The sequence below is a fragment of the Tessaracoccus luoxuelianae genome (assembly GCF_055326245.1).
On the sequence record NZ_JBUZNO010000004.1, the window covers coordinates 56,336 to 284,837 of the forward strand.

The 228,502-nt window shown below is 69.1% G+C and carries 202 protein-coding genes, 4 tRNA genes and 3 pseudogenes (1 of these 209 only partly in view); 134 read left to right on the top strand and 75 right to left on the bottom strand.

Annotation, left to right across the window (positions count from 1 at the left end):
- From ACZK39_RS07130 to ACZK39_RS07210, 17 genes are all read left to right on the top strand, one after another.
- On the top strand, positions 1-1,034 hold the 3' portion of the coding sequence (locus ACZK39_RS07130) for a DEAD/DEAH box helicase (protein ID WP_182784484.1). It extends 1,024 nt beyond the left edge of the window; the window shows 1,034 of its 2,058 coding nt (coding positions 1,025-2,058); its start codon lies beyond the left edge, outside the window; the stop codon is at positions 1,032-1,034.
- A gap of 20 nt (positions 1,035-1,054) precedes the next feature.
- On the top strand, positions 1,055-1,975 hold the full coding sequence (gene tsaE / locus ACZK39_RS07135) for a tRNA (adenosine(37)-N6)-threonylcarbamoyltransferase complex ATPase subunit type 1 TsaE (RefSeq protein ID WP_182799303.1): 921 nt from the start codon (positions 1,055-1,057) through the stop codon (positions 1,973-1,975).
- Positions 1,972-2,619 (top strand): tRNA (adenosine(37)-N6)-threonylcarbamoyltransferase complex dimerization subunit type 1 TsaB, encoded by a 648-nt coding sequence (gene tsaB, locus ACZK39_RS07140; protein ID WP_463612924.1) that lies wholly within the window; start codon positions 1,972-1,974, stop codon positions 2,617-2,619. Before tsaE ends, tsaB begins: the two co-directional genes overlap by 4 nt.
- Complete coding sequence (locus ACZK39_RS07145; protein WP_463612925.1) at positions 2,616-3,098, top strand: GNAT family N-acetyltransferase; 483 nt, start codon at positions 2,616-2,618, stop codon at positions 3,096-3,098. Before tsaB ends, ACZK39_RS07145 begins: the two co-directional genes overlap by 4 nt.
- On the top strand, positions 3,095-4,138 hold the full coding sequence (tsaD, locus tag ACZK39_RS07150) for a tRNA (adenosine(37)-N6)-threonylcarbamoyltransferase complex transferase subunit TsaD (protein ID WP_463612926.1): 1,044 nt from the start codon (positions 3,095-3,097) through the stop codon (positions 4,136-4,138). Before ACZK39_RS07145 ends, tsaD begins: the two co-directional genes overlap by 4 nt.
- A gap of 145 nt (positions 4,139-4,283) precedes the next feature.
- The gene (locus ACZK39_RS07155) at positions 4,284-6,140 is read left to right on the top strand and encodes an ABC transporter substrate-binding protein (protein ID WP_463612927.1); all 1,857 of its coding nucleotides are present in this window, start codon (positions 4,284-4,286) and stop codon (positions 6,138-6,140) included.
- Positions 6,141-6,306: 166 nt separating this feature from the next.
- Positions 6,307-7,827, top strand: a complete 1,521-nt coding sequence (locus ACZK39_RS07160) for an ABC transporter permease (RefSeq protein ID WP_463612928.1) — start codon at positions 6,307-6,309, stop codon at positions 7,825-7,827.
- Positions 7,828-7,843: 16 nt separating this feature from the next.
- Positions 7,844-8,836, top strand: coding sequence for an ABC transporter permease (locus tag ACZK39_RS07165; protein ID WP_463612929.1), 993 nt, complete (start codon positions 7,844-7,846; stop codon positions 8,834-8,836).
- 9 nt (positions 8,837-8,845) lie between these two features.
- Positions 8,846-10,606, top strand: a complete 1,761-nt coding sequence (locus tag ACZK39_RS07170; protein ID WP_463612930.1) for an ABC transporter ATP-binding protein — start codon at positions 8,846-8,848, stop codon at positions 10,604-10,606.
- Position 10,607: 1 nt separating this feature from the next.
- Entirely contained in the window at positions 10,608-11,090 is a 483-nt protein-coding gene (locus ACZK39_RS07175) for an NUDIX hydrolase (RefSeq protein ID WP_463613075.1), read from the top strand.
- Positions 11,087-12,235 carry a class I SAM-dependent methyltransferase gene (locus ACZK39_RS07180; protein ID WP_463612931.1) on the top strand — a complete coding sequence of 383 codons (1,149 nt, stop codon included), beginning with the start codon at positions 11,087-11,089 and terminating at the stop codon, positions 12,233-12,235. The genes ACZK39_RS07175 and ACZK39_RS07180 overlap by 4 nt, the downstream gene beginning before the upstream one ends.
- A gap of 143 nt (positions 12,236-12,378) precedes the next feature.
- The gene (gene groES / locus ACZK39_RS07185) at positions 12,379-12,675 is read left to right on the top strand and encodes a co-chaperone GroES (protein WP_182784465.1); all 297 of its coding nucleotides are present in this window, start codon (positions 12,379-12,381) and stop codon (positions 12,673-12,675) included.
- Between the two features lie 9 nt (positions 12,676-12,684).
- On the top strand, positions 12,685-14,268 hold the full coding sequence (gene groL / locus ACZK39_RS07190) for a chaperonin GroEL (RefSeq protein ID WP_182784463.1): 1,584 nt from the start codon (positions 12,685-12,687) through the stop codon (positions 14,266-14,268).
- Between the two features lie 112 nt (positions 14,269-14,380).
- Complete coding sequence (gene guaB, locus ACZK39_RS07195; RefSeq protein WP_463613076.1) at positions 14,381-15,886, top strand: IMP dehydrogenase; 1,506 nt, start codon at positions 14,381-14,383, stop codon at positions 15,884-15,886.
- Positions 15,887-15,908: 22 nt separating this feature from the next.
- The gene (locus ACZK39_RS07200; protein WP_463612932.1) at positions 15,909-17,009 is read left to right on the top strand and encodes a GuaB3 family IMP dehydrogenase-related protein; all 1,101 of its coding nucleotides are present in this window, start codon (positions 15,909-15,911) and stop codon (positions 17,007-17,009) included.
- Positions 17,010-17,025: 16 nt separating this feature from the next.
- On the top strand, positions 17,026-17,319 hold the full coding sequence (locus ACZK39_RS07205; RefSeq protein WP_182784459.1) for a chorismate mutase: 294 nt from the start codon (positions 17,026-17,028) through the stop codon (positions 17,317-17,319).
- Between the two features lies 1 nt (position 17,320).
- The gene (locus tag ACZK39_RS07210; RefSeq protein WP_463612933.1) at positions 17,321-18,499 is read left to right on the top strand and encodes an NAD(P)/FAD-dependent oxidoreductase; all 1,179 of its coding nucleotides are present in this window, start codon (positions 17,321-17,323) and stop codon (positions 18,497-18,499) included.
- A 3-nt stretch (positions 18,500-18,502) separates the two neighbouring features.
- Here the strand turns inward: ACZK39_RS07210 and ACZK39_RS07215 are convergent, their stop codons facing one another.
- Complete coding sequence (locus ACZK39_RS07215; RefSeq protein ID WP_459054811.1) at positions 18,503-19,336, bottom strand: NAD-dependent epimerase/dehydratase family protein; 834 nt, start codon at positions 19,334-19,336, stop codon at positions 18,503-18,505.
- A 73-nt stretch (positions 19,337-19,409) separates the two neighbouring features.
- Positions 19,410-20,339 carry a cysteine synthase A gene (cysK, locus tag ACZK39_RS07220; RefSeq protein ID WP_463612934.1) on the bottom strand — a complete coding sequence of 310 codons (930 nt, stop codon included), beginning with the start codon at positions 20,337-20,339 and terminating at the stop codon, positions 19,410-19,412.
- 86 nt (positions 20,340-20,425) lie between these two features.
- Between cysK and guaA the strand changes: the two genes are divergently transcribed.
- Positions 20,426-21,979, top strand: a complete 1,554-nt coding sequence (guaA, locus tag ACZK39_RS07225; RefSeq protein ID WP_459054810.1) for a glutamine-hydrolyzing GMP synthase — start codon at positions 20,426-20,428, stop codon at positions 21,977-21,979.
- A 9-nt stretch (positions 21,980-21,988) separates the two neighbouring features.
- On the opposite strand, the gene ACZK39_RS07230 is transcribed toward guaA, so the two are convergent.
- From ACZK39_RS07230 to ACZK39_RS07240, 3 genes are read right to left on the bottom strand one after another with little or no spacing between them, the layout of a single operon-like run.
- On the bottom strand, positions 21,989-22,261 hold the full coding sequence (locus ACZK39_RS07230) for a PspC domain-containing protein (protein ID WP_459054809.1): 273 nt from the start codon (positions 22,259-22,261) through the stop codon (positions 21,989-21,991).
- Complete coding sequence (locus ACZK39_RS07235) at positions 22,258-22,455, bottom strand: DUF308 domain-containing protein (RefSeq protein ID WP_182784449.1); 198 nt, start codon at positions 22,453-22,455, stop codon at positions 22,258-22,260. The genes ACZK39_RS07230 and ACZK39_RS07235 overlap by 4 nt, the downstream gene beginning before the upstream one ends.
- Entirely contained in the window at positions 22,452-23,585 is a 1,134-nt protein-coding gene (locus tag ACZK39_RS07240) for a PspC domain-containing protein (RefSeq protein ID WP_463612935.1), read from the bottom strand. The genes ACZK39_RS07235 and ACZK39_RS07240 overlap by 4 nt, the downstream gene beginning before the upstream one ends.
- Positions 23,586-23,721: 136 nt before the next feature.
- On the opposite strand from ACZK39_RS07240, the gene ACZK39_RS07245 reads away from it, so the two are divergent.
- Complete coding sequence (locus ACZK39_RS07245) at positions 23,722-24,975, top strand: ATP-binding protein (protein ID WP_182784446.1); 1,254 nt, start codon at positions 23,722-23,724, stop codon at positions 24,973-24,975.
- Positions 24,972-25,631 (top strand): response regulator, encoded by a 660-nt coding sequence (locus ACZK39_RS07250; RefSeq protein WP_463612936.1) that lies wholly within the window; start codon positions 24,972-24,974, stop codon positions 25,629-25,631. The genes ACZK39_RS07245 and ACZK39_RS07250 overlap by 4 nt, the downstream gene beginning before the upstream one ends.
- A gap of 76 nt (positions 25,632-25,707) precedes the next feature.
- Here the strand turns inward: ACZK39_RS07250 and ACZK39_RS07255 are convergent, their stop codons facing one another.
- A complete protein-coding gene (locus ACZK39_RS07255; protein WP_459054805.1) occupies positions 25,708-25,971 on the bottom strand; it encodes a GlsB/YeaQ/YmgE family stress response membrane protein in 264 nt (87 codons plus the stop codon).
- Between the two features lie 106 nt (positions 25,972-26,077).
- On the opposite strand from ACZK39_RS07255, the gene ACZK39_RS07260 reads away from it, so the two are divergent.
- Complete coding sequence (locus ACZK39_RS07260) at positions 26,078-26,419, top strand: hypothetical protein (RefSeq protein ID WP_182784440.1); 342 nt, start codon at positions 26,078-26,080, stop codon at positions 26,417-26,419.
- Positions 26,420-26,423: 4 nt separating this feature from the next.
- On the opposite strand, the gene ACZK39_RS07265 is transcribed toward ACZK39_RS07260, so the two are convergent.
- Complete coding sequence (locus ACZK39_RS07265; RefSeq protein ID WP_463612937.1) at positions 26,424-27,656, bottom strand: phospholipase D-like domain-containing protein; 1,233 nt, start codon at positions 27,654-27,656, stop codon at positions 26,424-26,426.
- Positions 27,657-27,713: 57 nt separating this feature from the next.
- On the opposite strand from ACZK39_RS07265, the gene pcrA reads away from it, so the two are divergent.
- Positions 27,714-30,134, top strand: a complete 2,421-nt coding sequence (gene pcrA / locus ACZK39_RS07270) for a DNA helicase PcrA (RefSeq protein WP_182784438.1) — start codon at positions 27,714-27,716, stop codon at positions 30,132-30,134.
- Here the strand turns inward: pcrA and ACZK39_RS07275 are convergent.
- A complete protein-coding gene (locus tag ACZK39_RS07275) occupies positions 30,131-31,135 on the bottom strand; it encodes a M23 family metallopeptidase (protein WP_182784436.1) in 1,005 nt (334 codons plus the stop codon). The two genes, pcrA and ACZK39_RS07275, sit on opposite strands and share 4 nt — an antisense overlap.
- A 243-nt stretch (positions 31,136-31,378) precedes the next feature.
- Here ACZK39_RS07275 and sucC point away from each other — a divergent pair, with 243 nt between their 5' ends.
- Together sucC and sucD are read left to right on the top strand one after the other, a co-directional pair.
- Positions 31,379-32,554, top strand: a complete 1,176-nt coding sequence (gene sucC / locus ACZK39_RS07280; RefSeq protein WP_182784434.1) for an ADP-forming succinate--CoA ligase subunit beta — start codon at positions 31,379-31,381, stop codon at positions 32,552-32,554.
- A 5-nt stretch (positions 32,555-32,559) separates the two neighbouring features.
- Entirely contained in the window at positions 32,560-33,456 is an 897-nt protein-coding gene (sucD, locus tag ACZK39_RS07285) for a succinate--CoA ligase subunit alpha (protein WP_182784432.1), read from the top strand.
- An 11-nt stretch (positions 33,457-33,467) separates the two neighbouring features.
- Here the strand turns inward: sucD and ACZK39_RS07290 are convergent, their stop codons facing one another.
- Entirely contained in the window at positions 33,468-35,066 is a 1,599-nt protein-coding gene (locus ACZK39_RS07290) for a hypothetical protein (protein WP_463612938.1), read from the bottom strand.
- Positions 35,067-35,163: 97 nt separating this feature from the next.
- On the opposite strand from ACZK39_RS07290, the gene ACZK39_RS07295 reads away from it, so the two are divergent.
- The 7 genes from ACZK39_RS07295 (at position 35,164) to ACZK39_RS07325 (ending at position 41,466) form a co-directional block, all read left to right on the top strand.
- Positions 35,164-36,417, top strand: coding sequence for a cell division protein PerM (locus ACZK39_RS07295; protein ID WP_182784428.1), 1,254 nt, complete (start codon positions 35,164-35,166; stop codon positions 36,415-36,417).
- Positions 36,418-36,426: 9 nt separating this feature from the next.
- Complete coding sequence (purN, locus tag ACZK39_RS07300) at positions 36,427-37,002, top strand: phosphoribosylglycinamide formyltransferase (RefSeq protein WP_182784426.1); 576 nt, start codon at positions 36,427-36,429, stop codon at positions 37,000-37,002.
- On the top strand, positions 36,981-38,558 hold the full coding sequence (gene purH / locus ACZK39_RS07305; protein ID WP_463612939.1) for a bifunctional phosphoribosylaminoimidazolecarboxamide formyltransferase/IMP cyclohydrolase: 1,578 nt from the start codon (positions 36,981-36,983) through the stop codon (positions 38,556-38,558). The genes purN and purH overlap by 22 nt, the downstream gene beginning before the upstream one ends.
- Before the next feature lie 14 nt (positions 38,559-38,572).
- Positions 38,573-39,427, top strand: coding sequence for a bifunctional methylenetetrahydrofolate dehydrogenase/methenyltetrahydrofolate cyclohydrolase (locus tag ACZK39_RS07310; RefSeq protein ID WP_463612940.1), 855 nt, complete (start codon positions 38,573-38,575; stop codon positions 39,425-39,427).
- The gene (locus tag ACZK39_RS07315; protein ID WP_182784420.1) at positions 39,417-39,710 is read left to right on the top strand and encodes a DUF3017 domain-containing protein; all 294 of its coding nucleotides are present in this window, start codon (positions 39,417-39,419) and stop codon (positions 39,708-39,710) included. Before ACZK39_RS07310 ends, ACZK39_RS07315 begins: the two co-directional genes overlap by 11 nt.
- Positions 39,711-39,752: 42 nt before the next feature.
- Positions 39,753-40,391 carry a vitamin K epoxide reductase family protein gene (locus ACZK39_RS07320; RefSeq protein WP_463612941.1) on the top strand — a complete coding sequence of 213 codons (639 nt, stop codon included), beginning with the start codon at positions 39,753-39,755 and terminating at the stop codon, positions 40,389-40,391.
- An 85-nt stretch (positions 40,392-40,476) separates the two neighbouring features.
- Positions 40,477-41,466, top strand: coding sequence for a malate dehydrogenase (locus tag ACZK39_RS07325; protein WP_463612942.1), 990 nt, complete (start codon positions 40,477-40,479; stop codon positions 41,464-41,466).
- Between the two features lie 69 nt (positions 41,467-41,535).
- Here ACZK39_RS07325 and ACZK39_RS07330 read toward each other — a convergent pair whose 3' ends face one another.
- Together ACZK39_RS07330 and ACZK39_RS07335 are read right to left on the bottom strand one after the other, a co-directional pair.
- Positions 41,536-43,143: a monocarboxylic acid transporter gene (locus ACZK39_RS07330; RefSeq protein ID WP_182784416.1), complete on the bottom strand. Its 1,608-nt coding sequence runs from the start codon at positions 43,141-43,143 to the stop codon at positions 41,536-41,538.
- Positions 43,140-43,490, bottom strand: a complete 351-nt coding sequence (locus ACZK39_RS07335; protein WP_463612943.1) for a DUF485 domain-containing protein — start codon at positions 43,488-43,490, stop codon at positions 43,140-43,142. Before ACZK39_RS07335 ends, ACZK39_RS07330 begins: the two co-directional genes overlap by 4 nt.
- Positions 43,491-43,624: 134 nt before the next feature.
- Here ACZK39_RS07335 and purU point away from each other — a divergent pair, with 134 nt between their 5' ends.
- The 10 genes from purU (at position 43,625) to ACZK39_RS07385 (ending at position 53,885) form a co-directional block, all read left to right on the top strand.
- Positions 43,625-44,473: a formyltetrahydrofolate deformylase gene (purU, locus tag ACZK39_RS07340; RefSeq protein WP_182784412.1), complete on the top strand. Its 849-nt coding sequence runs from the start codon at positions 43,625-43,627 to the stop codon at positions 44,471-44,473.
- Positions 44,470-45,810: a hemolysin family protein gene (locus ACZK39_RS07345; protein ID WP_463613077.1), complete on the top strand. Its 1,341-nt coding sequence runs from the start codon at positions 44,470-44,472 to the stop codon at positions 45,808-45,810. Before purU ends, ACZK39_RS07345 begins: the two co-directional genes overlap by 4 nt.
- A complete protein-coding gene (locus ACZK39_RS07350; protein WP_463612944.1) occupies positions 45,803-47,020 on the top strand; it encodes a phosphotransferase in 1,218 nt (405 codons plus the stop codon). Before ACZK39_RS07345 ends, ACZK39_RS07350 begins: the two co-directional genes overlap by 8 nt.
- Positions 47,017-47,448, top strand: a complete 432-nt coding sequence (locus ACZK39_RS07355) for a cytidine deaminase (protein WP_182784408.1) — start codon at positions 47,017-47,019, stop codon at positions 47,446-47,448. Before ACZK39_RS07350 ends, ACZK39_RS07355 begins: the two co-directional genes overlap by 4 nt.
- Before the next feature lie 15 nt (positions 47,449-47,463).
- Positions 47,464-48,534 carry an adenosine deaminase gene (locus ACZK39_RS07360; RefSeq protein WP_463612945.1) on the top strand — a complete coding sequence of 357 codons (1,071 nt, stop codon included), beginning with the start codon at positions 47,464-47,466 and terminating at the stop codon, positions 48,532-48,534.
- Positions 48,531-49,139, top strand: coding sequence for a hypothetical protein (locus ACZK39_RS07365; protein ID WP_182784404.1), 609 nt, complete (start codon positions 48,531-48,533; stop codon positions 49,137-49,139). The genes ACZK39_RS07360 and ACZK39_RS07365 overlap by 4 nt, the downstream gene beginning before the upstream one ends.
- Positions 49,140-49,209: 70 nt before the next feature.
- Positions 49,210-49,644 carry a DUF2871 family protein gene (locus ACZK39_RS07370; protein WP_182784402.1) on the top strand — a complete coding sequence of 145 codons (435 nt, stop codon included), beginning with the start codon at positions 49,210-49,212 and terminating at the stop codon, positions 49,642-49,644.
- Positions 49,641-50,834: a sensor histidine kinase gene (locus ACZK39_RS07375; protein WP_182784400.1), complete on the top strand. Its 1,194-nt coding sequence runs from the start codon at positions 49,641-49,643 to the stop codon at positions 50,832-50,834. The genes ACZK39_RS07370 and ACZK39_RS07375 overlap by 4 nt, the downstream gene beginning before the upstream one ends.
- Complete coding sequence (locus tag ACZK39_RS07380) at positions 50,831-51,451, top strand: response regulator (RefSeq protein ID WP_182799326.1); 621 nt, start codon at positions 50,831-50,833, stop codon at positions 51,449-51,451. Before ACZK39_RS07375 ends, ACZK39_RS07380 begins: the two co-directional genes overlap by 4 nt.
- Positions 51,452-52,475: 1,024 nt before the next feature.
- On the top strand, positions 52,476-53,885 hold the full coding sequence (locus ACZK39_RS07385; protein ID WP_463612946.1) for a hypothetical protein: 1,410 nt from the start codon (positions 52,476-52,478) through the stop codon (positions 53,883-53,885).
- 321 nt (positions 53,886-54,206) lie between these two features.
- Here ACZK39_RS07385 and ACZK39_RS07390 read toward each other — a convergent pair whose 3' ends face one another.
- Entirely contained in the window at positions 54,207-54,755 is a 549-nt protein-coding gene (locus ACZK39_RS07390; protein WP_459054791.1) for a DinB family protein, read from the bottom strand.
- A gap of 256 nt (positions 54,756-55,011) precedes the next feature.
- Entirely contained in the window at positions 55,012-56,247 is a 1,236-nt protein-coding gene (locus ACZK39_RS07395) for an IS256 family transposase (RefSeq protein WP_463612947.1), read from the bottom strand.
- 275 nt (positions 56,248-56,522) lie between these two features.
- Between ACZK39_RS07395 and ACZK39_RS07400 the strand changes: the two genes are divergently transcribed.
- The 3 genes from ACZK39_RS07400 to metG all read left to right on the top strand — a co-directional run bounded on the left by ACZK39_RS07400 (position 56,523) and on the right by metG (position 59,871).
- Entirely contained in the window at positions 56,523-57,386 is an 864-nt protein-coding gene (locus ACZK39_RS07400; protein ID WP_370585825.1) for an RNase H family protein, read from the top strand.
- 101 nt (positions 57,387-57,487) lie between these two features.
- A complete protein-coding gene (locus ACZK39_RS07405; protein ID WP_182784961.1) occupies positions 57,488-58,057 on the top strand; it encodes an NADPH-dependent FMN reductase in 570 nt (189 codons plus the stop codon).
- 29 nt (positions 58,058-58,086) lie between these two features.
- Positions 58,087-59,871: a methionine--tRNA ligase gene (gene metG / locus ACZK39_RS07410; protein WP_370585824.1), complete on the top strand. Its 1,785-nt coding sequence runs from the start codon at positions 58,087-58,089 to the stop codon at positions 59,869-59,871.
- A gap of 3 nt (positions 59,872-59,874) precedes the next feature.
- Here the strand turns inward: metG and ACZK39_RS07415 are convergent, their stop codons facing one another.
- On the bottom strand, positions 59,875-61,689 hold the full coding sequence (locus ACZK39_RS07415; protein WP_463612948.1) for a DUF2207 domain-containing protein: 1,815 nt from the start codon (positions 61,687-61,689) through the stop codon (positions 59,875-59,877).
- A 41-nt stretch (positions 61,690-61,730) separates the two neighbouring features.
- A complete protein-coding gene (locus ACZK39_RS07420; RefSeq protein WP_463612949.1) occupies positions 61,731-63,395 on the bottom strand; it encodes a phospho-sugar mutase in 1,665 nt (554 codons plus the stop codon).
- A 143-nt stretch (positions 63,396-63,538) separates the two neighbouring features.
- On the opposite strand from ACZK39_RS07420, the gene ACZK39_RS07425 reads away from it, so the two are divergent.
- A complete protein-coding gene (locus ACZK39_RS07425) occupies positions 63,539-64,942 on the top strand; it encodes an NAD(P)H-quinone dehydrogenase (protein ID WP_463612950.1) in 1,404 nt (467 codons plus the stop codon).
- A gap of 20 nt (positions 64,943-64,962) precedes the next feature.
- On the opposite strand, the gene ACZK39_RS07430 is transcribed toward ACZK39_RS07425, so the two are convergent.
- From ACZK39_RS07430 to ACZK39_RS07470, 9 genes are all read right to left on the bottom strand, one after another.
- The gene (locus tag ACZK39_RS07430; protein ID WP_459054784.1) at positions 64,963-65,748 is read right to left on the bottom strand and encodes a hypothetical protein; all 786 of its coding nucleotides are present in this window, start codon (positions 65,746-65,748) and stop codon (positions 64,963-64,965) included.
- Between the two features lie 33 nt (positions 65,749-65,781).
- A complete protein-coding gene (locus tag ACZK39_RS07435; RefSeq protein WP_459054783.1) occupies positions 65,782-67,557 on the bottom strand; it encodes an acetyl-CoA carboxylase biotin carboxylase subunit in 1,776 nt (591 codons plus the stop codon).
- A 91-nt stretch (positions 67,558-67,648) separates the two neighbouring features.
- Positions 67,649-68,845, bottom strand: coding sequence for a mechanosensitive ion channel family protein (locus ACZK39_RS07440; protein WP_463612951.1), 1,197 nt, complete (start codon positions 68,843-68,845; stop codon positions 67,649-67,651).
- A gap of 9 nt (positions 68,846-68,854) precedes the next feature.
- Positions 68,855-69,271, bottom strand: coding sequence for a hypothetical protein (locus ACZK39_RS07445; RefSeq protein WP_182799336.1), 417 nt, complete (start codon positions 69,269-69,271; stop codon positions 68,855-68,857).
- Between the two features lie 23 nt (positions 69,272-69,294).
- Entirely contained in the window at positions 69,295-69,888 is a 594-nt protein-coding gene (locus ACZK39_RS07450; protein WP_182784944.1) for a Maf family protein, read from the bottom strand.
- Between the two features lie 2 nt (positions 69,889-69,890).
- Complete coding sequence (locus tag ACZK39_RS07455; protein WP_255422434.1) at positions 69,891-70,100, bottom strand: acyl-CoA carboxylase epsilon subunit; 210 nt, start codon at positions 70,098-70,100, stop codon at positions 69,891-69,893.
- Positions 70,097-71,671 (bottom strand): acyl-CoA carboxylase subunit beta, encoded by a 1,575-nt coding sequence (locus ACZK39_RS07460; RefSeq protein ID WP_182784942.1) that lies wholly within the window; start codon positions 71,669-71,671, stop codon positions 70,097-70,099. The genes ACZK39_RS07455 and ACZK39_RS07460 overlap by 4 nt, the downstream gene beginning before the upstream one ends.
- A gap of 42 nt (positions 71,672-71,713) precedes the next feature.
- Positions 71,714-72,172 carry a hypothetical protein gene (locus tag ACZK39_RS07465; RefSeq protein WP_182799337.1) on the bottom strand — a complete coding sequence of 153 codons (459 nt, stop codon included), beginning with the start codon at positions 72,170-72,172 and terminating at the stop codon, positions 71,714-71,716.
- A 107-nt stretch (positions 72,173-72,279) separates the two neighbouring features.
- On the bottom strand, positions 72,280-73,383 hold the full coding sequence (locus tag ACZK39_RS07470) for a response regulator transcription factor (RefSeq protein WP_255422422.1): 1,104 nt from the start codon (positions 73,381-73,383) through the stop codon (positions 72,280-72,282).
- Between the two features lie 139 nt (positions 73,384-73,522).
- Between ACZK39_RS07470 and ACZK39_RS07475 the strand changes: the two genes are divergently transcribed.
- From ACZK39_RS07475 to purE, 4 genes are all read left to right on the top strand, one after another.
- Positions 73,523-74,311: a biotin--[acetyl-CoA-carboxylase] ligase gene (locus ACZK39_RS07475; RefSeq protein ID WP_220491095.1), complete on the top strand. Its 789-nt coding sequence runs from the start codon at positions 73,523-73,525 to the stop codon at positions 74,309-74,311.
- Positions 74,312-74,341: 30 nt separating this feature from the next.
- Positions 74,342-74,839 (top strand): PH domain-containing protein, encoded by a 498-nt coding sequence (locus ACZK39_RS07480; RefSeq protein ID WP_182784720.1) that lies wholly within the window; start codon positions 74,342-74,344, stop codon positions 74,837-74,839.
- A gap of 72 nt (positions 74,840-74,911) precedes the next feature.
- Positions 74,912-76,021: a 5-(carboxyamino)imidazole ribonucleotide synthase gene (locus ACZK39_RS07485; protein WP_459056587.1), complete on the top strand. Its 1,110-nt coding sequence runs from the start codon at positions 74,912-74,914 to the stop codon at positions 76,019-76,021.
- Positions 76,014-76,520: a 5-(carboxyamino)imidazole ribonucleotide mutase gene (gene purE / locus ACZK39_RS07490; RefSeq protein WP_182784723.1), complete on the top strand. Its 507-nt coding sequence runs from the start codon at positions 76,014-76,016 to the stop codon at positions 76,518-76,520. Before ACZK39_RS07485 ends, purE begins: the two co-directional genes overlap by 8 nt.
- Positions 76,521-76,529: 9 nt before the next feature.
- On the opposite strand, the gene ACZK39_RS07495 is transcribed toward purE, so the two are convergent.
- Positions 76,530-77,609 (bottom strand): LCP family protein, encoded by a 1,080-nt coding sequence (locus ACZK39_RS07495; protein ID WP_370586063.1) that lies wholly within the window; start codon positions 77,607-77,609, stop codon positions 76,530-76,532.
- Positions 77,610-77,729: 120 nt separating this feature from the next.
- Here ACZK39_RS07495 and ACZK39_RS07500 point away from each other — a divergent pair, with 120 nt between their 5' ends.
- From ACZK39_RS07500 to ACZK39_RS07515, 4 genes are read left to right on the top strand one after another with little or no spacing between them, the layout of a single operon-like run.
- Positions 77,730-79,154: an LCP family protein gene (locus tag ACZK39_RS07500; protein WP_463612952.1), complete on the top strand. Its 1,425-nt coding sequence runs from the start codon at positions 77,730-77,732 to the stop codon at positions 79,152-79,154.
- Positions 79,155-79,179: 25 nt separating this feature from the next.
- Entirely contained in the window at positions 79,180-80,154 is a 975-nt protein-coding gene (locus ACZK39_RS07505) for a glycosyltransferase family 2 protein (RefSeq protein ID WP_463612953.1), read from the top strand.
- Positions 80,151-81,500, top strand: a complete 1,350-nt coding sequence (locus ACZK39_RS07510) for a coiled-coil domain-containing protein (RefSeq protein WP_463612954.1) — start codon at positions 80,151-80,153, stop codon at positions 81,498-81,500. Before ACZK39_RS07505 ends, ACZK39_RS07510 begins: the two co-directional genes overlap by 4 nt.
- Positions 81,497-82,507 carry a DivIVA domain-containing protein gene (locus ACZK39_RS07515; RefSeq protein ID WP_459054776.1) on the top strand — a complete coding sequence of 337 codons (1,011 nt, stop codon included), beginning with the start codon at positions 81,497-81,499 and terminating at the stop codon, positions 82,505-82,507. Before ACZK39_RS07510 ends, ACZK39_RS07515 begins: the two co-directional genes overlap by 4 nt.
- Here the strand turns inward: ACZK39_RS07515 and ACZK39_RS07520 are convergent.
- The gene (locus ACZK39_RS07520; RefSeq protein ID WP_459054775.1) at positions 82,496-83,149 is read right to left on the bottom strand and encodes a TIGR03089 family protein; all 654 of its coding nucleotides are present in this window, start codon (positions 83,147-83,149) and stop codon (positions 82,496-82,498) included. The two genes, ACZK39_RS07515 and ACZK39_RS07520, sit on opposite strands and share 12 nt — an antisense overlap.
- Before the next feature lie 52 nt (positions 83,150-83,201).
- On the opposite strand from ACZK39_RS07520, the gene ACZK39_RS07525 reads away from it, so the two are divergent.
- Genes ACZK39_RS07525 through ACZK39_RS07540 form a run of 4 tightly spaced genes read left to right on the top strand, consistent with a single transcriptional unit; the run spans position 83,202 to position 88,820 of the window.
- Entirely contained in the window at positions 83,202-84,281 is a 1,080-nt protein-coding gene (locus ACZK39_RS07525) for a mannose-1-phosphate guanylyltransferase (protein ID WP_463612955.1), read from the top strand.
- Positions 84,282-84,339: 58 nt separating this feature from the next.
- Positions 84,340-84,594, top strand: a complete 255-nt coding sequence (locus ACZK39_RS07530) for a WhiB family transcriptional regulator (RefSeq protein WP_459054773.1) — start codon at positions 84,340-84,342, stop codon at positions 84,592-84,594.
- Between the two features lie 21 nt (positions 84,595-84,615).
- Positions 84,616-87,567: a glycosyltransferase family 2 protein gene (locus ACZK39_RS07535; protein ID WP_463612956.1), complete on the top strand. Its 2,952-nt coding sequence runs from the start codon at positions 84,616-84,618 to the stop codon at positions 87,565-87,567.
- On the top strand, positions 87,564-88,820 hold the full coding sequence (locus ACZK39_RS07540) for a DUF5719 family protein (protein ID WP_463612957.1): 1,257 nt from the start codon (positions 87,564-87,566) through the stop codon (positions 88,818-88,820). The genes ACZK39_RS07535 and ACZK39_RS07540 overlap by 4 nt, the downstream gene beginning before the upstream one ends.
- 9 nt (positions 88,821-88,829) lie before the next feature.
- Here ACZK39_RS07540 and ACZK39_RS07545 read toward each other — a convergent pair whose 3' ends face one another.
- On the bottom strand, positions 88,830-89,267 hold the full coding sequence (locus tag ACZK39_RS07545; protein ID WP_182784741.1) for a metallopeptidase family protein: 438 nt from the start codon (positions 89,265-89,267) through the stop codon (positions 88,830-88,832).
- 37 nt (positions 89,268-89,304) lie between these two features.
- Between ACZK39_RS07545 and ACZK39_RS07550 the strand changes: the two genes are divergently transcribed.
- The 6 genes from ACZK39_RS07550 to ahcY are packed head-to-tail and all read left to right on the top strand — an operon-like array spanning position 89,305 to position 94,148.
- Entirely contained in the window at positions 89,305-89,670 is a 366-nt protein-coding gene (locus ACZK39_RS07550; RefSeq protein ID WP_182784743.1) for a DUF3499 domain-containing protein, read from the top strand.
- Positions 89,671-89,702: 32 nt separating this feature from the next.
- Positions 89,703-91,052 (top strand): phosphohexomutase domain-containing protein, encoded by a 1,350-nt coding sequence (locus ACZK39_RS07555; RefSeq protein WP_463612958.1) that lies wholly within the window; start codon positions 89,703-89,705, stop codon positions 91,050-91,052.
- A 33-nt stretch (positions 91,053-91,085) separates the two neighbouring features.
- On the top strand, positions 91,086-91,277 hold the full coding sequence (locus tag ACZK39_RS07560; RefSeq protein WP_182784745.1) for a Trm112 family protein: 192 nt from the start codon (positions 91,086-91,088) through the stop codon (positions 91,275-91,277).
- On the top strand, positions 91,274-92,290 hold the full coding sequence (locus ACZK39_RS07565; RefSeq protein ID WP_182784747.1) for a phosphoheptose isomerase family protein: 1,017 nt from the start codon (positions 91,274-91,276) through the stop codon (positions 92,288-92,290). The genes ACZK39_RS07560 and ACZK39_RS07565 overlap by 4 nt, the downstream gene beginning before the upstream one ends.
- A 4-nt stretch (positions 92,291-92,294) precedes the next feature.
- Positions 92,295-92,741, top strand: a complete 447-nt coding sequence (locus ACZK39_RS07570; RefSeq protein ID WP_182784749.1) for a type II 3-dehydroquinate dehydratase — start codon at positions 92,295-92,297, stop codon at positions 92,739-92,741.
- A 9-nt stretch (positions 92,742-92,750) separates the two neighbouring features.
- Entirely contained in the window at positions 92,751-94,148 is a 1,398-nt protein-coding gene (gene ahcY / locus ACZK39_RS07575; RefSeq protein WP_463612959.1) for an adenosylhomocysteinase, read from the top strand.
- Positions 94,149-94,155: 7 nt separating this feature from the next.
- Here the strand turns inward: ahcY and ACZK39_RS07580 are convergent, their stop codons facing one another.
- The gene (locus ACZK39_RS07580; RefSeq protein WP_182784753.1) at positions 94,156-94,398 is read right to left on the bottom strand and encodes a DUF3039 domain-containing protein; all 243 of its coding nucleotides are present in this window, start codon (positions 94,396-94,398) and stop codon (positions 94,156-94,158) included.
- Positions 94,399-94,590: 192 nt separating this feature from the next.
- Between ACZK39_RS07580 and ACZK39_RS07585 the strand changes: the two genes are divergently transcribed.
- Genes ACZK39_RS07585 through malQ form a run of 3 tightly spaced genes read left to right on the top strand, consistent with a single transcriptional unit; the run spans position 94,591 to position 98,845 of the window.
- Positions 94,591-95,955, top strand: coding sequence for an MFS transporter (locus ACZK39_RS07585; protein WP_182784755.1), 1,365 nt, complete (start codon positions 94,591-94,593; stop codon positions 95,953-95,955).
- The gene (locus ACZK39_RS07590; protein ID WP_182784757.1) at positions 95,952-96,680 is read left to right on the top strand and encodes an RDD family protein; all 729 of its coding nucleotides are present in this window, start codon (positions 95,952-95,954) and stop codon (positions 96,678-96,680) included. Before ACZK39_RS07585 ends, ACZK39_RS07590 begins: the two co-directional genes overlap by 4 nt.
- A gap of 11 nt (positions 96,681-96,691) precedes the next feature.
- Positions 96,692-98,845, top strand: coding sequence for a 4-alpha-glucanotransferase (malQ, locus tag ACZK39_RS07595; protein ID WP_463612960.1), 2,154 nt, complete (start codon positions 96,692-96,694; stop codon positions 98,843-98,845).
- Positions 98,846-98,884: 39 nt separating this feature from the next.
- Here the strand turns inward: malQ and ACZK39_RS07600 are convergent, their stop codons facing one another.
- Complete coding sequence (locus ACZK39_RS07600; protein WP_459054766.1) at positions 98,885-100,237, bottom strand: nicotinate phosphoribosyltransferase; 1,353 nt, start codon at positions 100,235-100,237, stop codon at positions 98,885-98,887.
- A 23-nt stretch (positions 100,238-100,260) separates the two neighbouring features.
- On the opposite strand from ACZK39_RS07600, the gene clpS reads away from it, so the two are divergent.
- From clpS to ACZK39_RS07645, 9 genes are read left to right on the top strand one after another with little or no spacing between them, the layout of a single operon-like run.
- Complete coding sequence (gene clpS, locus ACZK39_RS07605; protein ID WP_459054765.1) at positions 100,261-100,554, top strand: ATP-dependent Clp protease adapter ClpS; 294 nt, start codon at positions 100,261-100,263, stop codon at positions 100,552-100,554.
- On the top strand, positions 100,551-101,138 hold the full coding sequence (locus ACZK39_RS07610; protein ID WP_463612961.1) for a DUF2017 family protein: 588 nt from the start codon (positions 100,551-100,553) through the stop codon (positions 101,136-101,138). The genes clpS and ACZK39_RS07610 overlap by 4 nt, the downstream gene beginning before the upstream one ends.
- Positions 101,131-101,955, top strand: coding sequence for a glutamate racemase (gene murI / locus ACZK39_RS07615; protein WP_182784766.1), 825 nt, complete (start codon positions 101,131-101,133; stop codon positions 101,953-101,955). Before ACZK39_RS07610 ends, murI begins: the two co-directional genes overlap by 8 nt.
- Before the next feature lie 5 nt (positions 101,956-101,960).
- The gene (rph, locus tag ACZK39_RS07620; protein ID WP_182784768.1) at positions 101,961-102,686 is read left to right on the top strand and encodes a ribonuclease PH; all 726 of its coding nucleotides are present in this window, start codon (positions 101,961-101,963) and stop codon (positions 102,684-102,686) included.
- Entirely contained in the window at positions 102,683-103,291 is a 609-nt protein-coding gene (rdgB, locus tag ACZK39_RS07625) for an RdgB/HAM1 family non-canonical purine NTP pyrophosphatase (protein WP_463612962.1), read from the top strand. Before rph ends, rdgB begins: the two co-directional genes overlap by 4 nt.
- Positions 103,288-104,100, top strand: a complete 813-nt coding sequence (locus ACZK39_RS07630; RefSeq protein WP_459054763.1) for a thymidylate synthase — start codon at positions 103,288-103,290, stop codon at positions 104,098-104,100. Before rdgB ends, ACZK39_RS07630 begins: the two co-directional genes overlap by 4 nt.
- An 18-nt stretch (positions 104,101-104,118) precedes the next feature.
- Positions 104,119-104,976 (top strand): DUF1707 SHOCT-like domain-containing protein, encoded by an 858-nt coding sequence (locus tag ACZK39_RS07635; protein WP_459054762.1) that lies wholly within the window; start codon positions 104,119-104,121, stop codon positions 104,974-104,976.
- The gene (locus ACZK39_RS07640; protein ID WP_459054761.1) at positions 104,973-105,455 is read left to right on the top strand and encodes a dihydrofolate reductase; all 483 of its coding nucleotides are present in this window, start codon (positions 104,973-104,975) and stop codon (positions 105,453-105,455) included. The genes ACZK39_RS07635 and ACZK39_RS07640 overlap by 4 nt, the downstream gene beginning before the upstream one ends.
- Before the next feature lie 7 nt (positions 105,456-105,462).
- Positions 105,463-106,794, top strand: a complete 1,332-nt coding sequence (locus ACZK39_RS07645; RefSeq protein ID WP_463612963.1) for a DNA polymerase IV — start codon at positions 105,463-105,465, stop codon at positions 106,792-106,794.
- A 4-nt stretch (positions 106,795-106,798) separates the two neighbouring features.
- On the opposite strand, the gene ACZK39_RS07650 is transcribed toward ACZK39_RS07645, so the two are convergent.
- On the bottom strand, positions 106,799-108,109 hold the full coding sequence (locus ACZK39_RS07650; RefSeq protein WP_463612964.1) for a DUF2254 domain-containing protein: 1,311 nt from the start codon (positions 108,107-108,109) through the stop codon (positions 106,799-106,801).
- 67 nt (positions 108,110-108,176) lie between these two features.
- Positions 108,177-108,860 (bottom strand): hypothetical protein, encoded by a 684-nt coding sequence (locus ACZK39_RS07655; protein WP_463612965.1) that lies wholly within the window; start codon positions 108,858-108,860, stop codon positions 108,177-108,179.
- A 73-nt stretch (positions 108,861-108,933) separates the two neighbouring features.
- On the opposite strand from ACZK39_RS07655, the gene thpR reads away from it, so the two are divergent.
- The 3 genes from thpR to ACZK39_RS07670 all read left to right on the top strand — a co-directional run bounded on the left by thpR (position 108,934) and on the right by ACZK39_RS07670 (position 110,038).
- Complete coding sequence (gene thpR / locus ACZK39_RS07660) at positions 108,934-109,491, top strand: RNA 2',3'-cyclic phosphodiesterase (protein WP_463612966.1); 558 nt, start codon at positions 108,934-108,936, stop codon at positions 109,489-109,491.
- Positions 109,492-109,512: 21 nt separating this feature from the next.
- A tRNA-Leu gene (locus ACZK39_RS07665) sits at positions 109,513-109,594 on the top strand.
- 96 nt (positions 109,595-109,690) lie between these two features.
- The gene (locus ACZK39_RS07670) at positions 109,691-110,038 is read left to right on the top strand and encodes a NifB/NifX family molybdenum-iron cluster-binding protein (RefSeq protein WP_463612967.1); all 348 of its coding nucleotides are present in this window, start codon (positions 109,691-109,693) and stop codon (positions 110,036-110,038) included.
- A 489-nt stretch (positions 110,039-110,527) separates the two neighbouring features.
- On the opposite strand, the gene ACZK39_RS07675 is transcribed toward ACZK39_RS07670, so the two are convergent.
- The 4 genes from ACZK39_RS07675 to ACZK39_RS07690 form a co-directional block, all read right to left on the bottom strand.
- On the bottom strand, positions 110,528-111,964 hold the full coding sequence (locus ACZK39_RS07675) for an HNH endonuclease signature motif containing protein (protein ID WP_463612968.1): 1,437 nt from the start codon (positions 111,962-111,964) through the stop codon (positions 110,528-110,530).
- Between the two features lie 834 nt (positions 111,965-112,798).
- Positions 112,799-113,923: a trypsin-like serine peptidase gene (locus ACZK39_RS07680; protein WP_463612969.1), complete on the bottom strand. Its 1,125-nt coding sequence runs from the start codon at positions 113,921-113,923 to the stop codon at positions 112,799-112,801.
- 80 nt (positions 113,924-114,003) lie between these two features.
- Positions 114,004-114,660, bottom strand: coding sequence for an IMPACT family protein (locus ACZK39_RS07685; RefSeq protein WP_459054748.1), 657 nt, complete (start codon positions 114,658-114,660; stop codon positions 114,004-114,006).
- Entirely contained in the window at positions 114,653-115,132 is a 480-nt protein-coding gene (locus tag ACZK39_RS07690) for a peroxiredoxin (RefSeq protein ID WP_182783577.1), read from the bottom strand. Before ACZK39_RS07690 ends, ACZK39_RS07685 begins: the two co-directional genes overlap by 8 nt.
- 76 nt (positions 115,133-115,208) lie before the next feature.
- On the opposite strand from ACZK39_RS07690, the gene ACZK39_RS07695 reads away from it, so the two are divergent.
- A complete protein-coding gene (locus ACZK39_RS07695) occupies positions 115,209-115,541 on the top strand; it encodes a DUF3618 domain-containing protein (RefSeq protein WP_182783579.1) in 333 nt (110 codons plus the stop codon).
- Here ACZK39_RS07695 and ACZK39_RS07700 read toward each other — a convergent pair whose 3' ends face one another.
- The 4 genes from ACZK39_RS07700 to ACZK39_RS07715 form a co-directional block, all read right to left on the bottom strand.
- Entirely contained in the window at positions 115,542-115,949 is a 408-nt protein-coding gene (locus ACZK39_RS07700; protein ID WP_182783581.1) for an arsenate reductase ArsC, read from the bottom strand.
- Positions 115,950-115,964: 15 nt separating this feature from the next.
- Positions 115,965-116,957 (bottom strand): metalloregulator ArsR/SmtB family transcription factor, encoded by a 993-nt coding sequence (locus tag ACZK39_RS07705; RefSeq protein ID WP_459054747.1) that lies wholly within the window; start codon positions 116,955-116,957, stop codon positions 115,965-115,967.
- Between the two features lie 197 nt (positions 116,958-117,154).
- Positions 117,155-117,230, bottom strand: a tRNA-Lys gene (locus tag ACZK39_RS07710).
- A 72-nt stretch (positions 117,231-117,302) separates the two neighbouring features.
- Complete coding sequence (locus ACZK39_RS07715; protein ID WP_463612970.1) at positions 117,303-117,779, bottom strand: hypothetical protein; 477 nt, start codon at positions 117,777-117,779, stop codon at positions 117,303-117,305.
- A 140-nt stretch (positions 117,780-117,919) separates the two neighbouring features.
- On the opposite strand from ACZK39_RS07715, the gene ACZK39_RS07720 reads away from it, so the two are divergent.
- Entirely contained in the window at positions 117,920-118,822 is a 903-nt protein-coding gene (locus ACZK39_RS07720) for an SDR family oxidoreductase (protein ID WP_220489177.1), read from the top strand.
- 491 nt (positions 118,823-119,313) lie between these two features.
- On the opposite strand, the pseudogene ACZK39_RS07725 reads toward ACZK39_RS07720, so the two are convergent.
- Positions 119,314-119,763: pseudogene (locus tag ACZK39_RS07725) on the bottom strand (O-acetyl-ADP-ribose deacetylase); the annotation flags it as partial.
- Positions 119,764-119,846: 83 nt separating this feature from the next.
- Here ACZK39_RS07725 and ACZK39_RS07730 point away from each other — a divergent pair.
- The 3 genes from ACZK39_RS07730 to ACZK39_RS07740 are packed head-to-tail and all read left to right on the top strand — an operon-like array spanning position 119,847 to position 122,349.
- Positions 119,847-120,746 carry an ABC transporter ATP-binding protein gene (locus ACZK39_RS07730; protein WP_463612971.1) on the top strand — a complete coding sequence of 300 codons (900 nt, stop codon included), beginning with the start codon at positions 119,847-119,849 and terminating at the stop codon, positions 120,744-120,746.
- Entirely contained in the window at positions 120,743-121,543 is an 801-nt protein-coding gene (locus tag ACZK39_RS07735; RefSeq protein WP_463612972.1) for an ABC transporter permease subunit, read from the top strand. Before ACZK39_RS07730 ends, ACZK39_RS07735 begins: the two co-directional genes overlap by 4 nt.
- Positions 121,544-121,551: 8 nt before the next feature.
- Positions 121,552-122,349 (top strand): ABC transporter permease subunit, encoded by a 798-nt coding sequence (locus ACZK39_RS07740; RefSeq protein WP_463612973.1) that lies wholly within the window; start codon positions 121,552-121,554, stop codon positions 122,347-122,349.
- A 51-nt stretch (positions 122,350-122,400) separates the two neighbouring features.
- Here ACZK39_RS07740 and ACZK39_RS07745 read toward each other — a convergent pair.
- Both ACZK39_RS07745 and orn read right to left on the bottom strand, forming a co-directional pair.
- Positions 122,401-122,476: transfer RNA gene (locus ACZK39_RS07745), tRNA-His, on the bottom strand.
- Between the two features lie 54 nt (positions 122,477-122,530).
- Positions 122,531-123,166: an oligoribonuclease gene (gene orn, locus ACZK39_RS07750; RefSeq protein WP_463612974.1), complete on the bottom strand. Its 636-nt coding sequence runs from the start codon at positions 123,164-123,166 to the stop codon at positions 122,531-122,533.
- Between the two features lie 50 nt (positions 123,167-123,216).
- Here orn and ACZK39_RS07755 point away from each other — a divergent pair.
- Positions 123,217-123,289, top strand: a tRNA-Arg gene (locus ACZK39_RS07755).
- Here ACZK39_RS07755 and ACZK39_RS07760 read toward each other — a convergent pair.
- Positions 123,255-123,887: a 2'-5' RNA ligase family protein gene (locus tag ACZK39_RS07760; RefSeq protein ID WP_182799366.1), complete on the bottom strand. Its 633-nt coding sequence runs from the start codon at positions 123,885-123,887 to the stop codon at positions 123,255-123,257. The genes ACZK39_RS07755 and ACZK39_RS07760 overlap by 35 nt on opposite strands.
- 60 nt (positions 123,888-123,947) lie before the next feature.
- On the opposite strand from ACZK39_RS07760, the gene ACZK39_RS07765 reads away from it, so the two are divergent.
- The 4 genes from ACZK39_RS07765 (at position 123,948) to ettA (ending at position 130,405) form a co-directional block, all read left to right on the top strand.
- Positions 123,948-125,324: a PrsW family intramembrane metalloprotease gene (locus tag ACZK39_RS07765; RefSeq protein ID WP_182783598.1), complete on the top strand. Its 1,377-nt coding sequence runs from the start codon at positions 123,948-123,950 to the stop codon at positions 125,322-125,324.
- Positions 125,321-127,048 carry a GTPase family protein gene (locus ACZK39_RS07770; RefSeq protein ID WP_463612975.1) on the top strand — a complete coding sequence of 576 codons (1,728 nt, stop codon included), beginning with the start codon at positions 125,321-125,323 and terminating at the stop codon, positions 127,046-127,048. The genes ACZK39_RS07765 and ACZK39_RS07770 overlap by 4 nt, the downstream gene beginning before the upstream one ends.
- A complete protein-coding gene (locus ACZK39_RS07775) occupies positions 127,048-128,649 on the top strand; it encodes a GTPase (RefSeq protein WP_463612976.1) in 1,602 nt (533 codons plus the stop codon). The genes ACZK39_RS07770 and ACZK39_RS07775 overlap by 1 nt, the downstream gene beginning before the upstream one ends.
- 73 nt (positions 128,650-128,722) lie before the next feature.
- On the top strand, positions 128,723-130,405 hold the full coding sequence (gene ettA / locus ACZK39_RS07780) for an energy-dependent translational throttle protein EttA (protein ID WP_463612977.1): 1,683 nt from the start codon (positions 128,723-128,725) through the stop codon (positions 130,403-130,405).
- Positions 130,406-130,464: 59 nt separating this feature from the next.
- On the opposite strand, the gene ACZK39_RS07785 is transcribed toward ettA, so the two are convergent.
- From ACZK39_RS07785 to ACZK39_RS07800, 4 genes are all read right to left on the bottom strand, one after another.
- On the bottom strand, positions 130,465-131,361 hold the full coding sequence (locus tag ACZK39_RS07785) for a hypothetical protein (protein ID WP_463612978.1): 897 nt from the start codon (positions 131,359-131,361) through the stop codon (positions 130,465-130,467).
- Positions 131,354-131,845, bottom strand: a complete 492-nt coding sequence (locus ACZK39_RS07790) for an RNA polymerase sigma factor (protein WP_459054735.1) — start codon at positions 131,843-131,845, stop codon at positions 131,354-131,356. The genes ACZK39_RS07785 and ACZK39_RS07790 overlap by 8 nt, the downstream gene beginning before the upstream one ends.
- A gap of 95 nt (positions 131,846-131,940) precedes the next feature.
- Entirely contained in the window at positions 131,941-134,721 is a 2,781-nt protein-coding gene (locus tag ACZK39_RS07795; protein WP_463612979.1) for an FAD-binding and (Fe-S)-binding domain-containing protein, read from the bottom strand.
- Positions 134,722-134,726: 5 nt separating this feature from the next.
- Entirely contained in the window at positions 134,727-135,182 is a 456-nt protein-coding gene (locus ACZK39_RS07800; protein ID WP_182783617.1) for a MarR family winged helix-turn-helix transcriptional regulator, read from the bottom strand.
- Between the two features lie 126 nt (positions 135,183-135,308).
- Here ACZK39_RS07800 and ACZK39_RS07805 point away from each other — a divergent pair, with 126 nt between their 5' ends.
- From ACZK39_RS07805 to ACZK39_RS07820, 4 genes are all read left to right on the top strand, one after another.
- Positions 135,309-137,144, top strand: a complete 1,836-nt coding sequence (locus ACZK39_RS07805; protein WP_370585774.1) for an AMP-dependent synthetase/ligase — start codon at positions 135,309-135,311, stop codon at positions 137,142-137,144.
- Positions 137,145-137,993, top strand: a complete 849-nt coding sequence (locus ACZK39_RS07810; protein ID WP_463612980.1) for an acyl-CoA thioesterase — start codon at positions 137,145-137,147, stop codon at positions 137,991-137,993. It begins immediately after the preceding gene.
- 115 nt (positions 137,994-138,108) lie between these two features.
- Entirely contained in the window at positions 138,109-139,617 is a 1,509-nt protein-coding gene (gene araA / locus ACZK39_RS07815) for an L-arabinose isomerase (RefSeq protein WP_463612981.1), read from the top strand.
- The gene (locus tag ACZK39_RS07820; protein WP_463612982.1) at positions 139,580-140,632 is read left to right on the top strand and encodes a LacI family DNA-binding transcriptional regulator; all 1,053 of its coding nucleotides are present in this window, start codon (positions 139,580-139,582) and stop codon (positions 140,630-140,632) included. The genes araA and ACZK39_RS07820 overlap by 38 nt, the downstream gene beginning before the upstream one ends.
- Positions 140,633-140,636: 4 nt before the next feature.
- On the opposite strand, the gene ACZK39_RS07825 is transcribed toward ACZK39_RS07820, so the two are convergent.
- The 7 genes from ACZK39_RS07825 to gnd all read right to left on the bottom strand — a co-directional run bounded on the left by ACZK39_RS07825 (position 140,637) and on the right by gnd (position 154,235).
- Complete coding sequence (locus tag ACZK39_RS07825) at positions 140,637-142,052, bottom strand: glycoside hydrolase family 43 protein (protein WP_463612983.1); 1,416 nt, start codon at positions 142,050-142,052, stop codon at positions 140,637-140,639.
- Position 142,053: 1 nt separating this feature from the next.
- Positions 142,054-143,580 carry an alpha-N-arabinofuranosidase gene (locus tag ACZK39_RS07830; protein WP_463612984.1) on the bottom strand — a complete coding sequence of 509 codons (1,527 nt, stop codon included), beginning with the start codon at positions 143,578-143,580 and terminating at the stop codon, positions 142,054-142,056.
- Between the two features lie 12 nt (positions 143,581-143,592).
- A complete protein-coding gene (gene arfA / locus ACZK39_RS07835) occupies positions 143,593-145,086 on the bottom strand; it encodes an arabinosylfuranosidase ArfA (RefSeq protein WP_182783627.1) in 1,494 nt (497 codons plus the stop codon).
- Between the two features lie 135 nt (positions 145,087-145,221).
- Positions 145,222-146,241 (bottom strand): LacI family DNA-binding transcriptional regulator, encoded by a 1,020-nt coding sequence (locus ACZK39_RS07840; protein ID WP_220489179.1) that lies wholly within the window; start codon positions 146,239-146,241, stop codon positions 145,222-145,224.
- A 72-nt stretch (positions 146,242-146,313) separates the two neighbouring features.
- On the bottom strand, positions 146,314-147,159 hold the full coding sequence (locus ACZK39_RS07845; protein WP_463612985.1) for a DNA-formamidopyrimidine glycosylase family protein: 846 nt from the start codon (positions 147,157-147,159) through the stop codon (positions 146,314-146,316).
- Complete coding sequence (locus ACZK39_RS07850; RefSeq protein WP_463612986.1) at positions 147,152-151,717, bottom strand: ATP-dependent helicase; 4,566 nt, start codon at positions 151,715-151,717, stop codon at positions 147,152-147,154. The genes ACZK39_RS07845 and ACZK39_RS07850 overlap by 8 nt, the downstream gene beginning before the upstream one ends.
- Before the next feature lie 1,063 nt (positions 151,718-152,780).
- Positions 152,781-154,235, bottom strand: coding sequence for an NADP-dependent phosphogluconate dehydrogenase (gene gnd, locus ACZK39_RS07855; RefSeq protein ID WP_463612987.1), 1,455 nt, complete (start codon positions 154,233-154,235; stop codon positions 152,781-152,783).
- Between the two features lie 83 nt (positions 154,236-154,318).
- Between gnd and ACZK39_RS07860 the strand changes: the two genes are divergently transcribed.
- The gene (locus ACZK39_RS07860) at positions 154,319-154,762 is read left to right on the top strand and encodes a VOC family protein (protein WP_463612988.1); all 444 of its coding nucleotides are present in this window, start codon (positions 154,319-154,321) and stop codon (positions 154,760-154,762) included.
- A gap of 3 nt (positions 154,763-154,765) precedes the next feature.
- Here the strand turns inward: ACZK39_RS07860 and ACZK39_RS07865 are convergent, their stop codons facing one another.
- Both ACZK39_RS07865 and ACZK39_RS07870 read right to left on the bottom strand, forming a co-directional pair.
- Positions 154,766-155,884 (bottom strand): glycoside hydrolase family 32 protein, encoded by a 1,119-nt coding sequence (locus ACZK39_RS07865; protein ID WP_463612989.1) that lies wholly within the window; start codon positions 155,882-155,884, stop codon positions 154,766-154,768.
- 199 nt (positions 155,885-156,083) lie between these two features.
- Positions 156,084-157,079: an aldo/keto reductase gene (locus tag ACZK39_RS07870; protein WP_463612990.1), complete on the bottom strand. Its 996-nt coding sequence runs from the start codon at positions 157,077-157,079 to the stop codon at positions 156,084-156,086.
- Between the two features lie 133 nt (positions 157,080-157,212).
- On the opposite strand from ACZK39_RS07870, the gene ACZK39_RS07875 reads away from it, so the two are divergent.
- The 5 genes from ACZK39_RS07875 to ACZK39_RS07895 all read left to right on the top strand — a co-directional run bounded on the left by ACZK39_RS07875 (position 157,213) and on the right by ACZK39_RS07895 (position 166,287).
- Positions 157,213-158,670, top strand: a complete 1,458-nt coding sequence (locus tag ACZK39_RS07875) for a type I restriction-modification system subunit M (protein WP_463612991.1) — start codon at positions 157,213-157,215, stop codon at positions 158,668-158,670.
- Positions 158,671-158,672: 2 nt separating this feature from the next.
- Positions 158,673-159,821, top strand: a complete 1,149-nt coding sequence (locus ACZK39_RS07880) for a restriction endonuclease subunit S (protein ID WP_463613078.1) — start codon at positions 158,673-158,675, stop codon at positions 159,819-159,821.
- A 656-nt stretch (positions 159,822-160,477) separates the two neighbouring features.
- Positions 160,478-161,854, top strand: coding sequence for a hypothetical protein (locus tag ACZK39_RS07885; RefSeq protein WP_463612992.1), 1,377 nt, complete (start codon positions 160,478-160,480; stop codon positions 161,852-161,854).
- 36 nt (positions 161,855-161,890) lie between these two features.
- A complete protein-coding gene (locus ACZK39_RS07890) occupies positions 161,891-165,244 on the top strand; it encodes a DEAD/DEAH box helicase family protein (protein ID WP_463612993.1) in 3,354 nt (1,117 codons plus the stop codon).
- A 128-nt stretch (positions 165,245-165,372) separates the two neighbouring features.
- The gene (locus tag ACZK39_RS07895; protein WP_463612994.1) at positions 165,373-166,287 is read left to right on the top strand and encodes a proteasome assembly chaperone family protein; all 915 of its coding nucleotides are present in this window, start codon (positions 165,373-165,375) and stop codon (positions 166,285-166,287) included.
- 342 nt (positions 166,288-166,629) lie between these two features.
- On the opposite strand, the gene ACZK39_RS07900 is transcribed toward ACZK39_RS07895, so the two are convergent.
- Positions 166,630-167,520 carry a helix-turn-helix transcriptional regulator gene (locus tag ACZK39_RS07900; protein ID WP_463612995.1) on the bottom strand — a complete coding sequence of 297 codons (891 nt, stop codon included), beginning with the start codon at positions 167,518-167,520 and terminating at the stop codon, positions 166,630-166,632.
- Between the two features lie 201 nt (positions 167,521-167,721).
- On the opposite strand from ACZK39_RS07900, the gene ACZK39_RS07905 reads away from it, so the two are divergent.
- From ACZK39_RS07905 to adhP, 15 genes are all read left to right on the top strand, one after another.
- Complete coding sequence (locus ACZK39_RS07905; protein WP_463612996.1) at positions 167,722-168,726, top strand: ethanolamine utilization protein EutH; 1,005 nt, start codon at positions 167,722-167,724, stop codon at positions 168,724-168,726.
- Positions 168,624-168,860 (top strand): ethanolamine utilization protein EutH, encoded by a 237-nt coding sequence (gene eutH / locus ACZK39_RS07910; protein ID WP_463612997.1) that lies wholly within the window; start codon positions 168,624-168,626, stop codon positions 168,858-168,860. The genes ACZK39_RS07905 and eutH overlap by 103 nt, the downstream gene beginning before the upstream one ends.
- A 7-nt stretch (positions 168,861-168,867) precedes the next feature.
- Positions 168,868-169,158: a EutN/CcmL family microcompartment protein gene (locus ACZK39_RS07915; RefSeq protein WP_463612998.1), complete on the top strand. Its 291-nt coding sequence runs from the start codon at positions 168,868-168,870 to the stop codon at positions 169,156-169,158.
- A 26-nt stretch (positions 169,159-169,184) separates the two neighbouring features.
- Complete coding sequence (locus tag ACZK39_RS07920) at positions 169,185-170,669, top strand: ethanolamine ammonia-lyase reactivating factor EutA (protein ID WP_463612999.1); 1,485 nt, start codon at positions 169,185-169,187, stop codon at positions 170,667-170,669.
- Positions 170,670-170,699: 30 nt separating this feature from the next.
- Positions 170,700-172,067: an ethanolamine ammonia-lyase subunit EutB gene (locus tag ACZK39_RS07925; RefSeq protein WP_463613000.1), complete on the top strand. Its 1,368-nt coding sequence runs from the start codon at positions 170,700-170,702 to the stop codon at positions 172,065-172,067.
- 4 nt (positions 172,068-172,071) lie between these two features.
- Positions 172,072-172,977 carry an ethanolamine ammonia-lyase subunit EutC gene (gene eutC, locus ACZK39_RS07930; RefSeq protein WP_463613001.1) on the top strand — a complete coding sequence of 302 codons (906 nt, stop codon included), beginning with the start codon at positions 172,072-172,074 and terminating at the stop codon, positions 172,975-172,977.
- A 16-nt stretch (positions 172,978-172,993) separates the two neighbouring features.
- Positions 172,994-173,650 carry an ethanolamine utilization microcompartment protein EutL gene (gene eutL, locus ACZK39_RS07935; protein ID WP_463613002.1) on the top strand — a complete coding sequence of 219 codons (657 nt, stop codon included), beginning with the start codon at positions 172,994-172,996 and terminating at the stop codon, positions 173,648-173,650.
- A 12-nt stretch (positions 173,651-173,662) separates the two neighbouring features.
- Complete coding sequence (locus ACZK39_RS07940) at positions 173,663-175,174, top strand: aldehyde dehydrogenase family protein (protein WP_463613003.1); 1,512 nt, start codon at positions 173,663-173,665, stop codon at positions 175,172-175,174.
- Positions 175,175-175,343: 169 nt separating this feature from the next.
- Positions 175,344-175,631: a BMC domain-containing protein gene (locus ACZK39_RS07945; protein WP_463613004.1), complete on the top strand. Its 288-nt coding sequence runs from the start codon at positions 175,344-175,346 to the stop codon at positions 175,629-175,631.
- 45 nt (positions 175,632-175,676) lie between these two features.
- Positions 175,677-176,285: a cupin domain-containing protein gene (locus tag ACZK39_RS07950; protein ID WP_463613005.1), complete on the top strand. Its 609-nt coding sequence runs from the start codon at positions 175,677-175,679 to the stop codon at positions 176,283-176,285.
- Positions 176,286-176,292: 7 nt separating this feature from the next.
- On the top strand, positions 176,293-177,171 hold the full coding sequence (eutJ, locus tag ACZK39_RS07955) for an ethanolamine utilization protein EutJ (protein WP_463613006.1): 879 nt from the start codon (positions 176,293-176,295) through the stop codon (positions 177,169-177,171).
- 2 nt (positions 177,172-177,173) lie between these two features.
- Positions 177,174-177,806 carry a hypothetical protein gene (locus ACZK39_RS07960; RefSeq protein ID WP_463613007.1) on the top strand — a complete coding sequence of 211 codons (633 nt, stop codon included), beginning with the start codon at positions 177,174-177,176 and terminating at the stop codon, positions 177,804-177,806.
- Between the two features lie 8 nt (positions 177,807-177,814).
- On the top strand, positions 177,815-178,093 hold the full coding sequence (locus ACZK39_RS07965) for a hypothetical protein (RefSeq protein WP_463613008.1): 279 nt from the start codon (positions 177,815-177,817) through the stop codon (positions 178,091-178,093).
- A complete protein-coding gene (gene pta / locus ACZK39_RS07970; RefSeq protein WP_463613009.1) occupies positions 178,090-180,108 on the top strand; it encodes a phosphate acetyltransferase in 2,019 nt (672 codons plus the stop codon). Before ACZK39_RS07965 ends, pta begins: the two co-directional genes overlap by 4 nt.
- Positions 180,105-181,127, top strand: a complete 1,023-nt coding sequence (gene adhP / locus ACZK39_RS07975) for an alcohol dehydrogenase AdhP (RefSeq protein ID WP_463613010.1) — start codon at positions 180,105-180,107, stop codon at positions 181,125-181,127. Before pta ends, adhP begins: the two co-directional genes overlap by 4 nt.
- A gap of 19 nt (positions 181,128-181,146) precedes the next feature.
- Here adhP and ACZK39_RS07980 read toward each other — a convergent pair whose 3' ends face one another.
- Genes ACZK39_RS07980 through pyrR form a run of 3 tightly spaced genes read right to left on the bottom strand, consistent with a single transcriptional unit; the run spans position 181,147 to position 183,880 of the window.
- On the bottom strand, positions 181,147-182,415 hold the full coding sequence (locus tag ACZK39_RS07980; protein ID WP_463613011.1) for a dihydroorotase: 1,269 nt from the start codon (positions 182,413-182,415) through the stop codon (positions 181,147-181,149).
- Positions 182,412-183,344: an aspartate carbamoyltransferase catalytic subunit gene (locus ACZK39_RS07985; RefSeq protein ID WP_463613012.1), complete on the bottom strand. Its 933-nt coding sequence runs from the start codon at positions 183,342-183,344 to the stop codon at positions 182,412-182,414. Before ACZK39_RS07985 ends, ACZK39_RS07980 begins: the two co-directional genes overlap by 4 nt.
- Positions 183,341-183,880: a bifunctional pyr operon transcriptional regulator/uracil phosphoribosyltransferase PyrR gene (gene pyrR / locus ACZK39_RS07990; RefSeq protein WP_463613013.1), complete on the bottom strand. Its 540-nt coding sequence runs from the start codon at positions 183,878-183,880 to the stop codon at positions 183,341-183,343. The genes ACZK39_RS07985 and pyrR overlap by 4 nt, the downstream gene beginning before the upstream one ends.
- A gap of 93 nt (positions 183,881-183,973) precedes the next feature.
- Here pyrR and ACZK39_RS07995 point away from each other — a divergent pair, with 93 nt between their 5' ends.
- Entirely contained in the window at positions 183,974-184,177 is a 204-nt protein-coding gene (locus tag ACZK39_RS07995) for a hypothetical protein (protein WP_182783649.1), read from the top strand.
- 67 nt (positions 184,178-184,244) lie between these two features.
- Here the strand turns inward: ACZK39_RS07995 and pepN are convergent, their stop codons facing one another.
- The gene (pepN, locus tag ACZK39_RS08000) at positions 184,245-186,833 is read right to left on the bottom strand and encodes an aminopeptidase N (protein ID WP_463613014.1); all 2,589 of its coding nucleotides are present in this window, start codon (positions 186,831-186,833) and stop codon (positions 184,245-184,247) included.
- Between the two features lie 147 nt (positions 186,834-186,980).
- Here pepN and ligA point away from each other — a divergent pair, with 147 nt between their 5' ends.
- From ligA to ACZK39_RS08020, 4 genes are all read left to right on the top strand, one after another.
- On the top strand, positions 186,981-189,083 hold the full coding sequence (gene ligA / locus ACZK39_RS08005) for an NAD-dependent DNA ligase LigA (protein ID WP_463613015.1): 2,103 nt from the start codon (positions 186,981-186,983) through the stop codon (positions 189,081-189,083).
- Positions 189,084-189,090: 7 nt separating this feature from the next.
- Entirely contained in the window at positions 189,091-189,537 is a 447-nt protein-coding gene (locus ACZK39_RS08010; protein ID WP_459054718.1) for a ribose-5-phosphate isomerase, read from the top strand.
- Between the two features lie 29 nt (positions 189,538-189,566).
- Positions 189,567-189,959, top strand: coding sequence for a hypothetical protein (locus ACZK39_RS08015; protein ID WP_463613016.1), 393 nt, complete (start codon positions 189,567-189,569; stop codon positions 189,957-189,959).
- A gap of 121 nt (positions 189,960-190,080) precedes the next feature.
- The gene (locus ACZK39_RS08020) at positions 190,081-190,278 is read left to right on the top strand and encodes a hypothetical protein (RefSeq protein WP_459054716.1); all 198 of its coding nucleotides are present in this window, start codon (positions 190,081-190,083) and stop codon (positions 190,276-190,278) included.
- Positions 190,279-190,280: 2 nt separating this feature from the next.
- On the opposite strand, the gene ACZK39_RS08025 is transcribed toward ACZK39_RS08020, so the two are convergent.
- Positions 190,281-190,427 carry a hypothetical protein gene (locus ACZK39_RS08025; protein ID WP_459054715.1) on the bottom strand — a complete coding sequence of 49 codons (147 nt, stop codon included), beginning with the start codon at positions 190,425-190,427 and terminating at the stop codon, positions 190,281-190,283.
- Between the two features lie 32 nt (positions 190,428-190,459).
- On the opposite strand from ACZK39_RS08025, the gene ACZK39_RS08030 reads away from it, so the two are divergent.
- From ACZK39_RS08030 to ACZK39_RS08045, 4 genes are read left to right on the top strand one after another with little or no spacing between them, the layout of a single operon-like run.
- The gene (locus ACZK39_RS08030; RefSeq protein ID WP_463613017.1) at positions 190,460-191,278 is read left to right on the top strand and encodes an Fpg/Nei family DNA glycosylase; all 819 of its coding nucleotides are present in this window, start codon (positions 190,460-190,462) and stop codon (positions 191,276-191,278) included.
- 9 nt (positions 191,279-191,287) lie between these two features.
- Positions 191,288-192,004, top strand: coding sequence for an HAD family hydrolase (locus tag ACZK39_RS08035; protein WP_182783659.1), 717 nt, complete (start codon positions 191,288-191,290; stop codon positions 192,002-192,004).
- The gene (locus ACZK39_RS08040) at positions 192,004-194,505 is read left to right on the top strand and encodes a glycoside hydrolase family 65 protein (protein WP_463613079.1); all 2,502 of its coding nucleotides are present in this window, start codon (positions 192,004-192,006) and stop codon (positions 194,503-194,505) included. The genes ACZK39_RS08035 and ACZK39_RS08040 overlap by 1 nt, the downstream gene beginning before the upstream one ends.
- On the top strand, positions 194,505-195,797 hold the full coding sequence (locus tag ACZK39_RS08045; RefSeq protein ID WP_463613018.1) for a hypothetical protein: 1,293 nt from the start codon (positions 194,505-194,507) through the stop codon (positions 195,795-195,797). Before ACZK39_RS08040 ends, ACZK39_RS08045 begins: the two co-directional genes overlap by 1 nt.
- Before the next feature lie 395 nt (positions 195,798-196,192).
- On the opposite strand, the gene ACZK39_RS08050 is transcribed toward ACZK39_RS08045, so the two are convergent.
- Together ACZK39_RS08050 and ACZK39_RS08055 are read right to left on the bottom strand one after the other, a co-directional pair.
- Positions 196,193-196,540: an L-rhamnose mutarotase gene (locus tag ACZK39_RS08050; protein ID WP_459054711.1), complete on the bottom strand. Its 348-nt coding sequence runs from the start codon at positions 196,538-196,540 to the stop codon at positions 196,193-196,195.
- 145 nt (positions 196,541-196,685) lie between these two features.
- Positions 196,686-197,291 carry a fasciclin domain-containing protein gene (locus ACZK39_RS08055; protein WP_463613019.1) on the bottom strand — a complete coding sequence of 202 codons (606 nt, stop codon included), beginning with the start codon at positions 197,289-197,291 and terminating at the stop codon, positions 196,686-196,688.
- 364 nt (positions 197,292-197,655) lie between these two features.
- Between ACZK39_RS08055 and ACZK39_RS08060 the strand changes: the two genes are divergently transcribed.
- Entirely contained in the window at positions 197,656-198,876 is a 1,221-nt protein-coding gene (locus tag ACZK39_RS08060) for a tyrosine-type recombinase/integrase (protein WP_463613020.1), read from the top strand.
- A 383-nt stretch (positions 198,877-199,259) separates the two neighbouring features.
- Here ACZK39_RS08060 and ACZK39_RS08065 read toward each other — a convergent pair whose 3' ends face one another.
- The gene (locus tag ACZK39_RS08065) at positions 199,260-199,415 is read right to left on the bottom strand and encodes a hypothetical protein (RefSeq protein WP_463613083.1); all 156 of its coding nucleotides are present in this window, start codon (positions 199,413-199,415) and stop codon (positions 199,260-199,262) included.
- Positions 199,416-199,454: 39 nt separating this feature from the next.
- On the opposite strand from ACZK39_RS08065, the gene ACZK39_RS08070 reads away from it, so the two are divergent.
- Positions 199,455-199,871 (top strand): TIM barrel protein, encoded by a 417-nt coding sequence (locus tag ACZK39_RS08070; protein WP_463613080.1) that lies wholly within the window; start codon positions 199,455-199,457, stop codon positions 199,869-199,871.
- Positions 199,872-199,892: 21 nt separating this feature from the next.
- The gene (locus ACZK39_RS08075; protein WP_463613021.1) at positions 199,893-200,015 is read left to right on the top strand and encodes a hypothetical protein; all 123 of its coding nucleotides are present in this window, start codon (positions 199,893-199,895) and stop codon (positions 200,013-200,015) included.
- A 712-nt stretch (positions 200,016-200,727) separates the two neighbouring features.
- Here ACZK39_RS08075 and ACZK39_RS08080 read toward each other — a convergent pair.
- Positions 200,728-201,750 (bottom strand): LacI family DNA-binding transcriptional regulator, encoded by a 1,023-nt coding sequence (locus tag ACZK39_RS08080; protein WP_463613022.1) that lies wholly within the window; start codon positions 201,748-201,750, stop codon positions 200,728-200,730.
- A 151-nt stretch (positions 201,751-201,901) separates the two neighbouring features.
- On the opposite strand from ACZK39_RS08080, the gene ACZK39_RS08085 reads away from it, so the two are divergent.
- The gene (locus tag ACZK39_RS08085) at positions 201,902-202,165 is read left to right on the top strand and encodes a hypothetical protein (protein WP_463613023.1); all 264 of its coding nucleotides are present in this window, start codon (positions 201,902-201,904) and stop codon (positions 202,163-202,165) included.
- A gap of 11 nt (positions 202,166-202,176) precedes the next feature.
- On the opposite strand, the gene ACZK39_RS08090 is transcribed toward ACZK39_RS08085, so the two are convergent.
- A complete protein-coding gene (locus ACZK39_RS08090; protein ID WP_463613024.1) occupies positions 202,177-204,669 on the bottom strand; it encodes an alpha-L-fucosidase in 2,493 nt (830 codons plus the stop codon).
- Between the two features lie 195 nt (positions 204,670-204,864).
- On the opposite strand from ACZK39_RS08090, the gene ACZK39_RS08095 reads away from it, so the two are divergent.
- From ACZK39_RS08095 to ACZK39_RS08115, 5 genes are all read left to right on the top strand, one after another.
- Entirely contained in the window at positions 204,865-205,782 is a 918-nt protein-coding gene (locus tag ACZK39_RS08095) for a carbohydrate ABC transporter permease (RefSeq protein ID WP_463613025.1), read from the top strand.
- Entirely contained in the window at positions 205,779-206,786 is a 1,008-nt protein-coding gene (locus tag ACZK39_RS08100) for an ABC transporter permease (RefSeq protein WP_463613026.1), read from the top strand. The genes ACZK39_RS08095 and ACZK39_RS08100 overlap by 4 nt, the downstream gene beginning before the upstream one ends.
- A 56-nt stretch (positions 206,787-206,842) precedes the next feature.
- Positions 206,843-208,597, top strand: a complete 1,755-nt coding sequence (locus ACZK39_RS08105; RefSeq protein ID WP_463613027.1) for an extracellular solute-binding protein — start codon at positions 206,843-206,845, stop codon at positions 208,595-208,597.
- Between the two features lie 92 nt (positions 208,598-208,689).
- Complete coding sequence (locus ACZK39_RS08110) at positions 208,690-209,205, top strand: sulfatase-like hydrolase/transferase (RefSeq protein WP_463613028.1); 516 nt, start codon at positions 208,690-208,692, stop codon at positions 209,203-209,205.
- Positions 209,206-209,255: 50 nt separating this feature from the next.
- Positions 209,256-210,062: a sulfatase/phosphatase domain-containing protein gene (locus ACZK39_RS08115; protein ID WP_463613029.1), complete on the top strand. Its 807-nt coding sequence runs from the start codon at positions 209,256-209,258 to the stop codon at positions 210,060-210,062.
- Between the two features lie 12 nt (positions 210,063-210,074).
- On the opposite strand, the gene ACZK39_RS08120 is transcribed toward ACZK39_RS08115, so the two are convergent.
- From ACZK39_RS08120 to ACZK39_RS08140, 5 genes and pseudogenes are all read right to left on the bottom strand, one after another.
- Positions 210,075-212,273, bottom strand: a complete 2,199-nt coding sequence (locus ACZK39_RS08120) for a right-handed parallel beta-helix repeat-containing protein (RefSeq protein WP_463613030.1) — start codon at positions 212,271-212,273, stop codon at positions 210,075-210,077.
- On the bottom strand, positions 212,270-214,957 hold the full coding sequence (locus ACZK39_RS08125) for a glycosyl hydrolase family 95 catalytic domain-containing protein (RefSeq protein WP_463613031.1): 2,688 nt from the start codon (positions 214,955-214,957) through the stop codon (positions 212,270-212,272). The genes ACZK39_RS08120 and ACZK39_RS08125 overlap by 4 nt, the downstream gene beginning before the upstream one ends.
- Positions 214,958-214,983: 26 nt before the next feature.
- A complete protein-coding gene (locus ACZK39_RS08130; protein ID WP_463613032.1) occupies positions 214,984-217,971 on the bottom strand; it encodes a glycoside hydrolase family 2 TIM barrel-domain containing protein in 2,988 nt (995 codons plus the stop codon).
- A gap of 251 nt (positions 217,972-218,222) precedes the next feature.
- Positions 218,223-219,857, bottom strand: coding sequence for a beta-N-acetylhexosaminidase (locus ACZK39_RS08135; RefSeq protein WP_463613033.1), 1,635 nt, complete (start codon positions 219,855-219,857; stop codon positions 218,223-218,225).
- Between the two features lie 666 nt (positions 219,858-220,523).
- Positions 220,524-221,714 (bottom strand): annotated as a pseudogene (locus ACZK39_RS08140) (Gfo/Idh/MocA family protein); the annotation flags it as partial.
- Positions 221,715-222,509: 795 nt separating this feature from the next.
- Here ACZK39_RS08140 and ACZK39_RS08145 point away from each other — a divergent pair.
- Complete coding sequence (locus tag ACZK39_RS08145) at positions 222,510-223,754, top strand: IS110 family RNA-guided transposase (RefSeq protein ID WP_463613034.1); 1,245 nt, start codon at positions 222,510-222,512, stop codon at positions 223,752-223,754.
- On the opposite strand, the gene ACZK39_RS08150 is transcribed toward ACZK39_RS08145, so the two are convergent.
- Positions 223,726-224,781: a DUF4091 domain-containing protein gene (locus ACZK39_RS08150; protein ID WP_463613035.1), complete on the bottom strand. Its 1,056-nt coding sequence runs from the start codon at positions 224,779-224,781 to the stop codon at positions 223,726-223,728. The genes ACZK39_RS08145 and ACZK39_RS08150 overlap by 29 nt on opposite strands.
- Here ACZK39_RS08150 and ACZK39_RS08155 point away from each other — a divergent pair.
- Positions 224,665-225,585, top strand: coding sequence for a carbohydrate-binding protein (locus ACZK39_RS08155; RefSeq protein WP_463613036.1), 921 nt, complete (start codon positions 224,665-224,667; stop codon positions 225,583-225,585). The two genes, ACZK39_RS08150 and ACZK39_RS08155, sit on opposite strands and share 117 nt — an antisense overlap.
- 313 nt (positions 225,586-225,898) lie before the next feature.
- Here the strand turns inward: ACZK39_RS08155 and ACZK39_RS16760 are convergent.
- Positions 225,899-226,444: pseudogene (locus ACZK39_RS16760) on the bottom strand (DDE-type integrase/transposase/recombinase); the annotation flags it as partial.
- A gap of 256 nt (positions 226,445-226,700) precedes the next feature.
- Between ACZK39_RS16760 and ACZK39_RS08165 the strand changes: the two are divergent.
- On the top strand, positions 226,701-226,868 hold the full coding sequence (locus tag ACZK39_RS08165; protein WP_463613037.1) for a hypothetical protein: 168 nt from the start codon (positions 226,701-226,703) through the stop codon (positions 226,866-226,868).
- 228 nt (positions 226,869-227,096) lie between these two features.
- Here ACZK39_RS08165 and ACZK39_RS08170 read toward each other — a convergent pair whose 3' ends face one another.
- Positions 227,097-227,576 (bottom strand): hypothetical protein, encoded by a 480-nt coding sequence (locus tag ACZK39_RS08170; RefSeq protein ID WP_463613038.1) that lies wholly within the window; start codon positions 227,574-227,576, stop codon positions 227,097-227,099.
- Between the last annotated feature and the right edge of the window lie 926 nt (positions 227,577-228,502).

Below are 228,502 nucleotides of genomic sequence, written 5' to 3' on the forward strand. Positions count from 1 at the left end.
ACGTCCTCTCCCCGCTGGCGGCCGCGATGCGGCTCGACCTCACGCTCATCGCGGGCGGCATGGCCTATGGGCCGCAGATCCGCGCCTTCGAGCGCGGCGTCGACGTGGTGGTGGCCACCCCAGGCCGCCTCATCGACCTGCTGGAGCAGGGTGCCGCGGACCTCAGCCAGGTGCAGATCTCCGTCCTCGACGAGGCCGACCACATGGCTGACCTCGGCTTCACGAAGGAGGTGCGCACCCTGCTCGACGCCACCCCCGAGGGTGGGCAGCGGCTGCTGTTCTCCGCGACGTTGGACGCGGCCGTCGACTCGATCGTGCGGACCTACCTCAACAACCCGGTCACGCACGAGGTGGACTCCAGCCAGAACTCGGTCACGACGATGGTGCACCGGCCGCTGATCGTGCGCCCCCACCACAAGAACCAGGTCACGGCTGAGATCGCCAACCGCGACGGCCGCACGGTGCTGTTCGCCCGCACCCAGTTGGGCACCGACCGCATCGCCGGCCAGCTCCGCGAGGCGGGCGTGATGGCGGGCTCGCTCCACGGCGGCCTCACGCAGGGCGCCCGCGCCCGCATCCTGGCCGCGTTCAAGGACGGCACTGTGCCGGTCCTCGTCGCCACCGACGTGGCGGCCCGCGGCATCCACGTCGACGATGTGACGCTGGTGCTGCAGGTCGATCCGCCGCGTGACTCGAAGGACTACCTCCACCGCGCCGGCCGCACCGCCCGCGCGGGCCAGGAGGGCGTGGTGGCCACGGTGGTCCTGCCGCACCAGCAGCGCTCCACCGAGCGGCTGCTGAGCCAGGCCGGGGTGCGGGCTGCTGCCCTCGCGGTGGAGCCGGGCTCCGCGGAGCTGCGCGAGGCGACCGGGGCACGTCCCACCTCGGGTGTCGAGATCTCCGAGGCCGACTACCAGCAGCTCATCGCACCCAAGCAGGCTCAGCGCCGTCGTCCCGAGGGAGGCGGCCGCGGTGGCCGTCGCTACGAGGGCGGCCGTGGCGGGCAGCGCGGGGGCCGCAGGGATCGTTGGTGAGGGCGTAGGATTTCGCGCCTATGGACACCGCCACCCTGTCGATCCGGATCGCCGATCCGGGCGATGCCGCCGAACTGCTGCACGTCATCCATGCGGCGTTCGCGGCGCGTCCCCCAGTGGACCCGCCAGCCGAGGCGCTGACCGACGAGGTTGCCGACATCGAGCGTGCCCTCACCGACGGCTACGGCGTCGTGGTGGAGCGCGAGGGGAGCATCATCGCCGGACTGCTCGTCGACCTCGCGGACGGGACCGCAACACTGAGACGCGTCTCGGTGCTGCCGTCGGCCAGCGGCCAGGGCGTGGCGCGTTCCCTCGTCGAGGGCGCCCTCACCGTCGCGGCGGATCTGGGCGCCCGGCGCGCCTCGCTGTTCGCGCGTGAGGAGTTCCCCCAGCTCGTCGACTGGTGGCGGGACCACGGCTTCGACGTCGTGGCGCCGGAGCCGCACGGCTTCCGGATGGGCCGAGACCTCCCCGTCGTCATCGACGTACCCACGGCCGACGACATGCGCCGGCTCGGCCGCGCCCTGGCGGGCGTGCTCGCCAAGGGCGACGTGATCGTCGCCACAGGCGATCTGGGTGCGGGCAAGACCACCCTCACCCAAGGCATCGGGGAGGGGCTGGACGTCGAGGGGCCCATCATCTCGCCCACGTTCGTGATCTCGCGCGTTCATCCGCCCCGGGGCGGGGGGCCGGCGCTGGTCCACGTGGACGCCTACCGGCTTGGCGACGCCTCCGAGCTCGCCGACATCGACCTCGACGCCACGCTCGCGGAGTCCGTGACCCTGGTCGAATGGGGCCACGGGTTGGCAGAGTGGCTAGCCGAGGACCGTCTCGAGATCGACATCGTCCGCGGGATGGACTCAGACGATCGCACCGTCTACCTCACCGGCTTCGGGCCCCGGTGGGCCGGTGCCCTCGACGTCCTCAGGGAGGCGCCATGACCTGGACCCTTGGCATAGACACCAGCCATGTCGTCGCGGTGGGCCTCGCCCTCGACGGTGATCCGCACACCCGCGTCGTGGTGGCGGACACCCGCGCCCACGCCGAGTCGCTCATGCCGTCGGTGCTCGAGGCCTGCGCCCGCGCCGGAATCAGCCTTCGAGACGTCGACGAGTTCGCCGTCGGGATGGGTCCGGGGCCATTCACCGGCCTGAGGGTCGGAGTCGCCACCGCGTGGACCCTCGCACACGCCTCCGGCCGCGCGGCACACGGCGTGTGTTCCCTCGATGTGGTGGCCAGGCAGTGGGCGGAGGAGGGCGCCCCGGCCCAGTTCGTCGTCGCCTCGGACGCCCGCCGCAAAGAGCTGTACTGGGCCACCTACCTCGGCGACGGGACGCGCGTGTCAGACCCGCAGGTGAGCGCCCCGGAGTCGTTACCGGCCCTTCCCGTGGCCGGTGCCGTCCCTTCGGCGTTCCGGGCCCTCGTGGACGTCCAGGGCCCCGAGTCATTGGACCCGGCGCTCCTCGCGGCCCGGTGGCCGCAGCTTCTCCCCGCAGGCGACGAGCCGTACTACCTGCGCGCGGCGGACGCCTCCGTCCCTGGCGCACCCAAGTCTGCGCTCCCGCGGCTCAGGGCTCCCCGGTGATCGTCGAGACGGCCGTCGCGGAGGATCTCCCGGACATCCTCGCGCTGGAGGAGCACTTCGCCACGCAATGGTCCGAGGCCTCCTGGCGCCAGGAGGTCACCGGCGAGGGCCGGCTCGTGCTCATCGCGCGCCGCAAGAGCGGAGAGGCGGTGGGCGTGGCGGCCTTCCAGTTGGTCGACGACGTGGCGGACCTGCACCGCATCGTCGTGGCGCCACATCAGCGCCGCCTCGGATTCGCGCGCGTGATGCTGATGGCCGGCCTGCAGTGGGCCATCGGCCGTGGGGCGAGGCGGATGCTGCTGGAGGTTGACGCGTCCAACACCTCGGCCATCCAGCTGTACCAGGGCTATGGTTTCGCGGCCGTGGCCACCCGCCCGGACTACTACGGACCCGGTGCCGACGCGCTCATCCTTGAGCGGAGGCTGGAGGGCGTCGACGCGGACTCCGTCGGCATGTGGGACATGGAGGGAGAGCGATGAGTGAGCCATTGGTGCTCGGCCTCGAGTCGTCGTGCGACGAGACCGGTGTCGGGATTGTCCGTGGACGGACGTTGTTGGCCAACGAGGTGGCCAGCTCGGTGGATCTGCACGTCCGCTTCGGCGGGGTGGTGCCCGAGGTGGCCAGCCGGGCTCACCTCTCGGCGCTGATTCCAGCGCTGGAACGCGCCGCAGAAAAGGCGGAGGTGGACCTGTCGGACCTGGACGCCATCGCGGTGACCGCCGGCCCCGGCCTGGTGGGCGCCCTCGTCGTCGGGGTCGCCTCGGCGAAGGCCCTGTCGGCCTACCTGGGCAAGCCCCTCTACGGGGTGAACCACCTGGTGGGCCATGTGGCGGTGGATCTGCTGGACCACGGGCCGCTGCCCATGCCGTCGCTGGCGCTCCTGGTCTCCGGCGGCCACACCCAGCTGCTCCACGTCGAGGACATCGCCACCCGGATCACCGAGGTGGGCTCCACCATCGACGATGCGGCCGGCGAGGCCTACGACAAGGTCGCCCGCCTGCTCGGGCTGCCATACCCGGGCGGGCCCGTGATCGACAGGGCAGCCCAGGAGGGCGACCCCACCTTCATCCGCTTCCCCCGCGGCCTGACCGCGCGGCACGACATGGCCAGGCACCGGTTCAACTTCTCCTTCTCAGGGCTGAAGACCTCGGTGGCGCGCTGGGTGGAGCAGCGCCGGCTCGACGGCGGCGAGGTGCCGGTGGCGGACGTCGCGGCCAGCTTCCAGGAGGCGGTGTGTGACGTGCTGACGGCCAAGACCATCGACGCAGCCCAGCATCTGGGGGTCAACTCCATCCTGATCGGCGGCGGCGTGGCCGCCAACTCCCGTCTCCGCGCGCTGTTGGAGGAGCGGGCCGGGGAGGCCGGCATCGAGCTGCGGCGCCCGCGCCCGGCGCTGTGCACGGACAACGGGGCCATGATCGCCGCTGTCGGCAGCGAGGCCATCCGCGCCGGCGTGCGCCCGTCGGGGCTCGGCTTCTCGGTGCACTCCGGGCTTCCCGTGGGCACCATCGTCGTCTGATTTTGTCGCGCCAGGACACAAGTTAGTAACGATCTGGCGTCAAACCCCAGATGGCCTAGCCAATTTGAACGTGCCTTGGCTATGTTCGCTGGCATCACTCGGCCCATTCGGGCCTCTTCCGTCGTTCGACGACTTAGGAGAAAGAATGAAGTTCCAGGGAACCAAGGTGTCCCTCGGCCTGGTCTTGAGCGGAGCACTCCTGCTCGGCGCCTGCACCAGCCCAGAACCCACCGACCCCGAAGACGCTGCCTCCGGTAGCGCCTCGGCGACCGCGTCCGCCAGCGAGGGTGCAGGCGGCGGCGACGCCGCGGCCGGCTGCCTGCAGGACGTCGGCATCACCGAGACCGCCGACGGCGAGGTCCGCTACACGGCGGGCCCCGGCGACTGGAGCGGCTACAACACCATCACGACGGGCACGTACTCCACGTACAACTCAGTGATCGCCGCCCACATGTTCTCCAGCTTCGTGTACTTCGGCGCAGATGGCACGATCTGCGACAACACGGACTTCGGCACCTACGAGGTCACCTCTGAGGATCCGCTGACGGTCAAGTACACGATTAACGACGATGCGGTCTGGTCCGACGGCACCCCCGTCACCATCAACGACTACCTGATGGATTGGGCCGCCCAGAACCCCGAGTTCATCGCCCCCGGCTACGCCAGCGGCGAGAATCCCGACGCCGTGGCCGTGTTCAACCATGTGTCTAGTTCACTTGCGCAGTATGTGCTGGAGGGCCCGGAGGGTGAGGTGGGCTCGAAGGAGTTCACCGTCACCTACACCAGCCCCAACCCGGACTTCCGGATCAACGTCACTTCGGCACTCCCTGAGCACGTGATCGCCACCCAGGCCGGCCTCGAGCCCGGCGCCCTGGCCCAGGCCGTCATCGACCGCGACGCCGAGACCGTCTCGTCGGCGGCCACCTTCTGGAACGAGGGCTGGATCTTCAACCCGGGCGAGCTGCCCGCGGCAGACGTCACCCCGTCCTCGGGCCCGTACATGATCAAGGACGGCAGCTGGCAGGCGGGCAACTCCCTGACGCTGACCGCCAACGAGAACTACTGGGGCACCCCGGCCGCCACCCGCGACCTCGTGTTCCGCTTCATCGACGACGCCCAGCAGTTCCAGGCGTTGGCCAACAAGGATGTCCAGGTCATCCAGCCGCAGATTGACGAGGACACGGTCGTCCAGCTCCAGGGCCTCGGATCCGCCGTCGGCGTCGAGAGTGGCTCCTCGCTCACGTGGGAGCACCTGGACTTCAACTTCCGGGAGAACAACGTGTTCGGCAACCCCGACACAGGACTGCAGATGCGCGAGGCCTTCGCGCACTGCGTGCCGCGTCAGATGATCATCGACACCCTGATCAAGCCGGTCGCGCCCGACACGGTGCTGATGAACGCCCGCGAGGTGTTCCCGTTCCAGGACAGCTATGACGAGGTGGTCGCCGCCTCCTACGACGGCCGCTTCGACACGGTGGACATTGAGAAGTCGAAGGCGCTCATCGCCGAGGCCGGCATCGCCACCCCGATCGACGTGCGCCTCGGCTATCGCTCGGGCAACGATCGTCGCGCCAACACCGTCGCCGCGATCCAGTCCTCCTGCAAGGACGCCGGCTTCAACGTGATCGACGCCAACTCGCCTAAGTTCTTCGACGAGGAGATGGTCACCGGAGACTACGAGGTTGCCCTGTTCGCGTGGGCCGGCTCCGGCCAGATCACGTCGGGCGAGAACATCTACGTCACCAACAAGGGCCAGAACTTCGGCAAGTTCAGCAATGAGGTCGTGGACGCCGCTTGGGCCCAAATCGTCTCGACGCTTGACGAGTCGGTCCACCTGGAGCAGACCAAGGTCATTGAGAAGGAACTGTGGGATCAGCTGTTCGGCATCCCGCTGTACGCCCACCCGCTTGTCGTGGCCTACGACTCCACCTTGAGCAATGTCCGGGCAACTGCCACGCAGGATCAGGTGGTGTGGAACGCCCCCCAGTGGGTCGCCCAGTGACCGTGGTGAACACCACCGCACGATAGTCGCTGACGGAATCGGGGCAGGGGCTCAGTTTACCTGCCCCGATTTCCGTGCTTCCACCCTATATTCACTCTCCCCTCTGCCGTAGTATGCGGCGGATGGGCGCCGGGGCCGGCGCCCGAACCATGCCAGAGGACCGGTCTTGCTCAAGTTCATCGCCAAACGCCTGGGGATCTCGCTCGCGATCCTCGTGCTGGGGTCGCTGCTGTTGTACGTGCTCGTCATCAACTCCGGTGATCCCCTGCAGGATCTGCGCGAGTCGAACGATCCCAACCGGGAGAACCGAATCAAGCAGCGAGTCGAGAACATGGGCCTCGACATGCCTTGGTACGAGCGGTACTGGGACTGGCTGACAGGAGCCTCTAAGTGCCTGATCGGACAGTGTGACCTCGGCACCGCCATCAACGGGCAGTCGGTCAACGCGCTGGTCGCCACGGCCGCCGGGTCCACGCTCCGCTTGGTCGTCTTCGCCACCCTGTTGGCCATCACTGCCGGCGTCATCCTCGGCATTGTGACCGCCATCCGCCAGTACAGCGGCTTCGACTACGGCGTCACCCTCTTCGCCTTCGTCGCCTTCTCTCTCCCCGTCTTCTGGTTGGGCGTGCTGCTCAAGCACTACGCCGCCATCGAGTTCAACAACTGGATCGTCGACGCAGACCTGAGCTGGCCGGTGATCATCAGCGTGGCCGTGCTGATTGCCTTCATTCTCCAGGCCGCCATGGGCGGGGACCTGAAGCGACGGCTCCTCACCTTCGGTGCGATCGGCGCCGGTGTGGCGGCCATCCTCATCTACTTCGACGCCGTGACCTGGTTTCGGCGACCTGCACTCGGCATCCCCGTCTACGTCCTCGCTGTCCTCGGCGCCGCGGCGCTCGTGATCATGCTCACATCCGGCTTCCAGAACCAGCGCGTCCGCAACGCCGTCGGAGCCACCGCAGCAGTCTCGCTCGTCGGGTACATCGCGATGCGCGGCTACCTCATGGACAACGGCTCCATTGCGGTGTTGCTCATCTGCTTCGTGGCGGCGGTCGCGGCCGGGGTCGCGGCCGGCCAACTGCTCGGTGGATTCTCCCGACGCCAGGCCACCTTCTCCGCCGTCGTCGTAGCGCTGCTCGCCTCGCTGCTGGCGGTCAGCGACCTCCTGCTCTCCAACTGGGCCCAGTACCTGGAGGAGCAGCCTCGCCCCATCCCGACCATCGGCTCGATGACGCCCAACTACGAGTCCACGTTCTGGATGCACTCCATCGACACGTTGACCCACCTGGTGCTGCCCACCGTCACTCTGACTCTGATCTCGATCGCGTCGTATACGCGCTACACCAGGGCCTCGATGCTGGACGTGCTGAACCAGGACTACATCCGCACCGCACGCTCCAAGGGCATCTCGGAGCGCAAGGTGATCACGCGGCACGCGCTGCGCAACTCCTTGATCCCCCTAGCCACCATCGTCGCGTTCGACTTTGCGGGCCTGATCGGCGGTGCGGTCATCACCGAGACCGTCTTCGGCTGGCAGGGCATGGGCAACCTGTTCCGCACCGGTCTGGCCGCCGTCGACCCGGCGCCGGTCATGGCGTTCTACCTGGTCACCGGCACCGCCGCGGTGGTCATGAACATGGCGGCAGATATCGCCTACGCGATCCTTGACCCGCGGATCACCCGCTAGGAAGTGAGGCTCCATCATGAGTGATCCCAACAACCCCGCCCAGCTCGACGACGTCCATGAGGCCGACTACGAGATCGAGTCGATGCCCGACGAGACCACCACCACGGACAAGTCCTACTCACAGGGTCAGCTGGTGCTCCGCCGATTCTTGCGTCACCGCGGGGCGATGATCTCGCTCACCGTCCTGGTGTTGATCATCCTGCTTGCGCTCACGTCGCTCGGGTTCGGTCCCATCCCGGGCTGGTGGCCCAAGAACCACATCGACCTTTATCCCCTTGCCATGCCGGGTGGCGCGCCGACGCTGACCCTCTGGCCGTTCTCGATCGGGGAGCATCCGTTCGGGCAGAACACGATCGGCAAGGACTACTTCGCCCTGGTCATGCTCGGCACTCAGAACTCCCTGGCCATCGCGTTCACCGTCGGCATCGGCGCCACGATCATCGGCACCCTGGTGGGGGCGGCGGCGGGCTACTTCCGCGGCATCGCCGAGTCGTTCCTCATGCGTGTGACGGACCTGTTCATCATCATCCCAACGCTGGTGCTGGCGGCGGTCCTCGGACGCATGGCGGGCGACGTCGGCGGGATCTTCGCGCTGGCCGGAATGCTGGCCCTCGTCTCCTGGACCGGTTTGGCGCGCCTCGTGCGCGGCGAGGTGCTGTCGCTGCGCGAGCGCGAGTTCGTGGCTGCCGCCCGCGCCGTCGGCACCTCCTCGTGGCGCATCATCGTCCGCCACATCCTTCCCAACGCCCTCGGCACCATCATCGTGAACGCCACCCTGCTGATCTCGGCCGCCATCCTCGTGGAGACGGCGCTGTCGTTCCTGGGCTTCGGCGTCCGCCCGCCCAACACATCGCTCGGCCTCCTCATCTCGGAGAACCAGAACGCGCTGAGCACCCGTCCGTGGCTCTTCTGGTGGCCGGGCGTCTTCATCGTCTCCATCGCGCTCTGCGTGAACTTCATCGGTGACGGTCTCCGTGACGCGTTCGATCCCCGCCAGCAGATGGACTGAGGTACTCCCATGACCACCACCCCCCGTTTCACCGGCGAGAACCACGTCCTTAAGTTCGATGAGCTCGACGTCCAGTTCCGCACCGAGTTCGGCACCGTCCACGCCGTCAAGGGCATCACGCTCAGCGTTGAGCCCGGAGAGGTGATGGCCCTGGTGGGCGAGTCCGGCTCCGGCAAGTCGGTCACCGCCACCACCGCGCTCGGGCTGCTCCCGAAGACCGCCCGCATCCAGGGCGAGACCCGCGTCACGGACCAGAGCATCGGGACGCTGTCCGGCCGACAGCTGAGGTCCATCCGCGGCAACCGCGTTGCCATGGTGTTCCAGGAGCCCATGACCGCACTCAACCCCGTGATCAAGATCGGCGAGCAGCTCACCGAGTCCATGGAGGTGCACGGCGTGGCCTTCGGGCGCGAGGCGTGGGACCGCGCCGTCGACCTGCTCAACGCCGTCGGCATCCCCAACGCCGAGCGCCGTGCCAGCCAGTTCCCGCACGAACTGTCCGGGGGGATGCGCCAGCGCGTGGTGATCGCCATGGCCCTGGCCTGCGACCCGGAGGTGATCATCGCCGACGAGCCCACCACGGCCCTCGACGTCACGGTGCAGGCCGAGATCCTGGACCTGCTGCGATCACTCAAGGACAAGCTCAACACCGGCATCCTGCTGATCACCCACAACATGGGCGTGGTGGCGGACATGGCCGACAACGTGGCGGTGATGTTCAAGGGCAACATCGTGGAGCGCGGCCCCGCAGAGCAGGTGCTCCTGCATCCCACCCACCCCTACACCAAGAGGCTGCTGGCCGCCGTGCCTCGGCTCGGCCAAGGCCACGGACAGTTCGGGGTGGCCCCCCACCCGGTGAGCCCCACGGCGGAGGCGGCCCTGGAGGTCGACGAGCTCGTGGTCGAGTACCACCGCGCGGGCAAGAAGCCGTTCCGCGCCGTCGACGGCGTCAGCTTCGACGTTCGTCGGGGGGAGATCGTCGGCCTGGTGGGGGAGTCCGGCTCGGGCAAATCCACCATCGGTCGCGCCCTGCTCGGGCTCATCCCGTCGGAATCCGGCCAGGTCCGCGTGTTGGGGGAGGATCTGCTCTCCCTCAAGGGCCAGGCGCTCAAGGGCCTGCGCAAGCGGATCGGCGTCATCTTCCAGGACCCGGCCGCCTCACTCAACCCCCGATTCCCCATCGGGGACGTCATCGCCGAGCCGCTCAGCGTGCACAAGGTGGGCGACGCCAAGGCACGGCAGGCGCGGGTCCACGAACTCCTGGACGCGGTCCAGCTCCCGCGCACCGTCTACAACCGGTACCCGCACGAGCTGTCCGGCGGCCAGCGGCAGCGCGTCTCCATCGCCCGCGCCCTCGCGCTCAGCCCAGACCTGCTGGTGGCCGACGAGCCCACGTCGGCGCTCGACGTCTCCGTGCAAGCCTCGGTACTGGCCATGTTCACCGCCCTCCAACGGGACTTCGGTTTCGCGTGCCTGTTCATCTCACATGACCTGGCGGTGATCGACTCGCTGGCGCACCGCGTCGTCGTCATGCAGTACGGCCAGATCGTGGAGAAGGGCGATCGCGAGCAGGTGCTGCTCAACCCGCAGGAGGAGTACACCAAGCGCCTGCTGTCGGCCGCGCCCGTGCCGGACCCGATCGAGCAGCGCCAGCGGCGGGAGGCCCGCCACGAGCTGCTCAGGTCGCTCGGGGACGAGATGGTGGAGTTCGACACCCGGGAGCTGGACTTCGATGGGACAGACCGCACCCAGCGCCAACCCCGGCCCTGACATGGCGTACTCGCCCGAGCTGACCACGCTGGGCTACATCGTGAGCCAGGACCGGCGCCGGGTCCTGCTCGTGCATCGGATCTCCCGGTCCGAGGACGAGCAGCTCGGCAAGTACAACGGCCTCGGCGGCAAGGTCGAGCGCGACGAGGACGTCGCCTCGGCGATGCGCCGCGAGATCCGCGAGGAGGCCGGAGTCGAGGTGACCTCGATGCGGCTGCGCGGCACAGTGTCCTGGCCCGGTTTCAACGGGCGCGACGTGTTCGGGTTCGTGTTCCTCGTCACCGGCATCGACGGCGAGCCGTACCCCTCGAACCCGGAGGGGACCCTGGCCTGGCACGACGTCGACACGGTCATGGAGCTGCCGATGTGGGACGGGGACCGGCACTTCCTGCCGTTGGTCTTCGACGAGACCGTGCCCCAGTTCCACGGCGTCCTGCCCTACGACGGCGGGCACAGCGTGGGATGGCGGTTCTCGGCAGAATGACCGGGCGGGAGGCCGCCCTCGCGGCCGCGATGCGGGAGCCGGATCCGTCGGCGCTGGGCGCCGCGTCCCGCCTGCGCGCCGGCTTCGGCCCCGACGAGGCCGCGTGGGCGCTGACGCAGGCGGCGCTGCGTCGTCGGGCCCGGGTCAAGTTCGCCCGGGCCGACGAGATGCTGTTCACCCACGCGGGTCTGGAACAGGCCACCCGGGACCCTGTCCGCCGGTGGCGCGCGGCACGTTTCGCTGCGGCCGGGGTGGCGACGGTGTGGGACCTGGGCTGCGGAATCGGGGCCGACGCGATGGCCCTGGCGGAGGCGGGGCTCGCGGTGCACGCCGTCGACGCCGACCCCGCCACCGCCGAGGTGGCGTCCTGGAACCTCGGCCTCGTGGGAGCCGGCCCGGCCGTGGTGGCGCGAGCCGAGGAGGTCGTGCTGCCCGAGAGCGACGGCGTGTTCCTGGACCCCGCCCGCCGCACCTCGAGGGGCCGCACCTGGAATGTGGCGGACTTCACCCCACCGTGGTCGTTGGTGCTCGATCACCTGGCCTCGCCAAGGTTCGCGGCCGTCAAGCTCGGCCCCGGACTCCCCAAGGAACTCATCCCCGACGGCGTGCGCGCCACATGGGTGAGCGACGGTGGCGACGTGGTGGAGGTGTCGCTGTGGAACCGGCTGCCCGAGGGGCGCTCGGCCGTGCTGCTCAGCGGGGGTGGGGCCCTGGAGCTCGTGGGCAGGGGGGATGAGCCGCCCGTCGCCGCGCCGTTGGGGCGCTACGTCTACGAGCCGGACGGCGCCGCCATCCGGGCGGGCCTGGTGGGGGAGTCTGCCCCGGGGGCCTGGCTGCTGGATCCGCACGTGGCCTACCTCTCCTCCGACGCGCCCATCGACACGCCTTGGGCCACCCGCTTCGAGGTCCTCGACGTCCTCGACTACTCCGTCAAGGCGCTGCGCGGCTACGTCCGCGACCGGGGCATCGGCACGCTGGAGATCAAGAAGCGAGCCATCGACGTCGACCCGGCAGCGCTCCGCCGCGAGCTCAAGCCGAAGGGGAGCGCGGCCGCCACGATCATCCTCGCACGCACCGTCGACGGGACGGTCGCCATCATCGCGAAGCGGTCCGGACAGAGCACTTCTGGCACTCGGCTTGATTGAGTGCTAAACCCCGGATAACGTAGGTGCTGGCACTCGACCCTGTCGGGTGCTAATGGTCGGACGGCACCCGCGACGACGCCCGGCCACTTCACACTGACCTACAAGCCGGCCTCCGGGTCGGATATGACAGAAAGGTGTTTGACGTGGCAACCACGATCAAGCCGCTCGAGGACCGGATCCTCATTCAGCCCCTTGAGGCCGTCCAGACCACCGCTTCCGGCCTTGTCATCCCCGACACCGCCAAGGAGAAGCCCCAGGAGGGCAAGGTCATCGCCACCGGCCCCGGCCGCATCGACGACAAGGGCAACCGTGTCCCGCTCGACGTCGCCGAGGGCGACATCGTGATCTTCTCCAAGTACGGGGGCACCGAGGTCAAGTACGACGGCCAGGAGTACCTCCTGCTGAACGCCCGCGACATCCTCGCCGTCGTCAGCAAGTAAGGACCACACATGCCGAAGATTCTCGCTTTCAACGAGGAGGCACGTCGCGCGCTTGAGCGCGGTGTCGACGCCCTCGCCAACACCGTCAAGGTCACGCTCGGCCCCAAGGGCCGCTACGTGGTCCTGGACAAGAAGTGGGGAGCCCCCACCATCACCAACGACGGCGTCACCGTCGCCAAGGAGGTTGAGCTCGACGATCCCTACGAGGATCTCGGCGCTCAGCTCGCCAAGGAGGTGGCCACCAAGACCAACGACGTCGCCGGTGACGGCACCACCACCGCCACAGTGCTGGCCCAGGCCATGGTGCACGCAGGCCTGCGCGCCGTGACCGCCGGGGTCAACCCGATCGGCCTCAAGCGAGGCATCGACAAGGCCGTTGAGGCCGTCGTCGAGCGCCTCCGTGAGAACGCGCGCCCCGTGGACACCACCGCCGACATGGCGTCGGTGGCCACCATCTCCTCCCGTGACGAGCAGATCGGCGATCTGATCGCCGAGGCGTTCGACAAGGTGGGCAAGGACGGCGTCATCACCGTCGACGAGTCCAACACGATGGGCACCGAGCTCGAGTTCACCGAGGGCATGCAGTTCGACAAGGGCTACCTGTCCCCGTACTTCGTCACCGACGCGGACCGGATGGAGGCCATCCTCGAGGATCCCTACATCCTCATCAACAGCGGCAAGATCTCGTCGATGAACGACCTGCTCCCGCTGCTGGAAAAGGTCATCGCCGCCAAGGGCACGCTGTTCATCGTGGCCGAGGACGTCGACGGCGAGGCCCTGTCCACGCTGGTGGTCAACAAGATCCGCGGCACCTTCACCTCCGTCGCGGTCAAGGCGCCCGCCTTCGGCGACCGCCGCAAGGCCATGCTGGAGGACATCGCGATCCTCACCGGCGGCCAGGTCGTCGCCCCCGAGGTGGGCCTCAAGCTGGACCAGGTCGGCCTCGAGGTGCTGGGGCGCGCGCGTCGCATCCTCGTCACCAAGGACAACACGACCATCGTCGACGGCGCGGGCGAGCACTCCGAGGTCAGCGGCCGCGTTGCGCAGCTGCAGGCCGAGATGGCCCGCACGGATTCGGACTGGGATCGCGAAAAGCTCCAGGAGCGGGTCGCGAAGCTCGCCGGAGGCGTGTGCGTGATCAAGGTCGGCGCCGCCACCGAGGTGGAGCTGAAGGAGAAGAAGCACCGCATCGAGGATGCAGTCTCGGCCACCCGTGCTGCCATCGAGGAGGGCATCGTCGCCGGCGGCGGCTCCGCCCTCATCCACGCAGGCGAGGTCCTGGCGGACCACCTGGGTCTCGAGGGCGACGAGAAGGCCGGTGTCGACGTGGTGCGCAAGTCCCTCGTCGAGCCGCTCCGCTGGATCGCCGAGAACGGCGGCGAGGCGGGCTACGTCATCACCTCGAAGGTCGCGGAGATGGAGGTCGGCCACGGCTACAACGCCAGGACCGGCGTCTACGAGAACCTCGTCGAGCACGGCGTCATCGACCCGGTGAAGGTGACGCGTTCCGCGCTCGCCAACGCCGCGTCCATCGCCTCGCTCCTGCTCACCACCGAGACCCTCGTGGTGGACAAGCGCGACGACGAGAGCTGACCGCTCAACAGCGCCTCAGGGCCCCGTCCGGTTCGTCCGGGCGGGGCCCTGCCGCATAGACTGGCCGGAGTTGGGGCAGCAGAGAAGAAAAGGTGGACGTGTGTTCGAGGAACTGACCGGCGCTGGAGTGCCCAGCCCCTTCGCGGCGCTGGGCCTGACCTTCGACGACGTGCTGCTGCAGCCCAACCAGTCGGACATCATCCCTTCCCAGGTGGCTACCAGCACCCAGCTCACCAGGCGGGTACGGCTCAACGTGCCCCTGGCCTCGGCGGCCATGGACACGGTCACCGAGTCCAGGATGGCCATCGCGATGGCGCGCGAGGGGGGCATCGGCATCCTGCACCGCAACCTCTCCATCGAGGACCAGGCGCACATGGTGGACCAGGTCAAGCGCTCCGAGGCGGGGATGGTCAGTGACCCCATCACCGTCAGCCCCCACACCACCATCGGGGAGGTGGACGAGATCTGCGCCACCTACCGGATCTCCGGCACCCCCGTCGTCGAGGCCGACGGCACGTTGGTGGGCATCATCACCAACCGCGACATGCGCTTCGAGGACGATCCCGGCCGCACCGTCGGCGAGGTCATGACGCGGATGCCGCTGGTCACCGCACCCGAGGGGGTCTCCACTGAGGAGGCCCTGGCGCTGCTGGCCCGGCACAAGGTGGAGAAGCTGCCCATCGTCGACGGGCAGGGCAAGCTCACGGGCCTCATCACGCTCAAGGACTTCGTGAAGGCGGACAAGTACCCGCATGCGGCCAAGGACAGCCAGGGCAGGCTTCGGGTAGGGGCAGCCGTCGGGTTCTTCGGGGACTCCTGGGACCGGGCCATGGCGCTCGTCGAGCAGGACGTGGATGTCATCGTCGTGGACACCGCCCATGGCCACTCCCGAGGTGTGGTGGAGATGATCAAGCGGCTCAAGGCGGAGCCGGCCGCCGCCGAGGTGGACATCATCGGCGGAAACGTGGCCACCTACGCGGGCGCCAAGGCGCTCGTGGAGGCAGGTGCGGATGGGGTGAAGGTGGGGGTCGGCCCCGGCTCGATCTGCACCACGCGCGTGGTGGCCGGCGTAGGCGTGCCCCAGGTGACCGCGATCTACGACGCGGCCCGGGCCTGCCGGCCGGCCGGCGTGCCGGTGATCGGCGACGGCGGGCTGCAGTACTCCGGAGACATCGCCAAGGCCCTCGTGGCCGGCGCCTCGTCGGTGATGCTCGGCTCTCTGCTGGCCGGCTGCGAGGAGAGCCCCGGCGAGCTGGTGTTCATCAACGGCAAGCAGTTCAAGAGCTACCGGGGCATGGGGTCGCTGGGCGCCATGGCCGCCCGGGGGCGGAAGGCCTCCTACTCCAAGGACCGGTACTTCCAAGGGGACATCACCGCAGACGACAAGCTCATCCCCGAGGGCATCGAGGGCCAGGTGGCCTACCGTGGGCCGCTGTCCGCGGTCGCCTACCAGCTCGTGGGCGGCCTGCGGCAATCCATGTTCTACTCGGGCGCCGGGACCATCGCCGAGCTGCAGGAGCGCGGGCGGTTCGTCCGCATCACCTCGGCCGGTCTGCGAGAATCGCACCCGCACGATATTCAGCTCACCGCCGAGGCCCCCAACTACTGGTCGCGCTAGAGACCCAAGGAGAACCGTTCCCATGTACGAGCTCGGGCGCAGCAAGCGCGCCAGCCAGGCCTACGCCTTCGACGACGTGGCGATCGCCCCGGCGCGCCGCACGCGGGGCGAGGACGAGGTGGACCTCACCTGGAAGATCGACGCGGTCTCCTTCGACGTGCCCATCGTGGCGGCGCCGATGGACTCGGTGATGTCGCCGGCCACCGCCATCCGGATGGGGCAGCTCGGCGGCCTCGGGGTGCTCAACCTGGAGGGTCTCTGGACCCGCTACGAGGACCCGCAGGCCCAGTACGAGCGCATCACGCAGGAATCGGACCAGGTCACGGCCACCAAGCGGTTGCAGGAGATCTACGCCGAGCCGGTGAAGGCGGAGCTGATCCGGGACCGGCTGGCCGAAATCCGCGCCGCCGGTGTCCCGGTCGCAGGGTCGCTGTCTCCCGCGCGCACCCTGGAGTTCGCGCCCGTGCTGGAGAAGGCGGGCATGGACTTCTTCGTCGTCCGCGGCACCACCGTCTCTGCGGAGCACGTGGGCGGGCAGGACACGCTCAACCTGAAGGAGTTCATCTACCGCTTCGACCTTCCGGTGCTGGTCGGCGGAGTGGCCACCTACCGCGCGGCGCTGCACCTCATGCGCTCCGGCGCGGCGGGCGTTCTCGTGGGCTTCGGCGGCGGCGCCACGCACACCACCGCGTCGGTGCTCGGCATCGAGGTGCCGATGGCTTCGGCGGTGGCGGACGTGGCGGAGGCCCGCCGCGACTACCTGGAGGAGTCCGGGGGCCGCTATGTGCACATTCTGGCCGACGGGGCCGTGGGCCGCTCCGGGGACATCGCCAAGGCGATCGCCTGCGGCGCGGACGCAGTCATGGTCGGCTCCCCGCTTGCGCGCGCCACGGAGGCGCCGGGCCGCGGCTGGCACTGGGGCAGCGAGGCGTGGCACGCGCGGCTCCCGCGCGGCGAGCGTTCGTTCTTCGAGCAGGTCGGCACGCTGGAAGAGGTTGTGCTGGGCCCGTCGAGGGTCCCGGACGGCACGATGAACCTGGCCGGCGGCCTGCGTAAGGCGATGGCGTTGACCGGGTACACAGACCTCAAGTCCTTCCAGAGGATCGACCTGATCCTCCACTGACCCCCGAGGAGCGCCGATGGACGACGCACTGACCGAGCTGAAGCGCCTGCGCGGAAGCATCGACAACATGGACTCGGCCCTCATCCACCTCCTGGCCGAGCGCTTCAAGGTGACCCAACGAGTGGGCGAGCTCAAGGCCAAGGCAGGCCTGCCGGCCGCGGACACGGCCCGGGAGGCGCAGCAGATCGCGCGGCTCCGGGCGCTCGCCGCCGATGCGGACCTGGACCCCGAGCTGGCGGAGAAGTTCCTGACCTTCATCGTCGCCGAAGTGGTCCGCCACCACGAGAAGATCGCACGCGGGGAGGGCTGACATGGCACGGATCGTCGTCATCGGGGCGGGTTTGGCGGGCCTTCGGGCCGCGGGGCTGGTGGCGGCCTCCGGCAGGGACGTCCTGGTGCTTGAGGCCTCCGGTGCGGTCGGGGGGCGCGTGGCCACCGACGTGGTGGACGGCTTCCGTTGCGACCGCGGCTTCCAGCTGCTCAACCCGCTCTACCCGGCGGCCCGCCGCGCCCTGGACATGGGCAGGCTGGACCTGCACCGTTTCGGCCGCGGGGCGGCGTTGCGCACCGACGATGGGCTCCAGGTGCTGGCGGACCCCACCCGCCACCCGCAGCACGCGGCGGGGCTGGTGCGTGGGCCGCTCACCCCGGGAGACCTGGCAGCGGTGGCGCGCTGGGTGAAGGCCTCCGGGCAGGAGAGCCTCACCCTGAGCGGTGCCCTGGATGCTGCGGGCTTCTCGCCGGTTGTGCGCCGCGTCGTCGAGCGGTTCTTCTCGGGGGTGACGCTTGACCCCGAAGGGGCCACATCGGCGTCCCAGGTGCGCCGGCTCGCAGGCTTCTTCGCACTCGCCACCCCCGCGGTCCCCGCCCAGGGCATGGCCGCCGTGCCGCTGCAGCTCGCCGAGCCGATCAGAGACCGGATCCGGCTCGGCGCCCGGGTGTCCGCGGTGCGGCCCGGAGCGGGCGGGGTCGAGGTGCGTCTCGCCGATGGCTCCGTGGAGCGGGCAGAGACCGTGGTGCTGGCGGCCGGGCCGCTCGGCAACGCGGCGCTGCTGGGGCTTCCCGCACCGGCCATGCTCGGCGTGACCACGTGGTGGTTCGCCGCCGACGAGGCCCCCACACGATCGCCCTTCCTGCATCTCGATCTGCGCGACGGCGCCCGCCTGGCGAACGCCTGCGTCCAGTCCAATGTCGCGCCGTCCTACGCCCCGGCGGGGCAGCACCTCGTCCAGGCAAGCGCAGTGGGAGACCACGCTCTGACGGACGCCGACGCCGCCAGGGAGGCGGGCAGCGTGCTGGGCGCAGACGCCTCGCGCTGGCGCCTGCTCGTGCGCCATGACATCACCCACGCCCTCCCCGCCCTGCCGCCCGGGGCTCGCGCCCTGATGCCGGTGCCCGCCGGGGTGCTGGTGGCCGACGACCTGCCCGGCGCGTCGATCCAGGACGCCCTCGCGTCCGGGGAGCGGGCCGCCCGGGCGGTCATCGGCTGAGGGTCAGGCGGGCACCTCGTCGCGCCAGGAGTGCTGGGGTGCGAAGCCCATCTGCTCCTTCGCGGCCCGGTTGCTGAGCAGCGTGCCGAACTCCCCGACGCTGTCCGGAACCTCGATGCCGGGGTGGATCGCGGCCAGCGCCTCCCGCGTCGGCATGTCCAGGATGATGTCGTCTGCCGCGATGACGAAGGCATGCGAGCCGGACAGGCTGGCCGTCAGCGCGTCCTCGCAGGACCGGGCCACGTCGCGGGCGTCGATGTAGCCGAAGAGGTTCCAGCGACGCGCCTCGGGTTCCTTGGCGAAGGCCGGCTGCTGCGCGTAATCCTCGACCGTGAAGATGTTGGACAACCGGAGCCCGATGAAGGGGATGCCCGCCCACCGCGACACCTGCTCCGCCATGGTCTCGGTCATCACCTTCGACAGCGAGTAGGTGGAATTGGGCAGCGGGTAGTGGTCCTCGTCGACGGGGACGTAGCGCACCTCGTCGAACGGAAGCCCGAGCGTGGTCTCGCTGGAGGCGTAGACCACCCGCTTGAGCCCCAGCTTCCACGCGGCGATGAAGACGTTGTTGTTCATGGCCATGTTGGCGTTGAGGGTGTGCGAATCCGTGTGGATCCAGTCCGCAGGAATGTTGGCCAGGTGGATGACGGCGTCCGCCCCGGAGAGCACGTCCATGGCCTCGCCGAACTGGGTCAGGTCCGCCCGATAGAACTTGCCGCCATACCAGGCGGGGCGTCCGGCGACGTCAGTGGCGACGATCTCGTGGGCGGTGTCGACGAAGTGGCGGAGGGTGGCCTGGCCGGCTTTGCCCGAGGCCCCGGTGATGACGATGCGCATGGCCCCCAGCTTAGTGAGGCGGGGACGCGGAAAGGGGGCGCCCCGACCGCGGGACGCCCCCTTTCCGGCCAGGTCACTTCTCGAGCAGGCCCTCGAACAGGACGGTGGAGAGGTAGCGCTCGCCGAACGACGGGATGACCACCACGATGGTCTTGCCGGCGTTCTCGGGGCGCGCCGCCACCTCGACGGCAGCCGACAGCGCGGCACCGGAGGACAGGCCGACGAGGAGGCCCTCCTCCTGGGCAGCGCGGCGCGCGAACTCGACGGCATGGTCGATGTTGCGGGGGAGCACCTCGTCGATGACGGAGCGGTCCAGGATCTCCGGCACGAAGTTGGCGCCGATGCCCTGGATCTTGTGGGGGCCGGGCTGGCCGCCGGAGAGGATGGGGGACTCCTGCGGCTCCACGGCGACGATCTTCACCTCGGGCTTGCGCTCCTTGAGCACCTGGCCGACGCCGGTGATGGTGCCGCCGGTGCCGACGCCCGCCACCACGATGTCCACGGTGCCGTCGGTGTCGTCCCAGATCTCGACGGCGGTGGTGGTGCGGTGGATCTCCACGTTGGCCGGGTTCGCGAACTGGCGGGCGAGGACGCCGCCCCTCTCAGCCGCGATCTCCTCGGCCTTCTCGACGGCGCCGCGCATGCCCTGCGGCCCGGGCGTGAGCACCAGCTCGGCGCCGTAGGCGCGCAGCAGTGCGCGGCGTTCCAGCGACATCGTCTCAGGCATGGTCAGCACTACCTTGTAGCCGCGCGCGGCACCCACCATGGCCAGCGCGATGCCGGTGTTGCCGGAGGTGCCTTCGACGATGGTCCCGCCGGGCTGCAGCTGGCCGGAGGCCTCGGCCGCGTCGATGATCGAGACGCCGATGCGGTCCTTGACCGAATTCGCGGGGTTGTAGAACTCGAGCTTGGCCAGGACTGTCGCGTTGTCGCCGGCGATGCGGTTGAGCCGGACCAGGGGCGTGCGCCCGATGAGGGCGGTCACGTCAGAGTAAATGTTCATGTCGTCGCCAACCTTCCCCAACGCCCGGATATTCCCGCCGACGGGGGCGAAGTTGCTCCGGCAGGAAAGGCAATAGACTCCCTCCCATGACTGCCCAGCACGAGAAGGTCCTCGTCGTCGACTTCGGGGCGCAGTACGCCCAGCTCATCGCGCGGCGCGTCCGCGAAGCGAACGTCTACTCCGAGATCGTCAGTTCCTCGCTCGACGCCGACGCGATCCTCGCGCTGCGTCCTGCCGCCATCATCCTCTCCGGTGGGCCGTCGTCGGTCTACGAGGAGGGTGCGCCTGGTCTGGACACCAGGATCCTTGAGGCGGGCGTGCCCGTGCTGGGCATCTGCTACGGCTTCCAGGTGATGGCACAGGCGCTCGGCGGCACCGTCACCAAGACGGGGCAGCGCGAGTACGGCCGCACGTCGCTGTCCATCCATGACGGCGGGTGCCTGCTCGGCAGCCTGCCCAATACGCTCAACGTCTGGATGAGCCACGGGGACTCGGTCAGCCGGGCACCGAAGGGGTTCCGTGTGCTTGCCCGCACCGCGGGTGCGCCGGTGGCGGCGTTCGAGGACCTGGCCCGCAAGCTTGCCGGCGTCCAATGGCACCCCGAGGTCCTGCACTCGCAATGGGGTCAGCAGGTGCTGGAGCACTTCCTGTTCACCATCGCCGGGCTCACCCCGGACTGGACGGCCGAGAACATGGTCACCGAGAGCATCGACGCGGTGCGCGCCAAGGTGGGGGACCGCCGGGTGCTGTGCGGTCTGTCCGGCGGGGTGGACTCCGCCGTCGCCGCGGCGCTCGTGCAGCGGGCCATCGGCAATCAACTGACGTGCGTGTTCGTGGATCACGGCCTCCTCCGCGAGGGGGAGGCCGAGCAGGTCAAGAAGGACTTCGTGGCCGCCACCGGCGTGGACCTCGTGGTCGCGGACGAGCGCGATCGCTTCCTCGGCGCCCTGGCCGGGGTGACGGACCCGGAGGAGAAGCGCAAGATCATCGGCCGCGAGTTCATCCGCACGTTCGAGGCGACGGCGCGGGACCTTGCAGGAGAGCGGGGGATCGACTTCCTCGTCCAGGGCACGCTCTACCCGGACGTGGTGGAGTCCGGTGGCGGTGAGGGAACCGCCAACATCAAGAGCCACCACAACGTCGGCGGACTGCCCGATGACCTTGAGTTCACCTTGATCGAGCCGCTGCGCCAGATGTTCAAGGACGAGGTGCGAGCCGTCGGGGAGCAGCTGGGGTTGCCGGAGGAGATGGTGTGGCGCCACCCGTTCCCCGGCCCCGGGCTGGCCATCCGGATCATCGGCGAGGTCACCGAGGATCGGCTCAACATTCTTCGCCAGGCAGACGCGATCGCCCGCCACGAGCTGGCCGTGGCCAAGCTCGAGCGGGCGATCTGGCAGTTCCCCGTGGTGCTCCTCGCGGACGTGAGGTCCGTCGGGGTGCAGGGCGACGGCCGGACCTACGGCCACCCGATCGTCCTGCGGCCGGTGGTGTCTGATGACGCCATGACCGCGGACTGGGCCCGGCTGCCCTACGAGGTGATCGAGAAGATCTCCTCCCGGATCACCAACGAATGCCCCGAGGTCAACAGAGTGGTCGTCGACGTCACGAGCAAGCCGCCGGGCACCATCGAGTGGGAGTAGCCTCCCGGCTCAGATGTCGTACGGGGGCTCCTTGGGGGAGCCCGGCTTGCGGGTGTCGTACCACTGGCGGGCCTTGTCGAACCCCTCCTCGGCCAGGGAGCCGCCCTCGTCCTTGGGCATGACGGCCCACAGGATGAGGTAGGCCAGAATGCCGCTGCCGCCGAAGACGGCGATGAGGACGAAGGCGATCCGGACGATGGTCACGTCGAGGTTGAGGTAGCGCGCGATGCCTGCGCAGACGCCGCCGATCATGGCGCCGGTACTGGGACGGGTGAGCTTCATGGAAGTTCCTTTCGGGAATTCGTGCGGCCGCGGGAGGAGATGAGACCGATCGCGCCTGCGGCCACGAGGATGACGGCGAGGATCGGTTGGACAAAGGGCGCCGAGAGGTTCGGCGAGACGATCAGCACGATCCCGAAGCCGACGGCGGCGAGGCCGACGGCCAGGGCGGCCAGATCGAGTGGTGGGCGGTTCATGATCTCTCTTCCAGTGTGACCGCAGACAGGGTCGCGTCAACCCTGACGGTGAAATCCACCGGTGCGGCGGTTGAGTTGCCCGTCTCGACGCTCACATCGCTGAACATTTCGTTCGACGTGAGAGACAGCAGCGGTCCCGGGAGGAGGACGGTGACGTCCGAGGCGATCGCCTCGATGCGGACCTCGTCGATGCCGTCGAGATTCTCTGCGCCCAGGTCGACCACCCGCTCCTCGCCGACGACGGTGAGGGTCAGCACCGAGGCGTCGGCGGACGGCGCAACCGCGGACTCGGCGGCCCGCGGAGCGAGCCAGCCGCCCGCCACCATCGCGATCACCAGCACGCCCAGAAGGGGCCGTGGCACGCGCTTGGATCGTGCGACGACCGCGTAGAGTACCGCGAGCGAACCGCCCGCAACGAGCGCGGCTCCCAGGGCAAGCCCCGGGCCGGCGCCAAGGAGCACGCCCGTCACGGCGCCGGTGGCGAGCATCGCTACGAGGATCCCGAGACCGATCAGCCAAGCGGCCTTCGGACGGGGGCCCGACGGGGCGGCGCGGGGGGGCTCAGGGGCGTAGAGGTCCACGACGGGCAGACCGTCGTGGGCGCGCCCGGTGGCGGAGTGCATCTGGGAGCGCCAGTGGGCCACCAGGGCGTCGTCGCTCACGGCCCCGGCGCTGGTGTTCGTGCGCGTGTTCTGCGGCTGGGGCGCGGCGGGTGGCGACCACGTGCCGCCGAGCCGGCCCCGGCGGGCCAACACGAGAAGGGCCAGGAGAAGCACGCCGGGTCCCCATGGAAGTGGGCTGATCGAGCTGACCAGGCTGACCGCGGCCAGCGTGGTGAGGACGACCACAACCTTCTGGCCCGTGGGGGTCCAGCGGGCGAAGGCGGGGAGGAGTGCGTCCATGGGGCGCACACCGGTGGGGCTGCGGGTGAGCGCGGTGCCCCACGCGTACAGGGCCACGCCCAGGCCCCCGCTGAGGGCCAGCAGGGCGAACGCGACCCGCACCAGGACCACGTCGACGCCCATCCTTGTGGCGATGGCTGCGCAGAGACCGGAGCCCATGCCGGACTCCTGGCGCTGCAACGCGCCGAGGCTCGGATCGAGCCACCCCAGATCAAGCTCAGTGGACATGGACACCAGTCTGGTGCGGTGGCGCCGGCATCGCCATCGGGTGACCCCCTGAGGGGCACCTGAGTTGTGACGCCGGGGACCCTGGAAAGGACCCTGGACGCTGGTCTCCCCGTCGTCAGCGTGTCAGGCTGGGGCCATGACACAGCTGCCGGTTCCCATCGCGCCCGCGCGGGTTCCGCTGCGCCGCCAGAGCGAGGGCAAGGTCATCGCGGGAGTCGCGACAGGCCTGGCCTCGCACCTCGGTGTCCGGGTGGCGCACGTGCGGCTCGGATTCCTGGTCCTGGCCCTCTTCTCCGGCGCGGGGGTACTCGCGTACGGCGCGCTGTGGGTTCTCATGCCGCGCGCGACGGCCGAGGGCGAGCCCGTGGGCTTGGCGGCGGCCAGCCGCAGCGGAATGCGGCCGCAGCGCGTGGAGGCGCCGGCGGCGGACTCCGGCCTCCTCGTCGCAGGCGGGATGCTCGTCGTGGGGCTTCTGTGGCTGTTCGTCTCGGGTGGGATCATCTCCACCGCGCTGTTCTGGCCCATGGTGGTGGGCGGCGTGGGCGTCATCGTGATCTGGCTCCAGGTGGACGAGCGGGTCACCCCCCGCCCCGGCAGGCCTGGACGCGGTGGGCTGTGGTCGCGCGTGGCGCGCGGAGGCGGGGCGATGAGCATCGTCCGCTTGGTGGGAGGTCTCCTGCTGGTGGGGGCCGGCACCAGCTGGATCCTGGCCACCCAGGTGGGGCTGTCGCAACTCCCCGGGGTGTTGGGCGCCTCGGGGGTACTGCTGGCCGGTGTGCTGGTGGTGGCGGCCCCGTGGCTGTACCAGCAGCGAGGGCGGGTGCGGAGAGCCGACGCGGAGCGGCTGCGCGCCGAGGCACGGGCCGACATGGCGGCACACCTGCACGATTCGGTCCTCCAGACCCTGGCGCTCATCCAACGCCAGGCCTCCGACCCCGTCACGGTCGCGGGGCTCGCGAGGCGCCAGGAGCGCGAGCTGCGCACCTGGCTCTACGGCGAGTCCACCCGGGCCGCGTCCTTCCGCTCCGCGCTGCGCGGGGTGGTCGCCGACGTCGAGGCGGACTTCGCCGTCGACGTCGAGCTGGTCTGCGTGGGTGATGTCGCTGTCGATGACCGCGTGGAGGCGCTGGTGCTCGCCGTCGGAGAGGCCGTGACGAACGCGGCGAAGCACTCCGGCTCGCCGAGGGTGGACGTGTACGCCGAGGTTGACGGCCCGCGCATCGAGGTGTTCATCCGGGACCGCGGACGGGGCTTCGACGTCGACGCGGTACCGGAGGGGCGGATGGGCGTGCGAGAATCGATCAAGGCCCGGATGGATCGCTACGGCGGCAGTGCCGCGATCCGTTCAGGCCCCGAGGGCACCGAGGTGAAAGTGGAGATCGCCATATGAGCGAGGCGGCCGGACCGATACTGTTGCGCGTTGTCATCGTCGATGACCACGCCATGTTCCGTGCGGGGGTCCGGCATGAGATCGGGCCTCACTGCGACGTGGTGGGTGAGGGTGAGGACGTGAACACGGCTGTCGCGGCCATCACCGCCACCGTGCCGGACGTGGTGCTGCTTGACGTGCACCTCCCGGGTGGAGGTGGCGCGGAGGTGATCCGGAAGGTGTTGCCCTCGACCCCCCAGGTCAAGTTCCTTGCGCTCTCGGTCTCGGACGCGGCACAGGACGTGATCGGGGTGATCCGTGCCGGCGCTCGCGGCTACGTCACCAAATCAATCAGCTCGGAAGAGCTGTTGGAGGGCATCGCGCGCGTGGCTGCCGGCGATGCCGTGTTCTCCCCGCGCCTGGCCGGGTTCGTCCTCGACGCCTTCTCAGGGGCGGTGGACGTGTCCGGCATCGACGAGGAGCTGGACAGGTTGAGCGTCCGTGAACGTGAGGTGATGAAACTCATCGCACGCGGCTATTCCTACAAGGAGGTGGCGCGCGAGCTGTTCATCTCCATCAAGACGGTGGAGACCCACGTGTCCTCTGTGCTGCGCAAACTGCAGTTGTCCAATCGTCATCAATTGACGAAGTGGGCCACGGACCGCCACCTGATCTGATCCTGATAAAAACGCGAAAATAGGGGCGGTGCCGGATGACTCCGGCACCGCCCCTATTCTTGAACTACGGGTGTGATCAGGCCTTGCGCTTCTGCATCCAGCCATAGATGACCAGGATGAGCAGGGCGCCGAGGACCGAGAAGATCAGGCCCGAGACGGAGAAGATGTCTGAGTAGGACACGTTGAAGATCAGTCCGCCCAGGAAGCCGCCGAGCAGTGCGCCGGCGATGCCGAGGAGGATGGTGACGACCCATCCCCCGCCCTGACGGCCGGGGAGGATGGCCTTGGCGATAGCCCCGCCGAGGAGGCCGATGACGATGTAAGCAATGATTGTTCCCATATGTCCAGGATGCACCATATGGCGCGGATGGACAACTTGGAGGGTCATTGTCCGGGCGAACTCGGGGTCAATTCAGGGTGACTCATGGGTGGGATAGCCTCTCCGTATGGAATTGATTCATGACGTGTTGGTGCTACTACACTTCGTCGGATTTGCGGCCCTTTTCGGGGGCGCCTTTGTGCAGGTGAAGGGCCCATCGCGGGCCGTCAATGCCGCAATGGTCCACGGAGTGCTCACCCAGCTGGTCACAGGTCTGCTGCTGGTGGGCCTGGCGGAGATGGGTGACGGGGAGGTCAACCACCTCAAGGTGGGGATCAAGCTGGCGGTCGTCGTCGTCATCGCGGTGTTCGTGTTCATGAACCGCAAGAAGGAGACCTTGTCCGACGGGCAGTTCTGGGGCATCCTCGGCCTCACCCTGCTCAACGTCGTGGTGGCCGTCTTCGTCTGAGACCTCAGAAGAGCGGGCGCCACGGGCTGAGGAAGAGCTCCGTGGCCTTCGCCACGGGGGACCGCTCCCGCCACCTCTCCTCGGTCAGTTCGATGCAGTTCGACTCGTCGGTGAGGAACACGTCCTCCAGGTAGGACGCCACGCCCTCGTCGGTGACCTCGAGGTTGACCTCGTAGTTGCCCAGCAGGCTGAGGCGGTCCAGGTTGGCGGTGCCGATGGTGGACCACTGGCCGTCGATGGTGGCGGTCTTGGAGTGCACCATGGCCCCCTGGAACAGGTAGAGCCTGATCCCGGAGCGGAGCAGCTCAGCGTAGAAGCCGCGCGAGAGCCAGTCCGCCACCACGTGGTTGGAGCGTGCGGGCACGATGATGCGGACGTCCACGCCGCGGCGCACGGCGTCGCGCAACGCGCTCACGAGGTCGTCGTCGGGGATGAGGTAGGCATGCGTGAGCCAGATGTGGTGGCTGGCGCGGTCGATGGCCTCGAGGTACATGTTGCGGATGGGGTACACCTGGATGCGTGGAGTGTTGCGGTGCACCCGGACGGTGGGCTCCCACTCGCGCTGAGGGTTGTGCTCGATCCGGTCGCGCACCTTGCTGGGATGCATGTTCCAGAAGTCGACGAACGCGTTCTCAAGCTCCGCCACCCCGTCGCCGACGATGCGGGCGTGGGTGTCGCGCCACCCGGTGGCGTACAGGGAACCGATGTTGTAGCCGCCGATGAACCCGACCCTGCCGTCGACGGTGAGCAGCTTGCGATGGTCGCGGCCCCAGCTGCGTGGTGACCAGGGCAGCGGGAACGCCGGGTGGGGCATGGTGTTGACGGTGGAGGGAATGGCCCGGAAGAAGGCGCGGGGCACCACCAGGTTTGCGAACTCGTCCCAGACCGCGTGCACGCGGACTCCACGAGCCGCTGCGCGGGTGAGCGCCGCGCGGAATCGGAGCCCCTCGGCGTCGCCCTTCCAGATGAAGGTCTCGAAGTAGACGTGGTGCTCGGCCCCGTCGATGGCCTCGACCATCGCGTCGTAGACGTGCTCGCCGTAGGTGTAGACGGTCACCTCGTCGGCCCCGACGCCGATGGGCTCCGGCTTGGTGATGGGAAACTTGCGCAGCTTGCGCTGCTTCTTCCGGAGTGACTCGACGAGGGTGAGGGCCAGCATCGAGAGGATCTGGGCCAGCAACACGGCGGTGGTGATCCGGCCGAAGATCACCCGACCTCGGGAGAAGGCGTCACGCATGCCGCCAGCATATCGGCGGGAGGAGCGCCTGAGCGGGCGGTAGTGTTGGCCCCCGACATGAGTGACTCGCTGTTCCCGGACCTGTTCGCCGCGTTCCAGCCGGACCAGGCGCCGCCCGCCCGTTCCGGGGAGGAGCGGCCCGAGCGGCGCGCCTCAGCCAAGAAGGTCTCCGAGGAGCAACTCCTCGAGGGGCTCAATGCTCCTCAGCGGGAGGCGGTGCTGCACGCCGGCTCTCCCGTCCTGGTCGTGGCGGGCGCAGGCTCCGGGAAGACGCGGGTGCTGACACGGCGCATCGCCCATCTGGTCTCGCAGCGCAATGTCCATCCGGGCTCCGTGCTGGCGATCACCTTCACCAACAAGGCGGCCGCCGAGATGCGTGAGCGCGTCGTGGACCTGGTGGGGAACCGTGCCAAGCTGATGTGGGTCTCCACCTTCCACTCGGCGTGCGTGCGCATCCTGCGCCAGGACATCGACCGCTTCGGCCTGACCAAGAGCTTCTCGATCTACGACGACACGGACGCCAAACGTCTCATGTCACTGGTGTGCCGGGACCAGGAACTGGACCCCAAGCGCTACCCCGTCCGAGCGGTGATGAACAAGGTCAGCACCTTCAAGAACGAGCTGGTGGACTACGAGCGGGCCGCCCAAGAGGCGGTGTCCCCGCCCCAGAAGGTTTTTGCCGAGGCCTACGCCGAGTACCAGTCCCGGCTGGTGGCGGCCAACGCCTTGGACTTCGACGACCTGATCATGACGGCGGTGCACCTCCTGCAGGCGTTTCCGGACGTCCGGGAGAAGTACCGGCGTCGCTTCCGCCACGTGCTCGTCGACGAGTACCAGGACACCAACCACGCGCAGTACGCGCTGGTGCGGGAGCTGTGCGCCGGCGACGTCGGCGGCGTGGTGGACGGATCCCCTCTGGTCGAGCCGGCGGAGTTGATGGTGGTGGGGGACTCGGACCAGTCCATCTACGCGTTCCGCGGCGCCACCATCCGCAACATCCTGGACTTCGAGAAGGACTATCCAGGCGCCCGGACGGTGGTGCTGGACCAGAACTACCGCTCCACGCAGAACGTCCTCACCGCGGCCAACTCGGTGATCTCGCGCAACCAGTCCAGGCGCGACAAGCACCTGTGGTCGGATCTCGGTGAGGGGGAGCTGATCGTCGGGTGGGTGGCCGACAGCGAGACGGACGAGGCGCAGTTCGTGGCCGACGAGATCGACCGGTTGAGTGATGCAGGCCTGTCGCAGTATGGCGACACAGCGGTCTTCTACCGCACGAACGCGCAGTCCAGAGCGTTCGAGGAGGTGTTCATCCGGGTGGGGATGCCCTACAAGGTGGTGGGAGGTGTGCGCTTCTACGAGCGTCGGGAGATCCGCGACGCGATCGCCTACCTGCGGGCCATCGTGAACCCGGCAGACGACGTGTCCGTGCGCCGGATCCTCAACGTGCCCAAGCGTGGCATCGGTGACCGGGCGGCCGCCGCGGTGTCCACCCTGGCCACCGGCCACCGGCTGAGCTTCTTCGACGCCCTACAGCGCGCGTCGGAGGCCCCGGGGCTGGCCTCCCGATCGCTGAAGCAGATTCAGGGCTTCGTGGACCTCATGAACCTGCACCGGGCCATGCTGGCGCAGGGCAAGCCGGCCGACGAGGTGCTGACGTCGATTCTGAAGGAGTCCGGCTACCTGCCCGAGCTCCAGGCATCGGTCGATCCGCAGGACCAGACCCGCATCGAGAACCTGATCGAGCTGGTCTCGGTGGCGGCTGAGTTCGTTGCGGCGGCCAACACGATCGACCTGGACGACGATACCGTCGAGTCCGGCCTGGTCGCGGGGATGCCTGAGCCGGACGACTCCCTGCCGGCCTTCCTGGAGCGGATCGCCCTGGTGGCCGACTCGGACCAGGTGCCGGACCACGAGGACGGTAAGGGCGTGGTGACGCTGATGACGCTGCACACCGCCAAGGGCCTGGAGTTCGACACGGTGTTCCTCACCGGCATGGAGGAGGGCATGTTCCCGCACATGCGAGCCCTGACGGACCCGGAGGAGCTGGAGGAGGAGCGTCGGCTGGCCTACGTCGGCATCACACGGGCGCGCAGAAGGCTGTTCCTCAGCAGGTCCCAGGTGCGGGTGGTCTTCGGATCCCCCCAGTACAACCCGCCGTCGCGATTCTTCGACGAAGTGCCCCCGCACGTGCTGGACTGGCGCCGCACCGGCGCTGCCACGACCACGTGGGCCAGCTCCGCGGCCACCCGCAACCGTCAGACCTCGGCGTCTGTGGCGAGCTTCGGATCAGGGCAGGGGCCGCTGAAGACGGTGTTCAGCGTGGCCACGGGGGATCGGGTGCTGCACGCGGCTTTCGGCATGGGTGACGTGCTGGCCGTCCACGGAGTGGGGGACGCCACGAAGGTGGACGTGGACTTCGGGTCTGCGGGCACGAAGAGGCTGAGCCTCAAGCATGCCCCGATGGAGAAGCTTTAGCCCACGCCCAGCGAGCGGAGGAAGGTCATCGGGTTCGAGGCGGAGTACACGTCGCCGGGGGTCACGCCCGGCTTGTAGTACTCGAAGTGGAGGTGGGCGCCGAAGGAGCGTCCGGTGTTGCCGACGTAGCCGATCAGCTGCCCGGGGCGAACGGTCTCGCCGGCGCCGACCACCTTCCGGCTCATGTGGGCGTAGAGGGTGGAGCCGCCGTTGCTGTGCTGGATCACCACGTTGATGCCCGCCCAGCCGCCGGCGGTGGGGCTGAGCACCACACCGGAGGCGGCCGCGTAGATGGGAGTGCCGACAGGGGCCGGGAAGTCCTGGCCGGTGTGGTACCGCGACCAGCTTCCGGTCGCGCCGAATCCGGCACCGATGCGGTAGTTGGACTTGACGGGCATCGAGCCGCCCTTGGTGGTGAGGTTGGTCACGTCCTGGGAGCTGAGGTTCTCCTTGCCCGCTGCTGCAGCGGCGGCGGCCTTCTTGGCCTCCTCGAGGCGCTTGGCCGCCTCTTCGGCTTCCTTCTTCAGCTTCGCGCTCTGCGCGGCCACGAGCGTCATGTCCTCGTCCATGAGGCGCTGGCGTTCGGTGGAGTTGGTCATCCACTCGGTCTGTGCGGCGGACTCGACGGAAGCGTCCAGGGTCTCGTCGCGCTCCTTGGCGGCCTCGTCCGCGACCGCTTCGGTCAGGTTGGCCCGCACCGCGGTGCGGCTGACCTCCTGGGAACGGTCGGCGAAGCCCATGGCCGCGGCAGACGCGGCGGCGGCGGGAACGGCGGCGTCGAGCGACTCGCTCGCGGTGTCGCCACCGTCGCGCGCGGTGAAGGCGAAGGCGAACAGGGCGCTCACGGACAGGGCGCCGGCCACGCCGAGCGCGACGATGCGACGGCTGACGGCAAACGGCAGGGCAGGCGTGGAGCGGCGGGCTGGGTGGGCGTCAATCTCGACGATGTCGTCGATCTCCGCGGCGCGACGGGGGTTGCGCACTGGCGTGGCGTCGTTCACCTGGCTCCTAGCCTTGTTCGGGGGGTTCTGAGAAAACCTTAACAGTTCTCAGGTTTCTCTCAAAGTCGAGCAGCCGAGGCGGTCCGAGTCGTGAGACGATGCTTGTCAGGACCACATGTGGCTCCCGCGGGTGCGCACAACAGGAGCCAGGTCGAGCGGGCCGGGCCGATCCGTCAGGCCCTTCCGTCCCTTCGGGCCGCCGGGTAGTCTGGCGGAGTTTGATCGACCAACCGAAGGACCACCGTGGATCTCCTCGAGTATCAAGCCCGCGACCTGTTCGAACAGTTCGACGTGCCCGTCCTCCCCGGCCGCATCGCCACCACCCCTGAGGAGGCGCGCGCGGCCTACCTGGAACTCGGCGCGGACCTCGTGGTGATCAAGGCGCAGGTCCGCACGGGCGGCCGTGGAAAGGCAGGCGGCGTGAAGCTCGCCCGCGGCGAGGACGCCGTCATGAAGACGGCGGGCGAGGTGCTCGGCCTGGACATCAAGGGGCACGTGGTCGAGACCGTCATGCTCAGCCCTGGCGCGGACATCGCGGAGGAGTTCTACTTCTCCATCCTCCTGGACCGCGCCGCCGGCGGGTTCATCGCGATGTGCAGCATCGAGGGCGGCGTGGACATCGAGACCTTGGCGGTAGAGCGGCCGGAGGCGCTGCTCCGGCTGGACCTGGACCCCGTCGAGGGGATCTCCCAGGCCGTGGCTCAACGCATCGTGACCGACGCGGGATTCATGCCCGAGGACCACCAGAAGGTCTCCGCGGTGCTCAGGAAGCTGTGGCGGACCTTCAAGGAATCTGACGCCACACTGGTGGAGGTCAATCCGTTGGTGAAGACCGGCGCCGGCGACATCATCGCCCTCGACGGCAAGGTCACCCTGGACGGCAACGCTGACTTCCGCCACCCGGAATGGGAGCGCTACGAGGAGACCACCGGGGACGTGGATCTCGAACGTCAGGCACGCAACCTGGACCTCAACTACGTCAAGCTCGACGGCAGCATCGGCGTGATCGGCAATGGCGCCGGCCTCGTGATGAGCAGTCTCGACGTGGTGGCGGCCGCCGGCGAGGAACTGCCCGGCCGGCCGCGTCCCGCGAACTTCCTCGACATCGGCGGTGGCGCGTCGGCCAACGTGATGGCCAACGGGTTGCGCATCATCATGAGCGACCCGCAGGTCAAGAGCGTCTTCGTCAACATCTTCGGCGGAATCACGGCCTGCAGTGATGTGGCCAACGGCATCGTCAACGCGCTGGACATGCTGGGCGCCGAGGCGCGCCTGCCCATCGTGGTGCGGCTCGACGGCAACTCCGTCGAGGTCGGCAAGGCCATCCTCGCCGAGGCCAATCATCCGTTGATCACTGTCAAGAACACCATGGACGAGGCGGCCCGAGCGGCCGCCCGGTTCGCGGCCGAAGGGAACTGACTCCGATGTCGATCTTCATCAACGCGTCCTCGCGCGTCCTGGTCCAGGGCATGACGGGCAAGGAGGGGCGCAAGCACACGCAGCGCATGATCATGTCGGGCACCCGCGTCGTGGGCGGCGTCACGCCTGGCAGGGCGGGAGAGGCGGTCCTCTTCGAGGAGGACCCGGTGCCCGTGTTCGGGTCCATGGTTGAGGCGGTCGCGGCCACCCATGCCGATGTGTCGGTGGTGTTCGTGCCGCCGAAGTTCGCCAAGGAGGCCGTCCTGGAGGCGGTGGAGGCCGAGGTGGGCCTGTGCGTGGTGATCACCGAGGGGATCCCGGTGCACGACGCGGTCGAGTTCCACGCGGCGGCCCGCGGTTCGCGGACCCGGATCATCGGCCCCAACTGCCCCGGCCTCATCTCTCCCGGCAAGTCCAACGTCGGCATCATCCCGGCCCACATCTCGGGACCGGGCCGCATCGGCCTGGTCTCGAAGTCCGGCACGCTCACCTATCAGATGATGTACGAGCTGCGCGATCACGGCTTCTCGACGGCGGTGGGCATCGGCGGTGACCCGGTGGTGGGTACCAGGCACATCGACGTGCTGCAGGCTTTCGAGGAGGACCCCGACACGGACCTCATCGTCATGATCGGTGAGATCGGCGGCGACGCCGAGGAGCGTGCGGCGGCCTACATCGCAGACCACATCACCAAGCCCGTGATCGGGTACGTGGCCGGTTTCACCGCGCCGACCGGACGGACGATGGGCCACGCCGGCGCCATCATCACCGGATCGGCCGGTACCGCACAGGCGAAGAAGGCCGCGTTGGAGGCCGCGGGGGTGCTGGTGGGGGAGACCCCGTCGCTGACCGCTGGACTGGTGCGCGACGCCATCGCGCACCTGCGCCACACCCTGGTCTGACGCGGAGCGGGTCAGCCCTGGCTGGCCCGCACCGGGATCCGCAGCGCCAGCTCCGTGAGCTGCGCGTCGGTGAACGAGTAGGCCGCCGTCACGGTGATGATTGTGTAGGACACGTGCTCCCCGGCCACGCTGACGACGAGCCGGTACGGCACGCCCGTGTCGTCGGCGGTGGCCTGAGTGACGGAGAAGAGACGCGAGGAGACCGGCAGACCAGCCTCGCCGGTGCCCGTCACTGCCGGCAGCTCGCTGACGGTGGCGGTGTTGACGCGGTCCTTGCAGCTGGCGATGGCGTTGCCCAGCTTGGTGGCGAAGGCCGTGGCGCCAGCTGCGTCCGGGAACGTGAAGCGCAGCTCGTCCACGCCGAACGTGTCCGGCGCCTGGTCGTCCTGCGTCATCAGGTAGGTCGCCTGCCGCCGCTCGGTGGGGCCGGGCTCACTCACCAGAGTCAGGTTCTCGCACCCCATCCCTGCGCTCGTGAGGTCTGTGGGGTCCGAGGCCGTCCACCGGCCGGACCCGGGCCTGATCCGGGGAAGGTCCGAGGGGATCAGCCAGCCGACGGGTTCGGCCGCCGGGACCACCGCGTCGGTGATGGTGGGCTCCGGGGCGCAGGTGGCGGCCTCGATGGTGCACAGCGTGCCCTGCGGGCGGGCGAGGGCGTCGGCGGCGAGCTGCGCTTCGACGGGGCTGCTGGTCCGGGCCACGTCCAGCAGCTGGATGGCACTGCCCACGCGTGTCATCAGGAGCGTGTGGTACTGGATGGGCACGTCCTCGAAGACCACTGAGATCTGAAAGGCCTCGTCGCCCATCCCCTCGACCGAGGTCGCCCGGACGATCCGGGCCGGGATCTCGTCGCAGCTCGCCAGCGCGGTGCTGCGGTTGGCGAACACCTGCTGCGCCGCGGCGGGTGAGGCGTAGGTTTCGATGCGGTGCAGCGCGGCGAGCTGGTCTTCGTCTGAAGTGGCGAGGGTGCGCTGTAGTGAGGAGGTGGGGTTCTGGTCCTCGGTCTGGGTGCTCAGGCAGGCGACGCGGCCCTCATGGTCCGCGGCGGCGCTGCTGGTGTGGGTCACCGACCACGAGGCGGCCGCCGCGATGCCGGCCAGATCCTCGCCGGTGACGAGGTCCTCCGGTGCCGCGACGACGGTGGGGCTCGCGCTCGCCGACGCCGCGGCCGAGCCGCTCGGTGAGGCGCTCTGTGAGGTGGCCGGCTCCGCTCCCCTCGAGGCGTAGAAGGCGATCATGCCGACGGCGAGTGCCCCCACCAGGCCTCCCAATGCCCAGACGGCGAGGCCTGGGCGCGCAGGCTGCGTTCGCGGGGGCGGCGCAGGCGTCTCCGCCTCGAGGGGGGTCGATGAGGATAGGGCGGACCTGCGGGGCGCAGGGCTGGGGCTGTCGGCCACCTCGCCGGCCGAGCGCGGGAACACGGGGGCAGGGATCGGAGTCTCGCCCTGTGGCTCGTCGGAGTCCGGGCGCGAGAATGCGGCGGCGTCGTCTGTGGAGCCGCGTCGCGGGCGGAAGATGTCGTCTGCTGGGGTAGGGTCCGTGTCCGGCGGGGATGAGGTGTCCGCGTCGGAGAGCCAGGCCCGTCTGGGGCTTCCTTCGCTTTCAGGCATCTCATTCACCTCCCAGTGGCCGCGACAGCGGGTTTCGTGGGGCAACCCTACCGCCGTCGGCAACACGAAGGCGCAGATCCACGAGGGGACTTCAGAGATGGCGAAACGCACGGCGACCCACCGGACCGTCGCGGTGGACGTGGACGCGCAGGAGCCCGCTACGCACCGTGAGTGGCCCTGGCCCTGGTATGTGGTGGCCGTCGGAGGACCGCTGGCCGTCCTGGCGGCGGGTTGGCTGGTGCTCAGCGCGTTGGCGATGCTGGGCTGGCTGACGTCGCCCGAGGCTCAGCTCTCCGACGCGCTGGGGCTCTCCACCGGGCTGCTGGTTCTGGCGCACGGGGCGCCCGTGGTGATCGGGGGCCTGCAGGTGTCGGTGGCGCCTCTGGGGCTGACCGTCGCGCTGGTGTTCCTCGCCCTCCCGTTGGCATCGATGGCGGCCAGGCAGGCGGCGCGGCAGGAGGCCCTCCCTGACGACACGGGGAGAATTTGGGCAGACACCGAGGCGATCGTCACCCGGGTGGGCGGCACCTTCGGCGCGGTCTACGCCGCGGCCCTCTCGCTTCTGGCAGCCTCGATCGGCGCAGGGTCCCTGCGTGCGGTGGTCGGTGGGGTGGCGGTCGGCGGCATCGCCGGGCTCTGGGGCGCCTCACGCGGGGTGGGCCACGATCCCACCGCCGAGTGGCCGGCGTGGCTGCGCGCCGCGCCGAAGGCGCTGGGGGCCGCCATGCTCACCGTCCTGGCCGGCTCGGCGGCAGTGCTGGTGGTGGCACTGGTCCAGGGCCGCGACAGCATCACCGCGATCGTCGAGGGTCTCGACGGCGGCGGGGTGGGGCTCTTCCTGCTCGTGATCCTGCACCTCGCCTACCTGCCCAACCTGCTCCTCGCGTGCGCGTCCTGGATGCTGGGCGCCGGGGTGACGGTCGGCGATGGCTCCCTCGTCAGCATGGCCACCACGGACGTCGGTCTCCTCCCGGCGATTCCGGCGTTCGGCCTCGTTCCGGTGGGGGCTGAGGTCTCCATGACGTCGTTCTGGTGGCTGCTCGTCGGCGTGGCGGCCGGGGCGGTGGCCGGCCTCGCCGTCGCCTGGGCGAGGCCTCGCGCGCGCTTTGACCAGACGGCGCTGGTGGGGGGGCTGTCCGGTGTCGCCGCCGGGGCCGCCGTCACCGTCCTCGCTGCGCTGGGCTCCGGCGGGTTGGGCGGCACCCGGCTCGCCCTCGTGGGGGCCCGGGTGCCGGAGCTCGCCGTCTTCGCGCCGACCCTCCTAGGGCTCTCCGGCATGGTGACGGGACTGATCGTTGGCCTGATCCGCCGGCCGGTCGCCCAGCCGGCTGAGGCCGGCGCCACCCCTTAGGATGGGCGGGTGACCACCCACGTCGTCGTCCTGCTGTCCGGCTCCGGCACCCTCTGCACGGCGCTGCTCGACGCGATCGACGGCGGGGAGGTGGATGCCCGTGTGGTCGCCGTCGTGTCTGACCGTGAGGATGCGCAGGGCCTGGCTCGCGCCCGTGAGCGTGGCATCCCCGCGGTGGCCCATCCGCTGGCCGCAGGCGCAGACCGGGCGGCGTGGGACGCGGCGCTGCGCGACATCGTGGGGGCCTACGATCCGGACCTGGTGGCCTCCGCGGGTTTCATGAAGCTGCTCGGCCCGGCCTTCCTCGATCGATTCGGGGGCCGCACCATCAACACGCATCCGGCGCTGCTGCCGAGCTTCCCAGGCATGCACGGTCCCCGCGATGCGCTCCGCGCCGGGGTGAAGGTTTCCGGTGCCACCGTCTTCATCGTCGATGCCGGGGTGGACACCGGTAGGATCCTCCTGCAGCGCGCCGTGGACGTGCTACCGGACGACGACGTGGATTCTCTCCACGAACGCATCAAAGTGGCCGAGCGCCGCCTGCTCATCCAGGCCGTGGCCGAATGGAAAGAGGGCAAACCGTGACCGATCTCATCCCGCTGCGCCGAGCTCTGGTCTCGGTCTACGACAAGACTGGGCTGGCGGACCTGGGCCGCGAGCTGCACGCCTCCGGCATTGAGATCGTGTCGACGGGCTCCACGGCAAAGACCCTGGCGAACGCGGGCGTGCCGGTGACGCCCGTGGAACAGGTCACCGGGTTCCCTGAGTGCCTCGACGGCCGCGTCAAGACGCTGCACCCGCACGTGCACGCCGGTATCCTGGCGGACCGCAGGCTCGAGACGCACCGCAGACAGCTCGACGAACTCGGCGTGGCCCCGTTCGATCTGGTGATCACCAACCTGTACCCCTTCGCCGCGACAGTCGCGTCCGGCGCCTCCGAGGACGAGTGCGTCGAGCAGATCGACATCGGCGGGCCCACGATGGTGCGGGCCGCCGCGAAGAACCACCCGAGTGTCGCGGTGATCACCTCCGCCGAGCAGTACCCCATGCTGCGGGCGGCCCTGGCAGCCGGCGGTTTCACCCTCCAGCAGCGCAAGCAGCTGGCGGCGGCCGCATTCGTGCACACCGCCACCTACGACGTGGCCGTCGCGTCATGGATGGGCAACGTGGTCACCGACACCTCAGGCGGCACCGGGTTCCCCGCCTGGGTGGGCGCCACGTGGCACAAGGTGGCGGACCTGCGCTACGGCGAGAACTCGCACCAGGCGAGCGCTGTCTACCGCAACGGGGACGGCACCGACGGGCTCGCCGACGCCACGCAGCTCCACGGCAAGGAGATGAGCTACAACAACTACGTGGACGCGGACGCCGCGCGCCGCGCCGCCTACGATTTCGACGGCCCCGCCGTGGCCATCATCAAGCACGCCAACCCGTGCGGCATAGCCGTCGGGGCGGACGTCGCGGAGGCGCACCGCAAGGCCCACGCCTGCGATCCGGTCTCGGCGTTCGGCGGCGTCATCGCCGCGAACCGGCCCGTCAGCGTGGAGATGGCCCGGCAGGTCTCCGAGGTGTTCACCGAGGTGATCGTGGCGCCGGGCTACGAGGAGGGCGCCGTTCAGGTGCTCGCCGCGAAGAAGAACCTCCGCATCCTGCTGGCGCAGGATGCGCACAACGCGGGCACCGCGCTGCGGCAGATCGACGGCGGCCTGCTGTTGCAGCAGACAGACGCCATCGACGCACCTGGCGACGACCCGTCGGCCTGGACCCTCGCGGCCGGCGAGCCGGCGGACGAGCAGACGCTCGCCGACCTCGAGTTCGCGTGGCGGGCCGTGCGCGCCGTCAAGTCCAACGCCATCCTGCTGGCCTCCGACGGCGCCTCCGTGGGCGTCGGCATGGGCCAGGTCAACCGGGTGGACTCCTGTCATCTGGCAGTGACCCGGGCCGGCGAGCGTGCCGCCGGGTCGGTGGCCGCCTCGGACGCCTTCTTCCCCTTCGCCGACGGCGCCCAGGTCCTCATCGACGCCGGCGTCCGCGCCATCGTGCAGCCGGGCGGATCGGTTCGTGACCAGGAGGTCATCGACGCAGCCGCCGCCGCGGGGGTCACCATGTACCTCACCGGCACCCGCCACTTCTTCCACTGACACCAGGAGGCACCGTGACCGCCCAGAGACTCGACGGCAAGGCCACCGCCGCCGCCATCAAGGCCGAACTCGCTGTCCGGGTGGCGGCGCTGCGGGACCGCGGCGTGGTGCCGGGGTTGGCCACGGTGCTCGTCGGTGAGGATCCGGCCAGCCAGAGCTACGTGAAGATGAAGCACCGCGACTGCGAGGAGGTGGGCATCGCCTCGATCCGGGTGCACCTCCCCGCTGACGCCACGAAGGCCCAGCTCCGGGAGGCCATCGAGTCGCTCAACGCGGACGAGGCGGTCACCGGCTACATCGTGCAGCTGCCCATCCCCAAGCACCTCGACGAGAACTGGGCGCTCGGCCTCATCGACCCGGACAAGGACGCCGACGGTCTGCACCCGATCAACCTCGGCCGCCTGGTCCTGAACGAGCCCGCCACCCTGCCGTGCACGCCGCGCGGCATCGTCGAGCTGCTGCGCCGCCACGGCGTGGAGCTGCGCGGCGCTGAGGTGTGCGTCGTGGGTCGCGGCATCACCGTGGGACGGCCGCTCGGCCTGATCCTCACTCGGCGCAGCGAGAACTCGACCGTCACCCTGTGTCACACCGGGACGCGGGATCTCGCTTCCCACACCCGGGCCGCGGACGTGGTGGTGGCCGCCGCCGGCGTACCGGGGATGATCACCGCCGACATGATCCGCGAGGGCGCCGTGCTGGTGGACGTCGGTGTCAGCCGGGTCGACGGCAGGACGGTCGGCGACCTCGCTCCGGACGTGTGGGACAAGGCGGCCTGGGTCACGCCCAACCCGGGCGGGGTTGGCCCGATGACCCGCGCCATGCTGCTGAGCAACGTCGTGGACCGCGCGGAAGCGCTGCATGCCGGATAGGCCGGACAAGCCAGCCGAGTCCTACCCCAGCAACCCGTGGCCTCTGCTCGGGGTGTTGGCGGTGGTGGGCGTCGGCGTGGGCTACGCGGCTCTGGGGCACTGGCGGCGGGCCGCGCTGATGGTGGCCGGGGCACTGCTGGTGGGTGCGCTGCTGAGGCTCGTCCTGTCCACGGAGATGGCGGGGCTGCTGGCGGTCCGGCGACGGTGGTTCGACGTCCTGGTGATGGCCGTCATGGGGCTGGCGATCACCGTGGTGGCCCTGGTGGTGCCCCCTTCGAGCTGACGCGCGGCGGCCCGCCGGCCCGGTCTGGTTACGATGGAGCCCATGGAAGCCATGGTCCACGAGGACGACACCGAAGCCCCCGAGGACCGCCCCAGCTCCCGGTCACGCACCGTGCTGTTCCTGGAGATGCTGGTGTTCGCCACGCTCAGCCTGATCGCCTCCTTCGTGCTGTCCTACGACGCCATCCTCATCGCGCAGAACCCCGACGTGGTGCTCAGCTGCTCCATCAACGCCGTCTTCGACTGCGTCACGGTGGGCTCCACCTGGCAGGCCAACGTGTTCGGGTTCCCCAACGCGTTCCTGGGCCTCATCGCCGAGCCGGTGGTGATGACCATCGCGGTGGCTTCCCTGGCCCGCACCCGGTTCCCGCGGTGGTTCATGTTCACCGCCAACGTCGTCTACTTCCTCGGCGTCATCTTCGCCTACTGGCTGCTGTTCCAGTCCACGTTCGTGATCGGCGCGCTATGTCCCTGGTGCATCGTTGTCACGCTGTCGACCACCTTCGTGTTCACCTCGATGACGCACTGGAACATCCTCGAGGGCAACCTGTTCCTCTCGCCGTCGGCGCAGGCCAAGGCGTTGGCTTTCGTGCGGGGAGGGTGGTTGACGATCACGCTGATGGTCTGGCTGGCGATCGTGGTGTTCATCGAGATCGCGCACTGGGTGTTCCGCATCATCTGAGACCCGCCCCGCCCGACCGGGGTGGCCGCGACCCCGCTAGAGTCAGTTTCGTCAGACGACAAGGACCGTCACGAGAGGAAATGAAGTGAGCACTGCTGCTCCCGTCAAGATCGCCGTCACCGGCGCCGCAGGCCAGATCTGCTACAGCCTGCTGTTCCGCATCGCCAGTGGATCGCTGCTGGGCGACACTCCCATCGAGCTGCGCCTGCTGGAGATCACCCCTGCGCTCAAGGCGCTGGAGGGCGTGGTCATGGAGCTCCAGGACTGCGCCTTCGGCAACGTGGTCAACATCGAGATCGGCGACGATCCCAACAAGGTCTTCGACGGCGTCAACCTGGCCATGCTGGTGGGCGCGATGCCCCGTAAGGCGGGCATGGAGCGCGGCGACCTGCTCTCGGCCAACGGCGCCATCTTCACCGCCCAGGGCAAGGCCCTCAACGCCGCCGCCGCGGACGACGTCAAGGTCCTGGTCACCGGCAACCCGGCCAACACCAATGCGCTCATCGCGCAGCGCAACGCGCCGGACATCCCTGCCGAGCGGTTCAATGCGCTGACCCGTCTGGACCACAACCGCGCGCTCTCGCAGCTGGCCGCGAAGCTCGGACGCCCCGTCACCGACATCAGCCACATGACCATCTGGGGCAACCACTCGGCCACCCAGTACCCTGACCTGTTCAACGCCAAGGTGGACGGACAGAGCGCCGCCGCGCTGGTCAACGACCAGGAGTGGCTGGAGAACACCTTCATCCCCACGGTCGCCAAGCGTGGCGCGGCCATCATCGAGGCCCGCGGACTGTCGTCGGCCGCGTCGGCCGCAAACGCCACCGTCGAGCACATGCGCGACTGGGTGCTGGGCACCCCTGAGGGCGAATGGGTCTCCATGGCGGTCCCGTCCGACGGCTCCTACGGTGTGCCCGAGGGCCTCATCTCGTCGTTCCCATGCACGGTCAAGGACGGCAGGTACGAGATCGTCCAGGGCCTCGAGCTCAACGACTTCTCGCGCGGCAAGATCGATGCCTCCGTCGCAGAGCTGGTCGACGAGCGCAACGCGGTCACCGAGCTCGGCCTCATCTGAGGTCAGCCCCGACAGTCGAAGAGGCCCGCCCCCATCGCCGGGGGCGGGCCTCTGTCGTGAGAGGGGGGATCAGTGGTCGATCGCGCCCTCGGCGCCCGCTCCGGTCATGGAGCGCACCTCCATCTCGGCAGCACGGTCGGCCACCTCCGGGCCGTCGGGCTTGATCACGGAGCCCAGCCAGCCGAGGAAGAAGCCCACTGGGACCGACACGATGGCCGGGCTGTCGATGGGGAACCAGGCGAAGTCGGCGTTCGGGAACATCGACGTGGGCAGGCCCGACACGGCGGGGGAGAAGACGATCAGCGTCACCGCGGTGATGAGGCCGCCGAAGATCGACCAGACGGCACCGGCCGTGGAGAACCGCTTCCAGTACAGCGAGTACAGGATCGAGGGCAGATTGGCCGAGGCTGCCACCGCGAACGCCAGCGCAACGAGGAAGGCCACGTTCTGACCGTTGGCGACGATGCCGCCGACGATGGCCACCAAACCGATGGTCACCGATGTGATACGGGCGACCCGCACCTCCTTGGCCGGGTCCGCCTTGCCGTCCTTGAGGACCGAGTTGTAGATGTCGTGCGCGAAGGACGCCGACGCCGTGATGGTGAGGCCTGCCACCACCGCCAGGATGGTGGCGAACGCCACACCTGCGATGACGGCCATCAGCACGGTGCCGCCGAGCTCGTAGGCGAGCGCGGGTGCGGCTGCGTTCGCCCCGCCGGGCATCTCCGAGATGGCCTTGGGCCCGACGAGCCACGCGGCCCCGTAGCCGAGCACCATGGTGAACAGGTAGAAGGCGCCGATGAGGCCGATGGCCCAGGTCACCGAGCGGCGCGCCTCCTTGGCGGTGGGCACCGTGTAGAAGCGCATCAGCACGTGCGGGAGGCCCGAGGCGCCCAGCACCAGGGCCAGGCCCATCGAGATCAGCGCCCAGGGGTCCTTGTAGCGCTGCATCGGCGCGAGCAGGTCCACAGTGGACCCGTCGGCCGCGGACGTGGCAATCGCCTCGCCCAGGAGCGTCGACAGGTTGAACCCTGCGAAGGCCAGAACCCAGATGGTCATCGCCCCGGCGCCCAGGATCAGCAGCACGGCCTTGATCATCTGCACCCAGGTGGTGCCCTTCATCCCGCCGATCAGCACGTAGCCCACCATGAGCAGACCCACGATGGCGATGACGATGTTCTGGCCGAGCGGCGAGGCGATGCCCAGGAGCAGCGACACCAGCGCGCCCGCGCCGGCCATCTGCGCGAGCAGGTAGAAGAAGGACACCGCCAGGGTCGAGGTGGCGGCGGCCAGACGCACCGGCTTCTGCCGCATGCGGAAGCTCAGCACGTCGGCCATCGTGTACTTGCCGGTGTTGCGCAGCGGCTCGGCCACCAGAAGGAGGGCAACGAGCCACGCCACCAGGAAGCCGACGGAGTAGAGCAGTCCGTCGTAGCCGTAGAGGGCCACCGCCCCGACGATGCCGAGGAACGAGGCGGCCGAGAGGTAGTCGCCGGCGATGGCGAAGCCGTTCTGGCGGCCGTCGAACTGGGCGCCGCCGGTGTAGAAGTCTCCGGCCTTCTTCTTGCCGCCGCGGGTGACGCGGATCACCACGGCCATGGTGAAAACGACGAAGGCGGCGAAGATGGCGATGTTGATGATCGGGTTGCCGAGCTGCTCAGTCTCGAGGAGTGTCATCGCGCGCTCGCCTCCAGATCCTCACGCAGGGCCCTCGCCAGCGGGTCCACGTTCTTCACCGAGTGGCGGATGTAGAGCCAGGTGATCAGGAACGTGCTGACGAACTGGCCGAGGCCGAACAGGATGCCGACGGTGAGGTTGCCGGCCACGCTGGTCATCATCAGGTCCTTGGCGAAGATGGAGCCGAGGACGTAGGCGAAATACCACAGCAGGAACACTGCGGTCATCGGGAAGGCGAAGGACCGGAACGTCCGCTTCAGGTGGGCGAACTCCGGCGACTGCTGGACTCGGTGGAAGTCTTCGGCCGGGATCTCAGCGGTAGGCACGTCGGGGCTGCTGTCATGCATGGATGGGCGTCTCCTCTGGGCTGTGCGTCGTTGCATCAGGTTGAGCCGCGCGTCGTTGCGCGATCGCAGAGTAACAAGTTCACGGTCCAGGTGCGTCATCGCCCAAAATCACTGGCTGATGGTGACCCGCTAGCATGGCGCCCATGCATCAGCTCGTCGTTACGCTCGACTGCCCCGACCGGCCGGGGATCGTGCACGCGATCACCGGCGGCATCGTCGCAGCGCATGGCAACATCACCGAGCTGCAGCAGTTCTCCTCGCCCGACACCGGCCACTTCTTCACGCGGATCGAGGTCCACGGCGCCGAGCCGGAGTCCCTGGCGGCGGCCGTGGGTGCGGCGGCCGCGGACCTGGATGCGCGGTTCCGCGTCGATGACGTGGCCCGCCCCGTGCGGACTCTGATCCTGGCGTCGAAGGCCGGCCACGTGGTCAACGACCTGCTTTTCCGGTGGCGTGCGGGTGACCTCCCCATCGACGTGGTGGGGATCATGGCCAACCATGACGTCCTGGCACCCATGGCCGAGTTCTTCGGCGTCCCGTTCACGCACCGGGCTGTGACCGCCGAGACCAAGCCCGAGTTCGAGGCTGAGGTGCGCCGGCGCGTTGAGCAGGAGGGCATCGAGCTGGTGGTCCTGGCGCGCTACATGCAGATCCTCAGCCCCGAACTCTGCGAGTTTCTCGCCGGCCGGGCCATCAACATCCACCACTCGTTCCTGCCCGGGTTCAAGGGCGCCAACCCCTACCGCCAGGCGCACACCCGCGGTGTGAAGCTGATCGGCGCCACCGCGCACTTCGTCACCGGAGACCTGGATGAGGGCCCCATCATCGAGCAGAACGTGGTGCGCGTGGATCACACCATGGACGTGGCGAAGCTGGTCCGCAAAGGCCAGGCCCAGGAGTCGCAGACCCTGGCCGAGGCCGTGCGCCTCGTCGCCGAGCATCGCGTCCTCGCCGACGGTGACCGCACCGTCATCTTCCGCTGACTGAGGAGCCCAGCCTCGTGCTGACCGACATCGTCCTGATCTCCCTGTTCATCATCATCGGCGGCACCTTCGCCGCCGCCGAGATGGCGCTCATCACGCTGCGCGAGAGCCAGGTCAAGCAGCTTGCAGGCAAGGGGAAGCGCGGCCGTGCCATCGAGCGCCTGACCGGCAATCCCAACCGGTTCCTGTCCTCGGTCCAGATCGGCGTGACGCTGTCTGGCTTCCTGTCGGCCGCCTTCGGCGGCGCCACCATCGCCGAGGCGCTGTCCACTGAGCTTCAGTCGAGGGGCCTGGCCGAGCCCATCTCGGGCACGCTCTCGCTGGTCCTGGTCACGGTGGTCATCTCCTACTTCTCGATCGTGGTGGGTGAGCTGACCGCCAAGCGGCTGGCCATGCAGCGCGCCGAGAGTTTCGCACTCGCCCTGGCGCCGCTGGTCTCCGGCATCGCGACGCTGACCCGGCCACTCATCTGGTTCCTCGGTGTCTCCACCGATGCGCTCGTGCGCATCCTCGGGGGCGACCCGACGCTCTCCCGCAACGCCGTCACCGACGAAGAGCTGCGTGCCATGGTGGTGGGGTCCTCCACGCTCGGCAAGGAGGAGCGGCGCATCGTCGACGAGGTCTTCGACGCCGGCGAACGCTCCCTCCGCGAGGTCATGGTGCCCCGCACCGAGGTCGACTTCCTGCCCGCGGACATGCCGATCGGGTTGGCCTACCGTGAGGTCCGGGGCGCGCCCCACTCCCGCTATCCGGTCACAGAGGGGTCCCCGGACCGGATCGTCGGCTTCATCCACGTGCGTGACCTGATGGACATCGAGGGCACCGCCCGCGACAGCGACGTCGGCAGCATCGCGCGCGAGGTGCTGTTCCTCCCGGAGACCGTCAAGATCCTCCGGGCGCTCACCGCGATGCGCGCAGCCCGCTCCCACCTCGCCATCGTCCGCGACGAGTACGGCGGCACCGCCGGCATCGTCACGCTCGAGGACCTGATGGAGGAGCTCATCGGCGACATCACCGACGAGTACGACCTCCCGTCATCCTCGGTGCCCCGCCAGATCGACGAGGTGGACGGCCTCACCACCATCGAGGAGTTCGCCGAACTGACCGGCTACGTGATTCCCGAGGGGCCCTACGACACGGTGGCCGGCTTCTTCATGGCCGAGCTGGGCGAGCTGCCCCACCTCGGGGCGAGGGCCACCGTGGCGCTCAGCCCGGACCATGACGTCGACGGTCCCCGTGGCTGGTTCACGCTGGAGGCCACCCAGATGGACGGCCGGCGCGCAGCCTGGTTCTCCATCCGGCGCGACACGCTGCCGGAGGACGACACAGATGCCTGACGACGGGCTCGGCCTGCTCACCGGCCCGGGCGTCGAGCCGCTGCTGCGCGCCGCCGTCGAGCACCAGGGCGGCCGGCTTCTCACCTGGGCGATCGAGCACGTCGACGCCGCCCCGGAGCACTCCACGACCGCCACCTACCTCGCCACGGTGGCGTGGCCGCACGGGGAGCGCACGGAGCTGCTGGGCGTGAGCGCCCGGACAGGGGAGCTGCTCCCCTCGGACGCGCGGGCCGAGATCTTCGACGACGGGCGCCGCAGGGTCGCGGTGTGGCTGTACCCCGACGATCCGGACCTGCCGGGGCTGCCACGGGCCGCCTTCCCGGAGCGGATGGCCGAGACGCTCAACGTGGGCGGTGTGCTGGCCCACCCGGTGGCCGCTGATCAGCTGACGCTGGCCATGGTGGGCTATCGTCCCCGGCGGCGCGCCGTGGTGAAGGTGAGTGTCGCGGACCCGCCCCAAGTGTTCTACGTCAAGGTGCTGCGGGAGCGGGTGTTCGCAGACGTCCACGCCAAGCACCTCATGCTCCGCAGGGCGGGGGTCCCGGCCCCGGAGGTGGCGCTGGCCACACCCGATCACCTCCTCATCCTGCGGGAACTCCCTGGAACCGCCCTCGCCAGCGCCCTGTTCACCCCGGGAGACCCGTGCGCCCCCGAACAGCTGATCGACCTGCTCGATGCGATGCCCGCCTCGGTGGCCTCGCTGGAGCGCCGGGCGCCGTGGGCGGACGCCGTGGCGCACTACTCCGCCATGGTGTCGGCCACCCTGCCTGAGCTGGGCGAGGAGCTGGGTGCACTGGTTGCGAGAATCACCTCCGGCCTGGCGGGGTTCGCCCCAGGGGACGAGCCCACGCACGGTGACTTTCACGAGGGCCAGATCCGGGTGGCCGACGGACGGGTGGTGGGCCTGCTCGATGTGGACACCATCGGTCCCGGACGTCGCGCCGACGACCTGGCCTGCCTGATCGGGCACCTGTCCACCATCCAGCGGATGAACCCGGCCCAGGCGGACAAGGTCAGAGACCTTCTGGCCAGGTGGGTGCCGGTGTTCGACCGGCGGGTGGACCCTGTGGAGCTGCGGCTACGTGCAGCGGCCGTTGTCATCTCGCTGGCCACCGGCCCTTACCGCAGTCAGGACGTGGACTGGCGGCAACAGACCGTGGCGATGGTGCGGTCCGCCGGCGCGTTGGTGCGGCAGGTGGTCCGCGAATGAGTCATGTTGCGGCAGCGGTGCAGCAGGTCGACTGGGACCGGCTCCGGGCAGTGGCCGTCGATGTCGCGGGGCGGGCCTACGCGCCCTACTCGAAGTATCGGGTGGGGGCCGCGGCGCTCGTGGACGATGGGCGCACCATCAGCGGCTGCAACGTGGAGAACGCGGCCTACGGGGTCACCCTGTGCGCCGAGTGCGGGCTGATCTCAGACCTCGTGGCGGGCGGCGGTGGCCGGCTCGTGGCGTTCACCTGCGTCAACGGCGAGGGCGACGTCATCACGCCGTGCGGCCGCTGCCGGCAGCTGCTCTTCGAGCACGGCGGGCGCGGGCTGCTCATGGAGACCCCGGCCGGGGTCCTGACCCTGGCGGACCTGCTCCCGCAGGCGTTCGGCCCGGACGACCTCGACGCGATCGCCCCACCTGCCCCCTGACGGTAGCGTTGGCGCATGCTCACCATCGATGACCTGAGGGCGTTGCCCAAGGTGGCCCTCCACGACCATCTCGACGGCGGTCTGCGCCCGGAGACCGTGATCGAGCACTGCGCTGAGAACGGCCACGAGCTGCCCGCCACGGACCCGGACGAGCTGCGCCACTGGTTCTTCGAGGCCGCGGACTCCGGCTCCCTGGAGCGCTACCTCGAAACGTTCGAGCACACCGTCGCCGCGATGCAGACTGCCGAACAGCTGAGCCGCGTGGCCCACGAGTTCGTCGTGGACCAGGCCGCCGACGGCGTCGTCTACGCGGAGGCGCGCTACGCTCCCCGACAGCATCAGCGCCAGGGCCTCACCCTCGAGGCCATCGTCGAGGCGGTCCGCGACGGTCTGGCCTCCGGCATGGCCGTCGCGGCCGCCGCCGGGCGGCTCATCGTCGCCCAGCAGATCCTCACCTCGATGAGGCACTCCGAGCCCTCCACCGACGTCGCGGAGCTGGCGCTGGCCTACCGCGACGACTCCGTCTGCGGCTTCGACATCGCGGGGGCCGAGGACGGCTTTCCCCCGTCGCGATTCGTCGACGCGTTCCGCCACCTCAAGCACAACAACATGTTCTTCACCATCCACGCGGGTGAGGCGTTCGGACTGCCGTCGATCTGGGATGCGGTGCAGGTGTGCGGCGCGTCCCGCCTCGGGCACGGTGTGCGGATCGCCGACGACATCGACGTCACGGACGACGGGGCGCTCCTCGGCCGGCTCGCCAACTACGTCCGCGACGCACGCATCGCGCTGGAGGTGTCCCCGTCGTCGAACCTGCAGACCGGGGTCGCCCAGACGATGGCGAGCCACCCCGTGGACATGCTGCACCGGCTGGGGTTCAACGTGACCGTCAACTGCGACAACCGGCTGATGAGCGCCACGACGATGTCGCGGGAGTTCGCGCTGCTCAGCGAGGCCTTCGGCTGGACCCTCATCGACGTGGAGCGCGTCACCGTCAACGCGATGCGCGCCGCGTTCCTTCCCCACGACCAGCGCGAGCGGATCATCGCGCACGTCATCGCCCCGGCCTACGCCGCGGCGCAGTGATCCTCGAACCTCCTGCCGGGGCGCCGCGGCTCAGCCTGCGCTGGGTCAGCGGCGGGACGGCCCGGGACGTCGTCGGCCACCTGGTGGCGGCCAACGAGCAGTGGTATGTGCTGCTGCCGGAGGACCGTCCCGCGGTGTGGGTGCCTCGAGCGGAGGCGGCTGGGGTGCGCCGCGTGCCCGAGCGCAGCGTGCTGCCGGTGTCGCGGCCCGAGGACCTTGAGCGGGCGCTGGAGCAGGCCCGGCCCGGAGTCCGCCGCGCGCGGCTCGGCGGCTGGCGGGTGAGCGGCCACGGTGTCCTGGCCGTCGGCGACCCTGGCGCTGCCCTCGACGACGCGCTGCAGGCCGCGGAGGCGTGGATCGGTGGATCCGCCCCGGTCCGGACTCTGCGCGGCTCGACGGAGGCGCTCACGGCGCTCGGCCTGAGCATCTGCGGCGGCTTCGCGATCCTCACCGCAGACGGTCCCTCCTCGTCGCTGGCCGGGGCGGTGCCGCTGACGAGGGGCTGGGCGCTGGAGGTCCACATCGGTGACCTGGCGGGGCTCGAGGCCGCGGCTGCGGCCGGCTTCGTCGAGCGCTACCGCGCCGTCATCCTCACCCGCCCGTGAGAGTGGGTCCACCGGACGGTGGATAGCGGGCGGGCGACGGGGGAGTGGTTCTGCGGGCAGCATCGGAGCCATGCTGAACAGACTCTTCTTCTCCGCCGCCACCTGGACGGCTCTGGGCCTCGCCTCCGGCCTGTACTGGCGCGAAATGACCAAGCTCAACGACTTCACCGGCCACACCCAGCTCGCCACCGCCCACACCCACGCGCTGGCGCTGGGCACGTTGATGCTCCTTGTGGTGCTGGCCCTGGCGAAGAGCTTCGCCCTGGGGGACAAGGCCACGACGCTGTTCACGGTGCTGTGGAACGTGGGCCTCGGGCTCACGTTCGGGGCCATGATCGTCAAGGGGACGCTGCAGGTCCTCGAGATCCCCATCGCGACCTCGCCGATGTGGGCGGGCATCGCCGGACTCGGCCACATGGTGCTCAGCGGGACCTTCGTCTACCTGTTCGTCATCCTGCGCCGGGCACTGACCGCCGCCCCGGCCACCGCTAACGTGGGGGCGTGACGACGACGACGGCCGACCACCCCCCGCGGTTCTCGGCGGCCTGGTGGCTGAGGCTGGGGCAGGCGCTCCTCTTCGTGGGGCTGCTGGTGGTGGCCACCGCGCTGGCCTGGATCGAGGGAGCCGGCTGGCCGGTGCTGGCCCTGGCGGGCATGATGCTGGTGGCCTTCGTCGCGGGGCTCTCACTCCAGCCGCGGCTCGGCATCCTCGGGCGCTCGGTGTGGGTGGGTGTGTTGTTCCTCGGCTCGGTCACGTCGATGGTGCTGTCGCGGGACTTCCTCTGGGTGGTCTTCCCGCTGTGGCTGCTGGTCGGCTCGGTGTTGCCCCTCCTCGCCGCACTGTTGCTGACCGCGGTGACGCTGGCCGTCGTCGTCACGGTGCTGGCGATGGCCGAGGGGCACAGCGTGGGCGGAGTCCTGGGACCGCTGGTGGGGGCACTGGTGGCGGTGGGCGTTGCCCGAGGGGTGCTCCTGTTCGAACACGAGGCCTCCGAGCACCGACGGCTGTTGGCGGAGGTGCTCCGGGCTGAGGACGAGACTGCCAGGTTGCAGCGCGAGGCCGGGGTACTCGCCGAGCGGCAGCGCCTCGCCCACGACATCCACGACACCCTGGCCCAGGGCTTCTCCTCCATCGTGCTGCTGGCACGCGCGGCCACTCGGGCGGTGGATCCCGCCGCTGCTGCCCACCTGCTGGGGCAGATCGAGGCCACCGCTGCCGCGAACCTGGCGGAGTCGCGCCGCGTCGTCATGGCATTGGCGCCCGAAGCGCCAGGGGCGGGAGGCCTGGCGGCGCCCCTGGGGCGCCTCACCGCTGACGTGGCGGGGGCTCTGGGAGCCGAGTGGGCGGTCACCGTCGATCCCGACCTGCCCAGGCTGGCCACGCCCATCGAGGTGGCCTTGCTGCGCGGCGCGCAGGGCGCGCTGTCCAACGTGAGGCTCCATTCCGGGGCCGGGCGGATCAACGTCGAGCTGGCCCGCGCCGGTGACGAGGTGCACCTGGACATCGTCGACGACGGGGTCGGGTTCGACCCGGCGCGCCCCGTCGTCGCAGGCCCCCTGGGCGGGTACGGGCTGCGTGCACTGCGTGAGAGGTTCACCGAGCTCGGGGGTGGCGTCGAGGTGGAGTCAGATGCTGGCGGCACCGCGGTGGCGCTGCGGCTCCCGCTGATTCCGGCAGCCGAGGTGTCGCGGTGACCCGCGTGCTGATCGTCGATGACCACCCCGTGGTGCGCTCGGGGCTGCGCGCCCTGCTCGATGGGGCCGACGGCGTCGAGGTGGTGGGCGCCGCCGCCTCAGGCGAGGAGGCGCTGATGCTCGCCTCAGAGACCCACCCGGACGTCGTGCTGTGCGACCTGCGGCTGGGGCCCGGGCTCGACGGGGTGGGGGTCACGGCGGCGCTGCAGGCCCAGCAGGGCGGGCCGGCCGTCCTCATCCTCACCACCTACGACAACGACTCCGACATCGCGCGCGCGGTGCTGGCCGGCGCGGCCGGCTACCTGCTCAAGGACGCGGAGCCTGAGGACATCGTCTCCGGGATCCAGGACGCCGCCGCGGGGCGGCTGGTGCTGTCGCGGGACATGGAGGGGCGGGTGGTGGAGCGCATGGCCCAGGGAGTCCCGACGCTGAGCGCCCGCGAGCTCGACGTCCTCCGCCTCGTCGAGGAGGGTGTCACCAACAGGGGGATCGCCAAGCGCTTGTTCATCTCCGAGGGGACCGTCAAGACGCACCTCGTCCACGCGTACGCCAAGCTGGGCGCGGAGTCCCGCACCGCCGCGGTCGCGGCGGCTCGGCGCCACGGGCTGCTGGGCTAGCGGTCGTCTCAGTAGTTCGTCGGGGGTCATGTGCCCTCGCGCCCTGGGCGCCGCCCTTCCCATTGTTCCCTGAGGGGGGCTGCCCGCGGAGCGGCGTGGCTGGTCTCCATCGTTCCCTGAGGGGGCCGTCCGCGGAGCGGCGTGGCCGGTCTCCATCGTTCCCTGAGGGGGGCTGCCCGCGGAGCGGCGTGGCCGGTCTCCATCGTTCCCTGAGGGGGGCTGCCCGCGGAGCGGCGTAGCCCGTCTCGAAGGGTTGTGAGTGCCACCTTCACGCGGATCCCGTTGTCGGGTGCGGTGAGCCGTGAGTCGATGCCCATGCGGCCGTTGTCCAGGGTCTTGCTGTGGCCACTGGTCATACTGTGGTCGGGTGGTTGAGGCCGCCCGGGCATCGTCTCCCGTCTCCCCGCACTCGTCCTCCCTGTGGCGTGGTCCTGTCCCGGGTGCGGGCCGGCAGGGCGGCGTTGGGGTTGCGTCTGCTTGGGCGGGATGCCAGCTGGGTGATCGTCGGGTTGGGCACCGCTGCGCAGTGCCGCCCTGCCGTCCCCCACCCTCTCGGCAACCATCAGACCTCTGTTCGCTGAAAGGTCGCGAACCGGGGGCCTCGAGGGCCTTCATCGCTGGTTGGCTGAGGTGCCGCGAAGGAACTGGAACCCTCCCCGACGGCTGAGGAGCCGCGCAGCGGGCTGGGACCCTCCCGGCTGGCTGAGGAGCCGCGCAGCGGGCTGGGACCCTCCCCGCTGGCTGAGGAGCCGCGAAGCGGGCTGGAGCCCTTCCCGTTGGCTGAGGTGCCGCGAAGCGGCCTCGAAGCCTAAGAAACGCGAGCTGACGAGCCAATTCTCCCGAGTCGTCGAGGCCCTTCACCCGACAGCTGGGGGGCCGACCGAGGGCGGAGCCCCCGACGCGTCGAGGCCCCGCCACGGGCGCCGACCCCACCGCAACCCCCAGAAAAACTTCTCGAAGAATTTCTGCCGGGCGTCCCTGCTGGGAGCCAATAATGTCAGTGGTCGGACATAGCGTGGAACCCATGAAGGACAAGGCACACGAGATCGCGGAGCAGTTGCGCTCCGCCGACGAACTGCGCCGTCTCGCCGAAGCCCAGACCCTGACCCTGCTGTGTGACCTCGCGGAGCACTACGAGGTTGACTACGACCAGGTCGTTGAGGTCCTCGCCGAGCGCAGGGTGGTGGTCGGGGGTATCGGGACCCCGGCGGTCTCCGAGTTCATCGGCCTGGAACTTGCCGGGTTGCTGCGCTGCCCACCGATCGTGGCTGCCTCCAAGCTGGCTGATGCTTTGAGCCTGAAGCACCGCCATCCCCGCCTCTACACGGCGGTGCAGGAGGGCCGGATCGAGGCGGCCAGGGCCTGCAAGGCCGCCGAGCTGTGCCGTGAGCTGCCGGTCGAGGGGGCCGATGCCGTCACCGACCGTTGGTTGGGCAGGCAGGACGGGTTGGGTTGGACGGCCGCGTTCACGCTGTTGAAGAAGATGATCATCGAGGCCGATCAGAGCCGCGCCGCCGAACGCGAACGGCGGCAGCGCGCCTCACGCGGAGTCCACCTGTGGGGATTGCACAAGGGGGTGATGAACCTCACCGGCCGACTCGACGTGCTCGACGCCCGCTACCTCGACGCCGCCGTCGACCGCATCGCCGACCTGCTGGCTGTCGAGCAGCCCGACACATCGAAGACGATCCTGCGCGCCAAAGCCCTCGGAGTGCTCGCCAACCCCGCCTACGCCCTGGCCCTGCTCCAGCACGCGGCGCAGCCCGCCCTCCACGACAACCTCGCCGTCGCCCTCGACGCCGCCCCGGCCCCCACCACCTCCGACGCCCAGCGCGACGGGTCAGCCGCCTTCGACGGGAGACTGATGGAACGTGCGGCTTCTGATGGTGGGCAGCGTCACGATCCGCACTGCCTCGGCGCGCTGTGCGGCACCATCACCACCCCACTGGCCAAGCTCCGCCCCAAGCTGGAGCTGGCCGTCCACATCCACACCGACGCCCTCGGCCAGCTCACCGGCACCGCCCGCATCGATCGGGCCGGGGACATCACCACCGCCCTCCTCGCCGAACTCCTCCCCGGGTTGGATGTCACGGTGCAGCCTGTGATCGATCTGCCCGAGATCCCCGCCGAAGACCACTACGCCCCATCGGCCGGGTTGAAGAAGGCCCTGCTGTTGAGCATGGACCACGAAATGTTCCCCTACTCCAAACGGCGAGCCAACGGCCTGGACCTGGACCACACCCAACCCTTCGCGCCCGGCTGCCGCGGGCAGACCCGGAGCGGGAACCTGGCCCCACTCAGCCGCAGGGTCCACCGCGCGAAAACGGCCCGCACCTGGCGCGCCGACCAACCCAGACCAAGCCAGCTCCACTGGTCCAGCCCACTGGGCTACCGCTACGAAGTCACCCCCAACGGCACCCGCATGCTCGCCTGACAGCTCGCCGTCAGGCTGCGAACGAGTGCTCAGGGAGAGGGTTCTCCCGCGGAGCCGTGAGAAGGTGACCTTGTCAGCTCACGTTTCTTAGCTTCGAGGCCGCTGCGCGGCTCCTCACCCGGCGGGCTGGGGCGGGTTGGCTTCGAGACGGGCCACGACGCTCCGCGGGCGGCCCCTCCTCTGGGAATTGTGAGACGGGTCATGCTTCTCCGCGGGGGATGTCCCTTGAGAGCCTCCGGGGGCGCTCAGGGAGCGACACTAGGCCGACCCCTCCGCCCGGACCTTGACCCCCGACGAACTCACCACCATGACAGCTGGCCCTCAGGCGCCGACGTCGTGCAGGTGGTGAATGAGGTCATGGGCGAAGTAGCGGCCCAGAGAGAGCGCCGTGAACCGCGACCCGTTGCTGCGCACCCCCGTCCACTCCCACTGCTCGCCCTCGGGCTCGGCCCACGCCTTCGCCGCGGCCTTGGCGCGCTCGCCCACGAGGACCCGGGTGGCGTTGGCATCGGAGAGCCAGTACTCCTCTTCGGTGGCCGCGAGGTCCTGGTCCCAGTCCTCGAACTCGGCCCCCGCGCCGTCGCTGGCGAGGATCAGGCTGAGACGGGTGGTCATGACCTCGCACACGTCCGCGACATGCCGGGCGTACTCGATGGGCGACCAGGTGGTGGGCTGCGGCCGCCGCTCCGCGCCCCGCCCCTCCAGCGCCCTCTGGAAGCGGGCCGAGGCGTCGAGGATCAGCCCGGGAAGTGCCTCTGGGCTGACAGCGGCCGGATCGAAGCCGCACTCGGGGCATGGCCGCTCGGTCACCCAGGTCCAGTCCTTGGTGTCGGGGGCGGTGGGGTGCGGCGGGATCAGGGGCTCAACCATGTTGGCGAGCCTAACTGACTCCGCCGCTCACTCACCGGCGCGTGCCTGGCCGGCTGTCCGCGATCAGCCTCGTGACGCTCAACTCGGCCGTGGAGACCCAGCGGTCGGTCTGGTCGCCGTAGGTGCTGAGCACCCGGAGGCGGACGAGGTCGCCGCTCCCCGTGAGGGGGATGACGGAGGGATCTGATGAGTTCGGCAGCGTGCCCGCCGCGACGCTGGGTCAAGTCCCGGCTAGTGGTGTAGCGGGGTTCCTTCGTTAGGCGGTGAGGGCGAGGGGTTCGGTCACCTCCTCGGTGGGGACGGTGGTGAGTCGGCAGCGGGTGAGGATGTCGAGTCCGAGGTAGCGGCGGCCTTCGGCCCATTCGTCGGTTTGCTCGGCCAGGACGGCGCCGACGAGGCGGATGATCGCGTCGCGGTTGGGGAAGATCCCGACGGCGTCGGTGCGGCGCCTGATCTCGCGGTTGAGGCGTTCGGCGGGGTTGTTGGACCAGATCTGGGTCCAGACATCGCGCGGGAAGCTGGTGAACGCGAGCACGTCGGCGCGGGCGGCGTCGAGGTGTTCGGCGACGGCGGGGAGCTTGTCGCTCGTGTAGTCCAGGAGTCGGTCGAACTGGGCCTCGACGGAGGCGGCGTCGGGTTGGTCGTAGACCGAGTGCAGCATGGCTTTGACCGCGGGCCACATGCTCTTCGGGGTGACCGACATCAGGTTGGCGGAGTAGTGGGTGCGGCAGCGTTGCCAGATGGCGCCGGGCAGGTTCGCCGCGATCGCTTCGATCAAACCAGGGTGGGCGTCGCTGGTGACGAGGCGGACGCCGGCCAGTCCGCGGGCGACCAGGTCGGCGAAGAACGTGTTCCAGGCGGTCTTGGTCTCGGAGGTGGCGACCTGCAGCCCGAGGACCTCGCGGTGGCCGTCGCCGTTGACGCCGGTGGCCACCAGCACGACGGCGTTGATCACCCGGCCGCCTTCGCGGACCTTCATGGTGAGCGCGTCGGCGGCGACGAACGTGAACGGGCCGGCGTCTGCGAGTGGGCGGTGTCGGAACTCGTTGACGTGCTGGTCGAGCTCGGCGGCCATGCGGGAGACCTGGGACTTCGAGAGTCCGTCGATGCCCAGGGTTTTGACGAGCTTGTCCATTCGGCGGGTGGACACCCCGGCGAGGTAGCAGTCCGCCACCACGGTGATCAGGGCGGTCTCGGCTCGTTTGCGGCGCTCCAGCAGCCATTCGGGGAAGTAGGAGCCGGTGCGCAGTTTCGGGACGGCGACGTCGACGGTGCCGACGCGGGTGTCGAGGGGGCGGTGGCGGTAGCCGTTGCGTTGCGCGAGTCGGTCGGCCGAGGGCTGGCCCCATTCGGCTCCGCAGACCTGGTCGGCGTCGGCGGACAGGAGGGCGTTGATCAGGGTCTGCAGCAGGGTGCGCATCATGTCCGGCGAGGCCTGGGTCAGCAGGTTGCCCAGCACGTGGGCGGGGTCGACAATGTGTGGAGCGGTCATCGTGGCGATGTCCTTTCGAGAGAGCTGTGAGAGGTGAACTCGAAGGATCCCACGGTGACCGCGCCATCGTCTTCCGACCCGGCCACCGGGGCTACACCATTATCTGGGACTTAACTCGACGCTGACGAGGCTCGACGGGTCGTCGCCGACCAGCACCTCGTAGCCCCATCCGCCCGTTGCTGCCGGACTGTCGCGGGGTGACGGTGAGTCGTGAGCGAATCAAGGAGCGGGTGAGGTGCACGGGCGGTCATGCGCATGGCACTAGGCTCGGGCGCGTGATTGTTGCCGCCGCCGATGGGTCCGCCCTCTCCAACCCCGGGCCCGCTGGCTGGGCCTGGTACGTCAGCGACGACATCTGGGCCGCCGGTGGCTGGGACCACGGCACCAACAACATGGGTGAACTGATGGCCGTGCTCGACCTGCTCCGCTCCACCGCGCACCTCGACGAGCCACTACGGATCCTCTGCGATTCGCAGTACGTCATCAACTCCCTCACCAAGTGGTTGCCCGGCTGGAAGCGCAAGGGGTGGAAGAAGGGCGACGGCAAGCCGGTGCTCAATGTGGAGTTGATGAAGGAGCTCGACGCCGCGCTGCAGGGGCGCACCGTCCAGTTCGAATGGGTCAAGGGCCACGCCGGACACTCGATGAACGAGGCCGCGGACGAGCGGGCCCGTGCAGCGGCCACCGCCTTTCAGCGCGGAGACCCCGTCAACCATGGCCCGGGTTTCCCGGACACCCACCGTCCCCCCGGGCGCCGGGACTTCTCGGTGGGGCAGACCGAGCCGGAACCCGACCTCTTTTCCACAGCGCCCCCCGAGGAGCCCGTGCCGGCGCCAGTGCCGGGTTCCGCGTCACCGCGCACCAAAGCCGCTCTCGTTCGCCTCACCCGGGAAGCAGTCTCCGACCCTGCAGCGGCCAGGCTCCACCGCGACTTCGTCGCGCACGGCGCCGACGGCGCCCAGACCTGGGATCTGCCCTGGCCAGCGGCCGATGAGGTGCGGTTCCTCGCCGTCGACACGGTGACGGCCGGGGCCGGTCTGGTGCGGTGGGCGCAGCAGGACCTCACGTGTTCGGGGCTGTGGGTGGAACTCCCTGCGGGCTGGTCGCTGCGATTCACCCAGGCCACCCGGCAGGTCTGATCCAGCCCGGAGTTCGAACCCGACCCGGTGCGCGTCGACGGTCGGTAGAGTCCGAGTGGCCGGCCACGGCCGCCCCGGCCGAGCGGCGGAAGGGAACCGTCATGACCACCTACCGCGTCGGGTACTTCGTCGGGAGCCTGTCCTCGACATCCATCAACCGCGTGCTGTCCAAGGCCCTCATCGCGGTGGCGCCCCCGGACCTGGAGTTCACGGAGATCCCGATCGGTGACCTACCGCTCTACTCGCCCGACCACGACGCCGCCTACCCCGCAGAGGCGCAGGCGCTGAAGTCCGCGCTCGCCTCCGCCCAGGCCGTGCTGTTCGTCACGCCAGAGTACAACCGCTCCATCCCCGGGGCGCTGAAGAACGCCATCGACTGGGCATCGCGGCCCTGGGGCCAGAACTCGTTCGACCACATGCCGGCGGCGATCATCGGCGCCTCCATCGGCAACATCGGCACGGCGGTGGCCCAGCAGAGCCTCCGTGCGGTCCTCGCGTTCTGCAACGCCCGCCTGATGACCGCCCCGGAGGCCTACATCAAGCTCGACGGCTCCAGCATCGACGCCGACGGGACGATCACCGACGACGGACTCAGGGAAGTGCTCACCGCGTTCATGGGGGAGTTCCGCGAGCACATCGAGCGGGTGCTCACCGTTCTGCCGCGTGAGTGAGGCCTCGGCGCGCCGATAGGATGGCGCGCATGAGTCACGTTCTTGCCGCCGTCGCCTGGCCTTACGCCAACGGCCCCCGCCACATCGGTCACGTCTCCGGATTCGGCGTCCCCTCCGATGTGTTCTCGCGCTACATGCGGATGGCCGGCCACGACGTGCTCATGGTGTCGGGCTCCGACGAGCACGGCACGGCCATCCAGGTGAAGGCGGACGCGGAGGGGCTCACCCCTCGCGAGACGGCGGACAAGTACCACCGGCAGATCGTTGAGGATCTGCAGGGGTTGGGCCTGTCCTACGACCTGTACACCCGCACCACCACGCCCAACCACTACCGCGTGGTGCAGGACCTCTTCACCGCCCTGTACGACAACGGCTACGTCACGGCCAAGACCCAGATGGGCGCCATCTCGCCATCAACGGGCCGAACGCTGCCGGACCGATTCATCGAAGGCACCTGCCCTCTCTGCGGCTACGACAACGCCCGCGGAGACCAGTGCGACAGCTGCGGCAACCAGCTCGACCCGGCGGACCTGATCAACCCGAAGTCCAAGATGAACGGCGAGACGCCGCAGTTCGTCGAGACAGAGCACTTCTTCCTCGATCTGCCCGCGCTCGCCCCGATGCTGGGCCAGTGGATCGACAGCCGCGAGGACTGGCGGCCCAACGTGCTCAAGTTCTCCCACAATCTCCTGGCGGAGATCAGGCCACGCGCCATCACCCGCGACCTCGACTGGGGAGTCCCCGTGCCCCTCGACGGCTGGCGCGATGCCCCCATGAAGCGCATCTACGTGTGGTTCGACGCCGTGATCGGCTACCTCTCCGCCTCGGTCGAATGGGCCAGGCGCACCGGGGACCCGGAGGCGTGGCGCGCGTACTGGAACTCCCCCGAGGCCCGGTCCTACTACTTCATGGGCAAGGACAACATTGTCTTCCATTCGGTGATCTGGCCGGGCATCCTGCTCGGCGCCAACGGCCAGGGGACCAGGGGCGGCGAGATCCGCCCGTCGCTGGGGGAGTTGCAGCTGCCCACCGAGGTGGTCAGCTCAGAGTTCATGACGATGAAGGGCTCCAAGGTGTCCAGCTCGCGCGGCGCCTCGATCTTCGTCGGAGACTTCCTCGGCGAGTTCGGACCGGATGCGTTGCGCTACTACATCGCCATGGCCGGGCCCGAAAACCAGGACACGGACTTCACCTGGGACGAGTTCGTCCGCCGGACCAACTTCGAGCTCGCCAACGAGTGGGGCAATCTGGTCAACCGCTCCATCTCGATGGCACACAAAAACGTGGGCTCCGTGCCCGCGGCAGGCGAGCTGACCGACGCAGACAGCGCGCTGCTCGACGAGTCGCGCACCGCGTTCGAGGTGGTGGGTGAGCACATCGCTGCCCGCCGATTCAAGGCCGGCATCACGGAGGCCATGCGCATCGTCGGCCTGGCCAACAAGTACCTCTCCGATCAGGAGCCGTGGAAGCTCAAGGACGACGCCGCCCGCCGCGACACCGTCCTCCACGTCGCCCTCCAGGTGGTCTCGGACTGCAACACGCTGCTCACCCCCTACCTGCCGCACTCCGCGCAGAAGGTCTTCGAGGCATTGGGGGGGCAGGGCGTGTGGGCCGCGCAGCCGCAGATCGTCGAAGTCAGCGAAGGCGACCTCACCTACCCGACACTGCAGGGCGACTACGCCGGCCAGCAGGCCGTGTGGGAGTCGCGGCCGATCGCGGCCGGCACGCCCCTGGCGAAGCCGTCCCCGCTGTTCGCGAAGCTCGACGACACCCTGGGCGTCACCGGCCCGAGCTGGGCCCCGATCCCCGGCTGATCCTCACCAGGAGCCGCCGCCACCGCCGCCGAAGCCGCCACCCCCGCTGAACCCGGAGAAGCCGCTGGAGCCGCCGGTGGCCGAGCTCATCCCGTCCATCCGGGCGGCCTGCATGGCGTCCGACATGGAGTGGGTGAGGTTGTTCATCGCGCTGGCGAAGTAGTAGCCGTGCATGAGGTCCGCGCCCACGTACCACGAGGTGTTGGCCTGGTAGAGGCCCTGGGCCCCGAGGTCTGCGAACAGCTTGGACCAGCGGTCCGCCACGCCGAACACCATCGCGTAGGGGAGGTACTTGCTGAAGATGTCCTCCCCCTCCTCGAACTGCAGCGTGTCCTTCTCTGCGGTACGCAGATACAACTCGAAGCCCTTGGCCTGCGCGAGGTAGGCCGAGCCGGTGGCGGTGCGCTTGCGGAACTTGCTGGACATCACGATGAGGCCGATCCCGAAGACGGCCAGGGGGATCCCGATGAGGCCCCATCCCACAGCGGCTCCCACGAAGGTGAAGAGGAGGCCGGCGCCGATCGCCAGGGCACCCAGCACGATGGGCACCATCTGTGCGGTGGTGGGGTTGCCCTTGAACCAGCCCTTGGCCACGACGGAGGAGTACAGGCCGTTGCGGGCGTCCGGCAGCACCTCGGCGAACTTCGCCTTGCTCAGCTCCTTCGACGTCCTCACGCTGCGTCCCTGGAACAGATCGGCCAGCAGCTTCTCCTCGAACGGCTCCAGGGGTCCGGGCGGCGCATGCAGCGCCTCCAGCGTGAAGTCCTTCTTCGACTGCGAGATGATGCGCAGATAGCCGCGGACTGCGAGATCCACGATGGTGGCGGACACGTCGACGTTGTCCGCCGTGGTGTCCATGAGAGTGCCGATCTCACCAGGGGTGGCGCCCTTCGGCGGGTGGAACTGGACAGTGACCGGGAACTTGCCGCTGCGCGTCCCCACCCGCTCCTCCTGGCCGGAAAGCGGGGTGAGGCCGGGGGTGAGCCCCAGATAGACGTCGTCTCGGGCATGACGCCGACGCACCGCGATCAGCCCGACGATGGCGGCGATCAGACCTGCGCCGGTCACGGCACCGGTGGCGGGGGTGAGCTCGAAGGCATTGGCCGCGGTCACCCGGCGGGCCTTCTCCTGCGTCACGCCGGGGAAGGTACCGGCCGGGTAGCCCGCCACCACCTGCATCCGAGTGTTGGGCGGCAGCGAAGCCAGCGTATAGGTGGCCGCGTCAACCGACTGTGTCGCCTCACACGGGGTGTCGGCGGTGGGACCGTAGAAGCAGGCCACCTGCTCGAGCCCGGCGGGTCCGGTGACGTCGACGGTGATGTTGGAGAACCGCGATTCCCAGGCGGGGCCGATGACGTCCCAGTTGAACTCATCGAGGCCGCTGACAGGGTGATCCGTGGCGATCAGGCCGGTCACGTCGTAGGTGAGGGTGTAGTCCTCAGGGGTGGTGTTGAAGATGTTCTCGTTGCCGATGCGCAGCGACAACATGTCGGCGTCCTGTTCCTGGAGGACCTGGGTGTTGGCCCCCGTCGACGAGGAGACCGAGATGTTGGAGTACCTGAACACGTAGTTCTCGTCGGGGTTCGCGCCGTCCTCCTGCAGCGTGGGCAGCAGGATGTAGGGCCCGCGGCCCCTCAGCGCGGAGAAGTCCATGGTGAAGTCGATGGTGACGCCCGCGACACCATCCGTCCTCAGGACCACGTCCACGTCGTAGCGGGTGATGGGCGCCGAGTCGTCGGCGGCCGCCGGCACCACCCCCACCCAGGCCACGGCGAGGGCGATCAGTAGAGCGAGGAGACCGGCGCGAAGCTTCGTCATGGAATCAACTGTATCCATGCCGCCGAACAGCGGGCGCTGGATCAGCCCTCCACCCCGAGTGCGGCTGCCATCTCCCGCCGCAGTTCGGCCAGCCGTCCCGCCGCGGCCAGCCGCGCCGCGCGCACGTCGACGGACTCCTCGGCGTCCAGCCGGACCTCCAGGTAACACTTCAACTTGGGCTCGGTGCCCGAGGGGCGGGTCACCACGTGCACCCGCTCACCAGTGAGTTCGATGGCGTCGGTGGGGGGCAGCGTGTCCGAGCCGTGGGCGAGGTCCAGCACCGTCGCCGGGGCCCCGAGGAGCGCCGACGGCGGGTTGCGCCTCAGCCGCGTCATGGCGTCGGCGATCAGGGACCGGTCGGCCACGCGCACCGACAGCTGGGAGGTGGCGGTCAGGCCGTGCTCGCGGGCGATGTCGTCGAGCAGGTCCGCCAACGCGCGGCCCGAGACCTTGAGGTCGGCAACGATCCGCAGCACCGTCAGCGCGGCGGTGATCCCGTCCTTGTCCGGGACCGCGCGCGAATCGACGCAGTAGCCGATGGCCTCCTCATAGCCGAAGGCCAGGTCCGGCACGCGGCCGATCCACTTGAACCCCGTCAACGTGGTCACGTGCAGGCGACCCGCGCGGCGGGCCATCCTGCCGAGCAGCGTCGAGGAGACCACGGAGTTCGCGAACGTGCCGGGTACCCCGCGTGCGATCGCGTCGTGACCGAGGATGGCGCCCAGCTCATCGCCGGTGAGCATCCGCCACACACCGTCGACCACCGCGGCCACTGCGCAGCGGTCCGCGTCCGGGTCGTTGGCGATCACCACGTCCGCGCCCTCGGCCTCCGCCAAGGACAGAGCAAGGTCGATCGCTCCCTTCTCCTCCGGATTGGGGAACGCGACGGTGGGGAACTCGGGGTGGGGCTCAGACTGCTGCGCCACCTCGACGGGGGAGGGGAGCCCGACGGCCTCCGCGACCCGCCGCACCGTCTTCGCGCCGACGCCGTGCAGCGCTGTGTGGACCCAGACCAGCTCCCGCGCGGAATCGGCCGGGTACAGGGAGGCCGCCCGCGCCACGTAGGCGTCCAGGAGCTCGGCGGTGATGTCGCGGCGCACCTCCGAACGGGGGAGCTTGGCCCACCCGTGATCGGCCACGACGGCGATCTTCGCGGCGATCTCGGCGTCCGTCGGCGGCACGATCTGCGAGCCGTCGCCGAGGAAGACCTTGTAGCCGTTGTCCGCTGGCGGGTTGTGGGACGCGGTGACCACCACGCCCGCGACGCAGCCGAAGTGCTGGATGCCGAAGGCGACGACGGGGGTGGGGATGGGCTCGCTGGTCCAGAGCACGTCGAATCCTGCACCGGCCATCACCTCGGCGGTGTCGCGGGCAAACTCGTCGGACTTGTGCCGGGCGTCGTATCCGACGATGACACGGCCGCCGGAGTGGCCGTTCGCGGAGAGCCAGAGGGCGAAGCCGGCCGCGGCCTGCGTCACCACCACACGGTTCATCCGAGCCGGTCCCGGCCCGAGAGGTCCGCGGAGGCCGGCCGTGCCGAACTCGAGCGGTCCCGCGAAGGCGGAGGCGAGCTCCGTGAGGGCGGGCTCGCGGATGGTGTGGTCGTTGGCCTGGGCCCGGACGATCAGCTCGTCCAGCCGGCCGGCGGTGTCGGGGTCCGGGTCAGCGTCGCGCCACTCCTGGGCGCGGGTCAGCAACTCGTTCATCCAGAGCACCTCCAGGCGGCCGTGCCGGCCAGCACAAACATCCCGCCGTGGCCGGTCACCACATGCTCGAAGGGTTCGCTCACCCGGTCCAGCATAGGCGTGTGCCAGGCTCCCCACCCCGGGCGCTGTGGAAGGATGGGCACGTGACGAAGGTAGTGATCATCGGTGGCGGACCCGGCGGCTACGAGGCTGCGCTCGTGGCCAACCAGCTCGGCGGCGAGGTCACCCTGATCGAACGGGACGGCATGGGCGGGGCCGCTGTGCTGAGCGACTGTGTGCCGTCGAAGACGCTGATCGCCACGGCCGAGGTCATGGTCCGCATCGAGAGCGCCCGCCAGCTCGGCCTTCACATCGCGGCGACGGATGTCTCGGACGTGGTGCGGGTGGACCTGGCGGAGGTCAACGAGCGCGTCCTCACCCTGGCCAAGGCCCAGTCGGCAGACATCGCTCAGCGCCTCCGGCAGGACGGGGTGCACCTCGTGGCCGGCAGCGCCCGCCTCGACGGCGCCACCCGCGTGGTGGCCAGCACCGGGGCCGGCGAGCAGAGCTTCGAGGCCGACATCGTCCTCCTGGCCACGGGCACCACGCCCCGCGAGTTGCCTGAGGCGGCCTGCGACGGGGAGCGGATCCTCAACTGGAAACAGGTCTACAACCTGAGCGAGGTGCCGGAGAGGCTGATCGTCGTGGGATCGGGCGTGACCGGCGCGGAGTTCGCCTCCGCCTACGACGGACTCGGCTGTGACGTGGTGCTGGTGTCCTCGCGCAAGCAGGTGCTGCCCGGCCAGGACCAGGACGCGGCCGCCGTCCTGCAGCGCGCCTTTGAACGCCGGGGCATGGAGATCATGAGCGAATCGCGCGCCTACGCGGCGCGCCGTGAGGGCGACGAGGTGGTGGTGTCGCTGGAGGACGGCCGTGAGGTTCGCGGCTCGCACTGCCTCATGGCGGTGGGCGCCATCCCCAACTCCGCCGGGCTCGGGCTCGAGGAGGCGGGGGTGGCGATGACCCCGTCGGGACACATCTCGGTGGACCGCGTCTCGCGCACCAGCGTGCGTAACATCTACGCGGCGGGCGACGTGACCGGCGTCTTCGCCTTGGCGTCGGTGGCCGCGATGCAGGGCCGCATCGCGATGTGGCATGCGCTGGGCGACGCGGTGACGCCCATGGATCTGCGCCGAGTGTCGTCGAACGTGTTCACCACGCCGGAGATCGCCACCGTCGGCATCACCCAGGAGCAGGCCGATACCGGCGACGTCCGGGTTGCGTCCGTGCTGCTGCCGTTGGCGTCGAATGCCCGCTCGAAGATGCAGGGCTTCACCGACGGCTTCGTCAAGCTGTTCTGCCTGCCCACCACCGGCATCATCATCGGCGGCGTGGTGGTGGCGCCGCGCGCCTCCGAGCTCATCCACGCGGTGTCGATCGCGGTGGCGCAGAAGGTCACTGTGGACGACTTCAGCCAGGCGTTCACCGTCTACCCATCGATGTCCGGCTCGATCGCGGAGGCGGCCCGCCGCCTGCACAACCGTGACGGGGCCCTCCTTACCACCTGAGCAGAGAGGCCTGCCCGACGTCAATCGTCCAGGAGCCCCATGAGAAGCGAGAACCCGCCGATCATCAGCGCACCATGGGTGATCTGGCGCAGCGCCGGGTCCATGCCGTAGCGGCCGTAATAGCCCTGGGCCCAAGGCGCGTACTGCTGGTTCTCCCAGTAGGGCACCTGGCTGGCACCCATGGGGACCAGGCGGATCGACGGGTCCAGGCCTGTCATGACCCGTTGGGCGTCCGACGCGCATGCGGGAACCTCGCGGACAGCGCCACCGGGGGGCGCCCAGTGCACGTTCTGCGTCGAAGGGCCGTGTGCTGGGTCGAAGAAGCACGGCGGCCTCTTCTCCGGCAGCGGGTGCCCGTTGACCCGGGCCTTCACGGAGGCAACCGCAAACCGGCCGTCCTCGAGGATCTCCGCAATGCGTCGCACATCGGCGTCGGTCTGAGCGCGCTCCAGTTGGTTCTTGGAGCCGTCATAGGCGTCCAGTGCCCGCGTGTAGTCGGCCTGGGCGCCGGCGTCGAGTTCTCGGCCCACCACGTCCAGGTCCAGGTCTCTCAACTCGCCGCCGAAGGTGGTGATGTCTGCGTCCAGGGCCGCCCGCGCGCCGGGGCTGATGGGATAGACCGGCTGTGGGTAGGGGTTGGGCTGGTGATACGGGGTGGGCTGCTGGTATCCGGACTGCGGGAGCGCGTAGGGGTCGTTCCAGCGGTGCATCTGATGCGGCGGCGGCGCCGAGCGACGCGAGGTCATGGACACGATGATGCTGACCACAACCATCACCATGATCATGGTGAACAGACCGGAGAACATGCTCTCTACGATAACCCCGGCCTCAAGCGTGGCTCACTCGGCGTCGACGATCTCGCAGAGCACCTCCCCGGCTGTGACCGCCTGGCCGGCCTCCACACTCAGCCCGACGATGACGCCGTCGCGGTGGGCGTTGAGCGGCTGCTCCATCTTCATGGCCTCGATCACCGCGATGGTCTCGCCCTCGCCGACCTGCTGCCCCTCTTCGACGGCCACCTTGACGATGGTGCCCTGCATGGGGGAGGTGAGCGCGTTGCCGGAGGGGGCGGAGACTCTGCTGCCGCCGCGGTCACGCTTGGTGGGCTTCCGCACTGCCTTCGAGGAGGCGGGTCGGGCACCGAAGCCGCCGGGCAGCTTCACCTCCACCCGCTTGCCGTTGACCTCGACGGTGACGATCTCCGGCTCGGGCACATCGTCTGCCTCGCCCAGCACCCCGGTGTAGGGAGCGATCTCTCCAGTGAATTCGGTCTCGATCCAGCGCGTGTGCACCCCGAAGTGGCCGTCTGGGGCCGTGTAGGCCGGATCGTTGAGGACGGCCTGATGGAACGGCACGACGGTGGGCATACCCTCGATCTGCAGCTCGGCCAGGGCGCGACGGGAGCGGGCGATCGCCTGGTCCCGATCCGCCCCGGTGACGATCAGCTTGGCCACCAGCGAGTCGAACGCGCCGGGGACGGTCATGCCTACGTGGTAGCCCTCGTCGACCCGGACACCAGGCCCGGTGGGGGCATGCCACTTGACCAGGGTGCCAGGGGCGGGCATGAAGTTGCGGCCGGCGTCCTCGGCGTTGATGCGGAACTCGATGGAGTGGCCGTGCACCTCCGGGTCCGGGTAGCCGAGCTCCTCGCCGGCGGCGATGCGGAACATCTCCCGCACGAGGTCGATCCGGGTGACCTCCTCCGAGACCGGGTGCTCCACCTGGAGGCGGGTGTTGACCTCGAGGAACGAGATGGTGCCGTCGAGGGCGACGAGGAACTCGCAGGTGCCGGCGCCCACGTACCCCGCCTCCCGGAGGATGGCCTTGCTCGACTCATACAGCCGGGACACCTGATGCTCGGTGAGGAAGGGCGCTGGCGCCTCCTCGACGAGCTTCTGGTGCCGCCGCTGTAGCGAGCAGTCCCGGGTGGACACCACCACGACGTTGCCGTGGCTGTCTGCCAGGCACTGTGTCTCCACGTGGCGCGGCTTGTCCAGGTATCGCTCGACGAAGCATTCGCCGCGTCCGAAGGCGGTGACGGCCTCGCGGGTGGCGGACTCGAACATCTCCGGCACCTCCTCCAGCGTCCGGGCCACCTTCAGGCCGCGACCGCCGCCGCCGAACGCGGCCTTGATGGCGATCGGGAGGCCATGCTCAGTCGCGAACGCGACCACCTCCTCGGCGTTGGCGACCGGATCAGCGGTGCCGGGCACGAGCGGCGCCCCTACCCTCTGCGCGATGTGGCGGGCCTGGACCTTGTCTCCGAGCGCCTCGATGGCTGCCGGGGGAGGGCCGATCCAGATCAGGCCGGCGTCCATGACGGCCTGGGCGAAGTGCGCGTTCTCCGCGAGGAAGCCGTAGCCGGGGTGCACCGCGTTGGCGCCGGAGCGGGCGGCAACGTCGAGCAGCTTGGGGATGTTGAGGTAGGTGTCTGCAGGGGTGGCGCCGTTGAGGGCGAACGCCTCGTCCGCGAGCTTCACGAAGAGCGATTCGGAATCCGAGTCCGCGTAGACGGCCACCGACGCGATGCCGGCGTCCCGTGCGGCGCGGATGACACGTACGGCGATCTCGCCTCGGTTGGCGACCAGAACCTTGGAGACGGCGACGTTGCCCACTCTAGGACCTCCTCTATTTGGCTTTGTCAGGAGTCTATCCACGCCAGGGGGCCACGCGGCGACAGGTCCGCGACACTGGACCCGAACCGGGTCAGCGGTCCCGCAGGGCCTGGAACCAGGGTCGCGGCGGGGCCTCCCCCTGGCGGACGGCGGGCATGACGGCGGTCTCGATGCCCGACTCCGCCTGGGCCTTCTCCGCCTCGTACTCCGTGACCATCTGGTCCACGAACTCGTCGCGCTCCTCAATGGGCGGTGCCGGGGTGGTCTCCGGCTCGAGGCGGGTGCGTGGGAGCGCGTAGATCGCGTGCCGCTGGACCCACGAGATGAGCTGTTCCCGGACGTGGCAGCGCAGATCCCACAGGTCGCCGGAGCTTGCGGCCGAGACCACGGCGTACAGCCGCACGGGCCCACCGGTGGCGTCGGTGACCTGCAGGCTCACGGTCTTCCTGTCCCACAGGGGGCTGGCCTCAACGATGTGGTGGAGCTCCACGCGCATCGCCTCGACGGGAACCAGCCAGTCCAGATCGAACTCCACGGTGCCGTACAGATGGGCCTGCCCGCGGGTCCAGTTCTCAAAGGCCTGGGTGGTGAACGACGTGCTGGGCACGATCCAGCGGCGCTGATCCCAGGTGCCCACGACCACATAGGTGAGGGTGATCTCCTCCACCGTGCCCATCTCGCCGTCGAAGACCACCAGATCTCCCACGCGCAGCGCGTCGCTGAAGGCCAGCTGCATGCCGGCGAACACGTTGGACAGCGTCGACTGCGCGGCCAGGCCGGCGACGATGGACAGCAGGCCCGCCGACGCGAACAGCGACGCGCCCAGAGTGCGCAACGCGGGGAAGGTGAACAGCGCCCAGCCCAGGGCGATGGTCCAGAGCACCGCGATCAGGACCCGGGCCACCACCTGCATCTGGGTGCGTACCCGGCGGAAGCGCGATGTGTCGGTGCCCTCCTCCTCCCGTGCACCGGCGACGATGCCGTCCTCCACCGCCTTGATGACGCCCGTGCCCAGGTAGGCACCGGCCAGAATGATCACGATGAGCAGGCCCTGCATGAAGAGGGGCCGCCACGTCGGTTCAGGGTCGGCCGTCGCGATGCCCACACCGAGGCCCGTTCCGGCGAGCGTGAAGAGCAGCCGTTGGGGCACCTTGAGGCGCCGCGACACGAACGCGAGTCCCTTCCTGCGGCGCACGATGAAGCTCATCACTACCGAGATGGTGATCGACAGTGCGGTGCCCGCGAGGAATCCCGCGACGGCGTACACCACCAGGGTCAGCAGTTCCATGGCCTCAGCCTAGGCGCCGCGGTCTGTGCGCAGGCTGAGCGCCGACAGCTCCCCGGTCACGGTGAACGCGCCGTCGTGGACCGCCGACTCGAACAGCAGCGACCCTCCCGCGTCTGCTGTGACGGTGAAGCCCATGGCGGGGAGGTGGCGGCGCAGATACTCGGCCACCTCGTCGCCGGTCGGGGAGCTCAGGACGACCGTGATGTTGTTGCCGCTGTCCACCCGCTCCTCAATCTCGGCGTCCCGCGGAATCGAGAAGCCGGCAGGCGCGTTGAGGAAACCGAGATCCGAGAGCAGCACGCCGTCAGCCGGTGCCTCGGTGAGGGCGCTGACGGCCACCGACGGCGTCGGCGTGGACGGGAGCGGCGGCGCCGAGCAGCCCGCCACCGCGAGCAGGCCGACGACGGCGAGGGTGATCCGGAGCACGGGCCAACTGTACTGGCGCCCGTTCAGCGCCAGAGCGACTGCCAGGGCACGCCGGCGTCGATGACCATCTGCCGGAACAGCGGCAGCGACACCCCGACGACGTTGTAGGGATCGCCCTCGATGGAGGTGACGTAGGCGCCGCCTCGCCCGTCGATGGTGAACCCGCCGGCGACCCGCTGCGGCTCGCCGGTGGCCGCGTAGGCCTCGATCTCGTCGTCGGGCAGGTCCGCGAACCGCACCACGGTGGACCCCACCTGGATGGAGCGCGTCTCCTCGCCGCCCTGCCGGACCGCGACGAAGTGACCGGTATGCAGGAGACCCTCGCGACCGCGCATCCGCCGCCACCGCTCGGTCGCCGCCTCCCGCGATCCGGGCTTGCCGTGCGCGCGGCCCTCGAACTCGAGTACCGAGTCGCAGGCGAGGAGCACGAAGTCGCCGTGGAGTTGCGGGATGACCGCGGCGCCCTTGAACTCGGCGAGCCGGGCGGCGAGCCTGGTGGGCACCGGGTCGAGGACCTGGCGCTCGTCGAATCCGGAGACGATCACCTCAGGGTCAAGCCCAGCCCGGCGCAGCACAGCAAGCCGCGCGGGGGACTTGGAGGCGAGGATGAAGCGCATCGTCACATCCTGTGGTAGGTCCGCCAGGCGTCCCGCCCGCCCATGAGCGGCGAGCGGACGGTGCGATAGTAGGACTTCCAGCCGCCGGCCAGCGGCCTGTCGTCCGGTGAGCGGAGCTGCTCCGCCCCCGCGGAGGCGTGGAGCACCGCGACGACGGCCGCCACCTCCTCCTCGCTCAGGTGCGCGCCGCGCAGGGCCATCGGCTCGGTCATAGCGGAATGTTCCCGTGCTTCTTCGGCGGGAGGGCCTCGCGCTTGCTGCGCAGCAGCCGCAGAGCCCGGATCACCTGTGCCCGCGTCTCGTGCGGGTAGATCACCTGATCGATGTATCCGCGGTCCGCCGCCACGTAGGGGTTGGTGAGCTCATCGTCGTACTCCTGGATGAGCCGGGCGCGCTCGGTGTCCGGGTCCTCGGCCGCAGCGATCTGCTTGCGGTAAAGGATGTTGACCGCGCCCTGACCGCCCATCACCGCGATCTGCGCGGTGGGCCAGGCGAGATTGATGTCGGCGCCCAGGTGCTTGGAGCCCATCACCACGTACGCGCCGCCGTAGGCCTTGCGGGTGATCACCGTCAGCAGTGGCACGGTCGCCTCCGCGTACGCGTAGATCAGCTTGGCGCCGCGGCGGATGATCCCCTGGTGCTCCTGGCCGACGCCGGGCAGGAAGCCGGGCACGTCGACGAAGGTGAGGACGGGGATGTTGAACGCGTCGCAGGTGCGGACGAACCGCGCCGCCTTCTCCGCCGAGTCGATGTCCAGGCAGCCCGCGAACACGGTGGGCTGGTTGGCGACGATGCCGATGGAGCGGCCCTCGATCCTGCCGAAGCCCACGATGATCGAGCCCGCGAACAGCGGCATGACCTCGAGGAACTCGTCGTCGTCGAGGACGTTGCGGATGACCTCGCGCATGTCGTAGGGCTGGTTGGCCGCATCGGGGACGAGCAGGTCGAGCTCGCGGTCGTGATCGGTGATGGTGAGGTCCACCTCCTCGTCGTCGAAGAGCGGCGGATCCTCCAGGTTGTTCTGCGGCAGGTAGGTGAGCAGTTCACGGACGTACTCGATGGCGTCGTTCTCGTCCGCGGCGAGGTAGTGGGCGTTGCCGGACTTGGTGTTGTGGGTGCGGCCGCCGCCGAGCTCCTCCATGGAGACGTCCTCGCCGGTGACGGTCTTGATGACCTCCGGGCCGGTGATGAACATCTGCGAGGTCTTGTCCACCATGACGACGAAGTCCGTCAGGGCCGGCCCGTAGACGTGGCCGCCGGCGGCCGCGCCCATGATGAGCGAGATCTGCGGAATCACGCCCGAGGCGCGCGTGTTGCGCTTGAAGATCTCCCCGTAGAGCGCGAGCGAGACCACCCCTTCCTGGATCCTGGCCCCGCCGCCCTCGTTGATGCCGATGATCGGCACCCCCGTCTTGAGCGCGAAGTCCTGGATCTTCACGATTTTCTCGCCGTACACCTGGCCCAGCGCGCCACCGAAGATGGTGACGTCCTGGCTGAACACGCACACCGGGCGGCCGTGGATGGAGCCGGTGCCGGTGATGACGCCGTCGCCGAACGGACGGCGGGCGTCCATCCCGAAGGCGGTGGTGCGGTGACGTGAGAACTGGTCGAACTCGGCGAAGCTTCCTTCGTCGAGGAGGGCCATGATCCGCTCTCGGGCGGTCATCTTCCCCTTGGCATGCTGCTTCTCCACCGCTTCGGCCGAACCGGCGTGCACAGCTTCATCGATGCGCACTCCGAGATTCGCGATCCGACCGGCAGTGGTGTGGATGTCGATCTCCATGGGGTCACCATAGCGGCGGGACGGGCCACTCCCTCCGGCCGCTCAGATTGTGGGGTGGCTTGGCTCGACGGTCCCGGGCCTGGAGCGTCGACCGAGCAGCGAGAGAGCCGCCAGGGCGACGGTCAGCAGCATGCTCAGCATCATCGCCGGGATCGTCACACTGGCGATCGTGACGTGCGGGCCGTGCTCCCAGATATCGGCCGTGTCGAGGTTCACCCAGCCGTCCTCGGCCAGCCGGAGAACTGCCACGGCCAGCTCGCCCACGTGGCCGAGCACCGCGACCGGCACGCTGGCCGAGAGGATGGTCAGGATCCACCGCGACGCCCTCCCGGGCGCCTCCGGCCGCATCCGCCACGTGAGGAGGGACGCGGGGATGAGCAGGGCGAGCGCCAGGAGGTGGGAGGCGATGTGCAGGGCACTCGTGTCCCCCTGGGACGCGAACACGAAGATCGACAGGAACGGTGCCCACACGAGGGCCAGCAGGGTGAGGGGGCGGGACATGGGAGTCTCCTTCTCGAGCCGATGGCGATGCCTTCGACCGTAGGAGCGGCGCCCTGGGACCCGCATCGGCCCTTTCGCCTAAGTCGCCTGTCCGGGGCCGGGCCGCGTCACGCCGCGGACGTGTCGACCGATGCCCGGTAGGCGTTGCCCGCCTGGACGCGCCGATTGTGGTGGGCGCCCTGAGGAAGGTCGAGTTTCACGAACACCGAGCGCAGGTGCGCGTCCACGGTGCGCTCGGAGAGGACGAGCCTGGCGGCGATCCCGGCGTTGGAGAGCCCCTCAGCCAACAACGCGAGTACCTCCCGCTCGCGAGCCGTGAGCATCGACAGCCCGCCGGGGACCGGGGAAGACACCGGCTCGTCCGCCGTGTCCGGGTCGCGGGCGGCGGCCTCGCTCGACGCCATCGTCGGCTCCGTCAGCTCGATGGCCAGGGCCCGGACGCACCCCGCCACGACGATGCTGAACGCCGCATACATGCCGACGAGGACCACCGTTCCCGCCAGTGGAGAGGTGCCGCCCAGGGCGCCGCAGACCATGACCAGGAGCGTGCCGGTGAGCGCGGACCCCGCGACCAGGGCCAGGCGACGGGCCGCGGCCACGTCGGGGGCGCTTCGCCAGGTGGCGAACACCGCGACCGCTGGGCCGAGCAGGACCGTGGCGAGATAGCCGACGTTGATGGCCATGCCCACCTGCTCGCCGCTGCTCGAGGGTAGGGGGGCCGAAGCGGCGAGCGGCTCGAAGTCGTCGAAGAACAGCGCGAACGAGGTTGCGGCCCCCACTGCCAGGGCTACCACGGCCACCAGGAGGGCACGCCCGGTGCCGCGGCCGAGGTAGCGGACGCTGAGGAGCGGAACCACGGAGAATGCGCCGATGAGCGGGAGATGCGCGACCCCCGCGACGACGGCCGCGGCCCAGGCGCTCGCCGAGCCTGGGGACCGCGCGCTGGCGAGCACAGCCAGCGCCCACAGGCCGGGATAGGCGGCAGCCACGACGGCGAGGGCAACGAGAACCGCGCGGAGCCCGCGCCACCCCTGCCCGAGGCCGGCGACTGCCACGGTGGTGACGGCCGCGGACGCGACCATGGCGACGAGAACCGGCCAGGCCGTGGCCGGCACCTTCGCCGCCTCGGGTCCGGTGGTGAGACACAGGGCGAGCGATGCCACCGTGACGGCCGCAACCAGCACTCTCACGGTGGTGTGCGGCGACGTCATGACCGCTGCCTCCTGTGCTCGTGGCCGGTGTGTCCAGGGTGCTGGCCACGGTGTCACACCGGCCGGTGCGGCGTCCAGTGCCTCCTGCGACGACTCGCAGAGGCGCCGCTCTCCCTGTGGCGCTGGCTACGATGTGGCGGTGACGTCCAGCCTTCCCGACGCGGGCCGCATCGCCGCTGTGCTCCCCTCCGCGACGCTCTGGCGCTCGGTCGAGGTCATCGAGACCACCGGCTCGACGAACGCGGATCTCGCCGCCCGCGCCCGTGCCGGAGCGGGCGAGGGAGCGGTCCTTGTGTCCAAGGAACAGACCGCCGGCCGCGGCAGGCTCGACCGGCAGTGGGTGAGCCCTCCCGGCACGTCGATCTCGATGTCGCTGCTGCTCACCCCTCAGCAGGAGTTCCCGCAGTGGGGCTGGCTCTCGCTGCTGGCGGGCATGGCCGTCGCGTCGGCCGTGGGCGAGCTCGCCGGGGGCGGGGCGCCGGTCTCGCTGAAGTGGCCCAACGACGTCCTCATCCGGGGGCGCAAGGTGTGCGGCATCCTGTCGGAGCGGATCGAGCACCCGGACGGGGCGCGCGCCGTCGTCGGCATCGGGATCAACGTGGACCTCGCCGCCGACCAGCTGCCGGTGCCCACCGCGACATCGCTGGCGCTGGAGGGGCTCCCGACCGATCAGAGCCGAATCGTCGCGGGCGTGCTCACCCACTTCGAGCGGCACTACCGCTCCTGGCAGCTGCGTGGAAACCTTCGCGCCGAGTACGAGGCGCGGTGCGCGTCCGTCGGCGCTGAGCTGACCGTGATCCTCGACGGCGACCGCCGAGTCTCGGGGACCGGCCGCGGCGTCGACGAGTGGGGCCGGCTGCAGGTCACCACCGCCACCGGCATCGAGACCTATCCGGTGGGCGACGTGGTGCACGCCACACTGGCCTGAGTGTCGTGGCCGCGTGCCACACTTGGCGCCATGGCACTCGACAAGAACCAGCTGGGCCGTGACGAGGTGGTCATCGCCTCGATGCACACCCACGTCAAGGCGCTCCTCGGCCCTGCGCTGATCCTCATCCTCCTGGGCGCCGGGCTCGGCGCCTCCATCGCGCTGGTGCCGCCCGAGTGGCAGCCGTGGGCCACCTACGTGGCGGTCGCCGTCGCGCTGGTGCTCTTCCTCGTCCTGGTGCTCATCCCGTTCCTGCGCTGGGTGACCTCGTCCTACACCATCACGGACCGCCGCATCATCACCCGCCGCGGCATCATCAACAAGCTCGGCCACGACCTGCCGCTGCGCCGGATCAACAACGTCAACTACGAGCGCTCGCTCACGGACCGGATGCTCGGCTGCGGCACGCTGATCCTGGAGACCGCCGCGGGGCAGCCGCTGCGGCTGCCGGACGTGCCGGACGTGGAGCGGGTGCACGTGACCATCACCGAGCTGCTGTTCAGCGAAGAGGACGAGGACGACGAGTAGCCGCTTGGGTATGCTGCCCCGGTGACTCGTCGCTATGCAGTGGCCATCGCCGGCGGTGGGCAGCTGGCCCGCATGATGCATCAGGCCGCCATCCCGCTGGGCATCGACGTCCGCCTCCTCGCGGAGGGCCCGGACGTGTCCGCGGCGCAGGTCATCCCGGGCGCCACCGTCGGCGACTACCGCAGCCTCGACACGCTGATGACCTTCACCGACGGGGTCGACGCGCTCACCTTCGACCACGAACACGTCCCCACCCGGCACCTCGAGGAGATCTCGCGGAAGGTGGCCGTGCGGCCGGGCCCCGCCGCGCTGGTCTACGCGCAGGACAAGGCCCTGATGCGGGAGAAGATGGCCGAGCTGGGCGTGGCCTGCCCCGCCTTCGCGGTGTGCGAGAACGTCAACGATCTGGCCGCCTTCGGGGAACGCCAGGGCTGGCCCATCATTGCCAAGACCTCCCGTGGGGGCTACGACGGCAAGGGTGTCTGGAAGCTCGACGACGACGACCAGGCCGAGGTTCCGTTCGAGGGCCTCGCCCACACGTCCGCGGGGGAGCGGGTCCGCATCGTCGCCGAGGAGTTCATCGACTTCTCCCGGGAGCTCTCCGCCATCGTCGTGCGCTCCCCCTCGGGGCAGGTGGTGGCTTACCCGATCAGCGAGACGGTGCAGACGGACGGCATCTGCGTGGAGACCGTCACGCCCGCGCCCGGACTGGACCCGGAGCGCGCCTCGGGGCTGCAGCAGATGGCCATCCGGATCGCCACCGAGCTCGGCGTCGTCGGGGTGCTCGCGGTGGAGTTGATGGAGGCCCGCGACGGCCGGATCGTGGTCAACGAGCTGGCCATGCGCCCCCACAACACCGGCCACTGGACCATCGACGGCGCCCGCACCAGCCAGTTCGAGAACCACATCCGGGCCGTCCTCGACCTGCCGCTCGGCTCCCCGGAGCTCCGCGACGACGTGGTGGTGATGACCAATGTCCTCGGCGGCGCCGAGAAGGACCTCACCGGCGCGCTCATGCACGTCTTCGCGCGCGACCGCACAGTCCGCGTGCACCTCTACGGCAAGGAGGTGAAGGCCGGCCGGAAGGTGGGCCACGTCACCTGCCTCGGCACAGACCTCGACGACGTCCGCCGCCGGGCGCACCACGCGGCCGGCTACCTGATGGGAGACCCGAATGCCTGAACCGCTCGTCTCGATCGTGATGGGCTCTGATTCGGACTGGCCCACCATGTCGGCCTCGGCCGATGCGCTCGCCGAGTTCGGCGTCCCATTCGAGGCCGATGTGGTCTCGGCGCACCGCATGCCCGAGGACATGGTGAGCTTCGGCCGCGAGGCCCACACGCGCGGCATCAAGGTGATCATCGCCGGCGCCGGCGGCGCGGCCCATCTGCCGGGCATGCTCGCCGCCCTCACCCCGCTGCCCGTGATCGGCGTTCCGGTGGCGCTGAAGTTCCTCGACGGCATGGACTCGCTGCTGTCGATCGTGCAGATGCCCGCGGGCGTCCCCGTCGCGACGGTGGCCATCGGCAACGCCCGCAACGCCGGCCTGCTCGCGGTGCGGATACTGGCGGCCTCGGACGAGGCGCTGATGGAGCGGATGCTGGACTTCCAGGAGTCCCTGCGCGATGCCGCCCGGGCCAAGGGCGCGGTCGTCCGCGAGGCGTCCGGCCAGAACTCCTGACCCTGGACGCTAAGAGCTGAGCCCGGTGGTGTCGCCCGCGGCGAGCGCCGCGAACACCTCGGCTGCCGCCGCGTCGTCCCAGCGGACCACTGAGCCGACCCCGCTCACGTTGCCCGTGCCCGCCACAGGGACGGTCATGCTGATCCCGGAGCCGGTGGTCGCGGCGAAGAAGCCCGCGGCCACGGCCGCCATGTCCAGCAGCCCGGTGTCCTCGCCGCGACCCAGGGACTGGGCCGCGGCCATGTTGAGCTGCCAGTAGCGCACCGGGTTGAGCACGGTCATGGGGTGGATCACCTCCCGGGCCATGGCCCCCATCACCTCGCGCTGGCGGTCTACCCGGCCGAGGTCGCCCCTCGGGTCGCCCTTACGCATCCGGACGTAGCCGAGCGCTGTGGTCCCGTTCACCCTCTGACAGCCGGCGGACATCGTGAGGTGGGAGTCGCGGTCGTCGATGTCGAACGTGGGGCACACCTCGATCCCGCCGAGGGCGTCGACCACGTCGACGACGCCGTCGAAGCCCACCTCGAGGTAGCCGTCGATACGGATGCCGGTGTTGGCCTCCACCGTCTCGACGAGCAGTGGCGCGCCCCCGAACGCGAAGGCGGCGTTGAGCCTGTTGTCCGATCGCCCCGGGATGCTGACCAGCGAGTCGCGCGGCATCGACAGCAGCACCGGGTCCCCGACGGCGGGCCGGTGCATCAGCATCATCGTGTCCGTCCGGGCGCCGGCCACGCCGGCTCGCGCGTCCGAGCCCACCAGCAGGACAGTGGTCCCGGGCTGGTCGGCGGGCCGGTCTCCGGCAGGGGTGGCGTCCACCCTGGTGCTGATCACCCAGGCGTACAGCGGCGTGACGAGCAGGAAGAGCAGCCACAGCACCAGCATCGTGCCGACGAACCGCCGCAGCGGGCGTCGTCGCCGACGGGTGCGGCGCCGCGGCGCCTTGGGCGGAGGCGGGGGAGCCGCGACGCTCGGGGCTGGCGCGGCGGGTCGAGTGGGCGGAGGGTAGGCGGGCATGACCGCGGTCGGCTCCGGCTCGTCCGGAGACTCCTGCCGGTACAGCCAGTCCATGTTGTCGTCGCGATTGACCACCCGGGGTCCTCCTGTCCGCGGGCCAGGATACCCGCGGAGATCCGGCGCCGACGGCGTGGCAGATTTGGCCTCCCGCGGTGAGGGCGCGAAACTGGGGCGAGTCACCGAAGAGGAGCACCCGTGACCCTACCGCAGCCCGCCGAGGCTCAGGCCGTCCACGCGCGGCGCGCCCTCGGGTTCATCCTCATGTCCGCGGCGGTGCCAGGCTCCGTGCAGAGTTTCGCGGGGAACCGCGGCCTGGGCCGGATCGCCGGCCGGGTCTACGGCGCGGCGGCGCTGCTCGGCGTGCTGGTTCTCCTCGGGCTCTGGCTGTGGCGCGGCCCCACCGTCGGAGTCCTGCTCACCCCCTGGGTGGCCACGATCGTCAGATTCGCGCTGTGGGTGCTGTTCGCGGGCTGGGTGCTGCTGCTCCTGGACTCCTGGCGGCTCGCCCGCCCGCTGCGCCTACCCAGGCGGCCGCGCCTGGTGCTCACCATCACCTCGCTGGTCCTGGCGCTCGCCGTCGGCGGCGTCACCACGGTAGCCGCGAACGCCCTGGTGGCGGCCCGCAACGTCGGCGAGGTCTTCGGGGGCGGCGGCGAGGCGGAGATCAAGGACGGCCGCTACAACGTCCTCCTCCTGGGGGCGGATTCCGCGGCGGACCGGCAGGGCCTGCGCCCGGACTCGATCAACGTGGCCTCCGTGGACGCCCAGACGGGCCGAACGGTGCTGTTCGGCCTACCACGCAACCTGCAGAAGGTGCGGTTCCCTGACTCGTCGCCCCTGAACGAGCTGTACCCCGACGGCTTCGTCTGCGAGGACAACGGCTGCATGCTCAACGGCATCTGGACGCTCGGCGAGGAACACGCGGACCTGTACCCGGGCCGGCAGGCGGGCCTCGAGGCCATGAAGGAGGCGGTCGAGGAGACCCTCGGCCTGGACCTCAACTACTACGCGCTGGTGGATATGCACGGGTTCAGCGCGCTCATCGACGCCATGGGCGGCATCAGGCTTGACATCTCCAAGCCGATTCCCATCGGCGGGGGCGGTTCCCCGATCAGTGGCTACATCGACCCCGGCGAAGACGTGCTGCTCGACGGCTACCACGCGCTGTGGTTCGCCCGCTCCCGCGCCGAGTCAAGCGACTACGAGCGGATGGTGCGCCAGAAGTGCGTGATGTCCGCCATGGTCCAGCAACTCGACCCGGCGACGGTGGCCACGAAGTTCGTCGAGCTCAGCGAGGCGGGTGGGGATCTCCTCAAGACCGACGTCGGCACCGGCGCGATCGCCGACCTGGCCGAGCTGGCCCTCAAGGCGCGCGAGCAGAACATCACGTCGGTCAACTTCTCCCCGCCGCTCATCGTCACGGCGGACCCGGACTTCGAGCTGATCCGCAGCACCGTCGACGAGAAGCTCTCCCCAACCCCGACCCCGGAGCCCACCGCCACCTCGGCGGCCCCGTCGGCGAGCGGGTCGGAGGCCGCAGCCTCGCCTTCCGCCCAGGCGGCCGACGACAAGCCGTTCACCGAAACCCCCGATCTGGCCGCCGTTTGCTCGGTCAGCTAGGTTGTCACCGGAGGAAGGAGTCTCGGTGCAGCCTGTCAGCGTGGTGATGCCCATCCGAAACGAGGAAAAGCATCTGCGCGCCGCGGTGGAGCGCGTGCTGGATCAGCGTTACCCGGGTGAGCTCGAGATCGTGCTCGCGGTGGCGCCGAGCGAGGACCGGACCCATGAGATCGCCGACGAGCTCGCCGCCGCGGACCCCCGTGTGGTCGTCCTAGACAACCCCACCGGATTCACCCCGGCAGGCCTCAACATCGCCATCGACCACTCCAGCCACGACATCATCGTCCGTGTCGACGGGCACGGCGAGCTCAGCCCCGGCTACATCGAGACAGCGGTGGCACTCCTGGTGGAGACCGGGGCCGCCAACGTCGGCGGGCTCATGGACGCGCAGGGCACAACGCCGCTGTCGGAGGCCATCGCGGCGGCGTACAACTCGCGGCTCGGGCTGGGTGGCGGCGGCTTCCACCTCGCCGACACCCCGGCGGGTCCGGCCGACACAGTCTTCCTCGGAGTGTTTCGCAAGGCGAAGCTCCAGGAGGTGGGCGCCTTCGACGAGACCCTCCACCGCGCCCAGGACTGGGAGCTCAACTACCGGCTCCGCCACGCCGGCCACCTGGTCTACTTCACGCCCAGCCTGCGCGTCGTCTATCACCCGCGGGACGGTTACCGCGCCCTGGCCAGGCAGTTCTACACCACAGGCCAGTGGCGCCGTGAGGTGGCCCGCCGTCACCCGGAGACCCTTTCGCTGCGCTACCTGGCGCCTCCACTCACCGTGCTCGGGCTCGGCGGGGGGCTCCTCGGCGGGCTGCTTGGACTGATCCTGCGCAACAACGCCCTCACCGGCCTGCTGCTGACCCCGGCCGTCTACCTCGCGTTCGTCGCCGCCGCGACAGCCAGCGTCCGGTCATTGTCCCCGGCCGCGCGGCTCAGGTTCCCCGTCGTGCTCGCCGTCATGCACCTGTTCTGGGGGGCCGGGTTCGTCCGCGGCCTGCCTCAGTGACCATGGGGGCCGCGGAGACCGCCAGCGGCCTGCTCCTGCAGGCGCAACGGTTGGCGGACCGGGTCCGCGAGGAGGCCGAGGCTGATGTGGCGCGCTCCAGGCAGGAACTCGCCGGCCTCCTCCGGGAGCGCGACGAGGCGGCAGGCGAACTCGAGTTCGTCCGTCACCGGCTCGACGATGCCCGCGCGGACGCGCAACGGGCCCTCACCGAGGCTGCGGACCAGGCCGGCCGGATCACCGAGTCCGCGCAGCGCGCAGCCGATGAGGTGATCGGCGACGCCCGCGCCGAGGCTGAGGCGGAGGTCGCGGCCGCGCGCCGGCAAGCGGCTGAGCTCGTGGCCGAGGCGGAGGCAGAGACGGGACGAATCCGCGAGGAGTTAGAGCGGCGCCGCGCGGAGCACGACGCGCTACTGGAGCGCGAACGCCGGGCCTTCGAGCGGGAACTGGCCGAGCAGGCCGCCCAGGCCGACGCGGACGCTGCCAAGGTGCGCGCGGACGCCGAGGCCGAGGCGCGGCGCAGCGCGGCAGAGGTGGACGACCTGCTCCGGGAGGCGCGCGACGAGGCGGCCAGGGTCCGCGCCGACGCCGCGGCAGAGGTGGAGATCCAGCGTGAGGCGGGTGCCGCGCAGGCCGCCCGCCTGATCGACGACGCGGAGAGTCGCTCGCAGGCCCAGCTGGCCGACGCGGCCGCGCAGCTGGCCTGGGCCCGCACCACAGTCTCCGCGCTGCTCGATGGAGCCAAGGCCGACATCGCCCGCTCCACCCGCGATTCCCACCTGGCCAACGCAACCCGGTCCAGGGAACTGCGGGCCAAGCTCGCGCGGACCACGGACCGTGCCGTCGAGGTGGCCCGGCAACGCATCCGATCCGCCGAGGTGGACGCCGCCGACATCCGGGCGCGGGCCGAAGCCGAGCTGCGCGCCGCCGCAGACCACGCCACTCGCACCCGTGCAGACGCCGAGACGAGGGCAACCGATTCGCTGGACCGGGCCAGACGCGAGGCCGAAGCGATCGTGCGCCGCGCCGAGGAACGAACCGCGGAGGCCGAGACCACGGCCGCTCTGGTGCGCGAGACGCTGGCAGCGGATCTGGAGCGTTCGCAACGCGCCTCCTTCGAGCGCACCCGTGCCACCCGCGAGGAGGCGGTGAGGCTGCTCGCCGAAGCCCGCACCGAGGCCGAGGCGCTCCGATCCGGGGCCCGCGAGACAGTCGCGTCCGCCCGCGACGAGGTTGCGCGGCTCACCCGCCGCCGAGATAACATCACCGCGCAGCTCAGCAGCCTCTCCGGCGTCATCGAAGCACTTTCCGTCCCAGGAACCACCCCCACCCCCAGCGAGGAATCATGACCACACCCAGTTTCCGTACCGTGCTGCGCGGCTACGAGCCGTCCCAGGTCGACGCCGAGATCGCCACGTTGCAGCAGGCCCTGGACTCGGCCAGGGCCGAGCTGGGTGAGCTGAGCGTCCAGCTGCGGGAGGCCGGCCAGGAGCGGGCCGCTCTTGAAGCCCGCCTCGCCGAGGCGCAGGCCCGGGCCGAGGAGGCCGCCCGCGCCCAGCACGTGGCCTCGCGGCCCACCTTCGCCGAGCTCGGCGAGCGCGTGGGCCAGATCCTCTCCCTCGCCGAGGAGGAGGCCGACGACACCCGCCGCGCCGCGCAGGAGGAGGCCGCCGCCCGGATCGAGGAGGCCACCCGGATCGCGCAGGCCACCGCCGTCGAGGCTGACCGCTACGCGGTGGACACCCGATCCTCCGCCGAGGCCGACGCGGAGGCGCGCCTCACCGGCGCCCAGCGTCGCGCCGACGAGCTGCTGGACCACGCGGACCGCGAGGCCGCCACCCGCCGTGAGGAGGCAGAGGCCGTCTACGAGTCCCAGCAGGCAAGGGCCGCCCAGGCCGCCGCGGACTTCGAGCGGACGCTCGCCGAGCGGCGCGATGCCGCGGCAGCGGACTTCGCGGCGGCCATGGGCCAGCGCGACGATCAGCTCCGGGCGGCCGAGGAGAACCTTCAGGCAGCCGAGAACGAGGCGCAGCGCATCATCTCAGACGCCTCCTCGCAGGCCGAGGCCGTGCGCGTCAAGGCCGAGCGTGAGGCCGACGCGTTGGTGAGCGAGGCCCGGACGCGGGCGGATCGCATCCGCCGTGACTCGGACCGCGAACTGGCCGCTGTGACCCAGCGCCGCGATTCGATCACCTCCCAGCTGTCCAATGTGCGTCAGATGCTGGCCACCCTCGGTGGGGGAGCGGTCCTCGCGGCGGTGGACCCGGACCCGGAGCCGGATCCTGAGCCGGAGTCCGAGGCCGAGGCGGAGGCCCAGCCGCAGGCGGACGAGGCGGAGCAGCCCTCAGATCAGTAGCGCGCGCTCCGCGGCGGCGATCTCGGCCGCCCGTTCCCGTGACACCCCCACTGCCACCACCGTCGAGCCGGACCCCTGGACGGGCGCCACGAGCGCCCCGGCCACGGTGGCCCAGCCCGCGGGCGGATCCAGGAGCAGAAGCCGTCCGTCTCTGGGCGCCGTCGCCGGCACAGGGGCGCCGTCCCACACCGTCGACTCGCCGAGCGGGGAGAGGTCGTGGGCATCCGGCTGCGCCATCGCCTCCCGGAAGTCCACCGCGCCGTCAGGGGCCACCGGGAAACCCAGCCCCAGCGGGTGCAGCGAGCACGCCACCGTCGTGGCCGCGCGGCGGTCGTCGCCCGGACCCACCACCAGCAGCTCCGCGCCCGAGATCCCCGGGTTGACCGGGCAGCCGCGCTGCCACGCCGCGGCCACCCACACCAACGTCACCCAGTGCGCCGGGTGGGTCTCGGCGAGCGCCACGTCGATCGGCTCGCCGTCGTCGTGGCCCAGGTCCGCGATGAGGTTGGCGGTCTTGTCCACCCAGTTGGCGAACGTGACGGCCGACAGCTCGATCCGGGAGCCGTCGTGCCCGTCGTAGTAGGTGAGGAGGGGCTGCGAGCCCTGACGGGCGACGCGACGGCGGAGGGCGCTGATGAGCATGGACCGATCCTATTGGGGGCCTTGGCCCCTCCGGATTCGCTAGCCTCCCACCATGCGCTACGTCGTCATCATGGCCGGTGGATCCGGCACCCGCCTCTGGCCGCTGTCCAGGCAGGGCAGGCCCAAGCAGCTGCTGGAGCTCTTCGGAGGGTCCTCGCTGCTGCGGCTGGCCTACGAGAGGCTCGTCGGCCTGGTGCCGCCGGAGCGCATCCTGGTGTGCACGGGACGCGCCTACGCCGAGGATGTGGCCCGGCAGCTGCCCGAACTGGCCGCCGGAAACATCCTGGGGGAACCTGAGGGCCGCGATTCGCTCAACGCGGTGGCCTGGTCCGCAGCGGTGGTCGCGGACAGGGACCCCGAGGCGGTGGTGGCCATGGTCACCGCGGATCAGGTGATCACGCCCGTTGAGGAGTTCCAGCGCAGCCTCGCACTGGCGTTCGAGGTGGCCGAGCAGCGGCCGAATGCGCTGGTGACCCTCGGCGTGTTGCCCACCTCGCCCCATACCGGCTACGGCTACCTCCACCGCGCCGAAGAGCTCGACGGTTTCCCCGGGGTGCACCGGGTGGCGGAGTTCAAGGAGAAGCCCTCGCGGGAGGTGGCCGAGCAGTACCTGGCCACCGGCGAGTACTGGTGGAACGCCGGCATGTTCGTGTGGCGGGCCGCGACACTGCTGGGTCAGCTGGACCAGCTGCTCCCGGACACCGCCGCCAAGGTGCGCGCCATCGTCGCCGATCCGGGGCTCCTCGACGAGATCTTCCCCACGCTGCAGAAGATCTCAGTGGACTACGCCGTGATGGAGCCCGCCTCCCTCGGCCGCACCGACGCCGAGGTGGTGAGCGTCGGCCTGGCGATCGACTGGCGCGACGTGGGTGGTTTCGTCTCGCTGGCCGGGCTCCTGACCCAGGACGAGCACGGCAACGCCGTCGACGGAGCCACCGTCACGCTGGACTCGCAGGGATGCGTCCTCATCAACACCACGGGCGCCGGGCACGTGCTCGGCACCATCGGACTCCGCGACTGCCTCGTGGTCTCCACACCCACCGCCACCCTGGTGGCGCCGCTCGCCGATTCGGAGCGCGTGAAGGAGCTGGTGGCCCTCGTGCGGGAGAATGCGGGGGACCAATTCGCCTGATCGGCTTGACCGATCAAAATCACTCGTGTGTAATTCACAACAACGAAGGGAGGCGACGGTGGATGAGACCATCGATCTCTTCGGAGACGACGGAGCCTTCTCGTGGCAGGCTGACGCGCTGTGCGCGCAAACGGACCCCGAGGCCTTCTTCCCGGAGAAGGGCGGCTCCACCCGCGAAGCCAAGCGGGTGTGTCAGAACTGCACCGTCCGCACCGAATGCCTCGAGTACGCTTTGGGCCACGACGAGCGCTTCGGGATCTGGGGCGGCCTCTCCGAGCGCGAACGCCGGAAGCTGAAGCGCGCGGCCGGCTAATCCCAGGTCCGGGAGGACAGTGTGACTGACGAACCGCAGCACGGACGCCTCGAGGATCTCTGGTCCTGGATCGATTCCGAGGATCCGGCCGGGGAGATCCCACTCATCGAACCCGCTGCGGTGACCGCCGTGATGGTGGTCCACGACGCGGCGGAATGGCTTCCCCGTCAACTACTCGCCCTGGCCCGCCTTGATCCCCGGCCGGGCAGGATCGTCGCGGTGGACACCGGATCGGTCGACGACTCGAGAGACCTGGTGCTGCGCGCGGTCGCCGAGGGCGTCCTGGATGAACTGGTGGACGCAGACGCGGGCAGCAGCTTCGGCGAGGCGGTGAGCCTGGCGCTCGCGGAGTCCGAGCCTGAGTGGATCTGGCTGCTGCACGACGACTCATCCCCCCACCCCGACACCCTCGCCCACCTCCTCGACGGCGCCCGTCAGGCCGACGTGGTGGTGCCGAAGCTCCTCGAGCCCAAGCGGCGCAACTACCCCGACACCCTCTCGGAGGTGGGGCAGGCCATCACCCCCGGGGGGCAGCGCGTGCCGCTGGTGGAGGAGGGCGACGTGGACCAGCAGCAGACCGAGCCTCGCGAGGTCCTGGGCGGGTCCACCGCCGGCATGCTGGTCAGGGGCGAGGTGTGGCGCGAGATCGGCGGACTGGCTCCCGAGGTGGCCCGTCACCGCGACGGCGTGGACCTGGGGTGGCGCGCCAACGCCGTCGGCTACCGCGTGCTGACCTGGCCCGCCGCCGCGCTGGTGCACCGTCGCGCCGGCCGCACCGGAGAGCGTCCCTCGGACCTGCACCCGCACGAGGACGACCGGCTGGCGGCGCTCCGGGTGGCCGGGGCGCGGGGCGCCTCCCGCGCGGGTGTCGCGGTGGGCTCGACGCTGCGGGCGCTGGGCTTCCTCCTGGCCAAATCCCCAGGACATGCAGGCGCCGAGCTGGCGGCGATACGCCGCTACCTGGGCAGCGGCGAGGTCACGGCCGCGCTGGCGGCCCGGCTGCCGGAGGAGGACCTCACCCCCGACGACCTGCTCCCCAACCGCTTCTGGCCGCTGCGCCACGCCGTCGACAAGCTGGGCGCCGGGGTCTCGGAGAGGTTCCGGGATCTGCGGGAGGCCGACACCACCCTCGACGACCTGACCGGCGACGACTTCGCCGGAGGGCCGGTGCGCCGCCGGGTGATCTCTCCGGTGACCGCGCTGCTGGTCCTGCTCGCCGTCGCGGCGGTCGCGGCCGGCCGTACCCTGCTCGGCCTCGGCGCGGTCTCCGGGGGCGGTCTGCTTCCGGCCCCGGGGTCGATCGGCGCGGTGTGGGAGGCGTACCTGAGCGGTGAGGCGCCCTGGATGGGTGTCGCGGCGGTCGCCTCGCTGGCCGGTCTGGGCAGCCCGGGTTGGTTCGCTTTCCTGGCCCTGCTCGCCACCCCGCTGCTGGCGGGGCTGTCCGCGCTGGCGCTGCTGCGCCGGCTCGGCGTGACGCCCGCGGTCGGGGCGGCCGTCTCGGCGGCGTGGGCCGGTGCCACCATCCTGCTGGGCCTCGTCACCGCCGGCGACGTCAGCGGCATGGTGCTGGCCGTCGTCGGGCCGTTGCTGGCCAGGGCGGTGCACGCCGTCGTCCGCAACGAGGCCGCCGGGGCGGAGCGGCTCCGGGCGCCGGCGGGCGCCGCCTTCTGGCTGGTCATCGCCTCGCTCGTGTGGCCGGTGCTGCTGGTGCTGGCCACCCTCGCCGCCGTCGGCTGGGCCGTGCGCGACCGCTCCCGCGTGGCGGACGTCGCCGTCGGCGTCCTGCCGGCCTGGGTGTTTTTCGCCCCCTGGCTGGGGCATCTCCTCGCGCACCCCGGCCGCCTCTTCACCGGGGTGGATCCGAATGCGTGGCCGGACTTCCCGCCGGCGTCCTTCGCACTGGTGGTGGGCCGCATCCTCCCCTCGGGGCTGCCGCTGTGGGCCAACGTGACCTTCTTCGCCGTGCTGGCCCTCGTCGCCGTCGTGGCCCTGGCGCGGCTCTCCGGCACGGCCTGGCGGTGGGCGATCGCCGGGATCGCCGCCCCGCTGGTGATCGGGACTCTGCTGTCGCGGCTGGTGGTCACCGTCGATGGCGGCACCGCCCGGGTCCTCCTGTCGCCGTGGGCGCTGCTCGTGGTGGCCGCCCTGCTCGCGCCCGTGGTGGCGGCCGCGCTGGCGGGCACGGCCCTGACCCGCTCGGCCGTGGCGCTGGGCGTGAGCGGCCTGCTGACCGCCGGGGTGTGGGCTGTGGTGGGCTTCAACGGGCCCGTGGACGACACGGCCTCGGCGCTTCCCGGCTACGTGCGTGACGTGCTGGACTCCCCCCGCGACACCCGCGCCCTCATGATCGAACTCACCGACGACGGTGCCCTCGCGTGGAATGTCGTTGACGCCCGCCAACCCCAGTGGGGCACCGGCGAACGCAATCCGGCTGGGGATTTCTCCGCCGAGTTCCGCGCCCTGGTCCAGGCCTTCTCCACCGGGGCGGTGCCAGACGACGTGGCCCAGCAGCTGACCGCGCTGGGGACCTCGCACGTCTGGCTGCGGGGCTTCGACCCCGAGCTGAGGGCTGCCCTGGACAACGCGGCGGGAATGACCAGCGCAGCGGCGGACGCCGAGACGGTGGTCTGGACCGTGCTCGGCCTCGTCTCCAGGTCTCAGGTCGTCGACGGCGAGACCGCCGAGCCGTTGGTGCAGGGCCGCGTGGAGGAGGGTGCCGCCGGGCGCAGACTGGTGGTAGCCGAGCCACCGGACGCGGACTGGCAGGCCACCCTCGACGGACGGCCTCTCCAGCGGATCGACGGCGCGGACCGCCTGACCTTCGACCTGGGCCAGTCGGCGGGTGAGGTGGCCGTGCAGCCGCGGCCGCATCCGTGGCGCTTCGCCGTCCAGCTCGCCGTCGCGGCGGTCCTGGCCATCCTGGCGGCCCCCACGCTGGGTGCGGCCACCGTGGCGCGGAGGGGGCAGGAATGATCCGCAGACTGGGAGTGTCGTTGGCGGCCCTCATGCTGGTGGTGGCCGTGGCTGTCGGGTTGGCGCTGATCAGCCCGCTCCGGAAGCCGGTCGCCGAGGTGATCGAGCTTCCCCGAAGCACGGCGTTGACCTGCATCCCGGCAGGTCAAGTCCTCGTCAGTGGCTCCGGTGAGCTCAGCGTCACGGGGCTCGACGGGGCCGAGCGCGCCGTCACCGCACCGGTGGCCGAGCCTGTGACAGGGTCGGTGGGCCTCCGTGCTGAGGACACGATTGCGGCGGGCGTCCTCGTCGAGGAGCCGCAGCGCGCCTTCGCGCCGTGCGGCACCCCGGCGACCGCCGGGATGGTGCTCGTCGCGGACCCCGCCGCCACGGAGCTCATCCTGGTCAACACGGACCCCGGCGCGGCCGCGGTGGATCTCACCCTCCTCGGCCCCGACGGCGAGGTGACCGCAGTGGGGGCCCGGGGGATCGCCCTGGCGCCAGGCGTCAGCAGGAGGGTCGCCTTGTCGGTGCTGGCGCCGGCCGGGCCGGTCGGCGTCGCGTTCAGTACCAGTCAGGGCCGCGTGGCGCTCATCGCCGCTGCGGTGGAGGGCCGCCCCACGCAGTTCGCGCCGCCCACCACGGTGGCCACCGAGCACCTGCTCACCGGCGCCCCGGGGGGCGCCACCTCGTCGCGGCTCCTGGTGAGCAACCCCACGGAGAACCGCACGGAGGTGTCCATCGAGGGCATGGGGCCGGCAGGGCCGTACGTGCCCGCGGTGGCCGATTCGCTCTCCATCCCGGCCATGAGCACCATCTCGATCGACCTCACGGCACCCCTGGCAGGGGAGCCGACGGCTGTGCGGGTCACGTCGACGGTCGCGGTGGGGGCGGCGCTCGTCACCGGAGCGACGGGCGCCCGAGCCACCGTCGTGGCTGAGGCGCCAGGCACGGACCTGACAGGGTTGGTCCCCGGGGCGGGGACCCTGCTGCTGAGCAACCCCGGCCGATCGGACACACTCACCGCGGACGTCGGCCTCACCCCCGTCGGGGGAGAGACCACCAACCAGCAGGTCAGCATCGGGCCAGGCCAGAGCGTCACGGTGCCGGTCCCGGAGGGCGGGCCAGTGGTGGTCTCCGTCACCTCGGACGCCGAGGTGCTCGCCGCTGCCGTGTCGGTGACACCGGAGGGCACCGTGGTGGTTCCCGTCGGCCCAGCCGCGGTCGCAGAGGTGCAGACCCTGCCTGCAGAGCTGCGCCCCGCGCTGCGCTGACCGAGCTGCTCAGTCCTCGTCGTCCCAGGAGGCGCCGCCCACCAGCTCGTCGATGCTGCGACCCGTCAGCGTCGACAGCTGCTCGACGATGGTGCGGTGCACCAGTCGACGCAGCTGGCTGCGCGAGGATGACCGATGCTCCAGCGGACGCTCGAAGATCACGATCTGCGCCCTCCGGCCCCGGCTGGACTCCAGGGCGGCCGAGAGCGGCACGCGGTCACCGGACCAGGCCACATTCAGGTGCGGCACCTCCTCCACGCCCACGACGATGCCGTTCAGCGCGTCCGGGGCCACCGCCGCGATGGCGGCCATGGCGGAGGTGACGCAGTCGTTGAAGAAGTCCACGCGGGAGGGCCGGCTCAACGGCACGGCTGTGCCGGTCCACTGATTGGGGGTGGCCAGGGGGCCGCGAATCCCGCGCCCGTGCCGGTCTCGTCTGCGTGGCATGCCGCCACCCTAGCCCGTGGTCGGGTAGCGTCAGCCCGTGCGCAGATGTTCCAGGACCGCGTGCGTGGCCCCCGCCCTCGCCACGCTGACCTACGTCTACGCCGACTCCACGGCCGTGTTGGGGCCGCTCGCGTTGGCCGCGGAGCCCGGCTCCTACGATCTGTGCGCCGTCCACGCCGAGCGCACCAGCGTCCCCAAGGGCTGGGAGGTCATCCGGCTCCCGCTCGACGGTCGCGGGCCCGCCCCGGACGTCCCGTCGGACGATCTCATGGCCCTGGCCGATGCCGTGCGCGCCATCGGGCTGCGTCACGACGACCCGGTCCCGGCACCCCTCCCTGCAGCCCCGGAGCTGCCGCCAGGTGGTCGCGGCGGGCACCTGCGCCTCGTGCCGACGATCGACTGAGCCGCACCGCTCCAGGAGATAGGCTGGCCCGCGTGCTAGCCCCGCAGATCTTCAAGGCCAACGACATCCGTGGCATCGTCGTCGGCCATGCTCCCGAGTGGGACGTCGACGGCGCCCGGGCGCTCGGCGCCGCGTTCGTCGAGCTGCTCGGCCCTGACGAGTTCGTGCTGGGCCGCGACATGCGCACCCTTGGCCGCGAGCTCTCGCTCGCCTTCGCCGACGGCGCCCGGCGTGCCGGGGCCTCGGTGGTGGACATCGGTCTCAGCTCCACCGACGAGCTGTGGTTCGCCTCCGGCTGGTTGCGCCTCCCTGGCGTCCAGTTCACCGCCAGCCACAACCCCAGCACCTACAACGGCATCAAGTTCTGCCTGGCGGACGCGCGGCCGGTGCCGGCGGACTTCATGGCCCGCCTTCGGGACGTCGCCGCCACCGCTGTCCTCGGCCCCGAGCCCACGGGCGGCTACCGCGAGCTTGACGCCCTCGAGCCCTACGCGGACAAGCTGGGGGATCTGGTCCCGCCGACGGGGGATCGCGAGCTGACCGTCGTCGTGGACGCAGGAAACGGCATGGCCGGACACACCGCGCTCACCGCGCTGGCGGGACGCGGGCTGGACGTGGTGGGTCTCTACCTGGAGCTCGACGGCACCTTCCCCAACCATCCCGCCAACCCGCTGGAGCCGGAGAACCTGGTGGACGCGCAGCGCGCCGTCCTCGAACACGGCGCGGACCTGGGCCTGGTGTTCGACGGAGACGCGGACCGCTGCTTCATCATCGACGAGCTCGGAGGCGTGGTGGACCCGTCGGTGGTCACCGCCATGATCGCGGTGGCGGAGCTGGCCAAGCATCCCGGCTCCACGATCGTCACCAACACCATCACGTCCTGGTGCGTCGGCGAGGCCGTGGCCCGCCACGGCGGGCGGGTGGAGCAGTCGATGGTCGGCCACACCTACGTGAAGGCGCTGATGGCCGAGACCGGGGCTGTGTTCGGCGGCGAACACTCCGCCCACTACTACTTCCGTGACTTCTGGTCCGCGGACACCGGAATGCTGGCCGCTCTCCACCTGATCGAGCTGGTCAGGCGTGCGGACCAGCCCTTGTCCGCGCTGGCGGCGGTCTTCGACGGCTACCACCGCTCCGGCGAGCTCAACTCCACCGTCACCGACGCCGGCGCGTGCACGGCTCGCGTGGCGGCCGCCTTCGAGGGCCGGGGCGTGGCGGACCGGATGGACGGCCTCAGCGTCCGCAACCCTGAGGCCGGGTGGTGGATCAACCTGCGGTCCAGCAACACCGAGCCCCTGCTCAGACTCAACGTGGAGGCCCGCGACGAGGCCACGATGCTCGCCCTGCGCGACGAGGTGCTCGGGCTCGTCCGGGCCGGGTAGATTCGAACCGAGAACCAAGGGAGGTCAAGGACGATGGCAGACAACACGATGGAACTCTCGCCCGAGTTCATGGCGGTGGCGGCGTGCCCCGCGTGCCACGCGAAGTTCGCCGTGGACTACGACGCGCACGAGCTGGTGTGCACCAACCAGGCGTGCGGCCTGGCCTACCCCGTACGGGACAACATCCCCGTGCTCCTGATCGACCAGGCCCGCAGCACGCTGTGAACGGGCAGTTCTTCGACGACTCGAGGTTGGAGGACCCGGGCCTCGAGGCGCATGAGGGTCTCCGTCGGCTGGCGTCGGCCGGGGCGAGGATCCGGCGCGCGGCTCTGTCGGAACCGGTCGGCCATCTGGAGCGGGCGGACAGGCCCCGCGGCATTCTGGCGCTCGGCACGGAGGCCCGCCTGGTGCGCGCCGTGCTGGAGGTGGCCTGCCCGGTGCCGTTCATGGCGTGGCCCGGCCCAGGGCTCCCCGCGTGGGTGGGGCCGTTGGACCTCACCGTCGTGCTGGGCGATCACGACACCCCCGAATGGGTGCTGCAGTGCGCCGCGGAGGCCATGCGCCGCGGCTCGATGATGATCGTCGCGGCACCGATGGATTCGCGCCTGGCGCAGCTGACCTCCTCCTCTGCCACCACGCTCATCCCCACCTTGGAGCCTGATTCCCTGGCCGCCGCGGTGGGGGTGTTGTCGCTGCTTGGGGATCTCGGGCTCGGGCCCGCCGTGCATACCGGCCACGTGGCAGATGCCGCGGACCTGGTGGCGGAGGCGTGCGCTCCCGGCCGGGACCTGTCGGTGAATCCGGGGAAGGAGATGGCGCTGAACCTGGCGGACACACTGCCGCTGATCTGGGGCGGCACGGTGCTGGCAGGCCGGGCCTCGCGCAGGATCGCCGAGGCCGTCCGCCGCGCCTCCGGCAGGCCCGCCCTGGCAGCAGACGCCTCCGAGCTCGACACCCTGCTGCGCGCGGTCAAGCCGAAGGACCCGTTCGCGGATCCCCTCGAGGGCGACGCCGAGGCCCAGCCGTGCCTGGTCCTGCTCGACGACGACAAGCTGACCGATCGCCTCAGCGACGTGGCCGAACGGCTGGCGGCCCGCGCCGAGTCCGTCGGAGCCCGGGTGGCACGACTGTCCTCCGGGGACGCGGACCTGGCCCTCAGCGACGTGGAGCGCTATGTCACCCTCCTGCAGCGCGGGCTCTACGGCGCCGCCTACCTTGAGATCGGGCTGGCAGACTAACGCCATGCGCACGGTCTTCGTCCTCAATGGTCCCAACCTCGGCCGGCTCGGCACCCGGCAGCCGGAGGTCTACGGCGCCACCACCCACGCTCAACTGGCGGCCCACCTCGTCGAGTCGGGACGGGGCATGGGGCTGAACGTAGAGGTGCGCCAGACGGACCATGAGGGCGAGATGATCGCGTGGTTGCACGAGGCTGCCGACGCCGGTGCCCCCGTCGTGCTCAACGCGGGGGCCTGGACCCACTACTCCTACGCGGTGGCAGACGCGGCCGCCCTGGTGCCCAGCTACGTCGAGGTCCACATCTCCAACGTCCACGGCCGCGAGGAGTTCCGCCAGCACAGCGTGCTCTCGGCCAAGGCCCAGGGCATCATCATCGGCTGCGGGGTGGGTGGCTACGACCTCGCACTGGCCCACATCGCCGCGTCGGGGGAGGCCCCGTCGGCCGGGTAGAGTGGCGGCGTGGATTTTCGCGTAGCTGACCTGTCCCTTGCCGACTTCGGCCGCAGGGAGATGACCCTCGCCGAGCACGAGATGCCCGGCCTGATGGCAATGCGGGAACGCTACGGCACCAGCCGGCCGTTGGCCGGTGCCAGGATCGCCGGATCCCTGCACATGACCATCCAGACGGCGGTCCTCATCGAGACCCTCGTGGCGCTGGGCGCCGAGGTGCGGTGGGCGTCGTGCAACATCTTCTCCACGCAGGACCACGCGGCTGCAGCCATCGCCGCCGCAGGGATTCCCGTCTTCGCCTGGAAGGGAGAGACGTTGGAGGAGTACTGGTGGTGCACCCGCCAGATCCTGCAGTGGCCGGACGGCGGTCAGCCCAACATGATCCTCGACGACGGCGGGGACGCCACGCTGCTGGTGCATGAGGGCGTCGCGGCCCAGCGCTCCGGTGCAGTCCCCGAGGCCGCCGACGGCGACCCCCTGGAGTGGCGCGTCGTCCTGGACACGCTGCGCCAGGCGCAGGGCGTCGTGGACTGGCAGGCGCTCGCGGACTCCGTCAAGGGCGTCACCGAGGAGACCACCACCGGCGTCCACCGCCTCTACGAGATGTTCCGAGAGGGCACGCTGCTGTTCCCGGCCATCAACGTCAACGACTCGGTCACCAAGTCCAAGTTCGACAACAAGTACGGCTGCCGGCACTCCCTCATCGACGGCATCAACAGGGCCACCGACGTCCTGATCGGCGGCAAGGTGGCCGTGGTGTTCGGCTACGGAGACGTGGGCAAGGGCTGCGCCGAGTCGCTGCGCGGCCAGGGCGCCCGCGTCATCGTCACCGAGGTCGATCCCATCTGCGCCCTCCAGGCCGCGATGGACGGCTACCAGGTGGCTGCGCTCGACTCCGTGGTGGAGCGGGCGGACATCTTCATCACCGCCACCGGCTGCTGCGACGTCATCACCGCCGACGACATGGCCAGGATGAAGCACCAGGCCATCGTCGGCAACATCGGCCACTTCGACAACGAGATCGACATGGCTGGCCTGGAGTCGCGCTCGGATGTGGAGAAGATCGAGATCAAGCCGCAGGTGCACGAGTGGCGCTTCGCGGACGGGCACTCGGTCCTTGTCCTGAGCGAGGGCCGGCTGCTGAATCTCGGCAACGCCACCGGCCACCCGTCGTTCGTGATGAGCAACTCGTTCACCAACCAGGTGCTCGCCCAGATCGAGCTGTTCACCAAGACCGACGAGTACCCCGTGGGTGTGTACACGCTGCCGAAGCACCTCGACGAGGAGGTGGCCCGCCTCCACCTGGCCGCCCTCGGCGTGGAGCTGTCCACGCTCACCGACAAGCAGGCCGGCTACCTCGGGGTGGACCCGTACGGCCCGTTCAAGCCGGACAGCTACCGCTACTGAGGCAGGCTCACTCGCCGGGGTTCATGGACTGCCAGATCTCCTTGCACTCCGGGCAGACGGGGAACTTCTCGGGGTTCTTCGTCGGCACCCACACCTTGCCGCAGAGCGCCACGACGGGGGTGCCGTTGACCATGGCGGCCACCAGCTTCTCCTTGGGCACGTAGTGCGAGAAGCGGTCCTGGTCGCCGTCCTCGAACAGCTCAGTGCGCTCCTGAGTGACGGTCTGTGATCCGGGGGCGAGCTCAGTCATGCCCCCTATGCTAGTGTCCTGCGCCAGAAGCTCGCTGCGATTGACGGCCCCCCAGCGGCGCCTCGCCGCGTTCTCCTCACTCGACGAACGACCAAGTGCTACTTCGCTCGTCGGCCTTGCGATCCATCCCCTGGGACACCGCCACCCATCAACGAACTTCTGGCGCAGGGCACTAGTCGGCGGAGGTGGGCAATGACCGGGTCTGGGCAACGCATGCTCATCGTCGGCATCATGCTGTCGGTCTTCTCGGTGGCCTTCCAGTCCATCGGGCTGGCCACCGCGATCCCCACCATCATGGAGTCGTTCAACTCCGCCCACCTGTACCCCTGGGCGTTCACCACCATGATCTCGGGCATGCTGCTGGCCACCATCGTCAGTGGCCGGGTGGCCGACACGCGCGGTCCGGCGTTGCCGATGTACGCGGGGTTCGCCCTCTTCGCCGTCGGCCTGATCCTCGGCTGGCTCGCGCCGACGGTGTGGGTGGTGCTGGCGGCCCGCGTGGTGCAGGGCCTCGGGGCGGGGGCACTCAACCTCACGTTGTCGGTGACCGTGGCGCATGGGTTCGAGCCCCGCGACCGGCCCCGCGTGATGGCCCTGGTCTCGTTCTGCTGGCTGCTGCCGGCCTTCATCGGCCCCCCGTTCGCGGCGTGGCTGACGCAGTACGACTGGCGCCTGGTGTTCGCCACCATGCTTCCGCTGGTGGTGGTCGCGTTCCTCATGACCGGACCGGGCCTGCGCAGCGTCCAGGCGCGGTTCCGCGCGGGAGAGGACGCCGTCGCGCCCATCGCAGTGTGGCCCACGGTGGCGGTCACGCTGGGGCCCTCGTTCATCCTGCTGGCCGGGCAGGACCTCGGCTGGCTGAGCGCGGCCTCAGCCGTGCTGGGCGTTGCGGCGCTGGTGTGGGGTCTTCCGAGGATCCTCGCGCCCGGGACCCTCGGCGTGGGGCCGGGAATCCCCAGCGTGGTGCTCGCCCGGGCCATCCAGGCCGGATCCTTCTTCGCCGCCGAGACCATCCTGCTGGTCACCCTCCAGCAGTTGCGCGGGCTCACCCCGTTCGAGGTGGGGTTGGCGCTCACCGTCGGCAGCATCGGATGGACCCTCGGCTCCTGGCTGCAGTCCCAGGCGTGGGTGCGCCTGCACCGCGACTCCTACGTCACCTGGGGTGCGGCCTGCTCGACGGTGGGCATCGCGGCGATCACCGCCTTCGCCTGGTGGCCGGCCCTCCCGCTATGGGTGGGGCTGGGCGCCTGGATCGTGGGCGGTCTCGGCATGGGCCTGACCATGCCCAGCTCGGCGGTGGCCGTGATGAGTCTGTCGTCGGCCTTCCAGCAGGGCCGCAACCAGTCCTCGATGCAGGTGGCCGAGTCCGTGGGCAACGCGGTGATCACCGCGCTGGCCGGTGGCCTCTACACCGCGCTGCTGATGGTCGAGCCGCCGAAGCTGGCCTACTCGGTGCCGCTGCTGGTCCTCAGCGTCGCATCGGTGGCTGCCATCGTCGTCAGCAGGCGGATCGGGCGCATCCGCAACGAGTTGCTCGTGGCATCCTTGGACCCATGACCTACACCCCCCAGCAGCCGCCCGCAGGATGGTACCCAGACCCGGCCGGCTCCGGAGGCGAGCGCTTCTGGGACGGTATCGCCTGGTCCCAGGCCACGCGGGACCCGCACAGTCCGCCGCCATCGCATCCGCAGCCCCACCCGCAGCAGTCCTACGGCGCGCAACCGGGCTACGGCGCACAACCGGGCTACGGCACGCCTATGGGGGACACGCGCTACCAGCAGGAGCGTCCCTACGCGGGCTTCGGGTGGCGCGTGCTCGGTTTCATCATCGACTCCATCCTCCTGGGCATCCTCACCCAGATCGTCGCGGGCGCCCTCGGTCTCAACGCTGCGCTCGAGGTGGCGCTCCTGCGCTGGCAGCGGGACCTCACCGTGTTCGCGGAGAACCCCGTCGGCGATCTGCCGCTCCCCGGCGACGACTTCTGGACAGCGATGCTCTACAGCGCCATCCTGGGGGCCGCCCTGATGGCTGCGTACCGGACGGTCCTGTACGGCACACTCAGCGCCACCGTCGGCCAGTTGGCGCTGGGGCTACGGGTGGTCAAGGCGGGCGCCCCCGCGGACTCCAAGCTGGACTGGGGCACGGCGGCGGTCCGTGGGATCGTCAGCGCCGTCCTCTACGAGGTGATCTGGGTGATCAACGGACTCTTTGCCGCGTTCACGCGCGAGAAGCAGACGCTCGGTGACATGATCGCCAGAACACACGTCCTCAAGATCCGCTAAGGGCCCTCATCGTGAATGACCTCCACCCCGGCCTGACCCAGTTGGCAGAGCGCTTCGGCATCGCCCAGGAGTTCTGGGACTGGAAGGGCCGCCACGTGCCCATTCCGGCCGAAACCATCGTGTCCGTGCTCGCCGCCTTCGACGTCGACGCCGGCACGCCAGAGACGGCAGCCGCAGCACTGACCAGGCTGGAGGACGAGCGCTGGTTGCGCACCGTCCCCTCCTGCACCGTCGTGGAGGAGGGGCGCGGCGTGCACGTGGCGATCCACGTCCCCGCCGGCACGCAGGTCCGGGTCCAGGTGCGCCTCGAATCGGGTGAGACGCGCCCCGCGTGGCAGTCCGAGAACTTCGCACCGGACCGGTGGGTGGACGGGGTCGCCATCGGGGAGGCCACGTTCTGGCTGGGCGAGGATCTTCCCACCGGCTACCACCACGTGGTGGCGCACACGGACACCGGCGTGCACACGGGCTCGTTGATCGTCACTCCGTCGTTCGTCGGCTTCCCTCCCGCGATGCGCAACCAGCGGATCTGGGGCTACGGCACGCAGCTGTATTCGGTGACCTCGCGGCAGTCCTGGGGGATCGGTGACCTCGCGGACCTCGCGGACCTGATCACCTGGTCCGGCACCAAGCAGTTCGCAGGCTACGTGCTGATCAACCCGCTTCACGCCGCCCAGCCCGTCCCCCCGATGGAGCCCTCGCCCTACCTCCCGGCGAGCCGCCGCTTCATCAACCCGATCTACATCCGTCCCGAGGCGATCGAGGAGTACGCCACCCTCGGCCGCTCCGTGCGGATGCGGATCAAGGCGCTCCGGCGGCAGGCGCAGGCCGCCGCGGAATCATCCGGCATCGTGGACCGCAACGCCATCTGGCCGCTGAAGATCGAGGCTCTGCGGCTCATCCACGAGTCCGGCATGCGCTCGGCCCGGCGGATCGCCTACGACGACTTCCGCCGCCGTGAGGGCAGCGGTCTGCGCAACTTCGCGCTCTGGTCCTGCCTGTGCCTGACCCACGGTCAGCTGTGGACCGAGTGGCCCGAGGAGCTTCGCCGGCCTTCGTCGCCGGCGGTGGCCGCCTACGCCGAGGAGCACGCAGCCGAGGTGGACTTCTTCGAGTGGCTGCAGTGGGTGGCCCAGACGCAGGTGTCCGCCGCGCAGACCGTGGCCGCGGAGGTCAACATGCCGGTGGGTATCGTCACGGACCTCGCGGTGGGTGTGCACCGTCAGGGCGCCGAGACGTGGATGATGCCCGACGTGTTCGCCGGGGGGATGAGCGTGGGCGCGCCGCCGGATCAGTACAACCAGGCCGGTCAGGATTGGGGACAGCCGCCGTGGCGCCCGGACAAGCTGGAGGAGCTGGCCTACGCCCCGTTCCGCGCCATGGTCTCGGCAGCTCTGCGGCGCGTGGGTGGGGCTCGGATCGACCACATCATCGGACTGTTCCGGCTGTGGTGGGTGCCGATGGGCCTGGGCCCCACGAAGGGCACCTACGTCCGCAACAACCACGAGGCGCTGGTGGGCATCCTGGCGTTGGAGGCGCAACGCGCGCAGGCCCTGATCGTGGGCGAGGACCTCGGCACCGTCGAGCCCTGGGTGCGTGACTACCTCTCGCGCCGGGGCATCCTCGGCACCTCGGTGCTGTGGTTCGAGGCCGGCATGCAGGGCGAACCGCTGGATTCCCAGTGGTGGCGCCAGTACTGCATGGCGTCGGTGACCACCCATGACCTCCCTCCCACGCTTGGCTACCTGGCCGGAGATCACGTTCGGCTGCGGGACGACCTGGGTCTGCTCACCGAGCCCCTCCAGGAGGAGTTGGAGACCGCCCAGCGCGAGCAGGCCGGCTGGCTTGCCAAGCTCGTCGAGGACGGGCTCCTGGCCCCCGATCAGACCGACGACCAGGTTGAGGTGCTGCTAGCGCTGCACAAGTTCCTCCTGCGCACCCCGTCGAAGGTGCTGCTCGCGGCGCTGACCGACGCGGTGGGGGAGCGGCAGACACAGAACCAGCCGGGGACGGTGGACGAGTACCCCAACTGGCGGGTGCCGCTCTCGGATCTTCGCGGGAAGCGGATCTCGCTGGAGGACATCTTCAAGGCGCAGCTGCCTCGCCGCCTGGCTGCCGTGATGAACGGGCTCGACGAGCAGCCGGAGTCGCGCTGGGAGTGGTGACGACCGACTGGTGTGACTCCCGGCGGCACCTCGTCGAGGTCAGATGTTGTGCACCACCGGCGCCGCCTGATAGGGGTTGGTGGTCTCGTCCCCGGTCTCGTCGAGGATCAGCGTCTCGAGCGCGGGCTCGCCCTTCGAGATCCGCAGCGCCCCCACCGGGAGCTCCGCCAGGGAGTCCAGATGCCTGCGGCGCGCGTCGTCGAGGGTGGCCCGGTAGACCACCTCGCCGCCCTGGATCACGGGAACCAGCAGGTCCCGGTCGTCGCCGTCGTTGCGGGGCGGGGTGCCCAGCCCGATCACCTCGGTCTCGGCCCGGCCGTCTGCCCCGCGGCGGCGCATCGCGAACTTGCGACCGCCCAGCGTGTTCTTGCCCTTGGACTTCTTCGCCACCGCAGTCATGTACGCGTCCGGCGCGTCGGAGTCGGCGCGCGCGACCAGCTTGTACACAAATCCGCAGGTGGGATGCCCTGAGCCGGTCACCAGGGCCGTGCCCACGCCGTAGCCGTCGACGGGAGCGCCTTGGAGGGCCGCGATCTGCCACTCGTCCAGGTCCGAGGTCACCATGATCTTGGTATGGGTGGCGCCGAGATCGTCGAGCAGGTCGCGGGCCTGGCGGGCGACGATGGCCAGATCACCGGAGTCCAGGCGGATAGCTCCCAGTCGGCCTTCGGTGAGCTCCACGCCGAGCCGGATCGCGGCGTCGATGTCGTAGGTGTCCACCAGCAGCGTGGTGGAGTCTCCCAAGGTGGCGAGCTGCGCCCGGAAGGCGTCCTCCTCCGTGTCGTGCAGGAGTGTGAACGAGTGGGCTGCGGTCCCGATCGTGGGGACCCCGTAGCTGCGGCCGGCCTCAAGGTTCGAGGTGGAGGCGAAGCCCGCCACGTAGGCGGCGCGGGCCGCGGCGACGGCGGACCACTCCTGAGTGCGTCGGGACCCCATCTCGGCGCAGGGCCTGTCGCCGGCCATCGACGTCATGCGCGAGGCGGCCGCGGCGATCGCAGAGTCGTGGTTGTATATCGCCAGCAGCACCGTCTCCAGCAGGCACGCCTCCGCGAAGGTGCCCTCGACGGAGAGCACGGGCGAGCCGGGGAAGTAGACCTCGCCCTCCGGATAGCCCCAGATATCGCCGTTGAAGCGGTAGTTGGCCAGCCACTCGGCCAGGTTGTCCTGGATGATGCCGCGCTGCAGGAGCCAGGTCAGCTCTGCCTCGTCGAACCGGAAGCGCTCGATGGCTTCGACGGCGCGGCCCAGCCCGGCCGCCACCCCGTAGCGGCGGCCCTCGGGGAGCCTGCGGGTGAACAGGTCGAAGAGGCTGCGCCGGTTGGCGGTGCCGGCGTTCATCGCGGCCTGCACCATGGTGAGCTCGTAGTGATCGGTGAGCAGCGCGGTGGTCATGAACGGCACCCTATCCTGGGGCCATGAGCAGTGCAGGCGATGGCGGAGTCGAGATCCTCGAGGCGCCCGCGGAGACCCCGGTGACGGTGGGCCAGTGGGTCACCATCGTGTGGGACGACCCCGTGAACCTGATGAGCTACGTCACCTACGTGTTCCAGGAGTACTTCAAATATCCGCTGGACAAGGCGGAGAAGCTCATGCTGCAGGTGCACAACGAGGGGAAGGCGGTGGTCTCCACGGGCAACCGCGAGTCCATGGAGCGAGACGTGCTGGCGATGCAGGGCTACAACCTGTGGGCCTCGATGGAGCAGTCATGATACTGGAACCCGACGACATCGTCTGGGCGTTCGACGGTAACGACGGACGCGCCGAAGGGCTGCGCTCGATGATCGAGCTGTACGTCGCCCAGGTGGTCACGCTGCTGCCCACCGAGAGCGACGACCCGTTCGAGCAGATCGTCTCCGACCTCTCCGACGACCCCACCAACCGGATGCTCGGCAATCCGCGGCTGGTGCGCCTGTTCCCGCCGGCCCTGCCGGACGCCAAGAGCGCCGACGACTTCTGGCGTGACTCGATCCACAGCCAGGCCCGCGCCCGGGTGGCCGCCGCCCGCGCCGTCGCACAGGACCTCCAGGGGTGGGAGGGCCATGTGCCCGTGGCGTTGGGCCGAGTCGATGACTGGGCGAAGGTACTCGGCGCGCTGCGGCTCTTCTGGTACACCGAGCTGGCCGGCCCGGAGCGTCTGGCGGAGCCGGACGACGCCGCCGTCGAGTCCGGTGGCCTGCACGACCTGATCGAGTGGCTGGGATTCCTCCTGGACGACCTCATGGAATCGCGCACCACGTGCCTACGGCTGGGAATCAGCATGGACCCGATGGACTTCGAGGCGGAAGATGACTAGTCAACTCATCGAGCGGCCCATCGGCGTCTTCGACTCGGGCTTCGGGGGCCTCACGGTGATGCGCTCCCTCGTCGAACAGCTGCCCAACGAGGACTTCATCTACCTCGGCGACACCGCGCGCGCGCCCTACGGGCCGCGCTCTATCGCCGAGGTGCGGGCCTTCGCGCTGGAGGGCCTGGACTTCCTCGCCGCCCAGGGTGTGAAGGCACTGGTGATCGCCTGCAACTCCGCTTCCTCGGCGGTGCTGCGGGACGCGCGAGAGCGCTACGACGTGCCCATCACCGAGGTGGTGCTGCCCGCCGCCAGCCGGGCTGTCGCGGCCACCCGCAACGGCAGGGTGGGCGTGGTGGCCACCGAGTCGACGGTGAACTCCCGCTCCTACGACGACGCATTCGCCATCGCGCCCCACATCACGCTGACCGCCCAGGCCTGCCCGAGGTTCGTCGAGTTCGTCGAGGCGGGCATCACCGGCGGCGACGAGCTCCTGGACGTGGCCCGCGAGTATCTCGAGCCCGTGGCCAAGGCCCACGTCGACACGCTGATCCTCGGCTGCACCCACTACCCGCTGCTGAGCGGGGTGATCAGCTATGTGCTCGGCAACGGCGTGACGCTGGTGTCGTCGGCCGAAGCCTGCGCGCAGTCCACCTACTCCCACCTCACCCAGGCCGGCCTGTTGCGGCACCAGCCCCGTGAGGCCACGCGCCGCTTCCTCACCACCGGAGACGCCACGGACTTCCACGGCATCGGGCGGCGTCTACTGGGCAGTTTCGTCACCAATGTCGAGCAGGTGAGCATCGCCGCCGCCACGGTAAGTTAGGCGCCATGACCTTTCGCCGTGCAGATGGACGCGCCCCCGATCAGCTCCGCGAGGTGCGCATCACCCGCAGCTGGCTCGATCACGCCGAGGGGTCTGTGCTGGTGGAGTTCGGCCGCACCCGCGTGCTCGTCGCGGCCTCCGTCACCGTCGGCGTCCCACGCTGGCGCAAGGGCTCCGGACTGGGCTGGGTCACGGCCGAGTACGCCATGCTGCCGCGTGCCACGCACACCCGCTCGGACCGGGAATCCGTCAAGGGGCGCCTCGGCGGGCGCACCCATGAAATCTCCCGCCTCATCGGCCGCTCGCTGCGGGCCGTGGTGGACTACAAGGCGCTCGGCGAGAACACGATCGTGCTGGACTGTGACGTGCTGCAGGCCGACGGCGGCACCCGCACCGCCGCCATCACCGGGGCCTATGTGGCCCTGGCCGACGCCGTCGAGCACCTGCGCGCGCTCGGAGCGTTGAAGGGGGAGCCGCTCACGGATTCGGTGGCGGCCGTGTCGGTGGGCTTCGACGCCGACGGTGTGGCCCTGCTGGACCTCGCCTACGAGGAGGATTCGGCGGCCGGCACGGACATGAACATCGTGATGACCGGGTCGGGGGCCTTCATCGAGGTGCAGGGCACCGCCGAGGGCACCCCGTTCAGCCGCGAGGAGCTGGGCACCCTGCTGGACCTGGGCACGGCCGGCTGCGAGGAACTCACCCGGCTGCAGCGGGAGGCCTTGGCGTGAGGCTCCCCGAGCGGCTGGTGCTGGCCACCAACAACCCGAAGAAGCTGGCGGAGCTGCGGCGCATCCTGGTGTCCGAGGGGGTGGGCGTCGAGGTGCTCGGCCTCGGCGACGTCGGCCGCTACCCTGAGCCCGCCGAGACCGAACGCACCTTCGAGGGCAACGCGTTCCTCAAGGCCGCGGCGGCCGCGCGCGAGACGGGCCTGATGGCCGTCGCCGACGATTCCGGCCTCGAGGTGGACGAGCTCAACGGCATGCCCGGTGTCCGCTCCGCGCGATGGGCGGGCCCGGCCTGCGACGACGAGGACAACAACCAGCTGCTGCTGGCCCAGCTCGACGGAGTACCCACGGAGCGCCGCACGGCGCGGTTCGTGTGCGCGCTGGCCATGGTCTCCCCCGCCGGGGAGCGGAGGATCTGGCACGGCACCATGCCGGGCCGGATCGCTGAGGCCCCCGAGGGGGAGCACGGCTTCGGCTACGATCCGCTGTTCATCCCAGCCGGTCTGGACGTCAGCTCCGCCGAGCTCAGCGCCGAGGAGAAGGACTCCATCAGCCACCGCGGCATCGCCGTGCGCGGATTCGTCGACTACCTCAAGGGCCTCTCGTGAAGCAGTACCTGGACCTCCTGCGCCACGTCACCGACACCGGCGTGGACAAGCCGGACCGCACCGGCACCGGGACGCGGTCCGTGTTCGGCTACCAGATGCGCTTCGATCTGGCCGAGGGCTTCCCGCTGCTCACCACCAAGAAGGTGCACACCCGGTCGGTGTTCGGCGAGCTGTTGTGGTTCCTCCGCGGCGACACGAACCTGGCCTGGCTGCACCAGAACAACATCACCATCTGGGACGAATGGGCCGACGCCGACGGCAACCTGGGCCCCATCTACGGCTACCAGTGGCGCTCCTGGCCCACGCCGGAGGGTCGCCACATCGACCAGCTGGCGGCCGTCGTCGAGTCCCTCAAGACCAAGCCGGACTCCCGCCGTCACATCGTCTCCGCCTGGAACGTGGCGGACGTGGAAGCCATGGCGCTCCCGCCGTGCCACATGATGTTCCAGTTCTACGTGGCGCCCGCGGACGACGGCGGCCCAGCGCGGCTGAGCTGCCAGCTGTACCAGCGCTCGGCGGACATCTTCCTCGGCGTGCCGTTCAACATCGCCTCCTACGCCCTGCTCACGCATCTCGTCGCTCAGGTGACCGGGCTGCGCGTAGGGGAGTTCGTCCACACGCTCGGAGATGCGCACATCTACTCCAACCACGTTGATCAGGTGGCCGAGCAGCTGACCCGCGAACCGAGGGACCTGCCGCAGCTGCGGCTCAACCCCGAGGTCACCGAGCTGGACGCGTTCACTCTGGCAGACATCGAGCTGGTGGGCTACGACCCGCACCCCGCCATCAAGGCGCCCATCGCCGTGTAGGCGGCTACCCTGTCCGTCATGAGCGAACTACGGCCGTCCTTCCAGGAGCGGGACCGGTACCTGGACCTGCTGTCCACGGCCTACGCCGACGGCCGGCTGGACGAGTCCGAGTTCGAGGCGCGCAGCAACGCCGTGCTGGCCGCGGTCACCCACCGCGACGCCATGGCCCAGTTCCAGGGCCTGCCGCAGCCCAACATCGTGCCCGTGACGCCAACCTATCCGCGCCCCCAACCTGGGCCGCCGCAGGCATTTCAGCCCCTTCCGGAGGTGTACCGCGGCCCGTCGTCGAGTGGAGTAGGACGCCGGGTTGTGCTCGGCGTCGCGGCAGCCATCGTCGGGATGGGGGCTTTGGGTGTGATCAGCTTTTCCGGTATGCGGACGAGCGAGTCCGGCTCGGGGGTCATGGACCCGATGATGCCGGAGCCCGAGTGGGCCGGGGGAGCCCTCGACCTGGACCCCGTGTACTTCGAGGGATGGGGCGAGACCTCGGCGCTGCTGCGTGAACACGGCTTGGACTCCCTCCTCGAGTTGCGCATCACGGTCGATGAGATCGGCGGTGTGGGATCTCAGGCCCGCGCGCCCGGCGAGCTCACCACCTTCTCGCGGCTGGGCATGGGGCCCATCGAGATGAGCGGATCGACGGCCGCCGGGCCGGTCAGCCTCGCGGACCTGAACCTCGTCGACGGGCTCGTCCCGCAGGCGCTGGACATGGCCGGGGCCAACCTCACCGGTGCCGTGTCCGAGGTGCTGCTGCTGTGGACAGAGGCCGGCGACCCGACGGTGCGCGTCACGGCCACCGACGGTCCAGCGTCCGGGTCGATCCAGATCGACGCCAACGGGGGGATGCTCGACTTTCAGCCGATGGAGCCACGATGAGGATCGTGGCGATCGCGGCCGTGGCGGATAACTGGGTGATCGGCTCCGGGGAGGACATGCTGTGGCACATCCCCGAGGACTTCCGCCGCTTCAAGAAGGTCACCACCGGCAACACGCTCATCTTCGGGCGGCGCACCCACGAGCAGATCGGGCTGCTGCCCAACCGGCGGATCATCGTCGTCACCCGAGACCCGGACTGGAGCGACGAGGGCGTCGAGGTGGCGCACTCGATCACCGAGGCCCTGGACCTGGCCGCCGAGACCCCCGAGCGGGTGTGCTTCGTCGGCGGCGGATCGCAGATCTACGAGGCGGCATGGCCGTACCTCACCGAGCTGGACATCACCCACGTCAACCAGCAACCCGACGGGGACGCTCGGTTCCCGGTCATCTCGCCGCGCGAGTGGACGGAGATCTCCCGCGAGGTGCGGGAGGGCTTCCACTTCTCGCAGTACGTGCCCACCCCGTCGGCCGCCGGCTGATCGGCCCATGCCACGCCGCATACTGCACCTTGACCTGGACGCCTTCTTCGCCGCCGTCGAGCAACGCGACAAGCCCAGCCTGCGCGGCAAGGCCGTCGTCGTGGGCGGGGCGGGGCCGCGGGGGGTGGTGGCCACCGCCTCCTACGAGGCCCGCCGGTTCGGGGTGCGCTCCGCGATGTCCGGGGCCGAGGCGCGCCGCCGTGCGCCCAACGCCGCCTTCCTCGGCGGCCGGTTCGCGGCGTACCGGGAGTCCTCGCGGATCGTGATGGCGCTCCTGCGGGAGGTGTCGCCCGTGGTGGAGCCGCTGAGCCTCGACGAGGCGTTCGTGGACCTCGGGCCCTCTGGGTGGGCCGACGAGGAGATGCCCCAGCGCGTGGCCGCGCTGCGGGCCGAGCTCACCGCCCGCACCGAGGGTCTGACGGCCTCCGTGGGGGTGGCGTCGTCGAAGTTCCTGGCCAAGCTCGCCTCGGAGGCGGCCAAGCCAGACGGTGCCCGCATCATGGACCCCGCCGAGGAACTCGATTTCCTGTCCCAGCTGCCGGTGCGATCCATCCCCGGGGTAGGTCCGGCCACCGAACAGAGACTGTCGGCCATCGGCGTGCACACCGTCGTGGACCTGCGGGCCGCGGACAGTGCCGAACTGATCCGTGAGCTGGGTCAGGCCGCCGGGGAAGGCCTGGCCGCGCTCGCCTGGGGCCGCGACACCCGCGCGGTGCAGCCCCAACGTGACCCGAAGTCCATCTCGACGGAGGACACCTTCGCCACCGACCTCACCGACCGAGCCCAGCTGGAGGCGATCCTGCGCCGCGATGCCGCCGCCGTCGCGGGCAGGCTCAGCCGCGCCGGCTACTTCGCGCGCACCGTCACCGTCAAGGTGCGGTTCCCGGACTTCACCACCCGCACCGTGGCCCGAAGCCTGGGAGGTGCCACCGACGCCGTCGACGTCATCACCGCCGCCGGGCTGGAACTGCTCGGAGAGGTGGACGTACGGGAGGGCGTGCGGCTGCTGGGGATCGGGGTGAGCAACTTCGCCACCTCAGCACAGGAACGGCTCTTCGGTGACGAGGAGACGACATCGACGGTCACGGAGGTGAGCCTCGGCGACGACGTGGGGCTCAGCGGGGTGCGCGGCCGCGGCTTCCATCCCGGGGCGGATGTGGTCCATGACGAGCACGGTCGCGGCTGGGTGTGGGGGTCCGGCCTGGGGAGGGTCACGGTGCGGTTCGAGACGCGCACCACGGGTCCGGGGCCGATCCGGACGCTGCCCGTCGACGACCCGGGCCTCAGCCCTGCGGGGATCTACGCGCTCCCGCGAGCCGTGGTCGAAGACGACGGGTGACAGGTCAGGGCCGGGCCGGAGGCTGTGTGACCGAGTCTGCCCGGCTCGTGGCCACATACTGCCTGAGGGTGGCCAGATCCGGGGCGGTGAGTTCACCGTCGGCCTCCTGCACCAGCAGATCGACGTGGCGGTCAGCACGGGCGGCCAGCGCGGGGTCCACCGCCGCCACGCGGATCCTGGCGGCGAGGTCCACCAACGATTCCAGCACGATGCGGGCGTTCAGCGCGTAGGGGCGCAGGTGCTCGAAGGGCATGTCGACGATCTCCGCGGCGCGCACGGGCCTCAGATACAGGCGCGGGGCCCCGTCGTCATCGACGAGGATGGTGCCGGTGTCCGGCCGGGAGACGGCGGTCAGCACCCCGGCGGCCACCTCCTCCACGGCGTTGACCGCCGTGTAGGGGTCGTTGGTGCCGGGGGAGAGCGCCCGGACGGCGAGCTCCACCACCTGTTGCTCCGCGAAGCGCACGTCCTGCTCCGTCGTCCGGGAGGGGCCGACGTGCACGTGGTCGCGGATCCTGTGCTGCGCCACGTCGACGGCCTCCGCCGGCCATACCAGGGCCAGGGGCTCGTCCTCCATCACCTGGTCCCCGACCCGCTTGAGCAGCCGCACGGAGGTGGCGGTCTGGGTGATGTCCTCGGCGAGGTCGCGGATGTCGATCCTGGTGAGATAGCCCGACCTGCCCAGCGTCGCGACGCCGCCTCCCTCGCGGGGCTGATCGAAGTGGTCGACGTGCTTGTCGTCGGGGTCGAGCCAGTTGTCCCTGACCGCGCGGCGGAAGTCGTCGCGGGCACCCTTGACAAGGGCGTCGACCTGGACCGATCCGGCGATGTGATGGATGAACCAGACGAAGAGGAAGACGTCCACCACGCCCAGGGCGATGGCGCCGTTGACGGCGATGTGCGGCACGAAGGCGGAGCCATCGTCGCTCTCGGAGCGGATGGTACGCAACACCATGAGCGTGTAGACGAACGTGGCCACCAGCACCCCCAGGACGATCTGGTTGTTGCGGTCCCGCATGAAGTTGCGCACCAGACGCGGCCCGTACGTGGTGGAGGTGGTGCTGATCACCGAGATGGTGATGGAGAAGGCGGTGCCCGCGACGCCCAGGAACGACGCGACGGCCGAGAGCAGGGCCCTTGCCCCGTCGACGCCGGTGTCGAACAGGAAGCTCTCCACCACGCCCGGGAGGGGCAGTTGCGCGCGATCGGCCGCTACCAGGAGTTGCGACGCTGCGATCGCGGCGGTGATGAACAGCGCGGGGATGAACCAGAACCGTTGCGGAACGTCAGATAGCCAACTGCGGAGTCTGCCCATATCGGCAGGCTAGTGGAGGGCGCTCCGCCGTGGGAGAGGCCCGCGTCACGGGTCGGTCAGCGACGCCCTAGCTGAAGGCGGACCAGCCCACCATGAACAGCCCGCGCTGGGGCAACCAGAAGTCGCCCAGCGCCTGCTGCTCGGCAAGCGGGGCCGGGACGCCGAGAGAAACCCCGGCCAGCGTCGCTGACGAATCCTCAACCAGCCAGATGCGGCGCGGTCTGGCCACATAGCTCTGTCCATTGGGCGTCCCGCCGATCAGCGCCAGCCGGCCGGTGCGGAGGAAGGCGGAGGCGACCGCCCCCATCATCCGGGAGAACACCTCACCTCGCCACAGCGGATCGGGGAGGGCGTTGCAGGCGGCCGACATCGCCGTCGTCAGGGGAGTGGATCGCAGGGTGATCGTCCAATCGAGGTCCACGGGGTGACCCACATGGACCAGAAGGGTAGAGTCTCCGGTCCAGGCAATCGAGACAGCTGTTTCGAACTCCCCGTCCAGGGCGGCCCCGAAGTACCGGGGGCAGGACTGCTGAGGTGCGACGTTGGCGGCCATCGTCCAGGATCCGGCGGGATCCCTGATCCAGACAGCGTTGTACCTCGGCCCCACCGTCGAGACCGGAAAATGACGAAGGGCGAGGAGGTGCCCCGACGAGAAGGGCTGGCCGACCACGCCGAAACCCGCGAACCGTTCGTCGGTGCCGGCCGGCGGCCTGGCATCCTCAGCCTCAAGTGCGGCAGACCTGGGATCCATGCCTCACTCTACGTCCGGCTCAGGGCGGTTGACCAGAGAGCGACGGGCGTACGCTGGCCGCATGGGAGCGCGCATGTTTACCGCAGTCCTGCCGCCCGCCGGTGTCATCCGTCAGTTGGACACCCTGCTGGAGCCCAGACGCGACGCCGAACCGTCGCTGCGCTGGACCCGCCCCGAGGGGTGGCACATCACCACCTCGTTCATGGGCGAGGTGCCGGAGGAGAACCTCGGGCGGCTGGAGGAGAACCTGGCGGAGCTGGCGGCCCGGACGCGGCCGTTCGACGTGGAGCTCGTCGGCGGCATCGCTTTCCCCGATCCGGCCAGGTCCCGGGTGCTCGGCCTCGCGGCGGCCACCCCGGACGACCGGTTGGCGTCGCTGTCGGCGAGCTGCCGGGCCGCCGCCAGCAGGGCTGGGGTCGCGGCGGACGGCGCCCGGTTCGTCGGACACCTGACCCTGGCCCGGCACAACCGCGGGCTGCTCGCCGTGCGTTGGCTCGAAGTGTTCGACTCCTTTCCCAGCTGGCGTTGGGTGGCCGACGAGTTGTGCCTGGTGGAGTCGCACCCGGGCGCGCGCTATGTGGTCGCGGAGAGGTTCCCGCTGGGCGGGAAGCCGACGGGTCCCCTAGACTGAACGGCGCCCCCGACAGGGCGAGCCGAAGTGGTGGAATTGGTAGACACGCAGGATTTAGGTTCCTGTGCCCTCGGGCGTGCGGGTTCAAGTCCCGTCTTCGGTACCGCGCAGGTGCGATGATCCCACCCGCCTTCAGCCTCGTCTCCGCCCAGTGCGATAGTGGGCGGGTTCCACTCCGCTCGTCTCACTGGAGGACCTCATGTTCGTCGCCACACCCGTCACCCCCGATGGCCACTCCGCACCGTCCTGGGGCAAGGCGCACTGGATCGGCGTCGCGGAGGTCACCGACGGCGAGGTCACGTCGTGGCGGATCGACGAGGTGGCCTGGGATGTGTCCCACGACGCCGGCACCCACGGCTCGCACCACGCGCGCATCGTGCGCTTCCTCAAGGACCAGTCGATCAGCGCCGTCGTGGTGGATCACATGGGGGAGGGGATGGTGCGCGTCATGAACACGATGGGTATCCCCATCCTCTCGGCCACTCCTGGCGACGCCCGCGTCTCCATCCTGAAGGCTCTGGAGGCCGCCAGTACCACCGCCCCCTGAGGAGGGCCGCCCGCGGAGCGTGGCCCGTCCCCATCGCTCCCTGAGGAGGCGCGCCGCCGAAGGCGCGGGTGCTGTCTCGAAGGGTCGTGACTTCCACCTTCACGCGGTTTTTGTGGTCGGGTGCGGTGAGCCGTGAGCCGATGCCCATGCGGCCGATGTCCATGTTCTTGAGATCGCCGCGGACGGGGTTTGTGGTCGGGTTGTTGAGGCCGCCCGGGCATCGTCTCGCGTCTCCCCGCACTCGCCCTGCTTGTGGCGTTGCCTGTTCCCGGGTGCGGCTCGGCAGGGCGGCGTTGGGGTCGGGCCTGCTTGAGCGGGATGCCGGTTGGGCGATCCTCGGGTTGGGCACCGCTACGCAGTGCCGCCCTGCCGTCCCCCACCCTGGCTCTCAGGGGAGGGTTCTCGACCTGAACATCAATCCCTGACTGAGGCCGCTGCGCTGCGCTCGTGAGCGGGTCGTCGGGCCCTGGTGAACCAGCGGGCTGACCTCTAGCCGGCGGAAGCCCAGACGGCGGAGCTGCGGCGGATGAGTTCGTCGAGATCCGGCGCACGGCGCTCAGGCACGATCGGCGAGACCGAGTCAGGCAGGCCGGGGTCGGGTGGGCAGGGTGGTCCCGCGACGCGGGGTGCGAGTTGCTGTAGCCGGTGGCGTTGATGCTGCCTCGGCCTGCGCGCCGGATCGATGTGCCGGGCTGGGGTGAACCACGGCATACCTGTGGCGAGGTCGAGGTGAACCTGCCATTGGGACTCCTCCGACTGCAGCGGATCCGGCTCCACCAGCCGATGATGGAACGGGCAGAGCAACACGCCGTTGGCGAGGCACGTCGCGCCGCCTTGCCACCACGGAATGATGTGATGCGCCTCACAGCAGGCCGGTGTTGCGGCACAGCCAGGGAACACACAGCCCTGATCCCGCTCGACGAGTGCGGCCCGGAGGGCGGGGGTGAACAGGCGATGCGTGCGCCCCACGTCCAGTGGCCGCGACGCGGTGCCCAGCACCATCGGGATCAGCCGCGCGTCGCAGGCCAGGCGGCGGGCCTCCCCCGCCGACAAACCATCGACCCCGCCGGCGCCGAGGACGCTGACTTCACCCAGCCCGGTGGTGAGGGTGTCGTAGTTGAGGGTGATGTGGACCTGGGGCCGGTCCACCCCATGCGAGGGCAGGGTGCCGCCACTGGCGGCGTGCTGGGTCAGCAGCAGCAGGGCGTCGGCGCGGCGCGCGCCGCGGCTCGCGGTCTCGCCGGTGGTGCCGTAGGTGGAGGCCGCGGGCATCAGGGCATCGAGTTGCGCGGTGAGGAGGGCGGCGTCGGCGACGGGGAGTTGGCCGGTGATCCGCATCGACCCGTGGAAATCGGGAGACAAGTGCAGGAACCTGTCCCGGTGCGCGGCGGCCCCTTCCCGGGCCAGACGTGTCGCGTCGTCGGCATCCGACCCGTGGGGGTCAATCACCTCGACCAGCCGCGATGCCAGGATGCGTAGCTCGGTGGGGCCGAGGGTGTCGGCGTGGGCCAGGATCAGTTCCTGGCATTCGATCAGCTGGGCGCGGGTCAGGCGCGCCGGGAGTTTCCTGAGCCCGGCGACGATCGCCTCCGCCTGCGCCACCGACACTGAGCCTTCACTCAACGCGGCGCCGATCAGCGGGAACCGGTCCCCCAAATCCTGCGCGAGGCGCAGTGTGGCGGTGGCTTGGGCGGGGGTGGTGCGCACCGACTGCCGCACCCCGTCGATCACCGCGTCCGCGGCCGAGAGCTTGGCTTCGTGGAGCAGGTGCAGCCGCAGCCCGGCCAGTTGGGCCTCGGCCTCACTGATGGAGTCCATCAGCCCGCTGAGGCGTTGCATCGCGATCTCGTCTGCGCCGATGGATGCGGCGGCGTCCCAGAGGGCGGCGATGTATCGCTGTCCCAGGTCTGCCACCGTCTCGCTCATGTGAATCACTCTGTCACCGGCCACTGACAGAAACGGGCCCAGAACCCCGCCCCTGCAGAAGAAATTCAGGCAATTTCTGGTTGTCTCTGGGAGCATGCCGCGTAGGTCGAGGCCAGGAAGTGACATGCCTTGTCAACCGACAGTTGAGTCGGTTCGAGAGCATCCGTGGTTCCCGATGTGAACACTTGGTCGGGGCCTGCTCGACGGTCGGGTTGGCTTCGACGCGGGCTGCGCCGCTACGCGGCTTTGCCCGGCTCACCCAGCTGTCGGAATGGGGCGGGTTGGCCACGACGGAGGTTGCGCCCTCCGCGGGCAAGTTCGAGCACGGAGGGTCCCGCGCCTGACAGGTAAGGGTGGGGGACAGCAGGGCGGCACTGCGCAGCGGTGCCCAACCCGACGATCACCCAACCGGCATCCCGCCCAAGCAGACCCAACCTCAACGCCGCCCTGCCGGCCCGCACCCGGGACCTGGCAACGCCACAGGCATGACGAGTGAGGGGAGACGGGAGACGATGCCCGGGCGGCCTCAACACCCCAGCCACCAACCAGACCAGCAGTCGACAACGGGACTCTGGACAACGGCCGCCCGGACATCGACTCACGGCTCACCGCACCCGACCATGAGATTCGCACGAAGGTGGTAGTCACGACCCTTCGAGACGGCACCCGCGCCTTCGGCGGCGCGCCTCCTCAGGGAGCGGGAGTCGACCGGCCACATCGCTTCGCGGGCGGCCCTCCTCAGGGAGCGGGAGTCGACCTGCCACGCCGCTCCGCGGGCGGCCCTCCTCAGGGAGCGAAAGGGGACAGGCCCCGCCGCTCCTTAAGCGGAGCTGCTCAGGGGAAGTCGTTGCGGGCTCGGATGATGAGGTCCACCATGTGTGAGCCGCCGCTCGCACCATTGGTGGAGGCGTTCTGCCAACTCTGGTCGGCCACCACTCGGGGCCACGGCTCACCCTCCCACCACCCGAACATCGGCCCGCCGGACTGGCCCGGGATCACGTCGGCCTGGTGCATGATGGCCTGCGCCGTCTCCGGCTGGGAGTCGTGCCCGTCGAGGCTGAAGTCCCCGACGAAGCAAGGGCGGCTGCCGCCGGCGATGTCCTGCGGGTAGCCGATGTGGCTCCAATAGTTGCCGCCGTCCCACGAGTCCGAGTAGGTGCGCGAGCCCATCCACCCGGTCAGGTCACCCATCCGCCGGTCGAGCACCACCACCACGTAGTCGTGCCGTTCCTCGGTGCCCTCGATGGTGGGCCCGAACACCTGCTCCTGCCAGTAGATGTGGATCCCCCATGCCGTGCCGAACGGGGTGCTGCCGTCGAAGTAGCTGGGCATGAACTTGATCCAGCCCGCCACGTGCGGGTCCGGGTTGACGATCCAGCCGATAGCGTGGCTGCAGGTCAGGAGGTGGCGGGGGCCCACCATCGCCCCCGACGCCCAGCCGCCGTTGGACGTCTCCACCCTTCCGGCGGTGCACCACGGGAAGCCGGTGTCGCTGAAGTCGTAGCGGTTGTCGGTGCCGAAGACGGTGGTGGCCCACTTCGCGTCCGGGTCATCGAGGCTGGGGATGCGGCCCTTGAGTCGACGGCGCAGCCTTCGGTCCAGCTTCTCCGGCTTCACCCGGAGATCCAGGTGGTCAGGCAGGAAACCGACCACCGCGTCGGAGTGCTCCTCCTCCGTGAACAACCGTCGTCGAGAGGAGAGTTTGGTGCTGTCCACGCCGGGTCCGAACGAGTGGACGCCGATGGCCTTGCGAGGGATGGTCAGGTCCACGCGGAAGGTCTTGTCGTCGCTGAGCGCAACCACAGGCTCGACCACCTCGACGTGGCGCACCTCCGGGATGGGTTCGCGGCCGGTGAGGAACAGGGTCTCGGTCACGCCCTCATCGGGCGGTGATGTGAGGGCCTCGCGGGCCTGGACGGCGCGTTCGAGGCGCTCATAGCGGATCGGTTCGGAGCTCATGGTCATCTCCCTCGTCTGGGACCGCCGTGCCAGCGGTCACACCCGTGAAGAGGCGCGCAACAGCCGTCCTGATACGCGAGCTATCCCATCCAGCGCTCGCCGGCTGGCGCCGCTGTCAGGCTCCCCCCGGAGATCGTTGCCAGCACCGCCGCGAAGTCGGACTCGCCGCCGGCCTGCACCGCGACCGTGATGTGTGCGCGGTCGGTCCACTCCACCCCGTCGACCACCACGGTCAGGCCGGACGGCAGGATCAGCCCCCGTAGCTGGTTCTCGTAGGCGCCGGCCTCGGCGTAGTCCACGTCGACCCTGAGCAGGCGGCTCAGCCGCACCTCGCGGATGCCCACCGCCTCCACGGCCGCGGCGACGGCGTCGGAGTACGCCCGCACAAGTCCTCCGGCGCCCAGCTTGATGCCGCCGAAGTAGCGGGTCACCACCGCGACAACGTCGGTCAGCGCGTTCTTCTGCAGCACCTGCAGCATCGGCAGCCCGGCGGTGCCGGCGGGCTCGCCGTCGTCAGAGCTGCGGGCGGTGCGCCCATCCACCCCCAGAACGAACGCGGAACAGTGGTGGCGGGCGTCAAAATGTGCCGATCGCCGTTCCTCGACGACGGCGCGGGCGGCGTTTTCAGTGGACACCCTGCGGAGCCGGGTGAGGAACCGCGACCGCCTGATCTCGAGTTCGACGTCGACGCCACCGCCCTGCGAGACGTCGATGGTGCGGAACGAGGTCTCAGACACCCAGCTCGCGCCGCAGCTTGGCCACGTGGCCCGTGGCCTTCACGTTGTACTGCGCCACGCGCACGATGCCCTCGCCGGCGTCGTCGACGTCGATGACGAAGGTGGAGCGGAGCACGCCCTCGATCTCCTTGCCGTACAACTTGCGAGGGCCGTAGGCGCCGTACAGGTTGTGCACCGCCTTGCCCGGATCCGCAAGGAGGGTGAAGCCCACTTCAGAGGTCTGCTTGAACTTGGCTAGGCGTTCCACCGGGTCCGGCGAGCAGCCGAGCACCGTGTAGCCGGCTTCGGTGAACTCCTCCAGCGACTCGGAGAAGTCCACGGCCTGCGTGGTGCATCCGGGCGTCATCGCCGCGGGGTAGAAGTAGAGGATCACAGTGCCGCCGGCGTGATCTGCCAGGGAGACGCTCGCGCCGTCCTGATCAGGGAGGGTGAAGGCGGGGGCGGCGGAGCCGGTGGTCAGGCGTGCGGTCATGCGCCACATTCTAGGGCCCCCAACCACGGGCTGGTTTCGTTGAATAGGCTGGGGGCAGTCAGTTGAGGAGAACCGCATGTCTAATGGCTCACGATCCGTCGATGAGATCCGCGCAGACCTGGCCGCGGCGCGCGCGAAGCTCGCTCAGGCCACGTCGGATGCGGTGGAGTCCGTCAAGCCGCAGAACATCGCCCGGGCTGGGGTGGACCAGGCCAAGCAGTTCGCCAAGGCCGAGTTCGACGCTGTGGCCGCCCAGGTTCGCGACGATGAGGGCGGCTGGCGCACCGACCGACTGATCGCCATCGGTGGGGCGGTGCTCGGGCTGGTGGTGTTCGTGGTGACCATCAACACCATCGCCAACCGTCGCACCTCCCTTGAGGCGCGCACCCGGCGGGCCCTCACCCGCTGATCACGCAGCCGGCAGTAGCTCGGCGATCAGCTCCTCCACGCGACGGCGGATGTCGTCGCGGATGGGGCGCACGGACTCCACGCCCTTCCCGGCAGGGTCCTCCAGGACCCAGTCCTCATAGCGCTTGCCCGGGTAGAAGGGGCAGGTGTCGCCGCAGCCCATGGTGACCACCACGTCGGAGACCTGCACGGCCTCCGTGGTGAGGATCTTGGGGCTCTCGGCCGAGATGTCGATCCCCTCCTCGGCCATCGCCTCGACGGCGGCCGGGTTGATGCTGTCGGCGGGGGCCGAGCCGGCTGAGAGGACGTCGATCCTTCCCTGGCCGAGGTGGCGCAGATAGCCGGCGGCCATCTGGGAGCGGCCGGCGTTGTGGATGCAGACGAAGAGGACACTGGGCTTGTCGGTCATGGGGTCAGGGGCCTTTCAGGTGGTGGGGATGCCGAGCTCGACGAGCAGGCCTTGAAGCTTGGCGGAGATCTGGTCGCGGATGGGGCGGACGTCGTCGGGTGACTGGCCCGCCGGGTCCGGGAGCTCCCAGTCCAGGTAGCGCTTCCCGGGGTAGATGGGGCACGAATCGCCGCAGCCCATGGTGACGACGACGTCGGCGGCGCGCACCACGTCGTCGGTGAGGGGCTTCGGGAACGCCTGACCAAGCTCGAGGCCGATCTCGGCGAGGGACTCGATCACGGCTGGGTTGATCTCGGAGGCAGGCAGCGAGCCGGCGGAGCGCACGTGCACCCGGCCGGGGGCCATCGCGGTGAGGAGCGCGGCGGCCATCTGGGAGCGGCCCGCGTTGTGGGTGCAGACGAACAGCACCTCGGGGACCGTCTTGGCGATGTGGCCCTGCGACTGCGCCAGAGCAGTCAGCCGCTCCTGGGCGAAGCGGACGGCCAGCACCGGCACGAAGGTCTTGATCCGTGCCGTGCGGTACAGCGTCTGGAAGGACTCGTGGACGTAGCGGTCCACGGTCTCGCGGGCGAAGGTGCCGGTGAAGCGGTAGGTGAGCTCGTCGACGCCGCGGGCCAGGACATGCTCGACGGTTCCTGCCGAGGGCAGCTCGAGGTGAGCGGATTCGTGGACCTCGGGCGCCGGCCCCTTGCTGAAGGAGCCCAGCGCCTGGGCGACCTCATCCAGCTTGGTGGGCACCACGCGGTAGAAGACCCACGTGCCCTCCTTGCGGCGGGTGAGGAGCCCGGCCTCGAACAGCACCTTGAGGTGGTGGGAGACGGTGGGCTGGGCCAGGTCGATTGAGCCGGTGAAGTCGCAGACGCAGGCCTCGCCGCGCGGGTCGGCGGCGATCATGGCCACCATGCGCAGGCGTGCGGGGTCTGACAGTGCCTTGAGGGCGGTGGTGAGCTCGGAGGCGCGCTCCGGGCTGAGCGGATCAGGTAGGTCTACCTGCTCACAAATTGACATAGATAAATAGTGACATGCGTCGATACAAGGTGCAATGTGCTGGGTCCGCGAGGCGATGGGCGCACAGGAGTGGCTACCTGATGTCGCTCGCGATTCGATGATGAGTCCGGCGCTGACCAGATCGAAGAGGGGCCCCGTGGGGCACAAACGCCACGTGGCCCCCGCCCCGAAGGGCGAGGGCCACGTGGCTACGACGTTGGTACACCGCCAGGGACTTGAACCCTGAACCCGCTGATTAAGAGTCAGCTGCTCTGCCAGTTGAGCTAGCGGTGCGCGCGAGGACCAACTGTAGACGCTACCTTCCGGCGAAGTCCAATCGGCGGGCCGGCTCTGACCGGGTGACGCTCAGGGTGCCGCTTGGATGAGCTCCAGGAGCGCCGGCTCCAGGTTGCGTCCGTTCTTCGACACGTCCGTCACCTGAACGGCCACCGCCCCCTGCCACTCGATGGCCAACGAGTCGGCCAGAATGCCGCGGGCGGAGGTCAGCCTGAGATCGGGGTGGGCCCGGTAGTCGATGCTGATCGCGGTGCTTTGATCGTCGGGTTCCCGGATGATGCGGAGAAACCGGTCCGTCAACACGATTGCCGCCGGCTCGAGCGTCAGCGACTTGTCCACCGGCACCTGGCCGACGCACACCAGGATCGCGGTCTCCCCGCCGTCGAGGAAGTAAGGCAGCGTTCCCAGTAGTTCGCGGTTCATCGTCACTTCGCCCTCGGTCAGCCCGACGGCGGCCTGCTGTACCCCATGGCTTCCGGGTAGCGCGGCAGCTGGCGCGTCCACGTCCACCGCCTGATCCTCGTTGCCCGGCCCCCAGTTGCCCATGTGAACTCCTTCGCCCGCACTTTCGCTCATGGTAGCGCCGCATAAATCGGGAGGCGGGACGTTGTTTGCCACTCAGAGGAAGTGGGTACGTCCCCTCCAGGGGCAACGCTCCGACCAGAGAGAACCACGGGAGGATGACCATGGATCTGTACGCAGTGGACAAGTCAGCTCGAGAGCTCGCAGGGGAGAAGGGCGGGTTCCCCGCCCAGGAGCAGCAACCCCCGGGCCTGACCCCACCGATGGACCCGTACCCCGATCACGGCGAGGAGTCGTGGGTGGGCCGCGACCGCCTTGCCGGCCTCAAGGCGCTCATCACCGGAGGAGACTCGGGCATCGGGCGTGCCGTGGCCATCGCCTACGCCCGTGAAGGCGCCGACGTCGCCATCAATTACCTCGCCGAGGAGCAGTCCGATGCCGACGAGACCCGGACGTGGGTGGAGAAGGCGGGCCGGACCTGCGTGCTGCTGCCTGGGGACCTGACCGACGAGGCTGTCTCCCGCGGAATCGTCGACGACGCGGCCTCCGCGCTCGGCGGCCTGGACATCGTCGTCAACAACGCAGGCTTCCAGTGGGCCCGCCGCGGGAACGGGCTGGCCGATGTGACCACCGACGAGATGGACCGCGTGTTCAGGACCAACCTGTATGCCCTGTTCTGGGTGACCCAACAGGCACTCGAGTACCTGGGCAGGGGGTCCAGCATCATCAATGTGAGCTCCATCCAGGCCTACGATCCGTCGGAACCGCTGATCGACTACGCGGCCACGAAGGCTGCGATCAACAACTTCAGCGTCAACCTGGCCGCCGACCTCGGCGCGAAGGGCATCCGGGTCAACGCGGTGGCGCCCGGGCCCATCTGGACTCCGCTGCAGCCGGCCACGAAGCCGGGGGAGGGCATGCCCACGTTTGGCGGAAACACCCCGCTGGGCCGCGCGGGCCAGCCGTCGGAGCTCGCCGGCGCCTTCGTGTTCCTCGCCAGCCCGGCCGAGGCGTCCTACGTCAGCGGCACCGTGATCGGGGTCACCGGCGGGCGTCCGGTCTTCTGACCGCATCAAGCCCCGCCCGGTGGGTGGGGGTACCGAACACCGCTTCCCCAGCCGATCTCCCAGCCTGCTGAGTCGTCGAAGTAGTCAGCGGAGGCGAGGGGCAGCCGTCCGGCCTCCTCAACGCGGCTCAGCAGCCCGGCGAACCACTCGACGTAGGCGGGATCGTCGTGCGTGGCGCTGAGCCCCGGCCACTGGCCGAGGATGAGCTCGGCCACCTCCTCGGGGCCGGCGGCGAGGGTGACCTCCCCGCCGGCGAATCCCGTCAGGTCGCCGGTGGTGTAGCGGAGCACCTCGCGTGGCGGGCGATCCGCACCGGGATCCGTCGCGGTGAGGGTGGCCCGCCAATGCATGCCCGAGGGGCTGATGCTCGGCCAGACCCGGATGCGGTGGTAGCCGCGCTCGTGCAGCGCGCGCACCCCCCGGAGGATGCGCAGCGGCGTCCCCGCCGCGAGCGCCTGCCGGACCTCCTCCAGCGTGCTCTGGGCGGGCGTCACGATCCTCACCTCGTCGACCCGGGTCGACGCCGACGCGATGCTCTCGACGGCCGCGGCCACGGCGTCGCTCAGCGGCCAGCCGTACACGCCGGCGCTGATCAGCGGGAACGCCACGCTGCGGGCCCCGAGCTCGTCGGCGACCTGCAGCGCGCGGCGATAGCAGGATTCCAGCAGGGCGCGGTCGCGTTGCCCGGCGGCATAGTTGGGGCCGACGGTGTGGATCACCCAGCGGGCCGGCAGGTCGCCGCCTGTGGTCCATCCCGCGTCTCCTGTGGCGAGCCCGGTCGGGAACCGGGCGATGCAGTCGCGGAGGATCGCGGGGCCGCCGGCTCGATGGATGGCGCCGTCGACGCCCCCGCCTCCGCGCATCCGGTTGTTGGCGGCGTTGACGATCGCGTCCACGCTCTGTTCGGTGATGTCGCCCTTCACGGCAGTGATCGCGGTCATGATCCCAGTGTGGCCCGAAGCTCACTCCGTCAACCGCGGATGGCTACGATTGGAGGTGGTTTCCACGGCTCATCGGAGCAGAGATGTACGTCATCGAGACGCAGAAGTTGACCAAATCCTACGGCAGCGCCCGCGGCATCGTTGATGTCGACATGTCGGTGCTGGACGGCGAGATCTACGGCTTTATCGGGCCCAACGGGGCCGGCAAGTCCACCACCATCAGAACCCTGCTCGGCCTGATCCACCCCACCAGCGGCTCCGCGACCGTGTTCGGGAAGGACATCACCGAATTCGGTCCCGAGATCCGGCAGGAGGTCGGATACCTGCCCTCTGAGGTCTTCTACTACGACGACATGCGGGCCATCGACCTCCTGAAGTACTCGGCGAGCTTCTACGCCAAAGATCGCAAGGCCACCGAGGTGAGGATCCGGGAGCTCGCCGAGATGTTCGATCTGGACCTGAAGAAGAAGATCGACGACCTGTCCTACGGCAACAAGAAGAAGGTCGGGATCATCCAGGGCTTGGCCCACGAGCCGAAGCTGATCATCCTCGACGAGCCCACCGGCGGCCTGGATCCGCTCATCCAGCAGCAGTTCTTCCGCCGGCTGAGGGAGGAGAACCAGAGGGGCGCCACCATCCTGTTCTCCTCGCACATCCTGGGGGAGGTGCAGCGACTCTGTGACCGGGTGGCCATCATCAAGGAGGGCTCGATCATCAAGGTCGAGGAGATCAGGACGCTTCTCGAGAACCAGACCAAGCGCTTCCGGGTGGAGCTGACCGGGCCGCCGGACCCGTCGCGCTTCCGGATCGACGGCGTGAGCGACCTTGTGTTGACCAACCACTCTGCGAGTTTCCTCTACCGCGGCCGGATCAACGAGGTCACACGGATGCTCGCCGAGCAGGACCTCGTCGACCTCCTCGTCGAAGAACCGGACCTGGAGGAGATCTTCCTGCACTACTACCAGAGGGGGGACGAGCGGTGAACGTCTTCCTGAGGGAGCTGAGGGCCCACGGCAGGTCGACGCTCAGCTGGGTGCTGTCCCTCTCCGGGATCCTGGTGGCGTTCATGGCGCTGTATCCCACGTTCACCCGTGACGTCGAGGTGATGAGTGAGGTGTTCGGGCAGTTCCCGGAGGTCGTGCTCGACGCGCTGAACATCTCGGTGGAGACCTTCTTCAGCATCTACGGCTTCTTCGGCTACCTGCTCAGCTTCGCGATCCTCGCCGGATCCATCCAGGCGATGAACCTCGGGACCGGGATCATCTCGAAGGAAACCTCGGGAAAGACGGCGGACTTCCTGTTGTCGAAGCCGATCACCAGGTCCCGCGTGGTCACCGCCAAGCTCGGCGCGGCTCTGGCGCTGCTCATCCTCACCAATCTCGTCTTCGCGGCGGTCGCCTTCACCGTCGCCTCTGTCCTGTCCGAAGAGGGCTTCTCGGCTCGGACCTTCCTTCTCATGGCGTCCACCCTGTTCCTGGTGCAGTTGTTCTTCCTAGCCCTCGGGACGCTGTTTGCCGTCACGATCCCCCGGATCAAGTCGGTGGTCGCGGTGTCTCTGCCCACTGTCTTCGCGTTCTACATCGTCGGCGTGGTGGGAGACGTCCTGGCCAACGACGAAGCCTGGTTCCTGACGCCGTTCAAGTACTTTGAGACCGGGCACATCATCGCCAACTCGAGCCTGGAAACCGCGCCCCTCGTCGTCCTGGCTGCCTTCGTCGTCGTCACGATCGCACTGAGCTACCTGATCTACGTACGCAAAGACGTGCGGGCGTCGGCGTAGGAGAAGTGATGAACGTCTTTCTGCGTGAGTTGAAGGTCCACCGCCTGGGGCTGCTCTTCTGGTCGCTCGGCATGGTGGCGATGGTGGGCGCCGGCATGGCGAAGTTCGCCGGCTACGAGGAGGCGGGCCAGTCGGTGGAGCAGTTGATGGCCACGCTGCCGAAGGCGGTCCTGGTGGTGTTCGGGATGACCGGCTTCGATCTGTCGACGGCGAGCGGGTTCTACGGTGTGCTGTTCCTGTACGTGGCCGTGATGGGGGCCGTACACGCCGTCCTCCTCGGCTCCACCCTCATCTCGAAGGAGGAGCGGGACAGGACCTCCGAGTTCCTGTTCGCCAAGCCCATCACCCGTGGCCGTGCGCTGACCGGCAAGCTGCTCGCCGGCCTGGTCAATGTCCTTGTCCTCAACCTCGTGACCACCGCCTCGTCGCTCTACTTCGTCGGCTTCTTCGGCGACGGGCGGTCCTCCAGCGATGAGGTGGCCGTCCTGATGGTGGGGCTGCTGTTCCTGCAGCTCATCTTCCTGGCGGTGGGCGCCCTCGTGGCGGGTGCATCGAGGCGCCCGAAGCTGGCCGCCTCAAGGTCTACCTCGGTGATGTTCCTGACCTTCCTCGTCTACTACCTGGTCAACCTCAACGAGGACCTCGCCTTCCTGAGGTTCCTGACGCCGTTCAAGTACTTCGACGCGGCCACGCTGATGGCTGACGGCGCCCTGGACCCGGTGTTCGTGGCACTGTCCGTGGGCATCATCGCCCTGGCCGTCGTCGGGACCTATCGCCTCTTCGCGGACCGCGACCTCACTGTGTGAGCGCCGATGGCGCAATAAACCCGCCCCGAGATGTTCGGGGCGGGTTCTGCGTGGGGTGAGTAACGGGACTTGAACCCGCGGCCCCCTGGACCACAACCAGGTGCTCTACCAGCTGAGCTATACCCACCATGTTGCCGTCAAGCCCACAGGGGCGCGGCGACTGAGAAACAATAGCGCACCCCTAGTGGCCCCGCGAAATTGCCTCACCTGCGGCCCCGGTGACGGTGCCCCGATGGCGCTCCGCGATGACACGCAGCTCCGTCGGCGACGGGCCGGGCGGGGGCACGAAGACCGCCTCGCGGTAGTAGCGCAGCTCCTCGATGGACTCCTGGATGTCTGCCAGCGCCCGGTGGTTGCCGGCCTTCTTCGGCGCACCGTAGTGCACCCGCGGGTACCACCGCTTCGACAGCTCCTTGATGGTGGACACGTCCACGTTGCGGTAGTGCACCCACTGCTCCAGCTCCGGCATGTCGCGGGCGAGGAACGCGCGGTCCGTCCCGATGGTATTGCCCGCCAGCGGAGCCTTGCGGGCCACCGGCACGTGGGTCCGGACGTAGTCCATCACCTGCTCGGTGGCCTCGGCCATGGTCACGCCCAGGGGGAGCTGGTCCAGGAGGCCGGACTTGGTGTGCATGGCGCGGACGAAGTCCCCCATCTGCGCCAGGGCCGCGTTGCTGGGCTTGATGAGGATGTCCACACCCTCGCCCAGCACGTTGAGGTCGCCGTCGGTGACGAGCACGGCCACCTCGATCATCGCGTCCTCGACGACGTCCAAGCCGGTCATCTCGCAGTCGACCCACACCAGTTTCTCGCTCATGGGAGCCAAATCTAGGCCCTCGGGCCAAGCCCGTTACACTCAGGTGACCAGCCCCTGTAGCTCAGCGGATAGAGCATCTGACTTCTAATCAGCCGGTCGCAGGTTCGAGTCCTGCCTGGGGCGCCGTCGTTGGCAGAGACCAATTGGCCAACTCGATGAAGTCGAACCACCCCAGCTCCGGGCGCACTGTCACGGACAGCAGGTGCGCCGTCGCCACCCGCATCCGACCCACCGGCGCAGCGCCCGTCAGCCTGCCCCGCACCTCGTCGTCGGAGACCTCCCCTGTGGCATAGGCCAGCGTCACGTGCGGCGCGTACGGGCGGTCGGGCATCGTGCCCCCGAACGTGGCCAGGGCGGCGCGGCGCACCGCGTCGACCAGCGACTCCCACCCGGACGTGGACCCCGCGACACACTCGACGGCGACGTCGTGCACCTCCGGCGCCCCCACCTCCAGATCGAATGCCGGGACGCCGGCCAGCTCGACGGTGAGGGCGTCGCCCAGGCGCGTCAGTTCGGCCATCGACAGATCGTCGAACTGGGCCAACCGGTTGACGGTGAAGTGCAGCCACGCGCGCGGCATCACGGGGAGGTTCGGCACCCCGGCCAGCCGGGACTGCAGGTCCTCCAGGCGGTCCGCGGCCTCGTCGTCGGGCAACACGTAGACGTGGAGTGAGCCATCGGGCTGGTCCCAGGGCGTCATGGAGGCGAAGAAGCTCTGCATGGCCACACCGTAACGGCATCTCACCGGTCCCGGAGGCGCGGCGGGTAGGCTGTCGCCATCATGACTACCGCGGAGATCGCCACCAGGCAGCGACGCCTCAACGGGCTGCCCGTGCCGGATGCCCGCCCGTGGTACCGGCGCATGCTCGCCAATCCGCTGTTCTGGATGACGCTCGTCCTCCTCCCGGCCTACGCGTACTTCGTCTACGCCCAGTACTGGATTCTGGCTCCGCCGCAGACGTTCGAGGACGGCACCCAGACCCTCGGCATCACCACGGAGGCGTTCCGCAAGGCCGCCTTCTGGGCGATGTGGACGGCGCTGGCCTACTCGGCGCTGTTCATCTGGCTGGACCGCTTCCGGGCATCATCGCCGGTTGCCTGGCTGCTGACGTTCCTGTGGGGAGCCTGCGCCTCCACCTGGGTGTCCATCCACGTCAACTCGTGGGCCGCGGAGATGATGGCCACCACAGAAGCCAACTCGGACACCGGATCACGCGCGGCGGTGTTCTCGGCGCCGTTCATCGAGGAGCTGTCCAAGGCCACGATCCTCGTGGTGCTGGTGATCTTCATGCGGCGGCGGCTGGTGTCGCGGTTGAGCATGGTGGCGCTGGCGGGCCTGTCCGCGGCGGGCTTCGCCTTCACGGAGAACATCATCTACTACGCCCGCGTGTGGATGCAGGCCACCAACGACATCACCATCGCCAACCCGGACGAGACCATGATGGAGCTGGTCATGCTGCGCGGGGTCTACACCTCGTTCGGGCATCCGCTGTTCACCCTGATGACGGCCTCGGGCCTGGTCATCGGGCTGGGCGCGCGCAGCAGGATCGTGCGCGTCCTGGCCCCGGTGGGCGGCTTCCTGCTCGCCTGCGCCGGCCACATGTTGTTCAACGGCCTCGCCTCCACCAATCCCATGGACCAGCTGCAGCGGGCCTGGTACCTCGCCCTCGCGCTCGTCGGTGTGATCATCATCTCCCTGATCGTCAGCGTCGTCGGAAACGGCCAGCTGATCCGGGCCCGGCTCACCGACTATCAGCGCGCCGGATGGCTCACCGAGCAGGATGTCGCGGTGTTCGGCGGCCCCCTCAAGCGGCTCAAGCTGCTCTGGTTCGCCCTCTTCAGAGGGCCCCGCACCTGGTGGCACACGGCCACCCTGGTGCGGCGCGTCACCGAGCTGGCCTACCTCCGCAACTCCATGACGCGCGGCGTCGTCGACGAGGCGGGGGACCTGCACGCCCGAGACCTCGTCCACGAGATCGACGCCCTCCGCGGCAAGGCCCTCACCGACACCACCGGCCTGCGCCTGATCGAGCGCCGCCGCACCCGGTCCCTGCCGCCCCCACCGCCCGACGGCGCCACCCCTGGCCCGCTGACCAGCAGCTATCCGCCACCCCAGGCGCCCGGCCCCGCCGGCGTGGGCGGGAACTGGCCCCGATGAGCGGCGCAGACAGCCTCGCCCGGGCCTTCCACCAACTCGACGACGCCCTCGGCGGCGCCCAGTTCCCGCTGCCTCTGCCAGGAGCCGAGGAGCTGCGGGCCATGACGGTTTCGCTGGGTCACCAGGTGCGCGACTACCTCCTTCCGCGCGCCTCGCGCCTCGACGCCCCGCTGCTGGCCGTCGTCGGCGGGTCCACAGGCGCAGGCAAGTCCACCCTCGTCAACTCGCTGCTGCGGGCCTCCGTCACCAGGCCCGGCGTCCTGCGCCCCACCACCAAGTCCCCGGTGCTGGTGTGCAACCCGGCAGACGAGGCCTGGTTCCGCAGCGACCAGGTGCTGCCCGCGCTGGTGCGCACCGACACCCAGCTGCACGACTCGCGCGCCCTGCACATCGTCTCCTTCCCGGACCTCAAGCCGGGCCTGGCGCTGCTCGACGCGCCAGACATCGACTCGGTCGACGACGCCAACCGCACCCTGGCGCGCCAGCTGCTGCTGGCCGCGGACCTGTGGCTGTTCGTCACCTCGGCCGCCCGCTACGCCGACGCCGTGCCCTGGGACTACCTGGCCGCCGCCGCCGAGCGCAACACCGTCGTCGGCGTCATCGTCAACAGATGCCCGCCCGGCGCCGTCGGCGAGGTCTCCGGTCACCTCGCCGAGATGCTGGCCGAGCGCGGGCTGGCCTCGGCCAAGCTGTTCGCCGTCGTGGAACGCTCGCTGCCGCCGGACGGCATGCTCCCGGCCGGGGATGTGGCAGGCATCCGGCACTGGCTGGAGTCCCTCGCCGCCCAGTCCGAGGCCCGCTCCCAGGTGGCGGTACAGACACTGGCGGGGTCAGTGCGCTCCATCGACACCCAGCTGAAGGACCTCGGCGAGGGAATGGCGCGCCAGGAGGCCGCCATTGAAGAGCTCCGTGAGCAGGCCGCCCGCGCCTACCGCCAGTCCGCGGCGGACGTCAGCCAGGCCGCCGGCGACGGCACCATGCTGCGCGGCGAAATCCTCAGCCGTTGGCAGGACCTGGTGGGCACCGGCGAGTTCATGCGCACAGTCGAACAGCGCATCGGCGCTCTCCGAGACCGGATCACCGGCTGGTTCACCGGCGACGAGCGCGTCCAAGCCGTCGAGGTGGCCATCTCGGACAACCTGGCCGCCGTCGTCAAGGACGCCGGCGAGCGGGCCGCCGAGGCCACCGCCGTGGCGTGGTCGCACACCCGATGGGGCCGCGACATCATCGTCGCCGAACCCTCGCTGGCCACCGCGTCGGCAGGCTTCGACGAGGCCGCGGCCGCCGCCATCCGGGCCTGGCAGTCCGACGTGCTTCAGCTCGTCGAGGAGCAGGGTCGCGGGAGGCGGATGAAGGCCCGGTTCCTGGCGCTCGGCACCAACGCCGTCGGCGCGGCGCTCATCATCTACGTGTTCACGCTCACCGGCGGCCTCACCGGCGCCGAGGTCGGCATCGCGGGCGGGGCCTCGGTCCTCGCCCAGCGCCTCCTGGAGGCCGTCTTCGGTGAGGACGCCGTCCGCAAGCTGGCCGAGCAGGCGCGGCGGGAGCTGGAGGCCCGCGTCGACGGTGCGCTGTCGCTGGAGCTCGCCCGCTACACCGAGGTGCTGGACTCGCTGGCCGTGGACCCGGGGGCCGCGGCCGGGCTCGAGGCAGCCCGCGATTCACTCCGGTCGGCCGCCCGGGACGCGTTCGACGACCTGACCAAGCCCGTGGGGATGGACTGATGGCCGCCGTCGCCCAGCAGCTCGAGGTGCTGCGCGAGGCGCTGGACCTGGTGGCCGGCCGCATCCCAGAGGACGTTGAGCGGCGAACCCTGGACGTCCTCGGGCGCGCCGGGCGCCGTCTCGCTGCCGGCGAGCAGACCGTGGTGGCGCTGGCCGGCGCCACCGGCTCCGGGAAGTCGTCGCTGTTCAACGCGCTCACCGGCGCGCGGCTGGCCGAACAGGGCCCCCGCCGCCCCACCACCTCCACCACGCTGGCGGCCAGCTTCTCCGCCACCAACGTCGCGCTGCTGGACTTCCTCGGCGTTGAACGCCGCCACGAGGTGGCCCCGCCGGAGCCGCGGATGGCGGATCTGGTGTTGCTGGACCTCCCGGACCACGACTCCACGGCCTCGTCGCACCGCGTGGAGGTGGACCGCATGGTGGGTGTGGTGGACCAGTTCGTCTGGGTGCTCGATCCGCAGAAGTACGCCGACGCGGCGCTGCACAAGAACTACCTGCGGCCTCTGGCCCAGCACCGCGAGGTGATCACCGTGGTGCTCAACCAGGCGGACCGGCTCACCCCGTCTCAGCTCGAGCTGTGCCTGGCCCACATCCGCCGGCTGCTGGTCGACGACGGCCTGGACGACGTGCCCCTGATCGCGACCAGCGCCGTCACCGGCGCGGGCGTGGCCGAGCTGCGCGACCACCTGGCCCGCGTGGCGGCCGGGAAGCGGGCCGCCGCCGCCCGGCTGGCCGCGGACGTGAGTGTCGAGGCCGGGGCGCTCGACGAGGCCGTCGGCCGCGGCCGGGTCGTCGCCGCGGACAAGGGCACCGTCAGCCGACTCACCACTCACCTCTCGGGCGCCGCCGGCGTTCCCATCGTCGTCGACGCCGTGCGAAGCTCGGTGCGCCACCGCGGCCAGCTCCACACCGGCTGGCCCCTGGTCAAGTGGCTCGGAAGGCTCCGTCCGGACCCCCTCAAGCGGCTGCGGCTCGGCGCGCCCAAGGAGAAGGCGCAGCTGGAGGGGCCGGCGCTGACGCGCAGCTCGCTGCCCGCCCGCTCAGCCGCGGCCGGTGCGCAGCAGTCCTCCGGCCTGCGGGCGGTCGCGGCCGAGCTGGGCGAGGGGATGCCGCCGGTGTGGCAGGAGGCCATCGCCCGCGCCGTGCGCAGCAACGAGCACACGCTGGCCGACGAGCTGGACCGCGCCGTCGTCGCCACGGACCTGCGGGTGTCGCGGACGCCGCTGTGGTGGCAGGTGATCCGCGTCCTGCAGTGGCTCCTGATCGGCGCCGTCGTGGTGGGTCTCGGCTGGCTCACGCTCAACGTGGTGCTTTCCTACTTCGGGCTGGGGCAGCTGGCCACGGTGCCCGTCGGACCCGCGGACGGCCCGCGGGTGCCGCTGCCCACGGTGCTCGCGCTGGGCGGTGTCGCGGCGGGGATCGTCCTGTCGTTCGGCTCGCAGCTGGCCATCGGCGCATCGGCCAACCGCGCCGCCCGCAGGGCGAAGAAGGCGCTGGAGGCCTCCGTCGCGACGGTGGCCCACGAGCTCGTGCTGCGGCCCGCTGAGGGTGAGGTGGCCCGCTACGCCGCCGCCCGGGCCGCACTGGACCGGCTGCTCTGAGCCCACACCGCCGAATCGGGTCTCCCGGGGATTGCTGGCATACTGGCCTGCGGTCAATTCGAAAGGCTCTCAAGTGGCTGAGTTCATCTACACCATGCACAACGTGCGCAAAGCGGTGGGCGACAAGGTCATCCTTGACAACGTCACCCTCTCCTTCTACCCCGGCGCGAAGATCGGCATCGTCGGCCCCAACGGCGCCGGCAAGTCCACCATGCTCAAGCTGATGGCCGGCATGGACCGCCCCAACAACGGGGACGCGCAGCTGCAGAAGGGGGCCTCCGTCGGCATCCTGCTCCAGGAGCCGCCGCTCACCGAGGGCAAGACGGTCCAGGAGAACGTGGAGGAGGCCGTCGCCGAGATCAAGGCGAAGATGGCCCGCTTCGAGGCGATCGGCCACGAGATGGCCGAGCCGGACGCTGACTTCGACGCCCTGCTCGCCGAGATGGGGGACCTGCAGACCTACCTCGACGCGCACGAGGCCTGGGACGTCGACGCCCGCCTGGACCAGGCGATGGACGCTCTGCAGTGCCCGCCCGCGGATGCCATCGTGGACGTGCTCTCCGGCGGCGAGCGCCGCCGGGTGGCGCTGTGCAAGCTGCTCCTGCAGCAGCCGGACCTCCTGCTCCTCGACGAGCCCACCAACCACCTGGACGCCGAGTCCGTGAACTGGCTGGAGGGCCACCTCAAGGCCTACCCGGGCGCCGTCCTGGCCGTCACGCACGACCGGTACTTCCTCGACAACGTGGCCCAGTGGATCTGCGAGGTGGACCGCGGCAAGCTCCACCCCTACGAGGGCAACTACTCCACCTACCTCGACACCAAGCGCCAGCGCCTCCAGATCGAGGGCAAGAAGGACGCCAAGCGCGCCAAGATCCTGGAGAAGGAACTCGAGTGGGTGCGCTCCTCGCCCAAGGCCCGCCAGGCCAAGAGTAAGGCCCGCCTCCAGCGCTACGAGGAGATGGCGGCCGAGGCGGAGCGCGACCGCAAGCTGGACACCGGCGAGATCAACATCCCGCCCGGCCCGCGCCTGGGATCGATCGTGCTCGAGGTCAAGAAGCTCACCAAGGGCTTCGGTGACCGGGTGCTGATCAAGGACCTGTCCTTCACGCTGCCGCGCGCCGGCATCGTGGGCATCATCGGCCCCAACGGCGTGGGCAAGACCACCCTGTTCAAGACCATCACTGGCCAGGAGGAGCCGGATTCCGGCGTCGTGAAGATCGGCGAGACGGTCTCCTTCAGCTACGTTGACCAGAATCGCTCCGGCCTCAACCCGCAGGACAACGTCTGGCAGGTGGTCTCGGACGGGCTGGACTTCATCAAGGTGGCCAACTTCGAGGTGCCCTCGCGCGCCTACGTGGCCTCGTTCGGCTTCAAGGGCCCTGACCAGCAGAAGAAGGCCGGCATCCTGTCCGGCGGTGAGCGCAACCGCCTCAACCTGGCGTTGACCCTCAAGCAGGGTGGCAACGTGCTGCTGCTCGACGAGCCCACCAACGACCTGGACGTGGAGACCCTCTCCAGCCTGGAGGACGCCCTGCTGGACTTCCCCGGCTGCGCCGTCGTGATCTCCCACGACCGGTGGTTCCTGGACCGCGTCGCCACCCACATGCTCGCCTGGGAGGGCGAGGACGAGGACGGCACCCCGCGCTGGTTCTGGTTCGAGGGCAACTTCGCCGACTACGAGGTCAACAAGCTGGAGCGCCTCGGCCCGGAGGCGGCCCGCCCGCACCGCTCGACCCACCGTCGCCTCACCCGCTGACCCCGCACACGCAGGCGCTCCCCGGTCGACGGACCAGGGAGCGCTTTGCGTGTGTGAGGCTACTTGACGAGGAGCTCGAGCACCTCCGGCATCGACTTGGCGAAGGAGCACTGGCCCGCGTCGTCACCTGCCAGGACCGAGCAGTTGTTGTCCATGCCCTCGAAGGTGCTGACCAGCCAGACCACGCGTTCGCCGGCCTGCATGACCAGCGTGTCGTTGAAGACGCCCACGTCCTCGCCCTCGTTGACGGCCATGCCGTAGAAGTACGCCGCGCGGGTGGGTTCCACGTCGACGGTCGAACCGTCGAACGGCAGCCTGGTGTCCTCGGCGGAGCTGACCCGGTCCCACCCGGCCGCCGTCATGGTGGCTTCGCACTCGACGGCGGAGGTGTGGATCTGGTCGTAGCCGTCGGAGGCGGCTGCCTCGTCGGCGTAGCCCAGCACGATCGCGTAGGTGGGCAGCTCGCCCTCGATCCCGAACGAGCGGACCAGGGTGGTGGTGGGAGCGCCCCACTCGCCGCGGTCGCACAGGCCCTTGGCGGAATCGCCCATGGCCTCGCTCTCGGACAGCACCCCCACCATCGACCACTCGTAGGGATAGATCAGCTCGACGGTGGGCACGTTCGCCCACGCCGGCGGCACCGGAGGGGCCGGGGCGGTGGGGGAGGGAGCAACCGTCGGCTCTGGTGGGGTGCTCGGGTCCGGCGAGGCCGTGGGGCTCGCGGTCGGCGACGGCGAGGCGGCCCAGTCGGGGCTTCCCGTTCCGCGGAGGAACGGTGTGGCGGCCCAAACGCCGGCGCCGAGAGCGGCGGCGACTCCGACGGCTGCCACGGACAGGCCGACGCGACGGGTGGTGCGCCGGCGGTCTCCGAGGCGACGGACTTCATGAGCGGGGAGCATGGGGGCCTCCTGAGCGTGGGCCGCGAGGTCGTCCAGTTGGGGGATGTGTTCAGGCATGACGGACCTCCAAGTCGGTGTTGAGTAGGCGGGCGAGTGTCTGCCGCCCGCGGGCGAGCCTGGCCTTGACGGTGCCGGTGGGGGAACCCACCTCCTGGGCGATCTCGTTGACGCTCAGATCGCACAGGTGGTAGAGCACGATCGCTCGGCGTTGGGCATCTGGCAGTTGTTCGAGGGCGCGGTTGATGGCGACCCGGTCCGGTGTGGGCTCGACGGTGCGCTCCGGCTCGAGTGCCCGGTCGGGTTGGCGGAGAGCGCGGCGCGCCTTGCGCCAGCGGCTGACGGCCAGGCGGTAGGCCGTGGTGCGGACCCAGGCGTCGGGGCTGCGGAGCACGTCGAGTTGGCTGCGATGGTCCCACGCCCGGATGAACGCCTCCTGGACGCAGTCCTGGGCCTCGGCCAGGTTGCCGCACATTGCATAGACCTGGCCCACGAGCTTGGAATACGAGTTCGCGTAGAACCGGTCGAATTGGGCTTCGTCCACGTCCCTCCCCCTCCTTTGTGGCGTTGTGACTGATGTGTCCTGTCTACGCCCGGGGGGAGGGTGCCGGTTGCATTTCAGTTTCCGGCGCGCCGCGATCAGTGTGTGGCGAGCAGCTCCGCCAGCGACATCGAGGACCGTCCCGCCAGCGACGTCAGCTGCGTCTGGCAGCTGAACCCGTCGGCCAGCACGATCGCGTCCGGGTGCGCCTCGACGGCAGGGCCGAGATCGTGCTCGAACACAGCCACGCTCACCTCGTGGTGCCCGCGCTCCACGCCGAAGTTGCCGGCCAGCCCGCAGCAGCCGCCCACCGCGACCAGGGTGGCTCCGGTGGACTCGATGAGCGCCTTGTCGTGTCCCCAACCGATGACCGAGGCGTGGTGGCAGTGCGGCTGCGCGACGATGGTGTGACCCGTGAGGTCCGGCGCGCGGAAGTCGGCGTCGGTGGCCAGGAACTCCGCCAGAGTCAGCACTGTGCCGTCGAGCGCGGCGACGTCGGCGTTGTCCGGGAGAAGCTCGGGGGCATCGCTGCGCCAGACCGCGGTGCAGGAGGGCTCGACTCCGACGATCGGCACCCCGTCTCGCACGTACGGGGCCAGGACGGCCGCGGCGTTGGTCAGCTGACGGCGGGCGCCGTCGAGCTGACCGGTGGAGATCCAGGTCAGGCCGCAGCAGGCGTTCTCGTTCAGGACCTCGGGCTCGTAGCCGAGCCGCACCAGCACCTGGACCATGGCGGCGAACGAGGTGGACTCGAAGCAGTCCGAGAACGAGTCCACCCAGACGAGGACGCGACCCTTGCTGCCGAAGGGCACCGCGGGCATCCGGCTCCGGGCGCTGCGGTTGGCGAAGCGGGGAATGTCGCGGCGGGCGTCCACGCCGGCCCCCCATCGCAGCAGCCGCCCGAGCCCGGGGGTCTTGCCCACCACGTTGATCAGCGAGCCCAGCCCGGGGATGGCGGTGATGAGCCGACCCCAGCGGGGGAGCCAGCCCAGCGCGTAGTGGTTGCGGGGGCGGAGCCTGCCCTTGTACCGCTCGTGGGTGACGCGGGCCTTGTAGGCGGCCATGTCGATGCCGGTGGGGCAGTCGCGTGCACAGCCCTTGCAGGAGAGGCACAGGTCCAGCGCGGCGTGCACCTCGGGGGAGCGCCAGCCCTGGGTGATCAGCGAACCGTTGACCATCTCCTGGAGCGCCCGCGCCCGGCCACGCGTGGAGTCCTTCTCGTTGCGGGTGGCCTGGAAGCTCGGGCACATCACCCCGCCTGCGCCCGTGGTGTCCGCCAGGCACTTGCCCACCCCGCTGCACTGGTGGACCTGCTCGACGAACTCAGGCTCCGACAGTGACAACGGTGACCGGCTGGCGGCCACCATCCTGAGATCGGCCTCCACGGGGGCGGGGTCGACGAGCACCCCGGGGTTGAGCAGGTTCCTCGGATCGAAGATCTGCTTGACGCCCGAGAACAGCTCCAGCGCTTTGGGCGAGTACATGTGCGGCAGCAGGGCCGAGCGTGCCCGTCCGTCGCCGTGCTCGCCGGACATCGAGCCCCCGAAGCCCGCCACCAGCGCGGCCGCCTCCTCGACGAAGGCGCGGTACCGCGCGGCGCCGTCGGGTTCGGTGAGGGGGAAGTCGATCCGGCAGTGCACGCAGCCGTCGCCGAAGTGGCCGTAGGGGAGGCCGTGCAGGCCGTACCTGGCCAGGAGGTCGTCGAACGCGCGCAGGTAGTGGCCGAGCTGGGCGGGCGGGACCGCCGCGTCCTCCCAGCCCCCGTAGGCGGGCTTGGCCAGGCTGACGCCCGCGAGGCCGGCGCCATCTGCGCGGATCTTCCACAGCTGGGAGGCCAGGGCCGGATCGTCGACCACCCAGCCCTCGCCGGCCTTCGCGGCGGCCGCCAGCGCCTCAGCCCTGGCGCGGACCTCGGCGGCGTCGTCGCCGACCACCTCGAGGAACATCCAGCCGTCACCGGCGGGCAGTGGCGGGACGGCGGCGGCGCCCGACTTGGCGACCACCACGTCCACGATGCGCCGGTCCAGGCCCTCGCACGCGGAGGGCTTGAAGCGCAGCAGGTTGGCGATGTCGTCTCCCGCGTCGGCCATCGTCGGGTAGCCGAGCGCCACCATGAGCCGCTCAGGGGCGTCGGCTACAAGGCGAACGGTCGCGCGGACGATCACGCCGAGCGTGCCCTCGGTGCCGGCGAAGAACTTCGCCACGTCGAACTTCCGCTCCGGCAGCAGGTGCTCGAGCGAGTAGCCGGAGACCTGGCGGGTGAACCGGCCGAACTCGGTGCGGATGACCCCGAGGTTGGCCGCCACCAGCGAGCGCAGCTCGGGCACGTCGTCGGCGCCGAGGGTCAGCAGCTCGCCGTTCCCGGTGATGATGTCCAAGCTGACCACGTTGTCCGCCATCCGGCCGTAGCCGAGCGCGCGGGGGCCGCAGGCGTTGTTGCCGATCATGCCGCCGACGGTGCACCGGTTCGAGGTGGAAGGATCCGGGCCCAGCCTCAGGCCGAACGGCCGGGCGGCGATCTGCAGTTGCTCCTGTACCACGCCGGGATCGATCACGGCGGTGCGGGTGTGCGGGTCGATGGAGTGGATCCGATTGAGATGCCGGGAGGTGTCGATGACCAGGCCAGGGCCGACGGCGTTGCCGGCGCAGGAGGTGCCCGCGCCGCGGGCGGTGATCGGGGTGCCGGTGTCCAGGGCTGCGCGCACCAGCGAGATCAGCTCTTCGGTGGTGCGGGGATGGGCCACCGCCTGCGGGGCCACCCGGTACAGCGAGGAGTCGCTGGAGTACAGAGCGCGGGTGAGCGTGGAGGTGTCGACGATCCCCGCGAGGTCCCCGAGGCGGTCGAGCAGCTGAGCGTGGGGCGCGGAGGTGGTGGTCACCCGCCCTAGTCTGCCACCGCCAACACCGCCGACATCGCGCGCCCGAGCGCAACATAGTCCTCCGGGGACATGGCGTCGACGAACACGCGCCGCACCGAATCCACATGGGCAGGCGCGGCCTTCTTCAACAGATCGAACCCAGTCTGGGTCATGGTGGCCTGGACCCCGCGACCGTCGGAGGCGCACGACGTCCGCTTGACGAAGCCCGCCTGCTCCATCCGCTTGACGGTGTGCGTGAGGCGCGACCTCGAGTGCCCGACCGAGGCGGCCAGCTCCCCCATCCGGATGGTATGGTCCGGGGACTCGGACAGGCGCACGAGCAGCTCGTATTCGGCGAGGCTCAGCCCGAAGTCGCGCAGGGCCTCCTCCAGGTATTCCTCGATGTGGGTCTTGGCCAGGAGATAGCTCCGCCAGACGCGTTGCTGGCTCTCGCTGAGCCACCCGTTCACTGGTTCGGACATTCCGTCAGTCTAGCAGGTTGTTAAGCTTTCAAGTATCCCTGCCGATACTTCGCCCACGGCTCAAACCCCTACCCGCTCAATGCCACCCCCGATAGTCTTGGCTGAAAGTGAGAAGGGACTGCCACCGTGGGTATTCGTGAAGACATCTTGGAGAAGGCGGCCGACAGCGTCGGCCACATGTTCCGGCGGCGCGTTGAGGCGACGCCCAACAAGCTCGCCTTCATGTATCCCGAGGCGGCGGCCGACATGCCGGCCGGGTGGACGAAGCTGACCTGGCAGGAGACCAACGACGTCGTGGAACGTCTGGCTGCCGGACTGCTCGCACGCGGTCTGCAGTACGAGCAGCGCGTCGCGATCTGCTCCAACACGCGCATCGAGTGGATCTTCATGGATCTCGCGATCGCGCTCGCCGCCGGGGCCACCACCACGGTATACCCGAACACGCAGGCCGGGGACCTCCACTTCATCGTCAAGGACTCCGACTCGGTGATCTTCGTGGCGGAGAACGCCGAGCAGGTGGCCAAGCTCACCGACACGCCCGAGTTCGATGCGCAGGTGCACACCATCGTCGTGTTCGACACCACAGGCCTGACCCTTGACGACCGGATCATCTCCTTCGAGCACCTGCGCGAATCCGGCGAGCGCTACCTGGCCGAGCATCCCGAGGCCGTCGACGAGGCGGTCTCCTCCACCCACCGGGAGTCGCTGTCCACCCTGATCTACACCTCCGGCACCACGGGCCGACCCAAGGGCGTCCGGCTCAACCACATGTCCTGGGTCTACGAGGGCGCGGCCACCAAGTACCTGGACATCATCGGCCCGGACGAGCTGCAGTACCTGTGGCTGCCGCTCAGCCACGTCTTCGGCAAGGCGTTGATCGCCGTTCAGCTCGACTACGGCTTCGCCTCCGCCGTCGACGGGCGCATCGACAAGATCGTCGAGAACCTCGGCATCGTGAAGCCTTCGTTCATGTGCGGCGCGCCCCGCATCTTCGAGAAGGTCCGTGCCGCCGTCATGACGGGGTCCACCGGGCTCAAGGGCAGGATCGCCCGCTGGGCCTTCCACGTGGGCTACCAGTCCATCGACGACCGCCTCGCGGGCCGCCCGCTGACGGGGGCCCTGGCGCTGCAGTACAAGGTCGCGGACAAGCTTGTCTTCTCCAAGCTCAAGGAGAAGCTGGGCGGCAACATCAAGTTCATGATCTCCGGCGCGGCCAAGCTCTCGCCGCAGGTGCAGCAGTGGTTCTACGGTGCGGGCATCCTCATCGTGGAGGGCTACGGCGCCACCGAGACCAGCGCCATCGCCGGCGTCGACCTCCCGCGTGACCCGCACTTCGGCACCGTCGGCCCCATCCTGCCCGGCATCGAGCGGAAGCTGGCGGACGACGGCGAGCTGCTGCTGCGCGGCCCCATCATCACACCCGGGTACCACAACCTTCCCGAGGAGACGGCTGAGGCGCTCGACGCCGACGGCTGGTACCACACCGGCGACATCGCCGAGATCACGCCGACCGGCCACGTCAAGATCACGGACCGCAAGAAGGACCTCTTCAAGACCTCCGGTGGAAAGTTCGTGGCCCCGCAGAAGGTGGAGAGCGCCATCCAGGCCAACATCCCTTACGTGGCGCAGTCGATCGCCATCGGCGACGGCCGCAAATACGTCTCCGCCCTGGTGGTGCTGGACCCGGTGATGCTGCAGAAGTGGGCGGACAACCACGGGCACGGCGGGCTCAGCTACGCCGAGCTCAGCCGGCGTCCCGAGATCCGGGCCTCGATCGAGCGTTGGATGGAGCGCGTCAACGCCAAGCTCGAGCGGTGGGAGACGGTCAAGCAGTTCGCCATCCTGGACCACGAGCTGACGGTGGACAACGAGGGCGTCACGCCCAACATGAAGATCCGTCGCTCCATCGTCACGGAGAAGTACTCGGACCTGGTCAACTCCCTGTACCCGCAGGAAGGCTGAGTGTTCGAGGTCCGCTGCCCCCTGCGCTGGTCAGATCTGGACGCGCAGGGGCACGTGAACAACGCCATCGTGGTGGATTACCTGCAGGAGGCCCGCGTGGCGTTCCTCCGCAGCGGCCCGGCCTCCGACCTCCTGGACGCCGGGGTGGTCGTGGTCGGCCACGAGGTGGAGTATCGGCGGGCCATCGACTATTCGGACGACGGCGTGGACGTCCGGCTCGGCGTGGCGGAGCTCGGCGCGGCGCGGATCGCGCTGTCCTATGAGCTGCGCCAGGCGGGCGAGCTCGCCGTCGTCGCCCGGACGCTGCTGTGTCCCTTCGATTTCGAGGCGCAGGCGCCCACGCGGATCCTCCCGGAGTACCGGGAGTTCCTTCAGGCCCATCGCGTGGAGGCCGAGCCGCTCAGGGCGCTGGCGGCGCCGTCGCTCGAGGGTCGCGGGACGAAGGTGCCGTTGCCCGTGCGCTGGACGGACCTGGACTCCTACGGCCACATCAACAACGCCAAGGTGTTCGACTACCTGCAGCAGGCGCGGATCTCTGCGACGACGGCGTGGGATCCGGACATGGCCCGCGCCGGCTCGGCGGGGAGTCGGCATCTGTGGCTGGTGGCTCGCCAGGACGTGGACTACGTGGCCCAGATGGACCACCGGATGGAGCCCTACGAGGTCCGAATCGCACCGGTGGCGCTGGGGTCGTCGTCGATCACCCTGGCTGCCGAGATTCTCGATTCGGAGGACGGGACCCTCTTTGTGCGGGGCCGTACCATCCTGGTCTGCGCGGACCTCGACGGTCGCAAGACCCCCCTCGACGAGACCACGAGACAGCGCCTCGAGGGGCATCTCGTCACCTGAGCTCACCGGCTGGACACGGCCGCCGGACGGGCGTAGATTGTGAACGTTCACATCGGCAGTGTTGTGCCATCGACGGTGACAACGGCCGGAAGCGAAGATCCCTCAAGGAGAACCCATGGAAAGCCCCTTCGCCGGCAAGGAAATCTGGTTCCTCACCGGCTCCCAGGACCTCTACGGCCTCGAGACCCTGGAGCAGGTCACGGCCCAGTCGCAGGATGTCGTGGCCCTGCTCGACGCCGCCGAGATCATCCCGGTGTCCATCGTCCACCGCCCCACCTTGAAGGACCGCGACGCCATCCGCGCCGAGATGCTGGCCGCCAACGCTGATCCCTCCTGCATCGGCGTGATCACCTGGATGCACACCTTCTCGCCGGCCAAGATGTGGATCCTCGGCCTGGCCGCCCTCGACAAGCCGATGCTGCACCTGCACACGCAGGCGTCCATGGGTCTGCCTTGGGACACCATCGACATGGACTACATGAACCTCAACCAGTCCGCGCACGGCGACCGCGAGTTCGCCTACATCGCCTCCAGGCTCGGCAAGGCGCGCCGCACCGTCGTCGGGCACGCGTCCACCGAACCGGTGCAGGCGAAGATCGGCACCTGGGCGCGCGCGGCCGCAGGCTGGGCCTCGCTCCACAACACCAAGCTGGCCCGCTTCGGCGACAACATGCGCAACGTGGCCGTCACCGAGGGCGACAAGACCGAGGCCGAGCTGCGGCTCGGGGTCTCCGTCAACACCTGGGGCGTCAACGACCTGGTCGCGGCCGTCAACGCCGTCGCCGATGAGGCCATCGACGCCCTCGTGGCCGAGTATGAGGAGCTCTACGACGTCGTGCCCGAGCTCCGCAAGGGTGGCGAGCGGCACGAGGCTCTGCGCTACGGCGCGCGCCAGGAGCTGGGGATGCTCAGCTTCCTGGAGGAAGGCAAGTTCGGCGCCTTCACCACCAACTTCGAGGACCTCGGCGGGCTCAAGCAGCTCCCCGGGCTCGCCGTGCAGCGCCTGATGGCCGCGGGCTACGGCTTCGGCGCCGAGGGCGACTGGAAGACGGCCATCCTCGTGCGGCTGGCCAAGGTCATGGGCTACGGCCTCCCCGGCGGCGCGTCGCTGATGGAGGACTACTGTTACGAGATGACCCCCGGTAAGGAGAAGATCCTCGGTGCCCACATGCTCGAGGTCTGTCCGTCGTTGACCACGGCCAAGCCCAAGCTGGAGATTCACCCGTTGGGCATCGGCGGCCGCGAAGACCCCGTGCGCCTCGTCTTCGACGCGGACCAGGGCCCGGCCCTCGTCGTGGCCATGGCGGACATGCGCGAGCGCTTCCGCCTCACCATGAACATGGTCACCAACGTGGCGCCCGACGCCCCGCTGCCCAACCTGCCCGTGGCGCGCGCCGTCTGGGAGCCGGCCCCGGACTTCGCCACCTCGGCCGAGTGCTGGCTGATCTCCGGCGCCGCGCACCACACGGCCATGTCCACCGCCACCACCCGTGAGATGTGGGAGGACTTCGCCGAGATCGCAGGCATGGAGCTGGCGATCATCGACGAGCACACCACCGCCCGCGGCTTCGCGCAGGAGCGCCGCCTTGAGCAGGTCTACCACCGGCTCACCCAGGGCATCTGAGCCCGCCCGCGGGGGTCGCGCCGCCGGCCGGCCCCCCGGGATGATGGCCGTGGCCCGTCTGGCGGGCGTGTCCCACCAGACGGTGTCGCGGGTCATCAACTCGCCGGACACCGTGCGCCCCGAGACGCGCGAGCGCGTCGAGGAGGCCATCCGGGAGCTCGGATACGTCCGCAATCTGGCCGCCCGCTCGCTGATCACGCAGCAGACCGCGCTGCTCGGAGTCGTCTGGACGGGCTCGGGCTACGTCGGCCCGTCGAGCACGGTGGCAGGCATCGAGGTCGCGGCCAGGGCCGCCGGCTACGCGACGCTGGTGGCCGCCCTCGAGAACCCTGACGACGACGAGGTGGCTCAGGTCTTCAAGGGCTTTCGGGATCGCGGTGTGGAGGGCATCGCCATCGTGGCCCCGCACGACCGGATGGCCAGGCTGGCCCGCGAGTGCAGCATCGGGATCCCCACCGTGCTCGTCGCCGATACCGACCCCACCGACGGCTGTCAGGTCGTCACCGTCGATCAGCGGCTGGGCGGCCATCTGGCGACGGCGCATCTCATCGAGCGCGGATGCCGGCGAATCGCACACATCTCCGGCCCCCTCGACTGGTTCGACGCGCGCGCCCGGGTCGCGGGCTGGCGCGACGCCCTCGTCGAGGCCGGGTTGCCCGTGCCCGCGGTGATCGTGGGGGACTGGTCCGCCGAGTCCGGGTACGCCGCGGCGCGGCAGATGCTGGCGGAGGCAGACCTTCCCGACGCGGTGTTCTGCGGCAACGACGCCACAGCCCTCGGCCTGATGGCCGGCCTTCGGGACGCCGGCGTCGAGGTGCCCGGGCAGGTCAGCGTCTTGGGCTACGACGACTCGATCGGCGCCGCGTTCTTCGCCCCGCCGCTGACCACCGTCGCGCAGCCGTTCACAGAGCTGGGCGGCGCATGCCTGGAGGTCCTCGTGGCCGCCATCACGGGCGACGCCCCGGCGCTCACGCAGTTGGCTCCCCAGCTGCGTGAACGCCGGAGCGTTCGATGACTCCCTAGCCCTGCGGCACAGCCCAGAGCGCGGTGGACCCGGGGCTGACGCCACTGAGCGTGGTCACCCATGTCTGGGCAGTCTCATCCCACTGACGGAAGGTCTCGGCCGAGACCTCCTCCCCGTCGAGGGTGAGGAGCACGCGGTCCCCGTCAGCCGTCCACGTGCCCGGGCGGTCGCCATTGATGCTGCCGTCGTCCAGCAGCGTGATGGAACCCGCCTCGCCCATGGAACGGTCGATGGTGCGCGGGCCGTGGTCCACCAGTGCATAGGTGCCGGGGATGTCCTCGGCGGTGGGCTCCCGGTCCGGGGCCCCCGCCCAGCGCAGCGGCGAGATGACGGGCCAGCCGTCCTCGTCGATGGCCACCTCGTGCACGCGCACCTGATGAGCCTCCCCGCGGCCCGGGAAGCGCGCGTGGAACGCGATGAGTGAGCGTCCGCTCTCCTCGTCGACGAACGGCGAGCTGCCACCGGGGGAGACGTATCCGAGGGCGGGCAGCGTGTCGGTGGCCGGTGCCAGCACGTGGTTCCCCATCAGCTTGACCGCGGACTCCGCGATGGTCACGTCGTCGAACAGCGGGAGGGTGGGATCCGACTTCACCTCTGCCATGTCCACACCCTCGGCGTCCAGGTAGGGCCCGTCGGGGCTGGTGGAGCGCGCCACTCGGATGTTGTAGCCACCCGCCGCGTCCAGGCCGCCGTAGGTGACGAAGAGGTAGTAGTACCCGGTCTCCGCGTCGTAGCTGACGGCCGGCCCCTCGATCCGGGAGTGGTTGCCGCCCCAGAGGTGCTTCCCGTAACCCTGATCGGGCAGCGGGAAGCCGGTGGCCGGGTCCAGCTCCAGGATGAACAGGCCGCCGGAGAAGCTGCCGTAGACCATCCAGAGCCTGCCCTCGGCGTCGTAGAACACGTCCGGGTCGATGACGTTGGGGTGGACCCGGGCGTCGAACGGGGTGCCGTCCTCGCTCTCGCCGCTCATGCCGGACTTGAGGATGAGGCCGAGGTCCTCGTAGGGCCCGGTGACCTCGTCGGCCACCGCGATCCCCATGGCCGACAGCGGGGAGTCGCCGCGGCAGGCGTCGTAGTAGAGGTAGAAGCGGCCGTCTGCCAGCTGGATGATGTCCGGCGCCCAGAGCGAGTCGGTCTCGGCCCATTCGAGGGCCTCCGACAGCTCCTGCGTGACGTCCTCGAACAGGGGGTTGTCCGCGTTGACGCCCTCGGCGATCTGCGTCCAGTCCATCAGGTCCGGGCTGGAGGCCGCCTGCAGGTGGGATCCGATGAGGTAGTGGGTGCCGTCGACCTCGATGTGGTCCGGGTCATGCACGGTGGCGTCGGCGAACTCGGGTGCGGCACCCTCCGCCTGACATCCCGTCAGGCCGAGGGCGACGGCGAACGCGAGCGCCGCGAGACGGGTCCGCACGTCAGCCCAGCGCCAGGGTCAGGGTGATGAAGCTGTGTGGGGGTAGCTCGATGTCGAGGTGGCCGTCGGTGGGGGTGGTGGTGGGGAGGTCAACGGGGGCGACGGTGTTGGGGGCTTGGGCGGTGTTGTGGTCTGTGATGGTTGGGGCGGTGAGGATGCGTCCTGTGATGTTGGTGACGGTGCGGCCGCGGAGGTCGAGGTGCACTGTGCGGGGCTGGTCGAGGTCGAGGTTGGACAGGGAGATGAGTGCTTGTCCGTCCTTCACGCTGGCCGAGCCGCTGATCAGGGGCAGGGTGGTGTCGCCGACCTGCCGCGTGGGCACCGGCTCCCCGATCCACGCCACTGCCAGGCTGTCGGCGTCGTGGTGGCCTTTGTTCATGTCGAAGACGTGGTAGGTGGGGGTGGTGATGAGGGTGTCGCCGTCGGTGAGGAGGACGGCTTGGAGGACGTTGACGGTTTGGGCGATGTTGGCCATCGCCAACCGGTCGGCGTGGCGGTGGAAGGAGTCGAAGTGGACGGAGGCGACGAGGGCGTCGCGCATGGTGTTTTGTTGGTAGAGGAAGCCGGGGTTGGTGTCGGGTTCGACGGCGAACCAGGTGCCCCATTCGTCGAGGACCAGGCCGATGCGCTTGGAGGGGTCGTAGACGTCCATCACGTTGCCGTGGCGGGTCAGCAGTTCTTCGATGCGCCAGGCGGCGGCCATCGTCTGGTAGTAGGTGGCGTCGTCGAAGTCGGTGGCTGACTTTTTGTCTTCGAAGGTGGAGGGCATTGTGTAGTAGTGCAGGGAGATGGCGTCGAAGAAGTGGCGGGGGTTGCAGCCGCAGCCGAGGTCTCCGAGGGTTTTCATGAGGGTTTCGGTCCAGTGGTAGTCGTCGATGTTGGCGCCGCCGGCGATCTTGTAGAGGGTGTTGCCGTCGTGCTCGCGGCAGTAGGTCGAGTACTGGCGGGCGAGGTCGGCGTAGTACTCGGCGCGCATGTTGCCGCCACAGCCCCAGGACTCGTTCCCGATCCCGAAGAACTTGACCTTCCAGGGTTCGTCGCGGCCGTTGGCGCGGCGTAGTTCGGACATGGGGGCGGCGCCGGAGCGGGTGAGGTATTCGATCCAGTCGGCCATTTCGCGGACGGTGCCGGAGCCGACGTTGCCGCAGATGTAGGGCTCGGTGCCGAGCTGGTCCACCAGGTCCATGAATTCGTGGGTGCCGAAGGAGTTGTCTTCGACGACGTTGCCCCAGTGGGTGTTGACCACCGAGGGTCGGTCCTCACGGGGGCCGACGCCGTCGTGCCAGTGGTATTCGTCGGCGAAGCAGCCGCCGGGCCAGCGAAGGTTGGGGATGTTGATGGCCTTCAATGCTTCGACGACGTCGGTGCGCATCCCGCGCACGTTCGGGATGGGGGAGTGTTCGCCGACGAACAGGCCGCCGTAGATGCAGGCCCCGAGGTGCTCGGCAAAGTGGCCGTAGACGTGCCGGGAAATGGTGGGGCCCGGCACGTCGAGATTGACGACAGCGGTGATGGGCGTTTTCGTCACGGGTGGCTCCTCTCAGCGGGCCAGGCGGACCATGGCCCACGAGGTGGGGGGCAGGTCGAGGGTGAGGGTGGTGCCGGTGAGGGCGGCGGTCTCGAGGGCGCGCGGGGCGACGGTGGTGTCGTCCTCGGGGCTGGCCTGCCAGAGCGGGTCGCTGTGGTGCAGCGCCACCGCCTCGGTGAGCGTGAGCCCCTCGGGCACCTCGCAGGAGATGGCGATGGTGTCGGTCTCGTGTCGGTTGACGAGGAACAGCGCGCCGTCTGTGTCGGTCCAGGTCGCGACGGCGTCGACGGCCTGCACGTCGCCGAACTGCTCGCTGTGGATGGTGGGGCCGTCGATGATGACGCGCAACACGTCGCCCTGGGCGAACTTCGAGGTGAGCGCGAAGGGGTGGAAGATGGTCTGCTTCCAGACCGGTCCCTCCGGCTCGGCCATGATCGGGGCGATGACGTTGACGAGCTGGGCCTGGCTGGCGGACCACACACGGTCCGTGTGACGCAGGAGTGAGATCAGCAGGTTGCCCACCACGACGGCGTCGGCGACGCTGTAGTTGTCCTCGAGCAGCCGAGGGGCCACCGGCCAGTCGTCGCCGGTGGGGGGCTTCGACGGAGTGCGGTCCTGGTACCAGACGTTCCATTCGTCGAAGGAGATGCCGATCACCTTCTCGCTCTTGCGGGCGGTGGCGACGGCGTCCGCGGTCGCCGCGACGGAGGCGATGAACCGGTCCATGTCCTCGGCGCTGACGAGGAACTCCTGAAGGTTGCCCTGCTCCCAGTAGTAGGCGTGGGCGGAGACCATGTCGACGTAGTCGTAGGCCTCGGTCAGCACGGTGCGTTCCCATTCGCCGAACGTGGGCATCGAGCGGCCGGACGAGCCACAGGCCACCAGTTCGAGGCCCGGGTCGATCATGCGCATGGCGCGGGCCGTCTCAGTGGCGAGGCGCCCGTACTCCTCGGCGGTCTTGTGGCCGATCTGCCAGGGGCCGTCCATCTCGTTGCCGAGGCACCACATCTTCACGCGGTAGGGATCCTCGGCGCCGTTGGCCCGGCGCTGGTCGGCGAAGTGCGAACCGCCGGGCACGTTGCAGTACTCCAGGAGGTCCAGCGCCTCCTGCACGCCGCGGGTGCCGAGGTTGACCGCCATCATCGGCTCGATGCCGGCCTTCGCGGCCCAGGTCATGAACTCGTCGGTGCCGAAGGTGTTGGGGTCCGTGGAGTGCCAGGCCAGGTCCAGGCGTGCGGGGCGCTCGTCGACGGGGCCGACGCCGTCCTCCCAGCGGTACCCGGAGACGAAGTTCCCACCGGGATAGCGGACGCTGGAGACGCCGAGTTCCTTCACCACGTCGAGTACGTCGGTGCGGAAGCCGTCCTCGTCAGCGGAGGGGTGGCCGGGTTCGTAGATGCCGGTGTAGACGCAGCGGCCCAGGTGCTCCACGAAGGAGCCGAAGGTCCGGCGGCGGACAGGCCCCACGGTGAAGGCGGGGTTGATGACGAGTCGGGCAATTGACATGGCTGGACGGGCTCCTTCGCCGGTCGAGATTTCATCGATGTAACCGATCATGTCACGGCCCGGCGGCGAGGTCAAGAGGCATGGCTGCCCCCACCGTCGCCATCGATGAACGACGACGCCGTGTAGGGTGGGTGGTCAGCGCGACGAGTCGCGCAGGACGAGCTCGTAGTCTGCGTAGATCCGCTGAATCGGACTGCGTTGGTCCAGCGGGGCATGCGCTTCGGTGATGCGCTTCTGCAGCAGTTCCACGGCCGTCCGGGCGATCTGGGTCCGCCCGGGGGCCACCGAGCTGAGGGTGGGGCGAGTGTAGGCGGCGTCTTCGATGTCATCGAAGCCGATCACGGCCACGTCTCCCGGCACGTCGATCCGATGCGAGCTCAAGCTGTGCAGCACACCCATGGCCATCGCGTCGTTGAGGGCGAACACGGCGTCGAACGGTTCACCGGAGGCGATGAGGGCCTCCATAGCCTGTGCGCCAGTGTTGCGATGCCACAGCTCCGCGGGGCACAGGAGCCTCTCGTCGACGGGGACGCCCGCCTCCGCCATCGCCGCCCGGAAACCCTGCTCGCGGAGGGGGCCTGAGCCCACCTTCTCGCCCGGGTGGGTGCCCACGACGGCGATCCGCCGCCGCCCGCTCTGGAGCAGGTGCTGAGTGGCGGCCTTGGCGGCCTCCACGTTGCTCATCGTGATGTGGTCGTTGGTGGACCCGAACACCCGCTCGCCCAGCAGGACCATCGGAAAGTCCACCTGGAACAGGTGGATGTCGTCCTGGCCGAGCGCCAGGGGGGAGAAGATCAGGCCGTCGGTCATGAACCTGCGTTGGCCGTGCAGGACGTCGATCTCGCGGTCGCGGTCGCTGTTGGTCTGCTCGATGAGCACCCGCAGGCCCACCTTCTCCGCCTCGACGATGACCGAATCGGCCAGCTCCGCGAAGTAGGGCAGCTTCAACTCGGGAAGTGCCAGCCCGACGAGCCCCGTGCTGCCCTTGCGCAGGTTGCGCGCGGTGATGTTGAGCTCGTAGCCAAGCTTGTCGATGGCGGCCTGTACGCGGGCCTTTGTTGCGGCCGCCACGTGCGGGTGGTGATTGACCACGTTGGACACCGTCTTGGCGGAGACGCCCGCCAGTTTGGCGACGTCCTGCATGGTGGCTGCCACCCGTGACTCCTCTCGGTGAAATCCTCTGTGTCGATCCTCCCACATTCATCGTTGAAATGGCAGGTGGGGTGGTCACATCCCGGCGGCCCCGAGCAACGGCTGACAGGTGGGGCACCACCAGATGACCCTCTCCTGACCGGCCCGCGGATCAGCGACGGAGGTGGCCCCTCCCAGGGTGCCGCCGAGGATCGCCGCGCCACACCGTCGGCAGGGCCGGCCCTTCCGTCCGAAGACGAAGCTTGTCTGCCCCGGCCGGTGGTCGCCGGTGAAGGTCCGCACGGGGCTGGTGAGGTTGCCGTGCATGACGCGTCCCGCCAGGTTCGCGACGGCCGAGGCGTCCGTCGCGCCCACCGGCGTGGCGGGGTGCACGCCCAGGAGGAAGCACAGCTCAGCGCGGTACTCGTTGCCCACCCCGGCCAGGACCCGCTGATCCAGGAGCGCCTCGCCCACGGTGCGCTCCGGGTGGGCCGCCAAGCGGCGCACGGCCTCGTCGCGGCCGGTGGGTGCCCAGCGGCCGGTGGTCAGCCAGTCCTCTGCCAGCGGATCCGGGCCGAGATGCCCCATCCGCGCCTGGAACTCGCCCGCGGGCCACAGCTCCACCAGGCCGAGCGAATGTCCGACCAGCTCGATGCCGCCGCTCACCCGCAGCACCACCCGGGCGGTGTGCGCGGGCAACCCCCATCGGGTGCCCGCCGGGTGGATGCGCCAGGTGCCGTCCATGCGCAGGTGGGTGTGCAGGATGCGTTCGTCGCAGCGCCAGAAGAGGTGTTTGCCGTGCGGCCACACCCGGGTGATCGTCGATCCGGTGAGGGTGGCGGTGGCCAGCGGTGGGACCCTGAACTGGCTGTCCTCGATGGTGCGTCCGACGAGGGGCTGGAGCCGCTCGGAGTGCCTCCAGACGGAATCGCCCTCAGGCACGCCCGGCCTCCAGCGTGAGGCCTTTCGGGGAGATCCGCCCGCCGGCGGCGCGCATGGCGGGCTCCAGCCCCGAGGCGCCCACGCGCTCGCCGTCGATCTCCTCGATCCGAAGCCTCTCCATCCGCCCCTCAGTGATGGCCTGCAGGAGCGCGCGGGTGACCAGGGCCGCCCGGTCCTCGCGCGAGGCGGGGTCGCCGAAGAGCGTGAGCGTCCGCCCGCCGCGGGTCAGGTGCGCCAGGCACAGGCCGTCGGCCAGGACCACGAGCGCGCCGGCTGCCCGGGCCACCCTGGCGCTGGGGTGCTCGGGCCACGGGAGGATGCTGCCGTAGGGATTGGCCGGATCGAGGGCGGCCAGCACCACCGGCGCCGGGTGCCCGGTGCCCGAGGGCCACTGGCCGGCGTCGGGCGAGTCCGCGAAGCTGCGCACCTGCTCGATGACCTCGCGGGTGGAGAACTGGGCGCCGCCCAGCCCCTCCACCACGTAGCCGCGCATCACCGTGCCGGCCGTCTCCAACTCGGCGAGGAGGCGGTAGGCCGCCGCGAAGCCACCGGGGGTGCCGTCGGCGGTGACCCCGCCCCGGGTCACCACACCGTGCCGCTCCAACCAGGCCGACGCCACGGCGATGGCCGCCTCGGGGGCGGCCAGGAGGGGATCGCGCACGCGGTACCAGCGGCCGGCGGCCGACGGCGGGGTGAGCGTGCCGCCGCCCATGAGCAGGGCGCGCGACGGACGCGGCAGCCGCGCCCGACGGCGGGGGGAGGGCCGTGACGCGCGATGGGCCGCCCTGGAACTCCCGCCGATCCGGGCGCGGACGGGCGACATGGACGCGGGCGCGATGGCTCCCTCCTCCGCGGCGCGCCAGAGGGCGTCGGCCAGCTCCGCGGTCGAGCCCCCGAGCGCGAGGTGGAGGGCGGGGAAGGTGCCGTCGCCGTCGGCCAAGGCGGCCGCGACCGCCAGCGACTCCGCAGACGGGGCGCCGTCGTGGGGGCCGAGCAGGTCCAGGTCCGTGGCAGGCACGAGCGCGATGAGCGGGTCCTGGGGGCCGGCGGAGCCGCGCACCCGGATTACCACCTCGGACTCTGCCAGCAGGGCGTCGAGGTGGGCGGGGGAGTATCCCGCGACCCGTGCGGGGAGCACCTGGGTCTCCCAGGCGCTGGCCGGCAGGACGGCGCCGGCCAGGCGTTGCAGCGCCTGGAGCACCTCGTCCGGGCTCGACGGGGGGCGGTCGGTCAGCTGATGGGTGCCGGCCAGGAAGCGGGCGTAGGCGCTCTGCGACACGGGCTGCAGCTCCCGCCTGGCCGCGGCCAGGCTGCGGCCGCGCAGCCGGCGCAGGACCTCGGTATCCACGTACTCCGGTTCGAGGACGCCCGGCGTGAAGCGGCCGGTGGTGAGGCGGCGGGCCGCGGCCTCGCGATCCAGCACCAGCGCCACCGTGGCGGGTCCCAGACCGAACGCGGCCGCGGCGTCGTGGGCGGTGAACGGGCCGTGGGTCCGGGCGAAGCGGGCCACGAGCTGGGTGAGGGGGTCGCGGCCCTCGGTGGGCGGCACGCTGTGGCCGTGTGGCACGGGGATGCCCAGCGCGTCGCGCAGCAGCCCCAGGTCCGAGGGGGCCACCAGGTGCGGCGCGCCGGCGAGCCGGACCACGGCCACGCGGCCGCCCAGCGAGGCCAGGGCGTCGTCGAGATCCGGGACCGTGGTGCGGCGCGCAAGATCGGTCAGCGGGATGGGCCCCAGGAGGCGGGGGAGTTCGGCCAGGTCATCCGGCGTCGCGGCCCGGCGCTGCGGCGCGGTGTGCTGGAGCTCGGCCACCACCTGCTCCACGATGTCAGGGTCCAGCAGCTCCCGCAGATCCAGCGTGCCGAGCGCCGCCGCCAGCAACTCCGGGTCCATCGAGAGCATCGCGGCGCGCCGCTCGGCCAGCGGGGCGTCGCCGTCGTACATGAAGGCGCCGGTGTAGCGGAACAGGAGTGTCGCGGCGAAGGGGCTGGGCTGCTCCGTCGCCACCTCCACCAGCCTGACGCCCCCGGAGCGGAGGCCGCGCATGAGGTCCACCAGGCCGGGCAGGTCGTAGACGTCCTGGGTGACCTCACGGACGGTCTCGATGATGATGGGGAACCGGGGATGGTGGCGCGCCACCTCCAGCAGGTGCGCGGCCCGTTGGCGCTGCTGCCAGAGGGGCGCCCGCCGCCCGGGCGTGCGCCGGGGCAGCAACAGCGCCCGCGCCGCGCACTCCCGGAACCGCCCGGCGAACAACGCGGTGCCGCCGACCTGGGACGTGACGATCCCGGTCACGTCGTCGGGATCCACCACCAGGAGCTCGGGCAGCCGGTCCACCGCATCGCAATCCGGCAGCCGCAGCACCACGCCGTCGTCCGAGACCACGGGCTGTACCTCCACGCCAGCCGCCCGCGACAGCGACTCGGCCATCACCAGGGCCCAGGCGCCCAGCAGGCGCCGGCCGAGGGGGGAGTGCACCACCACGCGCCAATCGCCCAGCTCGTCGCGGAAGCGTTCGATCACGACGGTGGCGTCGTCCGGGAGCGTGCCGGTGGCGGCCCGCTGCTCCGCGACGTACGTGTTGAGGTTGGTCTGGACGTTGGCGTCGAGCTGCGGAGAGTCCAGTCGGGCGGGGTTGCGGGAGATCTCCCTCGTCAGGCGGCCGATCTGGCGCCCCAACTCGGCCGGGCGCCCCTCGTCGTCGCCGCGCCAGAACGGGAGCCGGCCCGTGCGGCCGGGCGCGGGGATCACCCGCACCTGGTCCCGGGTGATCTCCTGGATCTGCCAGGCCGAGGCGCCGAGGGTGAACACGTCGCCCACCCGCGACTCGTAGACCATTTCCTCGTCGAGCTCGCCGACGCGCCGCGACCCCTGCTCATCCGTGGCGAGGAAGACCCCGAACATGCCGCGGTCCGGGATGGTCCCGCCTGAGGTGGCGGCGAGGCGCAGCGCGCCCGGGCGTGGGTAGAGCCGCCCGTCGTCGCCGAGGACGAGCCTGGCCCGCAGCTCGCCGAAGTCTGCCGACGGGTAGGAGCCGGTCAGGAGTTCGACGACCGAATCCAGCAGCGCGCGGTCCAGGCCCGCATAGGGGTGGGCCCGGGTGACGGTCGCGAACCAGGCATCCACCTCGAGACCCGCATCGCCGGCGGCCGCGGCCGCCGCGACCGTCTGCTGAGCCAGCACGTCCAAGGGGTGCCTCGGCACGCGGAGCTCCTCGATCTCGCCGGCCAGCATCCGCTCGGTGGTGACTACGGCTGGGGCGAGGTCGCCGCGGTGCAGCGGATAGACGTCCCCCGTCGAGACCGCCCCCACCACGTGCCCGGCGCGCCCGATGCGTTGCAGCGCGCTGGCCACCGACGGCGGGGCGCCCACCTGGATGACGCGGTCCACCGCGCCCATGTCGATGCCGAGCTCCAGGGAGCTGGTGGCCACCACGCAGCGCAGCTCCCCGGACTTGAGTGCCGCCTCGATCTCGGCGCGGGCCTCCTTGCTCACGGACCCGTGGTGGGCTCGCGCGATGACGGTCGGCGCGCCTCGGACGGTGTCCACCGGTGCCATCACCTGCGCCGGCGGGCGGTCCGGGGGCGGGGGGAGCGTGTCGGGTGCGTGCTCCGCTGCCCACAGCTCGTTGAGCCGGCCGGTGAGGCGTTCGGCCACGCGGCGGGAGTTGGTGAACACCAGCGTGGAGCGGCCCTGCATGACGCTGCGGTACACCTGCTGCTCGATGTGCGGCCACAGCGAGGCGCCCGTCGGCCCGTCGACGGCGAGAGTGTCCGTGCCGGGGCCGCGCAGCAGGGGGTCCACCGGTGCCTCCGCGCCGGGTGGGGGGCCGGGGTCTGTGATGTCCGGCACGGGGAGCCGGACGGAGACGTCCCACTCCTTGTGGGAGGGCGGAGCGACGACGGTGACCGGGCGGTCTCCGCCCAGGAAGGCGGCCACCCGTTCGATGGGGCGGACCGTCGCGGACAGCGCCACCCGCTGCACGTCTTGACCTACGAGGGCGTCCAACCGCTCCAGGCTGAGCGCCAGGTGGCTGCCGCGCTTGGTGCCCGCCACTGCGTGGATCTCGTCGACGATGACCGTCTCCACCCCGGTCAGGGTGGCGCGCGCTGAGCTGGTGAGCATCAGGTACAGCGATTCGGGCGTGGTGATGAGGATGTCCGGGGGGCGGCGCACCAGGGCGGCGCGCTCCCCTGACGTGGTGTCCCCGCTGCGCACGCCCACGGTGACGTCCGCCAGCGGGACGCCGAGGCGTTCGGCCGTGAGCCGGATGCCGGTGAGCGGTGCGCGGAGGTTGCGCTCGATGTCCACGCCCAGCGCCTTGAGCGGCGACACGTAGACGACGGTGGTGCCCGGTGTGCGGGGATGCGCGGCGAGCCGGTCCAGCGCCCACAGGAACGCCGCGAGCGTCTTGCCGGACCCCGTCGGGGCAACGACCAGGGCGTGCTCCCCGCGCGCGATCGTGGCCCAGGCCTCGGCCTGCACCGCCGTCGGAGCCTCGAAGACGCCGTCGAACCACCCGCGCGTGGGCGCGGAGAACAGGTCGAGGGCGTCAGTCATGGCCCCAAGTCTGCCCTCCCGCCGAAGACGTCGCGTGAGCGCCGTCGATCGTCTCCCTCGTCCCCTGAGGAGGTGCGCCGCCGAAGGCGCGGGTGCTGTCTCCCTCGTCCCCTGAGGAGGTGCGCCGCCGAAGGCGCGGGTGCTGTCTCCCTCGTCCCCTGAGGAGGTGCGCCGCCGAAGGCGCGGGTGCTGTCTCCCTCGTCCCCTGAGGAGGTGCGCCGCCGAAGGCGCGGGTGCTGTCTCCCTCGTCCCCTGAGGAGGTGCGCCGCCGAAGGCGCGGGTGCGTCGCCCTCGTCCCCTGAGGAGGTGCGCCGCCGAAGGCGCGGGTGCCGTCTCGAAGGGTTGTTCCCCGACGGTCCCAGCGTCCGGACTCCCATGGCCGGCTTGCGCCGTCTGTGCGGAGATCCGGGATCCGAGGCACGGACGGCCCCTGGTGGTTGGGCCAGTCTTGTCGTCGTGGCGGATGCTGTGCCCAGGCAGGGGAGGGCCGTCCATGCCTCGGCCCCCGGTTCCCCGCTGACTTCTCCAGTGGCGTGGTCGGGTTCGGGAACCGTGGTCGGGGCGGCGCTGCGGTGGGGATTGACGGGGCGGGATGCCAGTTTGGGTGATCCTCGGGTTGGGCACCGCTGCGCAGTGCCGCCCCGACCACCGTTCCCTCAGGAGCCCCCACGCACTGGTGTCGGCCCACTCGCTCCCGCCGCTGGTTGAGCCGGGCCAAGCCGCGAAGCGGCGCAGCCCGCGTCGAAACCGACGCAACCGTCCAGCAGGACCCATCCAACAACCAGTTCCTGCACCGTGCGCAGGTCGGTTTCGACGCAGCAGCGGGCGCTACGCGCCGCGGCTGGCTCAACCGGCTGTCGGAGGGCCCGGTCCTGGGGAGGTGGCGCACGCAGGACGCGAGGTGGTCGCGGAGCGGTGGATGAGGGGGACCGGTCGCGGTGGGTCGGGCGTTGGGCAAGGCACGCCGGCGGTTTGGGCGTGCCGAGGGCGCCCATGGGCGAGGCCGGTCCCCCTCAGCCGCCGCGGGTGCCGATGGTCTCGAAGGGTCGTGGCCGAGCCGGTGTCAGTGGGCGTCGGTGGCCTCGACCTCGGCTCCGTCGGTGGACCAGTTGACGTGGAACGAACCCTCGCGGTCCACGCGTCGGTAGGTGTGCGCGCCGAAGTAGTCCCGCAGGCCCTGCGTGAGGGCGGCGTTGAGGCGCGGCGCCCGGGCCTGGTCGTAGTGGGCCAGCGCCGACGAGAAGCCCGGCACGGGGACACCCGCCCGGACGGCCTCCGCGACCACGGTGCGCCACGCGTCCTGCGCGTCAGCCAGCCCCGCCGCGACCGACGGCGCCTCCAGCAGCGTGGCCAGCTGGCCGGCCGCGTACTCGGAGCGGATCCGCTCCAGCAGCTTGGCGCGGATGATGCAGCCGCCGCGCCAGATCTTGGACACCTCGCCCACGTTGATCTCCCAGCCGTATTCCTCGGCGGCCATCCGGATCTCGTCGAGCCCCTGGGCGTACGCGACCACCTTGCTCGCCCACAGCGCCTGGCGGATCTGCTCGACGAACGCGGCGCGGTCGTCGACCCCGATGGTGCCGGCCGGGCCGTGCAGCGCGGCCTGCGCCGCTCGTCGCAGCTCGGGCGACGACGAGATGGCCCGCGCGAACACCGACTCGGCGATGGTGTTGACCGGCGTGCCGAGGGTGAGCGCCGACTGCACCGTCCAGGTGCCGGTGCCCTTCATGCCGGCGGCGTCGACGATGACCTCCACCAGGGGACGGCCCGTGGAGTCGTCCACCTTGCGCAGGACCTCCGAGGTGATCTCGATGAGGTAGGAGTCCAGGTCCCCCTCGTTCCAGGTGGCGAACGTGTCCGCCATCTCCTCGTGGCTCATCCCGAGCGCCTTGAGCAGCTCGTAGGCCTCGCCGATGAACTGCATGTCCGCGTATTCGATGCCGTTGTGCACCATCTTGACGAAGTGGCCCGCGCCGTCGGTGCCGATGTAGGTGCAGCACGGCTCGCCGTCGACCTTCGCCGAGATCGACTCCAGGATGGGCCCCAGCGCCGCATAGGACTCCGGGGAGCCGCCCGGCATGATCGAGGGACCCTCGAGCGCCCCCACCTCGCCGCCGGAGATGCCAGCGCCCACGAAGTGCAGACCCAGCCCGCGCAGCTTCTCCTCGCGGCGCCTCGTGTCCTCGAAGAACGCGTTGCCGCCGTCGACGACGATGTCGCCGTCCTCCAGAAGCGGGAGGAGGGAGTCGATCGTGGCGTCCGTGCCGGCGCCCGCCTTGACCATGATGATGATCCGACGGGGTTGCTCCAGGGAGGCGACGAAGTCCTCCAGCTCGGCGGACCGGCGGAAGTCGCCCTCGTGACCGTGTTCGGCGATCACGGCATCGGTCTTGGAGGTGGTGCGGTTGTACACCGCCACGCGGTGGCCGTTGCGGGCCAGGTTCCGCGCGAGATTCGAGCCCATCACCGCCATCCCGATCACGCCGATGTTGGCTAGCTGCGCCTCAGTCATATCCATCCCTTCGTCAGGAAGTCAGGTTCCCGACGAGCCTATCTGGCAGGATCGGAGGACGTCCCGGCCCACCAGCGATTGGATCCGCCATGCGCCTCACCACCACCCTCTGGTTCGCCACCGAGGCGGAGCAGGCGGCCACCCGCTACGTCGAGGTCTTCGGCGGCGCCGCCCCGCACATCCACAAGGGCCCGGACGGCTCCGTCCTGATGGTGGAGTTCACGGTTCTGGGCTGCCACTTCACGGCCATGAACGGCGCCCGGGTCGCGCCCAGCGAGGCGATCTCCTTTCAGGTGCCCTGCGACACCCAGGAGCAGATCGACACCTTCTCCGACGCGCTCATCGGCGAGGCGGGGGAGCAGCAGGCCTGCGGCTGGCTGCGCGACGAGTTCGGGATCTCGTGGCAGATCCTCCCGGCCGAACTGCCCACGTTGATGTCGGACCCGGAGTGGGGCGGCCACGTGATGAAGGAACTGCTCACGATGCGTCGCATCGAGCTGCGCAGGCTGCTGGCCGCCGGCCACGTCGAGTAGGGCTCAGCGCGTCGGACCCCCGAGGAGTCCCAGCCCGCCGATCACCTCGATGACCTCGTCGTCCAGCACCACCTCGACGGCGCCACCGTCGTGCGGCATGCTCGCGGTCATCGCGGGCGTGGTCAGGCGCAGTTCCTGATCGACCACCTCCAGGCGCACGCCGTCGGCCGGCTCCAGCAGCCCCTCGGGAAGCCACGTGAAGCGCTCGCTCGATCCCTGAGGGGCGTGGCGGTCCAGGTCCGGGTGGGGCGTGAGGGTCAGCGTGTCGTCGACGATGCTCATCACGTACGGAAGCGAGAGGCAGCCTGTCCAGCCGTCGCCGCGCACCTCGCGGATCCACGCCATCACGCATGGGCGGCCGTCGGCGTCACGGAAGACCGTGGGCGCGTAGTAGGTGCCGTAGGTCAACCGCCCCCAACGGCGGGCGGTGAACCGGCCATCGGTGAAATCCCCGACGGCGTACCCCGCGTAGTGCAGGGTGCCGGCCTCCCACACCGAGGTGAGCATCACCCACGAACCGTCCACGTCGAACACCTGCGGGCACTCCCACAGCGCACCCATCCACGCACCGTCGGTCTCATCCTTGTGACGGCTGAGCGCGACACCGTCGTAGGTCCACGTCTCGCCGTCGTGGGAGACGTAGCCGTGCATCATCGCGTGGCCCGAGCCCGAGTCGGAGCCCACCAGCATCCGCCAGAGGTCTCCGTCGCGCAGGACGAAGGGGTCGCGGTAGTCCCTGATCCCCAGTTCCTCCGGCGGCGTCGCGACCACAGGCCCCTTCGCCCAGGCGTTCAGGCCTTCGTCGACGGGGCGGGCGGTCCTGATGGCTGCCAGCCCGAGAACGGGCTCCCGAGCGGAGGTGTAGTAGGCGATCAGCCCGCGGTCGTCCTCAACGACGCACCCGGTCCAGATCCCCTCGTCGCCGTCGCCCGGCTCCAACGCGGAGCCCACGTAGCGCAGGCTGAACAGGTCCTCGCCGACGGCGTGGCCCCAGTGGATGGCCTTGTCCCATTCGGCGGTGGAGGGTGAGTGCTGGTGGAACAGGTGGTAGCCGTCCGGGCGGTGGATGACGCCGTGGGGGTCGTTGAGCCAGCCGTGGGGGGAGCGGTAGTGCAACCTCATGAGCCGAGCCTACGGCGAAGCGGCCGGGTTGGGTGGACGAAAAGTCACCTTCACCAACATTGAACAAACCCTAGACAAAGGCGGCTTTTCGTTGCTGTCCTGATCCTCGGCTGGGCTTGCCCGGCAGCCTCCGCGACCCTCCCGAACCCCCCGTCGGGAACGGTCGCGGAGGCTGCCTCTGTCTTGGCTGATGCGTTCTCTACAGGTTGGTCATCCGGTCCAACTCCTCCGGGTACCGGGCGCCGGTGATGACGATCCGATCGGCGGCATCCCGGATCTCGGCCAGTTGGGCGTCGCTGAGCTCGACGGCCGCGGCGCCGAGGTTCTCCTCAAGGCGCTGAATGCGCTTGGTGCCCGGGATGGGAACCATCCACGGCCTCTGGTGGAGAACCCACTGCAGCGCGAGCTGCGCGGGCGTGCAGCCAACCTCGGCCGCCACCTGGTTCAGCTTCTCGACCAGCGCCAGGTTGGCCTGCAGGGCCTCGCCCTGGAAGCGGGGAGTCCGGCCGCGGAAGTCGGTCTCGCCGAACGTGGTCGACGCGTCGATGGTGCCGGTGAGGAAGCCCTTGCCGAGCGGGCTGAACGGGACCATCCCGATGCCCAGCTCCTCGAGCACGGGGATGACGTCCTGCTCGCGGTCGCGCCACCACATGGAGTATTCGCTCTGCACCGCCGCCACCGGCTGGACGGCGTGTGCCCGCCGGATCGTGCCGGCGGACGCCTCGGACAACCCGAAGTGCAGCACCTTACCGGCGTCGATCAGGTCCTTGACCGTGCCGGCCACCTCCTCGATGGGGACGCTGGTGTCCACACGGTGCTGGTAGTACAGGTCGATGTGGTCCGTGCGCAGCCGGCGCAGGGAGTGCTCCACCGCGCGTCGGATGCTGTCCGGGCGGCTGCAGACGCCTCCCGCGGGGACCCCGTTCTCCTCGAACGCGAACCCGAACTTGGTGGCGATCTTCACCTGGTCGCGCACCGGTTCCAGTGCTTCGCCCACCAGGTCCTCGTTGGTGAAGGGGCCGTAGACCTCGGCGGTGTCGAAGAGGGTGACCCCCAGGTCGACGGCCCGCCGGATGAGCGCGATCGCCTCCTCCCGGGGAACATTCGCGGTGGCGCCATAGGCGCCGGTGAGGCTCATGCAGCCCAGGCCGATCTCGCTGACCGTGAGTGACCGGCCGAGTGTGCGTTGCTTCATCGTTCTCCTTCTGTCCGTCGTGTGGAAGCCACGTCTGCCACGCTACGGCCGACGGCGGGGTGCAGGGAGTCTCTGTCAGTACCACGCAGGCGCGCCCGGCCGCGTGTCGGTCGGCGTCGCTAAGGTGGCCAGCGTGATCACCGGTGAACTCAAAGGCAAGATCGACCGCGTCTGGGACGCCTTCTGGTCGGGCGGCATCTCCAACCCGATGGAGGTCATCGAGCAGATCACCTACCTGCTCTTCCTCAAGCGCCTCGACGACGCGCAGACCCTCAAGGAGAAGAAGGCGCGGCTGTACAGCGCTGAGGTCGATGAGCCGATCTACCGCGAGGAGCAGCAGCACCTGCGCTGGGGTCGGTTCGTCCATGCCGAGCCGGGGGAGATGCACCGGGTCGTCGCCGACGAGGTGTTCCCTTTCCTGCGCGGGCTCGGCGACGGCACCACCTATTCGGCCCACATGCGCGACGCCCGCTTCACCATCCCGACGCCGGCGCTGCTCGCTCGCGTGGTCGAGATGATCGACGGCCTGGAGTTGACGGACCGCGACACCAACGGCGACCTTTACGAGTACCTGCTCTCCAAGATCGCCAGCGCCGGAGTCAACGGCCAGTTCAGGACTCCCCGCCACATCATCCAGCTGATGGTGGACATGACCGCCCCCACGCCCACCGACGAGATCTGCGACCCGGCCTGCGGCACCGCTGGCTTCCTCGTGGCGGCCTCAGAGTACCTGCGCGAGCACCACCCCTCGGTGCTCACCGACGCCGAGCAGCGCCGCCACTTCCACCACTCGATGTTCCACGGCTACGACTTCGACGGCACCATGCTGCGCATCGGCAGCATGAACATGCTGCTGCACGGCATCGAGGCGCCGGACATCCGCTACCGCGACTCCCTCTCCGAGGGCGCCAGCGCCGACGCCGAGAAGTACTCGCTGATCCTGGCCAACCCGCCGTTCGCCGGCTCGCTGGACTACGAGTCCACCGCCAAGGACCTCCAGCGGATCGTCAAGACCAAGAAGACCGAGCTGCTCTTCATGGCGCTGTTCCTCAAGCTGCTCAAGCCCGGCGGCCGCGCCGCCGTCATCGTGCCCGACGGCGTCCTGTTCGGCTCCTCGAAGGCACACAAGGACCTGCGGCGGGCGCTGGTGGAGGACCAGAAGCTCGACGCCGTGGTCAAGCTCCCCTCGGGCGTCTTCCGGCCGTATGCAGGGGTGTCGACGGCCATCCTGTTCTTCACGAAGACCGACAGCGGCGGCACGGACGACGTCTGGTTCTACGACGTGAGGGCAGACGGGTTCTCGCTCGACGATAAGCGCAACCCCGTGGAGGTCAACGACCTCCCGGACGTGCTGGGGCGCTGGCGGACCCGGACGACGACGGAGCGCGAACGCGCCCGCACCGAGCAGTCGTTTCTCGTGCCGAAGGCCGACATCGTCGCCCAGGGCTACGACCTCAGCATCAACCGCTACAAGGAGATCGTCCACGACGAGGAGGAGCACCGCCCGCCGCTGGAGATCATCGCCGACATCGAGGCGCTGGAGCAGGAGATCGCGGCGGGGATAGCGGAGCTGAAGGCGATGCTCTCGTGAAGATGGTGCCGCTTGGGGAACTATGCGACATCGTCGTTGGCCGCACACCATCTCGGTCTGATCCCGCGTCTTGGGGGGAAGGGTTCCCGTGGCTGTCGATTGCAGACATGGCTCAGGGCCGACGCATCTTGAGAACCAAAGAACAGATCACTGAGGTTGGTGCTCGGACAGGAAAGCTCATCTCGCCTGGCACGGTTCTCCTGAGCTTCAAGCTAAGCATCGGCAAGGTGGGGATAGCGCAGGTGCCCCTCTTCACTAATGAGGCGATAGCGGCGCTGCCAATCAAGAACCCAAGTGCAGTGGACTCCGGCTACTTGGCGTATGCGCTCCAGTCCATCGACCTATACGCGGGGTCCAACAGAGCGGCGATGGGAGCCACCCTGAACAAGGCGGCCTTGTCGACAATCCCGGTTCGGGTGCCATCTATGACTGAGCAGAGGCGGATCGCGGCGATCCTCGACAAGGCCGACGCCATCCGCGCCAAGCGCCGCCAGGTCCTCGCCCACCTCGACGCCCTCACCCAGTCGATCTTCCACGGGGTCATCGCTTGTGTCTCGCCGGACCGCACCTCATTTGAGCGCCTGGAATCGTTCGTGGATGCGGGCGATCGCATGAACTACGGGGTCGTTCAGCCTGGAGAGGACGTAGCGGCTGGTGTGGCGCTCGTTCGAGTAGGCGATTTGGCTGATGGCCGCGTCGATCGCAGGAATTTGAAGCGGGTATCTGCCGAAGTGGAAGCACCGTACGCGCGCTCCCGGCTGAAGGGCAACGAGATCCTCGTCAGTTGCGTCGGCAGCATCGGAACTGTCAGTCTCGCCTCAGCCGTCGACGCAGGAAGCAACATCGCCCGGGCGATCACGCGGATTCCGATATCCGATGAGGTCACTCGCGGGTATGTGGCCGCGGTACTGAGGTCTGAAGCATCGCAACGGTACTTCCGAGCAGAACTGAGGACCGTGGCGCAGCCGACCTTGAATGTCCGGCAACTCGCCGCCACCCCAATCCCAGTGCTCACCAGAGATGCGCAAGTCGCCCTCGTTACCCGTCTAGATCGAATCTCGGCAGCTCGGGAGCTGACTTCCAAGGAAGTCGTCGTTCACGAGGGACTTTTCGCCTCGCTGCAATCCCGCGCCTTCAAGGGGGAACTCTGATGCTGATGCCCGCCTGGCAGGGGTCCATGGCGCCGGTGCTCCGGCTGCTGCTCGACGGCTGGCGGTGAGGTGGCGGGAGTTGTACGTCCTCGTCGCCAACTCAGTGCGCCTCCCCGATGACCAGCGCGGGGGTGGCTGGCGTGAGGGCAAGTGAAGTTCACCGGATCGGGTGGGCCACGTCCTGCCTGAGCCGCGTGGGGGCGCTGCGCTGGCCCGGTCTTTCCCCGCTGGCTGAGGTGCCGCGCAGCGGCCTCGAAGCCTGAGAAACCTGGGCTGACAAGGTCACTTTCCCGACGCTTCGAGGCTCGTCGCTTCGCCTCGCACCTCAGCCAACGGGTGATGCAAGCGGTGGCGGGTGGTGGGGGCCGGGCCGGGTTGGCTCGGGCATGTGCGACGAGGGCAGGCGCGTCAGCGCCAATTCGAGGAGTCACGGGCGGGACCGGCCCCCACCACCCGCCACGACCCGGCCACGGTGGCCGGCTCCGGACCGGCTCGTACCCACCCGCCACGACCCGGCCACGGCTATGAGCCGTCGGACAGCACAGCCACCACCCCGAGCCCCTTGCACTGATGCTTCAGTGAAGAGACCAGAAAAATCTTCACCGCCGTCGCACTGGCGGGCGAAAAATGTCAGTGGTCGGTCATACGGTGGAACCATGAAAGACGAGGCGCGGGAGATCGCGGAGCGGCTGCGCTCCAGCGATGAGTTGCGCCGATTCGCCGAGGCCCAGAACCTCACCCTGATCTGTGACCTGGCCGAGGTCTACCAGGTGGACTACGACGAGGTGCTGGAGGTTCTGGCCGAGCGGAAGGTGGTCGTCGGGGGCGTCGGCACGCCGGAGGTGTCGGAGTTCATCGGCCTGGAGTTGGCCGGGCTGCTGCGCTGCACGCCCATCGTGGCGGCCGCGAAGCTGGCTGACGCGCTGAACCTGAAGCATCGGCATCCGGGCCTGTTCGCGGCCATGCAGCGGTGGGAGGTCGAGCCGGCCCGGGCCTGCAAGGCGGCGTCGATGTGCCTGGACCTGTCACCCGAGGAGGCAGATCAGGTGACCGGGCGGTGGGTGGTCAAGCAGCAGGCGCTCGGCTGGACCGCGGCGTTCACTCTCCTGCGGAAGATGATCATCGAGGCGGATCAGGCCCGCGCCGCCGAGCGGGAGCGGCAGGCGCGCGAGGACCGCGGGGTGCACGTGTGGGGCCTCCACAACGGGGTGATGAACCTGACCGGCCGCCTCGACGTCCTCGATGCCCGTTACCTGGACGCCGCCGTGGATCGGATCGCGGACCTGCTGGCCGCTGAGCACCCGGGCACGTCCAAGGCGATCCTCCGGGCGAAGGCCCTCGGTGTCCTCGCCAATCCCGCTTACGCGCTCGCCCTCCTGCAGCGAGCCGCGCAACCCGCCCTGCTGGAGAGCCTCTCCGCCGTCCTGGACGGGGCACCCGCTGCCCCGGCAGGCCTCAGCGTCCCGGGCCCCACAGTCGCGGATGGCGGGCAGCGGCATGACCCGCACTGCCTCGGCGCGCTCTGCGGCACCATCACCACGCCCCTGGCCAAGCTCCGGCCCAAGCTGGAGCTGGCGGTGCACATTCACACCGATGCCATCGGCGGGCTCACCGGCACCGCCCGCATCGACAAGGCCGGCCACATCACAACAGCGCTGCTGGCAGACCTGCTCCCCGGACTCGATGTCATCGTCCATCCGGTGATCGACCTGCCGGAGATCCCCGCCGAGGACCGGTACGCGCCGTCGGCGGGGTTGAAGAGGGCACTGCTTCTAGGGATGCACCACGAGATGTTCCTCTTCTCGCAGCGTCGAGCTCAGGGCCTGGACCAGGATCACACCCAATCGTTCGTGCCGGGCTGCCGGGGGCAGACGAGGGTGGGGAACCTCGGCCCCTTAGGACGGAGAGTGCATCGCGCCAAGACCGCCGGCGCCTGGCGCGCGGATCAGCCCAGGCCAGGGCAGTTCTTCTGGCTCGGCCCCCTCGGCTACCGCTATGAGGTCACGCCGAGCGGCACCCGCATGCTTGCATGAGCCTTTCGCTAGTCTGACGCCCATGAGTGGGGTTCGATGAGCAACTTCCGTTTCGTCGAGCCCATCTGGCCTGAGCTCTTCACCGATTGCGTCCGTGCCGAGGGCTATCTGAGGTCAGACCCCCGGTCCGCCTGCATCTACGGCCGACGGGTGACCGAGCGCCTCGTGGATTACCTCTACGACGTGCTCCAGCTCCCACTGCCCTACCGCGACGACCTCAACGCCCGCATCAACGACGCGTCCTTCGCCGCCAAGGTGGGCCTGGGCATCCAGGGCAAGCTCAACCTCGTCCGCAGGCTAGGCAACACCGCTGCCCACAGCATCACGCCGGTGCAGGGCGGCGACGCGCTCGCGGTGCTGAGGGAGGTCCACCACCTCGTGATCTGGGCCGCGTTCCGGTACTCCGATGCGCCCGGGGCTGTGCCCACCTCCGCTGTCTTCGACCCCACCCTCGCGGCGAGGATGGCGCCGCTGAGCAGGGACGAGGCCATCGCGCTGGCCGCCCGCTTCCGGGAGCAGGACGAGGCACACAAGGCCGAACTCGCCAACCGCGACGACCTGCTGGCCAAGGTCGAGGCCGAGAATGCTGAGCTTCGTGAGCGGATCCGCGCCGCGCAGGAGGCCACCACCCTCACTGACCTGCACGACTACACCGAGGCAGAGAGCCGCGACACCTTCATCGACCTCCTCCTCCGCGAGGCCGGCTGGCCGCTCGACGAGGCGAGGGACCGCGAGTTCGAGGTGGGCGGCATGCCCAACGCCTCCGGCCGCGGTTTCGTCGACTATGTCCTCTGGGGCGCCGACGGGCTCCCGCTGGCCGTCATCGAAGCCAAGCGCACCGGGCGGAGCCCGGACGTCGGCGAGCAGCAGGCCAAGCTCTACGCCGACGCTCTGGACAAGCGGTTCGGCCGTCGGCCCGTGATCTTCCTCACCAACGGCTACGAGCACTGGATCTGGGACGACGCCGCCGGCTACCCCCGTCGGCAGGTGCAGGGGTTCTACACCAGGTCCGAGCTGGAACTGATGGTCCAGCGACGCACCACCAGGCGCCCGCTGGCCTCGGTGTCGGTGAACCAGGACATCGCGGGCCGGCACTATCAGGTGCGGGCCATCAAGGCCGTCGACGACGCCCTCGAGCACCGTAAGCGCGAGGCGCTCCTGGTGATGGCGACGGGCTCCGGCAAGACCCGCACCGTCATCGCGCTGGTGGAACAGCTGATGCGGGCCAACTGGGTCAAGCGCGTGCTGTTCCTCGCCGACCGCACCGCACTCGTCAAGCAGGCGGCCCGGGCCTTCAACGAGCATCTCCCGTCGACGCCCGTGGTCAACCTGCTCCAGGAGAAGAGCCGCGACGCACGCGTCTTCGCCTCCACCTACCCGACGATGCTGAACCTCCTCAACGAGACCGACGACAACGGGGAACACCTTTACGGCCCCGGTTTCTTCGACCTCGTCATCATCGACGAGGCGCATCGATCGGTGTACGCCAAGTACGGCGCGATCTTCGAGCGTTTCGACTCCCTCCTCGTCGGCCTCACCGCCACCCCGAAGGACGAGGTGGACCACAACACGTACCGGCTGTTCCACCTCGAGGACGGCGTGCCCACGGACGCCTACCCGCTGGAGGACGCCGTCGCGGACGGCTATCTCGTGCCGGCGCGCGCCGTCGCCGTCGGCACCAGGTTCCTCCGCCAGGGGATCAGGTACGACGACCTGACCGAGGAGGAGAAGGACGACTGGGACGCCCTGGACTGGGGTGACGACGGCACCCCCGCCGAGGTGGGCGCAGACGCCATCAACCGGTTCCTGTTCAACGAGGACACCGTCGATCAGGTGCTCGGCACGCTGATGACCGACGGGATCAAGGTGGACGCGGGAGACCGCATCGGCAAGACCATCATCTTCGCCCGCAACCGCCGTCATGCCGAGTTCATCGCCCAGCGCTTCGACCTCGGCTGGCCCGGCACGGCCGGCCACTTCGCCCGCGTCATCACCCATGACGTCACCTACGCCGATTCGCTGATCGACGACTTCTCCCAGCCCGGCAAGGCCCCCCACATCGCCGTCAGCGTCGACATGCTCGACACGGGCATCGACGTGCCCGACGTGGTCAACCTCGTGTTCTTCAAGCCGGTGCACTCCAAGACCAAGTTCTGGCAGATGATCGGCCGCGGCACGAGGCTCCGCCCCGATCTGTTCGGCCCCGGCCAGGACAAGCGCGAGTTCCTCATCTTCGACTTCTGCGGCAACCTCGAGTTCTTCAGCCAGGATTCCGCCACGGCCGAGGGATCGACGCAGAGATCGCTGACGCAGCGGCTCTACGAGATGCGGCTCTCGCTCGTGACAGGGCTGGACCGGGCCCAGACGGACCGCGATCTCCGCGATGAGGTGGCCCGGATCCTGCATGAGCACGTGGCGGGGATGACCCTGGACAACGTCATCGTCCGGCCGCACCGTCGAATGGTGGAGCGATTCGCCGAACCGGCGTCCTGGCAGCGGCTCGACGGCGACGCAGCCGAGGCGGCCCTCGCTCTTGCCGGCCTACCCACCACGGTCACCGATCCGGACGTCGACGCCAAGAGGTTCGACGCGCTGATCCTCCGCCGGCAGCTCGCCCAGCTCGACGGCGACACCGTGACAGCCGAGCGCATCCGGCAGACCGTGCAGGCGGTGGCGGAGTCGCTGCTGGCCAGGATCGCTATCCCGTCGGTCGCCGAGAGGGCGGAGCTGCTGGAGGCCGTTGCCGGCGACGGGTGGTGGGTGGACGTGCCCCTGCCGATGCTGGAGGTGGCGCGCCTCCGGCTGCGCTCACTCGTGCGGTTCGTCGAGAAGAGCGCCCACAACCCGATCTACACGGACTTCGAGGATCTCCTGACTCCCGCAGTGGAGATTCAACTCCCAGGAGTGACGCCAGGCACGAACATGGAGCGCTTCCGGGCGAAGGCCGCCGCGTTCCTCCGCTCCCATGCCAACAATGTGGCCGTGGAGAGGCTCCGTCGGAACAAGCAGTTGACTCCAGATGACCTCGTCGCGCTCGAGACGATCCTGATCGACAGCGGGGCCGCGCCCACCGACATCGAGAGTGCCGCCCAACGGACCGGGGGTCTGGGCCTCTTCGTGAGATCGCTGGTGGGCCTGGACCGCCCGGCCGCTGTGGAGGCCTTCGGGGAGTTCCTGGACGGCAACCGCTACACCGTCGACCAGGTGCGCTTCGTCACCCTGATCGTCGACGAGCTCACCGCCAACGGCGTCATGGAGCCGGCGCGCCTTTTCGAGTCGCCGTACACGGATCGGGCGCCCACGGGGCCGGACTTCGTCTTCCCCGAGGCACAGGTGGGTCAGATCGTCGAGATCCTCGGCAGTATCAAGGCCCATGCGGTCGTCGCCTGAGCCAGTACCAGGGACCGGTGCTGCGCCGTCGACGGAGGGTCATGGGCACCGCGTAGAGTGGGTGGGAATCCGTGGGGGCATCCGGAGGTTAGCCATGAATGATTCCACCGTCGTGAAAGGCTTGTGCCGTGCAGAACCCGTCTGACCTCTACCGCTTCACCACCGAGGCGGACCGCAACGCTCCGGGTTCAGGTGTGCTTCTCGTGGCCCTGGGCGCCTTCATCGACGCAGGACAGGTCCAGGGCATGCTCAGCGAGCACCTCATCGGGACCGGCAACGCCGAGGTGGTCGCCTCCTTCGACGTCGACCAGCTCTTCGACTACCGGGGCCGCCGCCCGGTGATGATCTTCGACACCAACAGGTGGGCGGAGTACGAGGCTCCCGCCATCGTGCTGAACCGGCTCACGGACCGCGACGGTCACGGGTACCACCTCCTCACCGGACCGGAGCCGGACTTCCAGTGGGACCGGGTGGTCGAGGCCATCCGCGAGATCGTCGCGGCGCTGGGGGTCACGCTGGTGGTCACCGTCAACGGCATCCCCATGGGGGTGCCGCACACCAGGCCGGTCGGCATCACCGCGCACGCCACGGACGCCACCCTCATCGGCGAGGTGAAGTCGCCGTTCGGGCGCGTGCAGGTGCCCGCCTCGATCGGCGCCCTGCTCGAGCTGCGTCTGGGCCAGTCCGGGCACCGCGCTGCCGGCTTCGCCGTTCACGTCCCGCACTACCTCGCTGCCTCGGAGTTCGCCGAGGGGGCCCTGGCGGCGCTCAACGCGATCGTCGACCTGACTGGGCTCAACCTGCCCAACGACGCCCTCATCGCGAAGGCCGAAGCCACCCGTCGTGCCATCGCCGCCGAGGTGGAGGGCAACGAGGAGATCAGCGCAATCGTGGCCGCCCTGGAGCAGCAGTACGACGCGTTCGTCCAGGGGCAGCACCTGCCGAACCTGTGGGCCGAGGGCTCGCCGATCCCGTCGGCCGAGCAGCTCGGCGCGGAGTTCGAGAACTTCCTCAGAACGGTCTCCGACGACGAGACTGACTGACGCACTCTGGTGTCAGCCGTGTCGGACCCTCAGGCATCGACCCTGCGGTAGGGGTTCAGCTGCAGCCCAACTCTCGAGATGATCGAAGGTCGTCAGCTCCCCGACCGAGTTGCCCAGTTCGGGGACGAGGATCCGCGCTTTGGGAACGCGCAGAGGATGGTGAGCGCCCCGAAGAGCGCCAGCAGCAGCCTGTGGTGCTGCATGCTCAGCAATCGTGACTATCGTGCCCCGATCGATCCTTCAAGACGGGTGACGACCTCGTCACGGCGGTCTCCCCGACCCGTCTGATGCACATGTATCACAATTCCCGGCGTGCGGTCGGGCCAGCAGTCGCGGCACGGCTCACGAGGTGCCGCGCGCGCGCTCCTGCCGGTATTGGCTTGGGGTGATGCCCACGTGCTTCTTGAACGTGCGGGAGAAGTAGTTGACGGGCTGAAAGTCTAGTTCCGTGGCGATCCGTCGAACGGGCTTGTCGGTGTGCTCAAGCATGAGCTTCGCACGGTCCAAGCGCTTGCACGTGACGTAGTGGTTGTAGTTCTGCGAGGTGTGCTGCTTGAACTGCCTGGCGAAATGCGATTCGGACAGTGCCAGGTATGAAGCGGCCCTCCCGACGGTGAGGTAGTCCATCGGGCTCCTCTCGATCTCGTTCAGTAGCGTCGCCATGGTCCGGTCACGTTCGGCGATCCTCGGGGTAACCAGGCCGTGAAGCATCACCAGCAGGCGCTCACAATGGACCTGACACTCGTATCGGTTCATGTCGGCACGCCGCTGTCGACGCCTCCGCAACACGGTCGCAGACATGGCCCGTGCGCAATCGGGGCCTTCGTCGGTGGCGATGCTCATCAGGGCGTCCTCGTACGGAGCCAGGGCCATGCTGGGCACCTTCTGGCTCCAGCGGGGCAGCAGTCGGTCGAGATAATCGCCGAGCAGGTCGAGGTTGCCCGCGAAGTCATGGGCGCGTACGTTCCTCGCCATGTGGTCGATCTCGAGGACGGGCGCGGAGGTCGACACCTTCCTGAGGGTGCCGTTGGTGAGCTGGAAGATGGCGTCGGCGGCCCGCTGTAACTCCTGGAACGAGGCGGCTTCGTGTTCGCGGTCCAAGAGAACTGTGCCGGACAGCACCGTGCCCGCGGCACCGCCCATCGAGATGGAGACAGAGAATTCGACCGGGGCCTCGTCACACCTGGTGGCAGGGTCGTAGCCGATCCAGTCACGGACATCGCTCGACTCCACGGGTAATTCCCCCTTGACAGCGCTTGTTGCCAGATTCGGACAGCCTAACAGCGCCCCTGGAGGCCAGGGGGGCAAGTACGAGATGGCGGTTTTTTGTAGCAAGTGGGTCGGTTCGTGTATCGGTTGGCTCCCTAGACTGCGGGGAATAGGTGAGCGGAACCGTTCACAACAGAAGCCTTTCAGTGTTGAGGGGGATGGTACGTGGGCATCAACGACGTAATCGTCTGGATTCTGATGATCTGCATGGTCCTCGGGGGACTGGACCGGGCGATCGGAAATAGGTTCGGACTGGGAGAGAAGTTCGAAGAGGGGTTCAACGCGATGGGCCCCCTCGCCCTGTCCATGGTGGGTGTCTACGCCCTGTCACCGGTGCTCGCGAAGATCCTCGGGCCGATCGTCGAACCGGTCTACAAGCTGTTCGGCGCAGACCCCGCCATGTTCGCCGGCACGCTGCTGGCCAACGACATGGGCGGTTGGCCGCTGGCGCAGGCGATGACAGACAACCCTGACGCGCAGCGCCTCTCCGGCCTCATTCTGGGTGCCATGATGGGCGCCACGATCGTGTTCACGATCCCCGTTGCGCTCGGCATCATCGACAAGAACGATCGACCATTCCTGGCCAAGGGCGTACTCGCAGGCATCGTCACGATCCCGCTCGGCGTCATCACCTCCGGCGCGGTCGCCGGGATGCCGATGGGTTTCGTGCTGGTCAACACGATCCCGATCATTCTCGCGGCGGCGCTGATCGCCGTTGGGCTCTGGTTGAAGCCAGACGCGATGACCACCGGCTTCCTCTGGTTCGGCAAGGGTCTGGTTTTCATCATTTCCATCGGTCTGGTCATCGGCGTCTTCGAGACCATGACCGGTGTTCAGATCATGCCTGCCGGTTGGGAACTCCTGCCGGTGACTGAAGGCTTGGCCATCGTGGGCTCCATCGGCATGATGCTGCTCGGCGCTTTCCCGGCCGTGCACCTGATCGTGACCTTCGGCGCGAAGCCGCTCGGCTCGCTCGGCAAGCTGATCGGCATCAACAAGTCGGCGGCCGGCGGTCTCATTGCCACGCTCGCCAACAACATCGCCATGTTCGAGATATATTCAAGAACATGGACAGGCGCGGCAAGATCCTCAACGCAGCGTTCGCGGTCGGTGCAGCCTTCGTGCTCGGCGACCACCTCGGCTTCACGGCCGGTGTGGCTCGAGACATGATCGCTCCGATGATCGCAGGCAAGCTGATCGCCGGCATCAGCGCAGTCGCCTTGGCGCTCCTGCTGTTCTCCAAGTCCAATCCTCCCTCCGACGCCGATGTCGAAGAGGCTGTGGCAACCGAGGCTGGGGAGTGATCAGTCCATGATCATCGCGCGGGTCATCGGCTCGGCGGTTTCGACCATCAAGGTCGAGGCGCTGCGCGGCAGCAAGCTGCTCATCGTTCGGCATGCCTCCGCGAGCGACGAACTCTTCGGCGAGCCATTCGTCGCGGTAGATGCCGTCGGCGCAGGTCACGGCGAACTCGTGCTGATTGCCGAGGGCAGCGCGGGTCGGCACACGGACCTGACTGCCGGGGCGCCGGTCGATGCGGTGATCTTCGCCATCCTCGACTCGCTCGAGGTCGACGGCGAGACCACGTTCAGGAAGAGCTGACAGGGACGGGAGGGAGGACCGGGACCATGAGCACACGTGACATGTTGAGCGTCGGGATCGACATCGGCACCACCACGTCTCAGCTGGTCCTCTCCGAACTGTCCATCAGCAACCAGGCTCGGCTGGGCCGCGTTCCGCGGCTGGACATTGAGGCGCGCAAGGTCCGCTATCAGGGGGAGGCTCACTTCACGCCGCTGCTCTCGCCCGACGAGGTGGACGTGGAGCGACTCACCGAGTTGATCCGCCATGAGTACTCGCTCGCCGGCGTCGAGCCTCACGAGGTGGAGACCGGTGCGGTCATCATCACCGGTGAGACGGCCCGCACGCGGAACGCAGAGGAGATCCTGCATAGCCTTGGCGACCTGGCAGGCGACTTCGTCGTCACTGTGGCAGGGCCGAACCTGGAGGCGCAGATCGCCGGTCGTGGGTCGGGCGCGGCCCAGTGGTCGGCCGCTAACTACGCCTCCGTAGTCAACGTCGACATCGGCGGCGGATCATCCAACGCGGCGCTGTTCCGCTCGGGTCGCCACATCGCCTCCGCGGGGTCGATGGTCGGCGGCAGGCAGGCGGTTCTGGACCGCGGCACTGCTCGGCTCCAGCACCTCGCGCCGACGGGGAGGATCATCGCGGACCAGCTTGGTCTCGACCTCCGCGTGGGGCAGGTCGCACGCCTGGCGGACCTTCGCAGGCTTGCGGTGGCCATGGCCGACATCGTCGTGGACCTCTGCCTCGGGGTGGAGACGCCGCTCGGAGCGAAGGCTGCGCTCAGCCCCCGTCTCGATGTGGACGGCCCAGTGGCGGCCTACTTCGTGTCGGGCGGCGTCGGGCAGCTCTATTACGACCACGCACCGGCCACGACCCTGGCCGAGGTCAGTGAGTATGGCGACATCGGTCCACTGCTCGCGGAGGCGCTGCGGGAGAACCCCCGCTGGGCCGAGCTCCGGATCGAGCGGCCAGAGCAGACGCTCCGGGCCACCGTGCTCGGCGCGGCGAGCCAGCAGGTGACCCTGTCGGGATCCACGATCTGGGCCGAAGACGGCCATCTGCCGCTGCGCAACGCGCCGGTGATCGAGCCGCGCATCCTTGAGCGCACCCCAGGGCTGACCAGCTCGGATGCGGTGGCGGACGCGCTCGGCGAGGCGGTTGAAAGGTGGGACAGGGGAGCCGGCCAGGAAGGCGCCTTCGCGGTGTCGCTGCCGCTGCCGCCGCGGATCGACTTCGCGCAACTCAGCACGCTGGCCGACGGCTTGGTGGTGTTCGCCCGCCGACACCTGCCTCGCGACCGGCCGCTCGTGCTGGCCATCGAGGAGGACTACGCACAGGTGCTCGGCCAGACGATCAAGCAGAGGGCACCGGAACTGGCATTGATCGTCGTGGACCAGATCCAACTGGGCGAGGGCGATTTCATCGACATCGGCGAGCCGCTCTTCGACGGGCGTGTGGTGCCCGTCTCCGTGAAGACGCTCGTCTTCTATCAGCCAACCGAAAACGAAACACGACCCGGGAGTTGACCATGGGCAGAAAGACCAGGGGGTGACGAGATGCTGTTGCGGACGAAGTTGTTCGGGCACACCTACGAGTTTGCCGACATCAAGGACCTGTTGGCTAAGGCCAACGAGGAGAAATCCGGCGACCAACAAGCGGGCATCGCGGCACGCAGCGCCGCTGAGAGAGTGGCTGCCAAACATGTCCTCGCCGAGGTGCCGCTGAGCGCGCTGCGCGAGAACCCGGTGGTGCCCTACGACGAGGACGAGGTCACGCGCGCCATCGACGATGCGGTCAACGAGACCATCTATCAGGAGATCAAGGGCTGGACTGTCGGCGACTTCCGCGAATGGATCCTGTCGAACAAGACCACCGGTGCCGACATCCGTCGGGTCAGCAATGCGCTGACCGGGGAGATGGTCGCCGCGGTGACCAAGCTGATGGGCAACCTCGATCTCGTCGTCGGGGCGCGCAAGCTCCGGGTCGTGACGCACAACGCCAACACCATGGGTTTGCCTGGAACGCTGGCCTCAAGGCTCCAGCCGAACCATCCGACCGACTCGGTCGACGGGATCCGGGCCGCCATCTACGAAGGGCTGTCCTTCGGCTCAGGAGACTCGGTCATCGGGATCAACCCCTCTGACGACACCGTCGGCTCCGTCGCACGCCTCCTGGAGATGACCTGGGGGATCATCGAGAAGTGGCAGGTGCCCACCCAGAACTGCGTGCTCGCGCATGTCACCACGCAGATGGAGGCCATGAGACGGGGTGCCCCCGTCGGCCTCGTGTTCCAGTCGATCGCCGGTTCACAGAAGGCGATGGAGAGCTTTGGTGTTTCCGTCGACCTGCTGGACGAGGCCAACGAGCTGGCTCAGAAGTACTGCGTGACTGCCGGCCCCAACTACATGTACTTCGAGACGGGGCAGGGTTCAGCGCTGTCGGCCGAAGCGCACAATGGCGCCGATCAGCTGGTCCTGGAGGCCCGCAACTATGCGATCGCGAAGCGCTGGAATCCGTTCCAGGTGAACACGGTGGTGGGGTTCATCGGCCCCGAGTACCTCTACGACTCGGTGCAGATCATCCGGGCCGGCCTGGAGGACCACTTCATGGGCAAGCTCACGGGCATCTCGATGGGCTGCGACGTGTGCTACACGAACCACGCCAAGGCTGATCAGAACAGCAACGACAACCTCGCCGTGCTGCTGGCCTCGGCCGGCGTCAACTTCATCATGGGAATCCCGATGGGCGACGACGCGATGCTCAGCTACCAGACGACGAGCTACCACGATGCGCCCTCGCTGCGGCAGGCCCTCGGGCTCAGCCCGCTGCCCGAGTTCGAGGCGTGGATGGAGGAGGTGGGCCTGTGGAAGGACGGCCAGCTCACCGACATCGCAGGCGACGCGTCCTTCTTCCTGAAGAGGTGAACAGATGAGTGTCAACATTGAGGAGATCGTTGCCCGGATCCTGTCCGAGTTGCGCCAGGAGGGCCTCGAGCCCCGAGACGCGGCAGAGGCCTCCGGCCCTTCGGTGATTCGGCGGGACGGCGGTGAACTGGTCATCGACCTTGCCGACCCGACGCTGGATGCGCCGAGGCGCGCGATGCTGGTGGACAACCCGTACGACGCTGACGGCCTGCGGAACCTGATGGGCACCACCAGCGCGCGGCTCGGCGTCGGCCGGGCGGGGCCGAGGCCAAAGACCGCGACGGCACTGCTGTTCCAGGCCGACCACGGCGTCACCCAGGACGCCATCTATGGCGTGGTGAGCGACGAGGTGCGCGCCGCGTTCAACCTGTTCACCGTCACCAGCCGGGTCGCCGACCGCGGTGAATTCCTGCTCCGTCCAGATCTGGGCAGGTTGCTCAGCGACGAAGGCAAGAAGCTGATCGAGGAACGGTGTGTGAAGGGCCCGGACGTGCAGTTGTGCGTGGTCGATGGCCTGTCGGCAGCCGCGATCGACAACAACCTGCGCGACATCTATCCGGTGATTGAACAGGGGCTCAAGTCGGCGGGTCTCACGGTCGGCACCCCGTTCTTCATCGAGAACGGCCGCGTCGGCATCATGAATGATGTCAACTCGGTCATCAAGGCCAAGGTGGTCGTGCTGCTCATCGGCGAGCGGCCGGGCCTCGGCATTGCCGATGCGATGAGCGCCTACATGGGCTTTGACCCTCAGCCGGGCAAGTCCGACGCCGACCGGGACCTGATCTGCATGATCACGACGCACGGTGGCACCAACCCGCTTGAGGCAGGCGCCTACATCGTCGAGTTCATCAAGCGGATGACCAAGTACAGCGCCAGCGGAGTCAAGCTCCGCGAGGTTGCCGGGGACTAAGGAAAGGTTGCGAACAATGGGAATTCTTGAACCGGTGAAGCCGACAATTCTGGCGGTGCGCATCATCTCCAACATCGACCGCGGCCTTGCCGAGAAGCTCAATCTCCAGGACCATCAGCGCTCGATAGGCCTGCTGACCTGTGACATCGACGATGCGCTCTACGTCTCTCTCGACGATGCCACCAAGTACGCAGAGGTCGATGTCGTCTATGCCAAGAGCTTCTACGCTGGCTCCGGCTACCCGTCGGGCCCGCTCTCGGGCGAGGTCATAGGCATGCTGGCGGGTCCGACGCCTGCGGAGGTCCGCGCGGGCGTCGACGCCTGTGTCTCGTATTGCGAGGAGGAGGCGTGGTTCTACTCGGCTGACGAGGCCGGCGAACTGAACTTCTTCCCGCACCTGATCTCCAGCACGGGCAGCTACCTGTCGAAGGAGGCGGGCATCCCGCTCGGCCAGCCGATGGCGTACCTGATCGCGCCGCCGCTGGAGGCGACATTCGCCCTCGACCTGGCGCTGAAGGCGGCCGACGTCTCCGTCGCCACCTATTTCGAACCACCGAGCGAGACGAACTTCTCGGGTGGCTGGCTGACCGGCTCGCAGAGCGCCTGCCGGGCCGCCTGCTCCGCCTTCCAGGACGCGGTTCTTGAGGTGGCGGCCCACCCTAAGAAGTACTGACAGGTGACGACGATGAAGGACAACCACATGGACGCCGACCTCCGGTCGGTCCAACAGGCCCGCGACCTCGCCGTCGCAGCCAGGGAGGCGATGCGCGCATTCCAGTTCGCCCCTCAGGATGAGGTGGACCGCATCTGCGAAGCCATGGTGGCGGCGGCGATGCGCGAGGCCGGCAGGCTCGGGCAGTTGGCGCACGAGGAGACCGGGTTCGGCTATCCCGCCCACAAGAGGTTGAAGAACGAGTTCGCGGCCCAGGGGCTCTGGGATTCGATCAAGGACGTTCCAACGTGCGGGGTTCTTCGTCACGACGAGGCCCGCAGGATCGTCGAGATCGGCACCCCGGTCGGCGTATTGTGCGCGTTGACTCCTTCGACGAACCCGACCTCGACCGCGATCTTCAAGATCCTCATCGGTGTCAAGGCACGCAACGCGGTGATCGTGGCACCGCACCCGTCGGCGAAGAACTGCAGCGCGGAGGCGGTCAGGATCATGGTCGCGGCGGGGGAGGCGGCCGGCATGCCGAAAGGCCTGGTGTCCTGCATGACGGAGCTCAGCCTGCAGGGCACCAACGAGCTGATGAACCACTACGCCGTCTCGATGATCCTGGCCACCGGGGGCCCCGGAATGGTGCTCGCCGCGCACTCGTGCGGCAAGCCGGCGCTCGGCGTGGGCCCCGGCAACGTGCCCGCCTACGTGGATCGGACGGCCGACGTGGCCCGGGCCGCGCAGATGCTCGTGGAGTCGAAGTCCTTCGACTGCTCCACCATCTGCGCGACGGAGCAGGCGGTGATCGCCGACCGGCCGATCGCCGAGCGGCTCAAGGCCGATATGCAGCGGTTCGGCGCCCAGTGGCTCACCGCGGAGGAGGCCGAACGGCTGGCCGGCAGCATGTTCCGTCCGAACGGGATGATGATCGCCTCCTACGTGGGTCGCACCCCGCAGGAACTCGGACGGCTCGCCGGTATCGAGGTGCCCGCTGCCACCCGCATCCTCGTCGCTGAACTCGGCGGCATCGGCCCGAAGTATCCGCTGTCGCGGGAGAAGCTCACCTCGGTGCTGGGTTGGATGGTCGAGGACGGCTGGAAGGCCGGTTTCGAGAGGGCGACCCAGCTCCTCACCTTCGGCGGCGACGGACACTCCGCAGTCATCCACTCCGAGGATGAGGATTCGATCCTGGCCTATGGCATCGAGCAGCCGGCCTTCCGGATCCTGGTCAACACCTGGGGCAGCCTCGGCGGCGTCGGGTCCACCACCGGGTTGCGACCCTCGTTCACCCTCGGCCCAGGCGGTCTCGGCGGCGCGGTCGTCAGCGACAACATCACGGTCGAGAACGTCCTCAACGTCAAGCGTCTCTCGTACCATCTGCACGATGCGACCCCGGCCGCCCGCGCCCACGGCGGCATCGCCGATGGGGAGACGAAGCAGCCTGTCGGCAGGGTGGGTCCCGAAGGAGGTACGGCCGATGCACGGGTGATCGAGGATGTCGTCCGTCGGATTCTCACCGAGCTGAAGAAGCAGAGCTAGGAGGCAGCGCATGAGCGAAACCCCGTCCCCGGCGCGGAAGCGCACACGAAAGGCACCAGTCGCGCCAGCGGCAGGCACAACTGAACAGTCCACCGTCCAATGGGCCGAGACAACCTCGACCCCCGACCCAGCACCCAACCAAACCCCTGTTACCAGAAGGAGTACTCCAATGGCAGATGTCCAGATGATCGCCCTCGGCATGGTCGAGACCAAAGGCCTGATCGGGGCCATCGAGGCCGCCGACGCGATGGTGAAGGCCGCCAACGTGCGGCTGATCGGCAAGGAACAGATCGGCGCCGGCTTGGTGACCGTCTTCGTCCGTGGCGATGTCGGTGCGGTCAAGGCCGCCACCGACGCCGGTGCCGCAGCCGCAGGTCGCGTAGGCGAACTGATCTCCGTGCACGTGATCCCGCGCCCGCACGGTGACGTCGAGGTCATCCTCCCGCACCGGGACTGAATCTCCTGACCCGCACGGCCACCAACCAGTGAGTGGATGAAGAAAATGGGAAGACCGGTCATAGCCGCAGCCGAGGTCGAGCAGGCCTCGGGAGGAACCATGCTCGTCGCGCGTGACGCGATCGTGACGCCTCTGGCGCGCGATGTGGCGCGTGAGCGAGGGATCGACATCGTGCGCGTGGGAGAGGCCACACCCTCAGCCGCGCCCTCGAGTGGTGATGCCCTGGCCGACCAGGTCCGTGCGTTAGTGACCGCGATGCTGGGATCAGGTGGGGGCGCACTGGCCGCCCCCACCACCCGGCACCCCGTCAAACTCGCCCGCCTCGGTGAGTCCAAGCTCGACCCCTTCCCCTATCCCGGACCTCCACCCGGGATGCAGGTGGCCACCGGAGACGTCGTGACCGACGCGGACGGGGCGCCGATGGCAGCGGGATACATGACCATCACCCAGGGCAGCTTTCCCTGGACGCTCAACTACGACGAGGTGCAGATCGTGCTCGAAGGGGAACTGCACCTGGGTGGCGACGCCGGCGGCAAGATCGGTCGCCCCGGCGACATCCTCTACGTGCCGAAGGGCTCGCGCATCACCTTCGGGACACCCACCTGGGCGAAGTTCGTCTACGTCACCTTCCCCGCGAACTGGGAGGAGGTCTAACTCTCCGATGCTGTCGCCCCGAAGCGATGAGCGCAGCCGGCCCCCGTCGGCTCCCGATGTCGCGAGACTGATGAAGCAGGCGGCCGCCGCACTGAAGCGTCCGGCCGCGATCGACCCGTCGGTCGCGATCCGGGTCGGCGTCGACCTGGGCACCGCGTTCACAGTCATCGTCGTCACGGATGAGGCCGGGCGCCCACTCGCCGCGGCCAACGCTTTCGCCGACGTCGTCAGGGACGGCGTCGTGTGGGACTTCACGGGGGCTCAGCAGATCGTGCGGGGCCTGAAGCGGCGCCTCGAGGACGTCACAGGGCGCGAACTCAGCAGCGGTTCGGTGACCATTCCGCCCGCCGTCAGTAACTCCGACCACCGCGCCCACCGCTACGTCGTCGAGGGCGCAGGCATCGACTGCACCGCAGTCGTCGACGAGACCACTGCGGCCAATGCGGTCCTGAGGATTGCCGACGGCGCCGTCGTCGACATCGGAGGAGGCACCACGGGTGTCGCCATCCTCAAGGACGGCATGATCGTCGCAAACGTCGACGAGCCCACCGGCGGGACGCACCTCAGCCTTGTCATCGCCGGGGCCTACAAGATCCCGTTCGAGAAGGCCGAGAAGCGCAAACGATCCCCCAAGTGGCAGGCCGAGTTGCTGCCGGTCGTCCGCCCGACGCTGGAGAAGGTAGCCACCATCGTCGGATCGGCCATAGTCGGCCACGACGTACAGACCATCCACCTCGTCGGGGGAACCGCCGCGTTCCCCGGCATCGCGGACATCATGACCGAAATCACCGGGGTGCCGTCGTCAGTCGCGCCCCAGCCCATGCTCGTGACTCCACTAGGGGTCGCCGGCTGGGCGGAACCATTCACATCGAAGGGAGGCCGCTGACGATGGCCGACAAGTCCGAGTTCCAATTGAGGGCGTTTTGTCACCTCGACCGTATCCAGCCACAGTTCGCCGCATTCGTGGGCACCATAGCGGCCGGTTCGCCGCCGGTGGAGGGCATGAGCAGCCTCTACGTGGAGATGGCCCCAGGTAACTGGGTGTTCCGGGTGGTCGACAGCGTCCTCAAGGCGGTCGACGTCAAGCCTGGTGCGCAGGTCGTGGAGCGCCAGTTCGGGATGTTCGAGGTGCACTCCGAGTCGCAGGCCGAGGTGTTGCGCGCTGGCGAGGTCGTGCTTGAGTCGCTCGGTCTGACGATCGCGGACAGGCTGGCCCCGAAGGTTGCCTCCGAGCAGATGGTCACCAACATCCACCCGTTGCAGGCGCAGGTGCTCAACCGCTTCAACCAGGGCACCATGATCGAGGGCGGCCAGACGATGCTTGTCCTCGAGGTCGAGCCTGCCGCCTACATCACCCTCGCGGCGAACGAGGCGGAGAAGGCCGCGCCCGTGTTCCTCAACCACATGAGCTCGATCGGCGTCTATGGCCGCATGTGGATGTCCGGCACGGAAGCAGATGTCGCGGCTGCCCGGGACGCTGCGATTATCGCTATCAACTCGGTCTCCGGAAAGCAGAGCTAGGTCTCACCATGACACGGCGTATCCTCACCACAGCCTCGGTCGACGAACTGCTTTCCGCAGGTACGAACGAACTCCGACTGGCCCACGGCGACATCGTCACGGCCCTCGCCCGCGAACATGCGTTGAAGCATGGGGTCCGGCTCATCCCCGGCGATGCCCCACCGACCGTGGAACCGGCGGCGAAGTCGGACCCGACGGCAGTCCTCATCCGCGAAGCGGTCGTGAAGGCACTCGGCTACGCCCCTGACGGTCTGGACGCGATCATCGAGCGTGCGCTGCGGCGATGATCGCCCTCTACCTCTGCCCGACGCTGCACTGTCCGCAACTGTTGCGCCTCGGTGCGGGGGTGCTCGCGCACCTGGCAGGTCGCGGGGGGGTGGTCCGCATCTTCCGGCCGATCGTTGCCGAGGCCGCGGGCGACCCGGTGCTCGACGCGCTCGCCGAGGTGGCCGGCCAGGATCCGTCCGGGGCGTGGGGCGCCACCGCCGAGGAGTTGCTGGCGAACCCGACCGCCGCCGTCGGGCAGGCGATCTCCCGCTTCCGGGCATGCGCCGACGGAGCAGACCAGGTCTTGGTTCTAGGGAGCGAGTACGACTGTTCCCTGGCGCCGGTGGAGTTCTCCTGGAACACGAGGATCGCGGCCAACCTCGGAGTGCCGATGGTGCTGATCGTGCCATCCGACGGTGGACCCGGACCCACGCGCGCCCGGATTGACGTCGCCCTTGATGAGGCGCGCAGAAACCTGGCCAGGGTACTGGCCGTGCTGGTCCCCACCTCCGGGACCACCGCTGTCGGGCCCGTCGGTGTGCCGGTCCACGCCGTCAGTGAGAAACTACCTGCCCGCCCGCCAGGCGAGGCGCTCTCCGCTCTTGATGCCGCCCGGCTCGGGGGCACGGCCGCGATCCCGGTGCAGGCCGGTCGCGTGCTCGTCGCGGACATGACCTTGACGAACCTGCTGTCGCAGGTCCGAGACGATTCGGTCGTCATCTTCTCCGCAGACCGCGCCGAGATCGGGGTCGGCCTGGCCGTCGCCGGGCTCAGTGGTGCGTTCCCGTACCCGGCGCTGGCGATCGCGGCCGGGCCATGGCCCGTCGCCGACGGCGTCGCTGACCTGTGGAACCGTGCCGCGATCCGCGTGCCGCTGATGAGCACGCCGCAGCCGGTGGACGTGGCCCGCTTGGCGTTCGCGGAGCACTCCGTGCCGGGCCGGATCGCTGCGGCCACCGTCGCGGAGGCGAAGCGAGACCTCAGCGCCGCCGTGGATCTGAACGCTCTCCTCGCCTCCGCGGCCACGGGACGATCCGATGTCGTCACCCCCCTGATGTTCGAGCACCAGCTCCTGGAGCGGGCCCGCGCCGCCGACCGGCACATCGTGCTACCGGAGGGCACCGAGGATCGGGTGTTGATGGCCGCCGACCGGTTGCTCACCCAGACCGTCTGCCGGCTGACCCTCCTGGGCGATGACGTAACCATCCTGGCAAGGGCGGCAAAGCTCGGGTTGGGGTTGCCCGGCGTCCGCATCGTCGATCCCGCCACCAGCGACCTGCGTGAACGTTTCGCGGCCCGCTACGCCGAGCTGCGCGCCAAGAAGGGCATCACCCTCGACCAGGCCCGCGAGAAGGTCACTGACGTGAGCTATTTCGGCACCATGATGGTGCTCGAGGGGCTAGCCGACGGCATGGTCTCCGGGGCGGTCAATACGACCGCGCACACGATCAGGCCCGCGCTTGAGGTGATCAAGACCCGGCCGGGGATCTCAGTCGTGTCGTCGGTGTTCCTCATGTGCCTGGCGGACCGGGTGCTGGTCTTCGGCGACTGCGCGGTGAATCCGAACCCTACCCCGGACCAGGTGGCCGAGATCGCGATCGCGTCGGCGGCGACCGCACGCCAGTTCGGCGTGGAGCCGAGGGTGGCCATGCTGTCCTACTCGACCGGGGCCTCCGGAAGCGGACCCGACGTCGAACAGACCATCGAGGCCACCCGGCTGGTCCGCGAGCGGGCGCCGGAACTGCCCGTCGACGGGCCGCTGCAGTACGACGCTGCGGTCGACCCGGACGTCGCGCGCACCAAGCTGCCCGACTCTCCGGTGGCCGGTCGGGCGACCGTGCTGATCTTCCCGGATCTACAGACGGGCAACAACACGTACAAGGCCGTGCAGCGCAGTTCAGGGGCGCTGGCGATCGGCCCCGTCCTCCAGGGACTCAACAAGCCCGTCAATGACCTGTCCCGTGGGGCCCTCGTCTCGGACATCATCAACACCGTCGCGATCACCGCGATCCAGGCGGGAATGGAGAGGACATGACGAGGTTGATGCGTGCCGCCGTCGTTACGCGGTTCGGTGAACACCTGGAACTCAAGGACCTGCCCGTGCCCACCATCGGCCGTGGCCAGGTGCTCGTGAAGGTGCGCTCGTGCGGCGTGTGTCACACCGACCTGCACACGGTGCATGGCGATTGGCCGGACAAACCCGACCTGCCCCGGATCCCGGGCCACGAGGCGGTCGGCGACGTCGTCGAGGTGGGCGATGGGGTCGACGAGGTGCGGATCGGCGACCGGGTCGGGGTGCCGTGGCTCCACCGCTCCTGCGGTCGCTGCGACGCCTGCCTGTCCGGCTGGGAGACGCTCTGCCCCCGGCAGCAGCGTTCCGGCTACGACGTGGACGGCGGGTTCGCCGAGTACATCGCAGCCGACGCCGGCTATGTCGCGCATGTGCCCGATGGCCTCACCTATGAGCAGGCTGCTCCGCTCATGTGCGCGGGCCTCACCGTTTACAAGGGGCTCAAGGTGGCCGACCTCATGGCCGGTGACTGGGTCGTCATCTCAGGTGTCGGCGGGTTGGGACACCTGGCGGTCCAATACGCCAGGGCGATGGGGTATCAGGTGGTCGCTGTCGACGTCGACGACGCCAAGCTGACGCTCGCGGCCCGGCTCGGCGCGCACATGACCATCAATGTGCGCCAGACCGAACCGGTCGGCTATCTCCAGCGCCAGATCGGCGGAGCCCACGGCGCGCTCGTCACTGCAGTGTCACCGTCGGCTTTCGGCCAGGCGGTCGGGATGATGCGCCCAGGCGGGACGGTGGTCCTGAACGGGCTTCCGCCGGGCGCCTTCCCGCTGGAGATCTACGACATGGTGATGCGTGCCATCACTCTGCGGGGCTCGATCGTCGGAACCCGATTCGACCTGAAGCAGGCGCTCACGCTGGCTGCCCAGGCGCGCATCAAGGCGGAGGTGCACACCGCCGCCCTGGCAGATGTCAACGACATCCTTGACAAGATGGAGTCCTCGTCGCTGCCAGGTCGCACGGTCCTCGAGTTCTGACCGGGGCCAGTCCTCAGACCTAGTCCCGCCGATAGATCTCCCGGCCGCGCAGGTAGGTGGCCTCGACGGGGTCGGGGAGATCGCGGCCGTGGTACGGGTTGTTGCGGCTGAGCGACGCGGACGCGTCGCGGTCCACCGGCGCGCGGCGGGTGGGGTGCACGAGCACGACGTTGGCCGGCTCGCCCACGGCAAGGGGCCTGCCCTGCCCGTCGAGGCGCGCGACGCTCGCGGGCGTGTGGCTCATCCGCTCCGCGACCCCCGCCCAGTCCAGGCGGCCCGGGAGCACCATCGTCTCGATCACCACCGAGAGCGCCTGCTCCAGCCCGATCATCCCCGGCTTCGCGTCGACGAAGGCGTGATCCTTGTCCTGAGGGGCGTGCGGGGCGTGGTCCGTGCCCACCACGTCGATGGTGCCGTCCGCCAGCGCGGCGCGGAGCGACTCGATGTGCTCGGGGGTCCGCAGCGGGGGATTGACCTTGTAGACCGTGTCGTAGCCCTCGAGCTCCTCGGTGCCCAGCAGCAGGTGGTGCGGGGTCACCTCGGCGGTCACGTCGATGCCGCGGGCCTTGGCCCAGCGCACCACCTCCACGCCCTCGGCCGAGGTGATGTGGCACACGTGCAGCCGCGACCCTGTCGCCTCCGCCAGCATCGCGTCGCGCGCGATGATGGTGGCCTCGGCCACCGGCGGCCAGCCGCCCAGCCCGAGCCGCCCGGAGATCTCGCCCTCGTGGCAGCAGGCGCCGGGCCCGGCGAGGTTGGATTCCTGCGAGTGCTGGGCGATCACGCCGCCGAACGGCTTGACCCACTCCAGGGCCCGACGCATCAGCGCCGCGTTCTGGATGCACATGCCGTCGTCGGAGAACACCGTGACCTTGGCCCGGGAGCGGTTCATCAGCCCCAGCTCGGCGAGCTCCTCGCCGCGCAGGCCCTTCGAGATCGCGCCGATGACCTGCACGTCGACGAGGCCCGCCGCGACACCGAGGTCGTGCACGTGCTCGGCCTTCTCGGCCGTGTCCGTCACCGGCTGCGTGTTGGCCATCGCCAGGACCGCGGTGAATCCTCCCCTTGCCGCGGCCCGCGCACCGCTGGCCACGGTTTCCGCGTCCTCCCGGCCGGGCTCGCGCAGATGCGTGTGCACGTCCACCAGGCCGGGCAGGGCGATCAGGCCGTCGCAGTCGACGACGGTGGCCTCCCCGGTGGGGGAGTCGACGAACACGCCGTCCTCCATCACCAGGTCCGTGCGGGTGCCGTCGGGGAGCTGCACCCCGCGGAGCACTGTTGCCGTCATGACTGTTCCTCTCCAGCGAGCAGGTGGTAGAGCACGCTCATCCGCACCGCGACCCCGGACGAGACCTGGTCCAGGATGATGGAGCGTGCCGAGTCGGCTGCCGCCGACGAGATCTCGAGGCCGCGGTTCATCGGCCCCGGGTGCGCGATGCAGGCGCCGTCCTTGAGCATGGCCAGCCGTCGGGGCGTGAGCCCGTAGCCGTCGATGTACTCGCGCTCGGAGGGGAAGAAGCCGCCGCCCATCCGCTCGCGTTGCACGCGAAGCATCATCACCACGTCCGCCCCGGGAAGCACCGGGTCAAGCTCGTGGCTCACCTCGACGCCCCAGTTCTCCACGCCCGGCGGCATCAGCGTGGGCGGCGCCACCAGCACGACGGAGGCGCCCAGCTTCGCCCACAGCAGCACGTTGGAGCGGACCACCCGCGAGTGGAGCAGGTCGCCGGTGATGGCCACACGCTTGCCCGCGACCTCACCCAGCCCGTGCAGGGCGAAATGCCGGCGCACCGCGTGCGCGTCGAGCAGCGCCTGGGTGGGGTGCTCGTGCATGCCGTCGCCGGCGTTGATCATCGACGCGCGCACCCACCCCGCCGCCTGCCGCACCGCGCCGGACCCGGCGTGCCGCATGACGATGGCGTCCACGCCGAGGGCGTCGAGGGTGAGCAGGGTGTCACGCATGGACTCGCCCTTGGACACCGATGAGCCTTTGGCGGAGACGTTGATGGCGTCTGCCGAGAGCCACTTGGCGGCCAGCTCGAACGACGAGCGGGTGCGGGTGGAATCCTCGAAGAACAGGTTGACGACGGTGCGGCCCCGGAGCGCGGGGAGCTTCTTGATGGGCCGGGACTGCACGTCGTGCATCTCCACGGCCAGATCAAGGATGGAGGTGATCTCCTCGACGCTGAGGTCGGCGATGCTGAGAAGGTGCTTCACTGGGCCGTCCGTTCGATGGTCACGAGGTCGTCGCCGTCGATCTCGCTCAGCGTGACGCGCACGCGCTCGTCGCGGGCCGTCGGCAGGTGCTTGCCCACCACGTCGGCCTGGATGGGGAGCTCGCGCAGGCCGCGGTCCACGAGCGTGACAAGTTGGATGGCGCGCGGGCGTCCGAGGTCGGCCAGCGCGTGCAGCGCCGCCTGGACGGTGCGGCCGGAGTAGAGCACGTCGTCGACGAGCACCACCACCTTCCCGTCGATGCTCCCCGGCAACACGGTGCGGCCGACGGGGCGGGTGGGCTGCGCGCGGAGGTCGTCGCGGTACATGGTGATGTCCAGCCTGCCGACCGGAAGTTGGTGCCCCTGAGACGCCGCGATCGAGGCCAGCCGCTCGGCCAGGGGGGCGCCGCGGGTGAGGATGCCGAGCAGGATCACCCCGTCGGCTCCGTGGTTGCGCTCCAGGATCTCGTGGGTCATCCGGGTCATCGCGTAGGACATGTCGTCGGCGGTCATCACCGTTCGCGGGGCCTGTTCCATCGCACCTCCTGGTCGGGGAAAATCTATCGCACGGCGCCCGCGGCCCGAGCTGGATGCCTGTCCCGGTGGACGGTCTTCGGCTAGAGTGCCCCCATGATTCTGCTCCCCCTTGAGGTCCTCCCAGGCTGGCCCCAGCCGGAGCCGGCGTCTGATCTGACGCTGCTCATGCTGACCGTGATCCTCCCCTTGGCCTTCGGTGCCATCGTCACTCTGCTGGCCTTCGGTCCGAAGCTCGCCCGCAGGCAGCGCGAGGAGCATGCGCGCGCCGCCGAGTTGGAGCCCGTGCGCAAGCTCTGATCACCCTCACACGACGACGGAGGGGCGGACCGCTGATGGTCCGCCCCTCCGTCGTCGCTTCCTCAGGTCACGCGTCGGCGCGGCTTCTGGCCTGCGCGCGCAGCGCCCGCTTGGCCTCGTCCAGCCGCTCGGTGACCGCTCGCCGGACCTGTTCGCTCGGCTCGTTGTCCACCAGCCACGCGTCGACGGTGGCCACCAGCCCATCGTCGACCAGCGGCGTCGGGAACAACCAGCGCAGCGCGGTGCCGATGGTGGCGTACCCGCGATCCGCCCAGGTGCCCTCGCGGCGCGAGATCTTCCCCAACAGGTCCAGGTACGCGGCCGGGTAGGGCTCAAGCACGTCGTCCTGGCCGTACCGCCAGAAGCCCATGCACAGCGCGCGGTGGGTCTCGTTCGGGATCGAGGGGTCGTCGGTGGCGCGCGTCCACGCCTCCATCTTCGCCTCGACGGTGGGCAGCGACGCGCCCGCCCCGGCGGCCTGTTCGGCGCCCGCGGAGGTCTTGTCCCGCTCGAGCTCGGCCGCGATCTCGTCCTCGCCGATGGCGCCCAGCTTGGCCAGCGCCGACGTGATGGCCCACCGCATCGCCGTGTCGATGGCCAGCCCCTCCGGGACCTCCTCGTCGACGAGCCAGCCCTTGAGCAGCGCCACCCCGGCGTCGGCCCGGATGCTGGCGATGAGCGCCTTGGCGATGAGCACCTGCTCGTCGGAGCCGGCCGGCGCACCCTTGAGGAGCCGCGCAAGGCCGGCCACCAGCTTGACGTTGGCGTCGTCGCGCAGTTCGGGCGCCGTGAACGACAGCGACGCGGTGACGGCCTGGCCGAGCAGCGTGGAGACCGCTGCCATGTCGTGTTCGCTCGGCAGCCCCGCCAGCGCCAACTGCACGTAATCCTGAGGGCGCAGCTCCGCGTCGCGGGTCATCTCCCAGAACGAGGTGAAGGCGACGGCCCTGGCCAACGGGTCCGCCAGCTCGCCGATGTGCTCCACCAGTGTGGCCGCGGACGCCTCATCGAGGCGCACCTTGGCGTAGGTGAGGTCTCCGTCGTTGAGGAGGACGACGTCCCCCCTCTCCACGCCGACGAGCTCAGGCAGCTCGGTGCGCTCCCCGGAGATGTCCACCTCGGCGTAGTGGCCTCTGGTGAGGGCGCCGTCGGCCAGCGAATACAGCCCGACGCCCAGCCTGTGCGTGCGGAGCGTGGGCCACCCCGGGTGCGCGCTCTGGGTCACCGCGAAGCGCGTGAAGCGGCCCTCGTCGTCCACGTCGAAGTCCGCCGCCAGGGTGTTGACCCCCGAGGTTTCCAGCCATTGCGCCGAGAACCAGGAGAGGTCGCGGCCGGAGGCCTCCTCCAGCTCCTCGAGCAGGTCGGCGAGCTCGGTGTTGCCGTACGCGTGCTTGCGGAAGTACTGCGTGACGCCCGCGAGGAAGGCGTCGCTCCCCACCAGCGAGACCAGCAGCTTGAGGACGGAGGCGCCCTTGGCGTAGGTGATGCCGTCGAAGTTCTGCTCCACCTTCTCCAGGTCCGACATGTCCGCCGCGATCGGGTGCGTGGTGGACAGCTGGTCCTGGAGGTAGGCCCACGCCTTGCGCTCGTTGCTGAAGGAGGCCCACGGGTCGGCGCCGGTGCCGAAGGCGGTGGCGATCTCCGCGTTGGCGAAGTGGGAGGCCCACTCGGCGAACGACTCGTTGAGCCACAGGTCGTCCCACCACCGCATGGTGACCAGATCGCCGAACCACATGTGGGCCAGCTCGTGGAGGATGGTGTTGTCGCGGGCGTCCAGCTCGCGGCTGGTGACGCGGGAGCGGAACAGGTACTCGTCGCGGAACGTGACGCAGCCCGCGTTCTCCATCGCGCCGGCGTTGAACTCGGGCACGAAGATCTGGTCGTAGGTGCCGAACGGGTAGGCCACGCCGAAGGCGTTCTCGAACACCTCGAAACCGCGCTGCGTGGTGGTGAGGATCCTGTCGAAGTCCAGGTACTGGGCCAGGGACTGACGGCAGGCCACGGAGGCCGGCACCTCGCCCGCGGCGGAGGCGATCACGCCGCGCTGCACATGGAAGTCGCCGGCCACCAGGGCGGTGATGTAGGTGGAGATCCGCGGTGTCGCGTCGTGCTCGAAGCGGCCGAAGCCGTCGCCGATGTCCGCGGGCGCCACGCTCGGCGCGTTGGTGAACACCAACCACTCGACGGGGGCCAGCACCGTGAGCTGGAAGGTGGCCTTCTGGTCCGGCTGCTCGGCGGTGGCGTACATGCGCCGCGCGTCCGCTGCCTCGAACTGCGTGTACAGGTACGTGCGCCCGTCGGCCGGGTCGATGAAGCGGTGGAGGCCCTCGCCGGAATTGGAGTAGCGGCACACCGCGACGACGACCACCTCGTGGGGGCCCTCCTCGAGGTGCGGCAGCGGGAGGCGGTAGCCGTCGTAGCCGGAGGTGTCGAAGGGCTCGCCGTCGAGCGTGGCCTCGCGCACCTCGTCGGCGATGAGGTCCAGGTGGGTCTCCCCGCCCTGTGCCGCGAGTGAAAGCTCGGTCGTGGAGAGGAAGACCCGCTCCGGCTCCGCGACCTCGCGGCCCGTGAGATCCACGGTGACCCGGTAGGCCTCCGTCGCGATCACGCTTGAGCGCGCGATCGCCTCGTCGCGGGTGATGTTCGCCGTTGCCATCTGGTGCTCCTACTCGTCAACTCGTCGACGCCCGGGCCCGGCCGGGCGCGTCTCCCGCCCATTCTGGTGGGCGTTTGCGCCGTGGCGTGGGATTTCGGGCTTCGAATCGCACGGCGGTGCGCTGGGAGGGTGTGGAACCATGGCCCCATGACCGAGCACAACGAGGCCGAATCGGGGGTGACGTCCCCTGATCTGCGCAGGCGCTGGACCGAGCTGAACCAGATGCTCGCGGAGGCGCAGGAGGCCTATTACGGCGCCGCGGCACCCACCCTCTCCGATGCCGAGTACGACTCGGCGATGCGCGATCTCGAGGCTCTGGAGGCGGAGCACCCGTCGTTGGTGACGCCCGACTCCGTCACGCAGCGTGTCGGTGCAGCTCAGGTCACGGACTTCAAGCCGGTGGAGCACCGGCGCCGGCTCATGAGCCTGGACAACGTCTTCTCGGACGAGGAACTCGCGGCCTGGCTGGCCAGGACCCCCGCCGAGAGTTATCTGTGCGAGCTCAAGATCGACGGACTGGCGGTCAACCTGCTGTACCTCGACGGGCGGCTGAGTGTCGCGGCCACCCGCGGCGACGGGCGGGTGGGGGAGGACGTGACGCCCAACGTCCTCACACTCGACGGCGTCCCGCACCGACTGTCGGGGGATGCCCCGGCCGTGCTCGAGGTACGCGGCGAGGTGTTCTTCCCGGTGGCCGGCTTCGAGGCGCTCAACGAGAGCCTCGTCGAGGCGGGCAAGGCCCCGTTCGCGAACCCCCGCAACGCCGCCGCCGGGTCGCTACGGCAGAAGAACCCGGCCGTCACGGGGTCGCGGCCGCTGCGGATGCTGGTCCACGGCATCGGCGCCGTCGAGGGGGCCGAGTTCAGCCGGCAGAGTGAGGCCTATGCGCGAATGCGGGAGTGGGGCCTGCCCGTGCCGGACACGTTCGTGGTGGTCTCCTCGCCCGACGAGGTGGCCGGGTTCGTGAAGCACCACGGCGAGCACCGCCACGACCTCAGTCACGAGATCGACGGCATCGTCGTCAAGGTCGACGACCTGGCCGAGCAGGACCGGCTGGGGTCCACGTCGCGAGCCCCACGGTGGGCCATCGCCTACAAGTACCCGCCGGAGGAGGTCAACACGAAGCTGCTGGACATCCGGGTCAACGTGGGCCGCACCGGCCGCGTTACGCCCTACGGCGTGATGGAGCCCGTGTTCGTTAGTGGCTCCACCGTCGAGATGGCCACCCTGCACAACGCCCACGAGGTGGCCCGCAAGGGCGTGCTCATCGGCGACACCGTCGTCCTCCGCAAGGCCGGCGACGTCATTCCCGAGATCGTGGCGCCCGTGGTAGCGCTGCGCGACGGCACCGAGCGCCCGTTCGTGATGCCCACGCGCTGTCCGTCCTGCGGCGCCGAGCTGCGGCCCGAAAAGGAGGGCGACAAGGACATCAGGTGCCCCAACGCCCGCAGCTGCCCCAGCCAGCTCCGCGAACGGCTCTTCGCCCTTGCCGGCCGGGGCGCGTTCGACATCGAGGCCCTCGGCTGGGAGGGCGCCGGAGCGCTGCTGGCCAGCGGGCTGATCGCCGACGAGGGGGCGCTGTTCACGCTCACTGCCGAGGACCTGCTCCGCACGGACCTGTACACGCGACAGGCCAAGGCTGCGGAGCTGACGGACCCTCCGGCCACCGGCGTCCGCGACTCCCGCGTGCTGTCCGCCCAGGGAGAGAAGCTGCTGGCCAACCTCGAGGCGGTCAAGACCCAGCCGCTGTGGCGGGTGCTCGTCGCGCTGTCCATCCGCCACGTCGGCCCGACCGCCGCCCGGTCGCTGGCCGGGCGCTTCGGCTCGATGGAGGCCATTCGCGCCGCCAGCGTCGAGGAGCTGGCCTCCGCCGACGGCGTGGGCCAGGTGATCGCCGAGGCCATCGTCGACTGGTTCGAGGTGGACTGGCACCGCGACATCGTCGAAGCGTGGGCCGCGGCCGGGGTCCGGATGGCCGACGAGGTGGACGACTCAGCGCCGCGCACGCTCGAGGGGCTCACGGTGGTGGTGACCGGTGGACTGGAGGGCTTCACCCGCGACGGCGCCAAGGAAGCAATTCTGGCGAGGGGCGGCAAGGCGTCTGGCTCCGTCAGCAAGAACACCGACTTCGTGGTGGTGGGGGAGAACGCCGGCTCCAAGGCCACCAAGGCCGAGCAGTTGGGGCTGCGGATCCTCGACGAGTCCGGGTTCGTCACCCTCTTGGCCGAGGGCCCGGCCGGGGTGGAATAGTTGCCCCATGCGAGTCCACATTGCCACTGACCATGCAGCGTTCGAGCTGAAGAACTACCTCGTCGAACGGCTGCGGGAGGACGGCCACGACGTCGTCGACCACGGCGCGCACACCTATGAAGCGCTCGACGACTACCCGCCGCTGATCATCCCCTGTGCCGAGGCGGTGGCGGCCGAGCCGGGCTCGCTGGGCATCGTGCTGGGCGGATCCGGCAACGGGGAGCAGATGGCCGCGAACAAGGTGAAGGGGATCCGGGCGGCGCTTGCCAACAACGTCGAGCTGGCACGCCTGACCCGCGAGCACAACGACGCCAACATCATCGCCCTGGGCGGACGGATGCAGAGCCTGGAGGCGGGCTACGAGATCGTCGCCACGTTCCTGGCCACGCCGTTCAGCGGCGATGAGCGCCACCAGCGTCGGATCGATCAGCTGTCGGCGTTCGAGGCACGCTGACGCGCTCTACTGGCTGGAGGAGGTGTTTCATGTCACGCGCCTGGCCCACCATGGCGGAGGTCGCCGACGCGGTTTCCCGCGAGCTTGCTCTGGGGGACGTCGACATGGCCCACCGACTCGTCATGGACGGTGTCAACCGCCTCCCGGCCGCGGCCGAGGCGGGGCTGTTGAGTCACGTGCTGGAGCCGCCACCGTCGACTGGCGACCAGCGGTGGGACGCGCTTCTCGCAGCCGCCGTCCGTTACCGCCTCCATGGGCTGGGGCGGCAGGCCCCTGAATGGACCGTCAAGGAACCCCTCAACGTCTTCTGGTGGCCGACCCGGATCAGCCCGTCTCAGCAGTACAACGCGATGGCCCACACGCCCGCCGAGTTCCGCCGCCTGGGGATCTTCATCGACGAGCGAGACCTGACGAGCGCATGAACACCCTGGATCGTGAGGCCGTGCTGGACCTGCTGCGGCAGGTCGGCGCCCGCCTGCAGGACCGGGGAGTCACGGCGAGCATGCCTCACCCGAGCACCTCATCGCCATGAAGCTCCGGGCCATGCGCAGCAGGGACATGGAGGACCTGGACGTGCTCTTCCGTCTCTCCGGGATCACTAGCCCGGAACAGGCGGCAAGGATTCACGACAGGCTGTTCTCAGAGGCCGACATCGGCTATGGCGGAGCGGACGAGAGTCTGTTCGCTGCCCAGATGGTGTTCGATCGGGCGCGCCGCGCTGGCAGGCCGATCGCACCGTAGGCTCACTTGGGGTGCGGGGCGCTCCGGGATGGGGTCTCGCCGCGCGGGCGCTTCGGCGGCGGGAGCAGACGGGCACGCAGGGCGCGGTGGTGATCCACCAGGCCCGAGATGCCGTCGCGGCCGAACTCGCGGCGCTGTTCCTCGCTCATGGGCACATGCTACGCCCGGCTAGGCTGGGCCGATGCCCGAGGGACACGTCATCCACCGCCTCGCCCACGCGCTGACCGACACCTTCGGCGGCCGGCCGGTCAACGTCACCTCGCCCCAGGGACGATTCGAGGCTGCCCCGCTCGACGGCGCGGAGATCGAGCGAGGCGAGGCGGTGGGCAAGCACCTGTTCATCGACTTCTCCACCGGCGACGTCGTCCACATCCACCTGGGCCTCATCGGCAAGCTCACCCTCGAACCGCTTGCGCCCCCGCGCGGCCAGGTCCGGCTCCGGATCGACGACGGCGTCACCGCGGCCGATCTCCGCGGCCCCCAATGGTGCCGGACCCTCACCCCGGCCGAACGGGACGCCGTGGTCGAGGCCAGCGGACCGGACCCGCTGCGCTCGGACGCGGATCCGGCCAAGGGCTACGAGCGGCTGCGGCGCTCGGGCAAGTCCATCGCCGCCCTCCTGATGGACCAGCGGGTGGCGGCCGGCGTGGGCAACATCTTCCGCGCCGAGGTGCTGTACCGGCACCGGCTGAATCCCACCGTGCCCGGAAACCGCATCGACGAGCGCACCTGGAGCGCGCTCTGGGACGACCTCGTGGGGTTGATGGGCTACGCCGTGCAGCAGGGGCGCATCGACACGGTGCGCGACGAGCACGGGCCGCAGGCGCAGGGCCGCGACCCACGCGTCGACAGGCACGGCGGCGAGGTCTACGTGTACCGCCGCGCCGGTCAGCCCTGCCTGGTCTGCGGTACCGAGATCCGCACCACCGTGCTCGAGGGCCGAAATCTCTACTGGTGCTCTCGCTGTCAACGCCGACGAAGGGCTCCCGCTGCGCACTAGTCTCAGACGATGGACTGGAGCGCATACGCGGCCGTGCTGTTCGACCTCGACGGGGTCATCACCCCCACCGCACAGGTCCACATGCAGGCTTGGGATGAGATGTTCAACGGCTTCCTCGCGGAGATCCCCGGGCAGGCCCCCTACACCGAGTTGGACTACTTCAACTACGTCGACGGAAAGCCGCGCTACGACGGCGTCCGCGACCTCCTCGCCTCGCGCGGCCTCACCATCCCGGAAGGCAGCCCCGACGACGATCCCGCCCTGACCACGGTGTGCGGACTCGGAAACCGCAAGAACGACACGGTGACCGCGGTCATCGAACGCGACGGCGTGGCCGCCTACCCCGGCTCGGTCAGGCTGATCGAGGAGCTGGCAGCCAGCCACCACAGGCTGGCGGTCGTCTCGTCGTCGAAGAACGCTCACCTGGTACTCACCGCCTCAGGCCTGCTGAAGTACTTCCCGGTCATCGTCGACGGCAACCTCGCCCACGACGAATCGCTGCCGGGGAAGCCTGCGCCGGACACCTTCATCCGCGCCGCCGCGCTACTCGGCGCCCTGGCCAGCGAATCCGTGGTGATCGAGGACGCGATCTCGGGTGTCGCGGCTGGCGCGGCCGGCCACTTCGGGCTGGTGATCGGGGTCGATCGCGGCGTGGGCGAAGAAGCCCTGCTGGCTGCCGGGGCGCACCTCGTCGTGACCGACCTCGGAAGCCTGGTGTCGCGATGATCCGCGAGATCGCGGCTGACCCGCTCAACCGGATGCGGTTCCCGATCGACGAGTGGCGGCTGGTTGAGGTGGAGCCGGACACCGCCGACGTCGGCGTCACCGAGACACTGTTCGCCGTCGGCAACGGCTACCTGGGGATGCGCGGCAACCCCGAGGAGGGCCGCCCCAGCTACGCCCACGGGACCTTCATCAACGGGTTCCACGAGACGTGGCCGATCAAGCACGCCGAGGAGGCGTTCGGGTTCGCGCACACAGGCCAGACCATCATCAACGTGCCGGACGCGAAGCTGATGAAGATCTACGTCGACGACGAACCGCTAGTGCTGTCCGTGGCGGACCTCGACGACTACGAGCGTTCCCTGGACTTCCGCAGCGGACGGCTCACCCGGACGCTCATCTGGCGCACCCCCGCCGGTAAGCGCGTGCGGGTCCGCAGCTCGCGCATGGTCTCGTTCACGGACCGGCATCTGGCCCTCATGGAGATCGAGGTGACCGTGCTGTCGGGTGGCGGCGCCCCCGTCGTGGTCACCTCGCTCATTGTCAACAGGCAGGACGGCTACACCGACTACCGCCGTCCGGACGCGGGCGGCGAATCCTGGGATCCGCGGCGCTCCTCGTCGATCAACGGGCGCGTGCTGCAGCCCGAACTGCACTGGTACCGGGGGCAGCGCATGTTGTTGGCCTACCAGACCAGCCGCTCCGGGATGACCATCGCGGTGGGGGCCGATCATTACGTCGACACGGAGAACCCGGTGGAGATCTTGTCGTCGACGGAGGACGACGTCGGCAAGCAGGTGTTCCGCGTGGAGGCCGCCGAGGGGGTCCCGGTGCGGGTGCGCAAGGCGGTGGCGTACCAGACATCGCGGGGGGTGCCCTGTGCCGAGCTCTCCGACCGCTGCCGGCGGACGCTGGACCGGGTGCGCGACAACGGTTTCGAGCACTACTACGACAGGCAACGGCAGTGGCTCGACAAGTTCTGGCTCGATGCCGACGTCGAGGTGGAGGGCCAGCCGCACATCCAGCAGGCCGTGCGGTGGTGCCTGTTCCAGCTGGCCCAGGCCACGGCGCGCAGCGACCAGCAGGGGATCGCGGCGAAGGGAGTCACCGGCTCCGGGTACGAGGGGCACTACTTCTGGGACACGGAGATCTACCTGGTCCCCTTCCTCATCTACACCGCGCCCGGCGTGGCGCGCAACGCGCTGAGGTTCCGGGTCAATCTGCTGCCCCAGGCCAGGGAGCGGGCCGCGGTGATGTCACAACGTGGCGCCCTCTACCCCTGGCGCACGATCAACGGCGAGGAGGCCTCCGCCTACTACGCGGCGGGCACGGCGCAGTACCACATCGATGCGGATGTTGCCTTCGCCTTCTCCAAGTACCGCGACCTCACCGGCGACACCGAGTTCATGTACCGCGACGGCGCCGCCGTGATGGTGGAGACGGCCAGGCTCTGGGCGGACCTCGGCTTCTGGAGGGCGGAGTCCGACGGCACGCAGCGGTTCCACATCCACGGCGTGACCGGGCCCGACGAGTACACGGCGGTGGTCAACAACAACATGTTCACCAACGTGATGGCCCGGGCGAACCTCCGCTCGGCCGCCGCCCTGATGCGGGAGATGCGGGTGTCCGACGATCACGCCTACCGGCGCGTCGCGGCCGCCCTCCGGCTCGACCCGGCGGAGATCGACGAGTGGACGGCCTGCGCCGACGCGATGGTGGTGCCGTTCGACGAGACCTTCGGCATCCACCCCCAGGACGACAAGTTCCTCTCCTCGGAGCTGTGGGACCTGCAGAACACACCCGACGACAAGCGGCCTCTGCTGCTCAACTACCACCCCCTGGTCATCTACCGCTTCCAGGTCCTCAAGCAGGCCGACGTGGTGCTGGCGCTCTTCCTCCAGGGTGACGAGTTCACCGCGGAGGAGAAGCGTGCCGACTTCGAGTACTACGACCCCATCACCACCGGTGACTCCACGCTGTCGGGGGTGGTGCAGTCCGTGATGGCGGCTGAGGTGGGCTACCAGGACATGGCGATGCAGTACTTCCTCTCGGGCCTGTACGTGGACCTGGCGGACCTCCACTCCAACGCCCGGGACGGGGCGCACATCGCGTCCACCGGAGGGGTGTGGAACGCGTTGGTCTACGGGTTCGGGGGGCTGCGTGACCACCACGGCCGGATCTCGTTCGACCCGCGACTCCCCTCAGGGTGGGCGGCCCTCACGTTCCCGCTGAGGATCCGCGGCTCACGTCTCCGGGTCCGCCTGAGCGCGGAGGCCATCTCATTCGAGGTGGAGGAGGGCGGCGCCGTCGAGCTCACCGTCCGCGGAGCGGGAGTGACGGTGCAGCCCGGCTCGCCGGTCACCGTCGTGCTGGAGGATCAGGGCACGCGGCTACCCTCTATGGAGGGCAGCTCCCCTATCCTCGGCGAGAATCGCGAGGACGGGTCTGTGGTCCGCGCGATTGTGCCCGAGTCGCATCCCCAGGAAGTGACGAGTTCTGACTGATGACTGCTGAAGTGACCGGCGCGGTGCGCGAGGCGTTCGAGTCGCGCACCACCGCCCGCGGATTCGAGCTGCTCGGCGAGGGCAGGCTGACCCGCCTGGCCGTAGAATTCCACGACGGTTGGGGCCACCCCCGGCCCGCCGCCGACGCGGTGGGAGTCGACGTCGAGCATGAGGCGGGCGTGGCCGCCACTGTGCGGGTGCGCAGCGGGCAGCGGATGCGCCTCGAGGTCTCGCTGGAGTCCCAGTCCCAGGACGTGGTGACGGTGCCCGGCCCCCTCCTGCGCGTGGAGGGGCCCCTGGAGCCCATCTCCTGGCTGGCCGGCGCATCCGGGGAGATCGCGCTGCGGTCCGCGGCCGGGCCCGGGCTGCTGACCCAGCGGCGCGGGTTGTCCGCACCGTCGGAAGAGGTCGGAGTGTCCTACCCACTTGAGGAGTCGGTGCTCGTGCGTCCCCGCCAGATGGTGTCGGCAGCATGGACCTACGAGGCGCACCACGGAGACGAACTCGAGGTCCCCGCCGAGCCGTCGTGGTTGCCGTGGGCACGGCACGTCCCCCTCGGGCAGTCGGTCGAGTTCAGCGCACCCGACGGCACGGTCACCGTCCCCGACGGCGTCCAGATGGAGGAGAGCGACGGCGAGTTCGCGCTGGTCACCCCGCCCGGTCTGGTGCAGGTGGGCGTGTGGGGTCCCGGGGGTCGGACCTCGGTGGAGGTGGGTGCCTTCCGGGACCTTGCGGTGCTGCGCGGCGAGCTGATGACCTCCGGCCCGAGGAGCGACGCGTGGGCCTATGTCGCGGTCCGGCACATGCTCGACGCGTGGGCCTCCGATGACCTGCTCGACGCCGTCGACAGGGTGATCGGCGAGCACCAGGACAGGCCCACCGCCTGGATCGCGTGTGCGGCCGCTCTGGCAGGGCAGCTCGGGCTTCCCGTGGCGAGCGAGGCTGCGGCGTCTGCCACCGAGGTTCTGGCTCGGGCGTCCCGGCGCGACGGGGTGCTCCTGGCCCTGCACGGGCTGGTTCCCATCGAGCTGGGGTCTGGGACCTGGCCGGTGGGGGACTTCGACGTGCTGGGGGCGCAGGCGTTCGCAGCCATCGGGTTCGGGCGGATCAGCACGGATCCGAGGCCGCTCCGCGGGGCCGATGTGGCGTTGGCGAAGCTTTACGCGGCTGGGCTCGGGGAGACCGAACGAGGGATCCGGCTCGCCGCCTACGCGCAGGCGGCGGAGAACCGACTCCTGTGTCAACTCTCCACTCAACCGTCGGTCTCCGACGTGGCCTGGTTGTCGATCTAGCGGCCTCCCCGCTCTGAGGAGGGTCGCCCGCGTAACGCCGTGGGTCCATTTTCGTTCCCTGAGGAGGCGCGCCGCCGAAGGCGCGGGTGCCGTCTCGAAGGGTTGTGACTGCCACCTTCACGCGATCTCCCCGCACTCGTCCTGCTTGTGGCGTGGTCTGGTCCGGGTGTGGGCCGACAGGGCGGCGTTGGGGTCGGGCCTGCTGGGGCGGGATGCCAGCTGGGTTGTGGTCGGGTTGGGCACCGCTGCGCAGTGCCGCCCTGCCGTCCCCCACCTTTACTGTCGGGTGCGGGTTTTCGACCCTTCGGGACTCAAGCGGGGACCCTCAGGGCCCGAGTTTGGCCGTCCCTCTATAGGAGGCTCCCTGAGGTAACCGAGACTTCCTCTGGCCCGGGTCAGCTGATGCGGCCGAGTTGGTCCTCGAGGTTGAAGACCTCCTCCAGCAGCACCATGCCCTCGTCGGGGGCCACGGCGAGGTCGGCGAAGAACTCGCCCATCTCGGCCTGCCAGCGGGCGTTGACCTCGGTGTTGCCCATCGCCTCCTGGGCAGCCGCCAGGTCGTCGGATTCCACGTAGCCGATCAGCAGCCCGTCTGCGCGCATGAACAGCGAGTAGTTGTGCCAGCCCGACGCCTTGAGCGCCTGCAGCATGTCCGGCCAAACGGCGGCGTGGCGGGCCTTGTACTCATCCAACCGGTCGGGGCGGACGTGGAGTTCGAAGCAGTAGCGGCGACGGGTGGTCATGGGGCGTCCTCCTGGGATGCGACCGAATTGAAACGATCGAATCACGGGCTTCCACTTATGTCAAGGGAGCCGGGCGACGCAGGACGCGGCAGAGGGACCCGCACGGCGTGCGGGTCCCTCTGATTGCCGTGGCGTGTGCCAGGTGTCAGCCGAGCAGCGCGGCGGCGTCGACCGTCGGCGGCACGATGACCTTGTCGATGACGTGGATGACGCCGTTGGAGGCATCGACGTCAGTGGTCACGACATTGGCGTCGTTGACCATGACGCCGCCGTCGGTGGTGATCGCGATGGTGGAGCCCTCGACGGTCTCGACATCGCCGGCCGTGACGTCAGCGGCCATCACCTCGCCGGACACGACGTGGTAGGTCAGGATGCTGGTGAGGGCGTCCTTGTTCTCCGGGAGCAGCAGGGCGTCGAGTAGGCCCTCGGGGAGCGCGTCGAAAGCCTCATCGGTGGGAGCGAAGACCGTGAAGGGGCCATCGCCGGACAGCGTCTCGACGAGGTCGGCCGCGGTCACCGCCGCGACGAGGGTCTCGAAGTCGGGGTTGCCAGCAGCCACGTCCACAATGGTGCCGGCCTCCTCCATGGGGGCCTCAGACATCGTCTCGGTCATGGACTCCGACGGGGAGGCCGCTGCGCTGGAAGTCTCAGCGGTGGTGGCCTCCGGGGTCATCTCGTCGCTGGCGCCCGCACATCCGGACAGGAACAGAAGTGCTGCGACGCTTCCGGCAGCTGCGATCTTGATGTTCATGGTGTCTCCTTGGGGTGAAATGAAGCCGCCGTGTGCAGCTCGCTCTCACAGATGGATTCGCATGAAGTGGCGCCCTTGGATGCACCTGTCGCCAAGTTTTTTTCAAGGCTGGGGGCACGTGGAGGGTGCCCAGCTCGATCAACCGGCCACCAAACGTGGCTGACCAGGTGTTTGAGTGGTCGGGGCGACAGGACTCGAACCTGCGTAGGACGCCATTTCGCAATGCCATGCTGACAGGCAGGGATGCTTTCAAACACGGTTCCACAAGCGCGGATGGTTCTCTGAGGGTCAGTACTACCGAGGTCTGGATTGGACAGAGATGTCCACTCAATCTGGCACGAATCTGGCACGGACGGAGGCGACAATGGAACGGACTGCGGGCTCAGTGTCGGCAACGGCGAAGCGCGGAGGAGGCAACCGCCGGGGGACCAAGGCCGGATTCGGCAGCGTGCGCCGATTGCCTTCCAAACGCTATCAGGCGCGATTCACGGGTCCCGACGGTCTGGAGCACAAAGCGCCGACCACGTTCGAGACGAAGGCGGACGCCCAGGCGTGGTTGGCGATGGAATCGGCGGCGATCACCGAACGGCGGTGGAAGCCGAGGCTCCCAGACCGAGAGCCAGGCGAGCCGTTGACCTTCCGGCAGTACGCCAGCAGCTGGCTCGAAGCCCGGGAGCTCAAGCCCAGAACGCGTGATGAGTACCGCAAGCTTCTCGGGTTGCCAAGGGATGGGGCGGGAGTCATTCGTCAACCAGCCAAGTCGGCGGTGACGTTGCTGGACGAGTTCGGAGACTCAACACTCGAAGCGATCGTTCCCCAAGCGGTCAGGTCCTGGCACCGAGGACTGGGGGCTGCCACTCCTACGAGACGCGCCCACCTGTACGCGTTGCTCAGGACGGTTCTTGGTAGCGCCGTCGAGGACGAAATCATCGCAACGAACCCGTGCCAGATCCGGGGTGCAGGCAAAGCGAAGCGAGTGAGACGAATCGAGCCAGCCACTCTTGAGGAGCTCCGGATCATCGTCGCGGCGGTGCCGGTGGGCTGGGCCATGCTCGTTGAGCTCGCGGCTTGGTGTGCACTCCGTTTCGGAGAAGCGACCGAACTCCGCCGCAAGGACGTGTCCAAGAACGGTTCAGTGCTGAAAGTTCGACGCGGGGTCACCTGGCTGAACGGCTCGCCTGTCGTCGGTGAACCTAAGTCGGAGGCCGGCGCGCGTGACGTGACGGTTCCTCCGCATCTGATTGAGTCATTGTTGCAGCACCTCGATACATGGGCTGACCCGACTACGAACGGCCTTGTCTTTCCTGCCGTAGGGAACGGCCACCTGAACCACGGCACTTTCCACAAACACTACCGAAGGGCCCGGGCGAGCGCCGGACGACCGGACTTAAGGCTCCATGACCTCGGTCACACGGGAGCCGTTTTTGCCGCGCAGGCGGGTGCTACAACCCGCGAGCTCATGGATCGGCTTGGGCATACCACGGCAGAGATGGCTATGCGCTATCAGCACGTCGCGGAAGGCCGCCAAGCGGAGATTGCCCGTCGGCTATCACAGCTTGCGGCAGATGGAGATAAGCGCGCTTGAAGGTGGATGTGTCTTAACTCAGTCTCTGACACCCGCGACGGGCGCCAGTACGTCGGCACGGTCGATGGTGCGGAGAACATCAGCTAGCGGTGGGGAATGTATGCAGCGAACGGTCGCCGCGAGAATGTCGAACTGCGCGGTCTCAATCCAGCGAGCTTCCGCTTCCCGCTGCTGCGGGTCTTGCACCTGCGACGCCGCCCCGATCGACGCCTCGGAGAGCCACTTCAAGCGCGCTCTGGACGCGCGCAGCAGGCCGAGGGACCGCGTTGACCAGCGCCGTGGCCATGTAGTCGGGGTTGTAGGCGCCGGAGGTGTGACCGGCCGCGCTGAGGGCCATCATGGCAGCCACGACCAAGGAGTCCGGATTCAGCCTCGCGGAATTCTCACTCCACGACGGGTTCGCCGCAGACACCGCCGAGGCTGCGCGCCTCCTCGCCGACGCCGGACTGGGGGGTGGCCTGCTCCCGCGGGCTGGCCCTCGACGCCGACGTCTCCAGCGAGGATCCTGCCGTCGTCGAGCGCGGGGTCGAACTGCTCATGGAGTCCATCCGTATCAGCCACGAGCTGGGGCCGTAGTCCTGACGGGCGCGCTCTACGGGGCGTTCGGAAAGGCATCCGTACCGTTGAGTAGCGCCGGCCGGGCCAACATCGTGGCCAGCCTGAAGGAAGCGTCACAGGCGGCCGCCAGGGTCGGGATGACGCTCGGGCTCGAGGTCTGCAACCGGTACGAGACCAACGTGGTCAACACCGCCACCGAGGCACTGGTGATGGTCGACGACATCGGCGCCTACAACGTGATGGTCCACCTAGACGTCTACCACATGAACATCGAGGAAGAGGACTTCGTCAGGCCGGTCAAGCTCGTCGGGGACCGTTTGGGCTACGTCCACGTAGGTGAGAACCACCGAGGCTATCTTGGCAGCGGCCACGTCGACTTCGCGTCGTTCTTCCGTGCTCTTGCGGATATTGACTACGCGGGCGGCATCACCTTCTAGAGCTTCTCGAGCGCTGTGGTGATGCAGTCGCTGAGCACCGACCTCGCTATCTGGCGCAACACCTGGTCCGACGGCATGGCAGTGGCCAAGCAGGCGAACACCATGCTGCGTGGCTGGATCGAGGCCTCCCGCGTCGGCGTGTGACCTACAGCTACGGCGCTGCGGTCGGCAGCGAATGAGTTGGACGTCGGCAAGAGTTGTCCGGCGTGACGATGTTCCCGACTCGTGTGCGCAGACCGCCGCCTCGGATCGGCGGAGCTTAGGCTGGAGAGCCGACAGTTCGCGTCACGAGCGCAATGCCGGCGCACCGAGCCAGCCTAAACGCCTCGGTCGCCCGAGTCCCTGACTGAACCGAGAGTCGAAACGCCGGAGCGTTGGAGGGTCGTCGTTAGCTGCTCACAGTCCAGACCAGCCCCTCCTCGGCGCCTCGCTTCACCCTCCAGGAGATTTGCCGTCCCGTGGACGGGGAAGCCGTGGTGCGTTTATGAGGAGATTGGCACGTCCGGAAGCGGGGTGAATCCCGAATCTATGTGACCGACACACCTCGACGTAGGGGGACGGTTATCCGCTCGTCTCCGTGGGTCACGTCGGTGTCGCCGTCAAAGTCGGGTACCAGCCTGAACCAGTCCGCCATGTTGTTGGACCAACCAATGTCCGGAGTCAGACTGTCCCGGCTCGGAGGGACGGTCGATGTGCCCCGTGACAAGCAGGGACGTGTCAGGGCGAGGTTGCTGACCTGGTCCTGGGCCGCTCTTGTGCGGTCTACAGTGGTTGGCTGAAGGCCCGAGGGCCCAGACTTGAGGTCCCATAGCTGTGGTGCGACGGCGTGACCGAGTGGCCTTGTCAGGAGAGTCCCTCAGGCCGATTCGCGGCGGATCAGCTCCCAGGGGAAGTCGAACGGGGCGGGCTGCACGTCGGGCTCCTCGATCCGGCTGACTAGGTGCTCCATCGCCGCTGTGTAGTCCGGTTCCAGCACGCCCAAGGTGGTCAACGGCGGATAGGTCATCAGTCCCAGCGGCGCGTTGCCCATTCCGATGATCCGCAGGTCGTCGGGAACCCGGATCCCTCTCTGGGTTGCAGCCCACAGCAGGGTCCCCGCGCTTCTGTCAGACGAGCACAACAAAGCGGGGGAGGGCAGGGCCATGACGCCCTCCAGGAGGGCCGCGGCGGCCGCGTGCGTGGGGTGCGCTCCGTCGAACTGGCGCACGGGTTCGAACCTCACACCGGGCCAGGCGGACTTGGTGTCCTCGGCGGCCCAGCGGAACCTGCTGCTGCCCGACGGATCCGTCCGCCGCACGTCGTCGAGGACGAACTGAAGCGTCTCGACACCCTCACCCCGTAGGAGCTCCAGCGCGCTTCGGATGGCGCCCCGCTCCTCCTGTCGCAGGTAGGACATCCCACGCGGGCCGCCCTCCGCGTGAACCAGCGTTGGCGTCGGCAGTTTCGCGAACTCCGCCTGCAGCTCGACTCCCAGGTCCTGGAAGCCGATGACGACAACCGCGTCGGCCAATCCGTCCCGCAGTAGGACGAGGTGACCCTGGATGTCCTCGTGGGGACCGTGTCGTAGGAGGATGACTTCGAGGTTGTTCCTGCGAGCCACGATCTGGAGTTGGCTGAGGAGTTCCTCCGCCCAAGGAGTGAGGGGAGAGTACGTGACGACGGCGAGCAGACGCGTCCGTTGCGAGCGGAGCGCCCGCCCCGACCAGTGGGGGGCGTAGTTCAGTTCCGCCATCGCTTGGCGGACTCGCTCGACGATCTCGGGGGACGCGCTGGCCCGCCGGTTGGGCCGTCGTCCCCTGACCACGTAACTGACGGTGGAGGAAGAGACTCCGGCGTGTGCGGCGACGTCGGCCTGCGTTGGGCGCCGTTCTCGGGCCATCGGCGAGCAACTCCTTCTCAATGGCCGTCCGCCACCGTTGCAGGATGACCGGGCCAGATTATATCAGCAATGGATCGTTGGCATCCTGCAAGAGCCCTCGAGGAGGCCGGTCCGCGCCGCGGATTTTGGCAACGTACTAGGCAACCAGTCGATGCATTGGGTCACAGACGGCAGGAGGAAGTTCATCTGGTTCTCCGGCTCCGGCATGGAGCAGTTCTTCGACCTGGACGGCGATCCCACGGAATCGCGGAACCTGATCCACCAGCCGGACCGGGCCGAAAAGGTCGCCGGCTGGAGGAACAGGCTCGTGGCGCATCTGGATGGCCGGGAGGAGGGGTTCGTCAGCGACGGCAGACTCGTCGCCGACCGGCCGGTCCAGACCGAGATGTCGTGGGTCCGGGCACTCCTGGGCTGAGGCGTCGGGGCTCAGGCCACAGTCCAGCCGTGCTCCCTCTTGGACGCGAACCTTTCTTCGAGCGATCTGCCTCCCACGGTGGGGGCGGCACCCTGCCCCCAGGACTCCACGCGGATAGGTTGATCAGGCGTGCCGTATCCCCAGAGCACGACGTCGGCGTCGGGGGTGTCGGTGCCGGAGCGGAACCGCAGCACGGCGCCGGTTGCCAGTTCCACGTCCCGGAGCTGCTCCATCGAGGCGATCGGACGTTCAACCGAGCCGTCTCCCGCGTGGCTCACCGATCCGTCGATGTGGACCTCCCGTGCCTTGCCCGGGTCTGATGCCAACTGCTCCCACAGGTGGATCGCCGCAATCGTGTAGCTGCCGCGCGACGATGTCATGCGGACCCGCCAGCGTTGGGCCGTCACGGGCTCGTCGAGTTTGACGATGCGGTGCGCCCCGATGGTGCCCCCCCGTGCCACCTCGCGCCAGCCGTCCCCCTCATCGCACTCCACGATGAACAGGCGCACCGTCTGTCCTGCCCCGAGGATCTCCTCGCTCAGCCCGACGCGGCTGATCTGTCTGGGCTCGCCGAGGTCGAGTTCGATCCAGGGGTGCTCGTCGGCCGTGAAGGAGTGGCCTTTCCTGAGGTTGCCGTTGGTCATCGTCGCGACCACGGAGCCCTCCACGATGGCGTCGCGACCCAACGCGTGGTCCAGCGTGAATGCCTTGCGCCGCTCCGCCGCGAAGCCCTCCACGCTCGCCACCACGTCGGCGGAGAACTGTCCCGAGACGGTTGGGGGCACGTTCAACAGCATCACCGAATTGCGACCGTACGTCTGTTCGTAGTGCCGCAGCAACGTCAGTGGGGCCTTGGGGACGTCGTCGGGGTGCGCGAACCACCCGGCAGTGATGCGCATGTCGGACTCCGTCGGCCACCAGTGCAGCCTGTCAGCGCCGCCCGAGCGGGCGGCGTCGACGAGTTGCTGGTCGGATCCGAGATCCGCGGAGAAGTGACCCTGCTGGACCGGCGAGATGGCCCCCCCGTCGCCGGCGTCGGTGATCGCGACGCTGGCCCATTCGTCCTGGCGTGCCACCCCGCTCTCGTTGCCGACCCAGCGGATGTCGCGCCCTCCGACGGCGATGTTGGCGCCCGGCTGGAGTTGGTGGATCATGTCGTAGAACGCGGCGTAGTCGTAGTGTTCGGTAGCGCCTGTGTTGCCTTGGGCGCCATCGAACCAGACCTCGTGCACAGTGCCGTACTCGGTGAGGATCTCGTAGAGGGTGTTGAGGAAAAGCGCGCCGTAGTCGGTGGCATGGTACTCGAACGTCTGCAACTCCTGACCGGCCCGGTCGTCGTCGGCCGTGAGCGTGGGGATGGTCCGAGGACTGCGCTGCGACCCGTTGCCGAACGTGCCCTGCAACTCCGCGTTGGAGTCGGCGGGGGACAGGTAGAAGCCCACCTTCATGCCGTAACGATGGGCCGCTTCGACGAACAGGCGCGCGATGTCGCCGCCACCGGAGGCCCAGGAGCTCGCCTTTACGGAGTGGTCGGTGTATCGGCTCGGCCACAGGCAGAAGCCGTCATGGTGCTTGAGCGTGATCACTGTGGTGCGGAAGCCCGCGTCGCGCAGCACCCTTACCCAGGCGTCGGGGTCGATGTCGGAGGGGAGGAACCGGCCCGGGTCCTCGGTGCCGTGGCCCCACTCCTGGTCGTAGAACGCGTTGATGCCGAAGTGGATGAAGGCGGTCAGACCCTCCTGTTGCCAGACGGCCTGCTCGGGTGTCGGTCTCAGCAGTGATGCCTTGTGGATGATGGCGGCGGGGGAGTCGCTCGGGCTCACGTTCTGGTAGTTGGCCGGGTGGAGTCCGGCAAGGTCGGCGGCCTCCGTGGCAGTGAGCTCGGTCTCGACGTCGATGACCGGAGTCGTAGGTTGCCAGCGCCACTCGGAGGACGCGACGGCCACGCGTACACCGTGGACCTCGCCGACGAGCCCTGAAGCGCCCTCGAAGTCGCTGCCGAAGCTGAACAGCGCCTGATCCGAAACCGGGCCGAACTCCAGGTACCCCATGTCCCGGCCGTCGAGACGGGCCTCCATCTGCACGGAACCTTCGTCGCTCCGGATGATCCGCACCGACAGCGTGTGGTGGGTATCGACGCCGAACACGTCCTCGCCGCCGGGCCAGCCGTGCCACTCGCCGCGGGCCCAGAGCATCAGGTTCAGGTGATGCACACCCAGCGTCACTCCGGAGCTTGTGATCAGGACCGCAGGGCTGACCGTCGGCTGGTCAAGTGCGAAGCGCAGTTCAACGGTCGAACCCTCGGGCTGCGCAGCGGCAGGCTCAAAAAGCAGACCCCCGTCGCCGGCCAGCCTCACGCCGGACACGGACTGCTCCTCGGCTCCGGTGATGGGGCGCAGCGTGCCCCGCATCACCTCCCCGGCCTGGGTGGTGTATTGCTTGCCCTTCACCAGCGAACCGGCGAACTCCACCTGCAACAGGTCCGGCTGTTCCCGTCTTTCCATCTCGGCTCCTTCGGTTTTGGGGCTTCCTCGGCCTCTTGAAGCGACTATAGTGGGCCGTTGGCGAGACGTCACACCATTTGTGTTAGCGTTAGCACCCTTGGCCGCAGGCCTCGCTGGGACGACCGAAGTTGTGAGTCCCGAAGAACGATCGATGACGGTGGGTCAAGGACCAGCCCCGCCGGGAGAGGAGTCGAGTTGGCCGCCAAGAGCCGAACGGCAAACCGCATCACCGAGACCAGAGGGGACAAGCGCCTCAACATCACGCTTCTGATAGTCCTCGGGGCATTCTCGGTGTCGGTGTTGTACCCGCTGATCTACGTCATGAGCGCGTCCCTGTCGGAGACGTCGGCGGTCACCTCTGGCGAGGTCTGGCTGTTCCCAATCGGATTTTCGACGAACGCGTACACGGCGGTCTTCGAGTCGCCGCTGCTGTTTCGTAGCATCCTGAACTCGTTGTTTTACGCCGGGATGGTGATCGCCATCGGCACGTTCGCGACGATGGCGGGGGGCTACGCGCTGTCGCGGCGCGACCTGCCTGGCAGGAACCTCCTCACGTTCGCGTTCATGATCACCATGCTGTTCAGCGGCGGCATGATTCCCACCTACTTGGTCGTGCGCGATCTCGGGCTGCTCAACACCGTGTGGTCCATGATCCTTCCGGGCGCGGTCAGCGTGTGGCAGTTGATCATCTCGCGTGCGTTCTTCTCCCAGACCATCCCGCATGAGCTCTTGGAGAGCGCCAAGATAGACGGCGCCTCCGACTTCACGTTCTTCTTCAAGGTCGTGTTGCCGCTCTCGGTGCCAGTCCTTGCCGTCAACATGCTGCTCTACGGCGTCACCACCTGGAACGCCTACTTTAACGGCCTGATCTACTTGACCGACGAGGAGTTGTACCCGCTGCAGCTGGCCATGCGAAACATCCTCGTCCAGAACACCTTCGACCCGGCGAAGATGGCGGGCGTGGACCCGACGAAGATCGCCGAGATGCAGGCCATCGCCGGCAAGCTCAAGTACGCGCTGATCGTGATCGCGTCGATCCCGCCGCTGTTGGCATACCCGTTCGTCCAGAAGCACTTCGTCAAGGGCATGATGATCGGCTCGGTGAAGGGATGACCCAGATGTTAAACACCAACGACGGCACCGCATCCACGGACAGCGCGCACAAGGGAGGAGCCGCCTCCGGGAGCACCATCCGGAGCAACAGGCCGGTTCCCCTCCTGAAGCGGATGGCCAGAAGCTGGCAGCTGTACGTCCTGTTGCTGCCGAGCCTGATCTGGCTCGTCCTGTTTGCCTACCTGCCGATGTACGGTCTGCAGATTGCGTTCAAGGAGTTCAACCCCATCCAGGGCATCATCGACAGCCCATGGGTGGGCCTTGCCCAGTTCGCAAGGTTCTTCGAGTCCAACAACTTCGGGCCGCTGTTGTGGAACACCATCTCTCTGGCGCTCTACGAATTGATCGCGGGATTCCCGATCCCGATCCTCCTAGCGCTTGCCTTGAACGCCCTGCGTCAGAAGTACCTCAGCCGTTCCGTGCAGCTGATCACCTATGCCCCGAATTTCCTGTCCGTGGTTGTGGTGGTCGGCATCATCATGATGATACTGGACCCCCAGATCGGCGTGGTGCACCAAGCGCTTGGCGCGCTCGGTTTCGAGGCGCCGCAGTTCCTCACGGATCCGGGCTGGTTCCGCCACATCTACGTCTGGTCCGGCATCTGGCAGACCGCCGGGTTCTCCGCCATCATGTACCTCGCCGCGCTCAGTTCCGTACCCCCCGAGCTCCACGAGGCGGCCAAGGTCGACGGTGCGTCCCTGTTCCGACGCACGCTGCACATCGACCTGCCCTCGATCATGCCCATCGCCGTGATCCTGTTGATCCTCAGTGTCGGCAACATCCTGAACACCGGTTTCGAAAAGGTCCTGCTCCTGCAGAACCCCCTGAACCTGACCGTGTCGCAGGTGATCGACACCTACGTCTACGAGGTGGGCCTCAAGTCACCGATACCCCAGTTCAGCTATGCCACCGCGATCGGGCTGTTCAAGTCGGTTGTCGGCCTCATCCTCTTGTTGGCGGTCAACTTCTTCGCCAACAAGACCACCAAGAGCGGTCTCTTCTGAGTCAGCACACCATTCCAGCTCCCAAGTCCGTATCCCCAATGAAAGGTTCGAAGTCTATGTCCGAGCACATCCTGCCGAAGGCGGCAGTTTCCAGGCGCTCCCTCCTGACGGGCGGGCTTGGCGTCACAGCCATGGTCGGCCTGTCCGCCTGTGGTTCAAGCGGCTCCAACACGCCCACCACCGCGGCGTCCACTGCTGGTGGTTACGTCCCGGGGAGCGCACAACTGAAGGTCGAACTCGGCAAGGAGTTGACCGGTGTCCTCTATCCCGACGGCTACGTCGGGCCCAGGGCCCGCGCTGCCGAGAAGTTCGCTGACGGCCAGACCACATACAGGGTGGTCGCGCGTAGCTTCGTCGGTCAGGACGTCGCCGGGGTCAACGCCTTCTCCAAGCATCTGGAGGAGGCCACCGGCGTCAAGGTGCAGTACGAGATCGTTCCCGCGGGCGACGACGGCGCACCCAAGCTGAACGCCATGATGTCCTCGGGTGACCTTCCTGATGCGTTCATGACGGGTGCCCCGTGGATGGGCGGTTTCACCCGCTCCCAGCTCTGGACCTACGGGCAGCAGGGGATGTTCCTACCCCTGGATGAGCTGATCGACCAGTATGCCCCAGAGTTGGTGAACCTCTTCAGTCAGTTCCCGGAATTGCGCAAGGTCATGACCGCCCCCGACGGGAAGATGTATGCGTTCCCATCGATCAACCAGTGCTTCCACTGCGCTTCGAGCGGGCAGCGCACCTGGATCCACACCCCCTCGGCCGAGGCCGTCGGTGTCACGGGGGAGAGCGTCTCCACTCTTGAGGATTTCGAGGCGTTGCTCAGGGAGTTCAAGACCATGGGCATGATCCCCATGAGCGGTTACATCGATTTCCCCCCGATGTCGCTCATCGAGGCGGCCTACCTCAACGTCGGCGAGGATCGGCTGCGGCGCAAGGACGGCCAGATCTCATACACCCCGATCGAGGAGGCGTGGCGCGAGGCGATGATCACCACGAACCGGCTGGTCAAGGAGGGTTTGCTGGATCGCAACGGCTTCAGCCAGACCAAGGAACAGTTCACGCGGCTGGCGATGGACCCGGCGGGCACCCGGGTGGCCGTCCTGCCCGGTCAGTCCCAAGGCGAGTTCGCCGAGGTCAACTTCAGCGACCCCAACGCCAGGTTCCGCGAGTTCGAGCCGCTGAAGCCCTTCACCGGACCTGATGGCAACGCCTACGTCGCCTGGAGGTACAATCCCGGTCACAACGTCGGTCTCGTCCTGACCAGCAAGACGCGCAACCCAGAGGAACTCATCCGCTGGGCCGACTACCAGACGGGCCTAGTCTCGACGCTCGCCATGCGGCTGGGCACACTCGACGAACACTGGGTATGGGCGGCCGAGGGCGACACGGGCATTGACGACCGCCAGGCTGTCTACAAGAAGACCGCAACCCCAAGCGACGAGAACGACGTCTGGTGGGAGATGGGTCCCTACAACTTGGTGATGGACGTCCGCCATGGGGAGTTGGTCGACGAGGCGACCTCGATCGAGCCCGCCCTCTACCGTGCCGGCAAGATGTACGAGCCCTTCGCCGCACCGGAGGAGGAGTACTTCCTGGAGCCTTTCTTCACTGTCGAGCAGGCCGCCCAGGTGGGCGAGTTGAAGGTGAACCTCGACAACGCGTTCACGCAGGGTCGGGCCAACCTCGCCCTCGGCAACGCAGACCCGGCCAACGACAAGGACTGGGAGAACTACGTGAACTCGCTGAAGGGTGCAGGTCTCGACCGCTATCTCGAGATCCTCAAGGCCGCGGACGACGCCACCAACGGCTGATCCGGCACGCACTCACCCTGCACCCACAGGCGCCACGCGGGCGTCTGTGGGTGCTAACACTTCCAACGCCGACCGCGTCACAAGGAGTCACCGTGTCCACCGCCACCGCCAGGCCCAACCTGCTGTTCGTGATGTCCGACGACCATGCGGCCCACGCGATCAGCGCCTACGGCAGCGCGGTGAACCAGACACCCAACATCGATCGGATTGCCCAGGAGGGTGCGCGTCTCGACAGGCTGTCTGCAACCAACTCAATCTGCACGCCGTCGAGAGCGACCATCCTCACCGGCACCTACAGCCACGTCAACGGCGCCTGCTCCATCTACTCGGAGCTGGACTACCGGGTGCCGCCGTACTCCCAGGTGCTGCGGGCTGCGGGGTACCAGACCGCGATCTTCGGGAAGTGGCACCTGGGCGTCTCGCCGCAGGCCAGACCTCGGGGGTTCGATGACTGGCGCATCTTTCCTGGTCAGGGGGCCTACGTGGACCCCGTCATGTACGGTCCGGACGGCGAGGGTGTTGTCGAGGGCTATGCCACCACCGCCCCTGGGTGCCGCATGAGCGACACCGGGACCTCTACCCCGCCGGCTCGATCCCCGAGCCTCTGACCATGTGGGACGACCACAGCGGTCGTGCAAGCGTTGTGCAAGCGGTTCGGATGACGATCGCCGACGACCTGACCGATGCCGACATCAAGGAGACCGTTCCGGCGGAGTTGTTGGGAGCCGAGAACACACGGGAGCGGGCAGCGTGGAAGTACCAGCGCTACATGCGTGATTACCTGCAGACCGTCCAGGCCGTCGACGACGGGGTCGGCCGACTTCTCGACTGGCTCGATGCTGAAGGCTTGGCCGAGAACACCATCGTGGTCTACACCTCGGACCAAGGCTTCTTCCTCGGAGACCACGGCTGGTTCGACAAGCGCCTGATGTACGAGCAGTCCCTTGGCATGCCGCTGGTCATCAGGTGGCCCGCGGAGATCACCGCCGGAACCCGGTGCCAGGAGATGATCATCAACGTGGACTTCGCGGCCACGTTCCTGGACATGTGTGGGCTGGACCCCGACGTTGCGCTGCCCCACCAGCAGGGCCGGAGCTTCCGTGTCCTCCTTCGGGGAACGGACGTGCCCGACTGGCCATCAGCTGTCTACTACCGCTACTGGGAGCACGATGACCCGGAGCACCACGCCCCAGCGCACTACGGCGTCCGCAGCGAGGACTTCAAGTACATCGTCTACTACAACGACGGACTGGGGACGCCCGGGTCGTCCGAGCGGGTCCTGCCGACCGAGTACGAACTGTTCGACCTCCGCAGGGATCCCGCCGAACTGCACAACGTCGTCGATGACCCGGACTACGCCGCCGTGAGGCTGGAGCTGGAGGCGGAGTTGGGCCGGCTGCAGGACAAGTACGCAGACGAGCCATGCCAGGGACCGCAGACCCCGCGTCTGCACTGGAGCACCTGAGACCGGGCGGGGTCAGGAAGCACGGAGCAACACACAGCGGTAAAGCCGCTTCGAGACGCCAACGGGAGCCTCGACCTCACACTCCACCACCGTCGCCCCGGACTCCAGGGTCACGGCCAGCCAGCCGTCGGCGTCGGGCTCGACGGGGATGCCGTGGACTGCCAACCGCACCGGGTGGCCGTCGACGGGCTTGAACCTGATGCGGATCCGGGCCAGGTCGTCGGGCACCCGGACGACGACGCTGTCCGCGGGCCAGGGAAGCGGTGGCACCGACAGACCTTCCGTTTCGACCGACTCCAGCGCTGCGAGGGGGGCCTGCGGGGGCTCCAGCCGGACGAAGCCCTCGACGATCAGGTCATCGGCCGCCATGGCATGGCAGGTCACCTCCTGGTTCACGCCCTGACCAGTGGCGTTACCGCGGAACTGCACTGCTGTGCAACCGCGAACGATCGCGAGCGGGCCGGAGGGGGTGGGCTCCCCCAGCGGATCAGCCCCGTAGCGGACGATCGTGTTGCCGGTGAAACTGATCCCCGAGACGGATCTGGCGTCCAGGACGGGGATGTCGGCCGACAGGAAGACGTTGTCCCGAATCACGATGCCCGAGTGCGCCGCCTTGGACGGGTCCTCGCCGGCCGCCGTGGGCTCCACGAGGATCTCGGCCTTGGCCCTGGTCGAGGTGGCGGGCCTGACGAAGACGTTGTTCCGGATCACCAGGTCCCGCACCACACTGGACTCGTACCACTGGGAGGCGTCTGCGGAGACGTAGATGGAGGCCATCTCGACGTGCTCGAACCGGTTGTCCTCGATGACCACGGAGCCTCGGGTGGTGACGAGGATGCCCCGGGTGGCGATGGATTGGAAGCGGTTGCGACGCACCGCCACCGCCGGGTTGTAGGTGAGGTTCTCCGCGACGACGCGGCCGGGAATGGCCGCGTCGGGAAGTGGCTCGTCAAAGGTCAGGCTGACGTTCTCCAGATCAACGGAATGGTCCCGCCCTGAGGGGCCGTGCACGTCAATGACGGTGCCAGCCCAGGGCAGGTCCAGCATCGTGTCGCGGTCCACGAGCGCCACTGTGTCGCCGGGGTGGAACAGTGGGAACCCGCTGGTTTCGTGGTGCATGAATCTGAACGTAGCGACGGGACCGTCGACCGCCACCAGCTGGACGTAGGTGTTGTGGATGTTGATGGCGTCGTCGTGAGAGAACCCGAAGTCGTTGTCCTCTATCACGACGGTGCCCTTGTCTCCGGAGATCTGCACCAGGTCCGCGAACCCGACAGTCGTACGCCTGGACCCCGCGGGCGCGCGGAAACGCACCCCCCGCACGGTGACGGAGTCTGTCATCTGTGCGATCATCCCAAATCCGTGGAGGTAGCCGATGTCCATGTCGGCGATGACCGAGTCCTTCGCCTCCCAGAGGAGAGCGCCGGGCGTGTCGCGCATGGTGCGACGGAGCTGGAAGACCGTACCCAACGCGCTCGGGGAGCCGCCCTCGCCGTAGGTGTGGCGCAGCACACCGGGCGCGATCTCGCGCACCGAGACCAGACCGCTGCGCAGCGGGTTGGGCAAGTCCAGCGTGGTGCCGCCGTGGGCCCTCCCCGTTTGCAGGTCGGTGATCTGCATGAAGTCGTAGCCGAGGTCGGGCAGCGGTACGTCCAGGGGTTCTGGGCGGTGGTAGACCCAGTGGGGCTGACCCGAGGAGCTGTCCTCGGACAGCCAGGTGACCTCCGTGCCGCAGATCTGGTAGCGGTACCCCGCGGGCACGAGCAGGTCGTGGTGGTCTGCGCCTGAGTGGATCACTGTCAGGTCGATCGCGCGGGGCGTGACCCAGTCCACTGCGAAGCCCCGGATGGAGGCGCGGCGGGTGCGGATCATAGCGAACAGTGTCTGCTGCCCGTGCATCACCAAGGTGGCGCCTTCGCCGTCGATGGTCACGTCGCACAAGTCCTCCAGGAGGATGGCGATCCGCTTCTCGCGGTGATCTTCGCGGCTGCCGACAGTGTTGGACACGTAGAGCTCCCGCACCGGGGCATGGTCCGGGTGGACGTGGTAGACGCCCGGCGGGACGACCACGCGCTTGGGGCCGGGAACGGAGCGGGCGTGTTCGAGCGCTCGTGCGAGGGCTGGCGTGAGGTCTCCCTGATCCAGCGAGAAATCCGAGACGTCGATGAGTGTCTCATCTGGGTGGCTCGCCTCATCCAAGGGACGGTTCACTTGGGTATCCGTTTCCGAGGGCGTGACTGTTCTGCCGGGGCCACGGCCATCTCCCGGACGCTCGGCTGGTGCGACGTCACCATGCCGTTGACACTCACGTCCACCGGGGTGTCGCTTGCGCCGCGGTCCGCGACGACGTCGAAGTCCACCACCTTGCCGTCGCGCCAGCGGCAGTTGACCTGGTAGCCGCCTCGGGCGCGCAGGCCGGTGAAGGAGCCGGTGGCCCAGGCCTGGGGCAGGGCTGGTAGGAGATCGATGGTCCCGTCGTGGCTCTGGAGCAGCATTTCACTGATCGCCCCGGTGATGCCGTAGTTCCCGTCCAGCTGGAAGGGTGGGTGGTTGGTGAACAGGTTGTCGAGGGTGTTGAAGGTCAACAACCCTCGCAGCATGGTGCGGGCGCGTTCGGCGTCGCCGAGCCTGGCGAACAGGGCGGCGCGCCAAGGCCAGGTCCAGGAGCGGCGGCTGTCTCCGGTGACGGTGGCTGCGGTGAACGGCTCTCCGTCTATCTCGCCGGACCGGGCCTTGAGGGATACCAGCGCGGCGGTGGCGAATTCACGGTCTGCGCGAGTGATCTGCCGGCCGGGGTAGACGGCGAACAGGTGGGAGGTGTGGCGGTGGAAGTTGTGGGGATCGTCGCGGTCGTCCTGCCATTCCTGCAGTTGGCCCCAGCTCCCGATCTTGTTCGGCGCGAGGCGCTGTTGCAGACCGGCGACGATGTCCTGGTAGTGGTGGTCGACGTCGAGGGCCTGGGCGCAGTCGAGATAGTTCTGGAACAGGTCCCAGACGATCTGCTGGTCGTACATTACGCCGTCCTCGCGGGGCCCTTGCTCGGGGGACCAGCCGTCGGGGGAGTAGAGCAGACCGTCCTCATGCTCGACGAGGCGATCCTCCCAGAACTCGCAGATCTCCTTGACCAACGGGTAGATGGTCCCGCGCAGGAGGTCGGCGTCCTGGTTGAAGGCCCAGTGCTCGTAGAGGTGCTGGGCGTACCAAGCGCTGGCGACCGTATTCCATTCCCATGAGTTGCCGCCGAAGATCGACTGGCTGGTGCGAGTGGTCCAGCCGCGGACGTCCTCGCCAAAGGCGTTGCGGGTGGCCACTCGCGACGGCACGGCCACTTCCTTGACGAACTCCACCAACGAGCGGTGACTCTCCGGCAGGTCGGTGGTCTCCGCAGCCCAGTAGTTCATCTGGATGTTGATGTTGGTGTGGTAGTCAGCCCCCCAGATGGGCTCATTGCTGTCGTTCCAGAGCCCCTGCAGGTTCGCGGGGAGGCCATCGGCGCGGGATGCGGAGAACGTGAGATATCGGCCGTAGTCGAACAGCAGCTGCTCGAGCGACGGATCCTCCGCCCCGTCGGCGTAGCGCCGGAGCCGCGCATCGACGGGCATCGCCAGGACTGCGGGATCAGTGGCACCCCAGTCCACCGCCACCCCGTCCATCAGCGACTTCACCCGGTCCACATGGTCAGACCGCAGCCGCTCGTGACCGAGCGACTCGGCCGCCGCGACGGCCACAGCCGGGTCCGGGGCAGCGCCGGTCCGCCAATCGGCGGAAGCGTCCAGCTTGTAGTCAGTGCGAGCGTCCAGCACCAGCGTCACCTGGCTGCAGCCCTCGAACCGCAAGGAGCTGCCATCCCGCGCCAGAGAACCACCGACCGGCAGGACACGCAGCTCGGCCCCGAACCGCAGGTCATTGGCCAGCACCGACGCGAACCGTAGCGCAGCCTCGGACTCGTCGACCTCGACGTCAACGCCCTCCTGAGCCGAGGTGAGGGCGACGGTGCCGGAGAGTCGTTCACCGGTGTAGTGCACGACGACGACGTCGGCGTCCCGGCTGGCGAAAGCCTCCCGGGTCACCGGGCCCGTCACGCCAGAAAAGCTCGTGGTGTGCACCCCCCGCTCCAGGTCCAGGACCCGGCGATAATCCACCACCGGGGTGAGGGTGCGGCTGTCCATGCCGTCAGCAATAAGGAACACCCCCGCGAGCGAAATCGCTTGGCCAGGGGTGAAACTCATCCGGTAGGACGAGTACGCGCGGCCCGCGTCCACGGGGAAGGTGTGGGAATCCCCGCGCCCGGCGAAGCTAGTCCCGGATTGGGTGTCAAGCGTGTCCCAGCTGAGGCCGTCCACAGTCGCTTCAAGGCTCCACCCCATGGGATCGCCGCCGGGGCGAAGCGAGGAGACCACACCGTATGCGGTGACGGCGCCCGGTCTCACCAGATCGGCCTGCCACACCACCGGCTCACCGTTCCCGGTGGCTTCCCAATCAGTCTCGCGGTCGCCGTCGGCGGTGAACTCTATGCCCGCGGAGTGCCCGCTGGGGGAGTGGAGGTAGAGGCGCTCGGGCTCCGATGACCCCAGAATGGGCTCCTCGCCGAACGAGACCACGACGTCCCCGAAGTTGAGATACGAACCGAAGCCGGTGACGCTGAGGTCGTAGCCGCTTTCGGGCTGACCGGCCAGCGCGTTGTCGTAGCCGTTCAGGCCACCCCAGAGGCTCTGCTCGTTGAACTGGATGCGATCGACGAAGGGACCGCCGAACAGCATCGCTCCGAGTCGGCCGTTGCCGATCGGCAGCGCCTGCGTCTCCCAGTCCTGCGCTGGCAGCCGGTACCACAGCGCCCTTCGACACAGGGCCGGCTGTCCTGGGATGATTTGCTGCTCTGGGTGTGCTTCGCGCATCGGGGCGTCCTTCACGGGTTGGGTTCTCAAAGGCTCGGGCGGGGCTCTCCAGTGCTGAACTCGAGTGCCCATTGCGCCATCCTGGGCCGAAGCATGTACTCGGGGCGTACGTCTGGGCCGCAGGAGCGCGACCCGAGGCCCTGCTGCTGCACGTCCAGCCACAGATAAGTGGCCTTGGACGGCGGCAACTCGTGGGGGTGGCGGGCCTCAGCAACCTCAGGGACCGAGTGAGCCCGGAGCGTGAAGCCTGGCCGCTCCCCACCGGCCTTGAACGCGCGCATTTCGAGTCCCAGCTCCGGCAGGCGCAACTCGCGCATCCCACCCCGGTGACCGCTCTCCTGCGGAACCGCATACTGGGTGATGAGGTCCTCGATCGCTGACTCGTAGCGGCCGACGCGGGCTGCGATAGCGGAGTCGGCGTAGTTGTCGGAGGGTCCCGTGCCGAACCAGGCCGCCTGCGTGAGTCCCGCTGGCAGGTCGAACCGCAGTCCGATACGCGCCCAAGTGCCTGGCCAATTCTCGGAGGGGACGGCGGTGGCGCTCATGCGGAGGCCCTCCTCGCCCAGACTCCACGTCAGTTCGACGGTAACAGCCTGACTGATGGCGGCAGGGGCGTAGCGATGGCGCACCGTGAGCAGCCCTGGGCCGGCGGTAACCGAGATGACGCGACGGTGGAGCCTGTCCAGGCCGACTTGGCGCCATTGCTCATCCCATGACGGTGCGGGCTTGCCGCCGTTCGGGTGGGTGGAGGGCTCTGCGTCGACGTAGGAGGGGAAGGCGGACAACGAGTCATTCTCGGTTGGTGCGCGGAACAGTTCCAGATGCGGTCCCGCCATCTGAACCGATCCCAACTGGATCAGGTCGCCCGAGACCGCGTCGAAACGCGCGTCGCCCAACACCCATGCACCCTCGACCAGATCGGGTGTCTCGCCCACGGCGGCGCGCCCGACGGGAGTGGGGTTGTCCTGCAGCAATTGCTGCGTGCTGCTGACGACGTGACCGGCGACCGCCCACGGCTCGTCCCGAGCCGAAACACATTCGAAGGTGCGCCACAGTTCACCTTGGTCCGGACGGGTGAACCCAGGGAGGGGGACGGTGCGTTGTTCCCCGGCAGGGACCGGCGGCACGTCCAGCTTCCCGGAGGCGACCTCCCTGCCGTCGAGCTCATCCCGCCAGCGGAACCGAAGGTCTGCCGTGTCCCCGGCGTGTCGTCTGTTGTCCACCTCCAGCCGCCCGTCCTTCAGGCGGAGCTTGATGGGAGTCACCACGGCCGCGTACTCGGTCAGCATGGGTGTGGGAGTGAAGTCCGAGAGCACCATTCCATCGCAGACGAACGATCCGTCGTGGAGTTCCTCGCCGAAGTCGCCTCCGTAGCCGTAGAACTCCTGACCATCTTGGGTGGAGGTCCGCAATCCGTGATCGCGCCACTCCCACACGAAACCGCCGTGCCATTGCGGGAGCGTGTCGAACAGCTCCTCATAATCGGCGACAGCGCCCGCGCCGTTGCCCATGGCGTGGAGGTACTCACACAGAATCATGGGACGCTCCGCCAGCTTTGCCGTGCGGCCTGGAGTAGCAATATCATTTCGGCCCAAGCCAGCGGACATCGCCCGCAGTTGTTCGAGCGTTGAGTACATGCGCGAGACGATGTCGCTGTAGCGGCCTTCGTAGTCTGACTCGTAATGCACCGGCCGTTCGGGATCGCGTGCTTTCAGCCAAGCAGCCATCGCAGCAAGGTTTTCTCCGCTGCCCGACTCGTTGCCGAGCGACCAGCTCACTATGCAGGGATGGTTCTTGTCCCGCTCGAACTGACGCTCGACCCTGTCGAGATAGGAGTCTCGCCACAGTGGATCGTCCGAGGGGTTGCCCACCCAGTTGTCGTAGACGAAACCATGGGTCTCGAGATCGCCTTCGTTGATGACCCAGAATCCCAGCTCGTCGGCAAGGTCGAAGAACTCGGGGTGAGGGGGGTAGTGGGAGGTGCGGATGGCATTGATGTTGGATCGCTTCATCAAGAGCATCGCTTCGCGGGTCTGCTCGCGGTCGAACACGCGCCCGTGATCCGGGTCATACTCGTGCTTGTTCACCCCCCGGAGTCGGAGCTTGCGGCCGTTCACCCGCCACTCGTGGCCGACGATCTCCACGCGGCGGAACCCGACCCTGAGGTCAAGTGTTTCGACGGCGTTCGTGACCTCTGCCCGGTACAGACGAGGCACGTCGGCGCTCCACGGCTCCACCGGCCCGACGTCGATGGGCCCCACTTCCCGGGAACTGGCGAAAGTCTGCTCCACCCCCAGCTCTTCCAACCGGACCGTGATGGGGAAGGCAGACTCGGTGGCTCGGACTTCAGGCAGGAGGCGACCCCGCCCATCCACGGTGTCATAGTCTGCCCTCAGCCACACATCCTCGATCCCGTGCTCAGGGCGGGAGATGAGGGTGACCGCCCGGAAGATACCGGGGAGCCACCACTGGTCCTGGTTCTCCAGGTAAGTGGCGGCGGACCACTGATGCACCCGCACGTGCAGCACGTTCCTGCCGGGCCGCGCCTCGCTTGTGATGTCCAGCTCCTGCGCCAGCCGACTTCCCCTGACCACACCCACACGGGTCCCGTTCAGGGAGGCGATCGCGACGGACTCGACACCATCGAACCGCAGGTACAACTGATGGTCCAGCATCTCGTCGGAGAGCTCGAAGGTGACGCGGTAGTCGCCGGTGGGGTTGTCGTCCGGGACGTGGGGCGCATCCATCGGGAAGGGATACGACACGTTGGTGTAGATGGGTTGGCCCCATTCGGGGCGGTCCTGCAACACCCAGTGGGCCGGCACCTCGATGTCATCCCAGGCGGAGTCATCAAACTCGACCGCCGCCACAGCTTCTCCCGGCGCCGGTGGCCGCGGGGAGAAGCGGAACCGCCACGTTCCGCTCAGGTCAAGCTGGGGCGCGGTGGTGGCGACCCTCGCGCGCGGAGGAACCCGACGCCCGGACCCTGGACTCAACGAAATGATCTCTGACATTGCCATGACTCTCTTCTCATCAACCCTGAGGGGATCTCATCACCTTGAGTGGACCGGCAGCCAGACGGGTCTGCCAGCCGCGTTGCGGGAACCGTGACCGTACCATCGGGGGAACGGCGCCGAGCAGCGGACCGACCCTCGGCGGCCTTGCTGTGCTGGCTCTGGTGAGCCGCGGCGCCCCGGGTGCCGGCAGCTCACCGAACAGCCGTCTTGCCGAACCCAGCAGCACCGCTTTCGTGACGGTCGCTCCCCTAGTAATTCGCCAGATCGGCGATTTGGGCGGCAGTGAGCGCCGGCCCGTGACCGTCTGGCCGCCGCCGTCTGCCCTCGCCACCGCGCTGCCAGGGGTGTGGACCCTCGAGCGGGCGGTGGTTGACGCCAGCGGCCTCCAGCCGTCGCAGGTGCGCGCGCAGTCGGGGTTCTAGTTCCGATGCCTCCACAGGTCCGCTCCAAGCCACCTCTGCAAGGACGCAGGTCCGGGGGAAGGCCATGTACTCCACCTCGGCGGGCGTGGTCATGAACTCCGTCCACACCTGGCCCTGGATCCCGAGCAGGTTCGGCAGGTGCTCATCGGCCACCCCGGCCACGGGGTCGAAGGAGGCCACGTCCTGCCAGCTGGACGGGGCCGGCTGGGCGAACGGTTCGTCGGGTGAGTCGGACTGGTAGTAGTCGAAGTAGTAGGGGACGTTCGACGCCATCACCACCTGGTGTCCGGCCGCCAGCGCCCGTCGGCCGGGTTCCCGACCGTGCCAAGACATGACGACCGCTTCCGGCATGTCGCCGTGGTCGACGATCTCATCCCAGCCAACAGTAGTGCGGCCACGCTGCGCCAGCCAGTCGCGCAGGTGCTCGGTGAACCAGGGCTGCAGCCCCTCCACCCCGGCAAGACCACGTTCCCGCACCAGGCGGGCAGCGTCGTCGCTGCGCTCCCACTGCGCCGTGGGGCACTCGTCGCCACCGATGTGGATCCAGGGCGAGTCGAAGACGTCCAGCAACTCGGTGAAGACGTCCTCCACCATCGCCATCGTCTCGTCGCTGAGGTGCAGCACCTCCTCGAACACCCCGGGCCCTGTCGGCACCTCGGCGCCCTCGGCGCCCTCACCGAACTCCGGGTATGCCGCCAGCAATGCCCTGGTGTGGCCCGGCACGTCGATCTCCGGAACGATCGTAACCCCGCGCCGCTTCGCGTACGCGTTCAGCGCCCGTAGCTGGTCCTGGGTGTAGAAGCCACCGTGCGGGGTGCCGTCACCGGGGCTGCCGGGGACGAACACCGTCTCGGCCCGGGTGGCACCCACCGTGGTCAACCTCGGGTACTTGCGGACCTCGAACCGCCACCCTTGGTCTTCGTTCAGGTGGAGGTGGAAGCGGTTGAGCTTGTGCATCGCGAGCAGGTCAACGAACCGGTACAGAAAGGGCAGCGGCATGAAGTGCCGGGCCACGTCCAGATGCATCCCCCGCCAACCGAACTTGGGATCATCCACGATCCGCACGTGCGGCACCGCCAATTCCCCACCAGGCAGGGGGGCGAGACCGTGGGCCCAGTCCGGCATCAGTTGCCGCAGGGTCCCAAGTGCCGCGACGAGGCCGTCCCGGTCCGCGGCGTCTACGGTGAGGCCGTCACTGCCGCAAACCAGCGTGTAGCTCGACGGCACACCCTCGGCCTCGCTGAGCCTGAGCAGCGCCCCCTCCTCAGCCGGCACCAGCCACAACCCAGTCCCGCCGGCCAGCAGATCGGCTGCGGTCTCAACCCAGTCGCCGGGGCCCGAGACCGTCAGCCGAGCCGGGAGAACGAGAGCGCCCTCACCGAACTCGACACTGCGTGGTTGCGGGACCAGTAGTGGTCGGGTCAGGGCTGCGTCGTGGTTCGTCGCTGTGGCGTGAGGCACCGATGCTCCTGCGGCTTGTGGGGGCGGCGCAAACGCCGCTGGCTTACGTGTGACCTTACAACCCCGGGGGGCAGTGTCAAGGCGGCGATGAGCCTCGCTGGTGGCGGTGCCACCCCACATGCTCGGGAACTCGCTGGGCGCCTTGGACAGAGGCATTAGGGCCACACTCCGTGGCCGATGATGCCCAGTCGGAATATGGCCCAGATCTCAGCGCCAGCCGACCAGTCAGGATTCGAAGTAGCGCCAGCTGGCGGCGCGCTACAGCGGACCCTGGGCCCCAGACGTGCGGAGTAATCCTCCCACGCCGCGCTGCTGCGCGGCGGCCAGCCTTGCTCCGCGAAACCGGAGTCGGAGTAGCCGCATCATGTTCAGGTCCGCCTCATCCTGGATGGTCTCGCACCAGACCGCCGCTTCAACCCCGATGACACCGTCGAAGTCGACCTCGGGCACTGCATCTGGAAACTCCCAGCTCACGGTGTCCGCGGCGGGCGCGGGTGACTTCGAAGGCTAGCCGAATACCTTGGGGAGGAAGGGGCAAGTGGTGTCCATCCGCGGGTCGAGGTAACCGAACGCCATGGGGCCCTGTGCTGGGGGCAGGTCCGGTGAGCGTAGCTGCGGCACCTCCGCACACCGTGCACATCGCCGTCTCGAGCGCCCCAGCTTGCACTACTTCGGGTCATGCTCGCCTCGCACTTGATGATTGAGGAAGTACGCCACCAGATCCTCCGGAAGCTGCGGGAGATCCCGGGGCGTGGAGCCGTCTCGGATGGACTCGGTCGCCTGGATGGCGGTGGCCGCGGCGTACCAAGCACCCAGGGGGGACGTGTCAGTGGGTCGTCCTGTGCGGACGAACTCAAGGAACTCGGTCATTGTGAGCATGTCGGCGTCGTGGTGGCCGTGGGCATCGCCGCTGATGGGATAGCGGGCGTCACCGTCCGGGTTGTATTGCGAGCGGCGGTTCCACAAGGTGATGTGGCCACCTTCCCCGTCGCCGAAGTTCTCGATGCGGCCCTCGGTGCCAATGACGGTGTAGTTGCGCCAGTAATCCGGTGTGTAGTGGCACTGCTGATACGACACGTACGCGCCGGAGGCCATCTTGGCGGAGAACATGGAGAGGTCCTCGACGTCGACCACGGGGTTGAGCCCCTTCTGCGTCAGCGGCGGCCAGTTGTCCACGTTGTACCATTCCCACATCAGCTTGCCGCTGCGGTCCTGTCGATCCGTGATGTCGCCGTAGACGGTCAACCCACCCATCCCCACGACGCGGGTGGCGTGCGAATCCGCCAGCCAGTTCATCACGTCGATGTCGTGCGCTGCCTTCTGCAGCAGCAGCCCGTTGCTATAGCGACGGTCCGCATGCCAGTCCTTGAAGTAGTAGTCGCCGCCTTCGCCCACGAAGTGCCGGCACCAGATGGCCTTGACCGCGCCGATCTCCCCACGTCGGATGATGTCACGCATGGTGCGCACGACGCTCATGTGCCTCATGTTGTGGCCGACGTAGAGACGGGTGCCCGTGTCGTAGGCCGTCTGTAAGATGCGCGTGGCGCCGTCGAGTTCAATGGCCATCGGCTTTTCCAGATACACGGGGATCCCTGCGTCGAGAAGTCGGCACGTGATCTCGGCGTGGGTGTCATCTGGGGAGGTCACCACGGCCGCATCCAAGCCGACGGCGATGAAGGCGTCGAGGTTGTCGGTGATCACAACGCCCGCAGGGTCGATACGAGTCCAGTCGCGCAGGCGGGCCTCGGTCTCGGGACGCGGGTCACATGCCGCGACCACCTGCGCATCGTTGTGCGGCAGTTCAGCGTGGGCGAGGATGGTGGAGCGGGCGCCCACACCCACCACGCCGACCCTGAGTGTTGCAGGGGAGGGCGCTGCGTCTTCGGCAACCGTGCCGACGCCGGTGGGCTCTGTGGTCATGATTGGTTCGATCTCCTTCGGGTTCGCTGGGTGGAACGACCCTGATGCCGATCAGCCTAGTTTGGGCTCGTGCCAAATGCGAATGTCCAGAGAGACTCACATGTGGTTCTTGGGTAGCAGCTGACTCTTCGGTGGCTGAATGATGCCGCGCACCTCCCGCGGGGGGGGGGGGGGCACGACGTCGCAGCCCAGACGAGCCGATCAGCTGGGCCGACGCGCGGATCGCTGCGGATCCTTCAACTCCGCATACTGGGAGCGGACTCGGACGAGCTCTGGGGAACTATCTGGCCAACGGTCGAGTCCGACGCTTACAGGCGATCTCAGCGTTCGTCGGACCCGGTCAACCTCGCCAGTTCCTGCAAAGCAGCAGCATGGCCCCGCAGGTAATGACCCGGGTCCCGGGGGTATTCGGTCAGGGACACCGAGTCGAGCCCCACCAGAGCGGCAACGGCTCCTCGACCCTGCTCCTCAGTGGCCGGGGCCGCGGTGCGGCCCTCGTGGGGTGGGAAGAATCCGGTCTGGTCACGAGGGCCTGGGGAGGGGAGAGTAGTGGGTGTGGATGGTGGTCGACCTCGTCGCTGGTTCGTGCCTGTGAGCCAGAACCTCAGTCTGGGGTGTGGGACTGCCACGGGACCCGTGGATTGTTGCTGCGAGCACGCAAGTCAGACTCCTTCGTCTACTTGAATCCCACCCACTGTCCATCCCCCCGTTGACCGGAAAGGAGTGGGGAAGATGGAAGTGCTGCACCCGCGCTGCGCCGGGCTGGACCTGTCGAAACGCGACGCGAAAGTGTGTGTACGGATCGTGCCCGAGGGCAAGGTCCGTGCCATCGAGACGGTCACCACGTGGCCGTCGATGACCGGCGGGATCCTCGCCTTGCGCGATCATCTGATCGCCGCCGGGGTGACCTGTGTGGTGATGGAAGCCACCGGCGTCTACTGGAAGCCGTTCTACTACCTGTTGGAGGATGCGCCGTTCGAGGTGATGCTGGTCAACGCCCGCGACGCGAAGAACCTGCCCGGCCGCAAGACCGATGTCTCTGATGCCGCCTGGCTGGCACAACTGGCCGCCCACGGCCTGCTTCGGGCCTCGTTCGTGCCCCCGCCACCGATCCGTGTCCTGCGCGATCTGACCCGCACCCGCACCGTCCTCGCCCGCGACCGGGCCCGCGAAGCGCAACGGTTGGAGAAGGTACTGGAGGATGCCGGGATCAAGCTCGCGGCTGTGGCCTCCGATATCACCGGTGTCTCCAGCCGACGGATCCTGGCCGCGATGGTCGACGGGCAACGTGACCCGGCCGTGCTCGCGGACCTGTCAGTGCGTGGCCTACGGGAGAAGATCCCAGCCCTGACCAAGGCCCTCCTGCCAGGCCGCTTCACCGAGCACCACGCCTTCCTCGTCGAGTTGCACTGCACCATGATCGACCACCACGACGCGGCCATCGCGGCCCTGACCCGCCGGATCGAGGACGCGATGATCCCGTTTCGCGCGACCCGGGAGCTGATCTGCTCAATCCCCGGGATCGGTGTCACAACAGCCGATGTCATCATCGCCGAGACCGGCGCCGACATGACCGTGTTCCCCACCCCGGGACGGTTGGCCTCCTGGGCCGGGGTCTGTCCCGGACACCGTGAGTCCGCCGGCCGCGCCAAGCCCGCCAAGGCCCGACCCGGTGACCGATGGCTCAAAGGCGCCCTCGGTGCTTCGGCAATGTCGATCGCCAGCCACTCCGGCACGTTCCTCCACGTCAAATACCAGCGCCTAGCCAGAAGCCGAGGCCGTTCCAAGGCCATCGTCGCGATCGAACACACCCTCCTCAACGTGGTCTGGGCGATGCTGACCAACGGCACCTACTACCTCGACCCCGGCCCCGATTACTACACCCGACGCAACCCCGACCGCGCCAGGAACCACGCCCTCCGACAGCTCAACAACCTCGGCTACCACGTCACCCTCCAACCCACCGGAGCCGCCTGACACGCTCACCCAGAGTTATCTTCAAGTCAGCCAGCGCGGTGAAGAGGCGAAGATCATCCATCGCTTCCCTGAACACACGAAACCGGATGGATTCCCAGGGCAGACCCCCTTCACCCGGGTAGACGATCGACGCGTCACCAGCTTGGAATCCCCCGCCTGCGGTGGGATCGGTGAATGGATTGAGGGGGCGCCTGGAGAGCTGGGTGTTCCAGAAGTTGAAACCCCAGTGGAGGAAGCCCACGGCCTCGTGCTTGAACAATTGCCAACCAAGCACCCGGTTTCGGTACGAGGGCATCCCGATGAACCGATTTGCCACGTCGACCGACTGCACAGTGCAGTAGTAGAGCCACGGATTCTCCAGCCCTCGGTGCAGGAACTCAGCGACGTGGTCGGTAGCCACGATCGGTGGGTCCACCAGCCCCGAGGACCACAGCTGCGGATCGGACAGGGCGTCTGTGACCAGGCAGCCAGCAAGCAGGGGCTCGACGGACTCCTTGAGGGCTCGGTAGCGCTTCGCGTGTTCCGCGGTGGGTTCATCGGTCAGGTGCCAGAACACCGGGCCATCCCAGTGGTCGTCCAGAACGTGCCGCACCGCGGGGATGTAGGCCGCGAGGAATCTCTGGTACTCGTCACCCAAGGAGTCGGTGTGCCAGCCGAACAGTGCGCGTCCTGAAACGTCGTTGATCGTCGGGGCGTGCAGCCCGCCCCACTGTGTGAACAGGTGCGCCATCTCAATCTCCCGCACCCCAACGCGGTTGCACATCTCGAGCCATTTCAGGAGCCGGGCCATGTCGAACTCGTAGTACGAACCTTCGCGGCGGATTCCGACCAGACCGACGTCGAGACGTCGCGTCCCGACTGCCGTGTCCAGCGGCGGCGTGTGAACGCGTCCGGTTCCAGCCTGGTGCAGATGATCGGACAGGGCCCCGGCAACTACCTCGAGATCCAACGCGCCGCCGGCTTCGACGAGGCCGGCGACTACGACATCTCCGTCCACTACGCCAACGCTGAGGTCTCCGGCCAACACGACTACAACCCGCAGGTGGTGGACCGGCTGCTGCAGGTGCACGAGGCGGGTCAGGAGGTGGGGCGCGCCCACTTCCGCTACACGTACTCGTGGAACAGCTTCTTCGAGCGCGCCATCCAGGTGAGTCTGACAACCGGCGACAGCCCCCTGAGATTGCTGAACACCGACGGGTGGGCCCCGAACATCGACAAGCTCACCATCGCGCCCCTGTCCACCGGGACGCCCACCAGCACCCTGATCGACGAGCCGGGTCCCGACCCGTCCGAGGAGCCGTCCGAGGAGCCGTCGGCGGAGCCCACCGAGGCACCGTCCGAGGAACCGTCGCAGCAGCCGAGCACAACCCCCTCGGAGCAGCCCAGCTCGCGTCCGTCCTGGCCCCACTCGGCCCCGGGCGGCATCTACGAGACGCCCGGCTTCCACCAGTCCGGTGGCAGGTGGTGGTACACCGAGTGCGAGCCATACTCGCAGACCCTGCGATGCCGCACCGACATCTGGTCCACCCAGACCAGACTGGTCGGCGGGGCGTTCGCCTCCGAGACCGGCTGGCACTTCAACAACCTCACCTACCTGCCGTTCATGAAGCGGGCCCAATGGGCGGGCAACCCGCTCGGCCGAACCGGCGAGTGGACCACGCAGGGTCGTCGATGGAGAACAGAGTGTGACACAGCCACCAGCGGGCGCAACGGTTGCCGCAGCTACGTCTGGACCAACTACGTGGCAGCGGTGAAGACACCGACGGGGGCGTGGGACTACCGTCCCGTCGCCGGCTGGGTCTTCAACAACATCGTGAAGTTCTCGGACTGACCACGGCGCTGGGGCGGGTCCGGTCTGGCGGACCCGCCTCTGTCTCTATCACCCGGAGGGCGAGGCCGATGCGGTGTCTGCTTCTGCTGGCCCCATGAAAGGGCTCAGGCAGTACGCCTTCTGACTCAGGCACGTGTGGACGGGGCCCGAGAGTGGGCAGTTCCGCCAAGAGCTGACGCAGTGCTGTATGGGTCTCGTGGATCGGTGAGGTCTGAGGGACGGATGTCTGGAGCTGGTGGTGGGAGACCGGCGTGATGGTCGGTTACGACCTGAAGGAGTTCACGCCGACGGCCCTACCCCAGTCTGCCGCGTCCGCAGCCACCCTCCCCATCGACCCCAGCAGGTCGCGGCGGGACAATGCTCGCAGAAATTTCCTGGAACGGAACTGCGAGCCTCGGTCGCTGTGGTCGATGCATCCGACCACGCGGCGGGCAACAGCACTGTCCAGTGCGTTGACGGCCAGCCGGGACTTCATCCTGGAGGTAATCGAGTAGCCGACGATGCGGTTGGAGTAGACGTCCTTGATCGCACACAGGTAGAGCTTCCCCTTACCCGCTTGGATTCCAGCAGTCGTCGCAACACCAGCCGCGGGGAGCGGAGATGCCGGCGAGAAGTACACGGAGGAGCAGAGGCTGGCGTTCCTGGCGTTGATCGATCGGGGTGGGTCGGTGCGGGCGGCGGCTTGGTCGTCGGGGTTCAACCGGACCGCGGTTGCGCCTGGATGAAGCAGGCGGGGTTGTCGACCGCGCAGCACGCAGCGCAAGCACACCCCGGAGGACAAGGCGGAGTTCTTCAGGCGGCTCGCCGTGAGCGGCAACGTGTCGGCGGTCGCACGCGAGCTCGGCTTCAATAGGGTCACTTGCTACGTCTGGGCGCATAGGGCGGGGATCTATATGGAGCGTATGCCGACGCGAAGAGGCAGGAGTTTCTCAAGCTTCACAGGGCGTCTCGCGGCGTGATGCCGCGGCTCGACTGGGTGTCGAGTCGCATCAGGCGCTGGACTGGGACAAGGGCATCCGCGTGTTCTCGAAGGGCCGGATCTACCCCGACGGCAGAGTGGTGCTCTACCGGCCCGAGGAGGTTCTGGCGAACGTGAAGAACCTAGAACCGCATGGGTGCAAGGCGAGCGCATCCCTCTTGCTCGCGTCGAGCAGGTCATCGACGCCCGCTTCCTCAGTCTCGTCGAGCGAGAGCGGCTGAAGGACTTGATGATGACGGGTGTGTCGCTCCGGAAGATCGCGGCGACGATGGGTCGGGCGCTTCGACGATCAGCCGCGAGCTGAGGCGCAACACCGTGAGCAAGAGCGGCTGCCTGCCCCATGCCGCGCACCGAGTCTCCGTGAAGCGGCGCGAACGCCCGCGGGCGGCGAAGCTCGCCGTCGAGGGGCCGCTGCGAGACTACGTCGCTGCCCAAGGCGTACAGCCCAGCCCGGTGACCGGACAGGTTGCAGTAGCGGAGGGTGATCTGGTTCGGGTCTCGCGCCGCCGGGAAGTTGAGCGAGGCCCCGTTGTCACTGCGCCGTTCCCCCCGATCGTCGAGTGCTCGAGGATGATCCCGCGTGCGTTGCCGTCGAGGCTCGGCTCTGGAACCCGTAGACGACACCGGCCGAGTCTTGGTGGATGTTGCCGAAGGTGATGTTGTCAGCGGTCACGCGGAGGGTGCCGGTGATCTGGTAGCGCTCCACGATCCAGCGGCCGCCGATCCGCCGGACCCGGCCATTGCCCTCGTTCGCCGCCAGCCATGCCTGACTGATGGTGAGCGTGCCCACGTGGGTCTGGTAGGTGAGGGCGGGGTCGTGGCCGGTGTAGACGCGATACCGGTCCCTGATGAGGCCGTAGTCGTTGCTGGAGAAGACGTCGGCCCAGCCCTCGGGGGCGCCGCCGTCCGCGTCCGGCGGGGCGGCTCCGTGACCACGTTCCCGCCTGCGAGCACGAGCGGCAGCAGCTGACCGTCCGCGCTCCCCATGCCGAGGACCTGGACCGCGGTCCACTTGCCGTCGATCTAGGCTTCGAGGCTCACAGCGACCACACCCTGAAGTCGTCCCACCAGACCGAGGCGGTGCTCGACCCACGACGCCGGCCAGCCCGGCCCCGGGTGCGATGAGCGCCGCCAGCGGGGCCTCGGGTGCGACGTAGACGACCCGGCCGTTCCACATGAGGGTCAGGTCCGCCCGCTCCCCTCAAGGGCGTCGCTGACGAAGTCGCGTTCCTTTTCAGCGCCTTGGACTGGCTAAACAACCGCTCTCAAGCCACTTCTTCACGTGGGTGACGTCGTACATGACCCGACCACGGACATTTGCAGTCGACAGGTACGCGGGGCCGCGTCCTGCGCTGCGCCAGTTTTCGGGGTGCCAGGGGACACGCCGAGCATCAAGGCCAGATCGGCGGGACGGATCAACCCCATCGGGTTTACGACACCACCGACGTTTGGGTCGGGGGCCGGGATGAGGTTGCTACTCGTGGTCTTCTTCACTCTGGCCATGCACCACACGAAAGCGGGCAGCCTTGGGGCTTCTCCGGGACCTCGCGAGTGTTCCGGGCTGTCACTATTGCACGCTAGTTGCACGACGTCTGAAACCAGAAACACTCCTGACCGGTGTATCACCTAGTCAGGAGCGTTTCCCTGTGGTAGCGGGGACGGGATTTGAACTTGGCGCCGTGGGCCGAGGCGCTCGTTGCTCCATGCCGTCGGGTCAGGTCGAGAGTGTCATCAGCACCCCGGCGGGTGGAGCCCCAAGCCGTCAAACCTCCGCTCAATACGACCTGCCGGGCAGTGCCCTCCCACGGAGGTTGTCAGGTGGGCACTTGGGCGCGCCCAGGTCGGCACCCGAAATGTGACATAGACGCGCCACGGGCGCCTGATCAGGACATGTGATCTGGCACGTATCTGGCACGAATCGAGCTTCGGCCGTCGAAA

Excerpts from the sequence above, each read along its gene's own strand:
- ACZK39_RS07480 (WP_182784720.1), top strand. The coding sequence starts at position 74,342 with ATGGCACTCGACAAGAACCAGCTGGGCCGTGACGAGGTGGTCATCGCC.
- ACZK39_RS08015 (WP_463613016.1), top strand. The coding sequence starts at position 189,567 with ATGTCACGCGCCTGGCCCACCATGGCGGAGGTCGCCGACGCGGTTTCC.
- ACZK39_RS07240 (WP_463612935.1), bottom strand. The coding sequence starts at position 23,585 with ATGTCCACTGAGCTTGATCTGGGGTGGCTCGATCCGAGCCTCGGCGCG.
- ACZK39_RS07650 (WP_463612964.1), bottom strand. The coding sequence starts at position 108,109 with ATGGGCAGACTCCGCAGTTGGCTATCTGACGTTCCGCAACGGTTCTGG.
- ligA (WP_463613015.1), top strand. The coding sequence starts at position 186,981 with ATGACCGAGCACAACGAGGCCGAATCGGGGGTGACGTCCCCTGATCTG.
- ACZK39_RS07205 (WP_182784459.1), top strand. The coding sequence starts at position 17,026 with ATGGACGACGCACTGACCGAGCTGAAGCGCCTGCGCGGAAGCATCGAC.
- ACZK39_RS07770 (WP_463612975.1), top strand. The coding sequence starts at position 125,321 with ATGAGCGGCGCAGACAGCCTCGCCCGGGCCTTCCACCAACTCGACGAC.
- ACZK39_RS07215 (WP_459054811.1), bottom strand. The coding sequence starts at position 19,336 with ATGCGCATCGTCATCACCGGGGCCTCGGGCAAAGCCGGCCAGGCCACC.
- ACZK39_RS07250 (WP_463612936.1), top strand. The coding sequence starts at position 24,972 with ATGAGCGAGGCGGCCGGACCGATACTGTTGCGCGTTGTCATCGTCGAT.
- ACZK39_RS07230 (WP_459054809.1), bottom strand. The coding sequence starts at position 22,261 with ATGAAGCTCACCCGTCCCAGTACCGGCGCCATGATCGGCGGCGTCTGC.
- ACZK39_RS07865 (WP_463612989.1), bottom strand. The coding sequence starts at position 155,884 with ATGAGGTTGCACTACCGCTCCCCCCACGGCTGGCTCAACGACCCCCAC.
- ACZK39_RS07600 (WP_459054766.1), bottom strand. The coding sequence starts at position 100,237 with ATGACCACCGCGCTGCTCACCGATCACTACGAGCTCACCATGGTGCAG.
- ACZK39_RS07335 (WP_463612943.1), bottom strand. The coding sequence starts at position 43,490 with ATGCATGACAGCAGCCCCGACGTGCCTACCGCTGAGATCCCGGCCGAA.
- ACZK39_RS08010 (WP_459054718.1), top strand. The coding sequence starts at position 189,091 with ATGCGAGTCCACATTGCCACTGACCATGCAGCGTTCGAGCTGAAGAAC.
- ACZK39_RS07320 (WP_463612941.1), top strand. The coding sequence starts at position 39,753 with ATGGAAGCCATGGTCCACGAGGACGACACCGAAGCCCCCGAGGACCGC.
- ACZK39_RS07235 (WP_182784449.1), bottom strand. The coding sequence starts at position 22,455 with ATGAACCGCCCACCACTCGATCTGGCCGCCCTGGCCGTCGGCCTCGCC.
- ACZK39_RS07920 (WP_463612999.1), top strand. The coding sequence starts at position 169,185 with ATGAGCACACGTGACATGTTGAGCGTCGGGATCGACATCGGCACCACC.
- ACZK39_RS08080 (WP_463613022.1), bottom strand. The coding sequence starts at position 201,750 with ATGGCCCGAGAACGGCGCCCAACGCAGGCCGACGTCGCCGCACACGCC.
- ACZK39_RS07315 (WP_182784420.1), top strand. The coding sequence starts at position 39,417 with ATGCCGGATAGGCCGGACAAGCCAGCCGAGTCCTACCCCAGCAACCCG.
- ACZK39_RS07290 (WP_463612938.1), bottom strand. The coding sequence starts at position 35,066 with ATGCCTGAAAGCGAAGGAAGCCCCAGACGGGCCTGGCTCTCCGACGCG.
- purH (WP_463612939.1), top strand. The coding sequence starts at position 36,981 with ATGGAAAGAGGGCAAACCGTGACCGATCTCATCCCGCTGCGCCGAGCT.
- eutH (WP_463612997.1), top strand. The coding sequence starts at position 168,624 with ATGGACAGGCGCGGCAAGATCCTCAACGCAGCGTTCGCGGTCGGTGCA.
- ACZK39_RS07880 (WP_463613078.1), top strand. The coding sequence starts at position 158,673 with ATGGTGCCGCTTGGGGAACTATGCGACATCGTCGTTGGCCGCACACCA.
- ACZK39_RS07570 (WP_182784749.1), top strand. The coding sequence starts at position 92,295 with ATGCGCACGGTCTTCGTCCTCAATGGTCCCAACCTCGGCCGGCTCGGC.
- ACZK39_RS07360 (WP_463612945.1), top strand. The coding sequence starts at position 47,464 with ATGCTCACCATCGATGACCTGAGGGCGTTGCCCAAGGTGGCCCTCCAC.
- ACZK39_RS07610 (WP_463612961.1), top strand. The coding sequence starts at position 100,551 with ATGATACTGGAACCCGACGACATCGTCTGGGCGTTCGACGGTAACGAC.
- ACZK39_RS07245 (WP_182784446.1), top strand. The coding sequence starts at position 23,722 with ATGACACAGCTGCCGGTTCCCATCGCGCCCGCGCGGGTTCCGCTGCGC.
- ACZK39_RS07670 (WP_463612967.1), top strand. The coding sequence starts at position 109,691 with ATGTTCGTCGCCACACCCGTCACCCCCGATGGCCACTCCGCACCGTCC.
- ACZK39_RS07885 (WP_463612992.1), top strand. The coding sequence starts at position 160,478 with ATGAAAGACGAGGCGCGGGAGATCGCGGAGCGGCTGCGCTCCAGCGAT.
- ACZK39_RS08155 (WP_463613036.1), top strand. The coding sequence starts at position 224,665 with ATGATCGGACAGGGCCCCGGCAACTACCTCGAGATCCAACGCGCCGCC.
- ACZK39_RS07695 (WP_182783579.1), top strand. The coding sequence starts at position 115,209 with ATGTCTAATGGCTCACGATCCGTCGATGAGATCCGCGCAGACCTGGCC.
- ACZK39_RS07255 (WP_459054805.1), bottom strand. The coding sequence starts at position 25,971 with ATGGGAACAATCATTGCTTACATCGTCATCGGCCTCCTCGGCGGGGCT.
- ACZK39_RS07765 (WP_182783598.1), top strand. The coding sequence starts at position 123,948 with ATGACTACCGCGGAGATCGCCACCAGGCAGCGACGCCTCAACGGGCTG.
- metG (WP_370585824.1), top strand. The coding sequence starts at position 58,087 with ATGAGTCACGTTCTTGCCGCCGTCGCCTGGCCTTACGCCAACGGCCCC.
- ACZK39_RS07760 (WP_182799366.1), bottom strand. The coding sequence starts at position 123,887 with ATGCAGAGCTTCTTCGCCTCCATGACGCCCTGGGACCAGCCCGATGGC.
- tsaE (WP_182799303.1), top strand. The coding sequence starts at position 1,055 with ATGGACACCGCCACCCTGTCGATCCGGATCGCCGATCCGGGCGATGCC.
- ACZK39_RS08065 (WP_463613083.1), bottom strand. The coding sequence starts at position 199,415 with ATGAGCAGTTCGACCCCGCGCTCGACGACGGCAGGATCCTCGCTGGAG.
- ACZK39_RS07470 (WP_255422422.1), bottom strand. The coding sequence starts at position 73,383 with ATGACGTCGCCGCACACCACCGTGAGAGTGCTGGTTGCGGCCGTCACG.
- ACZK39_RS08050 (WP_459054711.1), bottom strand. The coding sequence starts at position 196,540 with ATGACCACCCGTCGCCGCTACTGCTTCGAACTCCACGTCCGCCCCGAC.
- ACZK39_RS07655 (WP_463612965.1), bottom strand. The coding sequence starts at position 108,860 with ATGGATCCCAGGTCTGCCGCACTTGAGGCTGAGGATGCCAGGCCGCCG.
- thpR (WP_463612966.1), top strand. The coding sequence starts at position 108,934 with ATGTTTACCGCAGTCCTGCCGCCCGCCGGTGTCATCCGTCAGTTGGAC.
- orn (WP_463612974.1), bottom strand. The coding sequence starts at position 123,166 with ATGAGCGAGAAACTGGTGTGGGTCGACTGCGAGATGACCGGCTTGGAC.
- ACZK39_RS07960 (WP_463613007.1), top strand. The coding sequence starts at position 177,174 with ATGGCCGACAAGTCCGAGTTCCAATTGAGGGCGTTTTGTCACCTCGAC.
- ACZK39_RS07640 (WP_459054761.1), top strand. The coding sequence starts at position 104,973 with ATGAGGATCGTGGCGATCGCGGCCGTGGCGGATAACTGGGTGATCGGC.
- ACZK39_RS07720 (WP_220489177.1), top strand. The coding sequence starts at position 117,920 with ATGGATCTGTACGCAGTGGACAAGTCAGCTCGAGAGCTCGCAGGGGAG.
- eutJ (WP_463613006.1), top strand. The coding sequence starts at position 176,293 with ATGCTGTCGCCCCGAAGCGATGAGCGCAGCCGGCCCCCGTCGGCTCCC.
- adhP (WP_463613010.1), top strand. The coding sequence starts at position 180,105 with ATGACGAGGTTGATGCGTGCCGCCGTCGTTACGCGGTTCGGTGAACAC.
- pta (WP_463613009.1), top strand. The coding sequence starts at position 178,090 with ATGATCGCCCTCTACCTCTGCCCGACGCTGCACTGTCCGCAACTGTTG.
- ACZK39_RS07675 (WP_463612968.1), bottom strand. The coding sequence starts at position 111,964 with ATGAGCGAGACGGTGGCAGACCTGGGACAGCGATACATCGCCGCCCTC.
- murI (WP_182784766.1), top strand. The coding sequence starts at position 101,131 with ATGACTAGTCAACTCATCGAGCGGCCCATCGGCGTCTTCGACTCGGGC.
- ACZK39_RS07180 (WP_463612931.1), top strand. The coding sequence starts at position 11,087 with ATGACCGGGCGGGAGGCCGCCCTCGCGGCCGCGATGCGGGAGCCGGAT.
- eutL (WP_463613002.1), top strand. The coding sequence starts at position 172,994 with ATGGGAATTCTTGAACCGGTGAAGCCGACAATTCTGGCGGTGCGCATC.
- ACZK39_RS07395 (WP_463612947.1), bottom strand. The coding sequence starts at position 56,247 with ATGACCGCTCCACACATTGTCGACCCCGCCCACGTGCTGGGCAACCTG.
- ACZK39_RS07980 (WP_463613011.1), bottom strand. The coding sequence starts at position 182,415 with ATGACGGCAACAGTGCTCCGCGGGGTGCAGCTCCCCGACGGCACCCGC.
- ACZK39_RS07485 (WP_459056587.1), top strand. The coding sequence starts at position 74,912 with ATGATGCATCAGGCCGCCATCCCGCTGGGCATCGACGTCCGCCTCCTC.
- ACZK39_RS07925 (WP_463613000.1), top strand. The coding sequence starts at position 170,700 with ATGCTGTTGCGGACGAAGTTGTTCGGGCACACCTACGAGTTTGCCGAC.
- pcrA (WP_182784438.1), top strand. The coding sequence starts at position 27,714 with ATGAGTGACTCGCTGTTCCCGGACCTGTTCGCCGCGTTCCAGCCGGAC.
- ACZK39_RS07170 (WP_463612930.1), top strand. The coding sequence starts at position 8,846 with ATGACCACCACCCCCCGTTTCACCGGCGAGAACCACGTCCTTAAGTTC.
- ACZK39_RS07965 (WP_463613008.1), top strand. The coding sequence starts at position 177,815 with ATGACACGGCGTATCCTCACCACAGCCTCGGTCGACGAACTGCTTTCC.
- ACZK39_RS07635 (WP_459054762.1), top strand. The coding sequence starts at position 104,119 with ATGAGCGAACTACGGCCGTCCTTCCAGGAGCGGGACCGGTACCTGGAC.
- tsaB (WP_463612924.1), top strand. The coding sequence starts at position 1,972 with ATGACCTGGACCCTTGGCATAGACACCAGCCATGTCGTCGCGGTGGGC.
- ACZK39_RS08045 (WP_463613018.1), top strand. The coding sequence starts at position 194,505 with ATGACTGCTGAAGTGACCGGCGCGGTGCGCGAGGCGTTCGAGTCGCGC.
- ACZK39_RS07740 (WP_463612973.1), top strand. The coding sequence starts at position 121,552 with ATGAACGTCTTTCTGCGTGAGTTGAAGGTCCACCGCCTGGGGCTGCTC.
- ACZK39_RS08145 (WP_463613034.1), top strand. The coding sequence starts at position 222,510 with ATGGAAGTGCTGCACCCGCGCTGCGCCGGGCTGGACCTGTCGAAACGC.
- ACZK39_RS07700 (WP_182783581.1), bottom strand. The coding sequence starts at position 115,949 with ATGACCGACAAGCCCAGTGTCCTCTTCGTCTGCATCCACAACGCCGGC.
- ACZK39_RS07540 (WP_463612957.1), top strand. The coding sequence starts at position 87,564 with ATGATCCGCAGACTGGGAGTGTCGTTGGCGGCCCTCATGCTGGTGGTG.
- rph (WP_182784768.1), top strand. The coding sequence starts at position 101,961 with ATGACCTTTCGCCGTGCAGATGGACGCGCCCCCGATCAGCTCCGCGAG.
- ACZK39_RS07590 (WP_182784757.1), top strand. The coding sequence starts at position 95,952 with ATGACCTACACCCCCCAGCAGCCGCCCGCAGGATGGTACCCAGACCCG.
- ACZK39_RS07515 (WP_459054776.1), top strand. The coding sequence starts at position 81,497 with ATGACCACACCCAGTTTCCGTACCGTGCTGCGCGGCTACGAGCCGTCC.
- ACZK39_RS07265 (WP_463612937.1), bottom strand. The coding sequence starts at position 27,656 with ATGCGTGACGCCTTCTCCCGAGGTCGGGTGATCTTCGGCCGGATCACC.
- ACZK39_RS08130 (WP_463613032.1), bottom strand. The coding sequence starts at position 217,971 with ATGTCAGAGATCATTTCGTTGAGTCCAGGGTCCGGGCGTCGGGTTCCT.
- ACZK39_RS07330 (WP_182784416.1), bottom strand. The coding sequence starts at position 43,143 with ATGACACTCCTCGAGACTGAGCAGCTCGGCAACCCGATCATCAACATC.
- ACZK39_RS07295 (WP_182784428.1), top strand. The coding sequence starts at position 35,164 with ATGGCGAAACGCACGGCGACCCACCGGACCGTCGCGGTGGACGTGGAC.
- ACZK39_RS07200 (WP_463612932.1), top strand. The coding sequence starts at position 15,909 with ATGTACGAGCTCGGGCGCAGCAAGCGCGCCAGCCAGGCCTACGCCTTC.
- ACZK39_RS07800 (WP_182783617.1), bottom strand. The coding sequence starts at position 135,182 with ATGTCCGAACCAGTGAACGGGTGGCTCAGCGAGAGCCAGCAACGCGTC.
- ACZK39_RS07890 (WP_463612993.1), top strand. The coding sequence starts at position 161,891 with ATGAGCAACTTCCGTTTCGTCGAGCCCATCTGGCCTGAGCTCTTCACC.
- ACZK39_RS08100 (WP_463613026.1), top strand. The coding sequence starts at position 205,779 with ATGACCCAGATGTTAAACACCAACGACGGCACCGCATCCACGGACAGC.
- ACZK39_RS07260 (WP_182784440.1), top strand. The coding sequence starts at position 26,078 with ATGGAATTGATTCATGACGTGTTGGTGCTACTACACTTCGTCGGATTT.
- tsaD (WP_463612926.1), top strand. The coding sequence starts at position 3,095 with ATGAGTGAGCCATTGGTGCTCGGCCTCGAGTCGTCGTGCGACGAGACC.
- clpS (WP_459054765.1), top strand. The coding sequence starts at position 100,261 with ATGAGCAGTGCAGGCGATGGCGGAGTCGAGATCCTCGAGGCGCCCGCG.
- ACZK39_RS07690 (WP_182783577.1), bottom strand. The coding sequence starts at position 115,132 with ATGACCGCACGCCTGACCACCGGCTCCGCCGCCCCCGCCTTCACCCTC.
- ACZK39_RS07455 (WP_255422434.1), bottom strand. The coding sequence starts at position 70,100 with ATGACCGAGCCGATGGCCCTGCGCGGCGCGCACCTGAGCGAGGAGGAG.
- ACZK39_RS07415 (WP_463612948.1), bottom strand. The coding sequence starts at position 61,689 with ATGACGAAGCTTCGCGCCGGTCTCCTCGCTCTACTGATCGCCCTCGCC.
- ACZK39_RS07995 (WP_182783649.1), top strand. The coding sequence starts at position 183,974 with ATGATTCTGCTCCCCCTTGAGGTCCTCCCAGGCTGGCCCCAGCCGGAG.
- purE (WP_182784723.1), top strand. The coding sequence starts at position 76,014 with ATGCCTGAACCGCTCGTCTCGATCGTGATGGGCTCTGATTCGGACTGG.
- ACZK39_RS07945 (WP_463613004.1), top strand. The coding sequence starts at position 175,344 with ATGGCAGATGTCCAGATGATCGCCCTCGGCATGGTCGAGACCAAAGGC.
- ACZK39_RS07585 (WP_182784755.1), top strand. The coding sequence starts at position 94,591 with ATGACCGGGTCTGGGCAACGCATGCTCATCGTCGGCATCATGCTGTCG.
- ACZK39_RS08020 (WP_459054716.1), top strand. The coding sequence starts at position 190,081 with ATGCGCAGCAGGGACATGGAGGACCTGGACGTGCTCTTCCGTCTCTCC.
- ACZK39_RS07210 (WP_463612933.1), top strand. The coding sequence starts at position 17,321 with ATGGCACGGATCGTCGTCATCGGGGCGGGTTTGGCGGGCCTTCGGGCC.
- ACZK39_RS08125 (WP_463613031.1), bottom strand. The coding sequence starts at position 214,957 with ATGCGCGAAGCACACCCAGAGCAGCAAATCATCCCAGGACAGCCGGCC.
- ACZK39_RS07645 (WP_463612963.1), top strand. The coding sequence starts at position 105,463 with ATGCCACGCCGCATACTGCACCTTGACCTGGACGCCTTCTTCGCCGCC.
- ACZK39_RS07175 (WP_463613075.1), top strand. The coding sequence starts at position 10,608 with ATGGCGTACTCGCCCGAGCTGACCACGCTGGGCTACATCGTGAGCCAG.
- ACZK39_RS08090 (WP_463613024.1), bottom strand. The coding sequence starts at position 204,669 with ATGGAAAGACGGGAACAGCCGGACCTGTTGCAGGTGGAGTTCGCCGGT.
- ACZK39_RS07775 (WP_463612976.1), top strand. The coding sequence starts at position 127,048 with ATGGCCGCCGTCGCCCAGCAGCTCGAGGTGCTGCGCGAGGCGCTGGAC.
- ACZK39_RS08075 (WP_463613021.1), top strand. The coding sequence starts at position 199,893 with ATGCAGTCGCTGAGCACCGACCTCGCTATCTGGCGCAACACCTGGTCC.
- eutC (WP_463613001.1), top strand. The coding sequence starts at position 172,072 with ATGAGTGTCAACATTGAGGAGATCGTTGCCCGGATCCTGTCCGAGTTG.
- ACZK39_RS07940 (WP_463613003.1), top strand. The coding sequence starts at position 173,663 with ATGAAGGACAACCACATGGACGCCGACCTCCGGTCGGTCCAACAGGCC.
- ACZK39_RS08105 (WP_463613027.1), top strand. The coding sequence starts at position 206,843 with ATGTCCGAGCACATCCTGCCGAAGGCGGCAGTTTCCAGGCGCTCCCTC.
- cysK (WP_463612934.1), bottom strand. The coding sequence starts at position 20,339 with ATGAACATTTACTCTGACGTGACCGCCCTCATCGGGCGCACGCCCCTG.
- ACZK39_RS07525 (WP_463612955.1), top strand. The coding sequence starts at position 83,202 with ATGCGCTACGTCGTCATCATGGCCGGTGGATCCGGCACCCGCCTCTGG.
- ACZK39_RS07520 (WP_459054775.1), bottom strand. The coding sequence starts at position 83,149 with ATGCTCATCAGCGCCCTCCGCCGTCGCGTCGCCCGTCAGGGCTCGCAG.
- araA (WP_463612981.1), top strand. The coding sequence starts at position 138,109 with ATGGAAAGCCCCTTCGCCGGCAAGGAAATCTGGTTCCTCACCGGCTCC.
- ACZK39_RS07370 (WP_182784402.1), top strand. The coding sequence starts at position 49,210 with ATGCTGAACAGACTCTTCTTCTCCGCCGCCACCTGGACGGCTCTGGGC.
- ACZK39_RS07440 (WP_463612951.1), bottom strand. The coding sequence starts at position 68,845 with ATGGAACTGCTGACCCTGGTGGTGTACGCCGTCGCGGGATTCCTCGCG.
- ACZK39_RS07560 (WP_182784745.1), top strand. The coding sequence starts at position 91,086 with ATGGCAGACAACACGATGGAACTCTCGCCCGAGTTCATGGCGGTGGCG.
- ACZK39_RS07715 (WP_463612970.1), bottom strand. The coding sequence starts at position 117,779 with ATGGGCAACTGGGGGCCGGGCAACGAGGATCAGGCGGTGGACGTGGAC.
- ACZK39_RS07465 (WP_182799337.1), bottom strand. The coding sequence starts at position 72,172 with ATGTCCCGCCCCCTCACCCTGCTGGCCCTCGTGTGGGCACCGTTCCTG.
- ACZK39_RS07680 (WP_463612969.1), bottom strand. The coding sequence starts at position 113,923 with ATGAGCTCCGAACCGATCCGCTATGAGCGCCTCGAACGCGCCGTCCAG.
- ACZK39_RS07785 (WP_463612978.1), bottom strand. The coding sequence starts at position 131,361 with ATGCCTGAACACATCCCCCAACTGGACGACCTCGCGGCCCACGCTCAG.
- ACZK39_RS07705 (WP_459054747.1), bottom strand. The coding sequence starts at position 116,957 with ATGTCAATTTGTGAGCAGGTAGACCTACCTGATCCGCTCAGCCCGGAG.
- ACZK39_RS07390 (WP_459054791.1), bottom strand. The coding sequence starts at position 54,755 with ATGGTTGAGCCCCTGATCCCGCCGCACCCCACCGCCCCCGACACCAAG.
- ACZK39_RS07385 (WP_463612946.1), top strand. The coding sequence starts at position 52,476 with ATGAAGGACAAGGCACACGAGATCGCGGAGCAGTTGCGCTCCGCCGAC.
- ACZK39_RS08055 (WP_463613019.1), bottom strand. The coding sequence starts at position 197,291 with ATGAACATCAAGATCGCAGCTGCCGGAAGCGTCGCAGCACTTCTGTTC.
- pyrR (WP_463613013.1), bottom strand. The coding sequence starts at position 183,880 with ATGGAACAGGCCCCGCGAACGGTGATGACCGCCGACGACATGTCCTAC.
- ACZK39_RS07350 (WP_463612944.1), top strand. The coding sequence starts at position 45,803 with ATGCCTGACGACGGGCTCGGCCTGCTCACCGGCCCGGGCGTCGAGCCG.
- ACZK39_RS07460 (WP_182784942.1), bottom strand. The coding sequence starts at position 71,671 with ATGGAGATCGACATCCACACCACTGCCGGTCGGATCGCGAATCTCGGA.
- ACZK39_RS07950 (WP_463613005.1), top strand. The coding sequence starts at position 175,677 with ATGGGAAGACCGGTCATAGCCGCAGCCGAGGTCGAGCAGGCCTCGGGA.
- pepN (WP_463613014.1), bottom strand. The coding sequence starts at position 186,833 with ATGGCAACGGCGAACATCACCCGCGACGAGGCGATCGCGCGCTCAAGC.
- ACZK39_RS07850 (WP_463612986.1), bottom strand. The coding sequence starts at position 151,717 with ATGACTGACGCCCTCGACCTGTTCTCCGCGCCCACGCGCGGGTGGTTC.
- ACZK39_RS07870 (WP_463612990.1), bottom strand. The coding sequence starts at position 157,079 with ATGAAGCAACGCACACTCGGCCGGTCACTCACGGTCAGCGAGATCGGC.
- sucD (WP_182784432.1), top strand. The coding sequence starts at position 32,560 with ATGTCGATCTTCATCAACGCGTCCTCGCGCGTCCTGGTCCAGGGCATG.
- arfA (WP_182783627.1), bottom strand. The coding sequence starts at position 145,086 with ATGTCAATTGCCCGACTCGTCATCAACCCCGCCTTCACCGTGGGGCCT.
- ACZK39_RS07545 (WP_182784741.1), bottom strand. The coding sequence starts at position 89,267 with ATGCCACGCAGACGAGACCGGCACGGGCGCGGGATTCGCGGCCCCCTG.
- ACZK39_RS07420 (WP_463612949.1), bottom strand. The coding sequence starts at position 63,395 with ATGAACGAGTTGCTGACCCGCGCCCAGGAGTGGCGCGACGCTGACCCG.
- ACZK39_RS07355 (WP_182784408.1), top strand. The coding sequence starts at position 47,017 with ATGAGTCATGTTGCGGCAGCGGTGCAGCAGGTCGACTGGGACCGGCTC.
- gnd (WP_463612987.1), bottom strand. The coding sequence starts at position 154,235 with ATGGATATGACTGAGGCGCAGCTAGCCAACATCGGCGTGATCGGGATG.
- ACZK39_RS08085 (WP_463613023.1), top strand. The coding sequence starts at position 201,902 with ATGCATTGGGTCACAGACGGCAGGAGGAAGTTCATCTGGTTCTCCGGC.
- ACZK39_RS07155 (WP_463612927.1), top strand. The coding sequence starts at position 4,284 with ATGAAGTTCCAGGGAACCAAGGTGTCCCTCGGCCTGGTCTTGAGCGGA.
- ACZK39_RS07860 (WP_463612988.1), top strand. The coding sequence starts at position 154,319 with ATGCGCCTCACCACCACCCTCTGGTTCGCCACCGAGGCGGAGCAGGCG.
- ACZK39_RS07165 (WP_463612929.1), top strand. The coding sequence starts at position 7,844 with ATGAGTGATCCCAACAACCCCGCCCAGCTCGACGACGTCCATGAGGCC.
- groL (WP_182784463.1), top strand. The coding sequence starts at position 12,685 with ATGCCGAAGATTCTCGCTTTCAACGAGGAGGCACGTCGCGCGCTTGAG.
- ACZK39_RS08025 (WP_459054715.1), bottom strand. The coding sequence starts at position 190,427 with ATGAGCGAGGAACAGCGCCGCGAGTTCGGCCGCGACGGCATCTCGGGC.
- ACZK39_RS07580 (WP_182784753.1), bottom strand. The coding sequence starts at position 94,398 with ATGACTGAGCTCGCCCCCGGATCACAGACCGTCACTCAGGAGCGCACT.
- ACZK39_RS08035 (WP_182783659.1), top strand. The coding sequence starts at position 191,288 with ATGGACTGGAGCGCATACGCGGCCGTGCTGTTCGACCTCGACGGGGTC.
- ACZK39_RS07915 (WP_463612998.1), top strand. The coding sequence starts at position 168,868 with ATGATCATCGCGCGGGTCATCGGCTCGGCGGTTTCGACCATCAAGGTC.
- ACZK39_RS08030 (WP_463613017.1), top strand. The coding sequence starts at position 190,460 with ATGCCCGAGGGACACGTCATCCACCGCCTCGCCCACGCGCTGACCGAC.
- ACZK39_RS07430 (WP_459054784.1), bottom strand. The coding sequence starts at position 65,748 with ATGTTCTCCGGTCTGTTCACCATGATCATGGTGATGGTTGTGGTCAGC.
- purU (WP_182784412.1), top strand. The coding sequence starts at position 43,625 with ATGGCGCCCATGCATCAGCTCGTCGTTACGCTCGACTGCCCCGACCGG.
- ACZK39_RS08115 (WP_463613029.1), top strand. The coding sequence starts at position 209,256 with ATGACGATCGCCGACGACCTGACCGATGCCGACATCAAGGAGACCGTT.
- ACZK39_RS07730 (WP_463612971.1), top strand. The coding sequence starts at position 119,847 with ATGTACGTCATCGAGACGCAGAAGTTGACCAAATCCTACGGCAGCGCC.
- ACZK39_RS07405 (WP_182784961.1), top strand. The coding sequence starts at position 57,488 with ATGACCACCTACCGCGTCGGGTACTTCGTCGGGAGCCTGTCCTCGACA.
- ACZK39_RS08060 (WP_463613020.1), top strand. The coding sequence starts at position 197,656 with ATGGAACGGACTGCGGGCTCAGTGTCGGCAACGGCGAAGCGCGGAGGA.
- guaA (WP_459054810.1), top strand. The coding sequence starts at position 20,426 with ATGACTGCCCAGCACGAGAAGGTCCTCGTCGTCGACTTCGGGGCGCAG.
- ACZK39_RS07450 (WP_182784944.1), bottom strand. The coding sequence starts at position 69,888 with ATGCGCTTCATCCTCGCCTCCAAGTCCCCCGCGCGGCTTGCTGTGCTG.